General features: G+C 62.5%; 194 protein-coding genes and 4 pseudogenes (2 of these 198 running past the window's edge). 106 read left to right on the forward strand and 92 right to left on the reverse strand.

Annotation, left to right across the window (positions count from 1 at the left end; all coding sequences use genetic code 11):
- From xylG to xylA, 3 genes are all read right to left on the reverse strand, one after another.
- On the reverse strand, positions 1–1,102 hold the 5' portion of the coding sequence (xylG, locus tag M1E16_RS12150) for a D-xylose ABC transporter ATP-binding protein (RefSeq protein WP_458130053.1). 455 nt of this gene lie to the left of the window's left edge; only the first 1,102 of its 1,557 coding nucleotides appear in the window; the start codon lies at positions 1,100–1,102; the stop codon falls past the left edge of the window.
- 164 nt (positions 1,103–1,266) lie between these two features.
- Positions 1,267–2,268 carry a D-xylose ABC transporter substrate-binding protein gene (xylF, locus tag M1E16_RS12155; protein WP_458130054.1) on the reverse strand — a complete coding sequence of 334 codons (1,002 nt, stop codon included), beginning with the start codon at positions 2,266–2,268 and terminating at the stop codon, positions 1,267–1,269.
- 149 nt (positions 2,269–2,417) lie between these two features.
- A complete protein-coding gene (xylA, locus tag M1E16_RS12160; RefSeq protein WP_434568678.1) occupies positions 2,418–3,734 on the reverse strand; it encodes a xylose isomerase in 1,317 nt (438 codons plus the stop codon).
- Positions 3,735–3,889: 155 nt separating this feature from the next.
- Here xylA and M1E16_RS12165 point away from each other — a divergent pair, with 155 nt between their 5' ends.
- Positions 3,890–5,065, forward strand: coding sequence for a XylR family transcriptional regulator (locus tag M1E16_RS12165; protein WP_434651937.1), 1,176 nt, complete (start codon positions 3,890–3,892; stop codon positions 5,063–5,065).
- Here the strand turns inward: M1E16_RS12165 and M1E16_RS12170 are convergent.
- Positions 5,054–5,296 (reverse strand): hypothetical protein, encoded by a 243-nt coding sequence (locus tag M1E16_RS12170; protein ID WP_434651935.1) that lies wholly within the window; start codon positions 5,294–5,296, stop codon positions 5,054–5,056. The genes M1E16_RS12165 and M1E16_RS12170 overlap by 12 nt on opposite strands.
- 142 nt (positions 5,297–5,438) lie before the next feature.
- On the opposite strand from M1E16_RS12170, the gene M1E16_RS12175 reads away from it, so the two are divergent.
- Positions 5,439–5,780: a YajG family lipoprotein gene (locus tag M1E16_RS12175; protein WP_434604648.1), complete on the forward strand. Its 342-nt coding sequence runs from the start codon at positions 5,439–5,441 to the stop codon at positions 5,778–5,780.
- Between the two features lie 166 nt (positions 5,781–5,946).
- A complete protein-coding gene (locus tag M1E16_RS12180; RefSeq protein WP_458130055.1) occupies positions 5,947–6,324 on the forward strand; it encodes a hypothetical protein in 378 nt (125 codons plus the stop codon).
- 26 nt (positions 6,325–6,350) lie between these two features.
- Here the strand turns inward: M1E16_RS12180 and M1E16_RS12185 are convergent, their stop codons facing one another.
- A complete protein-coding gene (locus tag M1E16_RS12185) occupies positions 6,351–6,863 on the reverse strand; it encodes a GNAT family N-acetyltransferase (RefSeq protein ID WP_458130056.1) in 513 nt (170 codons plus the stop codon).
- Positions 6,864–6,890: 27 nt separating this feature from the next.
- On the reverse strand, positions 6,891–8,540 hold the full coding sequence (gene mqo, locus M1E16_RS12190) for a malate dehydrogenase (quinone) (protein ID WP_458130057.1): 1,650 nt from the start codon (positions 8,538–8,540) through the stop codon (positions 6,891–6,893).
- 223 nt (positions 8,541–8,763) lie between these two features.
- On the opposite strand from mqo, the gene M1E16_RS12195 reads away from it, so the two are divergent.
- Together M1E16_RS12195 and M1E16_RS12200 are read left to right on the forward strand one after the other, a co-directional pair.
- Positions 8,764–9,549: a DeoR/GlpR family DNA-binding transcription regulator gene (locus M1E16_RS12195; RefSeq protein WP_434568671.1), complete on the forward strand. Its 786-nt coding sequence runs from the start codon at positions 8,764–8,766 to the stop codon at positions 9,547–9,549.
- Between the two features lie 90 nt (positions 9,550–9,639).
- Complete coding sequence (locus M1E16_RS12200; RefSeq protein WP_458130058.1) at positions 9,640–10,566, forward strand: Gfo/Idh/MocA family protein; 927 nt, start codon at positions 9,640–9,642, stop codon at positions 10,564–10,566.
- 45 nt (positions 10,567–10,611) lie between these two features.
- On the opposite strand, the gene M1E16_RS12205 is transcribed toward M1E16_RS12200, so the two are convergent.
- The gene (locus tag M1E16_RS12205) at positions 10,612–11,214 is read right to left on the reverse strand and encodes an XRE family transcriptional regulator (RefSeq protein WP_458130059.1); all 603 of its coding nucleotides are present in this window, start codon (positions 11,212–11,214) and stop codon (positions 10,612–10,614) included.
- Between the two features lie 160 nt (positions 11,215–11,374).
- Here M1E16_RS12205 and M1E16_RS12210 point away from each other — a divergent pair, with 160 nt between their 5' ends.
- Positions 11,375–12,067, forward strand: a complete 693-nt coding sequence (locus tag M1E16_RS12210; RefSeq protein WP_458130060.1) for a B3/B4 domain-containing protein — start codon at positions 11,375–11,377, stop codon at positions 12,065–12,067.
- Positions 12,068–12,228: 161 nt separating this feature from the next.
- On the opposite strand, the gene yghU is transcribed toward M1E16_RS12210, so the two are convergent.
- Positions 12,229–13,068 (reverse strand): glutathione-dependent disulfide-bond oxidoreductase, encoded by an 840-nt coding sequence (yghU, locus tag M1E16_RS12215; protein WP_458130061.1) that lies wholly within the window; start codon positions 13,066–13,068, stop codon positions 12,229–12,231.
- Positions 13,069–13,389: 321 nt separating this feature from the next.
- On the opposite strand from yghU, the gene M1E16_RS12220 reads away from it, so the two are divergent.
- The gene (locus M1E16_RS12220) at positions 13,390–15,444 is read left to right on the forward strand and encodes a 2Fe-2S iron-sulfur cluster-binding protein (RefSeq protein WP_458130062.1); all 2,055 of its coding nucleotides are present in this window, start codon (positions 13,390–13,392) and stop codon (positions 15,442–15,444) included.
- Positions 15,445–15,769: 325 nt separating this feature from the next.
- On the opposite strand, the gene M1E16_RS12225 is transcribed toward M1E16_RS12220, so the two are convergent.
- Positions 15,770–16,039 (reverse strand): YceK/YidQ family lipoprotein, encoded by a 270-nt coding sequence (locus M1E16_RS12225; protein ID WP_434568665.1) that lies wholly within the window; start codon positions 16,037–16,039, stop codon positions 15,770–15,772.
- A 69-nt stretch (positions 16,040–16,108) separates the two neighbouring features.
- Positions 16,109–17,071: a DMT family transporter gene (locus M1E16_RS12230; RefSeq protein WP_458130063.1), complete on the reverse strand. Its 963-nt coding sequence runs from the start codon at positions 17,069–17,071 to the stop codon at positions 16,109–16,111.
- Positions 17,072–17,145: 74 nt separating this feature from the next.
- On the opposite strand from M1E16_RS12230, the gene M1E16_RS12235 reads away from it, so the two are divergent.
- Positions 17,146–18,000, forward strand: a complete 855-nt coding sequence (locus tag M1E16_RS12235; protein ID WP_458130064.1) for a LysR family transcriptional regulator — start codon at positions 17,146–17,148, stop codon at positions 17,998–18,000.
- A 10-nt stretch (positions 18,001–18,010) separates the two neighbouring features.
- Here M1E16_RS12235 and M1E16_RS12240 read toward each other — a convergent pair whose 3' ends face one another.
- Positions 18,011–18,466, reverse strand: coding sequence for a PACE efflux transporter (locus M1E16_RS12240; RefSeq protein ID WP_458130065.1), 456 nt, complete (start codon positions 18,464–18,466; stop codon positions 18,011–18,013).
- 105 nt (positions 18,467–18,571) lie between these two features.
- Here M1E16_RS12240 and M1E16_RS12245 point away from each other — a divergent pair, with 105 nt between their 5' ends.
- The gene (locus M1E16_RS12245; RefSeq protein WP_458130066.1) at positions 18,572–19,456 is read left to right on the forward strand and encodes a LysR substrate-binding domain-containing protein; all 885 of its coding nucleotides are present in this window, start codon (positions 18,572–18,574) and stop codon (positions 19,454–19,456) included.
- Positions 19,457–19,516: 60 nt separating this feature from the next.
- Here the strand turns inward: M1E16_RS12245 and M1E16_RS12250 are convergent, their stop codons facing one another.
- Together M1E16_RS12250 and M1E16_RS12255 are read right to left on the reverse strand one after the other, a co-directional pair.
- Positions 19,517–19,762, reverse strand: coding sequence for a hypothetical protein (locus M1E16_RS12250; protein ID WP_434651910.1), 246 nt, complete (start codon positions 19,760–19,762; stop codon positions 19,517–19,519).
- Between the two features lie 240 nt (positions 19,763–20,002).
- Complete coding sequence (locus M1E16_RS12255) at positions 20,003–21,184, reverse strand: MFS transporter (RefSeq protein WP_458130067.1); 1,182 nt, start codon at positions 21,182–21,184, stop codon at positions 20,003–20,005.
- Positions 21,185–21,325: 141 nt separating this feature from the next.
- Between M1E16_RS12255 and M1E16_RS12260 the strand changes: the two genes are divergently transcribed.
- Positions 21,326–21,784 carry a winged helix-turn-helix transcriptional regulator gene (locus M1E16_RS12260; RefSeq protein ID WP_434651906.1) on the forward strand — a complete coding sequence of 153 codons (459 nt, stop codon included), beginning with the start codon at positions 21,326–21,328 and terminating at the stop codon, positions 21,782–21,784.
- Between the two features lie 12 nt (positions 21,785–21,796).
- On the opposite strand, the gene M1E16_RS12265 is transcribed toward M1E16_RS12260, so the two are convergent.
- Positions 21,797–22,531, reverse strand: coding sequence for a substrate-binding periplasmic protein (locus tag M1E16_RS12265; protein ID WP_434658183.1), 735 nt, complete (start codon positions 22,529–22,531; stop codon positions 21,797–21,799).
- A gap of 247 nt (positions 22,532–22,778) precedes the next feature.
- Between M1E16_RS12265 and M1E16_RS12270 the strand changes: the two genes are divergently transcribed.
- Entirely contained in the window at positions 22,779–23,474 is a 696-nt protein-coding gene (locus M1E16_RS12270) for a tRNA (adenine(22)-N(1))-methyltransferase (RefSeq protein ID WP_458130068.1), read from the forward strand.
- A 77-nt stretch (positions 23,475–23,551) separates the two neighbouring features.
- Here the strand turns inward: M1E16_RS12270 and M1E16_RS12275 are convergent, their stop codons facing one another.
- Entirely contained in the window at positions 23,552–24,208 is a 657-nt protein-coding gene (locus M1E16_RS12275) for a glutathione S-transferase (RefSeq protein WP_458130321.1), read from the reverse strand.
- Between the two features lie 188 nt (positions 24,209–24,396).
- Here M1E16_RS12275 and M1E16_RS12280 point away from each other — a divergent pair, with 188 nt between their 5' ends.
- On the forward strand, positions 24,397–24,960 hold the full coding sequence (locus tag M1E16_RS12280) for a TetR/AcrR family transcriptional regulator (protein ID WP_434651902.1): 564 nt from the start codon (positions 24,397–24,399) through the stop codon (positions 24,958–24,960).
- A 1-nt stretch (position 24,961) separates the two neighbouring features.
- On the opposite strand, the gene M1E16_RS12285 is transcribed toward M1E16_RS12280, so the two are convergent.
- From M1E16_RS12285 to M1E16_RS12295, 3 genes are all read right to left on the reverse strand, one after another.
- Complete coding sequence (locus M1E16_RS12285; RefSeq protein WP_434568655.1) at positions 24,962–27,250, reverse strand: Orn/Lys/Arg family decarboxylase; 2,289 nt, start codon at positions 27,248–27,250, stop codon at positions 24,962–24,964.
- A complete protein-coding gene (gene potE, locus M1E16_RS12290; protein ID WP_434700433.1) occupies positions 27,247–28,656 on the reverse strand; it encodes a putrescine-ornithine antiporter in 1,410 nt (469 codons plus the stop codon). The genes M1E16_RS12285 and potE overlap by 4 nt, the downstream gene beginning before the upstream one ends.
- A gap of 176 nt (positions 28,657–28,832) precedes the next feature.
- Positions 28,833–29,828, reverse strand: a complete 996-nt coding sequence (locus tag M1E16_RS12295) for an aldo/keto reductase (protein ID WP_458130069.1) — start codon at positions 29,826–29,828, stop codon at positions 28,833–28,835.
- Between the two features lie 113 nt (positions 29,829–29,941).
- Between M1E16_RS12295 and M1E16_RS12300 the strand changes: the two genes are divergently transcribed.
- The 5 genes from M1E16_RS12300 to M1E16_RS12320 all read left to right on the forward strand — a co-directional run bounded on the left by M1E16_RS12300 (position 29,942) and on the right by M1E16_RS12320 (position 34,268).
- Positions 29,942–30,865 carry a LysR family transcriptional regulator gene (locus tag M1E16_RS12300; RefSeq protein WP_434568652.1) on the forward strand — a complete coding sequence of 308 codons (924 nt, stop codon included), beginning with the start codon at positions 29,942–29,944 and terminating at the stop codon, positions 30,863–30,865.
- A 527-nt stretch (positions 30,866–31,392) separates the two neighbouring features.
- Positions 31,393–31,821 (forward strand): DUF2231 domain-containing protein, encoded by a 429-nt coding sequence (locus M1E16_RS12305; protein ID WP_458130070.1) that lies wholly within the window; start codon positions 31,393–31,395, stop codon positions 31,819–31,821.
- Positions 31,818–33,110, forward strand: coding sequence for a PQQ-dependent sugar dehydrogenase (locus M1E16_RS12310; RefSeq protein WP_458130071.1), 1,293 nt, complete (start codon positions 31,818–31,820; stop codon positions 33,108–33,110). Before M1E16_RS12305 ends, M1E16_RS12310 begins: the two co-directional genes overlap by 4 nt.
- A gap of 184 nt (positions 33,111–33,294) precedes the next feature.
- Positions 33,295–34,059, forward strand: coding sequence for an SDR family NAD(P)-dependent oxidoreductase (locus tag M1E16_RS12315; protein ID WP_458130072.1), 765 nt, complete (start codon positions 33,295–33,297; stop codon positions 34,057–34,059).
- A gap of 20 nt (positions 34,060–34,079) precedes the next feature.
- A complete protein-coding gene (locus M1E16_RS12320; RefSeq protein WP_458130073.1) occupies positions 34,080–34,268 on the forward strand; it encodes a hypothetical protein in 189 nt (62 codons plus the stop codon).
- A 727-nt stretch (positions 34,269–34,995) separates the two neighbouring features.
- Here the strand turns inward: M1E16_RS12320 and M1E16_RS12325 are convergent.
- The gene (locus M1E16_RS12325) at positions 34,996–36,324 is read right to left on the reverse strand and encodes an OprD family porin (protein WP_458130322.1); all 1,329 of its coding nucleotides are present in this window, start codon (positions 36,322–36,324) and stop codon (positions 34,996–34,998) included.
- A 218-nt stretch (positions 36,325–36,542) separates the two neighbouring features.
- Here M1E16_RS12325 and M1E16_RS12330 point away from each other — a divergent pair, with 218 nt between their 5' ends.
- Positions 36,543–37,322 (forward strand): EAL domain-containing protein, encoded by a 780-nt coding sequence (locus M1E16_RS12330; protein WP_458130074.1) that lies wholly within the window; start codon positions 36,543–36,545, stop codon positions 37,320–37,322.
- Between the two features lie 81 nt (positions 37,323–37,403).
- Here M1E16_RS12330 and M1E16_RS12335 read toward each other — a convergent pair whose 3' ends face one another.
- Complete coding sequence (locus M1E16_RS12335; RefSeq protein WP_458130075.1) at positions 37,404–39,125, reverse strand: amidase; 1,722 nt, start codon at positions 39,123–39,125, stop codon at positions 37,404–37,406.
- 269 nt (positions 39,126–39,394) lie between these two features.
- On the opposite strand from M1E16_RS12335, the gene M1E16_RS12340 reads away from it, so the two are divergent.
- From M1E16_RS12340 to M1E16_RS12380, 9 genes are all read left to right on the forward strand, one after another.
- The gene (locus tag M1E16_RS12340) at positions 39,395–40,399 is read left to right on the forward strand and encodes an ArsJ-associated glyceraldehyde-3-phosphate dehydrogenase (RefSeq protein ID WP_458130076.1); all 1,005 of its coding nucleotides are present in this window, start codon (positions 39,395–39,397) and stop codon (positions 40,397–40,399) included.
- 9 nt (positions 40,400–40,408) lie between these two features.
- Positions 40,409–41,614, forward strand: coding sequence for an organoarsenical effux MFS transporter ArsJ (gene arsJ, locus M1E16_RS12345; RefSeq protein WP_458130077.1), 1,206 nt, complete (start codon positions 40,409–40,411; stop codon positions 41,612–41,614).
- A 127-nt stretch (positions 41,615–41,741) separates the two neighbouring features.
- Positions 41,742–42,473, forward strand: a complete 732-nt coding sequence (locus M1E16_RS12350) for a GntR family transcriptional regulator (RefSeq protein ID WP_458130078.1) — start codon at positions 41,742–41,744, stop codon at positions 42,471–42,473.
- 123 nt (positions 42,474–42,596) lie between these two features.
- On the forward strand, positions 42,597–43,886 hold the full coding sequence (locus M1E16_RS12355) for an MFS transporter (RefSeq protein ID WP_434651871.1): 1,290 nt from the start codon (positions 42,597–42,599) through the stop codon (positions 43,884–43,886).
- A 27-nt stretch (positions 43,887–43,913) separates the two neighbouring features.
- Positions 43,914–44,744 carry an amidohydrolase family protein gene (locus M1E16_RS12360; RefSeq protein WP_458130079.1) on the forward strand — a complete coding sequence of 277 codons (831 nt, stop codon included), beginning with the start codon at positions 43,914–43,916 and terminating at the stop codon, positions 44,742–44,744.
- Positions 44,745–44,997: 253 nt separating this feature from the next.
- Positions 44,998–47,115 carry a PAS domain-containing sensor histidine kinase gene (locus M1E16_RS12365; RefSeq protein ID WP_458130080.1) on the forward strand — a complete coding sequence of 706 codons (2,118 nt, stop codon included), beginning with the start codon at positions 44,998–45,000 and terminating at the stop codon, positions 47,113–47,115.
- Positions 47,112–47,474 carry a response regulator gene (locus M1E16_RS12370; RefSeq protein ID WP_434623979.1) on the forward strand — a complete coding sequence of 121 codons (363 nt, stop codon included), beginning with the start codon at positions 47,112–47,114 and terminating at the stop codon, positions 47,472–47,474. Before M1E16_RS12365 ends, M1E16_RS12370 begins: the two co-directional genes overlap by 4 nt.
- Positions 47,475–47,494: 20 nt before the next feature.
- On the forward strand, positions 47,495–47,938 hold the full coding sequence (locus tag M1E16_RS12375) for an HIT family protein (RefSeq protein ID WP_458130081.1): 444 nt from the start codon (positions 47,495–47,497) through the stop codon (positions 47,936–47,938).
- A 124-nt stretch (positions 47,939–48,062) separates the two neighbouring features.
- Complete coding sequence (locus M1E16_RS12380) at positions 48,063–48,581, forward strand: hypothetical protein (protein ID WP_458130082.1); 519 nt, start codon at positions 48,063–48,065, stop codon at positions 48,579–48,581.
- Between the two features lie 29 nt (positions 48,582–48,610).
- On the opposite strand, the gene M1E16_RS12385 is transcribed toward M1E16_RS12380, so the two are convergent.
- From M1E16_RS12385 to M1E16_RS12395, 3 genes are all read right to left on the reverse strand, one after another.
- Positions 48,611–49,480, reverse strand: a complete 870-nt coding sequence (locus M1E16_RS12385) for an AraC family transcriptional regulator (protein WP_458130083.1) — start codon at positions 49,478–49,480, stop codon at positions 48,611–48,613.
- A gap of 354 nt (positions 49,481–49,834) precedes the next feature.
- Positions 49,835–50,122: a hypothetical protein gene (locus M1E16_RS12390; RefSeq protein WP_458130084.1), complete on the reverse strand. Its 288-nt coding sequence runs from the start codon at positions 50,120–50,122 to the stop codon at positions 49,835–49,837.
- Between the two features lie 21 nt (positions 50,123–50,143).
- Positions 50,144–50,761: a YebB family permuted papain-like enzyme gene (locus M1E16_RS12395; RefSeq protein WP_434697872.1), complete on the reverse strand. Its 618-nt coding sequence runs from the start codon at positions 50,759–50,761 to the stop codon at positions 50,144–50,146.
- Positions 50,762–50,874: 113 nt separating this feature from the next.
- Here M1E16_RS12395 and M1E16_RS12400 point away from each other — a divergent pair, with 113 nt between their 5' ends.
- The 5 genes from M1E16_RS12400 to M1E16_RS12420 all read left to right on the forward strand — a co-directional run bounded on the left by M1E16_RS12400 (position 50,875) and on the right by M1E16_RS12420 (position 57,136).
- Positions 50,875–51,609 (forward strand): helix-turn-helix domain-containing protein, encoded by a 735-nt coding sequence (locus M1E16_RS12400; protein WP_458130085.1) that lies wholly within the window; start codon positions 50,875–50,877, stop codon positions 51,607–51,609.
- Between the two features lie 400 nt (positions 51,610–52,009).
- Positions 52,010–52,492 (forward strand): formate dehydrogenase subunit gamma, encoded by a 483-nt coding sequence (locus M1E16_RS12405; protein ID WP_434700459.1) that lies wholly within the window; start codon positions 52,010–52,012, stop codon positions 52,490–52,492.
- Complete coding sequence (locus M1E16_RS12410; RefSeq protein ID WP_458130086.1) at positions 52,486–54,045, forward strand: formate dehydrogenase beta subunit; 1,560 nt, start codon at positions 52,486–52,488, stop codon at positions 54,043–54,045. Before M1E16_RS12405 ends, M1E16_RS12410 begins: the two co-directional genes overlap by 7 nt.
- Positions 54,042–56,918, forward strand: a complete 2,877-nt coding sequence (gene fdhF / locus M1E16_RS12415) for a formate dehydrogenase subunit alpha (RefSeq protein WP_458130087.1) — start codon at positions 54,042–54,044, stop codon at positions 56,916–56,918. Before M1E16_RS12410 ends, fdhF begins: the two co-directional genes overlap by 4 nt.
- Entirely contained in the window at positions 56,915–57,136 is a 222-nt protein-coding gene (locus M1E16_RS12420; RefSeq protein WP_458130088.1) for a formate dehydrogenase subunit delta, read from the forward strand. Before fdhF ends, M1E16_RS12420 begins: the two co-directional genes overlap by 4 nt.
- Positions 57,137–57,967: 831 nt before the next feature.
- Here M1E16_RS12420 and M1E16_RS12425 read toward each other — a convergent pair.
- Together M1E16_RS12425 and M1E16_RS12430 are read right to left on the reverse strand one after the other, a co-directional pair.
- Entirely contained in the window at positions 57,968–58,249 is a 282-nt protein-coding gene (locus M1E16_RS12425) for a fructose-bisphosphate aldolase (protein ID WP_458130089.1), read from the reverse strand.
- Between the two features lie 463 nt (positions 58,250–58,712).
- Complete coding sequence (locus tag M1E16_RS12430) at positions 58,713–59,852, reverse strand: epoxide hydrolase family protein (RefSeq protein ID WP_458130090.1); 1,140 nt, start codon at positions 59,850–59,852, stop codon at positions 58,713–58,715.
- Positions 59,853–60,099: 247 nt separating this feature from the next.
- Here M1E16_RS12430 and tspO point away from each other — a divergent pair, with 247 nt between their 5' ends.
- Both tspO and M1E16_RS12440 read left to right on the forward strand, forming a co-directional pair.
- Complete coding sequence (tspO, locus tag M1E16_RS12435; protein WP_305494863.1) at positions 60,100–60,540, forward strand: tryptophan-rich sensory protein TspO; 441 nt, start codon at positions 60,100–60,102, stop codon at positions 60,538–60,540.
- A complete protein-coding gene (locus tag M1E16_RS12440; RefSeq protein ID WP_458130091.1) occupies positions 60,540–61,565 on the forward strand; it encodes an alpha/beta hydrolase in 1,026 nt (341 codons plus the stop codon). Before tspO ends, M1E16_RS12440 begins: the two co-directional genes overlap by 1 nt.
- On the opposite strand, the gene M1E16_RS12445 is transcribed toward M1E16_RS12440, so the two are convergent.
- The gene (locus tag M1E16_RS12445) at positions 61,507–62,751 is read right to left on the reverse strand and encodes an acyl-CoA dehydrogenase family protein (protein WP_458130092.1); all 1,245 of its coding nucleotides are present in this window, start codon (positions 62,749–62,751) and stop codon (positions 61,507–61,509) included. The two genes, M1E16_RS12440 and M1E16_RS12445, sit on opposite strands and share 59 nt — an antisense overlap.
- Positions 62,752–62,825: 74 nt before the next feature.
- On the opposite strand from M1E16_RS12445, the gene M1E16_RS12450 reads away from it, so the two are divergent.
- The 7 genes from M1E16_RS12450 to M1E16_RS12480 all read left to right on the forward strand — a co-directional run bounded on the left by M1E16_RS12450 (position 62,826) and on the right by M1E16_RS12480 (position 69,591).
- Complete coding sequence (locus M1E16_RS12450) at positions 62,826–63,137, forward strand: hypothetical protein (protein ID WP_458130093.1); 312 nt, start codon at positions 62,826–62,828, stop codon at positions 63,135–63,137.
- The gene (gene sfnG, locus M1E16_RS12455) at positions 63,134–64,231 is read left to right on the forward strand and encodes a dimethylsulfone monooxygenase SfnG (protein WP_458130094.1); all 1,098 of its coding nucleotides are present in this window, start codon (positions 63,134–63,136) and stop codon (positions 64,229–64,231) included. Before M1E16_RS12450 ends, sfnG begins: the two co-directional genes overlap by 4 nt.
- A gap of 13 nt (positions 64,232–64,244) precedes the next feature.
- Complete coding sequence (locus M1E16_RS12460; protein WP_458130095.1) at positions 64,245–65,411, forward strand: AMP-binding protein; 1,167 nt, start codon at positions 64,245–64,247, stop codon at positions 65,409–65,411.
- Positions 65,408–66,190, forward strand: coding sequence for an ABC transporter ATP-binding protein (locus M1E16_RS12465; RefSeq protein WP_434674302.1), 783 nt, complete (start codon positions 65,408–65,410; stop codon positions 66,188–66,190). Before M1E16_RS12460 ends, M1E16_RS12465 begins: the two co-directional genes overlap by 4 nt.
- Positions 66,191–66,258: 68 nt before the next feature.
- Complete coding sequence (locus M1E16_RS12470; RefSeq protein WP_458130096.1) at positions 66,259–67,140, forward strand: branched-chain amino acid ABC transporter permease; 882 nt, start codon at positions 66,259–66,261, stop codon at positions 67,138–67,140.
- 9 nt (positions 67,141–67,149) lie between these two features.
- The gene (locus M1E16_RS12475; RefSeq protein ID WP_458130097.1) at positions 67,150–68,217 is read left to right on the forward strand and encodes a branched-chain amino acid ABC transporter permease; all 1,068 of its coding nucleotides are present in this window, start codon (positions 67,150–67,152) and stop codon (positions 68,215–68,217) included.
- Between the two features lie 48 nt (positions 68,218–68,265).
- A complete protein-coding gene (locus tag M1E16_RS12480; RefSeq protein WP_458130098.1) occupies positions 68,266–69,591 on the forward strand; it encodes an ABC transporter substrate-binding protein in 1,326 nt (441 codons plus the stop codon).
- A 206-nt stretch (positions 69,592–69,797) separates the two neighbouring features.
- On the opposite strand, the gene M1E16_RS12485 is transcribed toward M1E16_RS12480, so the two are convergent.
- A complete protein-coding gene (locus tag M1E16_RS12485) occupies positions 69,798–70,901 on the reverse strand; it encodes a sigma-54 interaction domain-containing protein (RefSeq protein ID WP_434700473.1) in 1,104 nt (367 codons plus the stop codon).
- A gap of 401 nt (positions 70,902–71,302) precedes the next feature.
- On the opposite strand from M1E16_RS12485, the gene gabP reads away from it, so the two are divergent.
- The 4 genes from gabP (at position 71,303) to M1E16_RS12505 (ending at position 77,420) form a co-directional block, all read left to right on the forward strand.
- Positions 71,303–72,724, forward strand: a complete 1,422-nt coding sequence (gabP, locus tag M1E16_RS12490) for a GABA permease (RefSeq protein WP_458130099.1) — start codon at positions 71,303–71,305, stop codon at positions 72,722–72,724.
- A gap of 259 nt (positions 72,725–72,983) precedes the next feature.
- Positions 72,984–74,705 (forward strand): type I secretion system permease/ATPase, encoded by a 1,722-nt coding sequence (locus tag M1E16_RS12495; RefSeq protein WP_458130100.1) that lies wholly within the window; start codon positions 72,984–72,986, stop codon positions 74,703–74,705.
- Positions 74,698–76,068: an HlyD family type I secretion periplasmic adaptor subunit gene (locus tag M1E16_RS12500; RefSeq protein ID WP_458130101.1), complete on the forward strand. Its 1,371-nt coding sequence runs from the start codon at positions 74,698–74,700 to the stop codon at positions 76,066–76,068. Before M1E16_RS12495 ends, M1E16_RS12500 begins: the two co-directional genes overlap by 8 nt.
- Before the next feature lie 2 nt (positions 76,069–76,070).
- Positions 76,071–77,420: a TolC family outer membrane protein gene (locus tag M1E16_RS12505; protein WP_434568613.1), complete on the forward strand. Its 1,350-nt coding sequence runs from the start codon at positions 76,071–76,073 to the stop codon at positions 77,418–77,420.
- Between the two features lie 695 nt (positions 77,421–78,115).
- Here the strand turns inward: M1E16_RS12505 and M1E16_RS12510 are convergent.
- Together M1E16_RS12510 and M1E16_RS12515 are read right to left on the reverse strand one after the other, a co-directional pair.
- Positions 78,116–83,728, reverse strand: coding sequence for a putative Ig domain-containing protein (locus M1E16_RS12510; protein ID WP_458130102.1), 5,613 nt, complete (start codon positions 83,726–83,728; stop codon positions 78,116–78,118).
- A gap of 455 nt (positions 83,729–84,183) precedes the next feature.
- Positions 84,184–86,841, reverse strand: a complete 2,658-nt coding sequence (locus M1E16_RS12515) for an excinuclease ABC subunit A (RefSeq protein ID WP_458130103.1) — start codon at positions 86,839–86,841, stop codon at positions 84,184–84,186.
- A 686-nt stretch (positions 86,842–87,527) separates the two neighbouring features.
- Here M1E16_RS12515 and M1E16_RS12520 point away from each other — a divergent pair.
- Positions 87,528–87,941, forward strand: a pseudogene (locus tag M1E16_RS12520) (MCP four helix bundle domain-containing protein); the annotation flags it as partial.
- Positions 87,942–87,986: 45 nt separating this feature from the next.
- Positions 87,987–89,117, forward strand: coding sequence for a methyl-accepting chemotaxis protein (locus tag M1E16_RS12525; protein ID WP_458130323.1), 1,131 nt, complete (start codon positions 87,987–87,989; stop codon positions 89,115–89,117).
- A 172-nt stretch (positions 89,118–89,289) separates the two neighbouring features.
- On the opposite strand, the gene M1E16_RS12530 is transcribed toward M1E16_RS12525, so the two are convergent.
- The 3 genes from M1E16_RS12530 to M1E16_RS12540 all read right to left on the reverse strand — a co-directional run bounded on the left by M1E16_RS12530 (position 89,290) and on the right by M1E16_RS12540 (position 95,104).
- Positions 89,290–91,029: a dipeptidase gene (locus M1E16_RS12530; protein WP_458130104.1), complete on the reverse strand. Its 1,740-nt coding sequence runs from the start codon at positions 91,027–91,029 to the stop codon at positions 89,290–89,292.
- A gap of 398 nt (positions 91,030–91,427) precedes the next feature.
- Positions 91,428–93,431 (reverse strand): peptidase U32 family protein, encoded by a 2,004-nt coding sequence (locus M1E16_RS12535; protein ID WP_434697849.1) that lies wholly within the window; start codon positions 93,429–93,431, stop codon positions 91,428–91,430.
- 104 nt (positions 93,432–93,535) lie between these two features.
- Positions 93,536–95,104 carry a sensor domain-containing diguanylate cyclase gene (locus tag M1E16_RS12540; RefSeq protein WP_458130105.1) on the reverse strand — a complete coding sequence of 523 codons (1,569 nt, stop codon included), beginning with the start codon at positions 95,102–95,104 and terminating at the stop codon, positions 93,536–93,538.
- Positions 95,105–95,231: 127 nt separating this feature from the next.
- On the opposite strand from M1E16_RS12540, the gene M1E16_RS12545 reads away from it, so the two are divergent.
- Positions 95,232–95,690, forward strand: a complete 459-nt coding sequence (locus M1E16_RS12545; protein ID WP_458130106.1) for a metallophosphoesterase family protein — start codon at positions 95,232–95,234, stop codon at positions 95,688–95,690.
- Between the two features lie 10 nt (positions 95,691–95,700).
- Here M1E16_RS12545 and M1E16_RS12550 read toward each other — a convergent pair whose 3' ends face one another.
- From M1E16_RS12550 to M1E16_RS12560, 3 genes are all read right to left on the reverse strand, one after another.
- Positions 95,701–96,603: a sugar phosphate isomerase/epimerase family protein gene (locus M1E16_RS12550; protein ID WP_458130107.1), complete on the reverse strand. Its 903-nt coding sequence runs from the start codon at positions 96,601–96,603 to the stop codon at positions 95,701–95,703.
- Between the two features lie 130 nt (positions 96,604–96,733).
- Positions 96,734–97,903, reverse strand: coding sequence for a Gfo/Idh/MocA family protein (locus tag M1E16_RS12555; RefSeq protein ID WP_458130108.1), 1,170 nt, complete (start codon positions 97,901–97,903; stop codon positions 96,734–96,736).
- A gap of 20 nt (positions 97,904–97,923) precedes the next feature.
- Positions 97,924–98,847, reverse strand: a complete 924-nt coding sequence (locus tag M1E16_RS12560) for a TIM barrel protein (protein WP_458130109.1) — start codon at positions 98,845–98,847, stop codon at positions 97,924–97,926.
- A gap of 127 nt (positions 98,848–98,974) precedes the next feature.
- Here M1E16_RS12560 and M1E16_RS12565 point away from each other — a divergent pair, with 127 nt between their 5' ends.
- The 3 genes from M1E16_RS12565 to M1E16_RS12575 all read left to right on the forward strand — a co-directional run bounded on the left by M1E16_RS12565 (position 98,975) and on the right by M1E16_RS12575 (position 100,989).
- The gene (locus M1E16_RS12565) at positions 98,975–100,030 is read left to right on the forward strand and encodes a LacI family DNA-binding transcriptional regulator (RefSeq protein ID WP_458130110.1); all 1,056 of its coding nucleotides are present in this window, start codon (positions 98,975–98,977) and stop codon (positions 100,028–100,030) included.
- 90 nt (positions 100,031–100,120) lie between these two features.
- Positions 100,121–100,687, forward strand: coding sequence for a chalcone isomerase family protein (locus M1E16_RS12570; RefSeq protein WP_458130111.1), 567 nt, complete (start codon positions 100,121–100,123; stop codon positions 100,685–100,687).
- A complete protein-coding gene (locus M1E16_RS12575; protein WP_434651806.1) occupies positions 100,684–100,989 on the forward strand; it encodes a DUF6482 family protein in 306 nt (101 codons plus the stop codon). Before M1E16_RS12570 ends, M1E16_RS12575 begins: the two co-directional genes overlap by 4 nt.
- Positions 100,990–101,005: 16 nt before the next feature.
- On the opposite strand, the gene M1E16_RS12580 is transcribed toward M1E16_RS12575, so the two are convergent.
- The 6 genes from M1E16_RS12580 to M1E16_RS12605 are packed head-to-tail and all read right to left on the reverse strand — an operon-like array spanning position 101,006 to position 105,971.
- Positions 101,006–101,497, reverse strand: coding sequence for a DUF2878 domain-containing protein (locus tag M1E16_RS12580; protein ID WP_458130112.1), 492 nt, complete (start codon positions 101,495–101,497; stop codon positions 101,006–101,008).
- The gene (locus M1E16_RS12585; RefSeq protein WP_458130113.1) at positions 101,494–102,762 is read right to left on the reverse strand and encodes a class I SAM-dependent methyltransferase; all 1,269 of its coding nucleotides are present in this window, start codon (positions 102,760–102,762) and stop codon (positions 101,494–101,496) included. The genes M1E16_RS12580 and M1E16_RS12585 overlap by 4 nt, the downstream gene beginning before the upstream one ends.
- Positions 102,734–103,549 carry a DUF1365 domain-containing protein gene (locus M1E16_RS12590; protein ID WP_458130114.1) on the reverse strand — a complete coding sequence of 272 codons (816 nt, stop codon included), beginning with the start codon at positions 103,547–103,549 and terminating at the stop codon, positions 102,734–102,736. Before M1E16_RS12590 ends, M1E16_RS12585 begins: the two co-directional genes overlap by 29 nt.
- Positions 103,546–104,793, reverse strand: coding sequence for an NAD(P)/FAD-dependent oxidoreductase (locus M1E16_RS12595; RefSeq protein WP_458130115.1), 1,248 nt, complete (start codon positions 104,791–104,793; stop codon positions 103,546–103,548). Before M1E16_RS12595 ends, M1E16_RS12590 begins: the two co-directional genes overlap by 4 nt.
- Before the next feature lie 3 nt (positions 104,794–104,796).
- Positions 104,797–105,552: an SDR family NAD(P)-dependent oxidoreductase gene (locus tag M1E16_RS12600; RefSeq protein ID WP_458130116.1), complete on the reverse strand. Its 756-nt coding sequence runs from the start codon at positions 105,550–105,552 to the stop codon at positions 104,797–104,799.
- Positions 105,549–105,971, reverse strand: a complete 423-nt coding sequence (locus M1E16_RS12605; protein ID WP_458130117.1) for a nuclear transport factor 2 family protein — start codon at positions 105,969–105,971, stop codon at positions 105,549–105,551. Before M1E16_RS12605 ends, M1E16_RS12600 begins: the two co-directional genes overlap by 4 nt.
- 428 nt (positions 105,972–106,399) lie before the next feature.
- On the opposite strand from M1E16_RS12605, the gene M1E16_RS12610 reads away from it, so the two are divergent.
- From M1E16_RS12610 to M1E16_RS12645, 8 genes are all read left to right on the forward strand, one after another.
- Entirely contained in the window at positions 106,400–107,704 is a 1,305-nt protein-coding gene (locus tag M1E16_RS12610) for a flavin-containing monooxygenase (protein ID WP_458130118.1), read from the forward strand.
- Positions 107,704–108,114 carry a RidA family protein gene (locus M1E16_RS12615; protein ID WP_003201555.1) on the forward strand — a complete coding sequence of 137 codons (411 nt, stop codon included), beginning with the start codon at positions 107,704–107,706 and terminating at the stop codon, positions 108,112–108,114. The genes M1E16_RS12610 and M1E16_RS12615 overlap by 1 nt, the downstream gene beginning before the upstream one ends.
- A 10-nt stretch (positions 108,115–108,124) precedes the next feature.
- Complete coding sequence (locus tag M1E16_RS12620; RefSeq protein ID WP_458130119.1) at positions 108,125–108,799, forward strand: DUF1028 domain-containing protein; 675 nt, start codon at positions 108,125–108,127, stop codon at positions 108,797–108,799.
- Positions 108,792–109,961, forward strand: a complete 1,170-nt coding sequence (gene argE / locus M1E16_RS12625; RefSeq protein WP_458130120.1) for an acetylornithine deacetylase — start codon at positions 108,792–108,794, stop codon at positions 109,959–109,961. The genes M1E16_RS12620 and argE overlap by 8 nt, the downstream gene beginning before the upstream one ends.
- A gap of 15 nt (positions 109,962–109,976) precedes the next feature.
- On the forward strand, positions 109,977–111,470 hold the full coding sequence (locus M1E16_RS12630) for an aldehyde dehydrogenase (protein ID WP_458130121.1): 1,494 nt from the start codon (positions 109,977–109,979) through the stop codon (positions 111,468–111,470).
- Between the two features lie 63 nt (positions 111,471–111,533).
- Positions 111,534–112,982, forward strand: coding sequence for an APC family permease (locus M1E16_RS12635; RefSeq protein ID WP_458130122.1), 1,449 nt, complete (start codon positions 111,534–111,536; stop codon positions 112,980–112,982).
- Complete coding sequence (locus M1E16_RS12640; RefSeq protein WP_458130123.1) at positions 112,979–114,361, forward strand: aspartate aminotransferase family protein; 1,383 nt, start codon at positions 112,979–112,981, stop codon at positions 114,359–114,361. Before M1E16_RS12635 ends, M1E16_RS12640 begins: the two co-directional genes overlap by 4 nt.
- A 51-nt stretch (positions 114,362–114,412) precedes the next feature.
- Positions 114,413–115,453, forward strand: a complete 1,041-nt coding sequence (locus tag M1E16_RS12645; RefSeq protein ID WP_458130124.1) for an ABC transporter substrate-binding protein — start codon at positions 114,413–114,415, stop codon at positions 115,451–115,453.
- Between the two features lie 170 nt (positions 115,454–115,623).
- Here the strand turns inward: M1E16_RS12645 and M1E16_RS12650 are convergent, their stop codons facing one another.
- The 5 genes from M1E16_RS12650 to M1E16_RS12670 form a co-directional block, all read right to left on the reverse strand.
- Complete coding sequence (locus M1E16_RS12650; protein WP_434568588.1) at positions 115,624–116,535, reverse strand: LysR family transcriptional regulator; 912 nt, start codon at positions 116,533–116,535, stop codon at positions 115,624–115,626.
- A gap of 214 nt (positions 116,536–116,749) precedes the next feature.
- Positions 116,750–117,952 carry an NAD(P)/FAD-dependent oxidoreductase gene (locus M1E16_RS12655; RefSeq protein WP_458130125.1) on the reverse strand — a complete coding sequence of 401 codons (1,203 nt, stop codon included), beginning with the start codon at positions 117,950–117,952 and terminating at the stop codon, positions 116,750–116,752.
- A 1,684-nt stretch (positions 117,953–119,636) separates the two neighbouring features.
- Positions 119,637–120,011, reverse strand: a complete 375-nt coding sequence (locus M1E16_RS12660; protein WP_458130126.1) for a response regulator transcription factor — start codon at positions 120,009–120,011, stop codon at positions 119,637–119,639.
- Positions 120,012–120,111: 100 nt separating this feature from the next.
- Entirely contained in the window at positions 120,112–120,762 is a 651-nt protein-coding gene (locus tag M1E16_RS12665) for a response regulator transcription factor (RefSeq protein ID WP_370870915.1), read from the reverse strand.
- A gap of 19 nt (positions 120,763–120,781) precedes the next feature.
- Complete coding sequence (locus tag M1E16_RS12670; RefSeq protein WP_458130127.1) at positions 120,782–121,852, reverse strand: sensor histidine kinase; 1,071 nt, start codon at positions 121,850–121,852, stop codon at positions 120,782–120,784.
- Between the two features lie 402 nt (positions 121,853–122,254).
- On the opposite strand from M1E16_RS12670, the gene M1E16_RS12675 reads away from it, so the two are divergent.
- Entirely contained in the window at positions 122,255–123,196 is a 942-nt protein-coding gene (locus M1E16_RS12675; protein WP_458130128.1) for a LysR family transcriptional regulator, read from the forward strand.
- 20 nt (positions 123,197–123,216) lie between these two features.
- Here M1E16_RS12675 and M1E16_RS12680 read toward each other — a convergent pair whose 3' ends face one another.
- A complete protein-coding gene (locus M1E16_RS12680; RefSeq protein ID WP_458130129.1) occupies positions 123,217–124,236 on the reverse strand; it encodes a GlxA family transcriptional regulator in 1,020 nt (339 codons plus the stop codon).
- A 209-nt stretch (positions 124,237–124,445) separates the two neighbouring features.
- On the opposite strand from M1E16_RS12680, the gene M1E16_RS12685 reads away from it, so the two are divergent.
- The 5 genes from M1E16_RS12685 (at position 124,446) to M1E16_RS12705 (ending at position 130,257) form a co-directional block, all read left to right on the forward strand.
- Positions 124,446–125,447: an ABC transporter substrate-binding protein gene (locus tag M1E16_RS12685; RefSeq protein WP_458130130.1), complete on the forward strand. Its 1,002-nt coding sequence runs from the start codon at positions 124,446–124,448 to the stop codon at positions 125,445–125,447.
- A 99-nt stretch (positions 125,448–125,546) separates the two neighbouring features.
- Positions 125,547–126,518, forward strand: coding sequence for a helix-turn-helix domain-containing protein (locus tag M1E16_RS12690; protein ID WP_434604814.1), 972 nt, complete (start codon positions 125,547–125,549; stop codon positions 126,516–126,518).
- A gap of 71 nt (positions 126,519–126,589) precedes the next feature.
- Positions 126,590–127,522 carry a SphA family protein gene (locus M1E16_RS12695; protein WP_434697830.1) on the forward strand — a complete coding sequence of 311 codons (933 nt, stop codon included), beginning with the start codon at positions 126,590–126,592 and terminating at the stop codon, positions 127,520–127,522.
- 9 nt (positions 127,523–127,531) lie between these two features.
- The gene (locus M1E16_RS12700) at positions 127,532–128,782 is read left to right on the forward strand and encodes an MFS transporter (RefSeq protein ID WP_458130131.1); all 1,251 of its coding nucleotides are present in this window, start codon (positions 127,532–127,534) and stop codon (positions 128,780–128,782) included.
- A gap of 17 nt (positions 128,783–128,799) precedes the next feature.
- Complete coding sequence (locus M1E16_RS12705) at positions 128,800–130,257, forward strand: amidase (RefSeq protein ID WP_458130132.1); 1,458 nt, start codon at positions 128,800–128,802, stop codon at positions 130,255–130,257.
- Between the two features lie 196 nt (positions 130,258–130,453).
- Here M1E16_RS12705 and M1E16_RS12710 read toward each other — a convergent pair whose 3' ends face one another.
- On the reverse strand, positions 130,454–131,941 hold the full coding sequence (locus M1E16_RS12710) for an aldehyde dehydrogenase family protein (RefSeq protein ID WP_458130133.1): 1,488 nt from the start codon (positions 131,939–131,941) through the stop codon (positions 130,454–130,456).
- Positions 131,942–132,566: 625 nt separating this feature from the next.
- On the opposite strand from M1E16_RS12710, the pseudogene M1E16_RS12715 reads away from it, so the two are divergent.
- Positions 132,567–132,809, forward strand: a pseudogene (locus M1E16_RS12715) (PAS domain-containing protein); the annotation flags it as partial.
- A gap of 27 nt (positions 132,810–132,836) precedes the next feature.
- Positions 132,837–133,106 (forward strand): annotated as a pseudogene (locus M1E16_RS12720) (methyl-accepting chemotaxis protein); the annotation flags it as partial.
- Positions 133,107–133,121: 15 nt separating this feature from the next.
- On the opposite strand, the gene M1E16_RS12725 reads toward M1E16_RS12720, so the two are convergent.
- Entirely contained in the window at positions 133,122–134,450 is a 1,329-nt protein-coding gene (locus M1E16_RS12725; protein WP_458130134.1) for an alginate export family protein, read from the reverse strand.
- A 292-nt stretch (positions 134,451–134,742) separates the two neighbouring features.
- On the opposite strand from M1E16_RS12725, the gene M1E16_RS12730 reads away from it, so the two are divergent.
- From M1E16_RS12730 to feaR, 3 genes are all read left to right on the forward strand, one after another.
- Positions 134,743–136,242, forward strand: a complete 1,500-nt coding sequence (locus M1E16_RS12730) for an APC family permease (protein WP_434568574.1) — start codon at positions 134,743–134,745, stop codon at positions 136,240–136,242.
- A complete protein-coding gene (locus tag M1E16_RS12735; RefSeq protein WP_458130135.1) occupies positions 136,187–136,807 on the forward strand; it encodes a DUF3156 family protein in 621 nt (206 codons plus the stop codon). The genes M1E16_RS12730 and M1E16_RS12735 overlap by 56 nt, the downstream gene beginning before the upstream one ends.
- A 121-nt stretch (positions 136,808–136,928) precedes the next feature.
- Positions 136,929–137,891 carry a transcriptional regulator FeaR gene (gene feaR, locus M1E16_RS12740; RefSeq protein WP_458130136.1) on the forward strand — a complete coding sequence of 321 codons (963 nt, stop codon included), beginning with the start codon at positions 136,929–136,931 and terminating at the stop codon, positions 137,889–137,891.
- An 821-nt stretch (positions 137,892–138,712) separates the two neighbouring features.
- Here feaR and M1E16_RS12745 read toward each other — a convergent pair.
- From M1E16_RS12745 to M1E16_RS12770, 6 genes are all read right to left on the reverse strand, one after another.
- Complete coding sequence (locus tag M1E16_RS12745; protein WP_458130137.1) at positions 138,713–139,480, reverse strand: SDR family oxidoreductase; 768 nt, start codon at positions 139,478–139,480, stop codon at positions 138,713–138,715.
- A complete protein-coding gene (locus tag M1E16_RS12750) occupies positions 139,473–140,273 on the reverse strand; it encodes an SDR family NAD(P)-dependent oxidoreductase (RefSeq protein ID WP_458130138.1) in 801 nt (266 codons plus the stop codon). Before M1E16_RS12750 ends, M1E16_RS12745 begins: the two co-directional genes overlap by 8 nt.
- A complete protein-coding gene (locus M1E16_RS12755; RefSeq protein ID WP_458130139.1) occupies positions 140,266–141,087 on the reverse strand; it encodes a molybdenum cofactor biosynthesis F family protein in 822 nt (273 codons plus the stop codon). Before M1E16_RS12755 ends, M1E16_RS12750 begins: the two co-directional genes overlap by 8 nt.
- A gap of 242 nt (positions 141,088–141,329) precedes the next feature.
- On the reverse strand, positions 141,330–141,986 hold the full coding sequence (locus M1E16_RS12760; protein WP_458130140.1) for a response regulator transcription factor: 657 nt from the start codon (positions 141,984–141,986) through the stop codon (positions 141,330–141,332).
- A gap of 51 nt (positions 141,987–142,037) precedes the next feature.
- On the reverse strand, positions 142,038–142,403 hold the full coding sequence (locus tag M1E16_RS12765) for a cupin domain-containing protein (protein WP_305494777.1): 366 nt from the start codon (positions 142,401–142,403) through the stop codon (positions 142,038–142,040).
- 167 nt (positions 142,404–142,570) lie between these two features.
- Positions 142,571–143,869 (reverse strand): NAD(P)/FAD-dependent oxidoreductase, encoded by a 1,299-nt coding sequence (locus M1E16_RS12770; RefSeq protein ID WP_458130141.1) that lies wholly within the window; start codon positions 143,867–143,869, stop codon positions 142,571–142,573.
- A gap of 312 nt (positions 143,870–144,181) precedes the next feature.
- Between M1E16_RS12770 and M1E16_RS12775 the strand changes: the two genes are divergently transcribed.
- The gene (locus M1E16_RS12775; protein WP_458130142.1) at positions 144,182–145,351 is read left to right on the forward strand and encodes a p-hydroxyphenylacetate 3-hydroxylase oxygenase component; all 1,170 of its coding nucleotides are present in this window, start codon (positions 144,182–144,184) and stop codon (positions 145,349–145,351) included.
- Positions 145,352–145,422: 71 nt separating this feature from the next.
- Positions 145,423–146,364: a p-hydroxyphenylacetate 3-hydroxylase reductase component gene (locus M1E16_RS12780; protein WP_458130143.1), complete on the forward strand. Its 942-nt coding sequence runs from the start codon at positions 145,423–145,425 to the stop codon at positions 146,362–146,364.
- Positions 146,365–146,404: 40 nt separating this feature from the next.
- On the opposite strand, the gene M1E16_RS12785 is transcribed toward M1E16_RS12780, so the two are convergent.
- The 3 genes from M1E16_RS12785 to pdxR all read right to left on the reverse strand — a co-directional run bounded on the left by M1E16_RS12785 (position 146,405) and on the right by pdxR (position 148,940).
- Positions 146,405–146,809, reverse strand: coding sequence for a cupin domain-containing protein (locus M1E16_RS12785; protein WP_458130144.1), 405 nt, complete (start codon positions 146,807–146,809; stop codon positions 146,405–146,407).
- Positions 146,810–147,088: 279 nt separating this feature from the next.
- Complete coding sequence (locus M1E16_RS12790; protein WP_305494768.1) at positions 147,089–147,382, reverse strand: putative quinol monooxygenase; 294 nt, start codon at positions 147,380–147,382, stop codon at positions 147,089–147,091.
- Between the two features lie 124 nt (positions 147,383–147,506).
- Positions 147,507–148,940 carry a MocR-like pyridoxine biosynthesis transcription factor PdxR gene (pdxR, locus tag M1E16_RS12795; RefSeq protein WP_458130145.1) on the reverse strand — a complete coding sequence of 478 codons (1,434 nt, stop codon included), beginning with the start codon at positions 148,938–148,940 and terminating at the stop codon, positions 147,507–147,509.
- Positions 148,941–149,103: 163 nt separating this feature from the next.
- Between pdxR and M1E16_RS12800 the strand changes: the two genes are divergently transcribed.
- Positions 149,104–149,544, forward strand: coding sequence for a carboxymuconolactone decarboxylase family protein (locus M1E16_RS12800; RefSeq protein ID WP_434697813.1), 441 nt, complete (start codon positions 149,104–149,106; stop codon positions 149,542–149,544).
- A gap of 357 nt (positions 149,545–149,901) precedes the next feature.
- Here the strand turns inward: M1E16_RS12800 and M1E16_RS12805 are convergent, their stop codons facing one another.
- From M1E16_RS12805 to M1E16_RS12840, 8 genes and pseudogenes are all read right to left on the reverse strand, one after another.
- Entirely contained in the window at positions 149,902–150,072 is a 171-nt protein-coding gene (locus M1E16_RS12805; RefSeq protein ID WP_434658366.1) for a nucleoid-structuring protein H-NS, read from the reverse strand.
- A 197-nt stretch (positions 150,073–150,269) separates the two neighbouring features.
- Positions 150,270–152,843 (reverse strand): bifunctional diguanylate cyclase/phosphodiesterase, encoded by a 2,574-nt coding sequence (locus tag M1E16_RS12810; RefSeq protein ID WP_458130146.1) that lies wholly within the window; start codon positions 152,841–152,843, stop codon positions 150,270–150,272.
- 128 nt (positions 152,844–152,971) lie between these two features.
- Positions 152,972–153,646 (reverse strand): DUF2238 domain-containing protein, encoded by a 675-nt coding sequence (locus M1E16_RS12815; protein ID WP_458130147.1) that lies wholly within the window; start codon positions 153,644–153,646, stop codon positions 152,972–152,974.
- 2 nt (positions 153,647–153,648) lie between these two features.
- Positions 153,649–155,448 (reverse strand): thiamine pyrophosphate-requiring protein, encoded by a 1,800-nt coding sequence (locus M1E16_RS12820; protein WP_458130148.1) that lies wholly within the window; start codon positions 155,446–155,448, stop codon positions 153,649–153,651.
- 134 nt (positions 155,449–155,582) lie between these two features.
- Positions 155,583–156,065 (reverse strand): annotated as a pseudogene (locus tag M1E16_RS12825) (HvfX family Cu-binding RiPP maturation protein); the annotation flags it as partial.
- Between the two features lie 16 nt (positions 156,066–156,081).
- Positions 156,082–156,720 (reverse strand): ferric reductase-like transmembrane domain-containing protein, encoded by a 639-nt coding sequence (locus tag M1E16_RS12830; RefSeq protein WP_458130149.1) that lies wholly within the window; start codon positions 156,718–156,720, stop codon positions 156,082–156,084.
- Between the two features lie 307 nt (positions 156,721–157,027).
- On the reverse strand, positions 157,028–158,350 hold the full coding sequence (locus M1E16_RS12835) for an ATP-binding protein (RefSeq protein ID WP_458130150.1): 1,323 nt from the start codon (positions 158,348–158,350) through the stop codon (positions 157,028–157,030).
- Entirely contained in the window at positions 158,347–159,087 is a 741-nt protein-coding gene (locus M1E16_RS12840) for a response regulator (RefSeq protein ID WP_123344949.1), read from the reverse strand. The genes M1E16_RS12835 and M1E16_RS12840 overlap by 4 nt, the downstream gene beginning before the upstream one ends.
- A gap of 223 nt (positions 159,088–159,310) precedes the next feature.
- Here M1E16_RS12840 and M1E16_RS12845 point away from each other — a divergent pair, with 223 nt between their 5' ends.
- The 3 genes from M1E16_RS12845 to M1E16_RS12855 all read left to right on the forward strand — a co-directional run bounded on the left by M1E16_RS12845 (position 159,311) and on the right by M1E16_RS12855 (position 161,573).
- Positions 159,311–159,574, forward strand: coding sequence for a DUF2790 domain-containing protein (locus tag M1E16_RS12845; RefSeq protein WP_458130151.1), 264 nt, complete (start codon positions 159,311–159,313; stop codon positions 159,572–159,574).
- A 163-nt stretch (positions 159,575–159,737) separates the two neighbouring features.
- Positions 159,738–160,949 (forward strand): cytochrome c biogenesis protein DipZ, encoded by a 1,212-nt coding sequence (locus tag M1E16_RS12850; RefSeq protein WP_458130152.1) that lies wholly within the window; start codon positions 159,738–159,740, stop codon positions 160,947–160,949.
- A gap of 294 nt (positions 160,950–161,243) precedes the next feature.
- Positions 161,244–161,573: a hypothetical protein gene (locus M1E16_RS12855; protein WP_458130153.1), complete on the forward strand. Its 330-nt coding sequence runs from the start codon at positions 161,244–161,246 to the stop codon at positions 161,571–161,573.
- A gap of 4 nt (positions 161,574–161,577) precedes the next feature.
- On the opposite strand, the gene M1E16_RS12860 is transcribed toward M1E16_RS12855, so the two are convergent.
- Positions 161,578–163,443 carry a sigma-54-dependent Fis family transcriptional regulator gene (locus M1E16_RS12860; RefSeq protein ID WP_458130154.1) on the reverse strand — a complete coding sequence of 622 codons (1,866 nt, stop codon included), beginning with the start codon at positions 163,441–163,443 and terminating at the stop codon, positions 161,578–161,580.
- A gap of 344 nt (positions 163,444–163,787) precedes the next feature.
- On the opposite strand from M1E16_RS12860, the gene M1E16_RS12865 reads away from it, so the two are divergent.
- The 5 genes from M1E16_RS12865 (at position 163,788) to M1E16_RS12885 (ending at position 169,149) form a co-directional block, all read left to right on the forward strand.
- Positions 163,788–164,861 (forward strand): ATP-NAD kinase family protein, encoded by a 1,074-nt coding sequence (locus M1E16_RS12865; protein WP_434604868.1) that lies wholly within the window; start codon positions 163,788–163,790, stop codon positions 164,859–164,861.
- A gap of 2 nt (positions 164,862–164,863) precedes the next feature.
- On the forward strand, positions 164,864–165,841 hold the full coding sequence (locus tag M1E16_RS12870; RefSeq protein WP_434604870.1) for a thiamine pyrophosphate-dependent dehydrogenase E1 component subunit alpha: 978 nt from the start codon (positions 164,864–164,866) through the stop codon (positions 165,839–165,841).
- A gap of 33 nt (positions 165,842–165,874) precedes the next feature.
- Positions 165,875–166,891 carry an alpha-ketoacid dehydrogenase subunit beta gene (locus tag M1E16_RS12875; protein WP_305494746.1) on the forward strand — a complete coding sequence of 339 codons (1,017 nt, stop codon included), beginning with the start codon at positions 165,875–165,877 and terminating at the stop codon, positions 166,889–166,891.
- Entirely contained in the window at positions 166,891–168,003 is a 1,113-nt protein-coding gene (locus M1E16_RS12880) for an acetoin dehydrogenase dihydrolipoyllysine-residue acetyltransferase subunit (RefSeq protein ID WP_458130155.1), read from the forward strand. Before M1E16_RS12875 ends, M1E16_RS12880 begins: the two co-directional genes overlap by 1 nt.
- A gap of 81 nt (positions 168,004–168,084) precedes the next feature.
- Positions 168,085–169,149 (forward strand): 2,3-butanediol dehydrogenase, encoded by a 1,065-nt coding sequence (locus tag M1E16_RS12885; protein ID WP_305501259.1) that lies wholly within the window; start codon positions 168,085–168,087, stop codon positions 169,147–169,149.
- Positions 169,150–169,214: 65 nt separating this feature from the next.
- Here the strand turns inward: M1E16_RS12885 and M1E16_RS12890 are convergent, their stop codons facing one another.
- From M1E16_RS12890 to M1E16_RS12940, 11 genes are all read right to left on the reverse strand, one after another.
- Positions 169,215–169,715 carry a DUF6644 family protein gene (locus tag M1E16_RS12890; protein WP_458130156.1) on the reverse strand — a complete coding sequence of 167 codons (501 nt, stop codon included), beginning with the start codon at positions 169,713–169,715 and terminating at the stop codon, positions 169,215–169,217.
- Positions 169,715–170,065, reverse strand: coding sequence for a DUF6152 family protein (locus M1E16_RS12895; protein ID WP_434568546.1), 351 nt, complete (start codon positions 170,063–170,065; stop codon positions 169,715–169,717). The genes M1E16_RS12890 and M1E16_RS12895 overlap by 1 nt, the downstream gene beginning before the upstream one ends.
- A 15-nt stretch (positions 170,066–170,080) precedes the next feature.
- A complete protein-coding gene (locus M1E16_RS12900; protein ID WP_458130157.1) occupies positions 170,081–170,635 on the reverse strand; it encodes a DinB family protein in 555 nt (184 codons plus the stop codon).
- A 214-nt stretch (positions 170,636–170,849) separates the two neighbouring features.
- Complete coding sequence (locus M1E16_RS12905; protein WP_186632069.1) at positions 170,850–171,767, reverse strand: dihydrodipicolinate synthase family protein; 918 nt, start codon at positions 171,765–171,767, stop codon at positions 170,850–170,852.
- Between the two features lie 191 nt (positions 171,768–171,958).
- Positions 171,959–172,987 (reverse strand): trans-3-hydroxy-L-proline dehydratase, encoded by a 1,029-nt coding sequence (locus M1E16_RS12910; protein WP_434651721.1) that lies wholly within the window; start codon positions 172,985–172,987, stop codon positions 171,959–171,961.
- Between the two features lie 117 nt (positions 172,988–173,104).
- Entirely contained in the window at positions 173,105–173,827 is a 723-nt protein-coding gene (locus M1E16_RS12915; RefSeq protein WP_305494738.1) for an amino acid ABC transporter ATP-binding protein, read from the reverse strand.
- Positions 173,820–174,470: an amino acid ABC transporter permease gene (locus tag M1E16_RS12920; protein ID WP_434568543.1), complete on the reverse strand. Its 651-nt coding sequence runs from the start codon at positions 174,468–174,470 to the stop codon at positions 173,820–173,822. The genes M1E16_RS12915 and M1E16_RS12920 overlap by 8 nt, the downstream gene beginning before the upstream one ends.
- 9 nt (positions 174,471–174,479) lie before the next feature.
- The gene (locus tag M1E16_RS12925; RefSeq protein WP_434568542.1) at positions 174,480–175,145 is read right to left on the reverse strand and encodes an amino acid ABC transporter permease; all 666 of its coding nucleotides are present in this window, start codon (positions 175,143–175,145) and stop codon (positions 174,480–174,482) included.
- Positions 175,138–176,916, reverse strand: coding sequence for a cis-3-hydroxy-L-proline dehydratase (gene lhpI / locus M1E16_RS12930; RefSeq protein ID WP_458130158.1), 1,779 nt, complete (start codon positions 176,914–176,916; stop codon positions 175,138–175,140). Before lhpI ends, M1E16_RS12925 begins: the two co-directional genes overlap by 8 nt.
- 10 nt (positions 176,917–176,926) lie before the next feature.
- Positions 176,927–177,745 carry an ABC transporter substrate-binding protein gene (locus M1E16_RS12935; protein ID WP_458130159.1) on the reverse strand — a complete coding sequence of 273 codons (819 nt, stop codon included), beginning with the start codon at positions 177,743–177,745 and terminating at the stop codon, positions 176,927–176,929.
- A gap of 232 nt (positions 177,746–177,977) precedes the next feature.
- On the reverse strand, positions 177,978–178,727 hold the full coding sequence (locus M1E16_RS12940; protein ID WP_434697794.1) for an AraC family transcriptional regulator: 750 nt from the start codon (positions 178,725–178,727) through the stop codon (positions 177,978–177,980).
- Positions 178,728–178,915: 188 nt separating this feature from the next.
- On the opposite strand from M1E16_RS12940, the gene M1E16_RS12945 reads away from it, so the two are divergent.
- Positions 178,916–180,175, forward strand: a complete 1,260-nt coding sequence (locus M1E16_RS12945; RefSeq protein ID WP_434577927.1) for an IS256 family transposase — start codon at positions 178,916–178,918, stop codon at positions 180,173–180,175.
- A 506-nt stretch (positions 180,176–180,681) separates the two neighbouring features.
- Positions 180,682–181,218 carry a hypothetical protein gene (locus M1E16_RS12950; protein ID WP_434604881.1) on the forward strand — a complete coding sequence of 179 codons (537 nt, stop codon included), beginning with the start codon at positions 180,682–180,684 and terminating at the stop codon, positions 181,216–181,218.
- 3 nt (positions 181,219–181,221) lie between these two features.
- On the opposite strand, the gene M1E16_RS12955 is transcribed toward M1E16_RS12950, so the two are convergent.
- Positions 181,222–182,553, reverse strand: coding sequence for a cation:proton antiporter (locus M1E16_RS12955; protein WP_458130160.1), 1,332 nt, complete (start codon positions 182,551–182,553; stop codon positions 181,222–181,224).
- A gap of 319 nt (positions 182,554–182,872) precedes the next feature.
- Between M1E16_RS12955 and M1E16_RS12960 the strand changes: the two genes are divergently transcribed.
- The 4 genes from M1E16_RS12960 to ligD are packed head-to-tail and all read left to right on the forward strand — an operon-like array spanning position 182,873 to position 189,016.
- Positions 182,873–184,258, forward strand: coding sequence for an iron-containing redox enzyme family protein (locus M1E16_RS12960; RefSeq protein ID WP_458130161.1), 1,386 nt, complete (start codon positions 182,873–182,875; stop codon positions 184,256–184,258).
- Positions 184,259–184,267: 9 nt separating this feature from the next.
- Complete coding sequence (locus M1E16_RS12965; protein WP_458130162.1) at positions 184,268–185,269, forward strand: methyltransferase; 1,002 nt, start codon at positions 184,268–184,270, stop codon at positions 185,267–185,269.
- On the forward strand, positions 185,241–186,404 hold the full coding sequence (locus M1E16_RS12970; protein WP_434674361.1) for a carboxylate-amine ligase: 1,164 nt from the start codon (positions 185,241–185,243) through the stop codon (positions 186,402–186,404). The genes M1E16_RS12965 and M1E16_RS12970 overlap by 29 nt, the downstream gene beginning before the upstream one ends.
- Positions 186,401–189,016 (forward strand): DNA ligase D, encoded by a 2,616-nt coding sequence (ligD, locus tag M1E16_RS12975; protein WP_458130163.1) that lies wholly within the window; start codon positions 186,401–186,403, stop codon positions 189,014–189,016. Before M1E16_RS12970 ends, ligD begins: the two co-directional genes overlap by 4 nt.
- Positions 189,017–189,264: 248 nt before the next feature.
- Here ligD and M1E16_RS12980 read toward each other — a convergent pair whose 3' ends face one another.
- On the reverse strand, positions 189,265–193,410 hold the full coding sequence (locus M1E16_RS12980; RefSeq protein ID WP_458130164.1) for a CheR family methyltransferase: 4,146 nt from the start codon (positions 193,408–193,410) through the stop codon (positions 189,265–189,267).
- Between the two features lie 155 nt (positions 193,411–193,565).
- Positions 193,566–194,177: a Yip1 family protein gene (locus M1E16_RS12985; protein ID WP_458130165.1), complete on the reverse strand. Its 612-nt coding sequence runs from the start codon at positions 194,175–194,177 to the stop codon at positions 193,566–193,568.
- Between the two features lie 167 nt (positions 194,178–194,344).
- Here M1E16_RS12985 and M1E16_RS12990 point away from each other — a divergent pair, with 167 nt between their 5' ends.
- Genes M1E16_RS12990 through M1E16_RS13000 form a run of 3 tightly spaced genes read left to right on the forward strand, consistent with a single transcriptional unit; the run spans position 194,345 to position 195,825 of the window.
- Positions 194,345–194,845, forward strand: a complete 501-nt coding sequence (locus M1E16_RS12990) for a CinA family protein (RefSeq protein WP_458130166.1) — start codon at positions 194,345–194,347, stop codon at positions 194,843–194,845.
- 10 nt (positions 194,846–194,855) lie between these two features.
- Positions 194,856–195,374, forward strand: a complete 519-nt coding sequence (locus M1E16_RS12995) for a hypothetical protein (protein WP_458130167.1) — start codon at positions 194,856–194,858, stop codon at positions 195,372–195,374.
- A 7-nt stretch (positions 195,375–195,381) separates the two neighbouring features.
- On the forward strand, positions 195,382–195,825 hold the full coding sequence (locus tag M1E16_RS13000; RefSeq protein ID WP_434697786.1) for a DUF421 domain-containing protein: 444 nt from the start codon (positions 195,382–195,384) through the stop codon (positions 195,823–195,825).
- A gap of 219 nt (positions 195,826–196,044) precedes the next feature.
- Here the strand turns inward: M1E16_RS13000 and M1E16_RS13005 are convergent, their stop codons facing one another.
- On the reverse strand, positions 196,045–196,902 hold the full coding sequence (locus tag M1E16_RS13005) for an SDR family oxidoreductase (protein WP_434568527.1): 858 nt from the start codon (positions 196,900–196,902) through the stop codon (positions 196,045–196,047).
- Between the two features lie 186 nt (positions 196,903–197,088).
- Here M1E16_RS13005 and M1E16_RS13010 point away from each other — a divergent pair, with 186 nt between their 5' ends.
- Positions 197,089–197,493 (forward strand): VOC family protein, encoded by a 405-nt coding sequence (locus M1E16_RS13010; protein WP_434568526.1) that lies wholly within the window; start codon positions 197,089–197,091, stop codon positions 197,491–197,493.
- Positions 197,494–197,670: 177 nt separating this feature from the next.
- On the opposite strand, the gene M1E16_RS13015 is transcribed toward M1E16_RS13010, so the two are convergent.
- On the reverse strand, positions 197,671–198,819 hold the full coding sequence (locus M1E16_RS13015; protein WP_458130168.1) for a MalY/PatB family protein: 1,149 nt from the start codon (positions 198,817–198,819) through the stop codon (positions 197,671–197,673).
- Positions 198,820–198,986: 167 nt separating this feature from the next.
- Here M1E16_RS13015 and M1E16_RS13020 point away from each other — a divergent pair, with 167 nt between their 5' ends.
- On the forward strand, positions 198,987–200,507 hold the full coding sequence (locus M1E16_RS13020; RefSeq protein WP_458130169.1) for a methyl-accepting chemotaxis protein: 1,521 nt from the start codon (positions 198,987–198,989) through the stop codon (positions 200,505–200,507).
- A gap of 162 nt (positions 200,508–200,669) precedes the next feature.
- Positions 200,670–200,933 (forward strand): DUF2790 domain-containing protein, encoded by a 264-nt coding sequence (locus M1E16_RS13025; RefSeq protein WP_434623781.1) that lies wholly within the window; start codon positions 200,670–200,672, stop codon positions 200,931–200,933.
- A 176-nt stretch (positions 200,934–201,109) separates the two neighbouring features.
- Here M1E16_RS13025 and M1E16_RS13030 read toward each other — a convergent pair whose 3' ends face one another.
- A complete protein-coding gene (locus tag M1E16_RS13030) occupies positions 201,110–203,350 on the reverse strand; it encodes a molybdopterin cofactor-binding domain-containing protein (RefSeq protein WP_458130170.1) in 2,241 nt (746 codons plus the stop codon).
- A gap of 12 nt (positions 203,351–203,362) precedes the next feature.
- Entirely contained in the window at positions 203,363–203,836 is a 474-nt protein-coding gene (locus M1E16_RS13035; protein ID WP_458130171.1) for a (2Fe-2S)-binding protein, read from the reverse strand.
- A 260-nt stretch (positions 203,837–204,096) separates the two neighbouring features.
- Between M1E16_RS13035 and M1E16_RS13040 the strand changes: the two genes are divergently transcribed.
- Positions 204,097–205,032 carry an MBL fold metallo-hydrolase gene (locus M1E16_RS13040; RefSeq protein WP_458130172.1) on the forward strand — a complete coding sequence of 312 codons (936 nt, stop codon included), beginning with the start codon at positions 204,097–204,099 and terminating at the stop codon, positions 205,030–205,032.
- A gap of 42 nt (positions 205,033–205,074) precedes the next feature.
- Here M1E16_RS13040 and M1E16_RS13045 read toward each other — a convergent pair whose 3' ends face one another.
- From M1E16_RS13045 to M1E16_RS13055, 3 genes are read right to left on the reverse strand one after another with little or no spacing between them, the layout of a single operon-like run.
- A complete protein-coding gene (locus M1E16_RS13045; protein ID WP_458130173.1) occupies positions 205,075–206,439 on the reverse strand; it encodes a sensor histidine kinase in 1,365 nt (454 codons plus the stop codon).
- Entirely contained in the window at positions 206,408–207,094 is a 687-nt protein-coding gene (locus M1E16_RS13050; protein ID WP_434568519.1) for a response regulator transcription factor, read from the reverse strand. The genes M1E16_RS13045 and M1E16_RS13050 overlap by 32 nt, the downstream gene beginning before the upstream one ends.
- Positions 207,094–207,894 carry a MipA/OmpV family protein gene (locus tag M1E16_RS13055; RefSeq protein ID WP_434623774.1) on the reverse strand — a complete coding sequence of 267 codons (801 nt, stop codon included), beginning with the start codon at positions 207,892–207,894 and terminating at the stop codon, positions 207,094–207,096. The genes M1E16_RS13050 and M1E16_RS13055 overlap by 1 nt, the downstream gene beginning before the upstream one ends.
- 176 nt (positions 207,895–208,070) lie before the next feature.
- Between M1E16_RS13055 and M1E16_RS13060 the strand changes: the two genes are divergently transcribed.
- From M1E16_RS13060 to M1E16_RS13070, 3 genes are all read left to right on the forward strand, one after another.
- Positions 208,071–209,213: an efflux RND transporter periplasmic adaptor subunit gene (locus tag M1E16_RS13060; RefSeq protein WP_458130174.1), complete on the forward strand. Its 1,143-nt coding sequence runs from the start codon at positions 208,071–208,073 to the stop codon at positions 209,211–209,213.
- Positions 209,210–212,299, forward strand: coding sequence for an efflux RND transporter permease subunit (locus tag M1E16_RS13065; protein WP_458130175.1), 3,090 nt, complete (start codon positions 209,210–209,212; stop codon positions 212,297–212,299). The genes M1E16_RS13060 and M1E16_RS13065 overlap by 4 nt, the downstream gene beginning before the upstream one ends.
- 133 nt (positions 212,300–212,432) lie before the next feature.
- Positions 212,433–213,530 carry an alpha/beta hydrolase gene (locus tag M1E16_RS13070; protein ID WP_458130176.1) on the forward strand — a complete coding sequence of 366 codons (1,098 nt, stop codon included), beginning with the start codon at positions 212,433–212,435 and terminating at the stop codon, positions 213,528–213,530.
- Here the strand turns inward: M1E16_RS13070 and M1E16_RS13075 are convergent.
- Entirely contained in the window at positions 213,504–214,412 is a 909-nt protein-coding gene (locus M1E16_RS13075) for a LysR family transcriptional regulator (protein WP_434623768.1), read from the reverse strand. The genes M1E16_RS13070 and M1E16_RS13075 overlap by 27 nt on opposite strands.
- 99 nt (positions 214,413–214,511) lie before the next feature.
- On the opposite strand from M1E16_RS13075, the gene M1E16_RS13080 reads away from it, so the two are divergent.
- Both M1E16_RS13080 and dctA read left to right on the forward strand, forming a co-directional pair.
- Positions 214,512–215,681, forward strand: a complete 1,170-nt coding sequence (locus M1E16_RS13080; RefSeq protein WP_434604925.1) for a mandelate racemase/muconate lactonizing enzyme family protein — start codon at positions 214,512–214,514, stop codon at positions 215,679–215,681.
- 97 nt (positions 215,682–215,778) lie between these two features.
- Positions 215,779–217,086 (forward strand): C4-dicarboxylate transporter DctA, encoded by a 1,308-nt coding sequence (dctA, locus tag M1E16_RS13085; RefSeq protein WP_458130177.1) that lies wholly within the window; start codon positions 215,779–215,781, stop codon positions 217,084–217,086.
- A 21-nt stretch (positions 217,087–217,107) separates the two neighbouring features.
- Here dctA and M1E16_RS13090 read toward each other — a convergent pair whose 3' ends face one another.
- The gene (locus M1E16_RS13090) at positions 217,108–217,902 is read right to left on the reverse strand and encodes an SDR family NAD(P)-dependent oxidoreductase (RefSeq protein ID WP_458130178.1); all 795 of its coding nucleotides are present in this window, start codon (positions 217,900–217,902) and stop codon (positions 217,108–217,110) included.
- Positions 217,903–217,964: 62 nt separating this feature from the next.
- Positions 217,965–218,855: a LysR family transcriptional regulator gene (locus M1E16_RS13095; RefSeq protein WP_024777250.1), complete on the reverse strand. Its 891-nt coding sequence runs from the start codon at positions 218,853–218,855 to the stop codon at positions 217,965–217,967.
- A gap of 168 nt (positions 218,856–219,023) precedes the next feature.
- On the opposite strand from M1E16_RS13095, the gene M1E16_RS13100 reads away from it, so the two are divergent.
- The 4 genes from M1E16_RS13100 to M1E16_RS13115 all read left to right on the forward strand — a co-directional run bounded on the left by M1E16_RS13100 (position 219,024) and on the right by M1E16_RS13115 (position 223,652).
- On the forward strand, positions 219,024–220,106 hold the full coding sequence (locus tag M1E16_RS13100; RefSeq protein ID WP_458130179.1) for a 4-oxalomesaconate tautomerase: 1,083 nt from the start codon (positions 219,024–219,026) through the stop codon (positions 220,104–220,106).
- 56 nt (positions 220,107–220,162) lie between these two features.
- The gene (locus tag M1E16_RS13105; protein ID WP_305494673.1) at positions 220,163–221,467 is read left to right on the forward strand and encodes a CitMHS family transporter; all 1,305 of its coding nucleotides are present in this window, start codon (positions 220,163–220,165) and stop codon (positions 221,465–221,467) included.
- Between the two features lie 90 nt (positions 221,468–221,557).
- Positions 221,558–222,811, forward strand: coding sequence for an OprD family porin (locus M1E16_RS13110; RefSeq protein ID WP_458130180.1), 1,254 nt, complete (start codon positions 221,558–221,560; stop codon positions 222,809–222,811).
- Positions 222,812–222,959: 148 nt separating this feature from the next.
- Positions 222,960–223,652 (forward strand): type 1 glutamine amidotransferase domain-containing protein, encoded by a 693-nt coding sequence (locus M1E16_RS13115; RefSeq protein WP_458130181.1) that lies wholly within the window; start codon positions 222,960–222,962, stop codon positions 223,650–223,652.
- A gap of 234 nt (positions 223,653–223,886) precedes the next feature.
- Here M1E16_RS13115 and M1E16_RS13120 read toward each other — a convergent pair whose 3' ends face one another.
- Entirely contained in the window at positions 223,887–225,347 is a 1,461-nt protein-coding gene (locus tag M1E16_RS13120) for an aldehyde dehydrogenase family protein (protein WP_458130182.1), read from the reverse strand.
- A gap of 318 nt (positions 225,348–225,665) precedes the next feature.
- On the opposite strand from M1E16_RS13120, the gene M1E16_RS13125 reads away from it, so the two are divergent.
- The 3 genes from M1E16_RS13125 to M1E16_RS13135 all read left to right on the forward strand — a co-directional run.
- Positions 225,666–226,991 (forward strand): NAD(P)/FAD-dependent oxidoreductase, encoded by a 1,326-nt coding sequence (locus M1E16_RS13125; RefSeq protein WP_434651651.1) that lies wholly within the window; start codon positions 225,666–225,668, stop codon positions 226,989–226,991.
- A gap of 356 nt (positions 226,992–227,347) precedes the next feature.
- Positions 227,348–228,016 (forward strand): haloacid dehalogenase type II, encoded by a 669-nt coding sequence (locus tag M1E16_RS13130; RefSeq protein ID WP_305494668.1) that lies wholly within the window; start codon positions 227,348–227,350, stop codon positions 228,014–228,016.
- A 36-nt stretch (positions 228,017–228,052) separates the two neighbouring features.
- Positions 228,053–228,793, forward strand: partial view of an NAD(P)/FAD-dependent oxidoreductase gene (locus tag M1E16_RS13135; protein WP_458130183.1) — the 5' portion only. It continues 534 nt past the right edge of the window; only the first 741 of its 1,275 coding nucleotides appear in the window; the start codon lies at positions 228,053–228,055; its stop codon lies beyond the right edge, outside the window.

The following is a 228,793-nucleotide window of genomic DNA, read 5'->3' on the forward strand; positions in this document are numbered from 1 at the left end:
CCGCCAGGGTGATGTTCTGGCCGACGCCAAGGTCCGGGATGATGCCCTGGCGCTTGCGGTCTTCGGGGACCATGCACAGGCCGGCGCGGATCGATTTGAGCGGTGTGCTGCTGTCGATCCGCTGGCCGTCGAGCCAGACTTCGCCTTCATGGCGTCCGGGGTAGGCGCCGAACAGGGCTGACACCAGTTCCGTGCGACCGGCGCCCACCAGCCCGGCGATGCCGAGGATTTCCCCGCGCTTGAGCGCAAACGAAATATCGTCGACCCGTTTGCGCCTGGGGTTGTCGACGTCGTAGCAGCTGATGTGGCGCGCCTCGAAAATCACCTCGCCGATCTCGTGGGGTTCGGTGGGGTAGAGGTTGCTCATTTCCCGCCCGACCATCTGCGTGATGATTTTCGGGATATCCATGTCGGCCATGGCGGTGGTCGCGATGTGTTTGCCATCGCGGATGACGGAAATGGTGTCGCACACCGCCGCCACTTCATCGAGCTTGTGGGAGATATACACGCAGGCCACACCCTTGGCTTTGAGGTCGCGGATGATGTCCAGCAGCACCTCGATTTCCGAGCGGGTCAGGGCCGAGGAGGGCTCATCGAGGATCAGCAGGCGCGCCTGTTTGTTCAGCGCCTTGGCGATCTCGACCAGTTGCTGGTAGCCACCGCCGTACTGCGAGACCGGCAGCGAGACGTTCATGTCCGGCACTTTGAGTTCACGCATCAGGGCTTCGGCGCGATGGATCATAGCCGGATAGTTCATGCGCCCGCCGGGCAGGGTCAGCTCGTGGCCCATGAAGATGTTTTCGGCCACTGACAGGTCGGGGACCAGTGTCAGTTCCTGATGGATGATGACGATCCCGGCGGCCTCGGTTTCGCTGATCGATTGGGCTTTCAGCGGCTGGCCGTCCCAGAGGATTTCGCCCTCCCAGGTGCCATAGGGGTAGACCGCCGAGAGGACTTTCATCAACGTGGATTTGCCCGCGCCGTTTTCACCGCACAGGCCGACACATTCCCCGGGCCGGACCTTGATGTCGATGCCGTTGAGGGCTTTGACACCGCCAAAGGTCTTGACGATGCCGTTCATTTGCAACAGGTATTCGGACATGGCGAGGGCTCGTAAAAAAGGGCTCACACAACATAAAACCTGTGGGAGCGAGCCTGCTCGCGAAGAGGCCGGCACACCCTGCATCATCATCGGCTGTGACGCCGTCTTCGCGAGCAGGCTCGCTCCCACAAGGATTTTTGCTTAACCAAAGAGCTGCGCTTTGATCACTGCCCGGCAATCTGCGCCTTGGTGTAGAACCCGTCCTTTTCCAGCAGGTCGATGTTGTCCTTGGTCAGTGCGGTGGGCGTGAGCAGGATGGTGTCGACCTTCTTGTTGCCGTTGTCGTACTGCGAGCTGTAGGTGGGCTTCTCGTTGCGCGCCAGTTGCACCGAGAGCTTGGCGGCTTCGGAGGCGATCAATTTCAGTGGCTTGTAGACCGTCATGGTCTGCGTGCCGTCGATCACGCGCTTGACCGCCGCCAGGTCGGCGTCCTGGCCCGAGATCGGCACCTTGCCGGCGAGCTTCTGCGCGGCCAGGGCCTGGATGGCGCCGCCGGCGGTGGCGTCGTTGGACGCGACGATGCCATCGATCTTGTTGTTGTTCCGGGTCAGGGCGTTTTCAACGATGCTCAGGGCTTCGGTGGGGTTCCATTCCTTCACCCATTGCTGGCCGACAATCTTGATGTCGCCCTTGTCGATGGCCGGTTGCAACACCTTCATCTGGCCCTCGCGCAGGATCTTGGCGTTGTTGTCCGTAGGGGCGCCGCCTAGCAGGAAGTAGTTACCCTTCGGCGCTGCCTTCAGGACACCGCCGGCCTGCATCTCGCCGACTTTTTCGTTATCGAAGGAAATGTAGGCGTCGATGTCGGCGTTGAGGATCAGCCGGTCATAGGACACCACCTTGATCCCGGCCTTCTTGGCTTCGGCGACGGCGTTGGTCAGCACGGTAGCGTTGAACGGCACGATGACGATCACATCGACGCCCCGGGAAATGAGGTTTTCGATCTGGGAAATCTGCTTCTGCTCGTTGGCGTCCGCCGATTGCACGTAGACCTTGGCGTCGAGTTTTTCCGCCGCCGCGACAAAGTAGTCACGGTCGCGCGACCAGCGCTCCAGGCGCAGGTCGTCAATGGAAAAACCGATTTTCGGGTTCGTCGCGTCGGCCATGGCCGGAAGCGACAGCAGGGCGAGGGCGCCGGCGAGCAGGGTACGTTTGAAGGTTTTCATGGTGGTGCGTCCTTTTATTGTTTTTTGAAAGACACTGCCTGACGATGAACATGATGCCGGTAGAACTGTAGAGACTTGTTTGGCGTTTCGGGCGCAGATTTGTCGCGCGAATGTAACAACCTCCCTGCGCCCACGAAGGTTGCCTGCCGTCAGGGGTAGATGAACCGGTTGACGACGTTTTCGAGCATCTCCTGCCGACCGCTGACGGCCTGCGGATTCAGCTCGTTGGTGAATGCATGCTCGGCCAGTGATTCGAGACTGAAGTCCCCCGCCAGAACCGCCTTGCCGAACGGCTGTTGCCAGCCGGCGTAGCGCTGGTCCTTGAATTTCTGCAGTTGATCGTTCTGCACCATGGCCGCCGCGCGCTCCAGGGACAGGGCGAGCACGTCCATGGCGGCAACATGACCGTGGAACAGATCGACGTCGTCGACGCTCTGGCGGCGGACCTTGGAGTCGAAGTTGAACCCGCCGTTGCCGAAGCCCCCGGCCTTGAGGATTTCATAGGTGGCGAGGGTCATTTCCTCGACGCTGTTGGGAAACTGGTCGGTGTCCCAGCCGTTCTGCGGATCGCCACGGTTGGCATCGATGCTGCCGAAGATTCCCAGGGAGACCGCCGTGGCGATTTCATGATGGAAACTGTGCCCGGCCAGGGTCGCGTGGTTGGCCTCGATGTTGACCTTGATTTCGTTCTCCAGGCCGAACTGTTGCAGGAAGCCGAACACGGTGGCGCTGTCGTAATCGTATTGGTGCTTGGTCGGCTCCTGGGGCTTGGGCTCGATCAGCAGGTCGCCCTTGAAGCCGATCTTGTGCTTGTGCTCGACCACCATGCGCATGAAGCGGCCCAACTGTTCGCGTTCGCGCGCAAGGTCGGTATTGAGCAGGGTTTCATAGCCTTCACGACCGCCCCACAATACGTAGTTGGAGCCCTTCAAACGCTGAGTGGCGTTCATGGCGCTGAACACCTGGGCGGCGGCGCAGGCGAAGACCTGTGGGTCCGGGTTGCTGGCGGCGCCGGCGGCAAAACGCGGGTTGCTGAAGCAATTGGCGGTGCCCCACAACAGCTTGATTCCGCTTTGTTCCTGATGGCGCTCAAGGTGATCGACCATCTGCGCGAAGTTGTTGCGGTATTCCTTCAGCGATTGTCCTTCGGGCGCGACGTCGGTGTCATGGAAGCAGTAGTAGTCGATGCCCAGCTTGGAGAAAAACTCGAACGCCGCCTCGGCCTTGCCGATCGCCAGTTCCAGCGGATCCCCGGCGTGTTGCCATGGGCGCTTGAAGGTCCCGGCGCCGAACACATCGGACCCTGGCCAGACAAACGTATGCCAGTAGCAGACGGCCATGCGCAGGTGCTCGCGCATGGGTTTGCCGAGCACCAGCTTGTTGGCGTCGTAATGGCGGAAGGCGAGCGGCGAGTCGCTGCCGGGGCCTTCATAACGAATCGGCTCGACATCGGGGAAGTACGACATGGGCGGGTTTCCTTTTTATTCTTGGCGGTGTCCCGATACTACCGCCGGCCCGCAGGCTGCTGATTATGAAAATCACCAATCGGCAGTTCGATTTTGAGTATTGAGATTCGCCGTTCGCGCGCCTAGTCTGTGTCCATCGGCCCAGGATAAAAACAATGAAAATCGTCCCGCCCGTTCACCGCATCGCCCTGCTGTTCAACGGCAGCAAGATCTACGACCGCGGCATCATCAGCGGCATCGGCAACTACCTGAGCAGCACGCGCGCGTCCTGGGACCTGTTTCTCGAGGAAGATTTTCACTGCCGGTTGAAAGGGATCGAGCGCTGGCAGGGCGATGGGATCATCGCCGACTTCGATGACCCGCTGATCGGCGAGGCGCTGGCCGGGATCAAGCTGCCCGTGGTGGCGGTGGGGGGCTCGTATCAGGACGAGCGCGCCTATCCGAAGGGCATTCCATATGTCGCTACGGATAATCACGCGCTGATCAAGTTGGCCTACGCGCATCTGATCGAAGCCGGGTTGACGCAATTCGCCTGTTTCAGCCTGCCCGAAGCCCAGGCCAATCGCTGGGCCCAGGAACGGGAAAAGGCCTTTCGCCAGTTGATGCAGCGCGATGGCCTACCGGCGCAGGTGTACCGGGGCATGGGCACCAGCGCGCCGCTTTGGGACAGCGCGGTCGAGCAGCAGATCGCCTGGCTGCAGAGCCTGCCCAAACCCATCGGCATCATCGCGGTCAGCGACGCGCGGGCCCGGCAGTTGTTGCAAGCTTGCCTGACAGCCGGGATCGCCGTGCCGGAGCAAGTCGCGTTGATCGGCATCGACAACGACCCGCTGACCCGCAGCCTGACCCGGGTGCCGCTCAGTTCGGTGGTGCAGGGCACCGAAACCATGGGCCGGACCGCCGCGCGCCTGCTTCACCAGATGCTGCACGGCATGCCTGCCACCGGCACCCAGGTGTTGATCCCGCCCGAGGCGATCAACGTGCAAGCGTCGAGCCTGCACCAGCCACTGGGCAATCCTTACGTCATGCAGGCTTTGTTGTTCATTCGCCAATACGCCTGCCAGGGCATCAAGACCGCGCAAGTGGCGGCGTATGTCGGCGTGTCGCGTTCATCCCTGGAGTCGCATTTTCGCAAGGAGCGTGGTTGCAGCGTTCACGACGAGATCCTGCGCTTCAAGCTGGCGGCGGCGGCCAGCGGGTTGGAGAACACCGAGCTGGCGATTGCCGATATCGCCCGCGATTGCGGCTTCAAGTCGGCGCAGTACCTGCACACGGTGTTTCGCCGCGAATTCGGCTGTACGCCTAGGGGATTTCGCCAATCAGTCGGATAGCCAGGTACTCATCACCCGCCGATCCAGTTCCTCCCAGTCCGCCATGCCCAACACCCGGGTAGTGTTCAACCCCCGCAGATAACCGCGCAGTTGATTGGCCGTGTCGCGCTTGAGCTGGGGGGCGATGTCGGCATTGCTCAACAGCACGCTTTCGTACTGGACCAGGTACTCAGCCACCCGCTCACGGAAGTCGGGCAGTACCGCGTCGCGAATCAAGTCAAACGTTCTCATCCGTTCCTCATCATTCCGGCTTGCAACTATTGCTATGAGTAATAGTGACCATTAGCAAATGCAAGTTCTGCTTTGCGGGCAATCATTGGAAAATCAGCGCCATCGAGACACAGCCCAACGTTTTTATTTTCAGGACCGATCCATGCGCCCTTTATTTCTACTGTCCCTGGCGTTTTCCCCGCTGTTATTGGCGGGATGTGCCTCGGCACCGAACGATCCGACCCTGACCTTGCAGACCAGCAAGACCCCGGCCGAATACGCTGAATGCGTCGTGCCGAAGTTGCAAGGCAGCGCTTTGCACCCGATGGTCTCGCAGAGCCAGCGCAGCTACCGCATCGTCGTGCCGAGCAAGATTTCGGCGGACAACGTGCTGGAAGCCTACAAGGCCGGCAGTGGCGGCAAGGTGTTTGTCTACGAGCGCCACCTGCTGGCGTCCAATCTCCTGCCTTCGAGTTTCGAGCGCGCCGCACAGGAATGCATCTGACCGGCCCGTAAACGCTTTTCTCCGTGCTCCTTTGGTTGGCCGCAACCAACCAATTCCCTTGCCCCGCACCGTCTTCGGTCGCGGGGCTTTTTTTTGTCCAGGGACCTCACATACCTTGGTGTGAGAGGATGGCGGCCGCAAATCCGCCGCAGAAAAAAGGACTGAAATGACCATGCTCCCAGCGTACTCCGCGCCATTCGCCCTGGCGCTTGCAGCCTTTTGCGCACCGGCGCAGGCCGCGACGTGGCAGATCTGCGATATCCAGCTGCACGTCACCGAAGTGGTGAAACGGCCCACGCCGAAGCTCCAGGCCCAAGTCCTGAAGGCGCGCCCGGCCTCGCCCGGCGTGGAATGCCCGGAAGAGGGCGCGGTGATCAGCTTCATTCCGGAAACCGCCGACTACCAGGCCACGCTGCCACGCCGCAAATGGCCCGGGAAAGGCCAGGCGATCCGGATCAAGTACCGCTATCTGGATGGGATCTGCAAGGGCGACGGCAACGACTACCCTTGCCGTATCGAGCATTATCCGTTTGTGGCTCGATGAGAAAGTCGCTCATCGGACGTCCAGAACTACCGGGGCTGGATTAAAAGCGAATACCAATGATGCTGCCCGTTGGCCTCTGCCTGGGTAGGCTCCACCACAAAACCACAACGATCGAGCACTTTCACCGAGCCGGCATTTTGTAGATAGACTTCGGCGAGCAACCGTTCGAGTCGCCAGTGTGACCGGGCCTGCTCGATCAAGTGCTTCACTGCCAGCGTCGCCAGTCCCTTGCCACAAGCCTGTTGGGCGATTCGATAGCCGACTTGCGCGGTTCGCTCGCTGGTGTCGATGTCCTTGAGGTTCGCTCGTCCGATGATCATTCCGCCGGCGTCCTCTATGACAAACGGGTGCCAGGTCCCGGCGGCGAAGCCGGACAGGTAATCGCCAATTTGCTCCCTGACTCCCCGCAACGAATAAAACGCCGAGGCGCGCGCATCGATGTGCTGCTCGAACCACTCGCGATTATCCACTTCAAACGCCAGCAATGACTCGGCATCGGCGACTTGCAGGGTACGAATCCTGATGGCTTCCTTGTCCACGTTTCACGTCCTCATCAGTCGGAGCATTCACAACGCCAGGTCCGGGTCGGAATCGCTGTGCTTCTGGCCTACCGGGTCGCTGTTAGTCGGGGCGTTTGACTCGGCGTTTCCACGGATATCCGGGGGCGGCGCCAGTTTTAGCACATCGCTGGTGTATTTCCATGCCTCGTAGACACGATCAGGATCATCGTTTAGCCGTGTGCCATAGCTGGGAACGATCTGGTGCAGTTTTTCCTGCCAGGCCGGCGAGGCCACCTTGTCCTTGAAGACCCGCTGCATCACTTCAAGCATGATTGGCGCCGCCGTCGAGGCACCAGGGGACGCGCCAAGCAGGCCGGCAATGCTGCCGTCCTGGGAGGCCACCACCTCGGTGCCCAGCTTGAGCACGCCACCTTTTTCTTCATCGCGCTTGATGACCTGCACGCGCTGGCCGGCTTGCCAGAGGCGCCAGTCTTCCTTCCTGGCCTGGGGGAAATATTCCTGCAGGGCCTTGAACCGATCATCATCGGAAAGCATGAGCTGGCCGGCCAGGTATTCAACCAGCGGGTATTGTTCGATGCCTACTTTGGTCATCGGCCAGATATTGTGCGGGGTCATGCTGGTGAAAAGGTCGAAGTACGAGCCTTCCTTCAGGAATTTGGTGGAGAAGGTCGCAAACGGACCAAAGAGGATGACGCGCTTGCCATCCAGTACGCGGGTGTCCAGGTGCGGCACCGACATCGGTGGCGCGCCGGTGGAAGCGATGCCGTACGCCTTGGCCATGTGTCGCTCGGCAATGCCAGGGTTCTCGGCGACCAGGAACGAGCCGCCGACCGGGAACCCGGCGTAGTCGTCTGCCTCCGGGATGCCCGATTCCTGTAGCAGATGCAGTGCACCGCCGCCGGCGCCAATGAATACGAACCTGGCATCGGTGGTGGTCGTTTCGCCGTCCTTGAGGTTCTTGTATTCCACGCGCCAGGTACCGTCGTCGTTGCGGGTGATGTCGCGCACCTCGCTGGAAAGCTTCAGGCTGAAGTTGGGCCTGCTCTGCAAGTAGCTGACGTACTGGCGGGTGATTTCGCCAAAATTCACATCGGTGCCGATCGGCGTCCAGGTGGCCGCGAGCTTCTGGTTCGGATCGCGGCCCTCCATCATCAAGGGTACCCACTTCCTGATCTGCTCCGGGTCCTCTGAATACTGCATCGGCCGGAATAACGGGCTCGCTTGCAACGCCTCGTAGCGTTTTCTAAGGAATTTGATGTTGTCGTCACCCCAGACAAAACTCATGTGCGGGGTGGAATTGATGAATGAAGGCGGATTCTTCAACACGTTGTTGCGCACCTGCCAGGCCAGGAACTGGCGGGTGATCTGGAAGGCTTCGTTGATCTCGATGGCCTTGGAAATGTTCACGTTGCCCTGGTCATCCATCGGCGTGTAATTGAGCTCCGCCAGTGCCGAATGCCCGGTGCCGGCGTTGTTCCAGCCGTTGGAGCTTTCTTCGGCCACCGCGTCCAGGCGCTCGACCATTTCCATCGACCAGCCAGGCTCAAGCTCGTTGAGCCAGATGCCCAGCGTCGAACTCATGATGCCGCCGCCTACCAGCAGCACGTCGACCTTCTTCGTTTCCGCCGCCTGGGCCCCGTTGACGCCTGATAAGAGCGCAGCGCCCAGCAGGACCGCGATAATGATTCTGTTCATAGTTCCATCCTCGGCGACCCGAGGAGTCGCTCGTTGACCAATTGACGCTACCGACCTTGTGTTGACCTGCATGAAGAAAAGACTGTTCAGAGACCTGGCGGCAGAGAGTGACGAAAGGCAGCCTTGCCCTTGGGCAACGTCGAGGGTTTGACGACCCGAGGGAGACGCGGCATATTGTGCTCGGTTGTGTATATTCATGCTCGTTTATGCAGGTTCAGCTGTCATGAGTGCTACCCACGAAGTGTTTCCCGGCGAACGCCAACGCTTGATCAGCGAGCGGCTTGCCCTGTATGGCCGGGTCATCGCGGCTGATCTGGCGATTGAATTCAACGTCTCTGAACATTCGATACGCCGAGACCTGGGCACATTGGCGGCGGCGGGCTTGTGCAAGCGCGTCTATGGCGGCGCGATTCGCCTGCCGGCCGCCGAAGCGCCGATCGATGTGCGGATCCACCAGGATCCAGCGCGCAAGGATAATCTTGGCCAGGCGGCAGCCGCGCTGCTTAGCGCAGGCCAGCATGTGTTCCTGGATGCCGGCTCGACCAACCTGGCCATTGCCCGTGCCATCGACCCGGGGCTGCAATTGACGCTCAGCACCAACTCCCCGCTGATCGCGGTGGAACTGATGAAGCTGCCCCGCGCCGAGGTCATCCTGCTCGGCGGTCGCATGAACCGCGTCGCGGGCGGGGCGATCGGTCTGGCCGCCGTCCAGCAATTGCGCCAGTTCAATTTCGACTTATGCTTTGTCGGGGCCTGCGCCATCGACCCGGACAATGGCGTCACCGCGTTTGGCCTGGACGACGCCGAGTTCAAGCGCGCGGTGGTCGCGGCCAGCGGTCAGGTGGTGGTGGCGGTGACCAACCAGAAGCTGTCCAGCGTCGCTCATTATCAAGTGGCTTCTTGTGAAGAGGTGACCACGCTGGTGGTGGAGCAGGACGCGCCGCAAGAGCGACTCGGCCCCTTTTTCGAGCGAATCTCCAAAGTCGTGAGGGCGGTGGAGCAGCAATAACGCAAGGCAAGGGGATTCGACCCATTGTCCGCCAGACGATTTACGTCTAGTTTGCTGGCCCATCATAAGTACAAAAGTCAGGAGTCATCGATGCAACCGATTCGTCTCGGCCTGGTGGGCTACGGCAAGATCGCCCAGGATCAACACGTTCCCGCCATCCAGGCCAACCCCGCGTTCGAACTGGTAGCGGTCGCCACGCAAGGCAAGCCCTGCGCCGGTGTGGAGAATTTCCAGTCCTTGGACGAGTTGCTGGAAAACGGCCCGCACGTCGATGCAATTGCCTTTTGCACGCCGCCACAAGGGCGATTCGGTCTGGTCCGGCAGGCGCTGGCGGCCGGCAAGCATGTGCTGGTGGAGAAACCGCCCTGTGCCACCCTGGGCGAAGCGATGGCGCTGGTGGAGCAGGCGAGCGAGCAAGGCGTCAGCGGCCTGTTCGCCTGGCATTCGCGTTACGCCCCGGGCATCGAGGTTGCCCGGGACTGGCTCGCCAGCCGCACGCTGCAAAGCGTCCGGATCGACTGGAAGGAAGACGTGCGCAAATGGCACCCCGGCCAGGCGTGGATCTGGCAACCGGGCGGCCTCGGGGTCTTTGATCCGGGCATCAATGCCCTGTCGATCGTCACCCATCTGCTGCCGCTGTCGCTGTTCGTCGAGTCGGCCGAGCTGCGCGTTCCAGACAATTGCCAGTCACCGATCGCCGCGAGCATCAGGATGTCGGATGCCCGCCATCTCGATATCCGCGCCGAATTCGATTTCGACCATGGTCATGATGAGCTCTGGAGCATCGAGATTCGCTGCGCCGAAGGCGTTTTGCGACTGGACAACGGTGGTGCGTTGTTGAGCATCGACGGCGTGCGCCAGTCGGTGTCGGAGGAGGGCGAGTACGCGGCGGTGTACCGGCATTTCCAGCAGTTGATCGGTAACAAGGCCAGTGACATGGACCTGCAACCGCTGCGCCTGGTTGCGGACAGCTTTTTCGTCGGCAGCCGGACCTTGGTCGAGCCGTTCTACGACTGAATGGCGAGCGGGCCCATCCTCATGGGGGATGGGCCCGCGGCCTGCCTATTGATGTATTTCGGCAACCGACATGGTGAAGATCAGCTTCGACTTGCCGGCGTTGGAATACGTGTGTGCCACGTCGGTCTTCGCGACCGCCGAGCTACCGGCGGGGACGACCAGTTCCGTTTTTCCCACCACACATTTCAGTGTGCCTTTTTCTACATGGAACAGCTCAAGCGTGCCTTGAGGGTGTCCGGCCGAGGCGAAGGTTTCGCCGGGAAACATTTCCCAGCGCCACAGCTCGATCATGTTCGGGCCTGGCGTACCGGCCAGCAGGCGCGCGCTGCCTCCCAACTCTCCGGTCCAGAGCGTGGGAATGTCCTGGCTGTCGATGACATGGGCCGAGGGAGCTTCCGCCACGTTGACAATGTCGGCCACCGAAAGGCCCAGCGCCGCGGCGATCTTGCACAGAATGCCGATGCTCGGGTTGGCCGTGCATTTCTCGATTTCCACTACCATCCCTTTGCTCACGCCCGAGCGCCGGGACAGTTCGTCCAGCGTGATTTTCTGAGCCTTGCGCGCCTGCTTGAGCGTGCGCGCAACGGCCAGGCTCACCGCGTGGGCGTCCGCGCCAGGGACGGTCGATAGAGGGCTGTTCAGGGGCATCACCAAGGATCGCGAATAAATGTGCCAGGGATTCTCGGCGTTTGGCGGGGACGGCGTCAATCGGCTCATCGCAGTTTGCTGACTAAAAAGTCGATATATTGACTTTGGCGGCCGGCGGTGACTAGCATGAAAACCGATTTTGAATTGCTGGAGAATGCTGATGCTATCGGTACAGCCGTTGATCGACCAAGCCGTTGCCGAGCTGGCTCCGGGGTTCAGGGCCCTGAGTATCGTCGCACAGGCTGCGCCGCTCACCGATCCCGACGTCGCCCGCGCGGCGCTGGAGCGGGCCTGTCAATCGGTGCTGGCGGGCGGGCCGGCCTGGGCGGAGGCCCATTTGCAGGAGTGGGCCCAAACGTTCCGACTGTTCGGTGCCAAGCCGCAACGCACGCCATGTTCAGCCGAAGCGTTGCGCAAGCGGGTGCTGCGCGACGGCGGTTTGCCGAGCCTTGATCCGGTCGTTGACCTCTACAACGCCATCAGTCTCGAATATGCGATCCCGGTGGGCGGGGAAAATATCGAGGCGTACACAGGCTCGCCGCGACTGGTGATTGCCGAGGGTGGCGAACCGTTCGATACGATGAAAGAGGGCGCGCCTGCCCTTGAATATCCCGACGTCGGCGAAGTGGTCTGGCGCGACGACCAGGGCGTGACGTGCCGCCGCTGGAACTGGCGCCAGGGCGTCAGGACCCGCTTGGACGCGGAGGCGCGGCAGATGTGGTTCATCCTCGAAAGCCTGCCGGCGATGCCGCTCGAAGCGCTGACCGAAGCGGGCGACAGGCTGATAGAGGGGTTGCAGACGATGATGCCCGGCGTGCAGATCGAGAGCATGCTGATCGGGCCCGGAAGCTAACGCGCTGGCGAAAGCTCTTGTGGCGAGGGAGCTCGCTCCCGCTGGTCTGCGCAGCAGACCCAACCCAGCCAACGCAGTCATTCAGGCATATCGCATTGACCGGCTGACGACTGCTGCGCAGCCGAGCGGGAGCAAGCTCCCTCGCCACGAGGGGGTGTCAGTCAGTCCAGGTCTTGCGCGCTATGCCGCTCCGGCACCTGGCTCGTTTCGTCGCCCCAGGTCCGGTTGACACGCTGTCCGCGCACCACGGCGGGACGCTTGGCGATTTCCTCCGCCCAACGCTGCACGTGGGTGTATTCGTGGGCCGCCAGGAACTCGGCCGCCGAGTACACGTTGTTCCGCACCAACTGGCCATACCAGGGCCAGACCGCGATATCGGCAATGGTGTACTGGTCGCCTGCCAGGTAACGGTTTTCAGCCAGGCGACGATCCAGCACATCCAGTTGGCGCTTGGCTTCCATGGTGAAGCGATTGATCGGGTATTCCAGTTTCTCCGGCGCGTAGGCGTAGAAATGTCCGAAGCCGCCACCCAGGTAAGGCGCCGAGCCCATCTGCCAGAACAGCCAGTTCAAGGTTTCGGTGCGCCCGGCCGGGTCGCTCGGCAGCAGCGCAGCGAATTTTTCCGCCAGGTACAGCAGGATCGAACCGGACTCGAACACCCGGATCGCAGGTTCGACGCTGCGGTCCAGCAGGGCCGGGATCTTGGAATTCGGATTGACCTCGACGAAACCGCTGGAGAACTGGTCGCCTTCGCCGATGCGAATCAGCCAGGCGTCGTATTCCGCGCCGGTGTGCCCGAGCGCCAGTAGCTCCTCAAGCAGGATGGTCACTTTCACGCCATTGGGCGTTGCCAGCGAATAGAGCTGCAACGGATGCTCGCCGATCGGCAGGGTTTTTTCATGGGTCGGCCCGGCGACAGGGCGGTTGATGCTGGCGAAATGGCCTCCCGAGGGGGCTTCGTGCTTCCAGACTTTGGGCGGGACGTAAGACGCTTGGCTCATGGGACGTACCTTATCGTTTGAATGCGCTGATCCTGAAGCGAAGCCATAGCACATTTGCGCTATGGCTCAGGTCGGGGACATGGACTCTAATCTATGGGCGCTCTGTCAGGCAGACAAGGGCCGTCGAAAATAATGCCGAGGGTCAACGGTCATTTCATTTGATGAAACAATGGATTTCAATCCGTGCGTATTCCTGCGCCAGCGCATTGGGCAGAAGATGACTCCACCCGCCCACACACCCAGTCAAAGGGGGGCGACGGGCGAACCCTGACCGTAGCGCACTGGCCCAGGCAGCAATGCCGCAGGCGCAAGGAGTGATCGATGAACGAAGCCTCGAAAGTAGCCCCTTCGCCCTGGCATGAAGGCGAGTTGGCCTTGCAGCGCACCGTCGGGGCAGTAGAAATGATGGCGGGTGTCGGCGAGCGGCAACTGGCGCGTAGCTGGATGCCGGATCAGCACCGCGAGTTTTACGCTCAGTTGCCTTTCGTGGTGCTGGGCGCGGTGGATCGCCAGGGTGATGTCTGGGCGACCCTGCGCACCGGGCAGCCCGGCTTCATGAATTCACCGGACCCGGAAACGCTGCACATCCATTTCGACCCTGAGCCCGAAGACCCGGCCGAGCAAGGTATGGGCGAGGGCGATGCCATCGGCATGCTCGGCATCGAGTTGCATACCCGTCGCCGCAACCGCATGAACGGTGTCGTCCGGCGTCGGCTTGAGCGCGGGCTGGAGATCTCGGTGAGCCAGGCCTATGGCAACTGCCCACGCTACATCAACCTGCGCCAGTACCGTTTCGTCGATGAGCAGCCCGCCGAATCGCGCCAACTGGAGGCGGCCGACCCGTTGGTCCGGCGGCTGGTCACCGCGGCCGATTCGTTCTACATCGCCACCTACGTGGTACGCGACGGCGAGCGGCAAGTCGATGCGTCCCATCGCGGCGGCAAGTCAGGTTTTGTGCGCATGGACGAGGACGGCACGCTGACCATTCCGGATTTCTCTGGCAACCTGTTCTTCAATACGCTGGGCAATATCCTGCTGAACCCGCGTGCGGGCCTGGTCTTCGTTGATTTCCAAACGGGCGATTTGCTGCAGATGAGCGGTTCGGCGCAAGTGTTGCTGGACGATCCGCAGATCGCCGCGTTCCAGGGCGCCGAGCGGCTGTTGCGGTTTACTCCGCAGCGCATTGTCCATCGTCCGACGGCGCTGCCGTTGCGCTGGAAGGACCAGGACGAGGGTGACTCGCCCAATTCATTGATGACAGGCAGCTGGGAGCAGACCGCCGAGCGCTTGCAGGCCGAGGCCCTGCGCAGCCAATGGCGGGCGCTGCAGGTCACCCGGGTGGTGGACGAAAGTCACGACATTCGGTCCTTCTACCTGCAAACCAACGACGGCGTCGGTTTACCCCGGTTCGAAGCCGGGCAGCATCTACCCGTACGGATAACGCTGGAAGGACAGCAAGTGCCGTCGATCCGGACCTATAGCGTATCCAGCGCACCGTCGGACGATTTTCTGCGCATCAGCGTCAAGCGTGACGGCGCGGTATCTTCGCACCTGCATGAGCAGATCCAGGCGTCCCACCAGATCGACGCCCGGGCGCCTCAGGGCCATTTCACAGTGAATCCGACTGAGCGCCGGCCCTTGGTACTGCTGGCGGCGGGCGTCGGTATCACACCGCTGTTGTCGATGCTGCGCGAAGTGGTCTACCAGGGGAAACGCATCAGCCGGATGCGCCCGGTCTGGCTGGTGCAAAGCGCTCGCCACGTGGCCGACCTGGCCTTTCGCGAGGAGATCGATGAACTGGTGGCCCGTGCCGGTGACAAATTGCGAGTGCTGCGCATGGTCAGCCAGCCGCCCACCGACGGGACGGTCGGGCAAGGCTACGACGTGGCCGGCAGAATCGAAGTGACGCTGCTCAAGCAACTGTTGCCCCTCGATGATTACGATTACTACCTGTGCGGGCCGGGCAGCTTTACCCAGGCGCTGTACGACGGCTTGCGCAAGCTGCGCATTCCCGATGACCGCATTCACGCCGAAACCTTCGGTCCGTCCACGCTGGTGCGCGACATCGAAATCAGCGTACCGGCGGCCGAGCAAGTGCCGGCGGCCACCGAAGCGGTAAAGGTGCTGTTCGCCGGTTCGGCCAAGGAGGCCCGCTGGGAACCGGAAAGCGGGACGCTGCTGGAATTGGCCGAGGCGCGGGGTCTGAATCCGGAGTTCAGTTGCCGCGGTGGATCCTGCGGCACCTGCAAGACCCGCATGACCCAGGGCCAGGTGCATTACCTGACCCAGCCGGCCGAGCCCGTGGCCCCCGGCGAGGTGCTGATCTGCTGCGCCGTACCGGCCCAGGGCAGCGAGCCTTTGGTGCTGGAGGTCTAGCGTGCGGCGCTGGCGCTTGTTCCTTCGCCAGCACATCCAATATCCTCATCGCCTGACGCTCCGCCTTCGCGAGCAGGCTCGCTCCCACATGGATCCTGTGGCGCATACACCTCCAACGCCTGGCCCATTCCAGTGTGGGAGCGAGCCTGCTCGCGAAGAGGCCAGTCCATCCAACATCTTCATCGCCTGACACTCCGCCTTCGCGAGCAGGCTCGCTCCCACATGCGTCCTGCGGCGCATACACATCCAACGTCTGGCCCATTCCAGTGTGGGAGCGAGCCTGCTCGCGAAAGGGCCTGTGTGTTCAACACCCAGGACAGTGAATTTATTCCTCAGCCGGTCTCATATGAAAAATGGTATAGGGCAGGATCAGCGTATCGGCGACGAAGCTGAGGGGTAGATCGATGACTGCGAACGGCGCCAGTGCGCGCGCGATGGTCGCGTTATCTTCGGTCGTCGCCTTGAGCACCTGGAGGTCGACAGACACACCGCAATAAGGATGAATACCGCAAAGCTGCCCGGTGCCAAAGGTTTCGTTGGCCGTCGCGCACCCTGTCAGCAGTGCGATGGTTAAAGCAATTCCCACGATGCGCATGGCGGTCCCTCGTAATGGGTGCGCGACTGTAGCACTGTGACCGGGCTCAAATTGACTTATCCGCCTGACTCAGTGCACTCGCGATGACTCCTGCCGATTTTCAGTCCGCCGCGTCTGCCGGGCTTCTTCACGCACCACCAGCCAGATCCCGATGGCGGACACCGCCATCCCCAGTGCCATCTGCCATGAAAGCGGCTCGTCGAACATCGCCCAGGCCCACAGCATCGTGATCGGTGGGCTCAGGTACAGGACGCTGGCGACGCGGGTGGTGGACGCCCGGCGCAGACACAGCCAATAGAGCCCGTAACCGCCGATTGTCGACAAACCTGCCGTCCACAGCACACTCAGCGCGAACCCGGTACTCGGTATCGGCGCCAGGCTGCCTTGCGTGCCCTCGATCATGGCGAATGCCAAGCCAGAGACACCACATTGCAGCCAGAGGTTGGGCAGCAGGCCGAGCGATTGCGAGGCAGGCAGCCGCTTTTGCCAGAGGGTCGCGATAGCCAGCGAAAACATTCCCAGCAATGGCAGCCCGTACGCCCACAGTGACGCGTGGCCCCAAGCCAGTGCGCCGTGGGTGCCAAGCGCAACGCCGATCAGGCCGACGATCAATCCGGTCCAGACTCGCGGCGCCAAGCGCTGGCCCAGTGCACCGGCGGCCAGCAACGCCAGGCCTATCGGCAACAGATCGGCGAACAACGCCGCCAGCCCGGCCGGCACGCCCAAGGCGATGCCCTGGGTGATGCCAGCCAGGTACCCAGCCATCGCGAGCAGGCCGATGCCGGCGTTTTTCAACAAAGTGACCCGCGAGGCACGCCGCAACTGCCCGGCGACAAAAGGAAACAGCACCAGTGTGACTACCAGGCAGCGCCAGAACACCACCAGCAGTGGCGGCGCGTAATCAATGGAGAATCGCGCACCGACAAACCCGGAGCTCCAGGCCAGAAGCAGGGCGGCCTCCAGCAAAGGCAAGGGGATCAGCCAATAAACGCTGGACGGCAATGGGCAAGTGATCGATTTGGGCAGGTTCATGGTCACAGGCTACGAAAGCAGCCTAATCTAATAAATCAAAATATCTTGCAGCAGTCGTTCAGGAAAGATGAATAATGCCCGCCATATTGGATATCGAGCTGATACGGACCTTTCACGCCGTCGCGCGCATCGGCAAATTCAGCGCCGCAGCCGAGCAGCTGCACAAAAGCCCGGCGGCGGTGAGCGTGCATATCCAGCGATTGGAAGCGGTCGCTGGCGGCCGTTTGCTGAACCGCGACAATCAGGCGGTATCCCTGACCGCGCTGGGCAAACGCTTGCTGCTTTCCACCACCGAGTTGCTCACCACCCACGATCGGGTGCTGGCCGACCTGCACGGCACGCGGCTGGCGGGTCGCATCACGTTAGGCGTGCCGGACGAGTACGCCGACCACGTCATCCGCGACATCCTGCCGACATTCACGGCAGCCTGGCCTAACGTGATCCTCGAGCTCAGGACGGCCCCCAGTTATGCCCTGCGTGAGCAGGTGCAGCGCGGGAAACTGCAAGCGGCCGTGCTCGCTCAGCCGATGGATCAGCCAAGGGAGGAAACCGAGGTGTTGACTACCACTACGCCGGTCTGGGTCGGCGCGGTTCACGCGACGGCCAGCCCGGCGCAGCCGCTCGCGTTGGCTGTGCATGCAGCGCAGTGCCCTTATCGGCAAGCCATGATGCAGGCGCTCAGGGAGAGCGGTTACCGGCTGCGCGTAGTTCTGGAAAGCCCGTCCAACCAGGCCGTCAAGGCCTGTGTCGAAGCCGGCCTGGCGATCAGCCTGATCGACCGTGCCCGCGTGACCGAGCACATGCGGATTCTCGATGGCCTGCCGGTGATCGCCGACCATGCAGTGGTGTTCATGCGCTCCCAGGCGTCACGCGGCAATGAAGCGGTAGACCTGCTTGGCCAGGCCATGCAGCAGCGTTTTCGACTCTAGGCGGGCTGTTTCAGGTGGCGTTGGCCTTGCAGGTCGAGGCCTGGTCGGGCTGCGCCGAAAGCGGAACATCAAACACCCGGTCGAATCCCCACTGAAAAACCAGGGCGTAGAAAAAGAAAAACACGAAGAGCCCCAGGTTTGTCGCCAAAGCCTGCCACAGGCTGATACCCAGCCACGCGGCAATCACTGGCGTGAGGATCAGCGTCAGGCCGCCTTCGAATCCCAGCGAATGCCACAGGCGCCGCCGCCAGTTGCGCTGGCGATTGTCCTGGCGCCGCTCCCAGGCTTCGAACAAACCATTGAACAGCATGTTCCAGGCCAGCGCGACGAAAGAAATCAGCAACGACAGCAGGGTCGAATAACCCATGCCTTGCTGGTAGATCAGCGCCAGTGCGGGGGCCACGAACATCACGCCGCCGGCTTCGTAGAGGATGGCTTGAAGAATTTTTCGAGGTGCGCCTTGCATCGGTGGTCTCCTGGAAACGGGGCAGGACCACAGCCTGGCGAGTTGAGCGACGGCGCACAATTGAGCTAAATTGAGCCTCGCTCAACCTGAGTAATGCTTGCCGCCATGTTTGCCAGACAGCCCCTGACCGCCTTGCGCGGCTTCGAGTCCGCCGCACGGCTGGGCAGCTTCAAGGCGGCGGCCCAAGAGCTGAGTATCAGCGCCGCGGCGATCTCCCATCAGGTCAAGAGCCTTGAAGCGTTTCTGGGTGTGCGGTTGTTCGAACGCTCCAGTCAAAATGTGCGCCTGAGCCCCGATGGCGAGCGGCTTTATCCGCATATCCACCGGGCCTTGGCGGAGATCCAGCACGGCTTGCAGACGTTGGCGCCGCCTTGTGTCGCGCAATCACTGGTGGTGAGCACGACGCCGGCCTTCGCCAGCCTGTGGCTGATCCCGCGGCTCGGTGATTTTTATCGAGCGCACCCGGACATCAGCGTCCGACTGCACAGCAGCAATGACCTCGTCGACCTGCAGCGTGACGCCAGCATCGACCTGGCGATTCGCGCTGTGTTCACCTCGGATCCGCAACTGTTCGAGCAGCCATTGCTGGATGAATATTTTGCCGTCTACTGCCACCCCGGCTGGCAGCCTCCCGCAACGGGGGCTCCCGTCGAGTTGATCGACGTGCCGTGGCTGAGCAGCTCCGATGTCGCGGTCGATTGGCCGGCCTGGTGCGCCCGGGCCGGCACTTCGGTCTGGCTGGATAATGCCCGCATGCGAGGCTATGACGAAGAGCAACACGCGCTGCAGGCAGCAATCGTCGGACACGGTCTGGTGCTCGCCAGCCAGGTCCTGGTTGCAGAGGCCGTGGCCCGTGGGCAGTTAGTGCCTTATCGGCCGGAGGTTCGCCTGGCGGGTGCGCGCTATACCCTGGTGTGCGTACCGGGACGGGAGCGGCAGCCAGCGGTACGGGCGTTCAGCGAATGGTTGCTGGGGCAGGGCGCCTGCTGAAACGAGGCGTCAAACGGCTGGGCCAGGGAAAACCCGATTGGCGCGGGAACAGGTTCGAGGTCAAGGCTGTCCCTGGACTTTGGTCGAGACGAGACTCTCGTAACTTTCCGGATGCGGCGCCTCGGTGAAAATCACGTTGGAACGCTCGCTGCGGCACTTGAACTTCACGCCCTTGCGCGGCGTCATCTCCCGGGTCGTCTCCAGGCAGATCTGCCTTGAAGCGTAGGTCGGCCCCGGTCTGCGTTCTTCAACGCAGCCCTCGAAGCCACTGCAAATCGTCATAACGACAAAATATACGGTCATCATCCTTGTATTGCTCCGCTGGGCGATGCGATTGACTACCTCTGCGCCTGCCCCTGTTCAGTTGAACAGGCAGGGCCGATGAGGCGGATGATGAGCGCTTCATCGAACCTTCAGCAATGGCACGCCAGTGCCATTTGTCGGAATATTGTCGCTTTTTCGAATGTTTTTAAAACTGCCGTTTCTGTCGCCAATATATTGGCGAAGGCGCCGTTATCGATAGTTTTTGCCAGGGGTCGAAAAGGCCTAGCTCCGCGCCGAGAAATACCATGCAACCAGCCCCGCGAGGCTGATCGAGGCGCCCAGTAAACTCACCGCCTGCCAGCCCCAAAACGCATACACCTGAGTGGCAGCTGCCGCCCCCAGCGCGCTGCCGACCGAGTAGCAACACATGTACGCGCCAACCATGCGGCTCTGGGCGTCGGGTCGCGCGGCGAAAAGAAAACTCTGATTGGTGACATGCACCGCCTGCACGGCGAAATCGAGCAGGATCACCCCCACGACTAGCGCGATCAATGACGACTCAGCAAAGGCGATGGGCAACCAGGAGAGCACCAGCAGCCCCAGGGAAAGGCCGGTCACCCGTTGCCCCCAGCCTCGGTCAGCCCAACGGCCGGCCCTCCTGGCGGCGAGCGCCCCGGCAACGCCGGCCAGGCCGAACAGGCCGATAGCGCTGTGTGAAAGCGACATCGGCGCGGCACTGAGGGGCAATACCATGGCGGTCCATAGCACGGAAAAAGCCGCGAAGATCAGCAGGGCGAACAGGCCTCTGCTGCGCAGGACCGGTTCAGTCAGGAACAGTTCGAACAGCGATCGAATGAGCGTTGGGTAGGTATGCTGGTTACGTAGCGGTTTGGCGGGTGGAGCTATTTTCCATAACACTGCCGCGATCGTCAGCATCAGTCCTGACGAAACGAAATAAACCGCACGCCAGCCCGCCAGGTCGGCGATCAGCCCTGAAGTGAACCGAGCCATGAGAATGCCCAGCACAATCGCGCTGGTCAGGGCTCCCACGGCCTGCCCGCGTTGGGCCGGTGGAGACAGCAGCGCGGCGTAGGCGACCAGTACCTGCACGACCACCGCCATCAAGCCCGTCAGGCTCATGGCTGCCAGCAGGACCAGCCAGTGCCGGGAGGCACCGACGGCCGCCAGCGCCAGCACCGACAAGGTCACGAGCGTCAGCATCAGCCGCCGGCTGTCGACCTTGTCGCCCAACGGCACGATGAACAGCAACCCCAGCGCGTATCCAGCCTGAGTGGCCGTCACCACCATGCCGATCGATCCGGGCGTCACGCCGAGGCTTTGTGCGATGGAGGCGAGTAACGGCTGGGCAAAATAGACATTGGCAACGGCCAGTGCGCAAGTCACCGAAAACAATAACGTCAGCGTTTTGGACAAGCCTCGTTCCAGGGGGGTAAATGCGCTCATGTTCCTCTCCGTGGGCTATTCTGGTTTCAATTTAAAACCTGTTTGCGATTTATGCGGGATTGGGTTTTAAATTGCAACCACTTGGGCGAGACTGACCGACGAGTAAACGGCGTACCGCAGCCCCGTCCGAAGGTAAACAAGATGGTTGAGAACGATGTGTCGCATAACCGCGAATGCCCCGTGGCACGCACGCTGGAAGTCATCGGTGATCGCTGGTCGCTGATGATCATCCGCGACGCCTTCGATGGGCTTCGCCGCTTCAGCGAGTTTCAGAAGAACCTGGGGGTGGCCAAGAACATCCTGGCGTCGCGACTCAAGGCCCTGGTCGAGGTCGGCGTGTTCGAGGTGCGGCCCGCCTCGGATGGGAGCGCCTACAAGGAGTACGTCCTGACGGAAAAAGGCCAGGCGACTTTTGCGCTGGTGGTCAGCTTGAGGCAGTGGGGCGAAAGGTTCCTGTTCACCCCGCAGGAAACAAGGTCGCTGTTGGTAGACAACGAGTCGGGGCAGCCGCTGATGCCGATCGAGGTTCGCTCATCGGGCGGCCGGAAACTCGAACCGTGGGATTGTCACCGGGTCAGGCGGGTTGCCGGCGCGTCGTGAAGCCGATGTGCTTCAGCGTCCGGCAGGTTGCTCGTAGCGTTGCTGGATGCGCGCCAGTTCACCGGACCGGCGCAGTTGCTCAAGCGCGCTGGCCCACTTGGCAATCACCTGCTCGTCGCTGTCGACGCTGAAGGCGATGTACAGCGAGGAGCGGTAGAGTTCGATGGGAATCCTGCGCAATGTTCCGGCGGGTATTTTCAACTGGCGGCTGTAATACGCCACTCCCGCATCGGTATCGCCGACGATGATATTCGTCCGCCCGGCCAGCAACATGCGGTAGAGCAGCTTGCTCTCGGTGGCGCTCTTGTCCAGGTTGTTGAAGCCCAGCGATTTCAGCATCTGGGGCACCAGGCCGGCATGGCGGGTGGTGATTTGCGGGGCGCGCAGCAGTTGTTCCAGCGAAGTGATCGGCGGCGCGTCTGCCAATTGATAGGCGTGGATGGATTCTTCGACGATCGGCCCGACCCACTTGTACAACGGTTCGCGCTCCGGCGTGCGGAACAGCGAGTACATGATGGTCTTGGGCCGGGTCCGCAATATTTGCGTGGCCCGCATGCTGGGCTGCAGCACTACTTCGAAGTCGTCCCCGGTCTGGGCCATGATGGCTCGGACGATTTCCGTGGTCATACCGGTGAGCTGACTGTTTTCGACGTAGTTGTAGGGTGCCCATTCCTCGGTCACGACCTGATATGGCTCAGCCGCGGCCCCTGAACCGAGCAATAGACATAGCAGCGCTGCGGCAGGCATCGAATGCTTCACATGTTCTCCTGATAGGCGGTTCGCCGTTCCTGAGCGAACCCAAGACAAGCATAGACCCAAACACGTGGCTGACGACGGCTGCGGCTCCGTTATGAGAACGATCCCTCAGTTGCGTGCCGTGCCGGGGCGGCTGCGCGAGGGTTCACAAGCCTGACTGCCTCCGTCGCTGGTACAGTGTCGCGCCTGACCGTGGCTACAGACGCCGGGGCTGCCCGGCGAGAATAGGGTTGGAAGTTTGAACGAACAGACATTATCCATGCGCCTGGAGCGCGTGGCAGCGCATGTGCCGGCGGGTGCCCGGCTTGCCGATATCGGCTCCGATCACGGCTACTTGCCGGTGGCATTGCTACGTCGTGGTGTGATCAGCGCAGCGGTGGCCGGGGAGGTGGCGTTAACGCCGTTCCGCTCGGCCGAACGCACGGTGCGCGAAAGCGGTCTTGAACAAACGGTTGCCGTGCGCCTGGCCAGCGGCCTGGGGGCGATCGAACCCGGCGACGGTATAACGGCGATCAGCCTGTGCGGCATGGGGGGCGAGACGATTCGCGACATTCTCGAGGCCGGCAAGTCCCGCCTGAGCGGTCGGGAACGGCTGATCCTGCAGCCCAACGGCGGCGAGCAGCCACTGCGCCAATGGTTGATGGCCCACGACTACCGCATCCTTCATGAGGAAATGCTGCGGGAGAACCGCTTCTACTACGAAATCATCGTCGCCGAGCGCGATGGGCCGGTGACGTACAGCGCCGAGGAACTTTACTTCGGCCCGCTGCAGATGCAGGCTCGCAGCCCGGTATTCCTGGACAAGTGGGAGCGCATGCTGCGCTTCAAACAAAAAAACCTGGCTAACCTCACCCGGGCGCAGCAGGGCGTGGCGCAGGAAAAGGTGCAGGAGATCGCGCGGCAGATTCGCTGGATCAGCGAACTGTTGGCGTGAGGCGCTCGAGCTGTTCCGCGACTGGCTGACAAGGCGCATCCGCCGCCGTTACATCGAATGGCGGATGCGCTTTTACTTCAACGTTGCGCTGCACCGCGCTCGACCATCGCTCGCCACTGCTGGACGCTGGGTCTTGCCTGCATCTTCGAATGCCATGCCAGCAACGCCTGGCATTCCTCGGGCACTGGCAACTTGACCAGCGAGGCGAAGATCATGCCGCCCAATACCGCGATGTCTGCCATCGAAAAACGCTCGCCTGCAACAAAAGGGCGTTGGCCCAGCAGGTCATTGAAATAACGCATGCCCCTGACCGCCTTGTCGCGCATGCGCATGCCCCACTCAGCGTTCTGGTACAACTCGACTTCCGGCCCTAGCCCCGGCGTCGCATGGTGGAAGTACACGCTGACCGCATCGAGGAATTCTATTTCGGCGCGCTTGGTCATCATCTGGATCAGGCCTTTCTCCAAGGGCGTTTCACCGGTCAGGGCAGGGGGGCCAACCAAGGCGTCCAGGTACTGCGTGATTGCCGTGCATTCGGCAATGAGCGTGCCGTCTTCCAGCTCCAATACCGGCAGCGTTCCCGAATAATTGATCGCGAGGAACGCCGGCTTCTTGTGTTCGCCCGTCCATAGATTGACCGAGACGAATTCGGTTTTCGAGAGTAGACCTTTCTCTGCCAGGGCGATGCGTACTCGCGCCGGGTACGGGCCGTCAAACCAGTCATGGATTTTCATCATTGGGAGTTCGGAAGCGTCGTGGTGGGAGTGGGGAAGAGTCATGATCAAGTTACCTGCCTGTCAATTGGTAGGTAAAAGATTGGGCGACAATTCTCGGACTGTCAACCCCTACCTGTCACTTGGCAGGTAAACTGGCTGCGGGTACAATCAGCCCGGTTTCAGCCATTCAGAATGAGGAACGGGACGTGAGCGAAAACGCTCGGGAAGCCATCCTGGCAGCCGCTAAAAGCGCTGCGCAGACCCATGGCTACAGCGGAATCAACTTTCGAAGCATTGCCGAAGCGGTGGGGATCAAGAACGCGAGTATCTACTACCACTTCCCCAGCAAGGCCGACCTGGGCGCGGCGGTAGCTGAACGCTACTGGCAGGACGCGGCCGCCGTTCTGAAGACGATCCGTGAGGAGAACCCCGACCCCCATGGTTGCTTGCGGCTGTACCCCTCGATCTTTCGCAAGTCACTGGAAGACGGCAATAGGCTCTGCCTGTCCAGCTTCATGGCGGCCGAACACGAAGACTTGCCTGAGCCGGTGAAGCGCGAGGTCAAGGCCTTCGCCGACGCCAACGTGGCGTGGCTGGCCGAGGTGCTGGCAGCCGCCGGCACGGGCAGCGTGGAAAAGTGTGAACGCCGCGCCCTGGCCATTTACACCGCTGTCGCCGGTGCCCAGTTGATCGCCCGGACGCGGCTCGACATCAACCTGTTCGACGAACTGATCCTCAGCTACCAGGAAGCCGGACTCATCCCGGCTTGAGCTACTGTTTCAGCACCAGCAATCGATAAGTGCCCGCTTCGCTTTCAATTCCATGGGTGTCATGGGTGAACCCGGGGAACGATCGGTCAAAGCTTTCCAGCGCCTTGAGGTAGGTCAGCACCGGTCCTTCCGAAGGCCCTGCGTTTTCTCCCGGCATCAGCAAGGGAATCCCTGGTGGGTACGGCACGATACCCGTCGCGGCGATGCGTCCGGCCGCTTCTTCGAGGGTGACTTGCTCGATCTCGTTCTTGACCAGTTTCTCGTACGCCTCCACCGGGCTGAAGTGCGCCTCAGGCAGTGTGCCGAACGCCTGGGCCATGGCGGCAGTGGTCCTGGTTTGTTTCATGGCGGCGAAAATTTCCTCGGCGAGGTCCTTGAGCCCCATGCCGGAATAACGTTGCTGGTTGGCGCTCAACAGGTCGGGGAGGCAGAGTTCCAGTTCCAGGTTGGCGTCGTAGTCGCGCTTGAAGTCGAGCAGCGCGTTGACCAGCGTGCCCCACTTGCCCTTGGTGATGCCGATGGAAAAGAGGAACAGGATGGTGAAATCAGTGGTTTTTTCCACCACGATGCCTTGCGTGCCCAGGTAGGCACTGAGCACACAGGCCGGAATACCGAAGTCCAGCAGGTTGCCGTCGTCGCCCATCCCGGGGCTTAGGATCGAGACCTTGATCGGGTCGAGCATGCAGTAGCCGTCTTCAATGTCACCGAAGCCGTGCCAGACCTCATTGGGGTGCAGGACCCAGCAGCCTGGGTCGACCTTGAGCCTGGCCGGGTCGACTTCGTGGAACGCAATCGACAACCCGTCGACCTGCACCGACGGCGGCTGCCAGCAGGAAAAGAACCAGTCGTCATGGCTGCGCATCTCGTTCTGCATATGGGAGATGACCTGACGGAAAGCGATGGCTTCCTCGATCGCCTCGCTGGTCAGGATCTGCCCGCTGGGCGCCTCCATCATCGCCGAGCTGACGTCGCAGGAGGCCATGATTGCGTAGTTCGGCGAAGTCGAGGCGTGCATCATGTACGACTCGTTGAAGCGCCCATGGGGGATTGGATTGCGGCCGTTGCGCACATGGATCATCGAGGCCTGGGACAGCGCCGCCAACAGCTTATGCGTGGACTGGGTGGCGAACACGGTCGGTTTCGACGGGTCGTGATCGTCCGGGCTGCCATGCATCGCAAAGCGATCCTTGTACAGCGGATTAAAACGCGCGTAGCCATACCAGGCTTCGTCGAAATGCAGGCGGTCGACGCTTTGCCCCAACAACTCTTCGACGCGAGTGACGTTGTAGGTCAGGCCGTCATAGGTGGAGTTGGTGATGATCGCATGCACCGGCGTCGGGTCGATGTGACTCTTGACCAGCGGGTTGCTCGCGATGGCGGCCTTCACCCCCTCGGCGCTGAGGGTCCGCGGCAGGATCGGGCCGATGATGCCGAAGCGGTTGCGGGTCGGCACCAGGTAGGTCGGAATGGCCCCGGAGAGGGTCATCGCATGCTCGGCGGATTTGTGGCAGTTTCGGTCGCACAATGCGATCTGGTCACGGGTCACACTGGCCATCAGGATGACGCGGTTGGACATCGATGAGCCGTTGGTGACGTAATAGGTGCGGTGCGCGCCGAACACTTTGGCGGCATAACGCTCGCCCTGTCCGATGGGGCCGCTGTGGTCGAGCAGGGAACCCAGCTCGCCGACGGAAATCGACAGGTCCGAACGCAGCAGGTTCTCCCCGAAAAATTCATAGAATGCCCGGCCTGCGGTGCTTTTCAAGAACGCCGTGCCGCCCGCATGACCCGGTGTGTGCCAGGAATATTCGTAGCTGCGGGCAAACTTCAGCAGCGCGCCGAACATCGGCGGCAGCACCGCCTGGCGATAGCGCTCGATAGCCGCCAGTATCCGCCCGCTGAGGAAACGGCTGGTGTCTTCAGGCAACCAGATGAAGTCATCGGCATGTTGCATGACGATCAACGGCACGTTGGACGCCGTGCTGCGATCGCTGATCAGGAACACCGGCACGCGGGTGTTGCGCTCGCGTAGCGCGGTGAGCAGGTCGATGCATTCGCGGTGGTCGTCGCTGGTGTCGATTTCCCAGCTGAGCAACACACATTGAATAGCCGGGTCGGAACTCAGGATCGACTTGGCATCACTCAGGGTTTCGGAGGTCAGCACGCTGACGGCGCGGTCCTCCACGTCGCTGATCAGTTGGATCAGCGCGCGGCCGAATACGCTGCGTTTGTCGGGCGCATTGGAGACCAGCAAGGCCAGCATCCCCAACAGATTTCGATGTTCCGTCATGGCAAGGGCTCCAGATTAGCTGCCTTCAGGTGGTTGACGGGAATGGGCTCGCCAACGATGTGCTGCGCCGCGACGGTCTGGGTCGGTACGCTGTTGTTCATGGCCTCCAGGCGGATCAGGCGGGTGTTGACGAAACCGAACAGCGTATAGCCGAAGATCACCGCGACGCCGCCGAGCATCAAGGCTTGTTCGCCCGAGCTGTAGAGGGCCAGGTAGCTGTAGGCCGCGGCGATGCCCGCGACGATATTGGTGACCAGGGCTTTGTTCGCCGGGACATTCGAAACCTTTTGCAGGGTCACCAGTGTCGCCATGGAGAGAATGTAGGGCACCAGGTTGGTCACCACGGCGAGATTCACCAGCGTATCGAACTGCTTGGCCAGGTCCGGGCTGATGGTCAGCAGCGCCATGGTTGTCTGCATCGCCAGCAGGATCAGCATGCTGATGATCGGCACGCCATGCTTGTTGGCCTTGGCGAAGATCGGCAGGAAATAGCCGGTATCCGCCGAACTCTTGAAGACCTGTGCCACGGTGAATTGCCAGCCAAGCAACGAGCCGATGCAGGCCAGCACCATCAGGCCCATGACGATGTCACCCACCAGCGGCGTGAACATCTTGGCGAACACCAGGCCGAACGGCGCGGTGGAGGAGACCAGCTCGGCGTTATCGACGATACCGGCGATGACGTTGGTGGAAACGATGTAGATCACCGCGGCGCCGAGGGTCCCGCCGAGGACCGCGATCGGCACGTTCTTCTCGGGATTTTCCACCGCGTCACCGTTGGCGCAGGCCGATTCGAGCCCGAGGAATGCCCAGAGCGTGATCGCCACCGAAGCGCCTGCCGCTTCGTACCAGGTCTTGTCGTGAGGGTTCCAGCCGGCGGCATAAACGCTGCTGTCGAACCAGAACCAACCGACGGTGGAAACCAGCACCACCGGGGCAATGACTCCCCACACCGTCACGGCGCCGATCTTGCCGGTGATGCCTGCGCCGCCGAAATTGGCGAAGGTGGTCAGCCACAACAAAGCGATGGTCGCCAGGCCGACTTGCAGGGAATCCAGCTTGATATCGAACAACGTCTGGATATAACCGACCGCGGTGATGCTGATCGCCACGTTGGCAATCAACAGCGAAAGGCCGTAGGTGTAGTTGGTGATGTAGTTGCCGGATTTGCCGAAGGTATATTCGGCGTAACCGCCCATGCCGCCGGTCTTGCGGCTGAGCATGCCGCAGCGGGCGAACGCGTAGGCCAGTGCCAGCGAGCCCGTGGCGGTGATCAGCCAGGACAGGATGGAGATGCCGCCGACTTCGGCGAGTTTGGTCGGCAACAATATGATGCCGGACCCTAGCATGTTGACGGCGGTCAGCATGGTCAGCTGGCTCACACTCATCTTCTTGGCGACTGACATTCCCTTGCCTCACATGCATGAAGTGAAGGGCTTAAGCTATAGCAGAGGATTTGCAGTAAGCCAGAATATCGCAGCGGGATTTGGCGCCGCAGGTCAAGAATCGGATCGAAAACGTGCCGGGGTGGCACGGGGGACGAATATCCCCGGTGCCGTTGCAGGTAAAAAGCCCTGCCTGATCAGCCGTCGAGCAAGGTCATCACCTCGGCGCTGTAGCGTTCGCCGGCCACCGCGCCTTGGGCGCCGAAAATCGCATCCAGGTGAGCCAGCTCCTCGGCGCTCAGGAACACGCTGGTGGCAGCGACGTTGCTTTCCAGGTACTTGCGCTGCTTGGTGCCCGGGATCGGAATCACATTGCTGCCCTGGGCCAGGACCCAGCCCAAGGCCAGTTGCGAGGCGCTGATCTGCTTCTGCTCAGCCAACGCCTTGACCCGTTCGACCAAGGCCAGGTTGCGCTGGAAATTGTCGGCCAGGAAACGCGGGTTGAAGCGGCGGTAGTCGTCTGCGGCAAAATCATCAGGGGTCTTCAGCTCGCCCGTCAGGAAGCCGCGGCCCAAGGGGCTGTAGGCGACAAAAGCGATCCCCAGGCGTCGGCAGGTGTCGAGCACGCCGTTGTGTTCCGGCTCCCTGGACCACAGCGAGTATTCGCTTTGCACCGCTGCCAACGGATGCACGGCATGGGCCCGCTGGATGGTCTCGGCGCTGGCCTCCGAAATCCCGATGTGGCGGACCTTGCCGGCCTTGACCAGCTCGGCCATGGCGCCGATGGTTTCTTCGACGGGTACCTGTGGGTCGATGCGATGCTGATAGTAGAGATCGAGGTAATCAGTACCCAGGCGCTTGAGGCTGCCATCGATCGACTGCCGGACGTATTCGGGGTGACCATTGACGCCCCGGGCATGCGGATCATCGCTGCGCACCAGGCCGAACTTGCTCGCCAGGTAAATGCCTTCGCGCTTGCCGCGCAAGGCACGACCGAGCAGTTCTTCGTTGGTGTGCGGCCCGTACATGTCGGCCGTGTCGAACAGGGTCACGCCCAGCTCGACGGCGCGGTGGAGCGTGGCGATGGATTCGCGCTCGTCGGTGCCCGTGGTGTAGAAATCCGACATGCCCATGCAGCCCAGGCCGATGGCGCTGACGTGTGGACCTTGGTGGCCAAGTTGACGAATGATCATGAGGTTGTTCCTTTGGGTTGAAGTGACGCGAGCAGTCTCCGTAAAACGGTTTTCTGGATAAAGCCGCTGTTTTTGGTTTAACTATTCGTGATTTCCGAATAGTGAGTGGAGCCATGGATCGATTACAGGCTATGCAGGTGTTCCGGCGCATCGTCGAACTGGGCGGTTTCGGCAAGGCCGCCGACGATCTGGGTTTGCCCCGGGCTACCGTCAGCCTGTTGATCCAGCAACTGGAGGGGCATCTGGGGGTGCAACTGCTACAGCGCACCACGCGGCAGGTGCGCGCAACCCTGGATGGCGAAGCCTACTACCAGCGCTGCGGTCAGTTGCTCGATGAACTGGATGACCTGGAAACCTCGCTGTCCGCGCAACGCAGCCAACCTCGCGGCACCCTGCGCGTGGACATGCCCATCGCCTTCGGCTGCACATGGATCGTGCCGAACCTGGCGGACTTCTATCGGCGCTATCCGCAATTGAAACTGGACCTGGGGTTTCATGACCGGTTGGTTCATCTGCAGCGTGAAGGCGTCGATTGCGCCATCCGGGCCGGCGTCATCAGCGACCAGGCGCTGGTTGCGAGACCGATCGTGCGGTTGTGCCAAGTGACTTGCGCCAGCCCTGGCTACCTGGCCCGTTCAGGTACGCCTGTGGCGCTGGAGGACCTGGCAGAGCACCGCGCCATCGGTTTCGCGTCCGGTAACGGTCGCTATTTCCCGTTCGAATTCGAAGTGGCAGGGCAGGTCCGAGAGCTGCAAATGTCATCCGAGCTGACCGTCAACAACGCCGACGGCTACGTGACGGCTTGCGAGGCGGGATTCGGCCTGATCCAGGCGCCGCGTTACCACGTGCAACGGCAACTCGCCGAGGGGCGGTTGGTCGAGGTATTGAGCGGTCATCCGGTGCCGTCATGGCCGATTTCAGTGGTCTACCCGCCTCATCGACAGCTGTCGCCGAGGGTGAGGGTGTTCATCGATTGGCTGATCGAGTTGCTGCATGGCGCGGCGGATGCGGACGAGGCCCTGATGGTGCGGGTTTAACACGACCCCCCCCGAAACCCCATTCCCCCGTGGCGAGGGAGCTTGCTCCCGCTGGATTGCGCAGCAATCCCAAAAAGGCTGGTCGGGATCAGCCTGACACACCTTGGTGATTAGGCTTGGGGCCGCTACGCAGCCCAGCGGGGATAAATCCCCTCGCCACAAAAAACCATGACCTCAAGCCTTTGAAGCTGACACCCAGCACTGCCCTTCGTGGCGAGGGAGCTTGCTCCCGCTGGATTGCGCAGCAATCCAAAAAGGCTGGTCGTGATCAGCCTGGCACACCTTGGTGATTAGGCTTGGGGCCGCTATGCAGCCCAGCGGGAGCAAGCTCCCTCGCCACGGTTTGTATCGGCATACCCCGTACTCCTTGTCATTAAAAACACTGGGAACTGCCGCCTTACCCCAAGCGAAAAATCGGAACTATCGCTTTGGCGGCACGATCATTTCCCTAGGCGTTAATCAACGCGACCCCGCCGGCCCGGATCTCACGGTAACCGCCACGGGACGCTGAACGATAAGGAGCTGTCATGACCGTTACCACCCATCCCCTCTGCCGAAGCACGCCAGGTCCGCTTCACGCGGTCCTGCTTGCCGGCACCGTTCCGTTGTTTCTCGGGGCGCTGCTCAATGACATCGCGTACTACAAGACCTACCAGATCCAATGGAGCAATTTCGCCTCCTGGCTGATTGCCGGCGGACTGCTGTTCTGTGGGTTGGCATTGCTGTTTGCGCTGGTCAATCTGATCCGTGCGGAGCGCAAGAGCGGGCGTCCGGTGGTGTATTTCCTGCTACTGCTGGTGACCTGGGTACTCGGGCTGATCAATGCCTTCGAACATGCCAAGGACGCCTGGGCCATCATGCCCCAGGGCCTGGTTCTGTCGGTCGTCGTAACCGTGTTGGCCTGCGCTGCGGCGTGGGTCGGGCTGACCAATCTGCGTTCCGGAGGTGAGCAATGAAACCGCGCATCGCGTTGACAGCCTTGAGCACGGCGTTGTTGCTGAGCGCCTGCGGAGGAGAAGGGGACGCCACTCAGGCACGCGGTCCGGACCCCAAATTGCCGGAGCCCCAGCGCGGGTTGTTGCCCAGCATGAAAATCGCCGAGCCGGTGCCCTGGGGCGAGCAGAAACCGACGGTACCGCAAGGCTACGACATCACCGCTATCGCCACCGATTTAAAGATTCCGCGCCAGACCCTGGTACTGCCCAACGGCGATATCCTGGTGGCCGAAGGCCGTGGCGGAAACGCTGCGAAGCTCAAGCCCAAGGATGTGATTGCCAGTGTCATCAAGGCCAAGGGCAACACCCAGGTCAAGGGCGGCAATCGCCTGACCCTGTTGCGCGACGCTGACGGTGACGGCACCTACGAGCTCAAGACGGTCTTCGCCGAAAACCTCAACGCACCCTATGGCCTGGCGTTTGCCGATGGCAAGCTGTACGTGGCCAACCAGGACGCCCTGGTGCGCTTCGATTATGAAGAGGGCCAGACCAAGGCCAGCGGGTCACCCACAAAAGTCACAGACCTGCCGTCCGAGATCAACCACCACTGGACCAAGGCGCTGGCCATCAGTCCCGACGGACGCTCGCTGTACGTGGGCATCGGTTCGAACAGCAACGTCACCGAGCGCGGCATGGAAGTCGAAATCGACCGGGCCATGGTCTGGCAGATCGACGCCGAGACAGGCGCCCACAAACCCTATGCGACCGGTCTGCGCAACCCGACGGCGTTGAAGGTCGAGCCTGGCTCCGGACAGTTGTGGGCGGTGGTCAACGAGCGCGACGAGTTGGGTCCCGACCTGGTGCCGGATTACCTGACATCGGTGCGCGAAGGTGCGTTTTATGGCTGGCCCTATAGCTATTGGGGGCAGAACGTCGATCCGCGCGCGCAACCGCAGGATCCGCAAAAAGTCGCCGCTGCGGTCAAACCCGACTACAGCCTCGGGTCCCACGTCGCGGCACTCGGTGTCGATTTCTCCATCCCGGCCATGGGCGCGCAATTTGCCGAAGGCGCCTTCGTGGGTGAGCACGGCAGTTGGAACCGCGACCAGCCGGTGGGCTACAAGGTCATTTTCGTGCCGTTTCGCAACGGTCGTCCCGCTGGTGAGCCGGTGGACTTCGCCACGGGTTTCCGCGGCGACGATGGCAAGACCCGTGGGCGGCCCGTGGGTGTGACCGTTGATCCGCGCGGTGCGTTGATCATCGCCGATGACCTGGCGAACACCGTGTGGCGGGTGACTCGCAAGCCATGAACCCGATGCCCGGGACGCGCTGCCGTCCCGGGTAATCCCGCCGGTTTTGCACGTTCGCGCAAAACCCCGACAGTCCCCGCAACATCACCAAAGCCCGGTAACCCTCGTTGCGCGACAGTGAAGCCGTCAATCACGACAGCGCACCGGCGAATGTCTCGTCGGTCGGTCAACGAGGAGAGCTACCATGAGCGATATCAAACACAACATTCCCCACGAAGTCGAAGGCAAGGTCGCCCTGGTCACCGGCGCCGCCAGCGGTATCGGCAAGGCCATTTCCCTGTTGCTGCACGCCCGTGGCGCCAAGGTGATCGCCGAGGACATCAACCCCGCCGTCAACGAGCTGGCCCGCCCGGGACTGGTGCCGCTGGTGGCTGACATTACCGAGGACGGCGCCGCCGAGCGCGCGGTGGGCCTGGCGGTCGAGCAGTTCGGCCGGTTGGATATCCTGGTCAATAACGCCGGCATCATCATCAACAAACTGGTGGTCGACATGACGCGCCAGGATTGGGAACGCATCCAGGCCGTCAACGCCACCGCGGCGTTCCTGCACTCACGCGAAGCGGTCAAGGCAATGATGCCCAACAAGTCCGGGGCCATCGTCAACATCGCCTCCTATGCATCCTATTTCGCTTTCCCGACCATCGCCGCCTACACCGCGTCCAAGGGCGCCCTGGCGCAGTTGACCCGCACGCTGGCGCTGGAAGCCATCGAGCATGGCATCCGAGTCAATGCGGTCGGCGTTGGCGATGTGGTCACCAATATCCTCAACGACGTGGTCGAGGACGGCCCGCAGTTTCTCGCCCAGCACGGCGAAGCCGCCCCCATCGGCCGGGCCGCGCAGCCTCAAGAAATCGCCGAGGTGGTCGCCTTCCTGGCCTCGGACCGCGCCAGCTTCATGGTCGGCTCGGTGGTCATGGCTGATGGCGGCATGACTGTCACCGCCGGCTGAGCCAACAGAGGAGAACCGTCATGAGCAATCGTAAAACCTGGCTGGTCACCGGCTGTTCCACTGGTTTTGGTCGATACATTGCCGAGCATCTGCTCAATACTGCGCGAGCAAGCTCGCTCCCACATGGGTTCTGCAGTGCGCGTGAATTTTATGTCCGCCGGAAATTATTGTGGGAGCGAGCCTGCTCGCGATGGCGGCAAGTCAGTTGATGAAGATGTCGGATGTACCGGCCTCTTCGCGAGCAAGCTTGCTCCCACATGTGTTCTGCAGTGCACGGGAATTTTATGTCCGCTGGAAATCATTGTGGGAGCGAGCTTGCTCGCGATGGCGGCAAGTCAGTTGATGAAGATGTCGGACGTACCGGCCTCTTCGCGAGCAGGCTCGCCCCACATGGGTTCTGCAGTGCACGTGAATTTTATGTCCGCTGGAAATCATTGTGGGAGCGAGCTTGCCCGCGATGGCGGCAAGTCAGTCGATGAAGATGTCGGATGTACCGGCCCCTTCGCGAGCAAGCTCGCTCCCACATGTGTTCTGCAGTGCACGTGAATTTTACGTCCGCTGGAAAACATTGTGGGAGCGAGCCTGCTCGCGATGGCGGCAAGTCAGTTGATGAAGATGTCGGATGTACCGGCCCCTTCGCGAGCAAGCTCGCTCCCACATGGGTTCTGCAGTGCAGGTGAATTTTATGTCCGCTGGAAATCATTGTGGGAGCGAGCTTGCTCGCGATGGCGGCAAGTCAGTTGATGAAGATGTCGGACGTACCGGCCTCTTCGCGAGCAGGCTCGCTCCCACATGGGTTCTGCAGTGCAGGTGAATTTTATGTCCGCTGGAAATCATTGTGGGGCGAGCCTGCTCGCGATGGCGGCAAGTCAGTTGATGAAGATGCCGGATGTACCGGCCCCTTCGCGAGCAGGCTCCCTCCCACAGAGGGGGGCTTCAGAACGGCCCGAGCTTCAGCGGGTACTGGATGGCGACGTACAGCCTGTCGATGTCATCGCCGGCCTGGGCGCTGTTGGCGCGGTGGGTGACGTGGGACAGTTGCAGCGACAGGTCCTTGGCCGGCCCTGATTGCACGACGTAGTGCAGGTCCAGGTCGCGCTCCCAATGACGGCCGCCGTCCCCCTGCTGCGGGCTGTAGGTTCCGGTGTCGCTGTCGAACGGGTTGTAGGCGCCGCCCCTTGGCGCATGGCTGCCATCTATCCCGTTGCCGGTTACATAGCGGGCCATGAAACTCAAGCCGGGGATGCCCAACGTGCCCAGGTCGAGGTCATAACGAGCCTGCCAGGAGCGTTCGTCCGGGCCATTGAAGTCGGCGTATTTGATCGAGTTGGCCAGGTAAATGGAGTCGCCACCGACGAAATCGAAAGGCGTGTCGCCGTTGATTTTCTGGTACGCCAAGGTGAATGCCTGGGCTTCATGTCGATATTTGCCGGACAGGCTGAAGGCCGTGTTGTCGATGGCGCCTGCGCTGGCCTGGCCATGGTCGCGGGTGTAGTAGACGTTACCGTCGAGGAACAGCTGGCCCAGCGTCGAATGCAGATTGGCGTAGTACTGGCGCCAGGTGTCGCTCAGCTCGGAAGCATAGAGCGCGCCGCCCACCGTGCGGCCGCTGAGCAGGTCGGCGCCGATGAAGTCGATACTGCCGTGGCGGGTACTTGCGCCATAACCGGAGAAATCACCTTTGGCGGTGGAGGCATCCTGATTTTTGAAGGCGTTGAAATGACCCGCCTGCACATCGACCTCATCGAATTCGTGGCTCGACAGCCACACGCCGCTGGCGTATTCCGGTTGCAGACGCTTGTCAGCCGTATCGAATACCGGTGTCGCGACGGTCATTTCGCCGAGCGCCAAGGTGGTTCGCGAGGTGTTGAATTTCAGCGCAGCGCCGGCGCTGGAGTATTCGTCCTCACTGCGCCCGTCTTCGTCCAGCGGCAGCAGTCCCGTCCCCGAGTGGCCCTTGCCGCCGTCCAGTTTCAAACCGACGAACCCATGGCCGTCGATGCCTGCACCGACGATGCCGGGCGTGAAGCCGGACTCGAACGTGGCGATGAAGCCCTGGGCCCATTCCGCCTTGTAGCTCTTGCCCGCCGGGGTCGGGGAGCTATAGTCATTGTTGAGGTAGAAGTTGCGGCTCAGCACCTCAAATGTCGCCCCTTGCAGGAAACCCTCGGCGGTTTGTCCTGCCAGCGCGGGTGCGCTTCCCGCCAGCAAAGCCAGCAGCCAGATCGGCTTCAGGGCGACCGGTGCTGGCCCGGGTACAATCATGTTTGTGGATGCGGGCGACATGCGTCTTTTCCGTGTGAACCAAGGCCTGGGCAGAGCGCCATTCTTGGCGAGGTCGCGCGCTGGGGCGAGTTAAACGTTGTTAATTGCGTAACGCGGGCCCGACCGCACTCCAGAAAGCGCGACCCGTGCCGATTCAAGGGAGATTGCCTATAGTTTCTGCATCACAGGGACATCCGCTGCCGCGACGGAACACTGATATGACCGCATCTTCTTCTCCTCAAACGTTCAAATCCCTTGGTTGCGCCGAGTGTCGCGACCATTCGGCATTGGGATTTGATTTCACCATGGCGTTCCAACCGATCTTCAATGTCCGCACGCGCACGGCCTTTGCCTATGAGGCACTGGTCAGGGGCGTGAACGGCGAATCGGCAGGTTATATCCTCGGGCTTGTGAATGACGGCAACCGCTACCGGTTCGACCAGGCCTGCCGAGTAAAAGCGATCGAGGAGGCTGCCAGGCTGGGTATCCTCGACATCCCCGATTGCCTGCTCAGCATCAATTTCCTGCCCAACGCCGTGTACCGGGCCGAGACCTGTATACGAGCGACATTGGAGGCTGCGCGTCAAAGCCGCTTTCCGCCGGACAGGCTCATGTTCGAGGTCACGGAAGGCGAAAGGGTGGACGACCCCGAGCACCTCAAGTCGATCTTCCTGGAGTACGAGCGCCAGGGTTTCACTACCGCAATCGATGATTTCGGTTCTGGCTACTCGGGGCTCAATCTGCTGGCGCTGTTCCAACCCCAGGTGCTGAAGATCGACATGGCGTTGACCCGAGGCATCGACCAGGACCCGGTCAGGCGCGCGATTGTCGAGGGGATCATCCTGGTCGCCGGCCGGCTGGGGATTACCGTCATCGCCGAGGGCGTCGAGACGCGAGAAGAAAGCGCGACGCTGCTGGAGTTGGGCATCGAGCTGATGCAGGGGTATCTCTATGCGCGGCCCGAGACGGGGCGGCTTGCGGAGGGCAGGTTCGATTAGCCTGCAGCAGGCGCTGATGACGCAGGCCTCACAGCTATTGAAGCGGTGAGCCTGCTTTCCTGTTTCATGTACCCGCCGCGATCACGCGCGCGGATGGTCACCAGACAACGGCGGAGTGCGCGGCGGGATCATCCGTTTCGAGCCCGTCGACTCGAATGCCGAAGCCAGCTGCAGCAGTTTCGAATCGTCATAGGCTCGGCCCGCGAACGTCAGCCCGACCGGCATGCCGATGTCCGCCATGACGCCCATCGGCACGGTGACAGTTGGCACGCCGAGGTGGCGGATGGCGAGGTTGCCGTTGGCGACCCATACGCCGTTGCTCCAGGCAATGTCGGCGGACTCCGGGTTGACGTCCGCGTCGGCGGGCCCGACGTCCGCCACGGTTGGGAAGATCACCGCGTCCAGGCCAAGCCGCTCCATCCAGTCTTCAAGATCGATCCGGCGTGTCTCTTCGAGGCCGCGCAAGCCATCGGGCAAGGTCGGGATCTGGTCCCACGGCGTGATGCCGCGTTGGGCCATCTTCACATATTCGTCCATGCCGGCGGCAAGATCATCCTCGCGATTGGGCAGGGTGCCCGGGTCGTGAGGGAAAATCAGCGGTCCGTCGACGTCGGCCAGGCGATTGAGTTTCGGATCGCCGTTGGCCCGCAGGAAATCGTCGAACGCCCAGGCCGACAGGTCCCAGAGTTCATGGTGCAGGAACTCCTTGGACACCAGGCCGCGGGTGAACACCGTCGGCGCGCCAGGACGATCGCCCTCGCAGTTGGACACCAGCGGGAAGTCCACCTCGATCACTTCGGCGCCTTGGGCCTCCAAGGCTTTGCGCGCGGCTTCCCAGAGGGCAATCACCGACGGGCGAGTGATGATCCGTTGCCCGGTCGGGCCGCCAATGCCTGGCTTTTCAGCGGTGCCCGCCTCGGGGTCGGCATTGATGTACATGCGCGGCACGCCGAAACGGATGCCGGCCAGCGCTTCGGGTTTGGCGGCAAGGCTCGGGTACGAGGCGGGACGGACCGAATCGACGGACGGAATCGGCACCCAGGGTTGCAGGCGCCACAGGTCGCCACGAGGGTCGGGGTCGTTCGCCACCACCACGTCGAGCACTTCCAGCAGGTCGGCCATGGTCCTGGCGTAGGGCACCACAACGTCCATCGTCGGAGTCAGGGGCCAGTTGCCGCGCACCGAGATCACCCCGCGCGAGGGCGTGTAGGCACACAAGCCATTGTTGGAGGCCGGGCCGCGTCCGCTGGACCAGGTTTCTTCAGCAAGGCCGAAGGCGGCGAAACTGGCAGCGGTGGCAGTGCCCGCGCCGTTCGACGAACCGGAGGCAAAAGGCGCGGTGAGGTAATCCGCGTTATAAGGGCTTTCGGCGCGGCCATAAACACCGCGCTGCATGCCGCCGTTCGCCATCGGCGGCATATTGGTCTTGCCCAGGCAGATCGCCCCGGCGGCACGCAGGCGTTCGATAGTGAAGGCGTCGCGATGGGCAACCAGGTCCTTGAAGGCCGGGCTTCCAGACGCAGCGGTCAGCCCCTTCACCAGATAACTGTCCTTGGCGGTATAGGGAATGCCATCGAGGGGGCCCAGAGTCTGGCCCTTGGCCCGACGGGCATCGGACGCCTTGGCCTCGTCCAGCGCAGCGGGGTTGCGAACCACCACCGCGTTGAGGGCGGTAGGCGTATCGGGACCGTCATAGGCGTCGATCCGGGCGAGATAGGCCTGGACCAGCTCGACCGCCGTGGTCTGGCCGGATTCCAGCGCAGCCCGGAGATGGGCAATGGAGACTTCGGTGATTTCAATCATGCTGTTACCGCTTCGGCTGACGAAGAACATGAGGCACAGGTCTGTTCAAGCAAAATTCCCGGACACCTGATGTCCTTCAAATTGGGGCTGATATCGGGTGCAGACTGTACTACGAGAGCGTGATCGGAACACTCTCCCTTCTGAAATAACAACGGACTCCGTGGCGAGGGAGCAAGCTCCCTCGCCACGGGGACGCGCCACTTTCGATTTCCTCTTGTATCCGGAAAAACATATATTCGACTGAACACAGATAGACGGCCCCCTTCAAAATGACGATCAAAGTAGGCATCAACGGTTTCGGACGCATAGGTCGCCTTGCCTTGCGCGCGGCCTGGGGCTGGCCGGAATTCCAGTTCGTGCAGGTCAACGACCCGGCGGGCGACGCGGCGACCCATGCGCATCTGTTGAACTTCGATTCGGTGCACGGCCGCTGGAGCCGCCAGGCCGACGCCGATGGCGCCAGCATGATCATCGAGGGGCAGCGCATCAAGGTCACAGCCAACAAAGCGATCGCCGACACCGACTGGTCGGGCTGCGATGTGGTGATCGAGGCCAGCGGCAAGATGAAGACGGTAGCGGTGCTCCAGGCGTATCTCGATCAGGGCGTGAAGCGCGTGGTGGTCAGTGCCCCGGTGAAAGAGCAAGGCGCCTTGAATATCGTCATGGGCGTCAATCACCAGCAGTTCGAGCCGGACCGGCATCGCATCGTGACGGCGGCTTCCTGCACCACCAACTGCCTGGCACCCGTGGTCAAGGTAATCCACGAGAAGCTCGGCATCCGTCACGGCTCGATCACCACCATTCATGACCTGACCAATACCCAGAGCATCCTCGACCAGCCGCACAAGGACCTGCGTCGCGCCCGGGCGTCGGGTATGAGTTTGATTCCCACCAGCACCGGCTCGGCCACCGCCATCGCCGAAATCTTTCCCGAGCTGCGCGGGCGCCTCAATGGCCATGCCGTGCGGGTGCCGTTGGCCAATGCGTCGCTGACCGATTGCGTGTTCGAGGTCGAGCGAGCCACCACGGTCGAGCAAGTGAACCGTTTTCTCAAGGACGCAGCCGAGCACGAGCTCAAGGACATCCTCGGTTTCGAGGAGCGCCCTCTGGTGTCCATCGACTACCGCACCGATCCGCGCTCGTCGATTATCGATGCGCTGTCGACCCTGGTTGTCAACGGCACCCAGGTCAAGCTCTATGCCTGGTACGACAACGAATGGGGCTACGCCAACCGCACCGTCGAACTGGCCCGGATGGTTGGCCTGGCCATCTGAGGAATCGTGATGAAAGCCTTGTCAGCCATAGCGCCGCAAGTGCGACAGTACCTGCTCGTCACCGGTAATTACTGGGCCTTCACCTTGACCGACGGCGCCCTGCGGATGCTCGTGGTATTGCACTTCCACGCGTTGGGCTATAGCCCGTTGCAGATTGCGGCGCTGTTCCTGTTCTACGAACTCTTCGGCGTGATCACCAACCTGCTGGGCGGCTACCTCGGTGCCCGGCTGGGCCTGAATCGGACGATGAACATCGGCTTGGGCCTGCAAGTGGTGGCGCTGCTGATGCTGACCGTTCCGTCCGCCTGGCTGACCATCGCCTGGGTGATGATGGCCCAGGCGCTTTCGGGAATCGCCAAGGACCTGAACAAGATGAGCGCCAAGAGCTCCATCAAGCTCCTGGTGCCTGACGGTGAACAGGGCAGGCTTTATCGCTGGATAGCGATCCTCACCGGCTCGAAGAACGCGCTCAAGGGCGTCGGCTTTTTCCTCGGCGGGGCGCTGCTCGCATGGATCGGTTTCCAGGGCGCATTGTTGGCGATGGCCGTCGTGTTGGCACTGATCTGGGGCGGTAGCCTGATCCTGCTGAAGAAGGACCTGGGCAAGGCCAAGGCCAAGCCCCGGTTTCGCGACATCCTTTCCAAGAGCCGGGCGATCAATATTTTGTCGGCCGCGCGAATGTTCCTGTTCGGCGCCCGGGATGTCTGGTTCGTGGTGGCCCTGCCGGTCTACCTGAGCAGTGTCTACGGCTGGAATTTCTCGACCGTGGGCGGATTTCTCGCCGCGTGGGTCATCGGCTACGGCATCGTGCAATCCCTGGCGCCGAACATCACCGGCAAGAAACGCGGGCAGGTGCCCGATGGACGCGCCGCGTTCCTCTGGGCGCTGGCGTTGGCGGGCTTGCCGGCGGCGATGGCCCTGGGGCTGTCACAACAGGCGATGCTGTTGGGCGGGCTGATGGTCTTTGGCGTGCTGTTCGCGGTGAATTCTTCCCTGCACAGTTATCTGATCGTGTCGTACGCCAAGGAGGACGGCGTGTCGCTGGACGTGGGTTTCTATTACATGTCCAACGCCATCGGCCGGCTGGCCGGGACGCTGCTTTCCGGTTGGGTCTACCAAGGGTACGGGCTGGCGGCGTGCCTGTGGATTTCCAGTGCATTCGTGTTGCTCGCTGCCCTGATTTCTTTGGCATTGCCTCGTCACGCAGCGCACTGATTCGCTGCGCTTGCTGTTTCCGTTGGTCTGCAAAGTATCAGGCCCCGTCTTGACAATACGGCGGGTCGAAGCAAATACTCGGCTCAAATTCATATAGATGACTAGATAACAAGGTGAATATAGTCCTATGAACGCCCTGTCCAGCGACGCCCGCCTGCCGCTATATCAACGTTTGCGTGACCAGTTGGCGGAGCAGATCGCCAACAATCGCTGGCGTCCGGGGGAGGCGATTCCCACCGAGGCGGCGTTGTCAGCCGAATACCAGCTGTCCACCGGAACCGTGCGCAAGGCAATTGATGCCTTGGTCAGCGAGGGCATCCTGGAGCGCCAGCAAGGGCGGGGCACCTTCATTCGTCGTCCGCAGTTCCAGTCATCGTTGTTTCGTTTCTTTCGCTTTCAGTCGGCGTCCGGTGAACGTCGGGTTCCGCAGAGTCGCATCCTTTCTGTCGAGCCGGTGGCGGCGCCATCGGCGGTCGCACAGGCCTTGGGGTTGCCGGTCGATGCGCCGGTGATCCGCATCGTCCGGGTGCGTCTGCTGGAAGTCGAGCCGGTGCTCGCCGAGGAAATCTGGCTGCCACGTGGCCGATTCCAGCCGTTGCTGGAGATCGACCTGAACCAGAAAGGGCCGTTGCTTTATCCCATCTACGAGGAAGTCTGCGGGCAGGTGGTTGCCTACGCGCAGGAAACCCTCACGGCCGAATCGGTCAACGAGGTGCACGCGCGCTTGTTGCAGGTTCCGGTCAACAGCCCGGTGGTGGTGATCGAGCGTCTGGCCCGCGATTACGCCGGTAACCCGCTGGAATGGCGCCGTTCGCGCGGGCATGCCGAGCATTTCCGCTACAGCGTCGAAATCCGCTGACTTCGGCGGGCTAGCGGCGTCTCGAATGCCGCTGCCCTTGCCCTGTGTGTTTTTCCTGACTGGCCCTGTAGCGGCGCGGTTCGCTCTCGGCTGCCTTTTGTTCCACTCATAAGGATAAGAATCATGTTCAGTTGGTATCGCCAGATTACTTCGCGGGAGCGCAAGACGTTTTGGGCGTGTTTTGGCGGCTGGTCGCTCGACGCGCTGGAAGTCCAGATGTTCGGCCTGGCGATACCGGCGTTGATCGCCGCGTTCGCCTTGTCCAAGGGCGATGCGGGGCTGATCAGCGGCGTTACGCTGGTGACCTCGGCCCTGGGTGGCTGGGTCGGCGGGACGCTATCCGACCGTTATGGCCGGGTGCGCACGCTGCAATGGATGATCCTGTGGTTCTCGTTCTTCACCTTCCTGTCGGCGTTCGTCACGGGCTTTCACCAACTGTTGATCGTCAAGGCATTGCAGGGCTTTGGCATTGGCGGAGAGTGGGCCGCCGGCGCGGTGCTGATGGCCGAGACGATCAATCCGAAATACCGCGGCAAGGTCATGGGCACGGTCCAGAGCGCCTGGGCGGTGGGTTGGGGGCTGGCTGTCGGGGTCTTTACGCTGATCTACTCCCTGGTGCCGCAGGACATGGCCTGGCGGGTGATGTTCATCGTCGGCCTGCTGCCGTCGTTCCTGATCATCTGGGTGCGCCGCAACGTCGAGGAGCCGGACAGTTTCCAGCGCCTGCAAAAGGAACAGGCGATTCCGCAGAGCTTCTTCAAGTCCCTGGGCGGCATCTTTCGCCCGGAACTGATTCGCGTGACCCTGTTCGGCGGTTTGCTCGGGCTGGGTGCCCACGGCGGTTATCACGCGGTGATGACCTGGCTGCCGACCTTCCTCAAGACCGAGCGCAACCTGTCGGTGCTCAATTCCGGCGGCTACCTGGCGGTGATCATCTTTGCCTTCTGGTGCGGTTGTGTCGTCAGTGGCTTGCTGATCGATCGCATCGGCCGGCGCAAGAACATCCTGTTGTTCGCGCTGTGCTGTGTGGTGACAGTGCAGTGCTACGTATTCCTGCCGTTGAGCAATACGCAGATGTTGTTCCTGGGCTTCCCGCTCGGCTTTTTCGCAGCCGGCATTCCGGCCAGCCTCGGGGCGTTCTTCAACGAGTTGTACCCGGCGGATGTACGCGGTGCCGGCGTCGGTTTCTGCTACAACTTCGGCCGGGTGCTGTCGGCGGTATTCCCGTTCCTGGTGGGGCACATGAGCGATTCCATGTCCCTGGGATCAGCCATCGGCATTGATGCGGGCATCGCCTACGGCGTGGCTGTGCTCGCGGCGCTTTGCCTGCCGGAAACCCGCGGCCGTAGCCTTGAGGCATCTGCGTCACCGGCGCCCGCCGTGGCATCTGCCAGCGAGAGCGCCCGCGCCTGATCACTTTAATTTTGATAGATGAGAACCATGGTTGATTCCTGTACTACGTCGATGACCGGCATCGACTGCCATGCCCACGTGTTCAGCCGTGAGCTGGAGCTGGCTGCCGTGCGGCGTTACACACCGGACTATGACGCTACGCTTGCGCAATACCTGAACCATCTGCAGACCCATGGCTTGAGCCATGGGGTTCTGGTCCAGCCGAGCTTTCTCGGCACCGATAACCGCTACCTGCTCGCCGCGCTGGAACAGGCGCCGGAACAACTGCGCGGGGTCGTGGTGGTGGAACCGGATATCAGCCGAGTCGAGCTGGAGGAGATGGCGCGGCTGGGCGTGGTCGGCGTTCGCTTGAACCTGATGGGCACGGCTTCGCCCGACTTTCGCGAAATCCTGTGGAAAGAGTTCCTTGGCCACCTTGCCGAATTGGATTGGCATGTTGAATTGCATGCCCCGGTAGAACATCTGCCGGGATTGATTCGCCAGTTGATGCCGTTCGGCGTCCGCCTGGTGGTCGACCACTTCGGTCGCCCCGATGCCCGTTCGGGCCTAGATCAACCAGGATATGCCGAGCTGATGGCGCTGGGCTCCAGCGGGCAAATTTGGATGAAGGTCTCCGGTATCTACCGGCTGGCGGGCACCGAGCGGCAGAATCTGGCATTTGCCAGGGCCGCATTGGGCCTGCTGGAGCAGAGTTTCGGCGCCCATCGCCTGGTATGGGGCAGTGACTGGCCGCATACACAACACGAGGCAGTCGTCAGCTTCGATACGGTGACGCGCCAGCTGCAGGATTTGCAGATTTCTTTGCCGTTTATGCGCGCGCTTATGGTAGAAACGCCCCGCGCGTTGTTCCGATTTTGAGACTGGCGTGCCATGTCGCCGAATTTTCCTGAACTCGCAGGTTGAATAAGGATCTAGTATCCATTGCAGCTGCATGAAAAAATCCGCTCCGGCATGTAAAGGAATAGTCCGGGCTGGGATCGCCGACTCAGGGGATACCGGGTCGTTGTGTAGCAGGCGCATTCAGCCAGGCGGATTGGGGATAGAAATGTCGAATATTGAAGCGTTTCCCAGGGAGACGCGTACACCGAGCGAGTACGAAGGACTTTTGGCGATGGGCGCAAACGCGCTCGACGCGATTCCTGGCGCGGTGTATCTGTGTGATCACAACGGCTGGCTGGTCCGCTACAACAGCGAGGCGGCCACGTTGTGGGGGCGAGCGCCGGTATTAGGGGAGGGCGGCGACCGTTTCTGCGGTTCCTATCGCCTGTTCCTGGCCGACGGTACGCCGTTGGCATTGGAAGACTGCCCGATGGCTTGGGCGCTGGAGTCGGGTACGGCGACGCGCAACCAGGAAGTGTTCATCGAGCGTCCTGACGGGACGCGGATCGTCGCGCTGGTGAACATCCGGGCCCTGAGGGATGAGCAGGGCACTATCCAAGGGGCGATCAACTGTTTTCAGGACGTCTCGGCGCACCACGCGATGGCCGAAGAGCTACGGCGCAAGAATGCCGACCTGGAAGACTTCTTCGAAAACAGTGCGGTGGGCCTGCACATCGTCAGCGGCGAGGGCACCATTGTGCGTGCCAACAAGGCTGAGTTGGCCTTGCTCGGTTATTCGGCGCAGGAGTACATCGGCCGCCACATCACCGAGTTCCATGTCGATGAGCCGGTCATCGGTGACATCCTGAGCAAATTGAGCAACGGCGAATGCCTGGAAGACTATCCTGCTCGCCTTCGAGCCAAGGATGGTTCGATCAAGCATGTCACCATCACCTCCAACGGGCGGTTCGAGGACGGCAAGCTTTTCAACACCCGGTGCTTCACCGTGGACGTGACCTCGGTCCATGCGGCCGAGACGGCACGCCAGGAGAGCGATGACCGGTTGTCCGCAACCTACGAGGCGGCGACGATCGGCATTGCCGAAGCCGGGGCGGATGGCCGTCTGTTGCGGGTCAACGATGCGCTCTGCAACATGCTCGGGCGCTCGCGCGAAGAACTGCTGAACATGACTTTCCTGGGGTATACCCACTCCGACAGCACCGACGAAGACGCCGCGCTGTATGCGCGCCAAGTGGCGGGCGAGCTGGATAACTACGTGCTGCGCAAACGCGCCTTCAAGCCTGACGGCGAAACCGTCTACCTGGACATCCACAGCTCATCGGTCCGGGACTCCCAAGGCGTGTTTCGTTATGGCGTGCGGGTTATCCAGGATGTCACGCAGGCGCGGCGCATGGAAAACCAGATCCTCGAAAGCGAACGGCACATGCGCAACCTGCTCGAGGCGCTGCCCGCGGCGGTCTATACCACGGACGCGCAAGGCCGGATCAATTTTTTCAACCGGGCAGCGGTCGAGTTGTCGGGGCGTACGCCTGAACTGGGCGACCTTTGGTGCGTGACCTGGAAACTGTTCACCACCGATGGCAATTTTCTGCCCCACGACCAGTGCCCGATGGCGGTGGCCTTGAGGGAAAACCGGCCGATACGCGGGGTCGAGGCAGTCGCGGAGCGTCCCGACGGCAGCCGGGTCCCGTTCGCGCCTTATCCCACGCCGCTACACGACGCGCAGGGCAACCTGGTAGGCGCCATCAACATGCTGGTGGACATCTCCGAGCGCAAGCAGGCCGAAGACCGGCAGAAAACCCTGATCGACGAGCTCAACCACCGGGTCAAGAATACCCTGGCCACGGTGCAATCCCTGGCAGCCCAGACCGCCCGCAATGCGGTGGATGCCAAGGATGGTTACAACCGTTTCGAAGCCCGGCTTCTCGCGTTGTCCCGCGCCCACGATCTGCTGACGAGGCGGCATTGGGGCCAGACCCCGCTGGCCTCCCTGGCCCGGGAAGTGCTGGTGCCGATATTCGGGGCCGACCCTGGCCGTATCACCATCGAGGGTGATGCCATCGACGTCGATACCCGGGTCGCGCTCGGCCTGACCATGACCCTCAACGAACTGGCGATCAATGCGCTCAAGTACGGCGCGATGTCGGTCGAGACGGGCAGGCTTTCGCTGAACTGGAACGTCCAGTCGCAATCGAACGGCACCTTGCTGACCTTGGATTGGCGCGAGCAGGGCGGCCCTCCGGTGTTTCCGCCGGAACGTGAAGGGCTCGGTTCGCGGTTGATGAAGCGCTGCATCGAGCGCGATCTTGGCGGAATCTTTGTCCTGACTTTTGCACCTGAGGGCGTTCTCTGTCGCTTCTCGTTCATGGTCGTTGAGCAGTCTGCATGACCCGGTTTGCTGGTATCAGGGTTCTGCTTGTCGAGGACGAAGGCGCGGTCGCCATGTTGATAGAGGAAATGCTCGAAGAGCTGGGCTGCACGGTGGTGGCGTCAGTCCCACGACTCGCCCAGGCTCGGGAAAAAGCGGACACCCTGGAGGTTGACCTGGCAATTCTGGACGTCAATCTGGCTGGTGAACGAGTGTTCCCGGTGGCTGATATCCTGCGTGCACGTAACGTTCCTTTCCTGTTCAGCACCGGATACGGCGTCAGCGGCCTGCCCGCTGACTTCGCCCAGTGTCCGGTTCTGCACAAGCCCTTTTCCGAAAACGAATTGCAGCTGAAGATAGCGCTGACGCTGAAAAGTTGAAGTATTTGCGAGGAGCAACCATGAGCTTGTACGGCCAATACGATCCGCAGAACATCTTTGGGCTGATTCTTCGCGGCGAAGCGCCCTGCTATAAAATCTACGAAGACGCTGATGTACTGGCCTTCCTCGATATTTTTCCGCAATCGCGCGGTCATGTGCTCGTCATCCCAAAGGCGGCCCAGGCGCGCAATATTCTTGATGTCGACCCCGCGGTGCTGGGCAAGATGATGTCGGCGGCGCAACGCCTCACTCGGATCCTCGTCGACGAGCTGCAGCCGGATGGCGTGCAGATCGCGCAGTTTAACGGCGCGCCCGCCGGGCAAACGGTCTTCCATATCCACGTCCACATTATCCCGCGCTGGGACGGCGCCGCGCCTGAGGCTCATGGACGGGGCAAGGCCGATCCGCAGGAGCTTGAAGCGTTGCAGGCGCGGCTGGTAGAGCGTATTCGTTCGCAAGAGTGATGGCTTAGACTTCCAAGGGGGCACCGAGTGTGCGCCCCACCGCAAAACCCATGACAAATCGTCACCAACCTCCAGTCCAGACGCTAATATCCGCGCCAATCCTTGGATATCGCGGACCCACCTTATGAAATTGCGCCTGCTGACCGCTGCCTTGTTTTTCATCTGCCCCCTGGCTCAAGCCGCAGAACCGAAACCCATTCCGCAAGCCTTGGAGGCACAGATCGGGCATCTAGTGGCGCTCCTCAAGGACAGCTATGCCACCGGCTACCCCGACGCGGCGCTGGTACAAACGCTCGATACCGGCGAGGACAGCCAGGTCACGCTCGCGGTCTTCACTATCGAGGGCTTTGGGATGGGCAACAATTACAGTCAGTACCTGGCGGCCTTTACCCCTGAGGAGAACGAAGAGGGCGTGCCGCATTACAGCCTGCTGGATGTGATGCGAATCGGCGGAGACAGCTGGCGAGCAATCGATAAGATGGACGCCAGGCTGGTCAGCGACCCGGCGGGTGAGCAGACCCTGATCGACATCGCGGCAATGGAAAACACCGACGACGATGCGCCGAACTTCCCTAGCAGAGCGGCGGTTATTCATCTGTCCTTGGCTGGTTCACAATCCCTGCGGTTGGTAGAGATAAAGTAGGGCGCTTTTGTAACGGGCGTTTTTATCCGCTATTGCAGTGGAACATACACATCGGTTTGCCATTGATCCTGTGGCGTCTCGGGATAGGCGCTCAGGTAGTGGAAAAACAGTGGCTGGTCACGCAGCTCCTCACCGCTCGCGGGGAGCCAGTCGCGGTAGATCGGGTAGATCGTTTCGCCGATATGATCGGGCGACCCCGCATGGCGTACCACGACGTAGCGGCCGCCGGGAATGACGAGTGGGCCTACGCCGAACTCATTCGGCGTCACGTCTTCGTGAATCTCACCGCAGATCGCAAATCGGAAGGCCTGCGCAGGTGTCGTATCGGGATTGCCATAAGGAATACCGAACGTGCGGCTTGATGCCACCGGCGACTGCCCGCTGCGCATCCGCCACTCGATGAACTGGCGGACGCTCGCATTGACGAGCCCGGGCGGCCCGCGGTGCTCAAGGGCCGCTACGTTGATTTCAGTGAGTTCGATAATGCGTACTTGCATGAGAAGTGTCCTGGAAAATTGTGGGACGGCGAATACCGTGTTCCAGACCTGCCAGTTTGCATTCTTTCTGAACGCGCTTGGCGCGGCGCCGAACGCCCGGCTGAACGCCCTGGAGAATGCCTCGGGGCTCCTGAAGCCCGCATCTAGCGCGGCGTCCAGTACCGAATAATCGGCAACTGCGACCAGGCGATGTGCCGCGCGTCGTAGCCGCATCAGCTGGACGTAGCGCGAAACAGGCACGCCCATGAACGCGGTGAACTGGCGATGAAAGTGAAACGCCGAGAAGTTCGCCACATGGCTTAACGTCCTTACCGACAGATCACCTTCCAGATTGGCATCGATATACGCCAGTACGGCGTCGAAGCGTTTTTTGTAGGCGTAATCGTTTGGTAGCTCAGGCACGGGGGAAGGCTCTTGGAGGTGCGGTCGGCGTCAGAGTCGACTATACGCGCAGAGCATGCCTAGCCGCGTTTGCTCAAAAGCGCGCAGTCAGGCCTCATATTGGCTGCCGCTGTCGGCCTCGGGGCTGAGTCTCCGATGCCAATACACCCACCGTGGCGAGGGAGCTTGCTCCCGCTCGGTGGCGCAGCCGCCGCAAAACCGAGCAATGCGGTGTGCCTGGTAAAACGGAGATGCCGATTCAGGGCCGCTTCGCCCGAAGTGCCGGGCCGGCCCAGCGGGAGCAAGCTCCCTCTCCACGGTGGCTGCGTTCGTCTCGTTAGATAGCGCAGACCGACGCCTTTGGTACTTTCTGTTCTATTCAATCAAGACGCGATACCTGATATCCCGGTCAAACGGGTCTTCCGGGTTCTCGTAGGTCTCAAGCATTTCAAGGAACCCCGCGCGCTCAAGACTGGCCAGATGCTCAAGGGTCCAATCGGCAGGAAAGTCGCCGGAAAAATCCTTTCCTTTATGTTCAACCCATCGAAAAACCGGGAAGGGCATGTAACCGAGCCACTCAGAGCGATAGGTGATCTCGTCAGAATCGCTGGTTGCTACTGCGGCGCGGATCTTGTTCTTGATGGCTTCCTGGTGTTCATCCATGGTGTTTTGGTCCTGGTTGGATCATGCCGTTCCACTCGCTTGTGAGTTGAAAATGATGCGCACCTCCGAACTCTGAAGCAAGCTTTCCGGGGTGACGGTACGACGTTGCCAAGGGATTCGGCCGAAGAACCACAGCCGCCAGAAGGCGAGATTCGGATCGGCGTTATCTTGTAGTAACGTCGCGAACGTTTCCACTTTGCCGACCTGGATGTTCGTCGCTTCATCGATGACTTCACGAACGAAACGGGAGCAGAACTGGCGTCGCGAGGCCAGGTTGAAGCCTGTGTCGTAAAATCGGCCCAGCCGATGATCAGCGGCATTCCTGAACGCCTTGCGTTGCGTGTCGGTAAGAGGGTGCGTGAGCCTGGCGACGGCGCAGCGTCCCTGTTCGGAGCGCTTGAGGAAACGGCTGAGCGAGGTGGTTCGTGAAAGCGGGAAGGTACTCTCTGCAATCAGCGGCTCATCGCCATGGTCGTCGACCACCACACCGACATGGTTCGTCCAAGAGTTTGTCGCGCTGGCAACCTCTCGGAAGGGCCGTGCGGGGACCCGGATGAACACCATATCGCCAATCCGCAGATCTCCGGCGAAGGATTCGCCTGCTATTGGGGAAACGGGCGTCACGCTTTTGATGAACATGCTGAACTCTCGGTTTTTGTGAGAGCCAAGCATGCGGAGCAGGTGGCGTAATTCGCAACGGCTTCGTTGATTTTTCGCTAAGCTGATACCAAAGGTATCGGATATCAATACTCGTGAGCCAAATTTCTCAACTCATCATCACCATCAAGCAACGGCTGAAAGCCGCCGGCCTGACCTATCGTGATGTTGCCCAGGCGCTTGATCTGTCAGAGCCTAGCGTGAAGCGCCTGCTGGCGAGCGGTCGCCTGACGGTCGAACGCCTTGCCCAGCTTTGTGAGTTGCTGGGCATGACAATGGCTGAACTGCTCCAGGAGGCGGAGCGTTTGACCCCGCGCTTGCACATGCTGACGCGTGAACAGGAAGCGCAACTGGTTTCAAACGAAAAGCTGTTGTTGGTAGCGGTGTGTGCGGTGAATCATTGGACGCTGGAAGACATTGTGTCCGCCTACTGCGTATCGAAAGCCGAGTGCATCGGCCATTTGATCGTGCTGGAGCGGATGGGCCTGGCAGACCTGAAACCGGGAAATCGCATCAGGTTGCTGGTGGCGCGGGATTTCGACTGGCTGCCGGACGGCCCTATCCGAGGGTTCTTCCTGAAACAGGGCCTGCCGGATTTCATGGCCAGTCGATTCGACCTCGCTGATGAAACCCTGCATTTCACCCATGGGATGCTGACCCAGCCCGCTTACGCCCAGTTGCAGGGCGAGATCCAAAAGCTGCGCAGCAAACTGGCGGCGCTCCACAACGAATCGTTGAGCGCGCCACTGTCCGAGAAGCGCGGTACTGCGCTGTTGCTGGCAATGCGAGTGTGGGAGCCGCTGGCGTTCAGGAAGCTTAAGCGCAGTTGAAGTGTTTGTATTGTGCCAACCGACGGTAGCTGTTACCGGCCTTTACACCGATCGCCAACGTGTCGCGCAACGCCAGTTGAAAAAAACGGACCGACAGCCCTATCACAGTTGGGTTGGAACCTGTGCATCGTCTATCTTGATCAGGACACGCTGCTTCGAAAAGCAAGCTAACCAATAGTCGCTTTCAGGACACGTTTCGTCGTCCACGTGCAATCGCCGCCCCCCGGGAGTGGCAAGCTGTGAAGATGCCCCGGACCAGGTGCGCCAAAGACACCTGGCCGGAGAGCAGGAATGGCGATCGGATTTGCCACGCTACCGTGACGTGGGCCGCACGCCCTAGCCAAGACTCCGAACGACTACCGCCACGCGGCGGTGTCGTTCGAGATGCCGAGGTACGTTTATGCCTGATGAGACGCTCCACCTGCCTCTGATTCACAGCGTGCTGGCGCGCAAGAAGGACACCCCCGGTGCCTTGTTGCCCATCCTTCATGCCATTCAGGAAGGTTGCGGGTACGTTCCCGACGCCGCCGTCCCTGAAATCGCCCATGCCCTCAATCTCAGCCAGGCTGAAGTGCGCGGGGTAATCAGCTTCTACCATGACTTTCGCACCACGCCGCCGGCGCGCCATACCCTGCGCCTGTGCCGGGCGGAGTCGTGCCAGAGCATGGGGGCCGAAGGCCTGGCTGCGCAGTTGCGCGAACAACTGGCGCTGGACGATCACGGCACCAGTGCCGACGGGGCGATCAGCCTGCGACCGGTCTATTGCCTGGGCGCCTGCGTGTGCTCGCCGGCCCTGGAGCTGGATGGGGAGCTGCACGCACGGCTGACCCCAGAACGCCTGCGCCAGTTGGTGAACGGTTGCCTGGAGGATGGCCCATGCTGACCCTCTGCATTCCCCGTGATTCAGTGGCCCGCGCCGTCGGTGCGGACAAGGTGGCGGATGCGCTGGTGCGCGAGGCCGAGCGTCGTCAATTGCCGCTTGAGGTGCTGCGCACCAGCTCTCGCGGGCTGTATTGGCTGGAACCCCTGGTAGAGCTTGAAACGCCCGAAGGGCGGTTGGGGTTTGGCCCGGTCACCGCGCAAGACGTGCCAGGCCTGCTCGATGCACTTGGCCACGACCCGGGCGGGCATCCTTCAGCCTTGGGGCTGGTGGAGAACATTGCGTATCTGAAAAGCCAGCAGCGCCTGTTGTTTGCGCGTGCCGGCATCACCCGGCCCTTGTCCCTCGACGACTATCGGGCCAAAGGCGGGTTCCTCGGCCTGGCCCGGGCGATCCGGATGGACGGCGCCGAGGTGGTTGCCCAAGTACTCGATTCCGGCCTGCGCGGCCGGGGCGGCGCGGCGTTCCCGGCGGGCATCAAGTGGCGCACCGTGCGCGACGCGCAGGGCCCGCAAAAATACGTGGTCTGCAATGCCGACGAAGGCGACTCCGGTACGTTCGCCGACCGCATGTTGATGGAAGGCGATCCGTTCCTGCTGATCGAAGGCATGGTCATCGCCGGGATCTCGGTGGGCGCCACCATGGGCTACATCTATGTGCGCTCGGAATACCCGGACGCCGTCAGCACGCTGAACGAAGCGCTGCACATCGCCCGCGAAGCCGGTTACCTGGGCGCCGATGTCGGCGGCAGTGGCCGCGCCTTCGAGCTGGAAGTGCGAGTGGGCGCCGGCGCTTACATCTGTGGCGAAGAAACAGCGCTGCTGGAATCCCTTGAAGGCAAGCGCGGGATGGTGCGTGCCAAGCCGCCGCTGCCGGCGTTGCAGGGCCTGTTCGGCTTGCCGACGCTGGTTCATAACGTGGTGACCCTGGCCTCGGTGCCGTTGATCCTGGAGAAGGGCGCGCAGTTCTACCGGGACTTCGGTATGGGCCGTTCACTGGGTACCATGCCGTTCCAGCTGGCCGGCAACGTTCGTCGCGGCGGGCTGGTGGAGCGGGCATTTGGCCTGAGCCTGCGCGAGTTGGTGGAGGAGTATGGCGGCGGCACCGCCAGCGGTCGTCCGTTGAAGGCCGCGCAAGTCGGCGGCCCGCTGGGCGCGTGGGTCCCTCCCGCGCAGTTCGACACACCGCTGGACTACGAAGCGTTCGCCGCCATGGGCGCGATGCTCGGCCACGGTGGCGTGGTGGTTGCCGACGGCAGCCTGGACATGGCCCGGATGGCCCGGTTCGCCTTGCAATTCTGCGCCGAGGAATCCTGTGGCAAATGCACGCCGTGTCGCATCGGTTCGACCCGTGGCGTCGAGGTGGTGGATCGCTTGATCGCCAGCACCGATGCCAACGCCCACCAGGAACAGGCGGCGTTGCTGCAAGACCTTTGCGACACCCTGCAATACGGCTCGCTCTGTGCCCTCGGTGGGATGACGTCCTACCCCGTCGCCAGTGCCCTCAAGTACTTCCCCGCCGACTTCGGTCTGGCGACCACGGAGGCCGACCAATGATCAACATCTTCGATCCAGCCAGCGACATCGACCTGGGCACCCCGGCCCGAGTAAGCGACGTGCAGGTCAGCCTGACCATCGATGGCCGTGAAATCAGCGTTCCCTCCGGCACGTCGGTGATGCGCGCGGCGGCCTTGCTCGGTACCACCATCCCGAAACTGTGCGCCACCGACAGCATGGAAGCCTTCGGCTCCTGCCGCATGTGCCTGGTGGAGATCGACGGCATGCGCGGTTACCCGGCCTCGTGCACCACGCCGGTGACCGACGGCATGGTGGTCCGCACCCAGACCTCAAAGCTCGCCACGCTGCGTCGCAACGTGATGGAACTGTACATCTCCGATCACCCGCTGGACTGCCTGACATGCCCGGCCAACGGCAACTGCGAGTTGCAGACCGTGGCCGGGCAGGTGGGCTTGCGGGAGGTGCGCTACGGCTACGAAGGCGCCAACCACCTGGCCGAAGCCAAGGACGTGTCCAACCCTTATTTCGACTACGACCCGAGCAAGTGCATCGTTTGCAGCCGCTGTGTGCGTGCATGCGAGGAAATCCAGGGCACCTTCGCCCTGACCATCAGCGGGCGCGGCTTCGATTCCCGTGTCGAGGCGGCCGGCGGTGACAACTTCCTCGACTCCGAATGCGTGTCCTGCGGCGCCTGCGTCCAGGCCTGCCCGACAGCGACGCTGATCGACAAGAGCGTCGTCGAAATCGGCCAGCCGGAGCGCAGCGTCGTCACCACCTGCGCCTATTGCGGCGTGGGCTGCTCGTTCCGCGCCGAGATGAAAGGCGAACAACTGGTGCGCATGGTCCCGGACAAGAACGGCCAGGCCAACCACGGCCACTCCTGCGTCAAGGGCCGCTTCGCCTGGGGCTACGCGACGCACCCGGACCGCATCACCAAGCCGATGATCCGCAAGCACATCAACGACCCGTGGCAGGAAGTCAGCTGGGAGGAGGCGGTTACCTACGCTGCCAGCGAACTGCGGCGCATCCAGCTCAAGTACGGGCGCGATTCCATCGGCGGTATCACCTCCAGCCGCTGCACCAATGAAGAAACCTACCTGGTGCAGAAACTGGTGCGCACGGCGTTCGGCAACAACAACGTCGACACCTGCGCGCGGGTCTGCCATTCGCCGACCGGTTATGGCCTCAAGCAGACGCTGGGCGAGTCGGCCGGTACGCAGAATTTCGACTCGGTGATGAAAGCCGACGTGATCATGGTGATGGGCGCCAACCCCACCGATGCGCACCCGGTGTTCGGCTCCCAGCTCAAGCGCCGCCTGCGCCAGGGCGCGCGGTTGATTGTCATCGACCCGCGGCGCATCGACTTGGTGGATTCGCCTCACGCCCGTGCCGAGCTGCATCTACAGCTGCGTCCGGGCACCAACGTGGCGATGCTCAACGCGCTGGCCCACGTGATTGTCACCGAGGGGCTGGTTGATGAGCCTTTCGTCAAAGAGCGTTGCGAGGCGACAGATTTCGCCCGTTGGCGCGACTTCATCAGCTTGCCGGAAAATGCCCCCGAAATCCTCGGCCCGGTGTGCGGCGTGCCCGCCGAGCAGATCCGCGCCGCCGCGCGGCTCTACGCCACCGGCGGCAACGCGGCCATCTACTACGGCCTCGGTGTCACCGAACACAGCCAGGGCAGCACCTCGGTGATGGGCATCGCCAACCTCGCCATGGCCACCGGCAATATCGGCCGCGAGGGCGTCGGGGTGAACCCGCTGCGTGGGCAGAACAACGTCCAGGGCTCCTGCGACATGGGCTCGTTCCCCCATGAGCTGCCCGGTTATCGGCACATTTCCAATGAAGCGGTGCGGGCCCAGTTCGAGCAGGCCTGGAACGTGACGTTGCAACCCGACCCGGGCCTGCGCATCCCGAACATGTTCGAGGCGGCGCTGGACGGCACCTTCAAAGCGCTTTACTGCCAGGGCGAGGACATCGCCCAGAGCGATCCCAATACCCAGCATGTGACTGCGGCGCTGACCGCTTTGGAATGCGTGATCGTGCAGGACATCTTCCTCAACGAAACGGCCAAGTTTGCCCATGTGTTCCTGCCGGGCAGCTCGTTCCTCGAGAAGGACGGTACCTTCACCAACGCCGAGCGCCGTATCTCCCGCGTTCGCAAGGTCATGGACCCGCTGGCCGGCAAGGCCGACTGGGAAGCCACCATCGCCCTGGCCGATGCCCTGGGCTACAAGATGCACTACAACCACCCTTCGGAAATCATGGATGAAATCGCCCGCCTGACGCCGACCTTCAGTCGTGTCAGCTACGCCGAACTGGAGCGTCACGGCAGCTTGCAGTGGCCTTGCAACGATGCCGCGCCGGACGGCACGCCGACCATGCACATCGACCAATTCGTGCGCGGCAAAGGGCGCTTCATGCTCACCGGCTATGTGCCCACCGAGGAGAAGGTCAATGGCCGTTATCCGCTGCTGCTGACCACCGGACGGATCCTCAGCCAGTACAACGTCGGCGCCCAGACCCGGCGCACCGATAACGTGGCGTGGCACGAGGAGGATCGCCTGGAAATCCACCCGACCGACGCCGAGAATCGTGGCATCGCCGAGGACGATTGGGTCGGTATCAGCAGTCGCGCCGGGCAGACGGTGCTGCGCGCCAGGGTCACCGAGCGGGTGGCGCCGGGGGGGGTCTACACCACCTTCCACTTTCCTGAATCCGGGGCTAACGTGATCACCACCGACAACTCGGACTGGGCCACCAACTGCCCGGAATACAAAGTCACGGCGGTGGAAATCGTGCGGGTCACCCAGCCTTCGGAATGGCAGAAGCGTTATCAGGCCTTCAGCGATGAACAGCGGCGCCTGCTGAAGGAACGTCGTCACGCCGAGAAAGCCGAGGTGCGCCGATGAGCTCGCAGAACCTGATCAAGATGGCCAACGAGATTGCCCGCTACTTCGCCACGGAGCCTGATCAGGCACTGGCGGTGAGCGGCATCCGCCAGCACATCAAGAACTTCTGGACGCCGGGCATGCGCAGGGATTTGCAGGGTTGGGAGGAGAAGCATCCAGATGCGGTTTTGCATCCGTTGGTGTTGGCGGCGTTGAAGGAGCCGGAGGGGGTTACCTGACAGCCGGCCTATCTCTTACGGACCGAGTACATATCCATTACTGCGGTAAGGGCCGCTTATGGTTCCGCTTTTACAGCGGGTCACTTTCGAAAGGCACGAAAGTAACCAAAGTGCCTTTGCCCCACCACTCGGCACCTCGCCTAGGCTCGGTGTGCCTGAACGAAGGCATTGCTCCGTGGGCCCGCCGCGAAGGGCCGTCCCTGGCCCAGCGCGGCTAACCCGGCATCCATGCCGGGTTGCCCACTCCACAACACCTTCGTTCAGCCAGCGTGGTTAACGGGGCGCCCGAGATCAACGTCCACCGCGAGGCGGCCTTCGAGCCGACCTGGTTCTTGCTGTTGTACTCCGATCCAACTGGACTGACCCCAAACTGTGGGAGCGAGCTTGCTCGCGATGGCGGTATGTCAGCCAATTAAGATGCTGAATGTGCCGGCCCCTTCGCGAGCAGGCTCGCTCCCACAGGAGAAACGCGGGTCACCAAAAAAGGTCGGCTCGAAGGCCGCCTCGTGGAGGACGTTGATTTCGGCGCCCCGTTAACCACGCTGGCCGAACGCAGGCATTGTGGAGGGGGCACCTCGGCATGGATGCCGAGGTAGCCGCGCTGGGCCAGGGACGGCCCTTCGCGGCGTGCCCCCGGAGCAATGCCGGAGTGAGGGCATGCCGAGCCTAGGCGAGGCACCGAGTGGTGGGGCAAAAGCGCTTTGGTTACTTTCGCGCTTTTCGAAAGTGACTCGCTGTAAAAGCGAAACCGTTAGCAGCCGTTACCGCAAAAATGGATATACACTCAGTACCAAACCTACACCGAGAGCAAGCTCACTCCCCCAAATGGAGTCAGCTTTCCAGACCGCGTCGTTCAATGACGCCGAACACGTCGGCCACGTCCTGCACGAGGATCCGGGCAACATTGGTCAGGGTGTTGATATCACTGGTGGATGAGTCGCGCAGGCTGGAGCAAGCCACCAGCGTCAGGTAATCGAGCGTGGCGTGCAGCCGCTCGCTGACACAGGCGTGGAGCTCGGGAAGTGGCGCGTGAGTGTCGATCAGCAGGACAGGGTAGGTGGTAGCGATCGGGGTGAGGGGGGTGTAGCGGGCAGATGCATGATTAGCGGTCATAAGGTTACTTCCTTCAAGAAAAAAGAAATGCCACCTTTTCGCTGCGAAACAAACGGGTGGCAGTTGCGCGCGGGTTCGCAGACCGAGGAAGGAAAACCCGGCAGACCCGAAGATCTCCCGCGCGCAACCGCCATAAAATGAACGCGGGCAAGTTTGCCTGAATTTCATTCGACGGTGCATTTCCTTTGCAGTCGGGCTGCGAAACCCAGCCACCAGCCAAAACCAGCGACGACCCAACTATAGAAGTCGATCCCAACCCCCACAACCGACCTGTAGGACGCACACCGAACCCGTGGCGAGGGAGCTTGCTCCCGCTCGGCGGCGCAGCCGCCGCAAAACCGGGCGATGCGGTGTGCCTGACGAAATGGTGTAGCTGATTTGGGTCTGCTTCGCAGCCCAGCGGGAGCAAGCTCCCTCGCCACGGGCAGTCATTTCCTACAAGATTTGCAGACGGTCTTTTAGCTCAGCGCAAATCCCGAAAAAACGTCCGAATATCCTCCGCCAGCAACTCCGGCTGCTCCAACGCAGCAAAGTGACCACCACGCGGCATCTGCGTCCATCGCTTGACGTTATAGCCACGCTCCACCCAACTGCGTGGCGGCAGCGGCAGTTCCCTGGGAAACAGCGCGACCCCAAGCGGCGGCTTCACCCGCTCGCCGCTGTTGAACAGCAGGGGCCGCCTGCTGCCTTCCACATACGGGCGAAACGACGAACCGATGCAGTTCGTCAGCCAATAGAGTGTCACATTGGTCAGCAGCCATTCATGACTGATGGCGGGGCTCGTATCGCACCACGACAGAATCTTTTCCCCCATCCAGGCCAGCAACCCCGCCGGAGAGTCGCTGAGGCCCACGGCCAGGGTTTGCGGTTTGGTCCGTTGGATGTGCGCATAGGCGCCTTCGGCTTCGCTGAAGGCCGCGGCGCGTTGCAGGTAAGCGGTTTCTTCTTCGCTCAAAGGTGGGTCGGTTTCACCCAGGGGCGGGCGGTAGGCGCCGGGAATGTAGTTGAGGTGGATGCCGGTCAGTCGCTCGGGAAAGCGCATGCCCAACCAACTGGTTACAGCCGCGCCGACATCGCCGCCCTGGGCTCCGAACCGCTCATAGCCGAGCCCCGTCATCAGCTCGCTCCACAAACCTGACACCTCGAAAGGCCCGCAACCCGCCTGTTTGAACGGCGCGGAAAAGGTGTAGCCGGGCAAGGACGGCACCACCACATCGAACGCATCGGCTGGATCACCGCCATGGCTGGCCGGATCCGTCAGCAGTTCGATGATGCGCTGCATCTCGATGAACGACCCGGGCCAGCCGTGGGTGAGCACAAGCGGCATCGGATTGGGGCCCAGGCCGCGCTGATGGACGAAATGAACCTGCTGCTCGCCGAGCGTGGCGACAAATTGCGGCAGGCGATTGAGCGCGGCTTCCTGGGCACGCCAGTTGAAGGTTGTCGACCACTGGAGGAGGAGTTCTCCAAGCACGTCCATGTCCATGCCTTCGCTCCAGCCCTGACCGGACAGTGGCACCGGCAGCCGAGTGTTCTGCAGGCGATGGCGCAGGTCATCAAGTGCGCTTTCAGGAATGTCGATGGAAAAAGGTCTGGCGAACATTTCTTGCTCCCAAGTGGGTGGCAGCTGCCCGCCCAGTCATGGGCCTAGCGTAGGCGATTTGCCGGATTCGCGGCAATTGATCGCGCCTGGCCCAGCGCTCAACCTTCCTTCCTGATACAAGTGCCCCGAACGCGTTGAATTTTTACCAAGGCCAGCGAGTCTTTGAGAAGGACATGGCGATGAATCGCAACCAATCGCTGCCGATCATGCTCGCCCCTCGATAACTGCCCCCAGCCAAGGACGCCCAATGACCTTCTTTATTTTTCTCCTCGCCTGCTGCGCTGCGGCAAGCACCGGTGTCATTTTCAAACCGGGCCAGTGGTACGAGTCCCTCGTCAAACCCCGCTTCACACCCCCAAACTGGTTGTTTCCCGTGGCCTGGACAGTCATCTACCTCCTGCTTGCCTGGGCCGGATATCGCTTGAGCCTGATCCCGGGGAGCCAATTCGTATTGGCGTTATGGGCGGCGCAGATTGCGCTCAATACGCTATGGACCCCGGTGTTTTTCGGTGCCCATCAGGTCCTGGCCGGTATGGTGGTGATCACGCTGCTCTGGCTGGTCGTGGCGGTGATGGTGGTGTTGGCGTTGCGCCTGGACGTGATCACCGGGTTGATTCTGTTTCCTTACCTGGCGTGGCTTTGCGTAGCCGCTGCCTTGAACTTCTCCATCCTGCGTAATAACCGCTGATGAGCAGTCGCCCATTGAATACCGCAAAGCTATGGCCAGCGGATGAAGATGAGCTGGCGCAGGTGCGCAGTTTCAACAGGAAACTGGCCTGGCTGCCACGCTTTCGCATTCGCAATCGTGTCACCCCCCGCGTCATTCAAGCGCTGTTGCGTGCCAGTCAGATCAACGGCGACGGCGAGCTGGGCAAACATGGGCTGCTGGCTGAAAAACGCCGAATAGGTATTGGCGACGTCGCGGTGCCAGTGCGGATAATCCGGCCGAAAGGAAAAGCCAGAGGCGTCGTGCTGGATTTCCACGGTGGCGGCTGGGTCATCGGCAATGCCCGGATGAATGACCCGTTCAACATCGCCATGGTGCAAGAGTGCGGGGTCGCGGTGGTCTCGGTGGATTATCGGCTCGCGGTCAGCACACCGGTGGAAGGCCTGATGGAGGATTGCCTCTCAGCAGCGCGTTGGCTGTTGGGCGAGGAGGAGGAATTCGCCGATCTGCCGGTGATCGTTGTGGGTGAATCGGCTGGAGGCCACTTGGCCGTGGCAACGCTGCTGGCGCTCAGGCAATGGCCGGATTTGCTTGGGCGCATACGCGGTGCGGTGCTGTATTACGGCGTCTACGATCTGGCCGGGACCGCGAGCGTCCACGCCGCCGGCCCTGAGACGCTGGTGTTGGACGGGCCCGGTATGGTCGATGCCCTGCGCCTGCTGACGCCGGGCCTGAGCGATGAGGAGCGACGCCAGGCGCCGCTGTCGCCGCTCTACGGTGACTTCACGGGGATGCCAGCGGCGTTGCTGTTCACTGGCGAGTTGGACCCGCTCAGGGACGACACGCTTGGCCTGGCTGAGTTGTGGGGCAGGGCCGTTACGGTTGAAGCGCATCTTCTACCGTCCTGCCCCCACGGCTTCATTCATTTCCCGACGACGATCGCCGAGCGCGTGCTCAAACACAGTCGGGACTGGATCACGGCCCGGCTCAACGCTGCTTCGACCCCCCACCAATCTGCCAGACATACGGCGGCTCCGTCCCGTTGATCTCCCAGTCGCCGATGATGCGTTCCTTGTAGATCAGCGGGTTGTGCGAAGCCGCCGTCCGGGCGTTACGCCAGTGGCGGTCGAGGGCTTTGCTGGTGCTGGTGGCGGAGGCGCCGAGGGCGTTGAACAGGTCGCTGGTGGCGCGCAGTGTCAGGTCGGCGACCACCACCTGGGCCTGGGCCGATTCCAGTTCGGCGAGGAGGTTGGCGGTGTGTTCCTTCTCGGCGTCCAGGTCGAAGCGACTTTGATAGGCCCGCTGCGAGGCATCGGCGGCGCGCCTGGTGGTGGCTTCGGCGGCGTAGACCTGGGCCGAGGCCCTGCCGATCACTTGCTGGACTTGCACATCCTGGCTCACTTCACTGGCGTTGCCGGTGCTGAACACCCGCGTGCGCTGGCGCACTTGTTCGCTGATGTCGCGGACGGCGGCGCGCCCGGCGCCGGTCTGCACGGCGAGCAATACCAACTGGTAAAACGCGGTCTGATATTTGAAGCGGGTGGAAAAGTCGATGAGGTTTTCATCTTCTACCACGGCGTTCTCGAATACTGACGTGCCGCTGCCCGTGGTCCGTTGACCAAAACCATCCCAGTCATCGCTTTGCCTGACGCCCGGCTGATGAACGCTGACGGCGGCGATCACGTCGGCGCCGGTGTCGTCGCGTTGGGCATACAGGTCGATCCAGTCGGCAAAGATGCTGCCGGTGCTGTAGTACTTGGTGCCGTTGACCACCCATTGGTCACCCTGGCGGGAAACCCGGGTGATGACCTGGCCAAGTTTCACCGCGCCGATTTCGGTCCAGGCGTTGCCCACCAGGTCACCGTCGACGAAGCGCTTGAACCAGACGTCCTGCGGGCGGGTGGCATGGGCGTTGAGGCGATCCTCGACAAAGGCGAAGTGCCCGCGCAGCGCCTGGGGCAGGTTGGAGTCGGCTTCGGCCAGTTCGATCAGCAGTTGCAACAATTGCGGCAGCGAGGCGCCGGCGCCACCATATTCGACCGGCACCCTTACGGCGCCAAAACCCGCTTCCTTGAGCCATTCCACCTGTTCGAAAGGCAGGCTGCGGGTCTGTTCGCGTTCCAGCGCCCCGGCCTGGATACGCGCGAAAATCGGCCGGAAGCGCTCGGCCAGGCCTTCATAATGGGTGCCGGTGGAAAGGACATGCGGCAGGTATTGTTGCTGTGCGGTCATGGCGGTGTTCCTTCTGAGGAAAAGAGGGCGGGCAAGGCCAAGGCCTGCCGTTGCCGACAGCCATTGCACGCTCCATGCCGCTGCTCGAAGCCAATCAAAACAAGGGGTTCGCCGGGTTTCCCTGCTTAAATGCTGTCGTCCCGCGAGCAATCTGTCCGGCGACTGTTCGACAGGCAACAGTCCACCTTTTGCGCGGCAGTACGCCGGGTGTTGGCTGTGCAACAGCGATCCAGCAGCTTGCTCGCCGCACGACAGTCGCAAAACTGATTGGGCGAATTAACTGGCTGAAAATAAAGGAAAAATCCAAGTGGCACGGTTGCTGCTCTAGCCGGTTGTACAAAGGCGACGACGCCTATATCTCAACGAGCCGGGAGTACACGCAATGAGCCAGGACACGATCAAGTTTGCCTACTGGGTGCCCAATGTCAGCGGCGGGCTGGTGGTCAGCAAGATCCCGCAGCGCACCGACTGGGGGATCAATTACAACCGCAAGCTGGCGCAGATCGCCGAGGATGCCGGCTTCGACTATGCCCTGACCCAGATCCGTTTTACCGCCGGTTATGGCGCCGAATACCAGCACGAATCGGTGGCGTTCAGTCACGCGTTGCTGGCGGCCACCACGCGCCTTAAAGTCATCGCGGCGGTCTTGCCAGGGCCGTGGACGCCTGCGGTGCTGGGCAAGCAGATCGCAACCATCGATCAGCTCACTGGCGGCCGCGTGGCGATCAACGTGGTGTCCGGCTGGTTCAAGGGCGAGTTCACCGCCATCGGCGAGCCGTGGCTGGAGCACGATGAACGCTATCGCCGTTCCGAGGAATTCATCACCACGCTCAAGGGCATCTGGACCACCGACAACTACACCTTCGCCGGTGATTTCTATCGCTTTCGCGACTACACGCTCAAGCCCAAGCCGCTGCAGCAGCATCCGGAAATTTTCCAAGGCGGCAGCTCACGGGCGGCGCGGGACATGGCTGCGCGGGTGTCCGACTGGTACTTCACCAACGGCAACACGGTGGAAGGGGTCAAGGCCCAGGTCGATGACCTGCGGACCAAAGCGGCGGCCAACAACCACACGGTCAAGGTCGGCGTGAACGCCTTCATCATTGCCCGCGATACCGAAGAAGAGGCCCGCGCGGTGCTGGCCCAGATCATCGACCAGGCCGACCCGGAAGCCGTCAACGCTTTTGGCGACGCGGCAAAACAGGCCGGCAAGGCCAGCCCCGAGGGCGAAGGTAACTGGGCCAAGTCCAGCTTCGAAGACCTGGTGCAATACAACGACGGTTTCAAGACCAACCTGATCGGCACGCCCCGGCAGATTGCCGAGCGCATCGTCGCCTTGAAAGCCGTGGGAGTGGACTTGGTACTGGCCGCGTTCCTGCACTTTCAGGAGGAAGTCGAGTATTTCGGCAAGCGGGTCCTGCCGCTGGTGCGTGAGCTGGAGCAGGGGAAAGTGACGGTCAAGACGGCGGCGGTCGCTTAGGCGGGGAGGCAGCATGGGCACGCTCACTGAAACCTTCGACACGTTGCCCCATTGGCTGCATCGACAGGCGCTGGGGCACGGTACGGACGTCGCCCTGCGCCACAAGCACCTGGGTGTCTGGCAGGTGCGGACCTGGCGGCAGCTGGCCGATGAGGTGCAGCGCCTGGCGAGTGCCCTGCAAGCTCGGGGATTCTCGGTGGGCGCGACCCTGACGATCATCAGTCGCCCGACACCACAGGCGATCGTGGCGGCGCTGGCGGCGCAATGGCTGGGTGGTGCGGCGAGCCTGTTCGATCCGTTGGACGGAGTCGCGGGGCAGGTCGAACTGCTCGGTGAATTGCAGCCGGATTTTGTGCTAGCCGAGGGGTACGAAGAATTGTCGCGTCTAGGCGCGGCGCAGGTGGCCCCCCGCGTGGTGATCTATCTGGACAAGCGCGGACTGTCAGGCTCGGTCGCGTTTGATCAGGCGCTGGATTACGTCACGTTGATCGAGGCGAAGACGCTCGATGAACGCGTCCCGCTGGCACATGCGCAGCAAACGGCGTTCGTTTTCTATCGCCGGGGGCCACAAGCCATCGAGCAACAACGCATCAGCCACGCCGAGCTGTTGCAACACGGGCAGCAACTGGTACAGCGCGAAGGACTGCGACGGCAGGAGGAAGCATTGGCGGCGCGCGGTTTCGCCTCGGGCGGCCAGGCGCGGTATCTGCTCGCGCCCTGGCTGATCGCCGGTTTCCGCTTGAACTTCCCGGAAAACCTGGCGACCCGTGACCGCGACCGACGTGAGTTGGGCCCGACGCTGGTGGCCGGCACCCCGGAAACCTACGAGCGTCTGCACGGCTATGTGCTGGAGCGCCTGCCGGCACCGGGCGATGGGGCACGCAGACTGGTGGATTGGGCCCTGGCGGCACGTCCGGGGCTGTTGCGAAGCTTCATCGGTCATTGGCTGGTCCGTCGGCCTCTGCGCGACGTGCTTGGGTTTTCACGAATCCATGCACCGCTGCTGTTGGGTGATGCGCTAACGCCTGAGACCCAGGCATTTTTTGACACCTTGGGTATCAACGTCCGCCAGTGGGAGGGTGCGGCCCATTGGGAGGTGCCGACGATTTCATTGGCCCCCACTACCAATGAACGGGACGAACGCCAATCACAACGCGCCTGGAAGGAGGCGACCACATGACCCGAACGGCCGCCACGCAGCTCCTCGAGCTGGACAACATTTCGCTGTCGTTCAAAGGCGTCAAAGCGATCACCGACATCAGCTTCAGCGTTGCCGCCGGCGAGATCTGCGCCTTGATCGGCCCCAACGGCGCCGGCAAGAGTTCATTGCTCAACATCATCAGCGGGGTCTACCAACCCCAGCAAGGGCGCATACGTTTCGACAATCGCGAGCGCCGCGGCATGCGCGCCCACGACGTGGCGGTGCGGGGCGTCGCCCGGACATTCCAGAACATCGCGCTGTTCAAGGGCATGAGCGTGCTCGACAACGTGCTCACCGGGCGCAACCTCAAGCGTCGCAGCACCTGGATCGAGCAGGCGTTGCGTATCGGGCGGGCCGGTAAGGAGGACGACAGCCAGCGCGAAGCGGCCGAGCGGGTCATCGAGTTCTTGCGTTTGCAGCCGTGGCGCGACGCATGGGTGGGCACCTTGCCTTACGGTTTGCAGAAACGCGTGGAGCTGGCCCGCGCCCTGGCGGCGGAGCCGCGGTTGTTGCTCCTCGACGAGCCCATGGCGGGCATGAACGCCGAGGAGAAACAGCTGATGAGCCGATTCATTGTCGACATCAACCGTGAGCTGGGCACCACGGTGGTGTTGATCGAGCACGACATCGGCGTGGTCATGGACATCAGCGATCACGTGGTGGTGCTCGATTACGGTCGCAAGATCGGCGACGGCGCCCCGGATGTGGTACGGCAGAACCCCGAGGTCATTTCGGCTTACCTCGGCACTCGACACTGATTTTTTGCAATTCGACGCCTTTCCGTCAGGAAGGGTCGGCAAGCTGCGCCCGCAAAACAGGAAACGCTATGGAATTTCTCTTTGAAGTATTGATTGGCGGGCTGCTGGCCGGGGTGATGTACGCCTTGGTGGCCATCGGTTTTGTGCTGATCTACAAGGCCTCCGGGGTGTTCAACTTCGCCCAGGGGGCGATGGTGCTGTTCTCGGCGCTGACCTTCGTCAGCCTGCTGGAGCGCGGCGTGCCGTTCTGGCTGGCGTTTCTCATCAGCCTGGTGGCGATGCTGCTGATCGCCGTAGCGGTGGAGCGTGTGGTGTTGCGCCCGTTGGTCAATCGATCGCCGATCACGCTGTTCATGGCCACCCTTGGGCTTTCCTATGTCATCGAAGGTTTCGCCCAGGCGTTGTGGGGTGCCCAGGTGCATGGCCTGGACTTGGGCATCAGTGATGAACCGCTGGAGCTGGGCGGGATGCTGTTGTCGCAGTTCGACATTTTCGCCGCGCTGACCGCCGCGTCACTGGTGGCGCTGCTGTCCTGGCTGTTCAACAAGACCCGCTTGGGCCTGGCGCTACGAGCCGTGGCGGATGACCCGCTGGCGGCGCTGGCCGTGGGTATTCGCTTGCAGCGGGTCTGGGTCGTGGTGTGGACGGTGGCGGGGTTCGTCGGGCTGGTCGCCGGCCTGCTCTGGGGCGCTCGCCTGGGGGTGCAGTTCTCGTTGTCGCTGGTGGTGCTCAAGGCCTTGCCGGTGTTGATCATTGGCGGGTTCACCTCGATCAGCGGGGCGATTGTCGGCGGGCTGATCATCGGCGCTTCGGAAAAATTGGCGGAGGTGTATCTCGGGCCGTTCATCGGCAGTGGCATCGAAAACTGGTTTCCCTACGCGCTGGCGCTGCTGTTCCTGCTGGTGCGTCCGGCCGGGCTGTTTGGCGAACGCGCCATCGAACGGGTCTAGGAGAGCAGCATGTTTTATCGAGAAACAGGCCAGTTCAACACACGTTACGCCGAGGACCGCCGGGTCTTTGCCTTGCGCCAGGATCGCCACGGGCTGGCGGCGCTGCTGTTGGTTGCATTCGTCGTGGTGCCGTGGCTGGGCAATGACTACTGGCTCAGCGCGATATTGATTCCGTTTCTGGTGCTGTCCCTGGCCGGGTTGGGGCTCAATCTGCTGACCGGTTACGCCGGGCAGTTGTCCCTGGGTTCTGCGGCGTTCATGGCCGTGGGGGCGTTCGCCACCTACAACCTTGAAGTGCGTGTCGGCGGTTTGCCGTTGTTGTTCAGCATTGCCTTGGGCGGGCTGACGGCGGCGCTGGTGTCGCTCCTGTTCGGCCTGCCGAGCCTGCGCATCAAGGGCTTCTATCTGCTGGTCTCGACATTGGCGGCGCAGTTCTTCGTGACCTGGACGCTGACCCGCTTTGGCTGGTTTTCCAACGACAGCGCGTCGGGGGTGGTCAGCGCGCCGCGCCTGGATATTTTCGGCGTGAACCTGGACGCGCCGGCCGGCCGTTATCTGTTGACCCTGACGGTGGTGGTGGCGCTGTTCTGGCTGGGCAAGAACCTGGTGCGCAGCGAATTGGGCCGCCAGTGGATGGCCGTGCGCGACATGGACACGGCCGCGGCGGTAATCGGCATTCCCCTGGCGAAAACCAAGCTGCTGGCCTTTGCCATCAGCGGCTTTTACCTCGGCGTGGCCGGCGCGCTCTGGGCCTTCGCCTATCTGGGCACCGTCGAACCCCATGGCTTCGATCTCAATCGCTCATTCCAGATCCTGTTCATCATCATTATCGGCGGGCTCGGCGGCTTGCTGGGCAACTTCCTCGGGGCGGCCTTCATCGTGCTGTTTCCGGTGCTGCTTTCCAACCTGGTGTCGCTGCTGCCCGGCGGGCTGATCGATGCCGGCCAGGTGGAAAACCTGCAAAAAATGTTTTTCGGCGCGCTGATCATCCTGTTCCTGATCAAGGAACCGGAGGGCCTTGCGCGCCTCTGGCAACGCCTTCGCCAGCGTGCGCGGCTGTGGCCGCTGCGCTACTGAACAGCGCCACCGTTGACTTCTCTATGGCTCCATAACAAGGAAAATTCGATGTTCAAACGATCATTCGCCAGCATCCTCGCACTGGCCCTGAGCCTCACCGCCGCCGCGTTCACCGTGCAGGCGGACAACGAGCAATATTTCCCGCTGCAAAGCTATCGCGTCGGTCCCTATGCGGCCGGCGGTACGGGTTTTTTTGGTGGCTTCATCGACTACCTCAAGTACGTCAACGCCAACGGCGGCGTGAACGGGGTGAAGCTGACCTGGAGCGAATGCGAAACCGAGTACGTGGTAGAGAAGGGCGTCGAGTGCTACGAGCGCCTGAAGAAAGGTTTGAATGGCGCACCGGCGGCTGCGACCAACCCGCTGTCAGTGGGCATTGCCTACGCCACGCTGGAGCGCTCCACCGCAGACAAACTGCCGCTGATCACCATCAACCACGGCCGCACCGACTCCACCGATGGCAGCGTGTTTCCCTATGTCTTCCCGCTGCAATTGAACCCGTACTCCGAGGTGTCGGCGATCATCAACTACATCGGCCAGCGCGCCGGTGGGCTGGACAAGCTCAAGGGCCTGAAGATCGTCACCCTGTACCACGGCTCGCCGTACGGCAAGGAAACCAACGAGGTGTTGCAGACCCTGGCGGATAAATACGGTTTTGCGCTGACCTTGCTTGAAGTGCCGCATCCGGGCAACGAGCAACAGTCGCAGTGGCTGAATATCCGTCGGGAAAAACCCGACTGGGTAATCCTGCGCGGCTGGGGCGTGATGAACCCGGTGGCGCTGAAAACCGCGCAGAAGGTCGGGTTCCCGGCCGATCACATCATCGGCAACATCTGGAGCAACTCCGAGGATGACGCCGCGCCTGCCGGTGCTGCGGCCAAGGGTTTCATCGCGATCACCACGCACCCGTCAGGCACCGGTTTCCCGGTGCTGCAAGGCATCAAGAAGGACGTGGTCGACGCCGGCCATGGCGACCTGGCGGACCCCAAGCGTTTCGGCACGGTGTATTACAACCTCGGCGTGGTCAACGGCATCCTCAACGTCGAGGCGCTGCGCATTGCCCAGCAGAAGTTCGGCCAGCAACCGTTGACCGGCGAGCAGGTGCGGTGGGGCTTCGAGAATGTCAAGCTCGATGATGCACGTCTCAAGGAGCTGGGGGCGCTGGGGTTGGTGCAGCCGTTGCAATTGTCCTGCTCGGACCACGAGGGCGGCGGTGCGGTGCGCTTCCAGCAGTGGGACGGCACGCAGTGGAAGCTGATCAGTGACTGGGTGCAGGCCGACCGCGCGTTGCTGCGGCCGATCATCGAAGCGTCTTCGCTGCAATACGCCAAGGAAAAAGGCATCACGCCGCGCGATTGCAGCAAGGAATCCTGACGACTTGGGTCGCTTTTGCGAAAGCCGCCCGGCGTGGTGATGGCCTTTCGTCCAGACAGCGAACCCGTGGCGAGGGAGCTTGCTCCCGCTGGGGCGCATAGCGCCCCCAATGCAGCTGATTGAGTGGATCTGACATCACAGCGACAGGTTGGGGCTGCTTCGCAGCCCAGCGGGAGCAAGCTCCCTCGCCACAGGTGAACGTTGGCTCAGGTTGAAAGGTTGACCACCCGACCATCGCGCGTACTCAGCGCCGGGCGCCGTTTGTTGACCACCAGCTCGCCGATCCGGATCAGCAGGCTGCGGGTGACGTTGCGGCTCAGGCCCAACAGGCTTGCGGTGTGGACCTGGTTGCAACTGGCGTAGCGGTAGGCGGTGCGCAGCAGGGCAGCTTCGACTTTTTCATAGACATCGCCGTGCGCTTGCTCAAGCAGTTGCTCGAAGGCTTTTTCCAGCAGTGCCTCGGTGGTTTGCGGCGTGTTGTCATGGGACGCGTCCTGGCGCTCGATGCGAAAGTTCGACAGGTGCAGATCCTGCACGCCGATCACCTTGTTGCGGCAGATCAGCAAGGTGTGATGGATGACGTTTTCCAGTTCGCGAATATTTCCCGGCCACGAGTAGTCGAGCAGTTTGCGCTGGGCCTGGGCATCCAGCGTCACCTCGCCATGACCGAGCCTGCGGCTGTACTCGGCGATGAAATGGCGAATCAGCGGCAGGATGTCGCCGGGACGCTCGCGCAACGGCTTGAGCACCAGGCTGACCACACTCAGTCGGTAATACAGGTCTTCGCGAAAATGCCCGGCGTTGATGGCTTTTTCCAGTTGCACGTTGGTGGCCGCCAGCACCCGCACATTGATCCTGATGGGCTTGCGCGAGCCGAGGCGGACCACTTCACGTTCTTGTAGAACGCGCAGCAGCTTGACCTGGATCGGCAATGGCAGGTCACCGATTTCATCGAGGAACAGCGTGCCGCCGTCGGCTTCTTCGAACCACCCGGCCTTGGCGGTCAAGGCGCCGGTGAACGCGCCTTTTTCATGGCCGAACAACTCGGCTTCCACCAGCGTCTCGGAAAACGCCCCGCAGTTCACCGCCACGAACGGTTTGTCGCGTCGAGCACTGAGGTTATGGACGTGGCGGGCGACCAGCTCCTTGCCAGTACCGGTCTGGCCAATGATCAACACGCTGGCGTCACTGGGCGCGACTTGCTGCAAGTGCGTCAGCAGTGCCTGGGAGCTGGGATCGGCGAACACTTGGGCCGTGGCGCGGATCGAGGTAGCCAGGCCGGGGGAGGGAGGAAGCGTAAGAAGCTGCATGACGGTGGCCCGTTTATGAGAGTGCGGTGATGATTGGGTGAGGACCAACGCTCCTTGGTGGTATCACCGTGCGAAGTCATTGGGCTTAAGGCTTAATCTAAATGATCTAAAAAAAATAAAACAAATAACATAGAGTTATATGCTTAAGGCGATGAGCCGCCTTCGTCGTCAGCCGCAGAGTCTCTACGCAGAACCGGGTTTGGCGAGATCAGGCAAAAAGGCGGCGCTCACAGGTAACTAACTCGGGAGTGTAGGCGGGTAACGTGGCTCAACTTTACTGCAGAGCCCAATTCGCGAGGGACGGATCAGACATCCAGGGTGTGCCGCTTTGAGGAGGAGCGAAACCAGCAGCACCGACGGTCCCTCGACACGCCTCAATGTCGACAAGAGAATAAAAAACCATGACCAGCCCGAGCTTCAAGGATTCGAACGGCCACTTGGCGCAGGGCTTCAAGCCTCGTCACGTCACCATGCTTTCAATCGCCGGGATCATCGGCGCCGGCCTGTTTGTCGGCTCGGGCCATGCGATCGCCGCTGCCGGTCCGGCCGTCATGTTGGCTTATCTTTTTTCCGGTCTGCTGGTGGTGCTCGTCATGCGCATGCTTGGCGAAATGGCGGTAGCCCGGCCAGACACCGGCTCGTTCTCCACCTACGCCGACCAGGCGATCGGGCGCTGGGCAGGCTTCACCATCGGTTGGTTGTATTGGTGGTTCTGGGTGCTGGTGATTCCCATCGAGGCGCTCGCCGCCGGTCATGTACTCAACCAGTGGTTTCCCTCCGTTGATGCCTGGCTGTTTGCCTCGGCGTCGATCATTGCCCTGGCCGTGACCAATCTGTTCAGTGTGTCCAAATACGGCGAGTTCGAGTTCTGGTTCGCCATGGCCAAGGTGATCGCGATCATCGGTTTCATCTCCCTGGGATTCGCCGTGCTGATGGGCTGGATTCCCGAGCGTGAAGCCAGCGGCTTGAGTCGGTTGATGGAGGAGCATGGCGGGTTCGCGCCCAATGGCTTGTCCGCCGTGGTCGGGGCCTTCATCACCATCATGTTCAGTTTCATTGGTACGGAGGCGGTGACGATTGCCGCCGCCGAATCCAGCAACCCGGCACAGAACATCGCCAAGGCCACGCGCTCGGTGATCTGGCGCATCGGCGTGTTTTATCTGCTGTCGATCTTCGTGGTGATTTCCGTGGTGCCCTGGAACGATCCGCTCCTGGCCTCGGTGGGCTCCTACCAGCGGGCACTGGAGTTGATGAACATTCCCCACGCCAAATTCATGGTGGACGTGGTGGTATTGATCGCCGTGGCCAGTTGCATGAACTCCTCCATCTACATTGCTTCACGCATGCTCTATTCCCTCGGCCGGCGTGGTGATGCGCCGAGGGTGGTGGAAGTGACTTCGTCCGCTGGCGTGCCCCGGGCAGCGGTGATAGCCAGTACGGTACTGGGCTTGGGCATCACCTTGTTCAGCTACTTCATGCCGGCCGGGTTGTTCCAGTTCCTGCTCGCCAGCTCCGGCGCCATCGCCTTGCTGGTGTACCTGGCGATCGCCGTGTCCCAGTTGCGTATGCGCCGCAAGCTGCTTCGCCAAGGCGTCGAGCTGGGCTTTCGCATGTGGCTGTTTCCCTGGCTCACCTGGACGGTGATCGTGTTTATCTGCGCGGCCCTGGCGGTGATGATGGTAACTCCTGAGCACCGCAGCGAAGTGAGCACCACCCTAGGCCTGGCCTTGGTCATTTCCTTTGTCGGCCTGGTGACTTCGCGGCAATCTCCGCAGCCTGAAGAGGCGGTTTCCTCGGCTAGCCTCCATAGACCCTCGGCCTAAGACATTCCCGTGGCGTGGGAGCTTGCTCCCGCTGGGCTGCGCAGCAGCCCCTTCCTTTACTGATCGCCTAAAAAACCCCAAACTCCCTCCGGCAACTAACCCTTGCTTACGTTGTCAGTACTTGGCGCCCGTAGCAGCGACGTTCGCCACCGATGGCGACAATGTCAGCTACATGGCGCTTTTTTTCTGACGCCTCAAGGCAAATAGCTCGCAATGGATTGCGCCGTGACCGTTTATTCCTTTTGCGGGTTGATTCTCTATGGGTTTTTTTCTTGATCCTCGGCATGACATCGACGCCGCTTTGTTGAGTTATCGCCGGGTATTCTGGTCGCTGGCCCTCTTCAGCGGCGTGATCAACCTGCTGGTGCTGGTGCCATCGCTGTACATGATGCAGGTCTACGATCGGGTCCTCACCAGTCGCAACGAAACCACGCTGTTCATGCTCACCTTGATCGCTCTCGGGCTGTTCATGTTCAGTGCCTTGATCGAGTGGGTGCGGGGCGAAGTGATGATCCGTATGAGCGCGGGGCTGGACGATGCCTTGGGCGAGCGGATTTTCGATGCGGCGTTCGCCCGCAGCCTGCGCGAGCACAACGCCAACCCGGCGCAGGTGCTGAGTGATTTGACCACCTTGCGCCAACTGATTACCGGCCAGGGCCTGATCGCCTTGCTCGATGCACCGTGGTTGCCGATTTTCCTGCTGGTGGCGTTCATCATCCACCCCTGGTTCGGCGTGCTGACCCTGATCCTCGCAGCGTTGCTGGTCGGCCTGGCACTGTGGGGCGAGCTGGCGACCCGCACGCGCCTGGGGGAGGCCAATCGGCTGGGCGTGCAATCGTCGGTCTACGTCAACAGCACTCTGCAGAATGCCGAGGTCATCCAGGCCCTGGGCATGCTCGGGCCGCTGCGCCAGCGCTGGAGCATGCTGCAGCAACGGATCATCGCGGCGCAGGCGCATGCCAGTGATCGCGGTGCGCGTATCACTTCGGCGACCCGTTTCGTGCGGATTTCCGGCCAGTCCCTGGCCTTGGGGCTGGGGGCGCTGCTGGTACTCGAAGGGCAATTGTCGGCGGGCATGATGATTGCCATGTCGTTGTTGCTGGGGCGTGCCCTGGCGCCGGTGGAAATTGCCATTGGTTCGTGGAAGCAATTCAACGCCGGTCGCCAGAGTTACCAGCGTCTGAGCCAGTTGCTCGCGCAACATCCTCGCGATCGCCTGCGTATGCCATTGCCACCGCCAACGGGCGCGGTACGCCTGGAGCAGCTCTACGTGGGGCCACCCGGAGCGACGCAACCGCTCCTGCGTGGCATCAATTTCAGCCTGGACAAGGGCGAGGTACTGGCGGTGGTCGGGCCCAGCGCCAGCGGCAAATCGACCTTGGCTCGGGCATTGGTTGGCGTGTGGCCGGCCATGGGTGGCTCGGTGCGGCTGGACGATGCCGAGATCAGCCAGTGGTCCCATGACGCCTTGGGCCCGTACCTCGGTTATCTGCCCCAGGACATCGAACTGTTCGATGGCAGTGTCGCTGACAATATCGCCCGTTTCGGCGAGCAGGACGCCGACAAGATCATCGCCGCCAGTCGTCACGCGGGCATTCACGAAATGATCCTGAGATTCCCCAAGGGCTACGACACGCCGCTGGGCCCCGGCGGGCTTGGCCTGTCCGGCGGACAGAAGCAACGCCTGGGCCTGGCCCGTGCGCTTTATGGCAGCCCTTCGCTGATCGTCCTCGACGAGCCCAATTCCAACCTCGACGAAGCCGGCGAACTCGCGCTGGTGCAGGCCATCGGCGTGCTCAAGGCCGCCGGCAGCACGGTGGTGTTGATCACCCACCGGCCCAACGTTCTGGCGGTTGTGGATCACATTCTGGTGCTGAAGGACGGCACCCAGCAGGCGTTTGGCCCGCGCGACCGGGTGCTCAAGGCGCTGATGCCAGGCCCGAGGCCGACGGCCGTGCGGGAGGCGGGTAAAGATGCGTGATTTGAAACCGGCGACGCCGGCCCACGGCGACCACGGCTTGAGCGTGCTCAGCAGCAACACGCTGCCCAACGCCAGTACCGATGCCGGCGGCGCGGCGCGCTACGGCGTGGTCTTCCTGGCCCTGACCTTGGGCGGTTTCCTGCTTTGGGCGTGCCTGGCGCCGCTCGACCAAGGTGTGGTCGGCAGCGGCACCGTGGTGGTGGCGGGCGAGCGCAAGGCTGTGCAATCGCTGGTGGGCGGGGTCGTGGAAAAGCTGCTGGTCAGCGACGGCGACCGCGTCAGCCAGGGCCAGTTGTTGGTGCAGCTCAACACGGTGCAGGCCCAAGCGCAGTTGGACGTGACCCTGGGCAAGCTGCTCAATGACCGCAGCATCGAGGCGCGCTTGATGGCCGAGCGCCTCGGCGCCGATGAAATCCAGTGGCCGGCGCAATTGCTGGAGCGCGCCGAGGAGCCGCGCGTCAAGGCGGCCATGGCGCTGCAGAAGCAACTGTTCCTGACACGCCGTGCCGAACTGGGCAGCCGCCTGCAGATCATCGAACATGAAGTCGGCGCCTTGCAGCAACAGTTGCAGGGCTATGAAGGGGTCAAGCGCAACTACGACGCGCAGATGCGTTTTCAGCAGCAAGAGCTTGAAGGTCTGCGCGAGCTGGCCCGGGAAGGCTACGTGCCGCGCAACAAACTCTTCGAGGCCGAGCGCAACGCGGCGCAACTGGCCGGGCAGATCGCTTCCGGCATTGGCGATGTCGGCCGCACGCGCCAGGCAATCAACGAAAGCCGGCTCAAGGCCTTGCAGGCGCAGCAGGAATTCCGGCGCGATGCCGAAACCCAACTCAGCGAGGTCTCGGCCGAAGCCGCCGGTTATGCCGATCAGATCCGCGCCTTGCAGTTTGAGGTGGATAACGGGGCGATCCGCGCGCCGGTGGCGGGGCAGGTCATGGACGTGTCGATCCATACCGTCGGCGGGGTCGCCCAGGCTGGGCAGACGCTGATGCAGGTAGTGCCGCTGGATGCGCCGATGGCGATCACCGCGCGTTTTGATCCGCTGATGGCCAACAAACTCAGCCCGGGTCTGCCGGTGCACGTGCATTTCACTGCGTTGCAACGGGTGGACACGCCGACGGTAACCGGCACGATCACCACCGTGTCGGCGGACCAGTTGATCGACCAGCAGACCCACCAGCCATATTTCTCCGCCAAGGTCGAGATTCCCGCCGACACCGTCGTTTCGCTGCAGAGCGCCGGGCTGCTGGTGCGCCCCGGCATGCTTGCCGACGTCACCGTGGTGACCGGTGAACGGACCTTGATGAATTACCTGATGAAACCCTTGCGCGAACGCTTGCTGGCGGCCTTCAAAGAGGAATGAGCATGACCGACCGTTGCCGTTATGGCGTCCGTGTGCTGTTGAGCCTGTGCACCAGTTGGGCGGTGATCGGCCCCGTCTGGGCGGCGGAGGGCGGGCTGAGCCTGATCGCCGCTTACGATGCCTCGCGCCTCAACGATCCGACCTTGCAGGCGGCGACCCATGCCTACGATGCGTCGCGGCAGGAGGAGGCGATCGGCCGTGGCGGTCTTTATCCGCAAGTGTCGCTGTCGTCGCGTTATGGCTATGGCGGGCGTACCGATGGCGGCGACGACAGCAGTTACGTCAACAGCAACGATTACCAGGCGAACAGTGTGACCCTGGCCGCGCAGCAGGCGCTCTATGACAAGGGGCGTTGGGCGGCTTATCAGGAAGGCAAGGCGCGGGGGGCGCTGGGTAGCCAGCAATTCGACGTGGCCGGCCAGACCCTGTTCGATCGGGTCGCCAAGGGCTATTTCGACGTGGCCCGGGCCGAGAACGAACTCAAGCTGATCGCCCAGCAGAAAACCGCTATCAGTGGCTTGGTCCTCCAGAGCAAAAAGCTCTATGAGGGCGGCCAGGGAGCGATCACCGATATCGACGAGGCCCAGGCCCGGCTCGATCTGGTCGAGGCTCAGGAAACCGAAGCCCAGGCCCGCCGCGTGGCTGCGCTGCGAGCACTGTCGGGGCGGGCCAGCGTGCCGATCGACGACATCCAGGCGATGCGCGAAGAACTCCCCGCCGGCAGCCCGATCCCGCCGGAGCAGGATCTGCCGTATTGGACAACGATTGCCCGTGAGGCCAGTCCGGAGCTGGCGGCGCGGTTGGCGGCGGTAAAAGTCGCCGAGGCCCAGGCCGACAGCCAGCGCGCCGGGCATTATCCGACGTTGTCGCTCACCACTCAGTTGACCCGTCGGGAAACCCGCCAGTACCAGGAGCTCGACCCGCGCCAGGACACTTACTACGTCGGGGTGCAGCTGGATATCCCGTTGTATCGCGGCGGCGCGGTGCGTGCATCGGTGGCCAAGGCCGAGGCCCAGCTGGCCGGGGCCCAGTCCGATTACGATGTGCAGCGTCAGGAACTGGCCGAGGCTATCGAAACCGACTACCTGGGCGTGGTGGCGGGCTTCGCCAAGAGCAAGGCGATGCTACGGGCGGTGGAATCCAACCAGCGGGCGCTGACGTCGACCGAGAAGGGCTTCCAGGGCGGCGTGCGCTCGACGGTCGACATCCTCGATGCCCAGCAACGCCTGTTCCAGGCACGCCGCGACCTGCTCGATACCAAGCTCGACATGCTCGAAAGTTATGTAAGCCTGCACACCCACACCGGCCAGATGAACCGCGCGGTGCTGGAACAGGTGCAAAGCCTGTTCTAAGGAGCCGGCCGAGCCGCATCGCATCTGTGGCGAGCACCGTGTGGGAGCGAGCTTGCTCGCGATAGCAGTGTGTCAATCAACAGATGTGTTGAATGTGTCGCCCTCATCGCGAGCAAGCTCGCTCCCACATGGGACGCTGCCTTGAGCCCCGATGCTTCCTGCCCACAAGGATTTGCTTCATCAATGCTGTTGTGGCGAGGGAGCTTGCTCCCGCTGGGGTGCGAGGCGCCCCCAAAGCCAATCACCGCGCGGTGTCAGGCTGGACCCCATCAACCTTTTTGGGGCTGCTGCGCACCCCAGCGGGAGCAAGCTCCCTCGCCACGGGAGCACCGTGTGGGAGCGAGCCTGCTCGCGATGACGGCAGTTCATTCAACGCCGTTCAGCCTGGCAGGCCGCTTTCGCGAGCAGGCTCGCTCCCACAGGGGACGCTGCCTTGAGCCCCAATGCCTCCTGCCCACAGGGTTTGCTTCATCAGTGCTGTTGTGGCAAGCACCGTGTGGGAGCGAGCCTGCTCGCGATTACGGCAGTACATTCAATGTCGTTCAGCCTGGCACACCGCTTTCGCGAGCAGGCTCGCTCCCACAGGGGACACCGCCCTGGGCCCAATGCTTCCTGCCCATAGGATTTGCTTCATCAGTGCTGTTGTGGCGAGGGAGCTTGCTCCCGCTGGGATGCGCAGCAGCCCCCTCGTTCACTCAGGCGGTGAAGTCGCTGGCGTGCAGCTCCTTGACGCCCACCAGTTCGAACTCGAACTCGGCGGTGGCGTCGGCATCGACGCTGCCGTAGAGGATGCCATCGACAAAACGCAGTTGGCCGGTGGCGTTGCTGGCGTCGAAGGCGTTGCTGCCGATGAAGGTAAAGGCATCGATGCTGGCGGTCAGCGGGTTGGCGTCCAGGCCGGTGAAGTCCAGTTTATCCAGCTCAGCCGTCTTGAAGCCGTTGATCACATCCCGCGCGGCGCCGACGCCCATGTCCGACAGCGCAGTAAACGCGTAGGTATCCGCGCCAGTGCCGCCGGTGAGGTTATCAGTGCCGGCGCCGCCGATCAGCCGGTCATCGCCCGAGCCGCCCACCAGTGTGTCATTGCCGGCACCGCCGTTGAGGATGTTCCCGGCACTGTTGCCCGACAGCGTATCCGCGTAGGCACTGCCGGTCAGGTTCTCGATGAACTTCAGCGTGTCGAGCCCGGAACCGACGGTGTTCTGCTGTGCGGACGTCGACAGGTTCACGGTCACCCCGGCCAGGGCCCGGTCGTAGGAGACAGTGTCGTTGCCATCGCGTCCGTCTAGGACGTTGTCGCCCACGCCGGCGAACAGCGTGTTGTTCAGTGCATTACCGATCCCGTTGGCGGCCCCGGCGCTGTCAACGTACAGATTCTCCACGTTGTTGCCCAACGTGTAGGTAGCGAGGCTGCTGTGGACGCCGTCGATGCCGCCGGACACCGGGTTGCTGCTGGTCTCGATCACGGTATCGCTGGCGTTGTCGACGTAGTAAGTGTCGTTGCCGTCGCCGCCGCTCATGCTGTCCGCTCCCACCGCGCCATTGAGCACGTTGTTGGCGGCGTTACCGGTGATGAAGTTGCGCCGTTCGTTACCGGTGCCGTCGATGTCCGACACGCCGGTCAGCACCAGGTTTTCCAGGTTGGCGCCCAGGGTCCAACTGACCGAGGCCTGTACCGTATCGATCTGCGAAGTCGAGGTGTTGGTTTCCACCACGCTGTCGAACGCGTTGTCGACGACGTAGATGTCGTTACCATCGCCGCCGGTCAACGAGTCGGCACCCAGGTCACCGTCCAGTATGTCGTTGCCGGAGCTGCCCACCAGGGTGTCGGCCTGGTCGGTGCCGGAAATCTTCCCGCCCTCGTTCTGCGCGCCGTCGAAAATGTCCTGCACACTGTTGTTGTCGTTGGGGTTGCCCTGGAAGCCAAGGTCATTGGCGATGTAGTCCGCCAGGCGCTGCCCGACGATTTCCGCTGACTCCTCATGCAGGTGCCAGACATCGTCGGGATACACCAACGGATCGACTTCATAACGCAAGGGCAGGTCGTTGTAGTCCACCGCCAGTTTCACATCGGCGCGCTCGGCGGCGATGGCTTCCTGGACGGCGCGGACGTAGCCCACACCCTCGACGATGGAAGCAATCTTTTCCTCCGAGTAACCACGGGCACGTGCGGCGTCCTGCTCGTAGTGACCGGTTTCCATCAGGTACACGTTGAAATTGCCGAGTTGGGCGTGCAGGTAATCGAAGACCTTCAGCGTCGACGCCTTGTAGGCCGCCGCAGCCGCTGCCTTGTCGGTGGAGCGGGCGATCTCCTGGGCGGCTTCCTCGCCCTGGCCCCAGATGATACCCATGGTCACGTTGTCGATGGCCTTGAGTTCGGTGAGCTGGTCGCGCAACAACGTCACGGCGCGCAGCAATGCCGGCCCGGGTTGGTTGGTGTCGGTCAGCCACCAGCACAACTTCAGCTCCTCGGCGCCGAGGGTCGACAAGCCGTTGACCGTACTGCCACCCACTGCAATGTCAATCCCGTTGCCGTCGGCGTCGCTGAACTGGCTGCGCACGTCATAGGTGGTGTACTTGTTCAGGTCATTGACCAGCATTGAGGTGCCGGACTGATCATCATCCTCGCTCATGCGCAGCAGGCGTGCGTTGGATTGGCCGAGCGTCGGCAGATAGAGGATGTCTTGCTGGGCGCGTTCGCCGAAGACGAAATCACTGGCGGTCAGGGTGTTGAGGTAGTTGCCGTTCAGGGCGATCTCGAAACGGTTGCCATCGGCATCAGCCTGGCTGGACTTGACATAGGTCTTGTCGCCGGCCGCATTCAACGTCATGTAGAGCGTGCCGTTGCTGCCGTCGCCGAGGCCGAGGAAACCCAGCCCGGAGACGTCGATCTTGTCGACGCCGACGGTGAAGTCATAAATCGTGTCCGTGGCCGTGACGCCACCGGTGTCGTAGTCCCGGTAGCTGTCGGACAGGTTGCTGTAGCGGAACGTGTCGGCGCCAGCGTCGCCATACAGCGAGTCGCGTCCGGCGCCACCGTCGATGATGTCGGCGCCGGTCCCGGCCTTGATGGTGTCGTTGCCACCCAGGCCGAGAATCAGGTCGGCGCCTGCCGTACCGTTGAGGCTTTCGGCATTGGCCGTGCCGGTGATGGTGTTGGCGGGCGCATCGGCGACCACCAGGGCAAAGCTGTCGCTGACCGATGCGCCGGACGGATCGGTGGCCTTGACCAGCACGTCGTAGTTGCCGGACGCAGTGCTGGTGGGCGTGCCGCTGAAAGTCAGCGTGCTGGCGTTGAAGCTCAGCCACGAGGGCAGGGCGCTGCCATTGGCCAGGGTCGCGGTGTAGGTCAGCACGTCCTGGTTGGCGTCGCTGAAGCTGTTGTTGGCCACCGTGTAGCTGAACGGCGTGCTTTCGCTGGCATTCTGGTCGAGTAGCGGAGTGACCACCACCGGCGCCACATTGGTCGGGGTGTTCTGGTCGGCAAAGACAAAGTGATTGGCGGTCAGGCTGCTGACGAAATTTCCCGCCAGGGAGATTTCAAAGCGGTTGCCGTTGGCATCGACCGTGAGGTCCTTCAGGTACGTGCGGTTGGTTGACGAGCTGTAACTGACTTGCAGCGTGCCGTTGAGCCCGTTGCCCAGGCCGGTGTAGCCCAGCGCCGCGACATCGATCTTGTCGGCGGCCACGTCGAAATCGAGGATCTGGTCACTGGCGCTGGTGGAACCGGTGCGGTAGCTGTCGAGCTTGGAGGTGTAGCGAAACACATCGGCGCCCGTGCCGCCGGTGAGTTTGTCCACGCCCGTGCCGCCCACCAGGATGTCGTTGCCCGCTGCGCCATTGAGGGTGTCGTTGCCCGCGCCGCCGAAAATCTGTTCGTTGGCGACGGTGCCGGTCAGCGTGTCGTTGTTTGGCGTGCCGTTGATCACCACCGAGCCGGGCACGTCCTGCACCGCCAGGGTAAAGCTGTCACTGACGGTGGCGTTGCTGCCGTCGGTCGCGGTGACCTGGATCGAGTAAGTGCCCGATGCCGTGTCGGGTGGCGTGCCGCTGAAGGTGCGCGTGGCGGCGTCGAACGTCAGCCAACTGGGCAGGGCGCTGCCATCGGCCAGCTTGGCGGTGTAGCTGAGGCTGTCATTGTCCGGATCGGTGAAACTGGTGGCCGGCACCACGTAGCTGAAGGGCGTCTTTTCACTGGCGTTCTGGTCCAGCAATGGCGTGGCCAGCACCGGTGCCTGGTTGGTCGGCGATGTTGTCGCGAAGACGAAGTTGGCGCTGGTCAGGGTGTTGAGGTGATTGCCGTCCAGTGCCACTTCGAAGCGGTTGCCGTTGGCATCGGCCTCCAGGGATTTGATGTAGGTCTTGGTGCCGGCGCTGTTGAGCACCAGGTAGACGGTATTGTTCTTGCCGTCGCCCAGGCCGGTGAAGCCCATGGCGGAGAGATCGATCTTGTCGGCAGCGATGTTGAAGTCGGTGATCAAATCGCCCAGGTTGGCGCCACCGGTGTTGTAGTTGCGGTAGCTGTCCAGCCGGTTGGCGAACACGAAGGTGTCCGCCCCGGCGCCGCCCGTGAGGGTGTCCATGCCGGCGCCACCGTCGAGCTTGTCGTCGCCCGCGCCACCGCTGAGGCTGTCGTTGCCGGCCAGGCCGAGCAAGGTATCGGCGGCGTCGCTGCCCAACAAAGAGTCGCTGCCGGTGGTGCCGGTGATGACCCGATTGAAGATGAAGTTGCTCGCCGTCAGGGTGCTCGCCAGGTTGCCCGACAGAATCAGCTCGAAGCGATTGCCGCTGGCATCGGCGTCGTAGTCCTTGATATAGGTGCGGTCGCTGCTGGCGTTGTAGCTGACTTGCAGGGTGCCGCCACGGCCATTGCCCAGGCCGGTGAAGCCGAGGCCGGCAAGATCGATCTTGTCCTGTGTCACGTCGAAGTCGGTGATGGTGTCGTCGAAGCTTGCCGTTGCATTGCGATAGCTGTCGGACTGGCTGGTGAAGCGGAATGTGTCGGCGCCCGTGCCGCCAGTGAGTTTGTCGACGCCCGCGCCGCCCACCAGGATATCGCTCCCAGCCGCGCCATTGATGGTGTCGTTGCCGGCCGCGCCGTAGAAAATTTCGCTGGCGGCGGTGCCCGTGAGGATGTCGTTGCCCGCCGTGCCTTGCACGGTGGTCATCGGCACGGTGGCGCTGACATAGCTGCCATCGCCATAGACCAGCGTGGCGCCCTTGCTGGTGTGGCTGATGGTGTTGGCGATGATCGCGTTGCGATCGGTGCCGTCTTCGTTGCGCTCGGCGACGCCGTAGGTGGACAGGTTGCTGCCGCTGATGACGTTGCCCTGGATCAGGTTGTCGCTGCCGTTGAAGTACTTGCCGGACACACCGAGGGTGTCGTCGTAGGACTGGATGATGATTTCCGGCACCGCGCCGCCCAACGAGTTGTTGTTGAGGGTGTTGTCGATGACCTCGACATGGTTGCTGCCGTAGATGCGGATCCCGGCGCTGGCGTTGTCATGGATATCGACGCCGGTGACGGTCACGTCGCTGGACAGCTTGACCAGCACGCCTTCGGCGCCGTTGCCGTAGACCTCGCCACCGGTGATGGTGATGTTGCTGGGAGAGGGAATATCTTCGCTGCCGCGCTGCACCACGATGCCGTTGCCGCCGTTGTTGTAGGCGACGTTGTTGGTCATGGTGAAATCGTGGGTGCTGGTGACGACGTTGAAACCGTGGCGGTCGTTGTCGTAGGCAATATTGTTTTCGAAGGTGCTGTCGCTGAGGAAGTCGGCGACGAAGCCATCCAGGCCGTTGCCGTGGGACACGCTGTTCTTGATGACCATGTTGACGGTCTGCTCATGCGGGTCGAAGCCGTACCCGGAGCAGTCCTTGATCTCGACGCTGTCGAGGGTGACGTTGGAGTCGTAGCCTTCCTCGCCGGGAATATAACCGTTGAACCAGCCATCCACCTTGCCGGTGGTGGCGTCGCGGTTACCGTCGATGGTGAGGTTGCTGACGCCGAAGTCGTGGGTTTCCTCGCCATAGGCCGAGCGGATGATGCCGGTGATCTTGGTGTCCGATCCGTCGGCCAGCTTGACCGTGGTGTCGCCCATGCCGTCGCCGTACAGGTAGACGTTGCTTTTGAGCATCAGGCAGCCATCGGAGGGTTCCTCGCCTCCCGAAACGATGTAGGTGCCGGTGGGCATGTACACCTGGCCACCGCCCGCGGCCGCTGCCGCATCGATCGCGCTTTGAATGGCCGCCGTGTCGTCGGTGACGCCATCTCCTTTGGCGCCAAAATCTTGTACGTTGAAAATCATGGACTTATCTCCGTATCAGGCTAAAAACCTAAGTGACTGCCAATATTCCATCGGCGACCACCGTGTTATGACCCAGCGGAGCGAAAAAGTTGTGACCGCATATCGGCGAAGTGTCAAAAAACTGATAAACGGTTGTGCGGATTGTCGATGTGTAACGTTTCATTGACGCTTTTTGGTGTGAACGATGATCCCTGTGGGAGCGAGCCTGCTTGCGAAAACGTTATTCCAGGCCCTTCGATGCAAGCGGACACACCGCTTTCGCGAGCAGGCTCGCTCCCACAGGGTGATGAGGCGCTAGCTGCGCCATGTGAAGAGTGCTTTCGTGGCGAGGGAGCTTGCTCCCGCTCGGTGGCGCAGCCGCCGCAAACCAGGCGCTGCGGTGTGCCTGGCGAAATGAAGTGATTGCCTGTGGGGCTGCTTTGCAGCCCAGCGGGAGCAAGCTCCCTCGCCACGGCTCATCGTGCGGGTTGCAAAGCTCTTTTCAGGAACGGCGCGGTGCGGCTTTCGTCACAGTCTGCAACGACCTCTGGCGCACCGCACACCACCACGTTCCCGCCCTGTGTCCCGGCTCCCGGGCCGATGTCGATGACCCAGTCGCTCTGTGCCACCGCGCGCATGTCGTGTTCCACCACAACCACCGTATGGCCTTCGTCCACCAGGCGATTCAACTGCACCAGCAGGCGATCCACGTCCTGGGGGTGCAGACCGTTGGTAGGCTCATCCAATACGTAAAGGGTCGCGCCCCGAGCCTTGCGTTGCAGCTCGGTGGCCAGCTTGATCCGCTGCGCCTCGCCGCCGGACAGCTCGGTGGCCGGTTGGCCAAGGCGCAGATAACCCAGGCCGATGTCTTGCAAGACTTGCAACGAGCGCCTGGCAGACGCTTGTTCGGCGAACACTTCAAGAGCCTGGTTCACCGTCAGTTGCAGCACTTGGGAAATGTCCAGCCCCTGCCAGGCCACGTCCAGGGTCTGCGGGTTGTAGCGGGCCCCATGACAGGTCGGGCAGGGCGCATACACGCTGGGCATGAACAACAGCTCGACGCTGACGAAGCCTTCGCCTTCACAGGTTTCACAACGACCCTTGGCGACGTTGAAGGAAAACCGTCCGGCATCGAATCCCAGCGCCTGCGCCTGTTCGGTGGCGGCGAACAGTTTGCGCACGTGGTCGAACAGCCCCGTGTAGGTGGCGAGGTTGGAGCGCGGCGTGCGGCCGATGGGTTTCTGGTCGACCTGGACCAGTCGCTTTATTGAGTCGAGCCCGGCGCTGACCCGGCCGCCACTGGTTTGCACCGGTTCGTCTTCCAGGCTCTGCTCCTCGGCTTCCGCGTTGGGGTTGGCCTGGCCCAGATGGGCACCGACCAGGTCCAGCAGGGCCTGGCTGACCAGGCTGGACTTGCCCGACCCGGAAATGCCGGTCACCGCCGTGAAGCAACCGAGTGGAAACGCTGCGCTCAGGTTGTCGAGGTTGTTGCGGGTGATGCCTTCCAGGCGCAGCCAATCCTCGGGTTCGCGGGGGATGCGCGCGGTGGCGCGGTCTTCGGCGAGCAGGTAGGCGCGGGTCCGGGACTCGGGCACTTGACCGAGGCCATCGGGCGGTCCGCTGTAGAGGACCTTGCCGCCTTGCTCACCGGCGTCCGGGCCGACGTCGATCAGCCAGTCGGCGCGACGCATGGTGTCGAGGTCGTGTTCGACCACGAATACGGAATTGCCCGCGGCCTTCAGGCGTTGCAAGGCGCCGAACAGCGCCTCGCTGTCGGCCGGGTGCAGGCCGGCGGAAGGTTCGTCCAGGACATAGATGACGCCGAATAGCTGGGAATTGAGCTGGGTGGCCAGGCGCAGGCGCTGCAATTCGCCGGAGGACAGGGTCGGCGTGCTGCGCTCCAGGGCCAGGTAGCCAAGGCCCAGGTCAATCAGCGTGACGATCCGCTCCAACAATTCGGCGGCGATGCGTTGGGCCGCCAGGCGCTTTTCCAGGGACAGGTTCGGCGTGTGGCGTGCGTCCGGTCCGCCGGCGTGCGGGTTGTCGCCGCGGGCGGCGCGTTGCTCGCGGGCCTCTCGGGTCTGGCTGTGGGTGAGCACGTCGCCCGGCTCTTCGGGTTGCTCCAGATAGTCGGGGGCCGCGACGGTCTTGAGCACTTCGGCCAGTTCCAGCAGCGCCAGGTTGGACAACTGCGCTATGTCCAGGCCCGCGAAGGTGACGGTCAATGCCTGACGCTTGAGGCGCTTGCCTTCGCACATCGGGCAGGGGCTGGCGCGCATGTATTGCGCCACGCGCTTGCGCATCTGCGCGCTTTGCGAATGCATGAAGGTGTGCAACAGATAGCGTCGGGCACCGCTGAAGGTGCCTTGATAGCTGGGTTCGAGCTTGCGCTTGAGCGCTTCGCGGGTCTGGGCTGGGGTCAGCCCTGCATATACCGGGACGGTGGGGGTTTCTTCGGTAAACAGAATCCAGTCGCGCTGCTTTTTCGGCAGGTCGCGCCAGGGAACGTCGACGTCATAACCCAGGGTCACCAGGATGTCGCGAAGGTTCTGGCCTTGCCAGGCCATGGGCCAGGCCGCCACGGCGCGTTCGCGGATGGTCAGCGACGGATCGGGCACCATGGACGCCTCGGTCACCTCATGGACCCGTCCCAGGCCGTGGCACTCCGGGCAGGCGCCCTGCGGGGTGTTGGGCGAGAAGTCCTCGGCGTACAGCATCGGCTGGTCCGCCGGGTAGCTGCCGGCGCGGGAGTAGAGCATGCGGATCAGGCTCGACAGCGTGGTGACGCTGCCCACCGAGGAACGTGCGCTGGGCGTGCCGCGTTGCTGTTGCAAGGCAACCGCCGGCGGCAGGCCCTCGATGCTGTCCACGTCCGGCACGCCCACCTGGTCGATCAAACGCCGCGCGTATGGCGCGACCGACTCGAAATAGCGGCGCTGGGCTTCGGCATAAACCGTGGAGAAGGCCAGCGATGACTTGCCGGAACCCGACACGCCGGTGAACACCACCAGGGCATCGCGGGGGATGTCCACGTCGACGTTCTTGAGGTTGTGTTCGCGGGCGCCACGCACCCGGACAAAACCGGTGCCTTCGGGCAAAGCCGCAGTTGAAGCAGGGGCGGAGCGTGGGGGCATCGGGCATTCCTTGTGTACGTCGGTGGTGCGCTTCGGGGCGTTGTGGCGTGGAGAGTGGACTGGATCACAGCGCTGACCATTATGCGACCGGGCGCGACGATTCTTGTGCAATAAAATTTACTCCGGGCGCGAGAGATGAGAGCTATTGACCGCTTTCGTGGCGAGGGAGCTTGCTCACGCTGGGCTGCGCAGCGGCCCCAAGGAGGCTTACCGCGATGAACCTGACACACCGAGAGCAGAGGTTTTGGGACTGCTTCGCAGCCCAGCGGGAGCAAGCTCCCTCGCCACGGGATTTTAGGAGGACGCAAATCGAGCGGTTGAGCCCACAGTATTCAATCGAGTTGTTTTCAGTTGCGTAATTGATCGCGCCTTACCAAGCAGGTGGGCGTTTTCCGTAGGAAATCAGGTAATCAGCCTGAATTTCTCCCTGCGTGCGCTGCAAATCAGAAACGCCCTACAACATGAAACAGTCCATCCGCACTAGCATTTCCAGCAGTTTCTGAGCCCTCTATTCCACCTCTTCATTTTCACCGGACCGGCATCAGCCGTGGATCCGGCGAGCGCGGGTTCTGCTGCCCGGGCATCTGCCTCAGGCTCAGTACCTGCGGGCCAGGATTCGTTGAACAGAGCCCCTGAAAGGAAATGTTTTGATAATGACCAGACTCACTATTGCCCAGCGAATCGTCATGGGTTTTTCCATTGCGCCGATCGCTTTGATCGCCGTGGCGTTGTACGCCTTGTACGACCTGCGGATATTGCGCGACCAGGCCGAAGTGGTCGCCCAGCGAGACTGGCCGAAAATCGCCCCGATCATGGCCATCGCCACGGGGGTGCGGGATAACGCCAGCCACATTCGCGAACTGTTGATCGACAGGAACGATCCCCTGGCCCAGACGTCCATCGACAACACGCGGCAACGCATCGACAAAGCGCTGGCAACGCTCGGGCCGTTGCTTGATCGAAGGCCCGAAGGCAAGGCGGCTTTAGCGGCCCTGAAAAAGAATGGCGAGGTTTACCAGGCCGCTTTTTCGCAAATGCAGGGCTTGATTCACCGGAACGTGCCCCATGAGGCGGTGCTGCAGCTGGAGCAATCCGTAACCCCGGCGGAGCAGGCGATGTACCAGAGCCTGGACGGGCTGATGGCGATGCAGGACCGTCTTTTTGACGAGCGTGAGCGCGGGGCCCAGACACGCTACCAGGACGCGCAACTGCATTTGCTGATGATGGTGCTGGCGTGCCTGGCCCTGGTGGCGACGGTCGCGGTGCTGGTGACCCGCAGCGTTACCCGGCCACTGGGCGGTGAGCCCGGTGATGCGGCGCGGATGCTGGGCCATATCGCCCAAGGCGACCTGACCATCGAGGTGCCCGTGGGGGCGGGCTCGGGCGACAGCATGATGAGTAACATGCACGAGATGCAGCAGAGCCTCCACTCGATGGTCCGGCAGATCGCGACCTCGGTGGATCGGGTCGCCAGTTCCTCCGAGGAGCTGAGCGCCGTGAGCAGCCAGACCAGCAGTTCCTTGCAACTGCAGGGAATCGAGATCGAACAGGCGGCGGCAGCCGTGAACCAGATGACCGCCGCGGTGGATGATGTTGCGCGCAATGCCATGAGCACCAGCGAAGCATCGCGGATTTCCGAGCAGACTGCCCTGGATGGTCGTGAGCAGGTCCAGGAGACGGTAGCGTCCATTTCCGTGCTGGCCGACGGCGTGAGCGAAGCCGCGGAGCGTATTCAGCAACTGGCCGGGCGGGTCCAGGACATCAGTTCGGTGCTTGACGTGATCCGCAGCATCGCCGAGCAGACCAACCTGCTGGCCTTGAATGCCGCCATCGAAGCGGCCCGGGCAGGCGATGCCGGCCGCGGCTTCGCGGTCGTCGCCGATGAGGTAAGGGCGCTGGCCCACCGCACCCAGGAGTCAACCCGGGAAATCGAGGAAATGATCGGCACGATCCGCCGCGAAAGCGGGGACGCGGTAACCGCGATGCAAAGCAGCAGTGAACTGGTACAGGCGACGTTGCTAGTAGCCCGGCGCTCCGGCGAAGCCTTGGACGCGATTGCCTGCTCAATCTCGCAGATCAACGAGCGCAACCTGATGATTGCCAGTGCCACCGAACAACAGGCGCTGGTGGCCCGGGAGGTGGACCGCAACCTGGTCAGCATCCGCAACCTGTCCGAGCAGGTCTTGCAGGGAGCCCAGCATACCGATACGGCGGGGCAGGACCTGGCACACATGGCAGAGTCGCTGCATCAGACGGTGGCGCGGTTCAAGGTGTAACTAACGGTTATCTGTCCCCTCTGGATGCCATGAGCCCCGCGATCCCCTGTGGGAGCGAGCCCCGTGGCGAGGGAGCTTGCTCCCGCTGGGCTGCGCAGCAGCCCCAAAAATCTTGCGGTCGCTGCGCAACCGAGCGGGAGCAAGCTCCCTCGCCACGGGGGGGCGTGCAGTTTTAGAGCTTCGGCAACTGCCCGATCCGACCCATCATTTCGGTCACGACCTGCAGGTCCAGCAGGAACTGCTCAACGGTCTTGAACTCGTTATCGTTGTGCCCGGTGTACTTGACGTCGGGCATGGCCAGGCCGAACTGCACGCCGTTGGGCAGATCATGAACCGAGGTGGCGCCGGCAGACGTGCCGAACTTGTGTTCCATGCCGAGATTTTCGGTGGCAACGGCGAGCAGCGCCTTGACCCATTCACCTTCGGGATTGCGGTACATCGGCTCATCGATGGAGTTTTCGAAGGCCACGGCAACCTTGGATTTCTTCGCCCAGGCCGAAAGTCTGTCGTCAATTTCAGTCTTCAGCGCTTGCGTCGGCTTGCCCACGGGCACCCGCAGGTTGACCGCGAGCTTGAAGGCCTTGTCATCCATCCCGACGTAGGTCAGCGAGGCGGTCAGCGGACCCATGAACGCGTCGGAAAAACCGATGCCGAGTTTTTTTCCCAGGTAATCCAGACCCCAGTTGTCGGCAGCATAGCGCGCGGCGTCGGTGATGTGATTGTGCTTGAGTCCAACGGTGCCGTTCAGGCCATTGATGAATATCAGCATCCTGGCGACCGGGTTGACGCCTGACTCGGGCTCGGAGGAGTGTGCCGAAACGCCGGTGAAGGTCAGCTTGACTGTGTTATCGACGACCTCGCTGGCCACTTGAAAGTCGCCGCCATTGGCCTTGGCAAAGTCGGTGCCCGCCTTGACCAGGCTGGCAGCCAGCTCGGCGGGCTTGTCCGTGGTAAAGGTTGCCACCGAAGTCGACGGGATCTGGTTGGTCGCCATGCCGCCCGTCAACGCAGTGATCTCGGCACCTTGACCCTGTGCCGCCCGGCGCGGGAAATTCGCCATGACCGTGCCATAGCCTTTCTCGGCAATCACCACCGGATAGCTGCCGTCCAGCGCGAGGTTGTAGTTCGGGGTCGGGTTACGCTCGAAGTAATAAGGAATGGCGTCGCCGGTGGTTTCCTCGGTGGTATCGACCAGCAGCTTGAAGTTGCGCGCCAGTGGCAGTTTTTCTTCCTTGATGATCTTCATGGCGTAGAGCGCCACGACGATGCCGTTCTTGTCGTCTTCGGTGCCGCGGCCATACATGCGATCACCCACCAGGGTGACCTTGAAGGGATCAAGCTTGGTGCCATCCTTGAGCACCCAGTTTTCCGGCGTGACCGGCACTACATCGGCATGGGCGTGAATGCCCACCACTTCGTCACCCGAGCCTTCGAGGGATATCTCGTAGACGCGGTTGTCGATGTTGCGAAAGTTCAGGTTGAAGGACTCGGCCAGGCTCTTGATCTTGTCGGCGATCTTGAGAAATTCAGGGTTTTGATGCTGGGCAACGCCGTCCTTGCGATAGGTCGGGATTTCCACCAATTGGCGCAAGGTTTCGGTGGCGGCTTCGCCGTACTTTACCCGGGCGTAGATACCCAGCAGGCGATGAATTTCGTTCTGCTGTTCCGCCGACAGGGTCTTGTTGCCCTGGAAGGCGCTGATGGCCGGGCCGAGGTTGGCGGTTTTTGCAACTTCGCTATTGGCGACGCTTGCGAGGAACTGGCGGAAATCGTTGACCGAGCTATCAGTGAAATTTTTGACCAGGGTCGCGCTCTGTTGCGCGGAAATGTTGGCGTAGGCCGACATCGAGAAAGACGACAGGCTGGACAGGACGAGGGTGGCGATAGCGAGACGCTTGAACGGGAAGTTCATGGTGGGAGGCATTCCTTTGCAGGGAAAAAGTGACGGTATGAAACAATCACTTACAACCTAGCATCATGAATGCGCGATAGGGGAGCCCTTTGAACAGAATCTGTCGCCCGACAAAGCGAAAACGGCGCAGAAATGAAAATCCCCAGTGGGAGCGTAAAGCTGTTCACTTAAGAAAAAATGATGGACCTGTGGCGAGGGAGCTTGCTCCCGCTCGGCTGCGAAGCAGTCGTAAAGCCGGCGGGTGCGGTGTGTCTGATGCTCCGCATTTGGCAGGTTTTGGGGCCGCTTCGCGGCCCAGCGGGAGCAAGCTCCCTCGCCACGGGTTTGTGAACAGCGTTACTTGTGGGAGCGAGCCTGCTCGCGAAGAGGACAGCACAGTCAATCGAGATCCATCTGACTCAATGCGCTCCACGCGGGATCGTCTTGAGCAAGTCCTCCGGACTGATATGACCGACCACCGGCTGCGCCGTGCTGCCGGGCAACGGCAGGTCAAGGATGTGCCCCTTGATCTTGCCCACCACATGCATCTCGCAGGGTTTGCAGTCGAACTTCAGCGTCAGCACTTCATCACCATGGATCAACTGCATCGGCGCAACCTTGGTGCGTACGCCGGTGACGCCCTTGGCCTGCTTGGGGCAAAGGTTGAAGGAAAACCGCAGGCAGTGCTTGGTGATCATCACCGGGACTTCGCCGGTTTCCTCATGGGCTTCGAACGCCGCGTCGATCAGCTTGACCCCGTGGCGGTGGTAGAAGTCCCGGGCCTTCTGGTTGTAGACGTTGGCCAGGAATGACAAATGCGACTCCGGGTATACCGGCGGCGGCGTGGTCTCGGCCTTGCGTCCGCCCCGTGGGTGCGCCGCGACACGCGCTCTGGTCAGGGCTTCGATGACCTCGCGACGCAGGGCCTTGAGCTGGGAGTTGGGAATGAAATAAGCCTGGGGCGCATCCAGTTTGATCGATGTGGCGTGGTATTCGGTGGTGCCCAACTGGCCGAGCAGGTCTTGCAACTGCTCCAGGGCCTGCTCCGGTTTGTTCGCCAGGCCGAAGGGACCGTCCAGGGCGACGCTGGCGCTGATGCCTTCTTCGCTGGTGGCGGTCAACTCCAGGCGCTCCTCGCTCAGGCGAGCAACCCAGGCCAGGCCCACGCGACGCTCGGCGGAGGTCTTGAGCAGTGCTTGCTGCCAGTTGTGATCGAGGTTGCGGCTCAGCGCATGGTTGGGGCGCAACTGATACAGGCCGGCCGGCATCTCGTTGGGTTCGACGCGGTAGCGGTAGCGCTGCTTGCCGTCCTCGTCGAGGAATTCACCCTTGGGTTCGGCGATGTTGGCCCGGAAGCCAACCACTTCGCGCTTGACCAGCACGTTGAGGCCGTCACCGTTGGACAGCGGATCAAAGGTCACCACTTGCAGGTCGCGCTTGCCGACTTTTTCCACCACGCCCACCGGCACGCCGGTGAACGTCGGGGAGTCGAAGGCGCCGATGTCGATCTTGCGCTCGCTGACGAAGTAGTCAGTGCTGCCACGGTGGAAGGTCTTGTCCGGGTCCGGCACGAAGAAATGCGCGGTGCGGCCGCTGGAGGCGCGGGCGAGGTCCGGGCGGTCTTCGAGGACATCGTCGAGGCGTTGACGATAGTAGGCGGTGATGTTCTTCACATAACCCATGTCCTTGTAGCGACCTTCGATCTTGAACGAGCGCACGCCCGCTTCGACCAGGGCGCGGATGTTCGCGCTCTGGTTGTTGTCCTTCATCGACAGCAGGTGTTTTTCATAGGCGACAACCCGGCCCTGGTCATCCTTGAGGGTGTAGGGCAGGCGGCAGGCCTGGGAGCAATCGCCACGGTTGGCGCTGCGCCCGTTCTGGGCATGGGAAATGTTGCACTGGCCGGAAAACGCCACGCACAGCGCGCCGTGAATGAAGAACTCGATGGCCGCATCGGTCTCGTCGGCAATGGCGCGGATTTCCTGCAGGTTCAGCTCGCGGGCCAATACCAGCTGCGAGAAACCGGCCTGGTCGAGAAACTTTGCCCGGGCCAGGGTGCGGATGTCGGTCTGGGTGCTGGCGTGCAGCTCGATCGGCGGAATGTCCAGCTCCATGACGCCGAGGTCCTGGACGATCAGCGCATCGACGCCGGCGTCGTAGAGCTGATGGATCAACTGGCGGGCCGGCTCCAGCTCGTTGTCGTGCAGGATCGTGTTGATCGTGGTGAACACCCGGGCGTGGTAGCGATGGGCGAATTCCACCAGCCCGGCGATATCGCTCACCTCGTTGCAGGCGTTGTGACGCGCGCCGAAACTCGGGCCACCGATGTACACGGCATCGGCGCCATGCAGAATGGCCTCGCGGGCGATGGTTACGTCGCGGGCGGGGCTGAGCAATTCCAGATGATGTTTAGGCAAGGACATGTTTTTTTAGTCAGGCTGGTCACGGTCGAAGCGCGCATTGTAGCCGCCAGGCGCCGGATCGGCACCTGTGCAGGCCAGTGTTGGCTGAAATCAACGATATGCGGTCAGGCCTGGGAGGCGCCGGCGCTGCACCAGCGGTTTCGCCCGGTGTTCTTCGCCAGGTACAGGAAGGCGTCGGCGGCCTTGATCAGCATCGCAGGGCTGACGTCCTCGCTGCTCGGCTGGCAGGTGGTGATGCCGGCACTGATCGTCACGATCCCCAGCGGGTGGTCGCCGTGCTCAATGTTCAAGGCCCTGACGGATTCAAGGATTTGCTGCGCCACTTTGGCCGCACCTGCGCTGTCCGTGTTCGGTAGCAGCACGGTGAATTCTTCACCGCCGTAGCGGACGGCCAGGTCTCCCGGTCGCTTGATGGTCTGTCCGATCGCGCCGGCAATCGCCCGCAGGCAATCGTCGCCAGCGGCATGGCCGTATTTGTCGTTGTAGCGTTTGAAGTAATCGACGTCGAGCATGATCAGCGCCAGGGACGAGCCTTGGCGCTTGGCCAGGCGCAGCTCGTCGGCCAAGGCAATGTCCAGCCGCCGGCGATTGCCCAGCCCGGTCAGGCTGTCGGTCAACGCCATGTCGCGCATGGCCTGGTGGGCGCTGCGAATCTGCGTTTCCATGGTCATGCGGTAGCGCAACTGGCTCAGGACGATGAGCCCGAAGCCGACCAGAATCGCGATCAGGAATACCAGTACCAGGCCGGTCTTGAGCAGGTCACGACGCCACGGGGCAACGATCGATTCCCGCGACAGGCCGGCTTCCACCACCAGCGGGTAAGTGGTCAGGGCCCGGTAGCCATACAGGCGTTCGGTGTCGTCGACGACGGCCCTGGCTTCGGCGACGCCCTGGTTGGAAGTCGGCAGATGCTCCCGGAAGATCACGCTGTTGACGAGGCTCTTGCCGATCACCGCCGCGACGAAAGGCCGGCGGACCAGGATCGTACCGCTGCGCTTGGCCAGGACCAGCGCGCCTTTGCCGTCGATCTTGAAGTCGCCGTAGTAGTCGACGAAATAACTGACCTTGACCGTCCCGAGCATCACCCCGGCGAACGAGCCATCGGGGTTGTTCAAGCGGCGGGAGATGGGGATGATCAGGTCATTGGTGGATCGGCTCTTGACCACATCGCCAATACGTACGCCTCGATCCTCGTGGGTGCGGTGGTACTGGAAGTAGTCGCGGTCGGCGTTGTTCGCCATTTCCGGAATCACTTCCTTGTCCGTCACCAGCCATTGGCCGTCCGGGCCGTAGATGAACAGTCCGTGCAATTGCGGCATGATGGCGGCCTGCTGCACCAGCAGCCGATGAATGCGCGGGATGTCCATGTTCTGCAGGCCGTCGCCTTCCACGCGTTCGGCGAGGGCCGCGGTGACCACGTCCACTTGTCGGATGGTGTCTTCGGCGTGTTGGGCCGTCGCCCGCGCCAGGTTCGTCACCGAATCGCGGGCAGACGCAAAAGCCGCCCGATAGTCTCGCCAGGTGCGCCAGCCTTCGACCGCCAGGAAAGCCACGATCACCACGAGCATGAAACTCACGGTCAGCCGAAACGCAGCCCCGGCCCGCACAGCTTGCGTGGAAAAGGCTTGATCGGGGCTTTCAATCCTGGGCTCCGGCCGTTTGCGTCCGAGCATTGATATATCCTTCTACACGACAGGGCTTGGCGCTTTAGCGCGCAGCCTATCCTATTCGATTTCAGCACGTTAGCTAACTGCGACGAGGCAGCTACAGCTGACGACACACCGTAGGGGAGGAAGGTTCATGAAAGTGGGCGTGATTTCAGATACCCATGGCCTGCTGCGCCCCGAAGCAATGGCCGCGCTGCAAGGCTGCGAGCGGATTATTCATGCCGGTGATATCGGCAGCCCGGAGATCCTCGAGACGTTGGCCGCCATTGGCGAGCTGCACGTAGTACGGGGTAACAACGACCTTGGCGCCGATTGGGCAGGGAATATCGCCGACAGCCTGCGATTCGAAATCGGCGGGTGGCAGGTGCTGTTGGTCCACGACATTGCCGATGTGCCGGCGCTGCTCGATGCCGATGTGAGGCTGGTGATCACCGGCCATTCGCACAAACCCTTGATCGAATGGCGCGGCGAGCGGCTTTACCTCAACCCTGGCAGCGCCGGCCGGCGGCGGTTCAAGCTGCCGGTGACGCTGGCATTGCTGGAAGTAAGCGGACAGGCGATCGAGCCGCGTATCGTGCCGTTGCTCGCCTGACCGGCACGGACTACTTGAAGTACTTGTCCACGTACGCCTGGATTTCCTGGCGCATGAACCGCCCCGATTCATCCGCGCGTTCTTCCCAGCCGAACACGCACGCTGTAACGATGCCGTCGAAGCCGGTCTTGGCCAACTCGCCGAAGAACAGGTCCCAGTCGATCTCGCCCTGGTGCATGTCCATGTGCTGGTGCACGGTCACTTTCGCCCCGGGCGGGTTGACGATGTAGCGCAGCCCCGACGAAGCCTTGTGGTTGTAGGTATCAGCGATGTGGACATGGGCGATCATCGATCCGGCTTCGGCGATCATGGCTTTCATGTCGTCGCCGAAATAGAACGTGTGCGGCGTGCAATAGAGGAACTTGACGTTGTTCGAGCCGAGGGTCTTGAGCATGTCCAGGGCCGGGTGCAGCGTCTCGCACCAGTCTTCCGGATGAGGCTCGACGTTCAATGTGACCCCCTCCGATTCCAGGATCGGCACCAATTCTTCCATGGAGCGCCACCAGGCCGCTTCGCTGGACTCATGGCTGTGTACGCCGCCGCAGCAACTGACCTTGTGCCCGCGATCCGGCGACGGTCCGCGCCCGAACTCCGAGTTCATCGTCGTGCACCCCATCTCCACGGCGACCTGGATCGCTTCCTTCCAGTAGTTCACTGCGGCCCGGCGTTCGTCCTCGTGAGGGCTGGCCCAGCGGTACATCGGCAGCAGCGAGGCCAGTTGCAGATCATGGTCGCGCAAGGCTTTCTTGAATTCGGCGATGCGCTCCTTGTGGGCGCGTGGGCGGACCCACCAGGGCAGGAAGTCTTCCCGGGGCGACAGTTCAAGGTATTCGAAGCCGAGCTCGGCGGTCTTGCGGCACAGGTCCGGCAGGCTCAGGTGACGGTGCATGTAGGGATCGAGGGCGATTTTCATTGTTGTTCTCCATGAGATAAAACCGGTTGCCCGTGGCGAGGGAGCTTGCTCCCGCTGGGCTGCGCAGCGGCCCCTTTTTTTTGCGATTGCTGCGCAATCGAGCGGGAGCAAGCTCCCTCGCCACGGGGGGTTAATAGGCAACCCAGGCTGAATCCTGGTTGGCTGATTCCACGCAGCGTTCGACCCAGCGCACGCCGTCGACGCCGGCGTCGATGCCGGGGTAGCGCAGGGCCGCGAGCGCCTCGGCGTCGCCACGGTCGGCGGCATCCATGGCCAGGGCGAACCGCCGATAAAGGTTCGACCAGGCCTCGAACAACCCTTCGGGATGGCCACCGCCGATACGGTCATCCAGCAGGGCGTCTGGGTGCAGGTAGCCCATGCCGCGCTCCAGGGTTTGCACGGGTTGGCCCTGGACTTCGAAGCTGAGCTGGTTGGGGCGCTCATCCCACCATTCCAGGCTTGCCCGCGAGCCGATCACGCGAATCTTCTGGCCGTGCATGGAACCGGCATTGACCGCACTCGACCAGACCATGCCCATGGCGCCGCCTTCGTATTCCATCAAGGTGTAGGCGTTGTCTTCCAGCGGCGCGCGGCTGGCGACGAAGCTTTGCCGACTGCACATCAGGCGCTTGATCCTGAGCTCGGGCAGCATCATCTTCGCCAGGTACAGCGGATGAGTGCCGACATCCCCCAGCACATAGCTGGGCCCGGCCTGGCGCGGGTCGACGCGCCACTGGGTCGCCGGGTTCTGCGCCTCCACCGGTGCGCTGTGAAAACCGTGGGCGAACTGCATGTGCACCATGCGAATTTCACCCAGCTCCTGTGCGGCGATCAGCGCCCGGGCCTGTTCGATCAACTGGTGCCCGGCGTAGCCATAGGTGAGGCCGACGATGCGTCCTCTGGATCGCGCCAGGGTTCGCAACGCTTCGGCCTCTTCCAGGGTAAAGCACAGCGGTTTCTCGCAGACCACATGCAAACCGGCTTCAAGCGCGGCGCGGGTGATGGCGTAATGGGTGCCGTTGGGTGTGGCGATCGATACCGCCTGGATGCCATCGGGCCGTTGCGCCTCCCGTTCGAACAGGCTCAGGTAGTCGGCGTAGCAGCGCGCTGGGTCGATGCCCAACTGTTCGCCAAAGGCCCGGCCACGGTCGGGGTCGATGTCCAGCGCGGCGGCAACCAGCTCGAAGTGGCGATCGCGCAGGGCGGCCGAGCGGTGGATGTAGCCGATCTGGCTGTGCTCGCCGCCGCCGACCATGGCCCAGCGGATAGGCCGTGCAAGGGTTTTGCTGCCGTTGATCATGAGAGAAGTCCTCGTGCGGGTCAGAAGCCGATGTTGGCGAGATAGGCGCGACTGGCTGCCACGTCGTCCAGGCTGGCCGCGGCGTCGCGCGGGTCGCGTTCCTGTTCGACGGTGATGCAGCCGTGGTAACCCAGCTCTTGCACCAGGCTGTGCAACGCCGGGTAATCGATGACGCCACGCCCGATGGGGCACATCACGCCACGGGCGCAGGCGGCAAAAAAACGGATGTGTTCGTTCAGCACCTGATCGAAAACCGTCGGGTCGATATCCTTGAAGTGCAGGTAGTCCAGGCGATGGGCGTAGGTGCGCAGCGATGCAACCGGGTCCATTCCTGCGTAATAGAGATGACCGGTATCCAGGCACAGCCCGGCGGTTTCGTGGGGAATGTCATCCACCAGGCGCGCCAGTTCATCGGCAAATTCGATATGGCCGCCAGCGTGAGGATGGATGACGGCACGGATGCCGTAGCTGTGCCAGGCGATCTCGGCGATGGCGCGAATGTGCGTCATCATTTCGCTCCAGCGGGCATCGTCCAGGCGGGGCGCGCGGTCCGAGTGGCCGGCGGCGTAGTCGCGCGCGTCGTGGCCCCAATCGATGATCACCAGGTAGGGACCGGCAAAGCGCTGGCCCGCTTGCTGCTTCATCGGCGGCAATTGTTTGAGCAGCGTGCAGATGCCATGGGTCTGGCGCAGCAGTTCGGGCAGGTTGGCCGGGCTCACCAGGTCATCGAAAATCGTTCCCGCGACCACTTGCAGGTCAGTCTTGGACAAGGCTGGTTCGAGGATGCCGGCGTCCAGCGGCAGAAATCCGTAGGGCCCAAGCTCGATACCGCGATAACCGGCCTTGGCGGCCTCGTCGAGCACGCGTTGCCATGGCGGCAGAAACGGGTTGTTGACGTCGTCGACGCCCCAGCAGCAAGGCGCGGTGCAGATGTGGATCGTCATGGAGCACTCCGGCGATAGTGTTTTTATTGGCTTGGCCCTGATGCTATTGGGTTGCCGGAAGGGCGGCCATGGGGGCGTGGCATAATCTGTCAAAACCCCTCATGATGCCGGCCAGAGGTGTCAAGACATGTCAGAAAATCCACGGCGCAAACTGCGTCCCACCATGGCCGATGTCGCTCGCGAAGCCGGGGTCAGCCTGTCTACCGTCGACCGGGTGCTGAATCTGCGTGCCGATGTGCGGGCCGATACCGCCCAGCGCATCGCCACCGCCGCCGCACGACTGGGCTTCCATGCCAAGGGCGTGATCGAACAGCGTGTGCTCAACGACCGTCCCACGTTGCGTCTGGGGTTCTTGTTGCAAAAAAGCGGCGTGCCCTTTTACCAAGGGCTGGCTCACGCGCTGTCAAACGCCGCCGCGACTTGCACCCGCGCGCGGATTCGCGTGGTCATCGGTTATCTCGACGATCTCGACCCGGTCAACGTGGCGCAACGCATCCTGGCGCTGCGCGATCAGGTGGACGGCCTGGGGGTGGTGGCAGTCGACCATCCTCGGGTACGCGAGGCCGTTGGCCAACTGCGCGAGACGGGCATTGCGGTGGTTGCGCTGCTGTCGGAATTATCGAGTACCGCCGGCACCGGTTATGCCGGTCTCGATAACCGCCTCACGGGCCGTACGGCGGGCTGGTTCATCAGCCGCCTCGCCAGGCAGCCCGGGCCGGCGGTGGTCATGCTCAGCAGCCAGCGCTTCCAGTGCCAGGAGCTCTGCGAGCTGAGCTTTCGCAGCTATCTGGTGGAGCATTCCAGCGAATGGGAACTGCTAGCCTCGCGCCTGACCCTGGAAGACGATGAGTTCGCCTATGGCAACACCCTCGACTTGCTCACGGCTGAGCCCGATCTGGCGGGGCTTTATGTGGCGGGCGGTGGCATTGCCGGAGTGCTGCGGGCTTTGCGCAGCTTCCAGGCACAGCAACAGCGCCTGCCCGTCGTGGTGTGTCATGACCTCACGCCGCTCACGCGCGAAGCGTTGAAAACCGGCTTGGTCCAGGCAGTGTTGTCCCACCCGGTGGTGACGCTGGCCGAACAGGCTGTCGATGCCTTGGTCGAGGCCGCAACAACCGCGCCGGCAGGGCCGGTGACCAGGAGAGTGGTTCCGCTTCAGGTTGATGTGCAGGAAAGCGTTTAGCGAAGCGTCCTACAATTTTTATACAGTATCTGTACAAGCTGTGTATTTTGTACAATTATCGGAAACCCCTGAGAATCCGGAAATTCGTCGATGCACAGCTTTTTCGCAGCCGACAGAGGGCTGCTCGCTATCGTCAGTCTCGCCTTGGCGTTGTGCGCCAACCACGCCGCCGCGGATTGGCGGGCTGAGTTGCCCCAAGCCCGTCTGGTCGGTGAGGCGGAGTTTCGCTGGTATGGTTTTGATCTCTATCAGGCCCGGCTCTGGAGCGCCGCGCCTACGCCGAGCCTGGATACTCCTTTTGCCTTGGAACTGGTTTACCGACGCACGATCCCCCGGCACGCCCTGGTTGAAACCAGTCTCGAAGAAATCCAGCGCGTCAGCGCCACGCCCTTCGGGGCGCAGCGCCTGGACGCCTGGGCGGCGCATATGCGGCGGGCCTTTGTCGACGTCAAGCCTGGCACCCGAATCACCGGGCTGAACCTGCCTGGCAAAGGGGCACGCTTTTATGTCGATGGGCGCCTGTCTCACGAGGTCAACGATCCGCTGTTTGCCCGACATTTCTTTGCCATCTGGCTTGATCCTCGTACCCGTGAACCGGAGATGCGCCAGCGTTTGCTCGGGCTTGATCCAACCCGCAACAAGAGCAGTACGCCATGACTCTCAAGGAGTTGGTCGAGCTGGCTGTTGAGGGACGGGTCGTCGGGCTGGAACTGCTGTCCCTGGAGGGCGGGATCTATCTGCTGCGAGCGCGGCTGGACCGAGAAACACGCACATTGCTCGATGAGTCAGGGCGTACATTACGTGTGCGCTCCACGACCCATTTGCGCGAGCTGCTGCGTGACGTTCCGCGCTTGCCTTGCATGCTGGTGCAGCAGGTCGTCCACGATGAAATGTGCGGCCAGCGTGAAGAGCCGATCACGCCGTTACGGTTGCCGATTTTCCTCGATGAGCCTTGGTAAGAACCGCCGCACCGGATCAGCGCGGGTCGGCCAGACGCACGGCCAATGGCAGCCACATCGCCCACAACGATGCCAGGATCAACGCGGTGCCGGTTACGCCCAGCGGCAGCGTCACGCCAGCCAGCGGAGCGCCGGCACAATAGGCGAGAGGGCCACCAAGCATGCCGGCCAGGGCGCCACGCCAGACGGGGCTGCCTGCCCAGGCCAGGCTATGCCGCAAACCCGTGGCGAAGACCAGCCAGAGCAGGGCCAGCCACAAGGGCAAGGGACTCTCGTTGAACCCGAACAGGCCCAGGGCGCCGAGGCTCCCGTCCAACAGCATCCCGCTTGCCCCGACACGCAACAGTGCCTGGCACTCGCTTTTCGGATCGGGACACAACCCCAGGTGGACGCCTAACCCGGCGACGACCGCCAGCAGCCATGCGGGCTGTTGCGCACCCAATACACAGCCCCACCAGCCCAATTGCAGCCAGAGCGCATTGCCTATCAGCCAGCTGCGGCTCTTCATCCTTGCAGGTGTTCCTGCAAGGGCACCGGGCGAGCCGCTGGCGCAGCGAACAGCAGTTGCGCGACACCGATCGCGCGCTCCTGGAATCCGCCTTCGCAGTAGCACAGGTAGAACTCCCACAGGCGCTGGAACGTCTCGTCATAACCCAGCTCCAGCAAGGCCTGGCGCGATTGCCGGAAGTTGTCGTGCCAGTGCCGTAGCGTGCGCGCGTAGTGCTCGCCGAAGTCCTCCAGGTGCAACAGGTTGAGCGGCGTCTGGGAGCTGGCGGTCTGCAACAACACCGACAGCGAGGGCAACGCGCCCCCTGGAAAGATGTGGCGCTGGATGAAATCCACCGAGCGGCGGGCCTGCTCGTAGCGTTGGTCACGGATGGTGATGGCTTGCAACAGCATCAACCCGTCGTCCTTGAGCAGCGCGGCGCAGCAGCGGAAGTATTCGGGCAGGTAGCGATGGCCGACCGCTTCGATCATTTCGATCGACACCAGTTTGTCGAAGCGTCCCTCCAGGTCGCGGTAGTCCTTGCGCAGCACTTCGATGCGCTGTTGCAGGCCGAGCGCCTCGACACGTTGGCACGTGTGCGCGTACTGCTCCTCGGAAAGCGTCGTGGTGGTGACCCGACAGCCGTAGTGGATGGCGGCATGGATAGCCAGGCTGCCCCAACCGGTGCCGATCTCCAACAGATGGTCACCTGGGCGCAGGTCGAGCTTGCGACAAATGCGTTGGAGTTTGTTGATCTGCGCCTGTTCGAGGCTCTGGTCGGGATTTTCGAACATGGCCGCCGAATACATCATGGTCGGGTCGAGCAAGCGTTCGAACAGGCTGTTGCCCAAGTCGTAGTGGGCCATGATGTTGCGCCGCGAGCCTTTGCGACTGTTGCGGTTGAGCCAGTGCAATCCGCGCAGCAACGGCCGCCCCAGGCGAGCGAGGCCGCTGTCCATCGCGTCGAGCACGCTGAGATTGGCGACGAACAGGCGAGTGACGGTAGTCAAGTCATTGCTGCGCCAGTAACCCTGAATGTAAGCCTCGGCGGCACCGATCGAACCGTTGCCAGCGACCATGCCCCAAACGGCATTGTCGAGTATCTCGATGTCGGCCACCAATGGGCTGGTCGCGTCGCCGAAGCTCAGGGGCTCGCCCTCCAGCATCAGGCGCAGGTGGCCATGACGCAAACGGCGCAGTTGCGCGAGTACGGCCGGTTTGAACAGACCGCCGCTCAATGGGCAGGTACCGCCGGCCTTAGTGACGCTCAGGGTGGGTTCGGACATCGTCAGGATCCTCATGGACAGGTTCGCCGACACTCAGGTCGCCATGGCTGGCCTGGTGGTCGTGCAGGGGCGTGCGTTTGAAAAGCAGGCGCAGCGCCTGCCAGTAAATGGCGCTAACGGTGCGCAGGCTCATCCACGGGAAGGCCAGGAAATAACGACGCAATGCCGGTGCGTCCAGGGGCGCACGTTGCAAGGCAAGGTCGGCCTCGAACACCCTGTGGCCGGCACGCCAGTTCTCCATGCGTACGCGGATGCGGGTGTCCTGGATCAAAAAGCGCATGCGGTAATCCATGTCCCGTGGCAGGAAGGGTGAGACATGGAACGCCTTGGCGACCTGGAACGCATGGGGCTCGCCAGGGCTTACCGGCAACACATAATGGTGGCGCTCGCGCCAGGGGGTGTTGCGCACTTCGCAGAGAATTGCCGCCAGGCGCCCGTCGGCTTCGTGGCAGAAATAGAAGCTCACCGGGTTGAACGACAGGCCCCAGCTGCGCGGTTGGGTCAGCAGGTGGATCGCGCCTTTGGGAGCCGATCCCAGAGCCTGCTCGACGATCGTCCGCACCGCTTGGATCAGCGGAATACCTTCACGGGTCAGGGCCGGAAGGTAATCACGTTCTCGCCAGCACAACGGGGCCATGCGCCACGGGCGGAGCAAACGCGACAGGCCGAGCACCTGTTCCTGCTCGGCGAGGTCCAGGTAAAGCATGCCGATCGGGTAGCGAAACGCGTGCACCCGTGGCGTCTGGCGCCGGTGGCCGATCCAGCCGTGACACAGGCTGCTGTTCAAAGGGATTCTCCGAAATGCCGCGCCACGGCAAGCGCGCTGACCACGCCATCCTCATGAAAACCGTTGGCCCAGTAGGCACCGCAGAAATAGCTGCGCTGGCGTCCTTGCAGATCGCCCTGGCGTGCCTGTGCGGCCACGCCGGCGAGGCTGTATTGGGGATGGGCGTAGTCGAAGCGCGCGAGTATTTGGGTCGGGTCCACCGACTCGCTTTGGTTGAGGCTCACGCAAAACGTCACGGGGGCATCCAGGCCCTGGAGGATGTTCATGTTGTAGGTCAGCGCGGCCGGCGCCTCGGGCGGGCCGCCAAGCCGATAGTTCCAGCTCGCCCAAGCCTTCCGGCGCTGCGGCAACAGGCGGGTATCGGTATGCAGCAGCACCTCGTTGCGGGCGTAGGCCAGCGCACCGAGCACCTCGGCTTCAGCGACGCTGGGCGTTTCCAGCAAAGCCAGGGCCTGGTCGCTGTGGCAGGCGAATACCACCTTGTCGAACCGCTCGATACCACGACGGCTGTGCACGGTGACCCCATCGGCGTCGCGGCTTACCCGGCGCACCGGGCAATCGAGGTGGATATGCTCGCGAAAACCCGCGCACAACGGCTCGATATAGCCGCGCGAGCCGCCTTCGATCACCCGCCATTGCGGACGCTGATCAACCGACAGCAGGCCGTGGTTGTGACAGAAACGCAGGAAAAACTGCAGCGGGAATTCCATCATCCCAGCCGGTGACATCGACCAGATCGCCGACCCCATGGGTAGGATGTATTGCTCGATGAAACGTCGGCCGTAACCTTGCGCGTGCAGGTAATCTCCCAGCCGGGTCGAGGCATCGATGCGCTGCGCCAGCAGGTCTGCGGTCGCCTGCCGGTTGAACCTGAGGATATCCAGGAGCATGCCCCAGAACCCCGGCGACAGCAGGTTGCGTCGTTGGGCAAACAGGCTGCCCAGGGTGTGGCCCTTGTATTCCAGGCCGCTGGCCGGGTCGTGCACCGAAAAGCTCATCTCCGTCGGGCGCGAAGCCACGCCCAACTGGTCCATCAGGCGAATGAAGTTGGGGTAGGTCCAGTCGTTATACACGATGAAGCCGGTGTCCACGCCGTAGCGTTGGCCTGCCCATTCGACATCCACCGTATGGGTGTGCCCGCCGATCCGGTTGTCGGCTTCGAACAGGCTGACCTGATGCTGGCGAGACAACAGATAGGCGCAGGTGAGGCCCGAGATACCGCTGCCGATAATTGCGATGCGCATGCTTCAAGCCTCCCCGGATTTGCGCGCCAGGCGCCGGCCGAGCGCCAGCCGCCAGCGTGCGGGCAGATGCCCGAGCAGACGCATGACCACGATGAACAACCCCGGAAACGCGATTTCCAGAGGGCGGGCAGGCAGTCGCCGTGCGATGTGCCGGGCCGCGCGTTCGGCCGGCCAGCGCATGGGCATCGCGAAGTCATTGCGCTGGGTCAGCGGCGTATCAACGAATCCGGGGCTCACCAGCGTGACGTCGATGCCCTCGGCGGCCAGGTCGATGCGCAACGATTCAAACAGGTAGCGCAACGCGGCCTTGGATGCGCCGTAGGCACCGGCGCGCGGCAGGGCCAGCCAGGTCACTGCGCTGCACACCGCGACCAGATGCGGGTTCTGGCCTCGACGCAACAAGGGCAGGGCGGCTTCCAGGCAGTGGCAGGTGCCCAGCAGATTGGTATTGAGCACCCGTTCCACCAGGCGCGCGTCGAAGTGTCCCGGCTCCAGGTATTCGCACGTGCCGGCGTTGAGAATCACCTGATCGAGGGCGCCCCATTCCCGGTCGATGTGCTGGATGATCGCGACTACCTGATCCCGGTCGGTCAAGTCGCCCGGAAGCACCAGGACCTGATCCTGATAACGGTCGGCCAATGCTTGCAGCGGGCCGGCTTGCCGCGCGCTCAACGCCAGGCGATGACCTTGTTCAAGCAACACCTTCGCCAGTTCGGCACCGATGCCGCTGCTGGCGCCGGTCAGCCAGATGCGGCTCATGCCAGCCTCCGCTTGAGCCAGCGAATGAGCGGCCCGAACACGGGCAAGTGCTCGTAGAGCAGGGCGCCGGCATCAAAGAAGTCCCGGTGCGAATAGACCCGATCATTCCAGCGCAGGTAGCTGCAGCCGGGCAATTCGACCGGCGCGCCGGCGTTCAAACGTGGGTGCCGAAAGCGCAGGGTCCAGCGCAGGTAACCTTCGCCGGGAGCGATTTCGTCATATCCATGGAAGTCGTAGTGCAGATCGCTGACATTGGCGTAGAGCTGCGCGAAATATTCGCGCAGGGCAGGCAGGCCTTCGATCCGGTGCAACGGATCCTGGAACAGCACGTCGGCGCTGTAGAGCCTGTCGAGCTGGTCCAGGCGACTGGCGTCCAATGCGGCGAAGGCGTGGGCGAAACCCTTGAGGTATGCGGACATGTCAGGCTCCGAAAGTTGTACATAATATTGTTCATGTACAAGTTTTCGGAGCGTACTGCATGGATTGTACGAGTTAAAGCGTTTTGTATAAGTATTTTGCGATTTTGTACAATTTACTCAGGCGTGGCTGGATACCCAGCCGTTCAACGCCAACACGAGAAACTGAGCTCAAGGCGTTTGCGGCTCGACCGGTCTGAATGCACCGTTAAAGCGCTTTTATCTGCCCGTTTTTGCCCGCGCCGCCCTTGCTTGGCGCAGTTTTTCGCCTGCCAGTTTTTTCCTTCCCAGCCGCAATAAAAAGCCTCGTTTCGCAAATTCCCACCTACCAACACAATCGCCTCGACAGCTCGTTTCGAACAACAAGAAATCAGAACCCGAGGCGGCGCCATGCCGACCTGAACCAGACCCTCTGCCGGAAGTGCCCAGACATGCCCGTTGAAACCCTACTTATCGATACGCTTGTAATAGGCGCCGGCCAGGCCGGTGTCGCCATGAGTGAACATTTGAGCCGCCAGGGCGTGCCGCATCTGGTGGTGGAGCGCAACCGCATTGCCGAAGCCTGGCGCACGGCGCGCTGGGATTCGCTGGTTGCCAATGGCCCGGCCTGGCATGACCGCTTTCCAGGACTGGAGTTCGAAGGGCTCGATCCGGACGCCTTTGCTTCCAAGGACCAGGTGGCCGAGTACTTCGAAGCCTATGCGCGCAAATTCGACGCACCGATCCGAACCGGCGTGGAGGTGCGCAGCGTCGAGCGCAATGCCGGTCGACCGGGCTTCGCCATTGAAACGTCGGACGGCCGGATCGAGGCTACCAACGTGGTGGTCGCCACCGGGCCATTTCAGCGGCCCGTCATCCCGCCCATCGCGCCTGACATGGCTGCGGTGACGCAGATTCATTCGGCGCAATATCGCAACCCCGCGCAGTTGGCCGAAGGCGCCGTGCTGGTGGTCGGCGCCGGGTCGTCGGGGGTGCAGATCGCCGATGAATTGCAGCGCGCCGGCAAGCGGGTCTACCTCTCGGTGGGCGCCCATGATCGTCCGCCGCGGGCCTATCGCAACCGCGATTTCTGCTGGTGGCTGGGGGTGCTGGGCGAGTGGGACGCCGAAGCGGTCAAGCCAGGCAAGGAGCACGTGACCATCGCCGTGAGTGGCGCGCGGGGCGGGCAAACCGTGGATTTCCGGCGGCTGGCCCATGAGGGCATCACGCTGGTGGGACTGACCCGGGCGTTCAACGGCAGCACGGTGAGTTTCGAACCCAACCTCAATGAAAACATTGCCCGTGGCGATGAAAACTACCTGGCATTGCTTGACGCCGCCGATGCCTACATCGCGCGCAACGGCCTGGACCTGCCGCCCGAGCCCGAGGCACGTCGGCTATTGCCCGACCCGGAATGCATGACCCAGCCGATCCTGGAACTGGATCTGACCGAGGCGGGCATCAGCACCATCATCTGGGCCACCGGGTATTCGGTGGATTACAGCTGGCTGAAAGTCGATGCGTTCAAAGCCAACGGCAAGCCACGGCATCAGCGCGGGGTCTGCAGCGAGCCGGGCCTCTATTTTGTCGGCCTGCCATGGCTGTCGCGGCGGGGCTCGGCGTTCATCTGGGGCGTGTGGCACGACGCCCGGCACATCAGCGACCACATCATCAAGCAGCGCACGTATCTCGATTACCGGGATGCCTCCCAGCGCCAGTCGCAACCTTCGAAAACCAGCCTCATGGGAGTCCGTTGATGCCTACTCATACTCGCATCCGCATGTTCAACACCAAAGACACCTATCCGAACCAGACGCTGGACAACGACCTGTGCCAGGCGGTTCGCGCCGGCAATACCGTGTACGTGCGCGGTCAGGTCGGCACCGACTTCAACGGTCAACTGGTGGGCCTCGGCGACCCACGGGCCCAGGCCGAACAGGCCATGCGCAACGTCAAGCAACTGCTGGAGGAAGCCGGCAGCGACCTGAGCCATATCGTCAAGACCACCACCTACCTGATCGACCCGCGCTACCGCGAGCCGGTGTACCAGGAGGTCGGCAAATGGCTCAAGGGCGTGTTCCCGATTTCCACCGGGCTGGTGGTCAGCGCCCTCGGCCAGCCGCAGTGGCTGATGGAAATCGACGTGATTGCGGTCATTCCCGAATAAGGAGCACGACATGACGTTTTCCATCGTCGGGCGCTGCGCCGAGACCGGCCAGCTGGGCATCGCCATCAGCTCATCGAGCATCGCCGTCGGCGCCCGTTGCCCCTGGCTGCGGGCCGGTGCCGGTGCCGTGTCGAGCCAGAACATCACCTTGCCGGCCCTGGGGCCGCTGATTCTTGATGAACTGGCCGCCGGCCAGACGGCGCAAGAGGCGCTGGATCATGCCTTGGCGCGTAACGGCTATAGCGAATATCGCCAGGTCGCGGTGGTGGATGCCCAGGGACGTACGGCAGTCTTCAGCGGTCGCCACGCCTTGGGTATTCACGGCGCCCAGACAGGTGAGCAGTGTGTAGCGGCCGGCAATCTGCTGGCGAGCGACGGAGTCATCGCGGCCATGGTCGCGGCGTTCGAGCAGGGCGAGGGCAGTCTCGCGTCACGCCTGCTTGGGGCGTTGCAGGCTGGGCAGGCCGCAGGTGGAGAGGCCGGTGCGGTGCATTCGGCAGCGCTGTCGGTGGTGGATGACCTGACCTGGCCCATCGTCGATCTGCGGGTGGACTGGGCCGACGAGAATCCCATCGGCGAACTGGAAAAACTCTGGCTCGCCTATCAACCGCAACTGCAGGACTACCTGACCCGCGCGCTCAACCCGACCCTGGCGCCGAGCTACGGGGTGCCGGGCGATGAGTGAGTTGCGCAGTCGCGCACTGCTCGCCGAGCTGGTGGGCTTTGCCACGGTCAGTCGTGATTCGAACCTGGCGCTGATCGAGTTCGTGGGCGATTACCTGCAAGGTCTGGGAGTAAGCAGCGAGCTGATCTACAACGCCGAGCGCACCAAGGCCAACCTGTTGGCGAGCATCGGCCCGTCGGTGCCTGGCGGTGTGGTGTTGTCCGGGCATACCGACGTGGTGCCGGTGGACGGCCAGGCCTGGACGGTTGATCCGTTCTGCCTGAGCGAGATGGACGGCAAGCTGTTCGGGCGCGGTACGGCGGACATGAAAGGCTACCTGGCCTCGGTGCTGGCGGCGGTGCCGACATTCCTGTCCAGCCCGCTCAGACGGCCGCTGCACCTGGCGTTTTCCTATGACGAAGAAGTTGGGTGCCTGGGCGTGCGCAGTCTGCTGGAGGTGCTGCCGCAACGCATCCCGCAACCGGCCTTGTGCCTGATCGGTGAGCCCACCGAGCTGCAACCGGTGCTCGGTCATAAAGGCAAATTGGCGATGCGTTGCCACGTCCGAGGCGCACCGTGTCACTCGGCCTACGCGCCTTATGGAGTCAACGCCATCGAGCAGGCGGCGCGCCTGATCGGTCGCCTGGGAGAGATCGGTGCAGAGCTGGCCGAACCGTCGCGACACGATGGGCGCTTTGATCCGGCTTACTCGACCGTGCAGGTCGGCGTGATCCAGGGCGGGACCGCATTGAACATCGTTCCGGCCGACTGCCGCTTCGATTTCGAGGTGCGCGCCTTGCCGGATTTTGCCCCGCAGGGGGTGGTCGAGAAATTGCAGGATTACGCCGAACAGGCGCTGCTGCCGAGGATGCGCGCGGTTAGCGCCGACACCGCGATTCGTTTCGAACACCTGTCCGCCTACCCGGGCCTGGCGACTGCACCGGACAGCGAAGCCGCGCGTCTCATAGCCCGGCTGTGCGGCAGCGAGGCCTTCGGCACCGTGGCGTTCGGCACCGAAGGTGGGCTGTTTGATCAGGCCGGTATCCCGACGGTGGTTTGCGGGCCCGGCAGCATGGACCAGGGGCACAAGCCCGACGAATACGTGAGCGTTGAGCAAATGGCTGCTTGCGACCGGTTGATGGACCGCCTGGCGATTTACCTCAGCGAACCCAATGACGTTTGATCCAAGGAATTACCCGTGAACGAATTTAATGACTGGAAGGCTCGGGCCGCCCAACTGCGTCTGCGTGACAAGGCGCTGATTGACGGCGTACCGCACGAAGCTATCGGCGGTGGACGGTTCGAGGTGATCAACCCGGCCAATGGCGCGCTGCTGGCGACGGTCGCCGCCTGCGCCGAGGCGGACGTCGACCTTGCGGTACTCAGTGCGCGCAAGGCATTCGAGCAAGGCCCTTGGACGCGCATGGCGCCGAGCGAGCGCAAAGCGGTGCTTCTGCGTCTATCGCAACTGATGCTCGCCCATCGCGAGGAATTGGCGCTGCTCGACTCCGTGAGTATGGGCAAGCCGGTGATGGACGCGTGGAATATCGATGTGCCTGGCGCCGCCCATGTGTTCGCCTGGTATGGCGAAAGCGTCGACAAACTCTACGATCAGGTCGCCCCCTCGGCGTCGAATGTCCTGGCCACGATTACCCGCGTGCCGCTTGGCGTGATCGCGGCGGTGGTGCCATGGAATTTTCCGTTGGACATGGCCGGCTGGAAGCTTGCGCCGGCTCTGGCGGCGGGCAATAGCGTGGTGCTCAAGCCCGCCGAGCAGTCACCTTTTTCGGCCTTGCGCCTGGCTGAACTGGCCCTGGAAGCGGGTGTACCGCCGGGCGTGTTCAACGTTGTACCCGGGCTGGGCGAGCAGGCGGGCAGGGCGCTCGGCTTGCATCCTGACGTGGATTCTCTGGTGTTCACCGGCTCCACTGAGGTCGGCAAGTGCTTCATGCAGTACTCGGCGCAATCAAACCTCAAGCAAGTCTGGCTGGAGTGCGGTGGCAAGAGCCCGAACCTGGTATTCGCCGATTGCCAGGACCTGGATCTGGCGGCGCAAAAAGCCGCGTTCGGAATCTTTTTCAACCAGGGCGAAGTCTGTTCGGCCAATTCGCGGCTGCTGGTAGAGCGGTCGATTCACGACGAATTCGTCGAACGCCTGATCGATCAGGCGCGGCACTGGCAGCCCGGCAACCCTCTCGATCCGGCTAGCCGCGCCGGAGCCATTGTCGATGCGCGCCAGACCGCGCGAATCATGCAGTACATCCAGCAGGCCCAGGCTGATGGGGCAAAGCTGGTTTGCGGCGGACGCCAGTTGAGCATCGACGGCTCGCGCAATTTCATTGAGCCGACAATTTTTACCCACGTGCAACCCGCCATGCAGCTGGCCCAGGAGGAAGTGTTCGGGCCGGTGCTGGCGATCAGCGTATTCGATGACGAAGAGCAGGCCATCGCCCTGGCCAACCAACATATCTATGGGCTGGCAGCCTCGGTGTGGACCGACGATCTGAACCGCGCCCATCGCGTAGCGCGACGCTTGAACGCCGGCACTGTTTCGGTGAACACGGTGGATGCGCTGGACGTCAGCGTGCCCTTTGGCGGCGGCAAACAGTCGGGCTTTGGCCGTGATCTGTCGTTGCATGCTTTCGACAAGTACACGCAACTCAAGACCACCTGGATCCAGTTGCGCGATTGACCGCACCCAGGTCTCCAGCGCAATCGATTTGTTCTTCCTAAAAACAACAAAACGGAGCAACCGATGGACAGTTCCTCGAGCGTGCCGCTACACACCGTTACTCCCGCCGTGACCGGCCCGCGCAAACGGCTGGGCCTGAGCGCCCTGCTGGCGGTGGCCGTGGGCCTGGTTGTTTCCCAAGGCGTCATGGTGCTGATGTTGCAGGGCGCCGGGATCGCCGGCTTGGGGTTTGTGATCCCGTTGACCCTGGCCTGGCTGCTGGCCCTGAGTTACGCCTGCTCGTTTTCCGAACTGGCGCTGATGATCCCTCGCGCTGGCAGCCTGAGCAGCTACACCGAAGTCGCCATCGGCCAGTTCCCGGCCATTCTGGCGACCTTCTCCGGGTATGTGGTGGTGGCGATGTTTGCTTTGTCGGCAGAGCTGCTGCTGATGGAGTTCATCATTGACAAGGTCTACCCGCATTCGATGCCGCCGCTGAGTGTCGCGCTTGGCGTTTTATGTCTGTTCACCGTGCTCAACCTGTTCAACATCGACATTTTCTCGCGGCTGCAGACCGTTCTGGCGCTGGTCATGACCGTGATGTTGTTGGTGATGGGGCTCGGCGCCCTGACAAGTGACGGTGCCAGCAGCGTGTCTACGCTGGTCGCGCCTTCCGGCTGGAACCCCATGGGCCTCGGGGTAATTGCCCTGGCGGCGATGGCGGTGTGGGGCTTCGTCGGGGCGGAGTTCGTCTGTCCGCTGGTGGAGGATACGCGGCGTCCGGAGCGCAACATTCCTGCTTCGATGATGATCGGCCTCACCGTGATCTTCGTCGTCATTTGCTTGTACTGCCTGGGGGCGCTGCTCACTGTTCCCCAGGCTGAGCTGGCCAGTAACGGGCTGCCACATTACCTGTTCGCGACCACCGTTTTCGGCGAGGCTGGACAGGTGTTCCTGGTGACCGCCGCCATCACTGCGACGTGCAGCACGCTCAACAGTTCACTTGCCGCCATCCCACGTATGTTGCTGGGCATGGCCCGTAGCGGCCAGGCGTTCGGCGTCTTCAAGCGCCAGGGCAAACGCAGCGGCGCGCCCTGGGTCGCGGTGCTGTTCGTGGCGCTGGTCACCGGTTTGCCGCTGTTGCTGATGCACGACAGCCCCGACGCCATCAACCTTCTGCTGCTGGCTGCCGCCCTGGCCTGGCTGCTGGCTTACATCATTACCCACATCAACGTGATTGCCCTTCGCCGTCGGTATCCCGATGCGCATCGGCCGTTCCGTACGCCGTTTTACCCGCTGCCCCAGCTGTTCGGCATCGCCGGCATGCTCTTCGCCATCTGGCACGTATCTCCCAGCCCCGAGATGACGATTCCGATCTTTACCAGCGCCGGCGTGGTGCTGGGCATCGTTTCGTTGATCGCGGTGGTTTGGATCAAGTGCGTGATGGGCAAACCACTGTTTAAGCCCGAGCCGTTGGCATCTGCCCAAGGCATCGCAACCGACAAGATCAACAAGCAAGGAGACCTTCAATGAACGCGCCACTGAACCCAACCCGCAGCACCCGCGAATATCAGGCGCTGGATGCGGCGCACCACATTCACGCGTTTCTCGACCAGAAAGCCCTCAATGCCGAAGGGCCTCGGGTGATCGTCCGCGGTGAAGGCCTGGCGCTTTGGGACAACGACGGCAAGCGTTACCTGGACGGCATGTCGGGCCTTTGGTGCACCAACCTCGGGTACGGCCGCAAGGACCTGGCGACCGCGGCCAGCCGTCAGTTGGAGCAATTGCCGTACTACAACATGTTCTTCCACACCACCCATCCGGCGGTGGTGGAACTGTCCGAGTTGCTGTTCAGCCTGCTGCCGGATCACTACAGCCACGCCATCTACACCAACTCCGGCTCCGAGGCCAACGAGGTGCTGATTCGGACCGTGCGCCGTTACTGGCAGATTCTTGGCAAGTCGCAGAAAAAAATCATGATCGGTCGCTGGAATGGCTATCACGGTTCGACCCTGGGCGCCTCGGCCCTGGGCGGCATGAAATTCATGCACGAAATGGGCGGGGTGATTCCGGATGTGGCGCATATCGATGAGCCTTACTGGTTCGCTCATGAAGGTAACCTGACGCCCGCCGAATTCGGCCTGCGCGCGGCCCGGCAGCTGGAAGAAAAAATCCTTGAGCTGGGCGCCGAAAATGTCGCGGCGTTCGTGGCCGAACCGTTCCAGGGCGCCGGCGGGATGATCTTTCCGCCAGAAAGCTACTGGCCGGAAATCCAGCGCATCTGTCGTCAATACGATGTGCTGTTGTGCGCCGACGAGGTGATCGGCGGCTTCGGTCGAACCGGCGAATGGTTTGCCCATGAATACTTCGGCTTCCAGCCCGACACCTTGTCCATCGCCAAGGGCCTCACCAGCGGCTACATCCCCATGGGCGGCCTGATCCTGTCCAGACGCATGGCCGAGGTGCTGGTCGAGCAGGGCGGGGTGTTTGCCCACGGCTTGACCTATTCCGGGCACCCGGTGGCGGCGGCGGTGGCGATAGCCAACCTCAAGGCCCTGCGCGACGAAGGCATCGTTGCCCAGGTCAAGGAAGACACCGGCCCGTACTTGCAGCGTTGTTTGCGGGAAATCTTCGATGGCCATCCGCTGATTGGCGAGATCCAGGGCGCCGGCCTGGTCGCCGCCCTGCAACTGGCCGAAGACAAGGCCAGCCGCAAGCGCTTCGCCAATGAAAACGAAATGGCCTGGCAATGTCGCACCTTCGGTTTCGAGGAAGGCCTGATCATCCGCTCCACCCTGGGCCGGATGATCATGGCGCCGGCGCTGGTGGCCAGCCATGCCGACATCAATGAACTGGTCGACAAGACCCGTATTGCTGTAGACCGCACCGCCCGCGCTTACGGTCGCCTCTGAGCCCCGTCGCCGGCTCGTGCGGGCGAGCCGGCATTTTCGAGGAACCGCTTCATGTCCATATCCTTGCGTTGCAACATTGCGTGTGCCCTGGCGTTGCTGAGCAGCAGCGTCCTGGCCGCGTCACCAAGCCTGACCGTGATCTCATTCGGCGGCGCCACCAAGTTGGCCCAGGACAAGGCCTACTTCCAACCCTTCAACGCCAGCGGTGCAGGAAACATCGTCGCCGGCGAATATAACGGCGAGCTGTCGAAGATCAAGGCCATGGTCGCGGCCGGGCACACCAGTTGGGATGTGGTCGAGGTGGAAAGTCCCGAGCTGCTGCGCGGTTGTGAGGAAGGTCTGTTCGAAAAACTCGACCCGGCGGCGATCGGAAAAGCTGCGGATTTTGTTCCGGGTGCGCTTACTGAATGCGGCGTGGCGACGTATGTCTGGTCGATGGTCCTGGCCTACGACCAGGGCAAACTCGCCAAGGCGCCCCAATCCTGGGCGGATTTCTGGAACGTGAGCGAGTACCCGGGTAAACGCGGATTGCGCAAGGGTGCCAAGTACACCCTGGAAATCGCCTTGCTGGCGGATGGCGTCAAGGCCGCGGACCTGTACAAGGTGCTGAACACGCCGGAAGGGGTGACACGTGCTTTCGCCAAGCTCGACCAGATCAAGCCGAACATCCAGTGGTGGGAGGCGGGTGCGCAGCCGGCGCAATGGCTGGTGGCCGGGGACGTTGCCATGAGCGCCGCCTACAACGGACGCATCGCCTCGGCACAGAAGGAAGGCATGAAACTGAGCATCGTCTGGCCGCAAAGCCTGTATGACCCAGAGTACTGGGCGGTGGTCAAAGGTACGCCGAACAAGGCCCTGGCCGAGAAATTCATTGCCTTTGCCAGCCAGCCGCAGACGCAGAAAGTCTTCTCGGAAAACATTCCCTACGGACCGGTGCATCGCCAGACGCTGGCCTTGCTGCCCGCCGAAATACGCGAGCAACTGCCCACCGCCGAGGCCAACCTGGCGCAAGCGCGAGCGGTGGATGCCGAGTTCTGGGTGGACCATGGTGAAGAGCTTGAGCAGCGCTTCAATGCCTGGGCGGCTCGCTAGGCACTGACACCCCTGGCGAACCGCTCTTGTGGCGAGGGAGCTTGCTCCCGCTGGGGTGCGCAGCAGCCCCTTTGTTTGAGCCTGTGGTGTAACAGGTGGACCCTGTCAGGCTTTTTTGGGGCTGCTGCGCAGCCCAGCGGGAGCAAGCTCCCTCGCCACGCAAGGGTGGGCTACGCCAGCCACTCGCCGAACTGCTCCTTGCAATAATCCACGAACAGCTGCGCCGGCTTGGTCAAGTGCGCGCGCTTGAGCCAGCCGGCCACCAGCGCTGAACCTGTCACGTCCTCGGCGATGTTGACGCACACCACTCGCTGCCCGTCGTAGGTGCAGCTCGATTGCGGCCGCGTAACCAGCACGGCGAAGCCGAATCCCTGACCGACCATGCCGCGCACCATCTCGATGGAGGGCGAACTGAAGACAATGTTCGGCGTCAGGCCCAGTTCTTCGAAGATACTCACGAAATAGGTCCGGCTGGGCTGCACGTCCAACAGGATCATCGGTTCGAGCGCCAGGTCCCGCAATGACACCTGGCCCTGATCGGCGAAGCGATGCCCCTCCGGCAGCAACGCATAGGGCCGCTGCGGCGCGGTGAGCGCTTCGGTTTCGATGGTGCTGTCGAGATCGTGCTCATAAAAAATCGCCAGGTCGAAACGTCCCCCCGTCAGGCCCTGGACCAGCTCCTGCTGTTCGCCATCCTGTACGCGGATTTCCACCCCGGGAAAACGCTCTCGGAACCCGGCGATCAGCCGTGGCAAGTAGAGCGGGGCGACGGTCTCGAAGCAGCCGATGTCGATCTGCCCGCTGACCACATCGTTGTCCGCCAGCGCGTTCTGTTCGAACTCCCGGGCCATGCGCAGTAGTTCCTGGGCCTTGCGATAGAAACGCGCACCGGCGGGCGTCAGTGAGACGCCCTGGGCGTGATGGCGGATCAGCAATTGCACGCCGAAACTGTCCTCCAGGCCTTTTACCGCCGTGGCAATCGATGGCTGGGCGATGTACAGCTTGCGCGAGGCTTCGGCGACGCTGCCGCATTCCACGGTGGTCACGAAGTACTTCAACTGACGCAGGGAGTAGGACGCCACAACACACCTCGATCCGGATTTTTGCCTACCTTACCGTGTGTCGCTCATGCAGGGCGATGGACGTTGCAACGGATTTTGCTGGGCAGTGGCGATATCCAGGCTGGCTTGCCGCGCGGGTAGAAAAAACGCCCGCCGAAACAAACTTGGCAGGCGTCTGGGAAAGACCGGCGCAGAAGGACTGGCCGGGCCGGGCGCGTGAATCAGGCGAGAGGAATCAGGCTACGGGAATCGATGGATCGGCTGCGGCCAGGGCGGTTGCCCGATCGGCGGCGGGCGGGTAGATCCACACCGAGTTGATCTGGGTCTTGAGCTCCTTGGCTTCCTCGCCAACCAATTTGAGCTGGCGGTCCCAACCTTCGGTGTACACCGCGCCCCAGGCGCCCAGGTCCAGGCACGTCACGTACTTGGGCTGGCTGTAGGTCATCGGCGCGACGCCGAGCAGGTCGGCGGCAACGTTGTTGCCCGCATAACGACCCAGGGCGATGGCATGCTGGCAGGACATGACCGCGTAGTTGCCCAAGTTGTCGGTGGCGGCATAGGCCACGTCGCCGCTGGCGTAGATATCGTTCTGCCCGAGCACCTTCAAGTGCCCGTCGACATGCAGCCGGCCCTGGCGGTCGCGGGTTGCGGGCACCTGTTCGGTGAGAGGGCTCGCGCGAAAGCCTACGGTCCAGATAACGGTGCTGGACTCGATGCGCTGGCCATCCGAGAGGGTGACACCGTCGGCATCCACCGATTCGACCGAGGCATTGAGGATCCACTCGATGCCCAGGTGCTCGGACGCTTCGATGATCGAAGGGCTGATTCCCTCACCCAGTGCCGCACCGATTTTCGGCCCGCGGTCGACCACGATCACACGGACATCGGCGTCGCTGCCGAGGACGGCGCGCAGACGGGCGGGCATTTCGGTGGCGGTTTCGATGCCGGTGAAACCACCGCCTGCGACGACGACGGTATTGCGTGCGGGACTGTCCGGCAGGTTCCCGAGCGAATTGAGGTGGGCTTCGAGGCGTGTTGCCTGTTCGATCTCATCGACATCGAATGCGTGTTCAAGCATGCCTTGCAGGTCAGGGCGAACCAGCTTGCTGCCCGCGGCCAGTACCAGTCGGTCGTAGCCCAGCGTCGCGAGGCTGCCGGACACGTCGCGGTAGCTGATCTGCTTGCGGCTGACATCGATGTTCTCGGCCACGCCCTGGACGAAGTTGACGCCGACCGCATCGAACAGCGCGCCCAACGGCGCCATCATGGTATGGACGTTCGGCTCGTAGAACCGCGGGCGGATACGCAGTTCCGCCTGGGGGGCCAGGACGCTGATCTGTACGTCGTTGCGATCATGCTGGTCGAGCAGGCGGGCGGCGCTGAGTGCGCTCCATACGCCGCCGAAACCGGCGCCGACAATCAAGATGTGCTGTTTCATGATGAGCTCCCGAAGACGAAAATCGATACGTTGAATTGTTGAGGTTTCAGCGTGACCGTGTTGCGAGGTACCCGAAGGTGTGGGGCCTGATGGTTGAAATCATCGGGCATTCAGCTTCGGTTCGCTGTGGGAGATGGTAGGGGGGGGCTTTGGGTTCGGCACTTCTACATAGGGTCAGTTGGGGTATGCGTGGGTGTGAGGGGGGTATACGGAGGTATTAAAGGTTGCTCGGGTCTTGGGTGCTGCGTGCATATCCGTTGCTGCGGTCACGGCCACTTAGGGTTCCGCCCTTACGGCGGCTCACTTTTGGAAGAGCGCCAAAAGTAAGCAAAAGCGCTTTGCCCCACCACTCGGTGCCTCGCCTAGGCTCGGCATGCCCTCACTCCGGCATTGCTCCGTGGGCCGCCGCGAAGGGCCATCCATGGCCCAGCGCGGCTAACCCGGCATCCATGCCGGGTTACCCACTGCGCAATGCCTGCGTTCGGCCAGCGTGGTTGATGGGGCGCTAAGATCAAAGTCAAAAGCAGAGCAAGAGCAAGAGCAAGAGCGGGGCACATGCTGGCAGTTGTGCAACTGACCCATCGCCTTCGCGAGCAGGCTCGCTCCCACATTGGATTTTCGACAGGCGCTGATTTTCACGGCATACAGAGAACCCCTGTGGGAGCGAGCTTGCTCGCGAAGAGGCCAGCCCATCCAACATCTTCATTGGCTGACCCACCGCCATCGCGAGCAGGCTCGCTCCCACATTGGATTTTTGGCAAACACAAATTTCATATTCCACATTGAGTCACTGTGGGAGCGAGCCTGCTCGCGAAGAGGCCAGCTCATTCAACATCTCCATTGACCCACCGCCATCGCGAGCAAGCTCGCTCCCACACTGGATTTTCGACAGGCGCTGATTTTCACGGCATACAGAGAACCCCTGTGGGAGCGAGCCTGCTCGCGAAGAGGCCAGCCCATTCAACATCTCCATTGGCTGACCCACCGCCTTCGCGAGCAGGCTCGCTCCCACACTGGATTTTCGACAGGCGCTGATTTTCACGGCATACAGAGACCCCCTGTGGGAGCGAGCCTGCTCGCGAAGAGGCCAGCCCATTCAACATCTCCATTGGCTGACCCATCGCATTCGCGAGCAGGCTCGCTCCCACATTAGATTTTCGGCAAACGCTGATTCATGGCATACAGAGAACCCCTGTGGGAGCGAGCTTGCTCGCGAAGAGGCCAGCCCATCCAACATCTTCATTGGCTGACCCACCGCCTTCGCGAGCAAGCTCGCTCCCACACTGGATTTTCGACAGGCGCTGATTTTCACGGCATACAGAGAACCCCTGTGGGAGCGAGCCTGCTCGCGAAGAGGCCAGCTCATTCAACATCTCCATTGGCTGACCCACCGCCTTCGCGAGCAGGCTCGCTCCCACACTGGATTTTCGACAGGCGCTGATTCATGGCATACAGAGAACCCTGTGGGAGCGAGCCTGCTCGCGAAGAGGCCAGCTCATTCAACATCTCGATTGGCTGACCCACCGCCATCGCGAGCAAGCTCGCTCCCACATTGGATTTTCGGCAAACGCTGATTCATGGCATACAGAGAACCCCTGTGGGAGCGAGCTTGCTCGCGAAGAGGCCAGCCCATTCAACATCTCCATTGGCTGATCCACCGCCATCGCGGGATATACACACCAATCTAAACCGACCGTTCAAAAATCGACTCGATGCAAGCAACCAACTCCCCACACCTGAACGGCTTGGGGAAAACCGCCACGGGACCGCAACCCCCCGGTATGGCCAGCGCGGGCACAACAGGCAGGCCCGTGATGAAAACAAGCGGAATGTCGATCCCTCGGGCATAGAGCTCATCGCACAATTGAATGCCCGTCATGCCCGGCATCTGTATGTCCGACAGCACGCACGCGGTGTTTTCAAACCCGGCTGAAGACAGGAAGGCGACGGCACTGGCATAAGTCCTGACGCGATACCCGTGAGAGCGCAGCAAACCATCCAATGCAACTCGAACCGATTCATCGTCATCGATAACAGCAATAAGTGCAGTGTCGGACATTTCGAAACCTGGCAGTAATATCAGGTCGCTATTAAAGCGCCCCTATCGCTGCAAGATACGCTGTCCAAAATCCGCGCATAGTATACGTGGGTATGAACTTTCAACGATCGCGGCCCGGTTCCAGGGCCTGGGCCATGCGCACCAGGTCGGCAAACGAACGCGCAGCCATCTTGCGCATGGCCTGGCCTCGGTGGATCTTGACGGTGATCTCGCTCAGGCCTATTTGCCCGGCGATCTGCTTGTTCATCAGGCCCGACGCTGCCAGTGCCATCACCTGGCGCTCCCGGGCGGTCAACGTGGCGTAACGGTCCTGAAGCGCCTGCTGGCCACGCTCGGCTTCGCGGCGCAGTCGGTCGCGCTGATGGGCGGCGGACACCGCATCGATCAGGTCCTGTTCGCGAAACGGCTTGGTCAGGAAATCCACCGCACCGGCCTTCATGGCCCGCACGGTCATGGCAATGTCGCCATACCCGGTCATGAATACGATCGGCAGATGAATTCCGGCATTCGCCAACTGCTGTTGGAAGTCCAGCCCGCTGGTGCCGCGAAGGCGCACATCGAGCAACAGGCAACTGGGCGCGTCGGGACGTGGATGGCCCATGAAGTCTGTCACCGAGTCGAACAGTTCGACCAACAGGCCAATGGAACGCAGCAGACTGCGAAGGGCTTCGCGTAACGATGCGTCGTCGTCGACCACGTAGACAATCGGTTCATGGGCGAGGGCAGGGGGCATGGCGTGGCTTGGGTTCATGGCAGGGGTCCGCAACAGGTCAGGCTTTGGCTAACAGCGGCAACGAAAAGGTGAACGAGGTGCCTTGGCCTGCCTCGCTGGTAGCCCAGATCCTGCCGTCATGGAAATCGATGATCGAGCGACAGATCGACAGGCCTATGCCAAGGCCGTTTTCCCTGGTGGTAAAAAACGGGTTGAACAATGAGGACAGTGTCTCGGCCGTGATGCCGATTCCCCGGTCCGTCACCGCCAGCAGCACGGCGTGCGCGTGCGTCCAGGTGCGCACATAAAGGATTCGGTCGCGCACCGGGAGCGTTTCCATGGCGTGGCAAGCGTTGGAGACCAGGTTGATGATCACTTGCTGCAGCTGGACCCGATCGGCGTCGACCAGGCTTGCCGCCGTCAGGTCTACCTTCAGGCTGACTTGGTGCTGAGCCAGCTGGTGGCGCACCAGATCCAGTGTTTCGCTGACGATTTCGTCCAGTCGCTCGGGCCGGCGCAGAGGGTCGCATTTGCGCGCCATCGCCCGGGTCCGATTGATGACTTCACTGGCGCGGCACGCGTTGGCGACGATCCGGTCCAGCGAGTCGAGGGCCTCCTTGAGGTCGGGCACCGGACGATCCAGCCAGCGGCGACAGGCTTCGCCGCTGCTGGTAATGGCCGTCAACGGCTGGTTCACTTCATGGGCGATGGAGGCGGCCATTTCTCCCAGGGACGTCAGCCGCGTGGCATGGGCCAACTGCGCCTGGGCTTCGATCAGGTAGGCCTGGTTATGCCGCAGGCGGTCCGAGGCATGCTTGCTGCGCAGTGCGAGAAACGCGATGGCTGACAGGGCCGTCAGGCAACGGAAGAACCCGGTGGTCGATTCCCAGCGTTGGTAACCGCCGTTGTACAGGAACATCGCCGTCAGCAGGAACATGCACAGCAGCGCAACGGTGATCACCAGGTTGATTGAAAACAGGTTGGCCGCCATCAGCAGCAAGGTGATGTACAGCAGCGTCGGCGCCAGGTCGGAATGGGTTTCGGAATTGATGATGACAATCCCGCAGGCCACGACCAGACCGACCGCCCAGCCCAGGGCGTTGACCAGCGGGTGAGGGCTGATGCCCATTGAGGGGCTCGACGCCTTCGGGGACGGCTGATACCGAAGGCTGTCGTAGATGCTTTTGAACATCATGGCGGGTGTGGGCACGCTGCAACCTTTCTTTTGTCTTGTCGGTCCGGTCCCGGGTGGCGGTGGACACGAGGGCATCGTCTTGAATCTTAAAAGCTGCCCCTCGCCTCGGGGTAGGACATAAAACCCTGAAATCCTGCCAAACCCTGGCACTCGTCCTGTATACCCAGGTATCAATCGGTGGACCCAAAGCATCAACGCAGCGTCCTCCCGTACGACAGACGCCGGATGGGCCGTGGCATAACCTTCCAGGCACGCCGTCGCTGTCGAGCCGCGCAAAGCGGCCCAGGCACGACGTTTCTTTCCCGCCTCATTGGCCCTGCGCCTGGAATGGCTACCATGATGAACAGAAATGACCTGCGTCGTGCTGACATCAATCTGCTGGTTGTCTTCGAAACCATGATGCATGAGCGAAATGTCACCCGTGTCAGCGAGAAGCTGTTTCTTGGCCAACCGACCGTCAGCGCCGCCCTGGCGCGGTTGCGCCTGATGTTCGACGACCCCTTGTTCATCCGCGCGGGCCGGGTGATGGAGCCGACCTCCCGGGCGCAGGAAATCTTTTCCAACCTGTCACCGGCGCTGGATGGCATCGCGGCTGCCTTGAGCCGCTGCCAGGCGTTCGATCCCGCTACCAGCGACGCGACGTTCCACATCGGCCTGTCCGATGACGTCGAATACGCGCTGCTGCCAGACCTGCTGCACCGACTGCGTATCGAGGCGCCGGGCACGACTCTGGTGGTGCGCCGGGCCGATCAATGGCAGATGTGCCAACTGCTTGCGAGCGGCGAAATTACCATCGGTATCAGCCATACCCTGGAGCTTCCGGCCAATGCCCGGCGCAAGGCGCTGCGTCCGATCCGGCCGATGTTGCTGCGCGCCGATTCGCGTCCGGGCGAGCTGACATTGGATGAGTTTTGCCGCCGCCCGCATGCGGTGGTTTCATCCATGGGACATGTCATCGATGATTCCGATCGGGCCCTGAGCCAGATGGAGCGGCAACGGCGTGTGGTCCTGAGCGTGCCGCAATTCAGCGCCTTGCCGGTGTTGTTGGCGCGCAGCGAGATGATCGCCATCGTGCCCGACTACGTCGCTCGGGCAATGGCCCAAACGACCGGCTTGCGCGCGGAACCGGCGCCCATCCGGTTGCCCGAGCGCGAGCTGTCGATGGTCTGGCGAGGCACTTCCCATAATGACCCGGGAGAACGCTGGCTCCGTTCACGCTGCTGTGCGTTCATCGGCGAGCAGGCCGAAGCACAGGCTCAAGCCAGGCGCGTAGCCTGACGCGACAGCGCGGTTCAAGCTCAGCGGGAGAACCGGTTGCGATAGTCCCGTGGCGAAATCGAGAGGTGGCGTTGAAAGGTGTAGCGCATCCGTTCTTCGTCGCCGAAGCCGCACGAACGGGCAATCTGATCGATGTTGCGCTCGGAGTCCTCCAGCAGTCGTCTGGCCGCTTCGAGCCGGAACATCTCGACGGCCTTGGCCGGGGTGCGTCCGGTCTGGCGCTTGTAGACCCGGGCGAAGTTGCGCGGGCTCATGCGCGCTTGCCGGGCCAGGCGCTCGATGCTCAGGTCGGCCTCATCCAGGTGCTCGGCGAGCCAGGCGTGCAGTTCATCGAACCCGGCGCTGTCCTGGGTCTGTGCCAGCAGCAACTGGCTGAACTGCGCCTGCCCACCGGGGCGCTTGAGAAACACCACCAGTTCCCGGGCCACTTGCAGCGCGACATCGCGACCACAATCGGCTTCCACCAAGGCCAGGGCCATGTCGATGCCGGCGCTGACGCCCGCCGAGGTCCAGACGCTGTCCTGCTGGATAAAAATCGCGTCGAGGTCCACTTCGATCAAGGGGAAGCCACTCTTGAGCATTTCGCACATGGCCCAATGCGTGGCGGCGCGGCGGCCGTCGAGCAAGCCGGCCTGGGCCATGAGGAAGGTCCCGCTGCACACCGAAGCGGTGCGGCGGGCCTTGGTCGAGGCCGCGCGCAGCCAGTCCACCAGCTCGACGCAGTCGATCATCGCCTGACGGATGTTCGGCGCGCCAGGCACGATCAGCGTGTCGATGACGGCGTTGTCGAACTCACCCAGGGCGCAGGTTTGCACGACCAGCCCTTCGGCGGTCTGCATCAGGCCGCCTTCAAGGCTGGCGGTGTGCATCCGGTAGCCGGGCAGGCCACGTTCGGCCATGGCTTTGGTGGCCGCCCAGAACACCGTCTGGGCGCCGGTCAGGTCGAGCAGGCCCATCTGCGGATAGGCGAGGAACACCAGCGCGCGCGGTTGGGATACGGACTCGGCGGCAATGCGGATGTCACAGGTCATCTCGTTCATGGTCGCGCGGCTCGTTTCAAGAATGGGCAGGTTCGGAGGGGGCAGCGGCTGCGCCTCGGTGTCCCTGGGTGATTAATCCTCCGCCCGGACAATGTCAAGTCGGCCGCGTTGAATCTTCAGGTGCTATCGTTATGCGATACAGGTATTTAAATTTTATTTTTTATAGCTTTAAAGTCGGCGCCTGAATTTATCCATAAGAGGCCACGGCCATGGCGTTCAAGCGTCCCGTACTTTTTCTTTCCCTGGCGGCGAGCCTGCTGATCGGGCCGCTGGCTCATGCCGAAGGCAAGATCAGCATCGCCCAGCAATTCGGCATTGGTTATCTGATCCTGGACGTCGTGCGTGACCAGCAGCTCATCGAGAAACATGGCAAGGCCCAGGGCCTGGATATCAAGGTGGACTGGAACAGCATCTCCGGCGCCACCGCCATGAACGAAGCGTTGCTCACCGGCGCCCTCGACGTGGTGTCGGCCGGGGTGCCGCCGATGCTGACGATCTGGGATCGGACCCGGGGCAAGCAGAACGTCAAGGCCATTGCTTCGCTGGGCTCGATGCCCAACTACCTGTTGACCAACAACCCCGGGATCAAGACGCTCAAGGACTTCACCGACAAGGACCGGATCGCGGTCCCGGCGGCGGGTGTCGGCTTCCAGTCGCGCACATTGCAGATCGAGACGGCCAAGGTGTTCGGCGATGAGCACTACAAGAAATTCGACGACATCTCGGTCAGCCTCCCGCACCCGGACGCCACGGCCGCGTTGATCGCGGGCAAGTCGGAAATCAATTCGCACTTTTCCAGCCCGCCGTTCCAGTACCAGGCGTTGCAGAACCCCAACGTGCACAAAGTCCTCAGCTCCTATGAGGTGCTCGGCGGGCCGGCCACGTTCAACGTGCTCTACACCACGCAGAAATTCCACGACGAAAACCCGAAGACCTACAAGGCGTTCTACGCCGCGCTGGTCGAAGCCCAGAACATCATCAAGGCCGACAAACCTGCCGCCGCCCAGACGTATATCCGGGTAGAGCAATCCAAGCTGCCATTGCCCCTGGTGGAGAAGATCGTCAGCGACCCGGAAATCGATTTCACCGTGGTCCCGCAACGCACCTATATCTACGCCGACAAACTGCATGAGCTGGGTGTATTGAAGAACAAGGCCGACAGCTGGAAGGACTACTTCTTTGAAGAAGCCCACGGCGGCGCAGGCAGCTGACTAGCCGTTTTCGGCACAATCGAGCGAGTCACCCGGGAGACGGAATGGAACTTGCCTGATCTTCGATCCATAACCCTGGAATCAGCGAAGGTCGGGTGAATGAACGACGACATGGCGGACGGGTTGCCGACGCGGCCGATCAATCGGTTCCGCACCGGCGACATCGACGAGCACGCGCGGAACATGGGCGGCTGGCAGGTGAGCTACGACCAACTGACGCCAGGACGCTTCGAAGGCGAGTTGATCGAGTTCCGTGCAGATTGGATGCAACTGGTGCGCGACCGCTCTAATCAGGCCATGACCAAGCGCGGCATGGCGTGGGAGGGCGCGATTACCTTCAGCGTACCGTTGCGCGCTGACGGGCCGGTGTTCTGCTGCGGGCACCCGATTGTCGAGCCGAGCCTGATGGTCGCCCACGGCCGCAACCTGCCGGACCTGCGCACACCCCAGCACTTGGACCTGCTCGGCGTCGCCGTCAAGGAGCAGGCCTTGGAGCACCTGCTGGAGCGCCAGGGCAGCGACTTTCGAATTACCGATCTTCCCAAGTGTTACCGTCTCGGCGATTCGACCTTGCCCGCTGAGCTGGCGGCACTCTTCGACGAACTCGAAGGGGGCGGCCAGGGGCATGAGTCATTGTTGGGCTTCGAGTCGATCCGCCGTGGCCTGCGCGATACGGTGATGCTGCACCTGCTGGAGCTGGTGGCGCCCGACCAGGCGCCGCCGCTGACCCCGACGGCCCGCAAGCGCATGGTCGACCGGGCCCGGGAATATGCCCTGGCCCATGTCGACGAGCCGCTGTCGATCCTCGACCTGTGCAACCACATTGGCGCCAGTCGGCGTAAATTGCAGTACTGCTTCCAGGAAACCCTGGGCATCAACCCGGTCGCCTATTTAAGGGCGCTGCGCCTCAATGCCGTGCGCCGGGAGCTGCGCGCCGGCGACCAGGCCAGGGGCGTGCAGGAGGTGGCGGCACGTTGGGGCTTCTGGCACCTGAGCCGTTTCTCCAGCGACTATCGGACCCTGTTCGGCGAAACCCCTTCACAAACCCTGCGGCGCACGCATCTGTGCTGAAAACGGATAACGGCTGGCGGACCGGCTCCCTAGGATGACCCCATCACCACATGGTTGGGATGGGGCATTCGATGAATCAGAATAAAAAGAAAAACCTGCGGCGTTTTGCGTGGCTCACCCTGGGGCTTTTCGGCGCCTGCGCCGTGGCCAACGCTACCGAGAACGGTGCGCCGACCACTGCGTTCGGCGTCTACGACTTCGGTGCCGGCATGATGCCGCCGGCCACGCCCTTCGGGACGGTCGGGCTGCGTACTGCGTTCTATTCGGCCAATGTGCAGAAAGACCGTCATGGTCGCTCGGTGGACAACAACCTGTCCCTCGATGTGCTGTCGATCGGCGTCGCCTACATGCACATGACCGATTACACCGTGCTCGGCGCCAAGTACGGCTATGGCGCGGTAGTGCCGTTCTTCCAGATGGACGCCTCGGTAAGGGTGCAGACGCCGGTCGGTCCGCTGAACCTCGAAGCCGATCCGTTTCGCATGGCCGACATCCAGGTATTGCCCGTCATCCTGCAATGGACGTTGTCGCCAAACCTGTTCGTCAACGCGCAATTCCAGATCCAGACCCCGACCGGCGATTACGACGAGGACCGGCTGATCTCGCCGGGCCTGAACCACTGGACGTTCTCGCCGATCCTCAACGCGACCTATATCTCAGACACCGGCTTCGAGGTGTCCTCCAGCTTCGAAGTCGATGTAAACACTCGCAACCCTGCCACCGACTACAAAAGCGGCGTCGAGTATCGCCATGAATTCGCCGTCGGCCAGCATGTCGGCCCCTGGACGCTGGGTGTGGGCGGCTATTACTACCGCCAGTTCACCGACGACGATGCTCCGGGCCTGGAATCGGGCAATCGCGCCCGGGTACTCGCGGTCGGGCCGGCGGTGAGTTATTTCAAGCCCGGCGTGCCGCCGATCTGGCTGCACGTCTACAAGGAATTCGACGCGCGAAACCGCGCCGAGGGCTACACCACGGCCCTGCGCATTTCTCACAGTTTCTAGGGGGACGTCATGAACTCATCAAACTCCATTTCAACGGCGTCGCCGCGTCAGGCAGTTGGCCGGCGCGAAGGGTTGGTGCTGATGCTCGGCAGCAGCCTGACCATCATGGGCTCGGTAATGGTCACGCCGATTCTTCCTCGGCTGGCCGCCGAGTTCGGCCCCATCGAGCCTCGCGCCGATTTGTTGGTGCCGCTGGCAATCACCGGGCCCGCGCTGGCGATTGCCCTCTGCGCGCCGTTGGCCGGCTGGTTGGCCGACCGGGTCGGACGCAAGGCCTTGCTGGTGGCGACGACATTGCTCTACGCCTTGCTCGGCGCGTTGCCGGCGCTGCTCGACAACTTGCCGGCGATTGTCGGCGCGCGCTTGCTGTTTGGCTGCGCCGAGGCGGCGGTGATGACCTGCTGCGCGACTTTGATTGCCGACTATTGGCATGGCGAGGAACGCTTGCGCTACGTCAACCGCCAAGTGGTGACGATAGGCCTGGTGGGGGCGCTGTTTTTTGTCGTCGGTGGAGCGCTTGGAGAGCACTCGTGGCGCTCGCCGTTCCTTCTTTACCTGCTGCCGTTGTTGTTGGTGCCGGCCATGATGAAAGTCTTGTGGGAACCGCCGGTGAGCAAGCTCCAAACCGCCGAGCGCCTCGATGAGTCGGCACCGACCAAGGTCGCGGTGCCGCAACTGCTGGTTGGCTATCTGATGATTGTGTGCGGCATGGTCCTGACCATTGTCATGCCGATCCAGGCGCCGACGTTGCTGGTCAGCCTTGGCGTGACCTCCAGCACCCTGATCGGCCTGGCGGCGGGGTTGAGCCTGTTGGCAACGCTCGTCGGCTCGTTGACCTGGCCGTTGCTGCGCCGCCGCTTCGGCATCGCCGGTTGCAACGCCCTGTTGCTGACGTTGATGGGGCTTGGGCTGTGCCTGCTGGTTCGAGCGCAAAGCTACAACGCGGTGCTGCTGGCCGTATTCGTCCAGGGGCTGGGTGCCGGGCTGCTGGTGCCGAACGTAATGGCGCCGGTGATGAACGCCTTGACCGCCAGCACCCGCGGGCGGGGCCTGGGCGGCTTCACCTCGTTTCTCTATTTCGGCCAGTTCATCAGTCCGTTGGTGGTGGCTGCCGTGGGTGTATTTACCGGGGACCTTCGTCAATCGATCCAATGGCTGGCCTTCGCCAGTCTTGCGGCGGCGCTGCTATGGGTGGCCGTCGGTTTGCGCACGCGTGGCCACGGCCGGGCGAACGTCGCCGGATCACGTCAATCGTCATGAAACAAGGAGTCTGAACCATGAGTCTGCAAGATATACATCAATTGATGGACACCCAAGACGCCGTTGCACTGGCCGAGTGGGTCAGGCGTGGCGAGGTCCAGCCCGGGGAACTGCTGGAGGCGGGCATCGAACGTCTGGAACAGGTCGAGCCACAGCTCAATGCCGTGGCGGAACGGCTGTACGAGTCGGCGCGGGAGGCGGTGTGTGGACCGCAAGTCCGGCAGGGACTGTTGGCGGGCGTTCCAACCTTGATCAAGGATTTGTTTTCGCCGGTCCAGGGGGCAGCGATGACCAACGGCTCCCGTTCGCTGGGGGCCTGCCGCGCAGACTTCGAATCGGAAGTGGTGACACGCCTGAGACTGGCCGGATGCGTGATGATGGGCACCAGCACTTCGCCTGAGTTTGGCACGTCCTACTCCACCGAATCGACACGTTTTGGCGCCACGCGAAACCCTTGGAACACCGAGCGCAGCGCGGGCGGCTCCAGCGGTGGCGCGGCGGCGCTGGTGGCGGCCCGGGTGGTGCCGTTCGCCCATGGCAACGATGGTGGCGGTTCGTTGCGGGTGCCGGCGTCCTGCTGTGGGGTGTTCGGCTTCAAGCCCAGCCGCGGCCTCATGCCGTCAGGTCCGATAATGGGCGAGGGCTGGGCAGGAATGGGCACGCCCCACGTCATCACCTTGTCGGTGCGTGACAGCGCCGCGCTGCTGGACGCCACCGCCGGAATCGACTTGGGAGCGCCGTATGCCGCGCCGGTCCAGGTCCAGCCTTATGTGACGGCGCTGCTGCGTGATCCGAAGCCGTTGCGTATTGCCTTGGTAGAACAGCTCGGCCCCTGGGCCACCTCCCAGCAAAGCGTGCAGGCGGTGAACGAGGCCGCCAGGTTGTGTGAAGCCTTGGGCCACCGCGTCGAACCGGTGAAACTGCCGGTGGTGCTGCCTGATTTTTATGATCAGGTTTTCACCATCATTGGCGCAAGCACGCGCCGTTATGTCGACCTGCTGGGCCAGATGCGTGGGTCTGCGGTGCAGGCGGAGGAACTGGAAGTGCGCACCCGGATCATCCTGCGGGACAAAGGCAATGTCAGCGGCGCCCAGTACGTCGGCGCGGTGGAATGGATTCATGCGCTGGGCCGCCAGTTGGCGGTGTTCATGCAGGATTACGACGTGATCCTTTCTCCGGTCCTGACCCGCGAACCGGTGATGATTGGCGAGCTCAACGTCGAGGACGTCTGCATGAGCCTTGAGGCGCTCATCGAGCGATTCCACAGCTACTCGCCGTTCACGGCGCTGTTCAATGCCAGCGGCCAGCCGGCGATGTCGGTACCGTTGTCCTGGAGCGCAAACGGCCTGCCGCTGGGCGCGCATTTTGCCGGGCGGTTCGGCGAAGAAAGCAACTTGCTGGCCCTGGCCGCCCAACTGGAACGCGCCCAGCCATGGCGCGGGCGTGTACCGCCGGTCAATGCTCACCGCAGATGAAAACTGCCCCCACACCTCATGTGGGAGCTGGGCGGGGATGGTGGCGGCGCAGCGGAACCTGTGTGGGAGCGAGCCTGCTCGCGAAGGCGTTGTCAGTTTCAACATCGTCTTTGACTGAACGTCCGCTATCGCGAGCAGGCTCGCTCCCACAGGGGCTTTGTGAGCAGCGAGCATTGGGAATCAATGCAACCGGAGCTCAATACCGAATCATCACCGACTTCAGCTCGGTGTAGTCATCGATGAACGCGCTGCCGAACTCCCTGCCGATACCCGAAGACTTGCTCCCGCCGAATGGCACGGCAGGGTCGAGCAGGGTGTGCATGTTCACCCAGACGGTGCCGGCTTCAATGGCGGGCACCATGCGCAGGGCCTTGCCCAGGTCGTTGGTCCAAAGGCTGGCGCTCAGCCCGTAGGGCGAGTCGTTCATCAGGTCGAGCAGTTCCTCCTCGGTGTCGTAGGGCAGGAAGGTAGCGATCGGGCCGAAGGTTTCTTCATTGAGCAGCGCATCATCTCGATGATTGGCGAGGATGATGGTCGGCTCGACATAGCAGCCAGGCCTGTCGATCAGCTTGCCGCCGTGAACAATCCTGTTGTTCTGTGCCCGCGCCCTGGCGAAATACTCGCCGAGTTTCTGCTGATGCTGACGGTTGGTCACCGGACCGAATTGCGTGGCTTCATCCAGCGGCGAGCCGATGCTGAGCTGGCTCAGGCGTTCGGCGAGCTTGCGCATGATCGGTTCGATCTGCGAGCGGTGGACAAAGAACCGCTCGGCCGCCGCGCAAATCTGCCCGGAGTGCAGGAAACCTGCCTCGATGATGCCATTGACCGCCACCTCGGGGTCCACATCTGGCAGGAATCCCGCCGCGTTCTTGCCACCCAGTTCCAGTGTCGCCCTGGTCAGTCCGGCGCCCATCGCCGCCTGGCCCACGGCGATGCCGGTAGACACCGAGCCGGTGAACGACACCTTGTTGGTGCCTGGATGCTCGATCAAGCCCTTGCCCACCAGACCGCTACCCGTCACCACGTTCAACGCGCCTGCCGGCAGGCCCGCTTCCATGGCCAGTTCAGCGATGCGCAGGATAGTCAGCGGAGTGAACTCGCTGGGCTTGATGATAATGCTGCAACCGGTCACCAACGCCGAGGCGAGTTTCCAGATGGCGATCATCGTCGAAAAATTCCACGGCACGATGCCGACCACCACGCCCACCGGTTCGCGCAGGGTGAACGCCGTGTAGCGTTCGCCGGCGAAGGAGGGCAGCGACGGGGTGATGGTCTGGCCGCTGATCTTGGTCGCCCAGCCGGCGTAGTAACGCAAGAAGTGCGCAGCCTGGTCGACTTCGAAGGCTCGGGAGATATGGATGATCTTGCCGGATTGGCAGGTTTCGATCTGTGCCAGCTCCTCGCGGTGTTGCTCCATCAGGTCCGCCAGTTTCAGCAATACATGCCCGCGGATCGCCGGGGCGGCCTGGGACCATTGCTTGAAACCGCGCCGGGACGACTCGACCGCCGCATCGATATCGCCAGGACCGGCGTCACAGACCTGGGCGATGACCTGGCCCGTGGCCGGGTTGATCACGTCCAGCGTCTGTCGGCTCTGGCTTTCGACATAAGCACCGTCGATGAACAGCGCGTGGTGTCGGCCAAGGAAGGCTTGGACCTCAGGCAGCAGGGCAATATCGCTCATGGGAAGTTCCTGTTCGCAGGCAAGGGAAAGCCCCGAGACTAACCCCAGGGGGCCGGGCAGGCTTGACCGTGCCTGCCGCGTCGCATGTCTGTGGCTGCCATTTTTGCGGTTGGCAGGCACAAGCAAAACCTGTGCAGCCAGATGCAAGCCTGCACCGCCCGTTTGCGGTCAGATCAGCGCTTCATCAATGGCACAGGGGCAGAAAATGTTTCTCCAGACCGGCAAGCAGAAATTGGCGTTGATCGAGCAGGTGCGGCGGGTACTGGCTGGCGAAGCCGATGACGCGCCTGCGCTCGTGGCCTATCCGCAACTGCGGGCCAGTCTTGAACAACACGCCCGGCAAACAGCGGATGCGGCTGAACGTTTACGCCAGGCCGAGAGCGAACTGAACGAGCAGGCATCAAGACACCGGCAAATCGACCAGGCGTATGCGTTGGCTCGCCAACAACTGGCTCAGGCAGGAGAGCGTGAGCAAGGGCTTCAGGCCCGGCTTGAGCAGCTTGAGCGGCAATCCCGACAGCACTTTCAGGAGGCGCAGATCTGGGAGCTGCTGCAATCGACCCTGACCGAAGGCTGCTGGGACATCACCGTGGTCAACGGCGATTTGCAGCACCCGGCCAGCAGCATGCGCTTTTCCAGTCAGTTCCGCTCATTGCTGGGGTACGGGCCGGACGAGTTGCCGGACGGCTGGGACGCCCAGGTCGGCATCACCCATCCCGATGACCTGCCAAAGATCATGGCGACCTTTGATCGGGAGATTCTTGGTGGCCAAGGCAGTGGCGAATACGTCTTCGAATATCGGATGCGACACAAGAGTCGCGATTATATCTGGTGCCGCGAGCGCGGCCGCGCCGTGCGCGACGGGCAGGGGCGGCTGGTCCGGGTGCTGGGCGCGGTGCGGGACATCAGTGATGAGCGTTCGGCCCAGTCTACCCACCAGCGCATGCTGGAGCAGAACCAGGTCACTTACGCGCAGATCGCCACGGTGGTGGGCGTGATCAAGGGCATTGCTGACCAGACCAACCTGCTGGCGTTGAACGCGGCGATTGAAGCGGCCAGGGCGGGCCAGGTCGGGCGCGGCTTTTCGGTGGTGGCCGACGAGGTGCGCAAGCTGGCGGAAAGTACCCGCCAGGCCACGCACCAGATCCAGACCATGTTGCATCAGCACAAGGGCTGACGCTCAGAACGGAACCGCCACCACTAACTGGCTGTACACATTGGTGCCGTTGCCGCCCACCTGGTTGCCTCCGTTGCTGGCGTCTTTCTCTGGCTTGTACAGGCCCAGCAGCGGCGTGATGATCAGGTGCTCATTGGCTGCCCATTCGACGTACAGGTCCAGCTCACGACCGTCGAGGTTCAGCGCTTGAGCGGTGTGCAAGGTCTTGTAGTCGAAAAACAATGCGCCGATCGTCACGGTCTCGGTTGGCTTGAGCTTGAGGCCGACGTGCTGGATGGCCGTGTTGCTGTTGAACGGGCCGGCGTAGTTGCCCGCCACTTCGCCTTGGAACCAGGTGCCATAACCTCGGTTCGTGCCGGTGAACATCGAGTCCCAGTTTTTCGAATAACGGCTGTAGCGATAGGTCAGGTCGGGGCTCCAGGGCAGCTCGGCGAAGGTATAACCGGCTTCGGTGTACCAGGCTTTCTGAGGACCGGCGTCCTTGTCTTGCCAGGCGTATTCGAAAGAGAAGTGCGCATTTTCGATACCGGCATCGCCCGCACCGCGAAGGCTGTAGATGTCCATGCCGTCGCGTTGTTTCTGGAAGTCACTGGCGTAGTGCTCATCCACGTCGATGCCATGGATGTAGGTCAGCCCGAGGGTGCCGGGTGCTGCGGTGTATTCCAGGGTGCCGGCGGCCATCTCGGTGTTAGCCTGGGCGCGATTGTCGGACTTGAACCACAACAGGCTCCCATGCACGCCGTCCTTGCCGCCCAGGCGCAGCACGGCGGTCTTGTCGAAGGCGTGCCGGGCGGCGAGGTAATAGGCGCCGCCGCGATTGAGTTCGCCATCGGCCACGCCCTTGCCGACGTTCAGGCCGTCGTCGTTGATGATGAAACCGTCGCCAAGGGTAATCACCTGGCGACCGAAGGACAGGTCGACGCCATCCTTGCCCAACAGCGGGAACAGATCGCCGGAGCGCCAACCGGCGAAGGCCTCGTCGAATTTCGTGGTGCGTTCGGAACCGTCGCTCAGGCCCGCCGCATCGCCATCGCCCCAGGTGCCGGAGCTGACCAGGTTGGCGGTCCCGTAGAGGTTCCCGCGGCCGTCGAGTGTCTGCTCGATACTCAGGCCATACTTGATGAAACCTTCGCGCCAGCTCGAACCGCCGGCGCTGCCGTCGTAGTTCTTGCGGCTGTTGAACAGGCCGTAGACCGCGAGGAAGTTGCCGCTGACGGTGGTGTCATCGTCGGCATAAAGCTCAATGGGCTGGGCCGATGAGCCTGCCGCCAGCAAGGCGATGCCCAGGCCGATGGCCTGGCGTGGCAGGCGTGATTGACGAGTGTGCTCCATGGTGTTTTCCCCAGTGCGATAGGACAGCGGAGCGCGCATTAGGGAGAGCCTGGGCTGCGAAGTCTTTCACCAGCCTGCCAAGGTATTGATCCTGGCCGCCATGGCTGTGGCAGTGGCAGGCAGCTACAAGACCGGCGGCAGGCATGGGCAAGACGCTCGGGGCGAGGGCGGCGCACAGTGATCCTGCACGCAACGCCGTTTTAATCAGGGACTGGCTGGGGAAGGCTTGAACGCCAGTGCCCGGACGGCGGTAGCACCCATACTAAAAGTCCGTTTTTCGAGGATCCGCACCATGTCGATCAATGACAGGCTCACCGAGCATCTGAACCGGGGTACGGTGGGTTTTCCCACTGCGTTGGCCAGCACCATTGGCCTGATCATGGCCAGCCCGGTCATCCTGACCGCCACCATGGGGTTCGGCATCGGTGGCAGCGCCTTCGCCATGGCGATGCTGATCGCGGTGGTGATGATGCTGGCCCAGGCAACGACGTTCGCCGAAGCCGCATCGATCTTGCCGACCACCGGCTCGGTCTACGATTACATCAACTGCGGCATGGGGCGCTTCTTCGCGATTACCGGCACTTTGTCGGCGTACCTGATTGTCCATGTGTTTGCCGGAACGGCGGAAACCATCCTGGCCGGGGTCATGGCCCTGGTGAACTTCGAACACCTCAATACCCTGGTCGAATCGGCCGGTGGTTCCTGGTTGCTGGGCGTGGGTTTCGTGGTGGTGTTTGGCGTACTCAATGCGTTCGGCGTCAGTGCTTTCGGCCGGGCCGAAATCATCCTGACCTTCGGCATGTGGACGACCCTGATGGTGTTCGGCGTGTTGGGGCTGATCGCCGCGCCGGCGGTAGAACTCGAGGGCTGGTTCGGCGCGTCCGTGGTCGGGACCGACCTGGTCACGGTGCTGTCGCTGGTGGGCATGGCAATGTTCATGTTCGTCGGATGCGAATTTGTCACGCCACTGGCGCCGGACCTGCGCCAGTCGGCCAGGACCATGCCGAGGGCAATGATGCTGGGCCTGTTCAGCGTCGCGGCCTGCATGTTCATCTATGGCGCGGCGATGAAGCGCCAGGTGGAAAACGTGCTGCTCGATGCCACCAGCGGCGTGCACCTGCTGGACACGCCCATGGCGATTCCGCGCTTCGCCGAGCAGGTGATGGGCGACATCGGGCCGATGTGGCTGGGGATCGGCTTCCTGTTTGCCGGCGCCGCGACCATCAATACGCTGATGGCCGGCGTACCGCGCATCCTTTATGGCATGGCAGTGGACGGCGCACTGCCCAAGGTCTTCACCTACCTGCATCCCCGTTTCAAAACGCCGTTGCTGTGCATCCTGGTGGCGATGCTGATCCCTTGCCTACACGCGCTGTGGCTCGGCGGTAACACCGATAACATCATGCATCTGGTACTGGCGGCGGTGTGCGCCTGGAGTTTTGCCTATCTGCTGGTGACGATTTCGGTGATCAGCCTGCGCGTCCGCCGTCCCGATTTGCCCCGGGCCTACCGCTCGCCGTTTTTCCCGCTGCCACAGATCCTGTCCAGCGTCGGCATCGTCCTGGGCATGTGGTTCATCACGCCGCCAGGCATGAATCCGGCGGACATTTATGTGCCCTTCGCCGTGATGCTTGGCGGTACCGCGGCCTACGCCCTGTTCTGGACCCTGGTGGTGCAGAAGGTCAATCCATTCAAGCCGGCGACCGTCGAAGACGTGCTGGCCAAGGAGTTTTCCCATGAGCCAGGGCAACCTGTCGGCGAGTTTATCGAGCCTGCTGCAAAAGCTGTCTGAGCTGTTCAGTGCCCGTCGCGCCCCGGCCGGTTATCGACCTGGGGTAACGCTGGAGCACTTGCGACGCAACCTTGCACTGGCGCGGTTTGAGGTGTCGATGGCGGGGGCGGCGACGGTGGTCACCGACGATGGCGGCCTTCAACTGGAGATCGTCGAACGCACCGAGTCGCAGTTGTTGATGCATGTGGTAACAACCGAGTTCGTGTTGCACGTGCCTGCGTCGAGAGAGGGCAATGCGCGCCTGCAATTGCACCATGGCGGAGCCATTCGGCGCAGCGGCATTCGTTGCCGCCAGTTGAAGGGAGGTGACGCGTTGTCGGTCCGGCTGCGGACGGCCATCGAAGGTGATCGTGCGCTTTACGCCGCCCTGATGCCGCTGGACTTCAAGCGCCTGGACATCGAGCTGCAAGGCCGGCAATGGTCTGTGCGACTGGCGCATGTGGGCGGCAGCGAGGTGGTCAACCGGATGCCCGCGTTCCGCCGCTACATCGCGCTGAGCCCGTTGCAGCGCGATGCCTTGTTCGCAACGCTGGGTGGGCTGCGGAGGGTACTCTTGACGTTCTGAGTTTTCGTTTTGCCTGGCATCATTCCTGCTACTGCTCTGGCGATCAGGTACTTGTTGCGTGCATTTAGATAACATGTTAACTATTGCCGCACAAAAACAATAAGCCATTGTGGAGAGCGCCATGAGCATGCAACAGGCTGGGCAAGGCGGGCTGGACACCTGGAATCGGGACCTGCGCGCGACATGCGGCCATTTCGAGACGGAGCTGGCCTTCAATCGCGCGTTGTTCATTGGCGAAGTGTCGACTTTTCAGCGCGGCGGCCTCTCACTCGCCAACCTGCGCACCAATGCCAGTTCCATCAGGCGCCAGCTATGCAAACCGGATCACGATGATGATCAGGACTGTTTCCTGGTCAGCCAGCGCAGCGGTTATTCGCGTATCACCCAAAATGGCACGAGTATCCAGCTGGCCCCCGGCGAGCTGTTGCTGATGGATTCGGTGGGCTCCCTTGAAATCAGCCCGTTCGGCCTGATCGAGCATGCCGTGTTGTCGTTATCTCGGCGGGACGTCGCCAGGCGACTGGGCGGCGACAGCAAGACCTTCGGCAAGATTTCTTCAAGCAAGGCTTGCGGAAGAATGCTGCATGTATTGGTGGACCAGCTCTGCAAGGACACCCCGGAGGGCGAAAGCAGCGCCGGGGAGGGCGAAGCCCTGCAAAACGCCTTTGTCTCGCTGTTGGGATCGGCGCTGGAGCATGAAACCGACCTGTGCGGCGACAGCGTCGGGTTGCAAGGCAGTCATCTGCGCAGCTACGTACAGAAAGTCATTGATGAATGCCTGACCCAACCCGGTCTCAGCCCGGTCGGCCTGGCCAACCGCTTGAACATCTCGGTGCGACACCTGTACCGCTTGTTCGAAGAGCAGGATGACAGCGTGTGCCGCTACATCCAGCGCGCCCGCCTCAAGCGCAGCGCCGATGACTTGGCCAATCCTTTCTTGCGGGATGAGTCGATCACCTCGATTGCCTACAAATGGGGCTTCACCGATTCGGCGCACTTCAGCCGTTCGTTCAAGAAACAATTCGAACAGTCGCCCAAGGCGTTCCGCTCCAGCCAGTTGCAGCAGGCGCAAGGGGTGGCCTGACCCACCGCCATCGCGAGCAAGCTCGCTCCCACAGGTGACCGGGTTGACTCCGGATCTGGTGATCAGCAAAAAACAATGTGGGAGCGAGCCTGCTCGCGATGGCGGTGCCACAGTCGATGAAGATGCTGGATGTGCCGACCCCTTCGCGAGCAGGCTCACTCCCACAGATGACCGGGTTGACTCCGGATCTGGTGATCAGCACAAAACAGTGTGGGAGCGAGCCTGCTCGCGAAGGCGGTGTCACAGTCGATGAAGATGCTGGATGTGCCGACCCCTTCGCGAGCAGGCTCGCTCCCACAGATGACCGGGTTGACTCCGGATCAGGTGATCAGCACAAAACAGTGTGGGAGCGAGCCTGCTCGCGAAGGCGGTGTCACAGTCGATGAAGATGCTGGATGTGCCGACCCCTTCGCGAGCAAGCTCGCTCCCACAGGTGACCGGGTTGACTCCGGATCTGGTGATCAGCACAAAACAGTGTGGGAGCGAGCCTGCTCGCGAAGGCGGTGTCACAGTCGATGAAGATGCTGGATGTGCCGACCCCTTCGCGAGCAGGCTCGTTCCCACAGGTGACCGGGTTGACTCCGGATCTGGTGATCGACACGAAACAGTGTGGGAGCGAGCTTGCTCGCGATGGCGGTGCCACAGTCGATGAAGATGCTGGATGTGCCGACCCCTTCGCGAGCAGGCTCGCTCCCACAGGTGACCGGGTTGACTCCGGATCAGGTGATCAGCACAAAACAGCGTGGGAGCGAGCCTGCTCGCGAAGGCGGTGGTTAATTCAGCAACGATGCCAGCTGACCCACCGCTATCGCGAACAGGGCTCAAACCTCAGGCAACGTCGAGCCGCCATCGACGATCAGGGTCTGGCCGGTGACGTAGGCGGCCAGGTCCGAGGCCAGGAACAGCATGGCTCCGGCGATGTCCGACGGTTTGCCGAGTCGCCCCAGCGGTACTCGGCGGGCGATGTCGTGGTTGACTTGGGCGTCCCCCAGGTTGGCCATAGCTGGTGTTGCGATCATCCCCGGCTCGACGCCATTGACGCGGATGTTCTCCGCCGCCAGCTCCAACGCCGCATTGCGGATGAAGCCGTTGACCCCGGCCTTGGACGCCGCATAGTGGCTGAGGCCCGGGTAGGCTACGCGCGGGCCGGTCACCGAAGAGGTCACCAGCACGCAGCCCTGACCCTGGCGACGGAACATCGGCAGCGCGGCCTGGGTCAGCCAGAACAACGCTGACAGATTCACCGCCAGCGTTCGCTCCAGCACCGCTGGCGTGATTTCGGCGAAGGGCGTCAGGGGGAAATAGCCGGCGTTGTGCACCAGCACATCCAGCCTGCCGGTGCGTTGTCCCAGCTCGGCGATCATTTGCGTAATGGCCGTGGCGTCGGCCAGGTCGACGCCCATGGCATCCACCGGGTAACCGCTGGCGCGCAGGTCGCTGGATACAGCCTCGGCCCCCGCCAGATCCAGGTCGGCAATGACCACTCGCGCCCCACGCCAGGCAAACCCTTCGACGATGGCCCGGCCGATGCCTTGCGCGCCGCCGGTTACCAGCACCGTCTTGCCGGAGAAATCCAGGTCATCAGGCATTTGCTTGCTCCATTCGGCTGAAGGCTAGCGTCGGCACATCGACGATGCTGGATCCGCCGTCGGCCACCAGCGTCGCGCCGGTGATGATCGAAGCATCCGGCGAGGCCAGGAAACGACAAACCCGGGCGATTTCCTCGGCGCTGGCGGGCCTGCCCAATGGCACATCGGCGCAGACCCGGGCATAGGCCTGTTGCAGATTCTCACCGTGGAACTGCATCAAGGCCTGCATCTCTTCATCGGCCATCGGCGTGCGTACCCAACCAGGGCAAACCGCGTTGACGCGCACACCACGTGGTCCGTAGTCCCGCGCCAGCGAGCGATTGAGGCCGAGCAGCGCATGTTTGGCGGTGGTGTAGCCGCAGACCTGCGGTCCGGCTGCCAGGGAGGCGATGGAGGCGACGAAAACGATATTGCCGGCGCTCTCCATCAGCAGCGGCAGGCAGGCACGAGCGCTGTAAAAGGCGCTGTCCAGGTTGCTGCGTAGCGCCGCTTCCCACGCCGACGGGCTGGTGTCGGTGGCGCTGCCCTGGCCCAGCCCGCCGGCGCAAGCCAGCAGCACGTCAAGTCGGCCGAAGCGTTGGCGTATCTGTGCGACGAAGCCGTCCCACGTCGCCGGGCACGCCGCGTCGCCCACCAGCACCAGGCCGCCGATTTCCTCTAACAGTTGCTCCAGCGGCTCGCGGCGCCGGCCGATCAGCACCAGGTTGGCGCCCTCGGCGGCGTACAGGCGGGCGCAAGCGGCACCGATGCCGGTGCCGGCACCCGTGATCACCACAGTGCTTGGCTCAGGCATCGGGGTACTCCGTCTGGTTGAGTACCTGGCAATAGGAGCTGACCGGGAAGTTCGATAACTCGTCGAAGGATGCGCCGGCGTAACCGAAAATCTTGCCGTCGCTACGGTGCTGCTGCAGGTCGATCAGCACCAGGCCCAGGGTCGGGATGATTTTCTCCCGCCAGACGAACAGGTACAGCTGATCGGCAATCTTGTAGGTGTCGCAGCGGTCGGTGTCGCACAGGCCTTGTTCAACGCCCTTGAGGCACTGCCAGGAATAAAACCGCTGGTTGAGGTAGATGTGTTCGTAGACTTCACTCGGGCTGTAGCGATACAGATTGCGCAGCCCCACCAGTTCGCTCGTCGGTGCGTGAGGGCAGAGGCCCGGTTGCCATGGACGATCCAGCGTGCCGTGGAGGAACTCGACTTCCACCGAGGTCAACGGTTTGCCGGCCAATGCGCGGCTGTAGAGGCCTTCGAGGGTTTGCGCCTCGGCGGGCATGCGCCCGATCACGGCGGTGAACGCGGCGCTGACGGTATCGAGCACCAGGCTCACCGACCACGTCTGGCCACCTTCGCGTTTGATGAAGTCGACGAGGTACAAGCCCGGACGCACCGAAGTGGCTCGATACGGCGCGGTGCCGGTGGAATGTCCGTCGGCTGCTGCCCAGCTCAGCGCGTCCTGTTCGAAGCGATGTTCGATCTGCCAGCCATTGGCAAAGTGCAGGGTAAAGGTCTTGCCGTCCAGGTCGGCGAGGTTCGGCAGGATGAAGGCTTCGGGGGCAAAGCCATCGGCCAGGGCGCCGACGGTGATCCAGTCTGAAGAAGTACTCATTGCAGGGCTCCGGTGGTTGAATGTGCCACTCGGATCATGGCGCCTGGCAGAGCGTCGGCCTATCAACCAAAGGGTTGAGCAAAGCTCTTGTGGCGAGGGAGCTTGCTCCCGCTGGGCCGCGTAGCGGTCCTGAAATCGGTTATCGCGATTTTTCAGATAGACCGAGTCGCCTTTTCTGGGGCCGCTGCGCAGCCCAGCGGGAGCAAGCTCCCTCGCCACGGGGCGGTGCCACAGGCTCGGTGTTACAGGAAAAGGCTGCTGACCAGCTCGGTACGATTGCTCACGCCGGTCTTGCGGAACAGGTTGATCAGGTGGGTCTTGACCGTCGGCAGGCCGATGTCGAGTGCTCGGGCCAGTTGTTTGTTACTGGCGCCCTCGCGCAGCAACAGCGCAATCTGCCGCTCCTTGGGCGTTAGCTGGCTGAGACTGTCGTCCGCGCAGGGCAACTGGGCCACCGCCAGGTGCAGCAACGTTTGCAGCGCGCTGAGCTGGCTCAATTGCTGGCCGGTGAACGCGCCTTGTTCGGCGGTGCGCAGCATTGAAATCGCCGCTTGCGGCTGGCCGGCGCGATGGACGAACACTTCCACGACATCCACCACGCCATAGCGCTGCAGGAAACGCTGGTAGCAATGATTGTCGCGGACCGGTTGGCGGGCCATGGCCAGGCTCAGCGGGACGACGCTCGGACTGGAGAGACAGTTTCGCGGGCGCAGCGGATCGAACGCGCAGTAATGGTCGAGATAGTCCTGGTGCATCTCGCCACTCATGCCGTGCAAGCTGAAGTCGTAGGCCTGCAAATGCCGGTCTACGCGATAGAACGCCGCCCGGCTGGCGGGAATGAGTTGCGTGAAGGCGTTCAGGCAATGACTTGCGATGTCTTGTACAGCGATGACATTCATTTTCCAGACTCCGCCAGGAGGCTGCCGACGGGGGCCGGCAGCCGGAATCGGTCAGGCTACCGCGAAGTAGTGTTTCACGAAACTTTCGCTGACCACTTCCCACAGGACGGGCGTGCCCTTGGTCACGAACCAGCTGTCGCCGGCCTTGTAGCGGGTGCTCTGGCCGGTGGCTTCGTCGGTGAGGACCACTTCGCCAGTGACCACGGTCGCCTGTTCGGCGAACGGATAGACCATGCGGAACTTGCCTTGTGTGGTGCCGAAGTAGGCGCTGCTGACCGGGTCGGTGGGCGCACCGAAGGTCATCTTGCCGAAGGCTTTGACTTCGCCTTCGAGAATCTGCGAACCGAGGTCGGCAACGGTGCCCCAGGCGTCCAGGTCGGACAGTTGGATGTTTTTTTCGAGGGTGGTAAGCGGCATGGGATATCTCCTGATAAAAGTCGGGGTGTATGTTCAATCCGGGTCAAGCGTGCCCTCTGTGGGAGCGAGCCTGCTCGCGAAAGCGTTGAGTCAGACAACCTCCATGTCGACTGGCGTACCGTCTTCGCGAGCAGGCTCGCTCCCACAGTGGCTGTATCAGGGTGTTGTCAACGACGACCATTCCAGTAACCCGACAACTGATGCCAGGACTTGCCGGCGGTCAGCAATAGCGGACGGATCGCGTCCTTGCCGATGATGGTCGGACGGTTGATCGAGCTGACCAGGTCGTAGCGCGCCGAGCCTTCGCTCATGCCTTCGGCCAGCACCTTGCAGATGATGTGGCTCGGCGTGACGCCAAAACCCGAGTAGCCCTGGACGAAAAACGCATTGCTGCGACCGGGCAGGGTGCCGACCTGGGGGAACAGGTTCGGACTGCACGCCATGGGGCCGCCCCAGGCCAGGTCGATCTTCACATCCTTCAGGTAAGGGAAAATCTTCAGCATCAGGCGCCGGTTCCACGCCTTCAGATCCTGCGGGATATGCTCGACTAACGGAGTTGCCGCGCCGAACAGCAGGCGGTTCTCGTTGGTGACGCGGTAGTAGTCGATCACCGGCCGGATGTCGCTGTAGGCGCCGCGAATCGGGCTGATGCGCTGGATCAGCTCATCCGACAGCGGCTCGGTCATCATCTGGAACGCGTAGGTGTTGATGGTCGAGCGATGCAGCTCCGGTTCCAGCTTGTTCAGGAAGCTGTCGCAGGCCCACAACAGCTTGCTGGCCGTGACCGAGCCACGGCCGGTGCGCACGGTGATGCGTTCGCCATAACTGACCTCCAGCGCCGGGCTGTTCTCGAAGATCCGCACGCCGTGGCCGACGAGTGCCTTGGCTTCGCCCAACAGCAGGTTCAGCGAGTGCACATGCCCACCGCCCATGTGCAGCAATGCGCTGCCGTACGCGTTGGACCCAATGATCTGCTGGACGTCGGAGCCGCCGAGAAAGCGGATCTCGTGCTTGCTGTTGATCGACTTGAAATCTTTTTCCCAGGCCCGCAGGGTCTTTTCCTGGCGGGCGTTGAAACCCATGTAGCCATAGCCATGGCAGAAGTCCGCATCGATATCGTACTTGGCGATGCGGTCCTTGATGATGTCGGCGCCCAGGTCGCTGATTTCGAAGACCTGGCGCAGACCCTCTTCACCGACGTCCTTCTTGATTTTTTCCAGGTCATGACCAATGCCGGCCATGATCTGGCCGCCGTTGCGTCCGGTGCCGCCGAAGCCCAGGTAACGCGCCTCCAGCACCACGATGTTGGTAATGCCTTTCTCCGCCAGCTCCAACGCGGTGTTGATGCCGGAGAAACCGCCACCGATGACCACAACGTCGGCTTCCACGTCCTGTTCCAGGGTCGCAAAACTGAGGTTGTACTTCTTGGTGGCCGTGTAATAGGTGGGCGTTTCGATATTGATCATGACGCAACCTGACAAAGTGAAGGAAAGCTCCGCTTGCAGGGCCTGAGCCAGGCGCTGCGAGGGATGGCTCTATTAAGGGGCCTGGCAGGGGCGGCTGTCTTGATCATCCGTGCCGGTTATTTGACCGAGCGCGCCATCGCGGTATCGCGCACCATGAAAAGTACAATCTTGGATCTGGAAGGTGCATTTTTCAGCGGCTCCGGTGAACCCATACTGGACCGGCCTTAATCATTGATCCCGCTGTTTGTGCAGCCGCCTGGCCGGCGGGCAAGGGCGGGATCGGCAGACGCCAGATAATAAAAGAGCCCGTCCATGAAAAAGCCAAACCCGCTGCTCGAAGACCTCAAGCCAATCCTGCCGGCCATCGCCGCCAACGCCTTCCAGGCCGAGAAGGACCGTACCGTTCCCGCCGAGAATATTGCCCTGCTCAAGAGCATAGGCATGCACCGGGCCTTCCAGCCGAAAAAATACGGTGGCATGGAGATTTCCTTGCCGCAATTCGCCGATTGCATCGCCCTGCTGGCCGGCGCTTGCGCAAGCACCGCCTGGGCCATGAGCCTGTTGTGCACCCACAGTCATCAGTTGGCATTGTTTCCGGCCCAGACCCAGGAGGAGGTCTGGGGTGACGACCCCGACGCCACCGCCAGCAGCAGCATCGCGCCTTTCGGCCGCACCGAGGAAGTCGAGGGCGGCGTGACGTTCAGCGGCGAAATGGGCTGGAGTAGCGGTTGCGACCACGCCGAATGGGCCATTGTCGGTTTCCGTCGAAAGAATGCCGAAGGCACCCAGGACTATTGCTTTGCGGTGTTGCCTCGTCGCGATTATGAGATCCGCGATGACTGGTACGCGGTCGGCATGCGCGGCAGCGGCAGCAAGACCCTTATCATCAATAACGCCTTTGTGCCGGAACACCGGATCCAGAAAGCCAAGGACATGATGGAAGGCAGGTCCGGCGGCTTTGGCCTGTACCCCGACAGCAAGATTTTCTATGCGCCGTATCGTCCGTATTTCGCCAGCGGCTTCTCTACCGTCAGCCTCGGCGTCGCCGAACGCATGCTGGAGGTCTTTCGCGAGAAAACCCGGACCCGCGTGCGGGCCTACACCGGTGCCGCGGTCGGCGCCGCCACGCCAGCGCTGATGCGCCTGGCCGAGTCCACCCACCAGGTGGCCGCGGCTCGGGCTTTCCTCGAAAAAACCTGGGAAGACCACGCCGAGCACAGCGAGCGGCATCAATACCCGAGCCGCGAGACCCTGGCGTTCTGGCGGACCAACCAGGGTTATGCGACCAGGATGTGCATCCAGGCGGTGGATCGCCTGATGGAAGCCGCTGGCGGCGGCGCGTGGTTCGAAACCAATGAACTGCAACGGCTGTTCCGCGATGCGCACCTGACCGGCGCCCATGCCTACACCGACTATGACGTCTGTGCGCAGATCCTGGGCCGGGAATTGATGGGCCTGGAGCCCGATCCCAGCATGGTCTGATCGTCTGCCCGGCAAACCCGGTTCCAATAACAACAATCGAGGCCGTCGACTGAGGCGGCCGGGAGTCTTGCATGTCCGATATCTGTGAAACTGCTTTCGACACCCGCGCGTTCCGCCGGGCCCTGGGCAACTTTGCCACCGGCGTGACCGTGGTCACCGCCGCGACCGAGGATGGGCGCAAAGTCGGCGTGACAGCCAACAGCTTCAATTCGGTATCCCTCGACCCGCCGCTGATTCTCTGGAGCATCGACAAGCGTTCCAGCAGCCACGGTGTATTCGAAGCCGCGAGCCATTTCGCCGTCAACGTGCTGGCCGCCGACCAGATCGACCTGTCGAACAACTTCGCCCGGCCCAAGGATGACCGCTTCGCCGAAATCCAGTTCGAGGCCGGCGAAGGGGGCGCGCCGGTGTTCGTCGATTGCTCGGCGCGTTTCCATTGCGAGAAGTTCCAGCAGGTCGATGGCGGTGATCATTGGATCATGATCGGCAAAGTCGTCGCGTTCGATGATTTCGGGCGCTCGCCGTTGCTCTATCATCAGGGCGCCTATTCGATGGTCCTGCCGCATACGCGCATGACCCAGCGCGGCGAAGGCCAGCCGCCGAGCAGTCATTTCCAGGGTCGCTTGAGCCATAACCTGTATTACCTGATGACCCAGGCTCTACGGGCCTACCAGGCCAGTTACCAGCCGCGCCAGTTGTCCACCGGACTGCGCACCAGCGAGGCGCGGATGTTGATGGTGCTGGAGAACGACGCCGGCCTGAACATGGCCGATCTGCAGCGCGAAGTCGCGATGCCGGTGCGTGAGATCGAAGAGGCGGTGGCCAATCTGCGACGCAAGGGGCTGGTCACCGATGATGGCGATCGGGTGCGCCTTACCGCCAAGGGCATCGATGAAACCGAAGGTCTCTGGGCGATTGCCAAGGAGCAGCAGGACAAGGTGTTCGGCCAGTTCAGCGATGAGCAACTCGAGAGTTTCAAGACGGTGCTCAAGGGCATCATCCAGGGCGCCTGAGCTGCACCGGGCCAAAAGCCCGGCACAGTCGCGGCGGCGGTCAGTCTTTCAACGGGATCAGCACCGCTTCGTCCTTGCCCAGCACCATGAACACCAACAGCTTTGCCGGTTGGGTGGCGCTGGCGTTCTTCGACACCAGGTGCTCGGAGCCGGCGGCTTCGTACCAGAACTCACCGGTCTTGTAGGTGATCGCCGGTTCGCCCTTGACCTGGGAGGTAATGGCGCCCTCAAGCACATAGGCCATGGCCGTGCCGTCATGCTTGTGGGCGATGGAAGACTGGCCCGGCGCATAGTCGACGGTCAGCATCATGGTTTTTTTGTCGGGCAGGTTTTTCAGTTGTTTCTCTTGCAGCACCTGGATTTTTTCCGAAGGCGCGGTTTCATGAGCGTAGAGCGGAGCGACGGGAAGCAGGCCAAGGGCAGCGATCAAGTAGAGGGTTTTCATCGAGGCGGGTCCTTTGTGGTGGGAGTGGGTTCGCGCTGTGGCGATGGCTCCACCCTAAGCCCCGAGGCGTTGTGGAAAAACGTCCAATCTTTCGGAAGACAAGTAGACCAATGAGTGCCTCACGCGGAGGGCCCCCTGTGGCGAGGGAGCTTGCTCCCGCTGGACTGCGAAGCAGGCCCAGGTTTTTGGCACAATGCGAAAAGCTGGGGGCGGCTGCGCGACCCAGCGGGAGCAAGCTCCCTCGCCACGAAAGCTTTCAGTGCCATAGGGAGAGGGGACTCACACCAGCGGAAAACTGTTGAAGTCGACGCTGCGAGCCAGGCGGCTTTCGATCAGGCTGATGAACCCCTGGACTTCGGGACAATTGAAATGGGCCTGCATGGCCGCCTCCGATTGCCAGCGGGCGCTGACGTTCCAGCGGTCGTTGTGCTCCGGGCAACGATCGACCATGTAAGCATCGCAGCCCGGCAAGGCGCGCAGGGTTTCGACGATTTGCTGCAACTGCCGACCGAGTTCTTCCGAGCGTCCGGCGGCGGCTTGCACCTGTACGGTGTTGATCACTTGGCGAGACATTGTCCTGGCTCCTGAATCAAGTCGAACGGGAGTGCTTCCGATACGTGATGACACCCAAGCAGAATAGGCCTGCCGGCACCCGGCTAAAACAGCCAATGGGCGGATAAATCCCCAGTCCAATCGATCAGGCGACCTGCTGGAGAATGTCGCGCAAACGGTCGAGGGCGACGTCGATGTCGAGCAGTTCGATGGCGCCAAAGCCCAGCATCAGGCCGGAGCGTACCGGTGCGGCATGAAAAAAACCGTCGAGGCTGTAGAGCCCGACCTCGGCTTTTTTCGCCAGCTCGATCACCAGCGGCAGGTCGATTGGAACCTTGCACAACACCGCCATATGGAAACCCGCGGTGGTCGGCACGGCCTCGAACCAAGGCGCCAGATCGGCGCCCATGCGGGCCAGGATTCGCTCGCGCCGGCCTGCGTACAGGGCGTGGCAACGGCGGATGTGCTTGAGCAGGCAACCCTCGGCGATGAATTTGGCCAGCGCCCATTGGGGCAGGGTGGAGGTGTGCTGGTCGGTGAGGCGCTTGGCGAGGATCACCGCTTCGAGGATAGCCGGTGGCAGGATTGCATAACCGAGCCGCAGCTCCGGCAACAAGGTCTTGGAAAACGTCCCGACGTAGGCGACGATCCCGCGCTCATCCATGCTTTGCAGCGAGTCGGTGGGCCGGCCTTCATAGCGGAATTCACTGTCGTAGTCGTCTTCGATGATGATCGCCCCCAGTTCATAGGCCCGCGATAGCAAGGCCTCGCGCCGGGGCTGGCTCATGGGCATGCCCAAGGGGAACTGGTGGGAGGGTGTCACGTAGATCAGCCGTGTGCCGTCGGGAATCAAGTCCACGCGCATGCCTTGCTCATCCACCGGCACCCCGGCCACCGTGGCGCCATGGGAGCAGAACAGCAGGCGTGCCGGCGGATACCCGGGATCTTCCATGGCCACCAGGCTGCCGGGGCGGGTCAGCACCCGTGAAATCAAGTCCAGTGCCTGCTGCGCGCCGTTGCACACCACCACGTCCTCGTCCTGGCAGTTGACCCCACGAGAGAACGCGATATGCCGGGCGATGGCATTGCGCAGCGCCGCCAACCCTTCGGGCTGGCTGTAGAAACCCTTGGCATTGGCGATCTGACGTAGGGCATGGGCCGTACACCGGCGCCAGTCATCCAGGGGAAACTGGCCCTTGCCGGTAGCGCCGCCGATGAAGTCATAGCGCAACGCACTTTCGGCAAGCGGGTGACGCAGCAGGTCCGGCATGTTGCGCCAGGTCTCGACGACGTCCGCCCCGGCGAGCTCGCGGTGGCTTTGCTTGCGCAAGATGTTGGCCGGTCGGGCATTGACATAGGTGCCCTTGCCAATGACCCCGGTGAGGAAGTTTTCGTAGGTCAGCTGGGCGTAGGTGTCGGAGACCGTCTTGCGCGAGATGCCCAGTTGCTCGGCCAGCAGACGGCTGGGCGGCAGCTGCGTGCCGGCCGCCAGGCGACCACTTTCGATGGCGCTGCGAAGTTGTCGGTACAACTGGCCTGTCAGGTCCTTGCGGCCGTTGATGACGACATGAAGTTCCATACCCGCGGGCTCCTGGGTGATCGTTTGCGGCAAGGGGAAAACGCGAGATTACTCGCAATGCGCTGGCGCGGAGAAGTTGCGTGGGCGTTTTTCGGCGGATTGGACCTGTCACGCGCGGCCTCGACGACCTACCGTGGATTCATCGATCACTACGGAGCCCGCCATGAGCCCGCGTCTGGATTACTACAGTGCGTCCCCCGCGGCGATGAGGGCCATGATTGGCCTGGAGGCGCTGACCAGCCGGCTGAGTATAGAACCGGGGTTATTGCATCTGATCAGGATCCGCGCCTCGCAGCTCAACGGCTGCGCGTTCTGTACCGACATGCACTCGGTGGATGCCCGTCGCCAGGGCGAGACCGAGCGGCGCCTCTACGCGGTGGCGGTGTGGCGCGACAGCGGGTTTTTCAACCCGCGCGAACGAGCCGCCCTGGCCTGGACCGAAGCCGTCACGCTGCTGGCCGAAAGCCAAGTGCCAGACGACGTCTACGCCCTGGCCCGCGCCAGTTTCAGCGAAGAAGAACTGGTCGACCTGACCCTCGCGATCAGCACCATCAACAGCTGGAACCGCCTCGCGGTGAGCTTTCGCCAGAGCCCCGGAGGTTAAACGGCTATTCATGCGGCGGCCGTCAGACGCCTTCGCGAGCAGGCTCGCTCCCACAGGGGCTTTGTTGAGTATGTAGATGCAATAAACACTGGAGACCAAGGTGGGAGCGAGCCTGCTCGCGAAAGCGGTGGGTCAGTTTGCATCAGTCGTGAATGTGCCGCCGTCTTCGCGAGCAAGCTCGCTCCCACAGGGGTTTTGTTGTGTATGGAGATGCAATGAACACTGGAGATCAAGGTGGGAGTGAGCCTGCTCGCGAAAGCGGTGGGCCAGCTTGCATAAGTGGTGAGTGTGCCGACGCCTTCGCGAGCAGGCTCGCTCCCACAATGGGATTGGAATACAACCGAAGAACCAGGTCGGCTACCAGGCCGCCTCGCGGTGGACGTTGATCTCGGGCGCCCCGTTAACCACGCTGGCCGAACGCAGGCGTTGCGCAGTGGGCATCCCGGCATGGATGCCGGGATAGCCGCGCTGGGCCAGGGACGGCCCTTCGCGGCGGGCCCACGGAGCAATGCCGGAGTGAGGGCACACCGAGCCTAAGCGAGGTGCCGAGTGGTGGGGCAAAGGCGTTTTGCTTACTTTTGACTGGGCCGGCTTCCGGGCCTCATAAAAGTGAGCCGCTGTAAAAGCGGAACCATAAGCCGCCATTACCGCAGCAACGGATATGTACCCGACCAAAAAAATCCCGGCCGGTTATCAGGCTCGCTCCCACAGGGGCATTGCAGATGCTACAGCCAGCGAGGCGTGGTAAAGAATGAGGCCATTTCCGAGCGGGCCAGGGCTGCGCCGAAATACGGGCCTTGCACATGATCGCAAGCCACGCTGCGCAATTGGCTGAACTGCACGGCGTTCTCGATACCTTCGGCCGTCACCATCAACCCGACGCTGCGACTCAACCGAATCATCGCCAGCACGCCTTCCTGGTCATGTTCCAGGCCCAGTTGCGCCAGGATATTACGATCGAAGCGGATGCCGTCGAATGGCTGGTCGAGCACTTCCCGAAGGGACGCTATGTTGGTGCCGAACTTGTCGATATTGATCCGCACGCCCAGCGCCTTTAAAGCATGAAGGGTTCTGGCGAGCGTCTTATGGTCAGTCAGCAGGACGCCTTCGGCCACTTCCAGGGTCAGCCGTTGGGCGGGCAGGCCGCTTGTTTCCAGAGCCTTGTGCACCTGGTTGAACAGGAAACTGCTGCTGAACCAGCGAGGCGAAACGGCGATGGACACGTTGAGCGGGGTGGGCCAGCTCATCGCCTCGTCACAGGCGTTGATCAGCATCCAGCTGCCCAGGTCCTCCAGTTGGCCGGATGCTTCGGCGACCGGGATGAAGTCGATCCCGCCCAGCTCACCGCGCTCAGGATGGTGCCAGAAGGCCTGGGCTTCAAAACCATACAGCTGCTCGGCGCCCACATCGAAACGGGGCAGGTAACGCAATTCGAGCTGGCCCTGCTGCATCGCATCGCGCAACTGCTGCTCATAGCGTCGACGGTCGCGGGCCACATTGCCCATGGCCTCTTCGTATACGCGCCAGGTATTGCGTCCCGCGGCCTTGGCCGCGTACAGGGCGATGTCGGCCTGGCGCAACAGCTCCTCGGCACGCTGCTCACCGGGCTGCGACCAAGCAACCCCGATACTCACGCCCAGGTACAGCGTATTGCCGTCCAGGTGCATGGGCCGTTGCATGCATTCGATCAGGCGCGAGCACAATTGGTCGAGATCACCAGCGCCGCCCGGGCTCGGCAGGATGATGACGAATTCATCGCCACCCAGGCGCGCCACCAGGTCGCTGCCGCGCACGTTCTGTTGCAGGATATGGGCAACTTCCTTCAGTACCTTGTCGCCGACGGCATGGCCCAGGGAGTCGTTGACCGGTTTGAACCGGTCCATGTCCAGGTTCAGTATCGCCAGTGGCGTATCTCGCGCCTGGTCGAGGTGTTGGCTGAGGCAATCGAACAGGCGGTTGCGGTTGGCCAGCCCGGTCAGCGGATCGTGCAGCGACAGGTGCTTGATCTGCGCCAGCGCTCGCAACTCTTCGGTAATGTCGGTGGCGGTGCCACGAAAGCCCAGGGCGCCGGCTTCAATGGCCCGTACCGAGAGTTTGCAGGTGCGTATACGCTGGTTGCGCGCGGTGTATTCGCAAAGGAGCGGCGCAGAGGAGGCGCTGTTGGCACCGGCGAGCAGCCAATGGGAAATCGAGATCGATCCGCTGTGTGGATGCAACAGTCGGTGCAACGGCTTGCCCAGCCACTCGCTGGGGTTGAAGCCCGTGACCTGTTCGAAGCGTTCCGACAGATAGGTCAATGTTCCGTTCGAGTCGACCTCCCACAGCCAGTCGGACGAGACCTCGGCGATGTCCCGGAAGCGCTCCTCGCTGCGCTCCAACGCCTTGCGGTGGGCGAGAAGGCTGGCGTATTGCTGCTCCTGGGCGCGGAGCATGATCAGCGCATGACGCAACACCGCCAGGGCCATGACGGCAAGAAACAGCAATGCGAGCGCGAGCAAGGGCAGCAGCACTTTGCGCAGGTCCTTGCCGGGGGTCGCCGGGCGCCAGGCCAAAGCTTCGCGGGTCAGGTCGTTGAGCAAGACCTGGGCGGTGTCCTTGGGTCCTGGCGTGCGGGCAATATGCGCGTCGGGCAGGGCGAAGTCCCGCGACAGGCTTTGCAGCGCGCCACGATCAAGGACTTTGACAAATAACAGCAGGCTGGGCGGCCCCGGAATTTCGGCCACGCTGTTGTCGGTGCCGGTGGTAATCGCCGAGACGGCGACGAAGGCGGGCGCGTCCTCGTGATGCAACAGCTCGACGATCACTTCATCGCGGTTTTCCGCCGCCCTGGCCTTGCTGGCGAGTGCGCGCAGGTCACCTGTCAACCACGTGTCGGCCGCCACCTGGCTCATCTCGCCATCGATGACCGAATAAACCGTCTTGCCGGCTGGGGAAATGACGAACACGGCCTGGTAGCCATAGAGTGAAAACACGCTGCTGCCGACATTTTCCTGGTCGTAGGCCCAGTCTTTGTCGACCTTTACGTGCAGATGGCGATAAGCGTCGCTCCATTTGGAGTAGTCGCTCAGATCACGACCGATGCCCGTGCGCATGCCTTCGATGGCCCGCTGGGCAAAAAACACGCTTTGTTCTCGGGCCTGCTCGTCCTGGGTCTGGGTAACGTTGAGCAGCACCGCGATGGCCAAAGCGGACATGATGAACAGCAACAGCATGATGGCCGGGAAAGTGCGGCGGGTGAAACTTCGGGTTGGCCGCTCGCCGGAAATCACGGAGGAGCCATTGCCAGCATCTTCAATCATAAAAACAAGCCATCAGCTGAACGCGAGAATACCCCGCACTGGCTTTGTATCGGCTGACTGCCTGATTAACTTAATAAAAGTGAAAAAATGCTGACCAGTTGCACCATTTTTCCGAGGACCGGTCCCTTTCACGTGCTGGCTTTCTTGCGCAGTGCCCATTCCAGGGCAAAGTCCCGTTGCTGGAAATAATTGACCGCGGCGGCGGCCACCAGCGTCAAGCACGCGGCCAAGCCCGCCAGCGCCATGTCCTTTTGCGAGTCCCACGGGTCCTGTTGCGCGCCGACGAAGGCCTTGGCGGTGTCGCCGCCCATATAGGCGCCGCCGATCCATTCGATCAGCTCATAGATGGCCGATGACGACAGGATCAGGTTCCACGCCAGAAAATAACCCGCGAAACCCCGGGCCGGAATCACCCGCAGCAGCGCCTCGCATACCGGATAGGCCAGCAGCAGGCCATAGCTGAAATGCACCAGGCGATCGAACTGGTTGCGCTGGAAACCCAGGAGCTGGTCCAGCGGCTGGCCACCGGTCAGGGCTTGCCACCACTGGTTGTAGGGGACTTTTGCGTAGGTGTAGTGGGCGCCGACCTCATGGATGCAGAGGAATACGAACACCAGCGTCGCCGACAGACGCGAGAAGCTGAACCGCCGATGGACCGCCACCAGGACGATCAGCAGCGCAAACACCAGCAGATTTTCCGCCAGCCAGTCGCTGCGCTTGACCGGCGCGATGGCCAGCCCCGTCCATAGGGTGATAAAACTTCCCAGCAGGATCAGCTCGTAACGGCTTGCTCGGATCGGCATGCTTACTCTTTATCCTTGCGCTGGCCGGGCAGCAGTGCGCCCAGCACCTGTTTGGCGGTCTCGACCACGATGCCCCGTTCGTTCGGGTCGCCCTGGAGCAGGGTCGAGGCAAATTTTTTCGCCTGTTCCAGCTTGATATGTGGCGGCAGCGGCGGCACGTCGGGATCGGTGCGGAACTCGATCAGCACCGGGCGTTCGGCGGCAAGTGCCTGTTCCCAGGCGCTGGCCACGTCGCTTTCCTGATCGACGAGGATGCCCTTGAGGCCAATGGATTCGGCGAACAGGTGGTAGGGCACGTCGGGAATGTCCTGCGAGGCCTCGAATTTCGGATCGCCCTCCATGACCCGCTGTTCCCAGGTCACCTGGTTCAAATCCTGATTATTGAACACCGCGCAGATCCAGGTGCTGTCCGTCCAGCTGCGCCAATACTTGGCGACGGTAATCAGCTCGGCCATGTTGTTCATCTGCATGGCACCGTCGCCCACCAGGGCGATGACCGGCCGATCCGGATGGCAGAACTTGGCCGCAATGGCGTAGGGCACGGCGGCGCCCATGGAGGCGAGGCCACCGGACAGCGAACACAGCATGCCCCGACGGATCTGCAGGTCCCGGGCATACCAGTTGGCGCAGGAGCCGGAATCACAGGTGATGATGGCGCGGTCCGGCAACCGTGGCGACAGTTCGAACGTGACCCGTTGCGGATTGATCGGCTTGGCCGCGACCAGCGCGCGTTTTTCCAGGGTCTTGTCCCAGTCCGCACGCCAGTGTTCGATTTTTTTGCGCCAGGCGCGGTCGGTCTTTTCTTCGATCAGCGGCAACAAGGCTCGCAGGGTGTCGGCGCTGTCACCCTGCAGGTTGACTTCCATGGGGTAGCGCAGACTGAGCATGTCGGGCTGCAGGTCGATCTGCACGCCACGCGCATGGCCCTCTCGGGGCAGAAACTCGGCATAGGGGAAGCCGGACCCGATCATCAGCAGCGTGTCGCAACCGGCCATGAGGTTGTCACTGGGTTCGGTGCCCAACAGGCCGATGGCGCCGGTGACCCACGGCAACTCGTCGGGCACCGCGGCTTTGCCGAGCAAGGCCTTGGCGACGCCGGCACCGAGCTTGTCAGCGATGGCAATCACTTCATCCGTGGCATGCAGCGCCCCGGCGCCCACCAGGATGGCGACCTTTTTGCCAGCGTTGAGGACGTCGGCGGCCCGCTGCAGGTCTTCCTCGTAAGGCACGACCTTGGGTTTGCGATAACCGACGCCAGAATGCAGAGTGCCGTGCTTGTGGGGCGGCGCCGTGTAATCCAGGTCTTGCAAGTCGTTGGGCAGGATCAGCGCGGTGACCCGGCGCTCGCCCACCGCCGTGCGCACGGCGCGGTCGAGCAGATGGCGCACCTGCGCCGGTGCGCTGGCCTGCTGGACGAACGCGCCGGCTACATCCTTGAACAGGCTGACCAGGTCGAGTTCCTGCTGGTAATGGCCGCCAAGCGCATTTCGCGCTTGTTGGCCGCAGATGGCCAGGACCGGCATGTGGTCCATTCGCGCGTCATACAGGCCGGTGATCAGGTGCGACGCCCCTGGCCCCGAAGTGGCGATACAGACCCCCAGCTCGCCGGTGAACTTGGCATGGGCGCAGGCCATGAATGCGGCCATTTCCTCGTGACGCGCCTGAATGAACTGGATCTTGCCCTTGGCCCGGTTCAAGGCGCCAAACACGCCGTTGATGCCATCGCCCGGGTAGCCGTAGATACGGCGAACCCCCCACTCGTAAAGGCGCTCAACCAGAAAATCGCCGACGGTCATGCTCATGTCTGTTCCTCGTCCTGATGGGCTGTCGTGTCGGGCTGCGACCCTAGGCAGCGGTACGCAGCGCCGTGGCTCATACAGGACTGGACCGACGCAAGCCGCTCAAGGTTTCGATTTTTTACCGATTGCAGCGTCTTCAGCAAGGCATCCACACTCATTTTCCCGGCGCCCTGCAACAGCAACGGCAGCAGCGCCACCAGGTAAATCAATGGCAGCTTGAAGTTGCCAAAGCCTTTGTTGGTGATGGCGTATCCCTGGGCCAGTTCGCTCAGGCTCGACCAATCCGCCGGCCAGTGCACGGCCGCCGTCGCGACCACCGTGACGATCATCAGCACCAGCGCCGAAACACGTGTGCCCAGGCCCACCAGCAGGGCGATGGCGCAGATCAGCTCCGCCCACATCGACAGTTCCCAGTTCCAACTGGCCGGCACATGGTTGAAAGGGAACGGGAAGGCCGCCTGGATTTCGGCGAACCAGTTCTGGCCATGCCATTTTTCCAGGCCCGACTCGAAGAACTCCCAGGCCAGAAACAGGCGCAGCCCCAGCGGTGCGAGCCATGAGCCGGCGTGGTCGAGGTTGAGGTGCAGGCCGTTCAAGGCTTTCGAAAAAGACGCGTACATGTTTGATCTCCCTTACTCAGGCTGCACGTTGCAGGGCGTGGCGCTTGTTGGCCTGGGCCAGCTTGCCCACCAGGCGGACCGCCGTGGCGGCGCAGATCAGGCCGAAGGGCAGCACGTACCAGGCGCTCATCGGAATGCGCTTGAAGTTGGAGTAGGCAAAGATCGCCGCCAACACCCACATACCGGTGGTGTGCAGGCGTTTCCAGGCGGTGGCGCCGATCAGCCGCGTGGTGCTTTTGAACGAGGTCAGGGCCAGCAGCAGGATGAACACATAACCCACACTGCCGGGCAGATTGCCGACGGTCGTGCGGCCGGGCCAGAACTCGGTGTTGAGCTGGCCGTACCAATAGATCAACACCGCGTGAACCAGGTGCGAAAAGGCAAAGGCCAACCCGATGAAGCGCCGTTCGCGCACCAGGGATTTGCTCCAGGGCGAGGGCACCAGTACGGCGAATGCCGAAGCGGTGAAGGCCAGCAGGAACAGGGCAAAGGATGACCGGGCGGTGGCGCGAATGGCGCTGCGCACGCCTTCGGTGAGGTCCGGGTTGACTGCCAGGATCAGCGCGGTCATCAACAGCACCAGGGCGGCGATCAGGCTGAACAGCGACCAGCCCTGGAAACGGAAAGCAGGTGGCGTTGCGGTGGTGGCAGGCATGGGTAGGCTCCTTGGATTCATGGCCCGGCCGTCAGGGTGGCCGGGGACACAAGGAGTCTTTCAAGCGGGTGTAAGCGGGGTGTGTCGGGAATGACGCTGGTGTGCAAGTTTGTGTATGTCATCTGCCCGCTGACACACTGATATACAAACCCAACATCAAGCCGAATGCCGAACTCTGTGGGAGCGAGCCTGCTCGCGAAGGCGTCAGGTCAGCCAACAGTGATGTCGACTGTCAAAGCGCTTTCGCGAGCAGGCTCGCTCCCACAGGGAAATACTGTTCACTTAAGGCAACCCACAAGGGGCTTGATCAGCTTCCGGATGGGGTATTGCAAGCCAACCGCAACTCGGCACACAACCCACCGCCATCGCGATTGCTCAAGGTCAGCGAGCCGCCCATGGCACTCGCCAGTTGTTGGGCAATGGCCAGTCCCAGGCCCGTGCCGCCGGTTTCCCGATTGCGCGAGCTCTCCACCCGGTAGAACGGCTTGAGCACTTCGGCCAGTTCTGCCTCGCTGATGCCGGGCCCGCGATCCAGCACCTGGATCGCCAGTTGCCCCTGGTTGGCAGGCTGGACCTGGATCTGCGCCGCGCCGCCGAATTTCAGCGCGTTGTCCACCAGATTGACCAACACCCGCCGCAACGCATGGGGACGGGTGTCGATCACGGCGGCGTTCTTGCCCGACAACTGCACGTCCTGGCCGGTGTCCTGGTAGTCGAACACCAAACTGTCGAGAAACGCATCCAGGCTGATCCGGCAACTGGCCTCGGTGGCGCCATGGATGCTGCGAGCGTAGGCCACGCCCTCACGCACGAGGTGTTCCATCTCGCTCAGATCGCTGCACAGTTTGTCCTTTTCGATGCCGTCGTCCATGAATTCGGCGCGCAGTTTCATGCGGGTGATGGGCGTCTGCAAGTCATGGGAAATCGCCGCCAGCAGTTGCATGCGCTCCTTCAGGTAGGCGGCAATGCGGTCCTGCATGGCATTGAACGCCTTTGCCGCGTGTACCACTTCGGTCGGGCCTTTTTCGTCCAGGCGCACGCCGTGGGCGTTGGGGTCGAGGGTTTCCACCGCCTGGGCGAGCCGGGTCAGCGGGCTGACGGCGATGCGCACGGCCAGCCACGTGCAGCCGATCAACAGCGCCAGTTGCCCGAGCAGCACCGCAGGCAGCCAGGGCGAAAGCGGTGCCATTGCCGGACGCACATCGATGGTCAGCGGGTTGCCGTCTTTCAGGCGCAGGTGCGCCTGGTAGTGCATCTTCGGGCCTGGGATCTGGTTATAGGTCAGCGCATAGGCTTCGCCCAGGGCCTGCTGGATCGAACTGACCGATATCGGGGCGTTGTCGGGCAACATCGGCATGCCCGGTTCGCCTTCGTCGAGCACGTAGCCGTAGTTGCGCCGGGCCAGTTTCGGCAGCCAGGCCTCGCGCTCGGCGGCTGGCAGGCGATCGAGGATGGCGACGGACGTCGAGACGTCGGTCTCGAGGTTGCCGAGCATGGTGTTCTTCGCGCTCTCGTAGCGTTCGTAATACTGGACCCCGAACGACAGGCCTTGGGCCAGGACCAGGCCGATCAGGAAGATCAACGACAAGCGCGAGGCGAGGGTACGAGGCCAGCGCAGCGACAGCTTCATACCGACGCCTCGAGGATCTCCACCGGCAGCGAGAACACGTAGCCTTCGCTGCGTACGGTCTTGATGTAGGCCGGTTCGCGCGCATCATCCAACAGGCGTTGGCGCAAGCGGCTGACCAGCAGGTCGATGGAGCGATCGAACAGATCGGCGTCACGGCCTTGGGTCAGGTTCAGCAACTGGTCGCGGTTGAGCACGCGCTGCGGATGATCGAGGAACACCCGCAACAGACGGTACTCCGCGCCGCTCAGGGCGACCATGGTGCCGTCGCTGTCCAGCAGGTGGCGGGCGGTGGTGTCCAGCCGCCAGCGACCGAACGCCAGCAGGCGTCCGCTCTCGGTGACCACCAGATTGGGCGGCAACATCCGGGTGCGGCGCAGCACGGCGTTGATCCGGGCGAGCAGCTCGCGAGCGGCGAAAGGCTTGACCAGATAGTCGTCGGCGCCCATTTCCAGGCCGATGATGCGGTCGGTTTCGTCGTTGCGGGCGGTGAGCATCAGCACCGGCGTGGCCTTGTGCTTGCCGGCGCGCAGTTCCCGACACAACACCAGGCCATCATCGCCGGGCATCATGATATCCAGCACGATCAGGTCCACCGGGGTGGTTTCCAGGAACGCCCGCATCTGCCGGCCATCGGCGACCACGGTGGTGCGCAGGCCGTTCTTTTTCAGGTAGTTGCCCACCAGCTCTCGAATCTCGCGATCGTCATCGACGATCAACACATGATCGACATGATCCATGCTGTTCTGCCCCTTGGCGTTTTGTTGTTGGCCAGTCTACAGGCACCAGCCGGCCTGGCCCGCGACGGTTTGTATTGCAGTGTATCTGGCGCGCGGCGGATACACAGCGATGCAAAAAGCCCCCTGGCCCGATACAGGCGCGATACCTGGGCGGCATTCAATGGCATCCATCGAGGCAATACAAAGGGCCTCTGCGATAAACCATTGAATCGAGGACATCGTCATGTACACCAAAGCCATCTACGCCGCCTGCCTGTTTGCCGCGCTGAACATCTGCACCTTGTCGGCCCGGGCCGAAAGCAACGTTCAGCCGCACACCTATAGCTACAGCAGCCACCTGGACGTGCGCAAAGTGCTGTCCCTGACCGAAGACCCGCAACCGGCCTGTGGCGTGGTCAATGCCCACATGACCTATCTGGATTCCGCGGGACACGAGCAGGCGCTGGACTATCGCAAGTTTTCTGATCACTGCACCAACCAGAACTGACGTTCGTGGCGAGGGAGCTTGCTCCCGCTGGGCCGCGAAGCGGCCCCAAAAACGCATTGACCATTCGGTGTGTCAGGCAGATACGAGGGGGCGCTCCGCGCCCAGCGGGAGCAAGCTCCCTCGCCACGGGTTCTTCCGCCAACTTTCATTTTGAGGTGTTGCCATGCTTCTGATCGCTTTTCTCGGCGGGGTCCTGACGATCCTCAGCCCTTGCATCCTGCCCGTGGTGCCGTTCCTGTTCGCCCGCGCCAATCAATCGCGTGGCTCGGTGCTGCTGACTCTGGCCGGCATGGTGCTGACCTTCGGCCTGGTGTCGAGCCTGGCGGTGGTCAGCAGCGAGTGGGTCATCCGCGCCAGCAGCGTCGGCCGGCAAGTTGCCCTGGTGGTGATGGTGCTGTTTGCCTTGTCGCTGATGTTCAGCCGGGTCGGCACCTGGCTCGCGCGACCGCTGGTCAGCCTGGGCAATCGCCTCGACGCCGGAGCCGGACGGATGGCTGGGCCGCTGGCGTCGCTGCTGATCGGCGTCGCCACGGGGCTGCTCTGGGCGCCGTGCGCCGGGCCGATCCTCGGAGTGATCCTGACCGGGGCGATGCTGCAAGGTGCCAGCGCGCAGACCAGCCTGCTGTTGCTTGCCTACGGCCTGGGCAGCGCCTTGTCGCTGGGTACGCTGATTCTGGCCGGGCGTGGCCTGATCGGTCGGCTGAAACCCTCGCTGCCGATCACCGCGTGGCTGCGTCGGGCGACGGGCGTGCTGGTGTTGCTGGCGGCCGTGGCGATTGGCAGCGGGGCAGATGACCGGTTGTTGGCGGCGACGTCCTCCGAACAGTCCGCCAGCCTGGAAAAAAGCCTGCTGGAGAACGTGCCCAAGGCCATCGATTACGTGGTCAGCAAGGCTGACGCCAGCAGCCTGCCGCCCCTGGATGTTCAGGGCGCGATGCCTTCGCTGGCAGGCGCGGTGCAATGGCTCAACTCGCCACCGCTGAACAGCGAGTCATTGCGGGGCAAAGTGGTGCTGGTGGATTTCTGGACCTACGACTGCATCAACTGCCAGCACACGCTGCCGTACGTGAATGGTTGGGCGAAGAAATACGAGAAGGACGGGCTGGTGGTGATCGGCGTGCATACGCCGGAATACGGCTACGAGAAGATCATCGAGAACGTCCGCGAACAGGTGCGCAAGCTCGACATCCATTACCCGGTGGCCATCGACAACCAATATTCGATCTGGCGCGCCTTCAACAACCAGTACTGGCCGGCCCATTACTTCATCGATGCCAAGGGGCTGGTGCGCTACAGCCACTTTGGCGAAGGGCGTTATGCAGAGCAGGAGCAAGTGATTCAACAACTGCTGCAAGAAGCGAAGGCCAGCAACTGACCCGTGGCGAGGGAGCTTGCTGTGGTGAGGGGATTTATCCCCGCTGGGTCGCGAAGCGGCCCCTTTGACCTACCTGATAAACCAAGTTGCCAGGTGTTGGGGCTGCTTTGCAGCCCAGCGGGGATAAATCCCCTCGCCACGGTAGAAGGTATCTAAAATAATGGCTTGAGAAATAATCCTATAGTTATTTCTAGGTTACGTCGCCAAGGCCGGGAGCAAAGTGAAAATGCTGGCCCCTTGCTCATCCACACCAAGTCAAACTTCTTTCATTTCAGAATGTTGGACGACAAACCTATGCGCGTTTCTATATGGATCGCGGCGGCTGTGGTGCTGACCGCTGTCTCGCTTGAAGCCCAGGCCAGGGCGCTTACCTCGAACCAGCAGTCCGTGTGTCGCTGGGGTTCGGACATCGCGGCGGGCGCCCAGGCGTCGAAGCTGTCCGGTGTCAGCCTGTATGGGGCGCGCAAGAAGCTGCAGGTGCGCAAGTTTGCGCGGCCATGGATGCGCATGACTGCCCTGGGCATTACCGAGCAGACCTACAACAGCGCATCGCGGCTCAAGCCTGCCGCCGTCAAGCAGACCTATTACGAACAATGCGTGCGTCACGAACTGGCCCGACGATAAGGGTTCAGCCGGGGCTTCTGCCGGGCATTTCGATGCCATGCTGATGCACCCGGCGATACAGCGTCGCACGGGAAATACCCAGGGCCCGGGCCGCCGGGGTGGGTTTCCAGCGGTGACGCACCAGGGCATCGAGCAGCGCCTGGCGTTCCGGGCTGGCGCTGGGTTCTGGCCCCCGAACAGCGGTTTCGCGGCCGTGCAGTGACTCCGGCAAATCACTGAGCTGGACCACGCTCCCTTCGCAGACCGCACAGGCATAACGCAGTACATGTCGCAACTGGCGCACATTGCCCGGCCAGTGGTAACCGAGCAGGCATTCCAGCGCTGGGCCACTCAGCTGCACCGCGCCCCCGCACAGGGTCGATTCTTCCTCGAGGATGCGGTTGATCAACGCCAGCCGGTCTGTGCGCTCGCGTAACGGCGGCAATTGAAACCGGGCACCGCCGAGGCGGAAGTACAGATCCTCGCGAAACTCGCCGGCTGCCACCAGGGTTTCCAGGTCACGGTGGGTAGCGCAGATCACCTGGATGTCCACGGCCTTGCGCCGCGCGGCCCCCAGCGGCGCCACTTCGCCTTCGGCCAGTACCCGCAACAGGCGGGTCTGCAGGGTCAGGGGCATGTCGCCGATTTCGTCGAGAAACAGTGTGCCGCCATCGGCTTGTTGCAGCAGGCCCTGCATGCCTTTGGCCGAAGCGCCGGTAAAGGCGCCGGCGACATAACCGAACAATTCGCTTTCGATCAGGCTTTCCGGAATCGCCGCGCAGTTCAGGGCCACGAAAGGTCGGTCTCGACGCTGGCTGGCCTGATGCAACTGGCGGGCGAAGACTTCTTTGCCGGATCCGGTCTCGCCCTGGATCAGCACCGGCAGGTTGCGATCCTTGACCCGCACCGCCAGGCTCAGGCTGTCGGCCAGGCGTGGATCGAGCTCGGTCGGGGTCATCGTGGCGCGCTTGCGTGGGGTCGCCCGGCGTCGCGGCGCGCTCAGGCGGCCATGCAGGAATGGGTCGAGCGGGTAGAGGCTTTCGTCACGGGCGCGGTGCAACAGCTGCGGGGCGAAGACCTGGCTGATATGCCGGGGTATCTGGCCGTAGCGCTCCAGCAAGTAATGGCGCGCCGCCGGGTTAAGCGCTTGCAGGCAACCATCGTCATCCCAGGCGAACAGGAAATCCGGCTGGCTGTCGACGTAGCCGGCGTTGCGATGGGCGCGCAAGACCCAGTAGCCCTGGGCACTGCTCATGAAAAACGCCTGTTCGATCTCCCGTGCGCTTTGCACCACCATTTGCCGGATCAGATGCTGGGAACGTCGATCGTCCGGCGAACGCACCGCCGAGACGTCCAGTACCCCGAGCAGTTCTCCTTGCGGATCGAAGACCGGCGCGGCGGAGCAGGTCAGGCCGATGAACGCGGCGCGAAAATGGTCGCGCTTGTGTACCGTCACCGCCGTCCTGGCGGTGAGCACGGCCGCCACGCCGCAAGTGCCTTCTTCACCCTCCGACCAGCAGGTGCCCAGGTACAACCCGGCTTTGCGGCAGTCGTTGCGCAGGGTGGTTTCCACCCGATAGTCGATGGTCTGGCCCTGGGCATCGGTCAGCAGCACGCAATAGTCCGCATCGCGCACCCGGCCATGCAGGCGCGCCACTTCATCGCTGGCGATGTTGAGGAACAGTTCCGAGCGCTCGCGACATTGCTTGAGCACTTCGTGGGAAAGGATGCGCGGGCCCTGCAATGAACCTGGGTCCAGGTGATGTTGCTCCATGGAGCGGCGCCAGGAGTCGAAGATCAGGTCCGGCACCGGCAGTTGCGGCAACTGCGCGGCGTTCTTCAGCACGCGGCTGACGCAATCCACATGCGCCCGGGAGTGAGCGGAAAGCATTGGGGCCTCCGGTTCAGCTTCTTGTCGTTGTGCGCACATTAAGCGCTGATCACCGGGCGCCGGCAAGCCCGGCGCAGCACAGGCGTCGAGGTGAGACGCAACGTCTCAGCGTCTCGCCGTCGTCCCGTGCAGGCTGATATGTGGCGTCTCACCAAACACCGCCCCAGCGCACCCGAATTTACGTTTGAAGCGCTCTATATCGAGGCTTTCCAGCACTCAACGGGTAACTGGCACCGGCCTTGCTCTAGGCCTTGGACCCACATCAGGTGGGCTTCCAAGAATAAGAAAGAGGTGCCTATGTCTATCTGCCCAGGTCATTTGCCTGTCTACCCCGTGGTGACGACATGAGTCGCCGTCCGCTCACCGTCGGCATCATCGCCAACCCCGCCTCGGGCCGCGACGTACGCCGCCTGACCGCCAACGCCGGGCTGTTTTCCAGTACCGACAAAGTCTCGGTGATCCAGCGCCTGCTGGCCGCGTTCGGCGCCACCGGCATCGAACGGGTGCTGATGCCGACCGACATGATCGGCATGGCCGCCGCCGTGCTGAAGAACAGCCACAGTCGTCAGGCCCGTAGCAGCCGTTGGCCGGCCCTGGAGTTTCTTGACCTGACCCTGCGCCAGACCGTCGAAGACACCCGCCGGGCCGCGCGCCTGATGGCCGAGCGCGAAGTGGCGCTGATCGCGGTGCTCGGCGGCGACGGTACCCACAAGGCAGTGGCCGCCGAAGTCGGTGATATTCCATTACTGACCCTTTCCACCGGCACCAACAACGCCTTCCCGGAGCTGCGCGAGGCCACCAGTGCCGGGCTGGCCGGCGGGTTGTACGCCAGCGGGCGGATTCCAGACCTGATCGGCTTGCGTCGCAACAAACGCCTGCTGGTCTGCGACGCCGGGCGTGGCTTGCGGGAAGTTGCGCTGGTGGATGTCGCCGTGTCGCCGCTGCGCTTTGTCGGCGCCCGGGCCATCAGCCGGGCGCAGGACCTGGCCGAAGTCTTCGTGACCTTTGCCGAACCGCAATCCATTGGCCTGTCGGCGCTGTGCGGCTTGTGGTTGCCGGTGTCCCGCCAGGCCCCGGGCGGCGCCTGGATGCGCCTGGATCCGCAATCGCCCGAAGCGCTGCTGGTGCCACTGGCCCCCGGTCTGCTGCAGGGCTGTGGCGTGCTTGCCGCCGGCCCTTTGGAGCCAGGCGTTGCCCACGGCTTGTCGCTGTCCAGCGGCACGCTGGCCCTGGACGGCGAGCGGGAAATCGAATTCAACGCCCATGACCGACCCACCATAACCCTCGATGCCGGCGGCCCGCTGAGCATCGACGTCAACGCGGTGCTCAGCTACGCCGCGCAACAACGCTTGTTGGCCATCGGTCGCGAGCACCCGCAACACCCCTTGAACCTTCAAGAAGACACCCCTGGAGAATAAAAATGTCGACACCGCTCACCCACGATCAATTGCTGCACGCCTATCAAGTGATGCGCACCATCCGCGCCTTCGAAGAGCGCTTGCACGTGGAGTTCGCCACCGGCGAGATCCCCGGTTTTGTTCACCTTTACGCAGGCGAAGAGGCTTCGGCCGCTGGCGTCATGGCCCATCTGGGCGATGACGATTGCATCGCCTCCAACCACCGGGGCCATGGCCATTGCATTGCCAAGGGCGTCGATGTCTACGGGATGATGGCCGAGATCTACGGCAAGAAAACCGGCGTCTGCCAAGGCAAGGGCGGCTCGATGCACATTGCCGATTTCGAGAAAGGCATGCTCGGTGCCAACGGCATCGTCGGCGCCGGTGCGCCGCTGGTGGTCGGCGCCGCCCTGGCGGCCCGGCTGAAGGGCACCGACAGCGTCGCCGTGGTGTTTTTCGGCGACGGCGGCTCCAACGAAGGCGCGGTTTTCGAAGCCATGAACATGGCCTCGGTGTGGAACCTGCCGTGTCTGTTCATCGCGGAAAACAATGGCTACGCCGAAGCCACCGCGTCGAACTGGTCGGTGGCCTGCGATCACATCGCCGACCGCGCCGCCGGCTTCGGCATGCCCGGGGTGACGGTCGACGGCTTTGACTTCTTCGCCGTGCATGAAGCCGCCGGTGCCGCCGTCGAGCGCGCCCGGGCCGGGGAAGGGCCGTCGCTGATCGAGGTCAAGCTGACCCGCTACTACGGCCACTTCGAGGGCGACGCCCAGACCTATCGAGCGCCGGATGAGGTCAAGCATTTTCGCGAGAACCAGGACTGCCTGATGCAGTTCCGCGAGCGCACCACGCGGGCCGGCCTGCTCACGGTCGAGCAGTTGGACCAGGTCGACAAGGAAGTCGAGCTGTTGATCGAAAACGCCGTGTACAAGGCCAAGTCCGATCCCAAGCCCGCGGCTGCCGACCTGCTGACCGACGTCTACGTCAGCTATCCCTGAATTCCCCTGAAAACAAGAACAGAGAATCCCATCATGGCGAGAAAAATCAGCTATCAGCAGGCAATCAACGAAGCCCTGGCCCAGGAAATGCGCCGCGACTCCAGCGTGTTCATCATGGGCGAGGACGTTGCTGGCGGCGCCGGTGCACCCGGTGAAAACGACGCCTGGGGCGGCGTGCTCGGCGTCACCAAGGGGCTTTACGACCAGTTTCCCGGACGCGTGCTGGATACGCCGCTCTCCGAGATCGGCTACGTCGGCGCGGCGGTCGGCGCGGCCACCTGCGGTGTGCGCCCGGTGTGCGAGCTGATGTTCGTCGACTTCGCTGGGTGCTGCCTGGACCAGATCCTCAACCAGGCGGCGAAATTTCGCTACATGTTCGGCGGCAAGGCCTCCACGCCCCTGGTAATCCGCACCATGGTCGGGGCGGGCCTGCGCGCCGCCGCCCAGCACTCGCAGATGCTCACGTCCTTATGGACGCACATTCCCGGGCTGAAAGTGGTGTGCCCGTCATCACCGTACGACGCCAAGGGCCTGCTGATCCAGGCGATTCGCGACAACGACCCGGTGATCTTCTGCGAGCACAAGTTGCTCTACAGCATGCAAGGCGAGGTGCCGGAGGAGCTCTATACCGTGCCGTTCGGCGAAGCCAACTTCCTGCGCGACGGCAAGGACATCACGCTGGTGTCCTATGGCCGGCTGGTCAACACCGCGCTGGACGCGGCGCGCAACCTCGCCGGGCGCGGCATCGATTGCGAGGTGATCGACCTGCGCACCACCAGCCCGATGGACGAGGACAGCATCCTCGAAAGTGTCGAGAAGACCGGCCGCCTGGTGGTGATCGACGAGGCCAACCCGCGCTGCTCGATGGCCACCGATATCTCGGCGCTGGTCGCGCAAAAAGCCTTCGGTGCGCTCAAGGCGCCGATTGAAATGGTCACCGCGCCGCATACCCCGGTGCCGTTCTCCGATTCCCTGGAAGACCTGTACATCCCCGACGCGGCGAAGATCGAACAAGCCGTGCTCAACGTGATCGAGTGGAGCAAGCGCTGATGAGCCAGATTTTTACCCTGACCATGCCCAAGTGGGGCCTGTCGATGACCGAGGGCCGGGTCGATGCCTGGCTCAAGGAAGAGGGGCAGGCCATCACCAAGGGCGATGAAGTGATGGACGTCGAGACCGACAAGATCTCCAGCAGCGTGGAGGCGCCGTTTTCCGGCATCCTGCGTCGGCAGGTCGCCCGTCAGGACGAAACCCTGCCGGTCGGCGCCTTGCTCGGTGTCGTCGTCGAAGGCGAGGCCAGCGACGCCGAGATCGATGCGGTTATCGAGCAGTTCCAATCCAATTTCGTCCCGGGCGACGCCGCCGATGAGGACAGCGGTCCGAAACCGCAGAAAATCGAGTTGGACGGGCGGGTGATCCGTTACTTCGAGCGCGGTGAAGGCGCTACGCCCCTGGTGCTGATACATGGTTTTGGCGGCGACCTGAACAACTGGCTGTTCAACCATGAAGCCTTGGCCGCCGGACGGCGAGTCATTGCCCTGGACCTGCCGGGCCATGGTGAATCGGCGAAAACCCTGCAACGCGGCGATCTTGATGAATTGAGTGGCGTGGTGCTGGCCTTGCTCGATCACCTGGATATCAACGCGGCTCACCTGGTGGGGCATTCGATGGGCGGGGCGGTGGCGTTGAACGTCGCACGACTGATGCCGCAACGCTTGCGCTCGCTGACCCTGATCGGCAGCGCCGGCCTGGGCGCGGAGATCAATGGCAGCTACCTGCAGGGCTTCGTCGACGCGGCCAACCGCAATGCCCTCAAGCCGCAGCTCGTGCAACTGTTCTCGAATGCCGAGCTGGTCAACCGCCAGATGCTCGACGACATGCTCAAGTACAAGCGCCTCGAAGGCGTGGACGCGGCCCTGCGCCAACTGGCCGGGAGTGTTTTCAAGGACGGCCGCCAACAGGTGGACCTGCGCGAAGTGGTCCAGGCCGGCCACGTGCCAACCCTGGTGATCTGGGGCAGTGACGACGCGATCATCCCGGCGGCTCATGCCGACGGCTTGGCGGCGCGGGTCGAGGTGCTGCCAGGCCAGGGGCATATGGTGCAGATGGAAGCAGCCGAGCAGGTCAATCGATTGATCCTGGATTTCATTCAGCAGCACTGATCGAGCGGGCGGCGACTGATTCGCCGCCCCGCCAGAATAGGAGACAAAGCTATGAACGTTTCAATCAAGCCGACCCGCAGCATGCGCGCCGCCGTCTGGCATGGCCGCAACGACATCCGCGTCGAAGACGTGCCGCTGCCTGTTCCACCGCCTGCCGGTTGGGTGCAGATCCGCGTGCAATGGTGCGGCATCTGCGGCTCGGACCTGCATGAATACGTGGCTGGGCCAGTGTTCATCCCGGTGGACGCGCCGCACCCGCTGACCGGCATCAAGGGCCAGTGCATCCTCGGTCATGAATTCTGTGGCGAAATCGTCGAATTGGGTGCCGGCGTCGAAGGCTTCAGCGTCGGCGAGCCGGTGGCGGCCGATGCCTGCCAGCATTGCGGCACCTGTTATTACTGCACTCACGGGCTGTACAACATCTGCGAGAACCTGGCGTTCACCGGATTGATGAACAACGGCGCGTTCGCTGAATTGGTCAACGTCCCGGCCAACCTGCTCTACAAGCTACCGGCGGACTTCCCCGCCGAGGCCGGCGCGCTGATCGAGCCGCTGGCGGTGGGCATGCACGCGGTGAAGAAGGCCGGCAGCCTGCTGGGTCAGAACGTGGTGGTGGTCGGCGCCGGCACCATCGGCCTGTGCACCATCATGTGCGCCAAGGCCGCCGGCGCGGCCCAGGTGATTGCCCTGGAAATGTCCGGCGCGCGCAAGGCCAAGGCCCTGGAAGTCGGCGCCAGCCACGTCATCGATCCCAACCAGTGCGATGCCCTGGCCGAAGTACGCCGCCTGACCGGCGGCCTGGGGGCTGACGTCAGTTTCGAATGCATCGGCAACAAGCACACCGCCAAGTTCGCCATCGACCTGATCCGCAAGGCCGGCAAATGCGTGTTGGTGGGCATATTCGAAGAACCGAGCGAGTTCAACTTCTTCGAGCTGGTGTCCACCGAGAAGCAGGTGCTCGGCGCGCTGGCCTATAACGGCGAGTTCGCCGACGTGATCGCCTTCATCGCCGATGGACGCCTGGATATTTCACCGCTGGTAACCGGGCGCATCCAGCTGGAGCAGATCGTCGGGCAGGGTTTCGAGGAATTGGTCAATAACAAGGAGCACAACGTCAAGATCATCGTGTCTCCGGCACGGATCTGAGGGCGCCTGAGGTGGGCGATTGGCGATGGCCGGCAGCGGCCATCGTCTTTTTTTTTAGGTGTAGCTCAGGTGTAGGCCAGCAATCGACCGCAGAGAATGACCGTGATCCATAGCGCGATCGATACCAGTGCCTGGACACGCGCCAGCCCGGGAGCCTTCTGGCCGGTATTCCAGTGTTCGACCGAACGGTAGGTTCCAGCATGAAACAGCAGGGCGTTGATGCCCGCCGCCGCAATCAGGCTGAGCTTGAGGATAAAGACGTTATTGCCGGCGAAATCCTGCGGGTGCGCGCTGAACATCATCAGCCCGGCCGGTACGATCAGCAGCAGGGCCGCAACGGCCCAAGTCAGCAGGTGCCGGGCGAGGGCGGTCACGGCGATGGCCTTGGACAGGCCGAGGACGCGCAAGTCGAACATCACCACCGCGCCCACCAGCACTGAAAAGCCGATGATGTGCAGCACCTCCACCAGCGGGTACAGCCATAGCTCGTCGCGCATGGCCAATGCCAGCGACGAGTCGGCCAGCCGGTCCATCCAGCCTTGCGCGGCCGGACCCGTGGCCTGCATCAGCGCAACTCGGTGGTCTTGTCATCAATGGTGATGCGCTCGGCGCGCAGTTCATCGGGTTTGTTGCGGTTGGCATAGCCAACCACGGTGGCTGAGTTACCCGCCTTGAGCATGTCCTTGGTCAGCCCGCGGCTTTCCATGCGTGAGGGCGGCGCCAGCACTACGGTCCAGGTCTTGTCGGTGGTTTGCAGGCGCACGGTGCCGTGGGGATGGGAATACCCGGATTGCTTTATCGTGCCTTCCAGCGTCAAGGGGTTGCTGGCGTCGTATTCGCTCCAGCCATGGTGGGCAAACGCCGCCGTGGCGACCAGCAGCGACGATAAACCAATGCAGCGAAGGGTGAGGTTCATGACAAGCTCTCCGGTTCAATTGGGATGATATTCGCTCCAGACCCGCTGCCCGTCGAATTGAAGCAGCTGTTCCTCGACCTCGCGGAACCGTCGGTCGCAGTCGAGAAAGAATTCATCGAGTTGCGGCGGCTCGACGTGGGTGGCGCTGAGCATGGTATGGACTTGGCCGCGGTGATGGATCTGGTGCTCGAACAGGTGCAACAGCAACCGGTCGATCCGCTCGCAGACCCTGCCGTCGGCGCGCACCAGATCGATAGAGCGGGCCAGGTCTGTTTCCCGCAGGGTTTCGCAGAAAGCCACCAGCCGCTGGTCGGTCTTGCCCTGGTTTTCCTTGAGCTCAGCGAAAGCCAGGGTCTGGAAGAAATCCCGTTCCTGGCCGTCAACATCGCCTTCCAGGGCAGTCAGGTAATAACGGTCAACCTCAAGGATGTGGCACAGCGTGGCTTGGATGGAGGGGAAAAAACTGGTGCGGTAGGCTTCGTATTCGGCCGTGTTCAGTTGCGCGCAGGCGCCCAGCAGCCGGTGGTTGGCCCATTGGTTGTTCAGGGCCTGGGCCAGGAAATAGTTCATGAAACGCCTCCCGTTCGAGTCGTTGCGCCGGGCGAAAGCGTAGCAAAGACTGGCGTTGGCGACGTGTTGCTGGTCGGTTGGCCCTACGAACAGAGTGCAACCTTTGTGGGAGCGAGCCTGCTCGCGAAGACGGCGGCACATCCAGCACCTTCGAATCAGGCAGACCGCTTTCGCGAGCAGGCTCGCTCCCACAGGGTTTTCGTCGGCTGCGGCTTTACAGTCCCACATCCGGCAACGCCGGCCGATTGGCCAGGGCCTTGGCCATGATCTGCTCCACGTACACGCGGTCTTCTTCCGGCAAGGCCAGGCGCGGTGGGCGGGTGAGGGCGCTGCCGCGACCGGCGATGGCTTCGCACAGCTTGATGCATTGGACCAGGTCGGCGCGGGCGTCCAGGTGCAGGATCGGCATCAGCCATTCGTAGATCGGCATGGCTTCGGCGAACCGTCCGGCGCGGGCCAGGCGGAAGATGGTTTCGCCTTCTTTCGGGAACACGTTGGACATGCCCGAGACCCAGCCCTCGGCGCCGACGGCGAGGCTTTCCAGGACCACGTCATCGAGACCGGCGAACAGCACGAAGCGATCACCGACTTCGTTGCGCACATCGATGAAGCGGCGGGTGTCGCCGGAGGAATCCTTGAAACACACCACGTTGTCGCAGTCGGCCAGGGAAATCAGGATGTCCGGGGTGACATCGTTCTTGTAGATCGGCGGGTTGTTGTAGACCATCAGCGGCACGTCGGCATGCCGGGCCACGTAGCGGAAATGTTCTGCGGTCTCGAACGGCTTGGAGCCGTAGACCAGCGCCGGCATCAGCATGACCCCGTCGACACCGACCTTGCGCACTGCGTTGGCGACCTTGGCGGCCTGCACGCTGGTGAACTCGGCCACGCCGCAGATCACCGGCACCCGGCCACGGGAGGCGTCCACCGCCACTTCGGTCACGGCGATTTTTTCCTCGGCGCTCAGGGAGGTGTTTTCCCCCACGGAGCCGCAGACCACCAAGCCGGAAACGCCATCGCGGATGACGTTGGAAATGACCTGGTGGGTTTTTTCCAGGTTGATGGAAAAGTCGTCGTTGAATTGGGTGGTGACAGCGGGGAATACGCCGCTCCAGTTGATGCGTTTGCTCATGGGTGTCTCCTTTTGGTATTTCGTATACGGATATATGTGGTTGCTTTTGTGGCGAGGGAGCTTGCTCCCGCTGGGTCGCGAAGCGGCCCCCAGGATCTGACTGACACACCGAGTTATCAGCCTTCAGGACTGCTTCGCAGTCCAGCGGGAGCAAGCTCCCTCGCCACAAGGGTTTTGGATGAAGCTGGAAATCATGCCCCGGGCCAGGTATCCGAAAGCCGATAGCCCTGCGGCCACGGATCGCTTGGGTCGAGCAACAGCTGGTGGGTACCGGTAATCCACGCCCGTCCGGCAATGCACGGGTAGATCGCCGGGCGTCCGGCCACGTCGGTCAGTGAATCGATCCGGCAGTGAAATTCGGAGCCGATGATCGAGCGGCCGATAAACCGTTCGCCCACTTGCATCAAGCCTTTGGCGTGCAGCACCGCCATGCGCGCCGAGCAGCCGGTGCCAGTGGGGGAGCGGTCGATCTTGCCGGGCTGGATGACGACGGCGTTGGCGCCGGTGGCGATGCCGTTTTCCGTCACGAGGGGCGCGGCGATCTGGCAGAAAGAAATGTGCGACCAGTCGGAATTCAACGGGTGCACGAAGCCCAATTGCTCGTTCGCCGCGCGGGTGATTTTCAGCCCCACGGCCACCAGTTCGGCCGCCTCGTCAGGCCGGATGGCGAAGCCCAGGCGCTGCGCGTCGACGATGACGAAGCTGTCGCCGCCGTAGGCCGTATCCACTTGCAGCGAACCCAGGCCTTCGACTTCGATCCAGGCATCGAGGCGGTCGGCGAACGAGGGCACGTTCTTGATCTCGACCCGCTGCACCTTGCCGTCGCGGCAGTCGGCCACGGCTTCGATCAGGCCACCCGGGGCTTCCAGCACCAACCGCGTCTGGGGTTCGCTCATCGGCAGGATGCCGCTGTCCAGCAGCACGGTGGCGACGCACAGCGAGTTGGAGCCGGACATCGGCGGCGTGTCGGCCGGCTCCATGATGATCCAGGCCATTTGCGCCCGCGGGTCCTTGGCCGGCACCAGCAGATTGACGTGGCGAAACACACCGCCCCGGGGTTCGTTGAGGACGAAGTTGCGCAGGGTCTGGTCCTGGGCGATCCAGCGTGACTGTTCCCACACGGTGGCGCCGGGTGGCGGCGCGACGCCGCCGACGATCACATCGCCGACTTCGCCTTCGGCGTGGCAGCTGACTACATGGATGATTTTTGATGAGCGCATGGATCAGATCCTTGTGTTGTCTGGTCGGGCCTCTTCGCGAGCAGGCTCGCTCCCACGGGGTTCAATGGTGTACACGAGTCCGTGTGGGAGCGAGCCTGCTCGCGAAAGGGCCATTCGCTATTTCACCGATTTCAGAAACGCCGCCGTCTCCGGCTGCTGCGGATTGCCGATCACTTGGTCCGGCGGCCCGATCTCATGAACTCGACCATTGCAAAAGAACGCCACCCGGTCGGAGACGTCGCGGGCGAAGCGGATCTCGTGCGTCACCAGCACCATGGTCATGCCGTCCTCGGCGAGCATGCGCATGGTGTCCAGCACCTCACCCACCAGTTGCGGGTCCAGCGCCGAGGTGGCTTCGTCGAACAGCATGTAGTCGGGTGACATCGCCAGCGCCCGGGCGATGGCCATGCGTTGCTGCTGGCCGCCGGACAGCTTGCCGGGGAAGGCCTTGAGCTTGTCGCCCAGGCCGACGTGCTCAAGCTGGCGCACCGCCAGCGCCTCGGCGTCCTGTTTGCTCTTGCCCAGTACCTTGCGCGGCGCGAGCATGACGTTTTCCAGCACGGTGAGGTGGGGAAAGGCGTTCCATTGCTGGAAGACAATGCCGATCTTCTGTCGCAAGCGATTGAGGTCGGTGGCGCTGTCGTGGACCTCCACGCCGTCCACGCGGATGCTGCCTTTCTGGATCGGCTCCAGGCCATTGATGCACATCAGCAGGGTCGATTTGCCGGAGCCGGAGCCGCCGATGATCGAGACGACTTCGCCCTTGTCCACCGTCAGGCTGACACCCTTGACCACCTCCAGGTTGCCGAATGATTTGTGCACGTTTTCGATCTCAATCATTTTCCTGCCACCTTCTTTCCAGGCGCGCGCCGAGGCGGGCGACCACCAGGCTCATGACGTAGTAGATGAGGCCCGCGATGCACAGCACCAGCAGGGGTTCTTGAATCCGCGTGACAATGGTTTGCGAGGCGCGGAGCAATTCGACGATGCCGATCCACATCACCAGGGCGGTGTCTTTCATCACCCCCAGCACCAGGTTCAACCAGCCGGGGAAGGCCACCCGCGTGGCGATCGGCAGGACGATGAAGCGCAAGTCCTGCACGTAGCTCAGGCCCAGGGAACGACTGGCCCGCCGGGTGCTCAGCGGCACCGCCAGCACGCCACCGCGGACGATCTCGGTGAAATAAGCGGCGGCATAGACGCCGAGCACGATGCAACCGACGGCGAAGGCACTGAGGTCCAGGCCGACGATGCTCTTGAGGGAGTTGAACAGCACGAACTGGATCAGCAACGGCACACTGCGAAACACGTCCAATACCCAGGCCAACGGCAGGCTGGCGCGGGGCAGCAACGCCCGTAGCAAGCCGAACAGCAACCCGGCGACGGTGCCCAGCAGGATCGACCACGCGGTCAATTGCACCGTGACCCAGGCCCCCTCAAGCAGGTACAGCACGTCATTAACGGTAAGGCTTGTAGAAAACATGACCAGCCCTCAATAACGAAACAGCCGCCAGGACAACAGCCGGGCCAGCCCGACGATCAGCTTGGCGATCAGGTAGTACAGCAGCGCCGCGAGGGCGAAGTATTCGAAGGTGCGGAAGGTCTTGACGTTGTATTCCTGGGTCACGCCGGTGAGGTCGTTGTTCAAGCCGACCACCACGCCCAGGGATGTCATCAGCACCGCCCAGACCATCTGGTTGGTCAGGGGGTAGAAGACGATGCGCAGCAATTGCGGGACGATGATCATCCGGTAGGCCTGGAACGCGCTCATGCCCAGGGAACGGGCGGCGCGCATCTGCGTGCCCGGCACCGCCTTGAGTCCGCCGCGAAAGTTCTCGGCCAGATAGCCGGCGTTGTTGAAGGTGATGCCGGCCAGCAAGGCGAACCATGAGCTGACGTGCAGGCCGAGAGAGCCGAGACCGAAATAGAGGATGTAGATCTGGAACAACGACGGCGTGTTGCGGGCGATCGATACCCAACCGTTGCCAACGCCGCGCAACAACGGATGACGGGCCTGGCGCATTACCGTCAGGAGCAGGGCGATCAGTACGCCGAAAATCATCGACAGGGCGGCCGTTTCGAAGGTCACCCAGGCGCCGGCGAGCATATCGGGCAGCGCGCGCAGGGCCGGGCGCCATTGGAAGCTGTAGTCAAACATGGCTCGGGTTTCCCTTGCGTGCGATAGGTTGCAACCACTGCGGCGGCTGGCCGCTGGCCGTGGCGGTACAGGCGGCCTCGACGCAGTCCCCGAGGCTGGCGAAGTGCACGCTGCGCCCCACCAGGCCGGGTGCGTAGTGAGCGTATTTGCCGGAATTGGTCATCAGGGTCGTGGCGGCCGGAGGGATCACCGGTTCACCCAGCATGCACCAGCAGGTGTCGGTGACCAGCGTCGCGCCGAAAGCCTCGATGGGCTCCAGGTAACCGGCCTGGCGAGCCTGCTCCAGCACGGCGCGACCGCAGGTGATCGCCACTACCACATCGGGGTGCCTGGTTCGTCCCGCACAAAGGTTCGCCAGGGTGGCGAATTCGCTCAGGGAGAAGTGCGGGTTACCCAGGGAAACCACATCCACATGGCTGTGCCGGGCGCTGTTGAGTTCGCGCCAACTGGCGAGCAATCCGGTCACGTCCACGGTTTTCACTGATAACACGGCGTCGTGATCCAGGACCTGGGCCGGGTCCATGGCCTCCGGCGTCACCCCGGCGATGTGGAACAACGGCGCCGCGCTGGTGGTGGCGAACGCGGCGCCGAAGGCTTTCAGGTCGTCCAGGGTCGGCGCGGCGTCTTCCAGGCCTCGGATCAGCGGGATACGCCGCCCCGTGAGGCTGCCAATGTGATAGCCGAGCAGCGGGTAGAAGCTGTCATCCGCTGATTCGATCCTCGGCACCTCGACGATCAGGCCGGCCTTGCGCTGGTCATCGAGATGACAACCGGCCAGCGGCGCTCGGCCACACAAGGCAATGCAGATATCGAGGAAGTCCGGGTACTTCTGCGTCCGCGCACCAAGCACGCTGTTGGCATAGACCACCGCGTTGGACTCGGCCCAGACGATCTGTTCACCCGCCGTCGGCGCGGTGTCGAGCAGGTAGGGTGCACAGGTGAAACTCAATTGCGCGCCCATCGCCATGTAGGCGTCGCCCAAGGCACTGGCCGGCTCGCCCAGGGCCGGATCGACGCCGAGCTCACGCCAGCGGCGCTGGTCCACGGAAATCGAATTGAGGGTGGTGGGCACGCAAACCTTCGCGCCCCACTGCACCAGTTGTTCGGCAAAACGCAGGCTGGCCGGGCCGGTATAAATGCAGCCGTCGATGTGGGCTTGGGTGATGTCCAGCAATTGTCCGGCGCCCTGGATGTCGGCCATGCGCAAGACGATTTGCATCGCCACCTGGGCAGCCTTGCCATGGACCCCGTCAAGCAGCGCCTGGTCCCGTTCGTTCAAGCGGACAGTGGAGGGCCGGAACGGCTGCGCGCAAGTATTTTCCCCACGCCATTGGTCGTTGGGCCGACGCCCGGACAAGGTCAGGCGGTTGCCCTCGACACGCCCGAAGCCCTGGCCGCGCAAAGTGCTGAATGCCTCGCTGCCGATGCACAGCACCGGTAGCGAGCGCTGGAAAACCACCTCGGCGACAAGCACCCCCAGGGTCAGGATTTCATCGGCTTCGGCCAGCACCAGTGCCGCCGGTGCATTACCGTTGCTGATGAGTTCCATCAACACGCTGCTGCCGGTGCAAGAGCCACGCCCGCTGGGAATCGCCAGCACGCGCCCGGCCAGGCGCTCGCCACTGAGCGGGTGGTGTCGGTCGATGACTTCGCCCGTGGCCGGATCAACCCCGCCCCAAAAGCTCAGGCCGACATCGGCGAACAACAGGCTGCCCTCGACGGCACCCTCGACCAGGCTGCGGCCCTGCAGGCGGATAGGCGTGCTCGGCATGCCGCGATCCTCAGTAATAAACCTGCGGCACGGTCAGGTTGGCCGGCGGGATTTCGGTGCCGACCCACTTCACGAAGAGCTCCTTGTAGCGGCCGGTCCGCACCTGCTGGTTGACGAACAGGTTGAGGTAATTGAGCAGGCCGTATTCGTTGCGTTTGGCGCCGAGGGATACGTAGTCGATGACGTAAGGCGCGTCTCCGGCGATCTTCAGACCCTTGTACTTTCCCGATTTTATGGTCGCGGCAGCGACGGTGTTGGTCACCACGGTGGCATCGATGTGGCCCTGGGCGACGGCCAGCAGCGTGTCGTTCTGCGATTGATAGGCACGGAAACTGCCGCTGCCCCAGCTCTTCTGGTCTTTCTCCAGGGCGATGGCTTCATAGGTGCTGCTGGTGTTGCCGAGCTTCTTGCCCTTGAGGTCGGCGTAGCCGTTGATGCCCGTGTCGTCGCGGGTCAGCACGACCATCTGGAAAGCGAAGTAGGGCACGGTCAGGCCGACGGTCTTGGCTCGCTCCAGGGTGTCGGAAGTGGAGGCGACGATGACATCGGCGCGGCCCGAGAGCAGCGCGGGGATTCGGTCGGAGAATGGCGTTTCCACAACCTCCGCGTCGACGCCGAGAACCTTCGCCAGATCGTGGCAATAGTCCACGTCGAATCCTGCCGGTTTGTTGCTTTCATCGCGAAAGCCCATCGGTGGGAAGTCCAGTGTCACGGCGCAACGCAGTTTCCCCGAGCCGATGATGTCGTCGAGTTTGTCGGCATGGGCGGGAAGGATGAGCAGGGGAAACAGGGCCACGCCGAGGGCTAGGGCCAATGCAGGGTTTTTCATAAATGCCTCGCTGTCGAATAAGTGCTGGGAAATATCGTATTGAGGATTTCGTATACGATATTAAATAAGCAATCGACGTGCCTGTTTTTGTTTTTTCGATAATGCGTTGGTAAGCGCTTGATATACCGAGGGTTGCCGATGCTGCTTGCTGACGTTGGCGAGCAGGCGCGTCAGGGGCGGTGTTACAGATGGGAGCAGTGGTACTCGCGGACGCCCGATAAAGGAACAGCAATCAGCGCTGGTTTTCCCGATATTGGCTGGGAGACAGGCTGGTCAGGGCGCGGAACTGGCGACTGAACGCGCTGTGATCGGTGTAGCCGCAGCGCAGGGCGATCTCGGTGATGGGCAAGTCCTGCTCCAGCAGCAAGCGCGAGGCTTCTTCCAGGCGCGCCTTGTGAATCATCTGCCGGGGCGTGAGCTGGAAGATGCGCTTGCAGTGTCGCTCCAGTTGCGCCACCGACAACCCGGCGATGGCGGTCAGCTCGGCCAGGCTGATGGTACGGGCGAAGTGGCGCTTGATGTGTGCATCCACTGCCGCCAGCTTCTGGAACGCCGGGTGGCTCGATTGTGGCAGTTGCAGGTCACGGGAGATTCCGGCCAGGCCGACGATCCGGCCAGTGAGGTCGTGCAGGGCCAGTTTGTGGGTCAGGCACCACACTGGCTGGTTGCCGTAATACAGGTGCAGTTCGAGTTGGTCGGCCAGTTCTCTTCCGCTGGCGAGCACTCGGCGGTCCTGTTCTGTGTACAGCGGGCCGAAGCGTTCCGGGAATACCTGTTCTGCGGTGAGGCCGAGCAGGTCGTTGCGCTCTTTGAAGCCGCAGCGTCGGGCCAGGGTCTGGTTGACGAAGGCATAGCGGGCCAGGTTGTCCTTGATGAAGAACACTGTGTCGGTGAGGGTGTCTAGCAGCGGCGCGATGGGTTGCAGGCTCTGGAGCAGGGTGTCGAGGTCGCAGGGGGGCAGGGAGGCGAGTGAGGGGTACATGGGCGGTGTCGTTTTTTTGTGAGGGAGGGAGTGTCGGATGGAAGTGAGGTGCTTGTCACGTGCTCCGTCTTATCTGTCTCGGGCTGTCTATTGGTGTGTATATCCGTTTGGTGTGTATATCCGTTGCTGTGGTCACGGGACTGTCAGAAATTTTGTGTTCGGGCATAACATGCTGAAGAGGTGCATGTATGCCAACCAAAAAGAAGACGGCCTTGGAGGCCAAAGCCGAGCTCCCTTCGATCCCGAAGGAGCTGATTGATCAGTTCGTCAAAGGCCCAATGACTGCCGAGGCGATTCAGGATGCGTCGATGGCCTTCAAGAAGGCGCTTATCGAGCGAGCCCTGGGCGCAGAGCTGGGCCACCATCTTGGCTATCCTCAGGGCGCGGAGCGTCCCGAGGAGTCGAGTAACCAGCGCAACGGTAAAAGCGGCAAGACCGTTCTGACAGACGACGGTCCGCTTCGTCTGGAGATTCCCCGTGATCGCGATGGCAGCTTTGCGCCGATCCTGATTCCCAAGCATGAGCGGCGCTTTACCGGGTTCGATGACAAGATCATCGCCATGTACGCTCGGGGCATGACGGTTCGCGAGATTCGCGCGTTTCTCTTGGAACAGTACGGGACAGATGTCTCGCACGACTTCATCAGTTCGGTCACCGACGCGGTGATGGAGGAGATCGGCGCCTGGCAGCAACGACCGCTTGAGCAGATGTATCCGGTCATCTTCTTCGACGCGTTGCGGGTCAAAATCAGGGAAGAAGGACTGGTCCGCAATAAGGCCATCTACTTGGCCTTGGGCGTATTACCGGACGGAACCCGCGATATCTTGGGCATCTGGATCGAGACAACGGAAGGCGCCAAGTTCTGGATGAAGGTCTTCAATGACCTCAAGACACGCGGAGTCGAAGATGTGCTGATTGCCGTGACCGATGGTCTCAAAGGCATGCCAGAAGCCCTGAGCGCGGTGTTTCCTGAGACGACTTTGCAAACCTGCATCGTACATCTGATCCGCAACAGCCTCGACTATGCAGCCTGGGACAAACGTCGGGAACTGGCCAAAGCGCTTAAGCCGATCTATCAAGCGATCAACGCCGAGGCCGCCGAAGCGGCTTTGGACTCGTTCGAAAATGGCCCCTGGGGCAAACAGTACCCAACCATCGTAGCTGCCTGGCGACGCGCCTGGGATCGAGTCATCCCGTTTTTTGTCTTTCCGCCCGCCATCCGGAAAGTGATTTACACGACCAATGCAATCGAGAGCATCAACGCTCAACTGCGCAAGATCATTAAAACGAGGGGGCACTTCCCAACCGATGAAGCTGCCACCAAGTTAATCTGGCTGGGCTTGCGCAATATAACCGCAAACTGGGGCAGTGCAGCCCATGACTGGAAAAGCGCCATGAATCAGTTCGCGATCCTGTACGGGGATCGGTTCATCAGGCCGACGTGGTAAATGAAGGTCTGCCTAACGGCAGGCCGTTACCGGCCCGCACACAAAAAATCTGACACTCCCGTGGTCACGGCGGCTTATGGTTCCGCTCTTACAGCGGGTCACTTTTGGTAAAGCGCCAAAAGTAACCAAAAACGCTTTGCCCCACCACTCGGTGCCTCGCCTAGGCTCGGCATGCCCTCACTCCGGCATTGCTCCGTGGGCCGCCGCGAAGGGCCATCCATGGCCCAGCGCGGCTAACCCGGCATCCATGCCGGTTTGCCCACTGCGCAATGCCTGCGTTCGGCCAGCGTGGTTAATGGGGCGCTGAGATCAAAGTCAAAAGCAGGGCAAGGGCAAGGGCAAGAGCAAGAGCAAGAGCAAGAGCAAGAGCAAGAGCAAGAGCGGGGCAGGAACCGGGTCGTTCGTCGGGCGCTTGGATACAAGCGCCTCCGGTCGATTGCTTTGAACTCAGCCACGACGATCATTTCTAGATGCACCCCCATTCAAGCCGAGGCACTATCCGCGCAATGCCCAGAATCCTGACTTACCCTACGCCCGAAGAAGATCTGACCGAGCACAATGCCAAGCTGTTTGGCTCACCCAAGGAGCGGCTGGATTTCTATCGGCGGGAAATCCAGTACGAAACCAGTATTCTCGCCAATCGAACCGACGCGTATCTGGCCGCACAGTCTTTCCTGGTGATTGCCTTTGCGTCGTGCATGGCCAACCTGAATCCGGAGTGGGGCAAGCTTTTCACGCTGATCGTGCCGCCATTCCTGGCGCTGCTCGGTTTCCTGAGTTCGCTCAACGCCTGGCCGGGCATTCGGGCTGCCTACGAGATCATTGACCACTGGCATTTCAAACAGAGCGAGTTGCTGCGCAGTGAACCGTTGATGGGCCTGGCCTACGATGATTCGCCGCTGTTCAGCGAGCGTGAATCGACCCACAAGGGCTATCGCAAGTCGCTGCTGTTTTCGGTGCGCACGCCGTGGATCTTCGCGGCGTTCTGGGTGTTGCTGGGGGTGTATTCGGTGTTCATCCAAGTGACCGACCCGGGTGGCTGACCGTCACTTTTTTCGGCGCTCATACCACGCCAGTGCGGGTTGGGTGCTCACGCCGTGCACCAGGATACTCAGCGCCACTACCGACAGAGTGAGGTCGATGGAAAGCTGCGCCACTTCGGGTTGCAGGTGATGGTTCAAGGCGTAGAACAGGTAAAACAGGCTGCCGATGCCGCGTATGCCGAACCAGCCGATCAATAACCGTTGCGGCCCATCCAGCAATCTCCCCCAAGGCATCGCCAACACGCTCAACGGTCGGATCACCGCGAACAGCAAGGCGCCGATGGCCAGGGCCCGCCAATCCCAGTGATGGGCAAGGACCACGCCGAGCAGTGTGACCAGAAACACTTCCATGGAGCGCTCCACCAGGCTGCCGAACGCCAGCATGTCGCTCATCATCACCCCGGCCGCCACCTGGCCGTCGTCCAGGGCCTGGGTGTCGCCGTGCACGGCCTGCTCCGGTTCTACCGCTTCATGGCCCACCAGCGGTTGCACCAGATGCTCGGCCGGCGGCGCGTTTTCATCGGTGGACTCGACTTCCGCCTGGCGCAATCCCAGGCCGGCGGCGAACACCGAAAGAAAGCCATAAGCCTGCACCGACTCCGCCGCCACGTAGGCCAGTGCGATCAGGGCCAGGGCCAGGTAATCGTTTGGTGACAGGGTACTGTCGGCGTTCTTGATGCGCATCGACAAGGTCAGTCGGCCGATGCCACGCCCCAGCCAGTAACCGATCAACAGCCCCGCCGGTACAGCCCACAAGACGTTGCGCAAGGCCCACTCGCCGAGGAATCCGCTGCCGTCTTCCTGCAGCATGAACAAGCCAAGGATGACAAAGGGAAATGCAGTGCCGTCGTTCAGCCCGGCTTCCCCGGACAAGCCGAACCGCACGCGATCATCGTCGCGGGCATCATTGACCTGCACCAGTGCCGCCAGCACCGGGTCGGTGGGTGCGAGCATCGCGCCGATCAGCATGGACACGCCCCATCCGAGGCCAAACAGGTAGTGCAAGGTCAGGCACAGGCCGGCGATGGTCAGGATCATCACCGGACCGGCCAGCCCGTAGGCCACGCGCCAGCTGCGGTTCTTCAGTGGCAGGCGCAGCTTGAGGCCGCTGACGAACAGCGAGAACACCACGGCGACTTCGGTCAGGTGCTCCATCCAGCCTGACGAATCGTCGACCCCCAGCCGCAGCAGTCCCAGCCCCGCCGGGCCAATGGCGACGCCCAGCACCAGGCACACGGCCGAGGTGGTGACCGGCATCCAGCGCAGGTAGGACGACGTCAGGGCCAGGGTCAGCAACACGGCACCGAGCACCGCTACCCACACTGTGAAAATCATCGTTGCTCCTTGGGTTGGGGTCACTCATTTCCTCGTGGCGAGGGAGCTTGCTCCCGCCGGCCGCACAGCGGCCTTTCTTTGGGGGCTGCTGCGCACTGGAGCGCCAGCCCGGCCCAGCGGGAGCAAGCTCCCTCGCCACGAAAAACCGCCTTGCCTAGCGTTCGAGGGTGTTAGCGAAGCGAGGGTTCCCTGGCATATCGGCAAGCTCCCGTTTATCCGGGCGCTTTTCGATCCAGGGGAATTTTTTCCCGTGCGCGAGGCTCTGCAATGGAAGAGACGTGCTGATCGAGCGTCCCGTCGAGAAACCCAAGAGGCCTTTATGACTGCGCTGACATCCCTCCAATCCAGGCCTGCCACCGCGCAGCCATTCACCACTGCGGGCAACGTTCGTCAATGCTACGAGCGGCTGCTGCAGGGCCCCGACGACAGCGACAAGCAAGCCGATGCCCAAGCCTTTCTCCAGCCTTTGCTGGAGCAGGCCGCGGCGTTGCCCCAGGAGATGCCCGACGATCCGGCGGCGCTGCTTGCCTGGGTAGAACAGCACAGCGCCGGCGTGGCCCGGCAGTACGCCGACTACCTGGAACGACGCAAGAGTGGCGGTCGTCGGGAGTTCTTCCACAGCAAGGCCCAGGCTTTGTACTTCCTGCAGGCCGTGGCGCCGACCAAACTGGTGGATGGCGCCTGGTTGTACGGCGTGCTCAGGCACTGGCATGACCACCGTTTCGAAGGGCTGCTGTGTACCTATCTGGAAGAGCTCGGCGATGGTGTGCCGGCCCAGAACCATGTGGTGCTCTACCGCAAGCTGCTGGCCGAACATGGCCTGTCGGACATGCCCGACATCCACGATGACCGCTACCTGCAAGGTGCGGTGCAACTGGCTTTGGGTTATGCCGGCGACGAGTATCTGCCCGAGGTCATCGGCTACAACCTTGGCTACGAACAACTGCCACTGCATTTGCTGATCAGTGCCTATGAGCTGAGCGAACTCGACATTGACCCGTATTACTTCACTCTCCATGTGACCATCGACAACGCCAGCACCGGCCATGCCCACAAGGCTGTGCAATCGCTGCTGCAACTGATGCCGATGGAGGCGGATCGCGAATCCTTCTGGCGTCGGGTCACCCTGGGCTATCGCCTCAACGACCTGGGGCAGGGCAGCCGGGCGGTCATCGAGTCGTTTGACCTGGAACGCGAAGTCCTCGACATGCTCGAGCGCAAGCGCCCGTTTGGCCAACACATGCATTCCGATTACTGCAAATTCGAAGGCAAGACCGTCAACCAATGGCTGGCGGAGCCGGGGCAGCTGGAAGGTTTCCTCAAGGCCATGCAAGGCAAAGGCTGGATCCGGCGCCACGAAGACCCGCAGAACAGCCGCTTCTGGACGCTCATCGAAGGCGCTGGCGCGGCGATGTTCGGGGTCTTCAGCCCTTACGAAAAGCAGCTGTTGCACGATTGGATCGCCGGTGACTGGTTGGAGGACCGCGGTCGCTCCGGCGCCCGCCGCAGCCTTGGTGCGGCGCAGGATACCCAGGCACCGCCGCAGGATCCGGACGTGCAGAACCTGCAGCAATTACTGCGGGGCAAGGCGCCCGATGCGCAGATGCAGATCCTCATGCCCTGGCTTTCGCCGCGCGCCCATAGCCATCCGGCCGGGCTGCTGGCGACCCGCCGGTTCATCGAACTCAAATCCGCCCTTCGTTAGGAGCCCTGCATGAATCAGGAAGATCGCCTGTCCGAACCCGACCTGGCGCTGCTGCAACTGGGTCGCCGCCTGCACGCCGACGGCTACCGTTTCATCACCCCGACACCGTTGACCCATGAGCGGGTCAATAAACGGCCCGACAACGAGCGCTCGAAGACCCTGCGGGACGTTTTCGGCTGGTCGCGGCCGTTCGCGCCTGGGCTGATTTCCGCCGATGAGCAGCGTCAGTTGCAGGAGGCGCAGGTGTTGGAGGAACGTGACGGCCTGTTATACAGCCGCGTGCGCTGGTCGAGCCTGGACGGGATGCTGTTCGCCCATTCGCAGTTTCCCACCCAGGCCAATGACGCAGTATTTTTCGGCCCGGACAGCTATCGGTTCGCCCATCTGATCCATACCCACCTGCAACAGAACTTCACCGCGGTGCATCGGGCCGTGGACATCGGCTGCGGTGCCGGTGTCGGGGCCATGGTGATTGCCCGCGCCCGGCGCGAGGCCGAGGTTCTCGCCGTGGACATCAATCCCCTGGCCCTGCGCCTGTGCGCGGTCAACGCCGCGCTGGCCGAGGTTGCCAACGTCGAGGTCGCCCACAGTGATGTTCTCCGGGACGTCGAGGGCAGCTTTGACCTGATCGTTGCCAACCCACCGTACATGGCCGACCCGGCCGAGCGCGCCTATCGCCATGGTGGCGGCGCGCTGGGCGCCGGCCTGTCGCTGCGTATCGTCGAGCAGGCGTTGCCCCGGCTTACGCCTGGTGGCTCGCTGGTGCTCTACACCGGCGTGGCGATGGTCGACGGTCGCGATCCGTTCCTGGAGGCGCTTGGCCCTTGGCGCGATTCGGCGCAGTACGGCTGGACTTACCGGGAACTGGACCCGGATGTCTTCGGCGAGGAATTGCTGACCCCGGGTTATCAGGACGTGGAACGGATCGCCGTGGTGGCGTTGGTTGTCACCCGCACGGGTGCGGGTATCGGAGGGAACATCGATGAACAGGCGTCTGAAGTTCGGCATTGAAGAGGAATATTTCGTCACCGACCTGCAAACCCGGCACATGCCCGACCAGCCGCCCGCGGCGGCGATTGCGGCATGCCGGGAGGAGCTAGGTGAGCATTTCGCCCACGAGATGTTCCTGAGCCAGGTGGAGATGGCTTCGCCCATCTTCGAGAACCTGGCGGAGGCCGCCGATTACCTGGCCCAGGTGCGTAGCGGCCTGACGCGGCGCCTGGCACCCCACGGCCTGGGATTATTGAGCGCCGGCTCACATCCGATGACCACGGTCGGCTTGCAGCCCACCGACGAGCTGCATTTCCAGCAATTGTTCGACGACTACCAGCGAGTGGCGCGCCGCAGCGTGTTATCGGGCCTGCATGTACACGTGGAAGTACCGGGCGATCAGGACCGGGTCAAGGTCATGAACGAAGTGTTGCCGTGGCTGCCGATGTTGTTGGCGCTGAGTGCGTCTTCGCCGTTCTGGAACGGCGGCTACAGCGGCTTCAGCAGTTATCGCCAGGTGGCCTGCGATGAATGGCCGCGGATGGGCGTGCCGGAGTTCTTCGCCGACGAGGCCGCGTTCAACGGCTACGTCGACATGCTCACGCGCACCGGCTCCATTCGCCAGCCCAGCGATTGCTGGTGGGTGCTCAGGCCGTCGTCGCGTTACCCGACGCTGGAGCTGCGCATCTGCGATGCCTGCCCGCGGATCGACGACGTCCTGTGCCTGGTTTCGCTGTTTCGCCTGATGGTTGCCCATGCCTGCGCCCAGCCCAAGCCTGGGGCCAATTACAGCCTGATGTCGCAGTGGATCCTCAAGGAAAACCGCTACCGGGCCAAGCGCCACGGCATCCTGGCGGAATTCATCATCGAGGGGCAGGAACAACCCATGCTCATTGGCGAATGGCTGAACCTGGCCGAGCAGACCTTCGCCGACACCGCCACAGCGCTGGGCGTACAGGACGTGTTCAAGCAGGCCCGCCGGATCGTTCAGGAGGGCACCAGTGCTGATCGCCAGGTCGTACTGTATGAACAAGGCTTGCTGCTGGGGGACTCCATCGAACAGGCCCTGAGCCGGGTGGTTGATCAGTTGCTCTCGGAAACCGCCGGGATGCCCGTGGCCGATCCGACCCTTGCGCAAGTTGCAGGTGGCCCATGACCAGCAAAACCCTTGAAGACTACAACCGCATGCGCGACTTCGCCGCCACCCCTGAACCGGCGGCGAAGCGCTCGCGCAAAGCGGCGAAAACCGCCCATGCCTTGCAGTACTGCATCCAGAAGCACGATGCCACGCGGCTGCATTACGATTTTCGCCTGGAGCTGGACGGCGCGCTCAAGAGTTGGGCAGTGCCCAAGGGACCGTCCCTGGATCCGAAGGTCAAGCGCCTGGCCGTGCATGTCGAAGACCATCCGCTCGATTACGCGACCTTCGAGGGCAGCATTCCCGAAGGGCACTACGGCGCCGGCGAGGTCATTGTCTGGGACCGGGGCGTGTGGATTCCCCAGGGCGATGTACACGAAGCCTACGAGAAAGGCCGGCTCAAGTTCGAGCTACGCGGGGAGAAACTCGCCGGCCTGTGGAACCTGGTGCGCACCCATATGCCCGGTAAACAGGAGCAATGGTTCCTGATCAAGCATCAGGACGACGCGGCCCGTCCGGAGAGCGAGTACGACGTGGTCCAGGCCGAGCCGGACAGCGTGCTCAGCGACCGCACGATCGTGCCCAAGCGCCGGGGCAAGGCCGCCGCTGCCAAAGCGGTGAAACAACCGGAAAAAGCCGCGCCGCCGAAGTCGTCGAAAAAAAATGCGAAGACCACCCTCAGCGGCGCCGTTGCCGGCCCGATTCCCGAGACCCTCAAGCCGGAACTGGCGACGCTGGTGGACAGCGCGCCCGATGGCGACTGGCTCTACGAAATCAAGTTCGACGGCTACCGGGTCATGGCGCGTATCGACGACGGCGATGTGCGCTTGATCACCCGCAACGGCCATGACTGGACCCACAAACTGCCGAAACAGGCCGAGGCCCTGGCTGCGCTGGGGCTGGAGTCGGCGTGGCTCGACGGCGAGATGGTCGTCGCCAACGAGCAAGGCGTACCGGATTTCCAGGCCTTGCAGAATGCCTTTGATGTCGGCAGCAGCGGCAAGATCGCCTATTACCTGTTCGATTTGCCCTACCTCAACGGCATGGATCTGCGCAAAGTGCCGGTGGAGGAGCGTCGGGCCGCGCTGGCAGCGGTGCTTGAGGCGAATGAAGATTCGTTGCTGCGCTTTTCCGACGCCTTCGAGGAAACCCCCGAAGCACTGCTCAACAGCGCTTGCCAGATGCGCATGGAAGGACTGATCGGCAAACGCCAGGGCAGCGCCTATGTGTCCCGGCGCAGCAGCGACTGGATCAAGCTCAAATGCAAGAATCGCCAGGAGTTTGTCGTGGTCGGCTTCAGCGAGCCCAAGGGCTCGCGCAGCGCGTTCGGTGCCTTGTTGCTGGGCCTGCATGACGTGGACAGCGGCGAGCTGCGGTATGCCGGCAAGGTCGGCACCGGTTTCAACGAAACGACCCTCAAAAGCATCTACCAGCAGCTGTTGCCCCTGGAAACGAAAAAAGCCGCCGTGGTCAACCCCCCCACTGGTTACGAGGCCAAGGGGGTGCACTGGCTCAAGCCGGAATTACTGGCCGAAGTGGCGTTTGCCGAAATGACCAAGGAAGGTTCGGTACGCCACGCGGTGTTCCATGGCTTGCGCAACGACAAGCCGGCCAAGGCGATTACCCAGGAACTGCCGAAAACGGTAGAGACGCCCGCCAGGAAAAAAACCGCCGCCAAGGAGGAGCCGGCACCGGCCAAGCCCAAGACCAAAGCCAAGACCACCCAGGCACCGACCCTGGACGGCAAGGTGCGTATTACCCACCCGGACCGGATCATCGATGCCAGCAGTGGCACGACCAAGATGCAACTGGCCGAGTACTACGCCAGCGTTGCCGAGTTCATCCTGCCGGAACTGGCCGACCGCCCGGTGGCGCTGGTGCGCGCGCCGGATGGCATCGCCGGCGAGCTGTTCTTCCAGAAGAACCCCGAGCGCCTGGCGATTCCCGGCATCACCAGCCTGGACAAGGACCTGACCGGGCAACCGGTGATGATCATCAATAACGCCGAAGCGTTGATTGGCGCGGTGCAGATGAGCACCGTGGAGCTGCACACCTGGAACGCCACTTCGGTAGACCTGGACAAGCCCGACCGTTTTGTCCTCGACCTTGACCCGGACCCGGCGCTGCCGTGGAAAAGCATGGTGGAAGCCACGCAACTGACCTTGTCGGTGCTGGATGAACTGGGCCTTAAGGCATTTCTCAAGACCAGCGGCGGCAAGGGTATCCACGTGGTGGTGCCGCTGACCCGCAAGTTGGGCTGGGACGAGGTCAAGGGCTTCAGCCACGCCATTGTCAGCCACATGGCCAAGCTGTTGCCCGATCGCTTCTCGGCGGTATCGGGACCGAAAAACCGGGTGGGGCGGATTTTCATCGATTACCTGCGCAACGGCCTGGGCGCCACGACCATTTGTGCCTATGCCGCCCGCACCCGTGAAGGGCTGCCGGTGTCGGTGCCGATTTATCGCGAAGAAGTGGCCGAGCTCAAGGGCGCCAACCTGTGGAACGTGCACAACGTGCATGAGCGGCTAGCCGAGGTGGGGCATGAGCCTTGGGCGGACCTGAAGAAAACCCGCCAGGGCATCACGGCCGAGATGCGTCGGCGGATCGGGATGAAGACCACCGCCAAGTAGCTGAAGGCGGACTCATTATCTGGAGCTGGACTGCCTTCGTGGCGAGGGAGCTTGCTCCCGCTGGGGTGCGCAGCAGCCCTGAGCTTTTTGCGGTCGCTGCGCAACCGAGCGGGAGCAAGCTCCCTCGCCACAAAAGCAGTTGCCACTGGAGAGCGCCTCTAGCCACAAAAAGGCCATTTCCACCAGAGGCACCTCTGATACAAAAGGGATTATCCTGCTGGAAGTCCCATCCCTGGCCGGCCATCTGCCTAATAAACCCGCGCCCGCCGCAATTGCTCGATCGCTTCGATCAACTCGTCATAGGACACCGGTTTGCCGATGTGCTGGTCGAAACCCGACTGCTGCGACTTGTGCATGTCGACAGACGCACCGTACCCGGTCAGGGCGATGGCCGGGATGTTTTTGATGTGGGGCAACTCGCGCAGCGCCTGCATCAGTTCATGGCCATTCATCACCGGCATGCCCAGGTCCGAGATAACCACGTCGTAACGGGCGTCCCGGGCCGCTTCCAGCGCTTGCAACGGTTGATCGAACGCAACGACGTTGGCGTCCTCCATTTCCAGCAGCAGCTTGAGGGTATCGAGCACGTCGGGGGAATCGTCCACCAACAACACCGTCAAGCCGCTCAGGCGTCCGGATTGCTCTTCGCAGGCTTGCGGCTTGGGCGCCAGCTCGGCGCTGCTCAAGGGCAGGCGGATGGTGAACGTACAGCCTTTGCCCAGCCCTTCGGACTTGACCTCGACGCTGCCGCCGTGGGCTTCGGTCAACTGCCGTACCAGCGACAGGCCGATTCCCAGCCCTTCGCGCTGATGGGTCGCATGCTGGGTCTCGGCCTGGCCGAACAGGTCGAACACTTCGCTCAAGTGTTCCGCGGCAATACCGACGCCTGAATCCTTGACGTCCAGGCGAGCCATGCGCCCGTCCTGGCTGGCGATCAACTGCACGCGGCCGCCGTTCGGGGTGAATTTCAGCGCGTTATTCACCAGGTTCCAGATGATCTGCTCCAGCCGGGTCGGATCGGCGTTGACAATCAGCTCGCTGCCGGGCCCTTCGGGCAGTTCCAGGGTGACTTTGTTCGGGTGATTGTCGTTGATCACCACGGTGTAGATGTCTTGCAGCACGCGACCGAGATCGACCGCCAGGCGCTTGAGCTTGAGCTTGCCAGTGCGTACCCTGGCTACGTCCAGCAGGTCGTCGATGATGCGCGCCTGGCTGGTAACAGCGTCGCAGATGGTGTTGACCGCCCTGGCAGCCGCAGTGACGCTCTTGGTCACCGGCAGGCGGCGCAGCAACTCGGCGTTGAGCTGGATCAGGTTCAACGGGTGCTTGAGTTCGTGGGACATGACCGCGAAGAACTCATCCTTCAAGTGGCTGTTGTTCTGGGTTTCCATGAGCCGCTGGGTCTGTTCTTCGTGCAGGCGCTTATGCCCGGTGAGATCACGGGCAATCTTCACGTAGCCCTGCAAGTAGTCGCCACTGAGCAGCGTGACCTCGCCGCTGCAGAAGAAGCGGCTGCCGTCCTTGCGCTGATGCCAGCGCTCGTCTTCGCAACGGCCTTTGGCACGAGCGGTGCTCAGTTCGGTTTCAGGAGCGCCGTAGCTACGGTCTTCCGGGGTAAAGAGGAAGTCGTAATAAGCGCCTTCGGCTTCGGCCTTGGTATGGCCGAAAATCAACTGCGCGCCGGTGTTCCAACTGGTGATCACGCCATGTTCGTCGAGCAGGATGATCGCGTAGTCGCGGGTGCTTTCGGCCACCAGGCGCATGCGCTCTTCGCCCAGGCGCAACTCTTCTTCAGCGGCACGGCGCTTGGTGATGTCAATAAAGGTCAACACCGTGCCGTCGATGTGGTCTTCGCTGGAGCGATAGGGCAGCAGGCGGGCGATGTACCAGCGGTCATCGTTGCTGCTGATTTCGCGCTCGATCATGTTCAGCGATTCGAAAACCTGGGTGGCGTCGGCGGACATGTGCGGATAGTCGAGGCGGTGAGTGATGTCGAGCAATGAACGGCCGGTGTCCACCGGGAGCATGCTGAAGATTTCCGTGGCCCGCGGGGTGAACCATTTGATGCGCATGCTGCGGTCGACGAATACCGTGGCGATGTCGGTGGAGGCGATCAGGTTGGTGAGGTAGTCGTTGATCTTGTCCGTTTCCTCGACCTTGGTCTTGAGCTCGTAGTTGACCGTCAGCAACTCTTCGTTGATCGATTGCAGCTCTTCCTTGCTGGTTTCCAGCTCCTCGGTGGCCGAGCGCAGTTCCTCGTTGATGGCCTGCATTTCTTCATTGGAGGCCTTGAGCTCCTCGCTGGAGACCTCGGCCTGCTCGATGGTGTCCTGCAGGTGCGACTTGGTCCGCTGCAGCTCCCGCTCCAGATTGGCCAGCACCTGGTTTTCGGTCTGGCTGGTGATGGCAGTACCTTGCTGGCTGGCGTCGACTTCCTCCTCCTCGAACACGACAAGGACAAAATCGCCATCGGATTCGTCGTCGCGATACGGCTGGACCAGCAGGTCCACCAGGAAGCGCTTGCCATCGCGCTCCATATTGACCTGGCGGGACTTGACCGGCTGGCCGTTCTGGTTCACCTGGAACAAGGCGGTGCGGATTTCCAGGCGCAGCTGCGGGTTGATCAGCGTCAGCAGGTTACGCGACATCTCGCCGCCAACGTGGCGCAGATAGCGGCCGGCGGTTTCGATCATGTGCAGGATGTCGCCATTGCTGTCGACAATTATGCTCGGTGGCGCGGCCCGTTCGATGGCACGCAAGTGGATATCGGCAAACGACACCTTGCGCGGCGCGATGATTTGCGGCGCGGCCAGGGACGAGGTGCTGCGCACGTAACCGCCACGGGGCATGGTCGGGGTTCGGCGGCTGGCGGCAGTGCCATATTTGGCGCGGAAGATCCGGTTGCGCTTGTCCACCGGGCTGAACAGCTCGCTGCAGGCATCGGCCGACTCCGACGAACCGAGGAACAGGTAGCCTCCCGGGCGCAGGGCAAAGTGGAACATCTGCAGGATTTCCCGCTGCACCTCGCGGTCGAGGTAGATCAGCAGGTTGCGGCAGACGATCAGGTCGATCTGCGAGAAGGGCGGGTCCGACAGCAGGCTGTGTTTGGCAAACAGCACGCGCTCGCGGATTTCCTTGCGCACACGGTACGTCGTGCTTTCCTTCAGGAAATATTGGCGCAGGCGAGTGGGCGGCACGTCGGTAATGATCGCTTCCGGGTAGGCGCCGCCGCGCCCCACGGTAATCGCGCGTTCGTCGATGTCGGTGGCGAATATCTGCAGCTTGGCGTTGCTCGAATCGTGCTGTAACTGATCGCTGAGCAACATGGCCAGGGTATAGGCCTCTTCGCCGGTGGAGCAGCCGGCCGACCAGATCCTGATTTCCTCAGGCGGCACGCTACCCGGCTCGACCGGCTTCAACAGGTTGGGCAGGACGTCGCGCTCCAGGGCTTCGAAGGCTTCGCGATCGCGGAAGAAATTGGTCACCCCGATCAGCAGGTCGCCCAGCAGCGCCTTGGTTTCTTCGGGGTGATTCTGCAGATACGCGTAATAGGCGCCCAGATCTGGCTGGGCGGTGACCTGCATGCGCCGTTCGATGCGCCGCAGCACGGTGGCCCGCTTGTAATGCTTGAAGTCATGCCCGGTGCCAGCGCGCAGCTGCACCAGGATGTCATGCAGCGATTGCTCGGCGGCGACTGCTTCGCGCTCGGAGGTTGGCGGTTGGGTCTTGATTTCCGGGTCGTTGGCCGTCGGCAGACGAATATTCTGAGAATTTCGCCACAGCTCCAAGAGCTTTTGCGGCATCTCCACCACGGGAAGCACCAGGTCGACCATCTGGGTGTCGATGGCGGCTTGGGGCATGCCGTCGAATTCGGCGTCCTGGGGCGATTGGGCGATGGTCACGCCGCCCTGTTCCTTGATGCGCGACAGGCCCACGGCTCCGTCGGAGCCGGTGCCCGACAGCACCAGGCAGAATGCCCGCTCCTTGTGTACGTCGGCCAGGTCGCGGAAAAACAGGTCGATAGCCACATGCCCGCCGAGGCGCGGCTCGGCCGGCTTGACCTTCAGATATCCGTCGTTCATCGACAAATGATGGGCGGGGGAAATGACATAGACATGGTTTTTCTGGATAGCGACCGTCTCGCTCACCTGGAGCACCGGCATCTTGGTCGATTCCTGGATGATCTTGTCGGCGATGCTTTGATGGTCTGGAGCCAGGTGCAGGACGATCACGAACGCCATGCCATTGTCCTTGGGCATGTGCTCGAAAAATTGCTTGATGGCCTGCAAGCCGCCCGCGGAGGCGCCGATTCCTACTACCGGAAAATCGAGGTTGCTGGGGCTCAACTCTCGTCGCTGTGGCACGTTGGGAGAGCGTTTGCTTGATGAAGACATATGACATTGGCCTTAGGAAGGGCGGCGCAGCGGTCCAGCGCTGTCGCCTCGATATTCAGGATGCAAAAACTCGCAGGATAGTCGGGTTAGGCGAAGATTGCGAAGTGGATGTTCGCCTGGCCGCGGCTTCCGTCATTGTGCGCCTCGACGCGGGCTCAGCCCACTGGCACGCGAAGGTATTCCGGTTGCAGGTAGTTGAACCACAGCAGGATCATTTCCACCAGGATCGTGACCAGCACCAGTAAACCGACGCCCCAGACGCTCGCCGAATACAATAGACCTTGTTCTTTCTTCAGGCCCATGAACTTGGGCAGACCGACGAACAGCAGGAATGTCGAGTAGACCGAGGCGAGCAACAGGACCGCCACCGCCAGCCAGCGGCTGGGGTACAGCCCGAAGATGCCGGCCAGGAAGTACGGGGTTGCGGTGTAGGCGGCAAAACCGATGCACTGGTTGACCGTGGGCCGGGCCTCGAAGGTGCGCGACATCCAGCGGATGAACAGCCCCATCAGCGAGACGCCGATCACGATGGTCAGGTAGAGCAGGGCGCACAGTTGCAAGGCGCTGGCCTGACTCAACCTCACGGTCTCGTTTTCGGCCAGGCTCCAGCCGGTCCAGGTGGTGCCGACGAACAGGCACACCGCCGGAATTAACGCCAGTAACAGCAGATGGGCCAGGTAATGGTGAGGGTGAGCCTGCTCCTGCTCGCGAATGTCCCCCCAGGCAAATTCCGGATGGGTGAACAGCTTGACGAAAAGCACAGACATGACGACCTCCTGATCAGGACAGCCTCTGCATGAGGCTCATACCGTTATGAGGTACAGGATCGGCCAGGGGTTTCATTTATTTGGCGTGTCCGGGCGACGGCGCGATAAAGGGAATGATTCGAAACCGCGGGGGTCAACCCATCAGCATCCATGAAGGACTGAATGCCATGACTGTTGCCCAATCCCTGGTTGATTATCTGCAAGAACATGAACTGCGCCTGACCACCGCCGAATCCTGCACCGCCGGGCTGATCGTCACTCTGTTGGCGGAAGTGCCGGGCAGTGGCTCGCTGATCGAAAGCGGCTATGTGGTGTATTCCCCCGAAGCCAAGCAACGCTTGCTCGGCGTCAAGCCGCGCACCATCGATACCTTCAATCTCACCAGCCGCGAAGTCGCCGAGGAAATGGCCTTGGGCGCGTTGCGCGACGCCAACGCCAACGTCGCGGTCGCTACCACCGGCCTGCTCGGGCCGGACGACAAGGACGGCATACCTGCTGGCACGGTCTGTTTTGCCTGGGCGTTCGAGGTAAACGGCCAGCGTGCGCTGTTCAGCCGCCAGGAGCGATTCTTTGGCGACCGGCGCCAGGTGCAGTTGCTCTCCAGCGAGTACGCCTTGCGGCAATTGCCCTGCTACCACCAGCGTGCTTTGGCCGGTGAACTTCGATAGGAGCGGCCCCATGATCGATCAGCGTGAACAGGACGACCACCGCAGCCGCCAGTTCCCGGTGGAAGAGGACATGGTATTCCAGCACAAGGTCTGGCGCTTCGAGCGGGTCGGCTGGTACGTATTGGTGCTGTTGGTGATCCTGACCCTGCTCGGGCTGTTTTCCCGTGGTCCGCTGAGCAGCCGCGAAGCGCAAAGCGCGGACGGCAGCATTGGCGTCGAATACGAGATGTTCCATCGCAACGGCTCGGTCAATCCGCTGGTCATCCGTCTGCAGGGCTCGCCCAACGCGGTGCTGGAGGTGGAGCTTGGCGGCGATTGGCTGGAGGGGTTCGATGTGCAGAGCGTGCAACCGCAGCCAGTGCGTTCGGCCGCCGCGGGGCAGGGTATGAAGGTCTGGATCCGGGCCGACGGGCAGGGGCGGGCCAACCTGCACCTGTCACTGCTCGGTGAAGGCCTCGGTAACTATAAAAGCCGCATCGCAACGCCCAATGGCGCCGAGGTCAGGTTCAATCAATTCATCTTTCCATAGGTGACGTATGGATTCGGTATTGCGAGCCGCCGCGATGTACGCGGTATTGTTGGTGTTGTTCAAGATCGCCGGGCGACGTTCGCTGGCGGAGATCACCACCTTCGATTTCGTCCTGTTGATGATCATTGGCGAGGCTACCCAGCAGGCATTGCTGGGGGACGATTTCTCGATGACCAATTCGTTCATGGTCATCGTCACGCTGATTGCCATCGATGTCGGGTTTTCGCTGCTCAAGCTGCGCTCCGACTGGGTTTCGCGGCTGATCGATGGTGGCCCGACCGTCATCGTCGAGGATGGGCGTATCTTGCAGGGGCGCATGCGTCACGCCCGGCTGATAGAGGCAGACATCATGGAAGCGGCGCGCTCGAGCCAGGGCATCGAGACCCTGGATCAGATCAAGTTCGCGATCATCGAACGCAACGGGAAGATTTCGGTGATTGCCAAGGAGTGATCCTTGGTAGTGGCGGGGAGTGATCTTCAGCTGTGGCGGGAGTGCTGTTGTGGCGAGGGAGCTTGCTCCCGCTCGGTTGCGTAGCGACCGCAAGATTTCAGGGCCGCTTCGCAGCCCAGCGGGAGCAAGCTCCCTCGCCACAGAGTCAAAAGCACAGAGCCCGGAGCCCATAGCCGAGGGGGGGCATAGGGGCCATGGTCCGCGGGATTGCGACGAGCTTTAAAGGATCGGCTTGCCCCCGGTCACCGCATACCGCGAGCCGGAAATGTAGCTGGACTCATCCGAGGCAAGCAGCACGAAGATCGGCGCCACTTCCACGGGCTGGCCGGGGCGCCCCAGTGGTGTCTGCGAACCGAAGTTCTGCACTTCTTCCTCGGGCATCGTGGCAACGATCAGCGGCGTCCAGATCGGCCCTGGCGCGACGCTGTTCACTCGGATGCCCTTGGGCCCGAGCATCTGCGCCAGGCCGCCGGTGAAGTTGGCGATGGCGCCTTTGGTCGTGGCATAGGCCAGCAACGTCGGCTTGGGCATGTCCGAGTTGACCGAGGTGGTGTTGATGATCGATCCACCGGCCTTCATGTGCGGCACCGCGGCCTGGCAGATCCTGAACATTGCGGTGATGTTGATATCGAACGTGCGCACCCATTCTTCGTCCGGAATCTCTTCCAGGGTTTCGTGAGTCATCTGGAACGCGGCGTTGTTGACGAGGACGTCGATGCGGCCGAAGCGCGCCACGGTTTCATCGACGACCTTGCGGCATTGGGCCTTGTCCGCCAGGTCGCCGGGCAGCAACAGGCATTGCCGGCCGGCCTGTTCGACCCAGCGAGCGGTCTCCTTGGCATCCTCATGCTCGTTCAGGTAGGAAATGGCCACGTCAGCGCCTTCGCGGGCGAAGGCAATGGCTACCGCGCGCCCGATGCCGCTGTCGGCGCCGGTGATCAGGGCAATCTTGTTCGCCAGGCGACCGGAACCCTTGTAGCTTTGTTCACCGCAGTCCGGATACGGGTCCATCTTCTGCTGGCTGCCGGGGACGGGCTGGCTTTGTTTGGGGAAGGGTGGGGTTGGGTAATCGGCCATTTTCGTTCTCCATGGCAGGTGGTTGCGATGGAGGGTGGACTGTGGCGTTTCAGGCAGAGTTCGGTCGGATTTTCCCATCGGTCGATGAGCGTGACCGCTAGCGTTTCGTCGAGCGGGCCCAAGATCGGCTGAACGGGGACGCGGGCGTACTCTCCAATGCAAACAACGCTTCATAAGGAGAAGGGCATGTTCAGTCACATTCAGATTGGTGCGCGGGATCTACCGAAAATGGTCGCGTTCTACGATGCCGTCCTGGGGTGCCTGGGGTTGGTGCGCATGGACAGCGAAGACGACTCGGGCCCGCCCGGGGAAGGCTGGCATCAACCCGGCAGGCATTGGCCGCAGGTGTTCGTCCAGGTGCCGATCAATGGCCTGCCCGCGACCTGGGGCAATGGCATGCAAGTGAGCTTCGCCGCCGATTCGCCGCAGACCGTGCGCGCCGCCTGGGACATGGCCCTGGCGATGGGCGGTTTCGACGAAGGCGCGCCGGGGCCGAGGCCGCAGTATTCAAAGGATTACTTCGGGGCTTATTGCCGGGATCCGGAGGGCAACAAGTTGTGCTTTGTGCATACGCCGGATATGTATGACTGACCCGATCTGGAGGTGATCTGCTCCTGTGGTGATCCGCTCGTGAGGTCATCCGCTCTTGAGGTGATCCGCTGTTGTGGCGAGGGAGCTTGCTCCCGCTGGGCTGCGTAGCAGCCCCAAAATCTTGCGGTCGCTACGCAACCGAGCGGGAGCAAGCTCCCTCGCCACGGGGGGATCTGCTCAGCCTCGGGCTTTCAGGCTCCGCTCCATCCGCGCAAGACCTTCCTCCAGCAACGCCCTCGGGCAACCGAAGTTCAGCCGCACGAATTGCCCGGCATCATCGCCAAAATCCATCCCGGCGCTCAAGCCGACCTTGGCTTCCTTCAGGAAAAACGCTTGCGGATCGTCCAGCCCCAGCCCGGAGCAATCCAGCCACGCCAGGTAGGTCCCCTGGGGCACGGTCATGGTCACGCCTGGCAGGCGGTTCTTCACCGCGTCGACCAGGTAGTCCCGGTTGGCTTGCAGGTAGGCCTTCAATGCCTCCAGCCACGGACCCGCTTCGCTGTAGGCGGCACGAGTCGCCTCCAGGCCCAGGGCATTAACGCTGTCGACCATGCCCGCCCTGGCGCTGTTGACCCGCTCGCGCAGCCTGGCGTTCTGGATGATCGCAAAGGAGGTTTTCAGCCCCGCGATGTTGTAGGCCTTGCTGGCCGACATCAGCGTGATGGTGCGCTCGGCAATCTCCGCGCCGAGGCTGGCGGTGGGGATGTGCACGCGGCCATCGAAGCACAGTTCGGCATGGATCTCGTCGGAAATGATCCAGGCGTCCTGCTCGATACAAATGTCCGCTACGGCCTTGAGTTCGTCGCGTCCGAACACTTTGCCCAGCGGGTTGTGTGGATTGCTCAGCAGCAACGCGCCGCCGCCCTGCAAGGCGTCGCGCAATGCGCCCAGGGGCGTGTGGAACTCTCCGTCGAGCGGGGTGAAGGGCAGCTCCACCTTGTTCAGGTTCCAATGGCCCGGCGCATGACGCAGCGGTGGGTAGTTGGGCACCTGCACCACAACGTTCTGCTGCGGCTCGACCAACGCATGCAAAGCCATGTTGAAACCTGGCTCGACCCCCGGCAGGAACAGGATCTGCTGGGGCTCGACGCGCCAGCCATACTTGCTCCAGAGATCGGCGACGATGGCGGCGCGCAGGCTGTCCTGGGCCACGCTGTAGCCCAGCATCGGATGCTCCAGGCGCTTGTGCAGCGCATCGATCACCATCGGCGGGGCGGCAAAATCCATGTCGGCCACCCACATCGGCAATACCTCGGCCGGGTAACGGCTCCATTTGGTGCTGCCGGTGCCTTGGCGTTCGAACACCTGGTCGAAATCGAAAGTCATGGTGGTTCCATCAGTCAGGGATACAGAATCGGGCCATCATAAAGCAAAGAGGCTGGACAAAAAGATTGGTAGCTAATTGCCATTAATTTGTTGCAATGCGCTACAGTTTCGTCCCGAGACGTCGATACGCCGCCGACGGACGCCCCGTTCATGACAAGGACAGCCCGATGAAATCGCCCCTGCGCTTTAATGATCACTACCGCAAAGCCGATCGCATCATGCTCGGGCTGCTCTGGCTCACGCTCTTGTATTCGCTGGGCCTGGCATTTCTTCATTCGACCTTCAGCCAGGCGCTGCTGATCGGCGCACCCACGTGCCTGCTGGCTACGCTGCTCTACCGGGGCATCGGCGGCACCCGTGCGATGCGCTGCATCATCGCCATGGCGCTGATGGTCATGGCCGCGCTGCACATCAACCAGACCCGAGGCGTGATCGAGTTCCACTTCGGCATCTTCGTGCTGCTGGCGGTGTTGACGTTCTATCGCGACTGGCTGCCGATCGTCGTGGCCGCCGGTACCATCGCCGTTCACCACGTCGGGTTTCATTGGCTCCAGCATCAGGGCTACCCGGTGTTCGTGATGGATGCCCACGGCGGGTGGACGATGATTTTTGTGCATGCCTTTTATGTCGTCGTCGAAAGCGTGATTTTGATCTACCTGGCGAACCAGAGCCTGGCCGATGCAACGGACAACCAGGACGTGCTCGACAAGGTGCTGGCCGCCGCCGCGCAGTTGAGTCGTGACACCGACACACAACGCAGCCAGGGCGTGAAAGTCTCATCCGGCGAGCGTTTCGACCATTTCCTCCTGCAAGTGACCAACCTGGTGGACGGTGTGGTGCGCGACACCCGTGACCTGTCGGATCTTGGCCAGGACCTGTCCCAGGTCGGCCGGACCCTGGAAAACGGTGCCCGGCACCAGTTGGACGAAGTGGCACAGATGAGCGGCGCAATCGGCCAGTTGATGCAGGCCATGGAGAGTATTACCGGCCACGTCGGCCAGACGCTGCAGCGCGCCGGGCAGGCCAACGAGCAAGTCAACCGGGGGCGCACCACGGTTGACCAGACCCGGGAAGAAATTCTCGAGCTGGCGGGGCGGATCAACCTGACCAATGAAACCGTGCAACTGCTGGCCGAGCAGGCGCAGCAGATCGGCCAGGTGCTGGACGTGATCAACAGCATCGCCGAACAGACCAACCTGCTGGCCCTCAATGCGGCCATCGAGGCGGCCCGGGCCGGCGAGCAGGGGCGTGGGTTCGCCGTGGTGGCCGACGAGGTCCGGACGCTGTCCCAACGGACCTCGACTTCCACCACGGAAATCCAGCAGATCATCGCCAAGCTGCAACAGGGCAGCCGTCAGGCTGCGATCGCCATGCAAGACAGCCGTGAAGGGGTCGAGCGTTGCGTGTCCGCCAGCCAGCAGGCCTCGCAACTGTTGCATGCCGTCGTCGAAGACATCGCGGTGATCAACCATTTCAACGACCTGATCGCCAGCACGACCCAGCAACAGTCCGCGGCGTCGATGGGCATCAACGAGCGGCTGCAAACCGTACAGGCCGTGGCCGAGCGCAACGCCGACAACATTGGCGTGCTGACCCGCAGCAGCCAATGCCTGCCGCCTTTGGCGGAGCGGCTGGCGGCGCTGGGGCAAGCGTTTCATGGGACAGACCGGCAGCTTGAGCGAAAATAGCGTCGATACAAATGTATCGCTGTGTATCCAGCCCCGCTGTCGATACGAACTGATTCCTTCAAGCCCGTTGCTGACACACCCGGGATACCTCGCCGGCGTCTAATGAGCCCATCGAGACAGCACATGCCGTCTCAGGACCTCACTCAAACGCCGGAGATCACCATGAACCTGAAGAACCTCAGCCTCGCTTCACTGTTTGCCGTCCTCAGCCTCGGCGCCCTGACCGCCAACGCCCAGGACAGCGTCAAGCCACACACCTACATGTACGGCGATCACCTGGACATCGCCAAGGTGCTGTCGGTCAAGCAAGGGTCGGGCTCGGGCTGCGGCGTCGTTGAATCGCGGATGACCTATCTGGACTCCACCGGGACGATCCGGGCGCTGGACTACAGCGCTCTGGCCCAGGGGTGCGACCAGGATAATTGATCGCCGATGACCGCTAACCGTGGCGAGGGAGCTTGCTCCCGCTGGGCCGGTCCGACGCTTCGGGCGTAGCGGCCCCAAGTTTTGCGGTCGCTACGCAACCGAGCGGGAGCAAGCTCCCTCGCCACAACAGTACGGCGGGTTTGTCGCCGGCGCTGAAGGGTCGGCGTTAAACCCGGTTACGCCAGGTTGAACGGCAACTGCCGCAGCGGTTTGCCCGTCAGGCTGGCAATCGCATTGGCAAACGCCGGGGCGAGGGCGGGCAGGCCGGGTTCGCCCATGCCGGTCGGCGGTTCGGCGCTGGGAACGATGTGCACGGCGATCTGTGGCATGTCGGTAATGCGCGGCACGCTGAAGTCGGCGAAGTTGCTCTGCTGCACGACACCGTCTTTCAGCGTGACGGCACCGCCCGGCAGGCACATCGACAGGCCCATCAGGGCCGCGCCTTGAACCTGGGCTTCGACGCTCCGCGGATTGACCACCAGGTTGCAATGGACCCCGGCGGTCACGTTGTGCAGCACCGCACGCCCATCCTGCACCGAGGCCTCCACCACATAAGCCACCACCGAACTGAACGACTCGTGGACCGCCACGCCCCAGGCCTGTCCGGCGGGCAGTTGACGCTTGCCGTATTCGCTCTTGTCCACCGCCAGTTGCAGCGCGGCGCGATGGCGTGGGCTTTGATCGCCGAACAGGTTCATGCGATACGCCACCGGGTCCTGTTTCGTCGCGCGAGCGATTTCGTCGATCAGCGTTTCCATCACAAAAGCCGTATGGGTGGAACCCACGCTGCGCCACCACAACACCGGCACGTTGAGCTTGGGATGATGCACGGACAAGCGCATCGGCAGCGGGTAGGGATCGCGCATGCCTTCGGTCGCGGTGGGGTCGATGCCGTTTTTCATCTGCCCGCCGAACAGCGTGCCGGTGAGGATGGATTGCCCGACCAGGGCGTGGTCCCAGGCCAGGACTTTGCCGCTGTCGTCAAAACCGATGCGCGCACGGTGCAGGTGCATCGGGCGGTAGTAGCCACCCTTGATGTCATCTTCTCGACTCCACAGCGTGCGCACCGGCGCATCGATGCCGGCAGCACGGGCGGCCTTGGCCACTTCACAAGCCTGCACGACGAAATCATTGCTGGGCACACCACGCCGGCCGAAGCCGCCGCCCGCCGTCTGTACATTGACCTGGACTTGCTCGGGCTTGAGATTCAGCACCTTGGCCGCCGCCGCGCCATCGCCGCCGGGGAATTGCGTGCCGACCCACAACTGGGCGCGACCTTCGGACAACTGGACGGTGCAGTTCAGCGGTTCCATGGGCGCGTGGGCCAGGTAAGGGAAAATGAACTCGGCCTCCAACTGATGCGGCGCCGTGGCGAGTGGTTTCATGTCGGCATCAAAGTGGACCAGGCCAGGCTTGCCGGCCAGTTCCCGGTACTGAGCCAGCTGTTTTTCCGTGTCCACTTTCTCGACTTTGGCCACGTCCCACTCGACTTTAAGCGCATCGCGCCCCAGCTTCGCCGGCCAGTAACCGTCGGCAACCACCGCAACGCCTTCGGCGCCGCCGTCCAGCGGCACGCGCAAAACGGCTTTCACGCCTTTGGTCGCCCGTGCGGCGCTGTCGTCCAGGGACGCGATCCGGGCACCGAACACCGGTGGCCGGGCGACCACGGCGGTCAGTTGCCCCGGTAGATTCACATCAATGCCGAAATCCTGCTGGCCGCTGCTCTTGGCCTTGGCATCGAGGCGGGTGGTGGCCTGGCCGATGATGCGAAAATCCTTGGGATCCTTGAGCGTGACCTTCTCCGGAACGGGCAGCACCATGGCCGCTTCGGCGAGCTCGCCGTAACTGGCCTTGCGGCCGCCAGGCCCCAACACCGTGCCGTTTTGCGTGGTCAGGCTCGCCGCATCGACGTTCCAGCGCGCGGCGGCAGCGCTGAGCAGCATGGCGCGGGCGCGGGCGCCCAGTTCGCGGTATTGGGTGTAGCTGTTCTTGATCGAATTGGAGCCGCCGGTGAGGTGAATGCCAAACGCCGGGTCCATGTAGGCCGAGTCGTTGCTGCCGTTACGCGTGCGCACCAGGCTCCAGTCGGCGTCGAGCTCCTCGGCGAGAATCATCGGCAGGCCGGTCTGGACACCCTGGCCGAACTCCAGGCGGTTGATCGTTACGGTGACTTCGCCATTCGGCGCGATCTGCACAAAGGCCGAAGGTTGTTGAGTCGGCTTGAGCGCGCCGTCGCCAGCGCCGTTGGCCTGTTGCCCCAAGGCCAGGTGAGGAAACGCACCCAAGGCCAGGCCGCCGATACCGACGATCTTGAGAAAGCTGCGCCGGGGCAGGGTGGCGGGGCCGTCGCTGTCGTCGCGTTCAAGCAGGTGCTGCAAGGCGCGCGGAAGCTCGTTGGGAAAAATCTCGTTCAGCATGGCGAGCTCCTGTCAGGCGAGGGTCTTGGCGGCATCGGCCACCGCGGCGCGAATGCGGGCGTAGGTGCCGCAGCGGCAGATATTGCCGGCCATGGCCGAGTCGATCTCGGCTGGCGTGGGTTGCTTGCCCTTGGGCTGCGCCTTGAGGAACGCCGTGGCGCTCATGATCTGGCCGCTCTGGCAGTAACCGCATTGCGCCACGTCATGTTTGACCCAGGCGTCATGCACGGCACTGCCCACCGGATCGCTGCCATCGGTGGCCGCCTCGATGGTGGTGATCTTCTTGCCAACCGCGGCGGCAACGGGCGTCACGCAGGAGCGAATGGCCTGGCCATCCAGGTGGACGGTACAGGCGCCACACAGGGCTGCGCCGCAGCCGAACTTGGTGCCGGTCATGCCCAGCGTGTCGCGCAGGGCCCAGAGAATCGGGGTGCCGGGATCTACGTCAACCGTGTGTTCACGGCCGTTGATATTGAGGGCGCTCATAGTCGGACCAGCTCCAGATGGTTTGGCACCGATTACTATAGAAAGCATCGGCGGGGAAAGCTTGCACGATCCGGTCCGATGATTGCCCAATCTTGCAAATCCACCGTCCTTTCGTTTGAAACGCCCACGCCAAGATGTATGCCGGCCATACCCCCGTATGGTATCGAGCGTGCTGCGCCGCGATGCACACTCGTTCTCCAGGTGATCAGCTGTTTCGTATTGAACAGCGCGATCGCCTCATCGAAAACAGGAGAGCGAGCATGACTATGGTTCTGCAACAGACTGCGCAGAAAGACCCGACAAACCTGAGCAGGTCAGCGACCGAGGAACTGGTGCCTTCGCGCTATGCGCTCAAGGTCGGCGACATCGATGTGCTGGTGGTCAGCGATGGCGTGCTGCCGCTGCCGACCTCGACCATGTCGACCAATGCCGACCCGGCCGCCCGTGCCGCCTGGTTCAGCGACATGTACCTTGGCCCCGATGCGTTCGATTGGGCGTTGAATGTGCTGGTGGTGCGCAGCGGCGAGCAGACGTTGCTGGTCGACGCCGGACTGGGCGGGCAGTTTCCCGGTTTCCCGCGTGCCGGGCAGTTCCCCCGGCGATTGGAGGCTGCCGGGATCGAGCTGTCGTCCATCACCGATGTGGTGATCACCCACATGCACATGGACCACATCGGCGGACTGCTTGTCGAGGATGTGAAAAACCGCTTGAGTCCCGACGTGCGAATCCACGTCTGCGCGACCGAAGTCGCGTTCTGGGCGGCGCCGGATTTCTCGCGCACCGACATGCCCGCGCCGGTCCCGGACGTGCTGCGGACAACGGCCCGGCAGTTCATGGACGTCTACCGCGACAGACTGCAGACCTTTGAACAGGAGCACGAAGTCGCGCCGGGCGTCGTGGTCAAGCGCACCGGCGGCCACACTCCGGGGCACAGCGTGGTTTACGTGACATCCGGCAACGAAAAGCTGACGTTTGCCGGCGATGCCCTGTTTCCGGTGGCCTTCGACCATCCCGACTGGCAAAACGGCTTCGAGCACGACCCGGAAGAAGCCGTGCGCGTTCGCGTACGTTTGCTGCAAGAGGCCGCCGCGAGCGGCGAATGGTTCGTCGCGACCCACCTGTCGTTTCCCTCCGTGGGACGCGTGGCGGTGGACGGGGACGCGTTTCGTTGGGTGGCGGGCTCCTGGGATTATTGATCGGCGGCTATCCCGGCATTCGACAGCCGCAGATTTCAGGGTTCAGCGAGACAAAAAAAACGACAACCCGGGCTCCGCTCTTCGTGCAATCAAGCTCCACCCGTGGGCCCGGGCAATTTCCTGGCAGATCGTCAGGCCCAGCCCGGCGCCATGATCGCGGCGATGAGCTCCGCGCCAGAAACGGGTGAATATCTGCGCCATTTGCTCCTGCGTCACTCCCGGGCCCCAGTCGCGCACAGTCAGCGTATCGGCGCCGAGCTCCAGCAACACCTGGGTACCACGAGGCGCATGCTGGATGGCATTTTCCAGGAGGTTTTTCAGCAGGGTAAACAGGGCGCTGCGGTCGGCCTGCCAGGGCTCTGCCACAGCCGTCGGGCCAGTCAGGACGAGGCGCACATCGGCCGCGTCGGCCATGCGTTGCAGATAACCTGCCGCTTGCCGCGCAACCTCCATGACATCCACGGCGGCGAAGCTGTAGTTATGCGCCTCGCTGGTCTCGGCCAGCAGCAGCAGTTGCTGGACCTGCCGCGTCATGTGCTCGGCATCGTTGAGCAGCGAGTCGCGGCCCTTGTCTGGCGCCATCAGTTCGAGCTGTGCGCGGATCAGCGCCAGCGGCGTCTTCAGTTCGTGCGCGGCGGTTGCGAGAAATTCCTGCTGGACCCGGTAGCCGTGTTCCAGGCGCTCAAGCGCGCTGTTGAAGCTGGTCACCAGCGGCGCTACCTCGGACGGCACGGTTTTGACATCCAGCCGTGAGTGCAGGGAGCGAGGGGAGATGGCGGCCGCCGACTCCGAGACCTCGCGCAGCGGTTTGAGCGTGTAGCCCAGCGTGAAATAGGCGCAGGTGCCAAAGACGAAGAGCAGCACCAGGCTGAACAGGACGATCCCGGCGCCCATGAAAGGCCAGGCAAAGCCCTTGTGCAGCAGGTCCATCAGGCGTTCGCTGACGGCGAATTGCAGGTACAAGGTGTGGTCGACCTGCTCCACCGGAGCGGTCGCGGCGTACATGGTGATGCCTTTGCGCTCGAACTTGAAGCGCCCCTGTTCCGCGGGGCGAACCGTTGCGGCCGAAGCCCAGAATGCCTCGTCAGTGGAAGCCAGGAGGACGCTTGCCTCTGAATCCAGCACCCGATAGCCGATTTCCTCGCCCAGGCTGTTGAAGGTCCAGACGCGATCGCCCTCGCTGTTGTCGAACCCGGTGGGTCGGCCCGCCGCGTCGAACTGCAGCTTGCCGGCCAGCTCATGGGTGCGCTCGGCGACGTCGGTGGTCAGCAGGATATCGCTCTTGGACGTGATGAGCGCGAACGCGCCCAGTGCAATCAGCAGGATGCTCAAGCCCACGCCCGCGACGTAGGCGACCAGTACCTTGAAGCTGATGCTATTGCGCCAGATCGTCTTGCCGAAGGGCATAACCCAGGCCTCTGAGGTTGACTATCCGTTGATGGGAACCGATCGCCAGCAGCTTGCGGCGAATCCGATGCAGGGCCACGTCCAGGGCGTTCGGCGTCACGGCTTCACTCAGGCCCCATGCCGCCGCCTCGATGGCGCTGCGCCGGACGATTTCGCCAGGTTTGCGCAGCAGCAACAGCATGATCTGCATCTCCGCCGGCGCTAGCGGAATGCTACCTTCGACGCTGCACATGAGGCCTGTGTCGGGCTGCACACTGAGGTCGCCATGGGAAGGCGCCAACGAACGCCGCTCTGCGGGGCGACGCAGCAGGGCTCGCACGCGCGCGACCATTTCGTCCATGGCGAACGGCTTGGGCAGGTAATCATCCGCTCCTGCATCGAGGCCTTCGATCCGGTCATGCAGCGCGTCACGCGCGGTCAGGACCAGGCACGGCAGGCCCAGCCCGGCATTACGCAAACGCGCCAGCAACAGCAGCCCATCGCCATCCGGCAGGCCGCGATCAAGCACCAGCGCCTGGTAAGGCACTTGCTGGATTGCCGCCCACGCCGCGTCGATGCGGCTGATGACATCGACAGCGATGCCGGCGCTCGCCAGGCCTTTGCACACCAGTTGCGCGAGGCGTTCGTGGTCCTCGACCAGCAGAATGCGGCTCATCAGAAACGGTACAGGTAGCCGAACAGCACGCTGTTCTCGGTGGACTGGTCGACCAGCGGGCTGTCCTTGATTTCATTGGCAAGGCTCGTCGCCTTGAGGTCCAGGAACACGGAGTGATGGTCATCGAACATATAGTTTCCACGTACGCCAAATTCGGTGTTGATGCCGGACTTGCCATCATAGGCCGCCCGATCGATGCGAGCTTCATTTTCCCGAACGCCAAAGTAGTAATCGATGTATTTTTCGTCCTGCCAGATGGCCGCCAGCCGTGGCGTCAGCATGATGTGTTCGCCGATCCGCCAGGATCGCTCCAGGCCCAGGGTGAAACGCTGGCCCTTGCTGTTGCCCGAAACATCGCCCAGCCACTCGGCGCTGACATCGGCCAGGTCATTGCGCCATTCGACCTTGGCGCCCGCCCAGAATCCGCCCTTGCGATCGCTCATGCCCTCCAGGATTCGCGCGTCGTCGTCATCGTAGCCACTGAAATCGTATTCGCCGACGAGGCTGAAATCGAGCTGCTGGGTGTCGCTGATCTCCAGGCCCGGCAGCTTGATTTCGGCGGTGGGGCCGAAGACACGAAGGTATTCATTCTCGAAATAGATCAGCGGCAGGACCTCGCTGTCACGGTCGATGCCTTCGTACGGCTGTTGGCTGCTGACCGCACCCACGCCAAGCCCCCAGGCGGAGCCTTCAGGCTGGTCGGCACTGGCCGCCATCGACGCGCACACGCCCAGCACGAACGCCGTGCCGGCGGTGGTCAACCGGATCGCAATTGCAGTTTTCGAAATGGACAGGGGCATGGAAGTCTCCGGATCAATGGGATGAAAGCGTCCCTATCGTTGAGAACTTCTTCTTACTGAACACTTACGGTTCGGCCCGGGTAAGCGCCTTTTTGCCGGTAAGACTTGCGCAAGGTTTCCTGGCGGATAGTTGCCGCCTCAAGCAACGCGGCTTCTTGCGCAGGAATACCAACCCTATGAAAAGAAAAACACGGCATGTCGTGCTGTTTGTCGTGACCATGGCCTGCGCCATTGCCGTCGGGATGACCGTTGTTTCGCCCGGTCCTCGCCAGGTCAAGGCCGACGTGCCTGCCAGGCCGGCGCTGACGGTGGCCGTCACCCGACTGCAATCGTCCATGTTGCCGATCCGTATCCAGGCGAACGGCAACATTGTCGCCTGGCAGGAAGCCAGTGTCGGCACCGAGGCCGATGGCTTGCGGTTGGCCGAGGTCATGGTCAACGTCGGCGATGTGGTCCGGCGCGGCCAGGTACTTGCCACGTTCAGCGCCGAGACGATGGCCGCTGAACTCGCCCAGCGTCGCGCCGCCACCGCCGAAGCGCAAGCGACGCTTGCCGAGGCGCGAGCCAATGCGCAGCGCGCCCGTCAATTGCAGTCGAGCGGGGCGCTGTCGAAGCAGGAGGTTCATCAACAGCTGACGGCCGAACGCACGGCTCAGGCGCGGCTGGAGGCAGGCAGGGCGCTGGAGCGCGTCCAGCACCTGCGTCTGGCCCAGACCCAGGTCCTGGCCCCCGATGACGGGGTGATTTCGGCGCGCAGTGCCACGGTGGGCGCGGTACTGCCCGCTGGCCAGGAGCTGTTTCGCTTGATTCGCAACGGACGGCTCGAATGGCGCGCCGAAGTCGCGGCCCCCGACCTTGTCAAGTTCAGCCCCGGCCAGCTCGCGCAGGTAACTCCGGTCAATGGCGGGGCGATAGAGGGCCGGGTGCGCAGGGTTGCGCCGACGGTCGACCTGCAGACTCGTAACGGCCTGGTCTATGTCGACTTGCCCACGGGCACGGCGGCGCGTGCCGGAATGTTTGCCCGGGGCGAGTTCGAAGTGGCCGCCGAACGGATGATGACGCTGCCCCAAAGCGCCGTGCTGCAGCGTGACGGTTTTAATTACGTGCTGCAGGTAGGACCGCACTTGAAGGTGAGCCAGGTCAAGGTGACGGTCGGCCGCCGCGTTGGCGACCGTATCGAGATAACCGCGGGTGTCGACGCTGGCGCCGCAGTGGTCGAAACCGGCGGTGGTTTTCTTGCCGAGGGTGACCTCGTCCGGGTTGTCCAGGCGCGCACCGACCCAATGAACAACCACCCAGCACCTGGGAGTGCGAAATGAGCCTCAACTTGTCGTCCTGGTCGATCCGCAATCCGACGCCTTCGGTCCTGTTGTTCATCCTGCTGACCTTCGCCGGCTTGATGGGCTTCTGGAAGATGAAGGTGCAGAACTTCCCTGACGTCGATCTGCCCATGGTCAGCGTGTCGGCCGAGCTGCCCGGGGCTTCGCCCGCGCAACTGGAAAATGACGTGGCCCGCAAGCTCGAGGATTCGCTCGCAACCGTGCAGGGCGTCAAGCATATCCAGAGCATCCTGACCGACGGCAACGCCGCTATCTCGATCGAGTTCCACCTCGACAAGCCCACCCAGGAAGCGCTGGATGACGTGCGTGATGCGGTGTCACGGGTCCGGGCCGACTTGCCCGCCGACTTGCGCGACCCGGTGGTCCGCAAGATCGAACTCGCCGGTTCGCCGATCCTGACCTACACGGTTTCGGCCAAGCGGATGGACGACGAAGCGCTGTCCTGGTTTGTCGATAACAACGTCAGCAAGGCCTTGCTGGCGGTGCCTGGCGTGGGGGCCGTCACTCGGGTCGGTGGGGTGGCCCGGGAGATTCGCATCGACCTCGATCCCGCGCGTCTGCTGGCGCTGAACACCTCGGCCCTGGACGTCTCTCGCCAGCTGCGCCTGATCCAGCAAGAGGCATCGGGCGGACGCGTTGACCTTGGCGGCGCCGAGCAGACGGTGCGCACCCTCGCCACGGTGCAGTCGGCCGCGGAAATCGCCTTGCTTGACGTGACCTTGAGCGACGGCCGGCGTGTCCGGCTCGACCAGCTGGCAACGGTCTTCGATACCGTCGGCGAACCCCGGTCGGCGGCGTTCCTCGACGGTAAGCCAGTGGTCGGCTTTGAAATCACCCGGGCCAGAGGGGCCGGCGAAATCGAGGTGGATGAAGGCGTACGCGCCGCCCTGGAGTTGCTCAAGACCCGTTACCCCGAAATCACCGTCACCCAGGCTTTCAACTTCGTCGACCCAGTGATCGAGAATTATCGGGGCTCCATGCACCTGCTTTATGAAGGCGCGGCGCTCGCGGTGCTGGTGGTGTTCCTGTTTCTGCCGGATTGGCGCGCGACCTTCGTTTCGGCCGTCGCGTTGCCGCTGTCGGCGATACCGACGTTCGCCGTAATGCACTGGATGGGGTTCACCCTCAACACCGTGACGCTATTGTCGCTGTCGCTGGTCATCGGCGTGCTGGTGGACGACGCCATCGTCGAGGTCGAGAACATCGGGCGCCATTTGCAGATGGGCAAGAAACCTTATAAAGCCGCCATGGATGCTTCCGATGAAATCGGCCTGGCGGTGGTCGCCACGGCATTCACGCTGATCGCGGTGTTCCTGCCCACGGCTTTCATGAGCGGTACGGTCGGCAAGTTCTTCGTCCAGTTTGGCTGGACGGCGGCAACCGCGGTGTTTTTCTCCCTCCTCGTCGCCCGCTTGCTGACGCCCATGATGGCGGCCTACCTGATGCGCGCGCCGAAAAGGCCGGCCCACGATGCGCCCGGGTGGATAAACCGCTACCTGTCCTGGGCACGCTGGTGCTTGCGCCATCGCGCGGTGACCACCCTCGGCGCGGTGGCTTTTTTCGCCGGGGGACTGCTGCTCGCCACCGTTTTGCCGGGCACCTTCATCCCGCCGGATGACGACTGGCAGACCCAGGTCACCCTCACGCTTGCGCCCGGCAGCAAACTGGGCGACACGCTGGCGTTGGCTGAGCAAGCGCGGCAGATAGTCATGCAAAATCAGCACGTCAGAAAGGTCTACACCGCGGTGGGGGATGGCAGCGCCGGCGCGGACCTGATCGAACCGGCCGGCAGTGATGTCGCGAATGTCCGCACGGCGGTGCTGACGCTTAACCTGACGCACCGCAACGAGCGTCCCGGACTGACCCGGCAGCAGCTCGAAAACCAGCTGCGCGAAGCGCTCGCCGTGTTGCCTGGCGCGCGTATCAAGGTCGGTATGGGAGAGTCGGAAAGCTACGTGCTGGTGCTCGCGGGTGAGGACGCTAGCTTGCTCACTCGGCATGCGCAGCAGGTGGAACGAGAGCTGCGTAGCGTGCCGGGCGTGGGGGCGGTGATCTCGACCGCCAGCCTGATGCGCCCTGAACTGGTGGTTCGGCCGGATTTCGCCAGGGCCGCCGACCTGGGCGTGACCGCGAGCGCGATTGCCGACACGCTCCGTGTGGCCACCCTGGGAGATTACGACCAGGAGCTTGCCAAGCTCAATTTCAGCGACCGCCAGGTGCCTATCGTTGTGCGGCTGAGCGACACCGCCCGCGCGGACTTCGAGACGCTGAAACGTCTGCCGGTGCCCGGCGCGCGTGGTCCGGTAGCGCTGGAAAACGTGGCGACGCTGGAGATCACCAGTGGCCCGGCGCAAATCGAACGGTTCGACCGGATGCGCAATGTCAACATCGAGATCGAGACGAACGGCCAACCGTTGGGCGACATCGAGCAGGCTGTTCTGGCCTTGCCAGGCTTGCAGAACCTACCGCCAGGCCTGGTGCGAACATCGGTAGGCGATGCCGAGGCCATGGGCGAACTGGCTTCCGGATTCGGCGTGGCGATGTTGACCGGAGTGTTATGCATCTACATGGTCCTGGTGCTGTTGCTCAAGGATTTCCTGCAACCGCTGACGATCCTTGCCGCCCTGGTGCTCTCGGTGCCTGGGGCCTTCGTGGCGCTGTTCGTGACCGGCTCGACATTGTCCATGCCCTCGATGATCGGCCTGATCATGCTGATGGGTATCGCGACGAAAAATTCGATCCTGCTGGTTGACTACATCATCCTCGCGCGTCGACGCGACGGCCTGAGCCGCCAGGAAGCGATCCTCGACGCCTGCGGCAAACGCGCTCGGCCGATTGTCATGACGACAATCGCGATGGGCGCAGGCATGATGCCAATCGCCCTGGGGCTGGGGGCCGACCCGAGCTTTCGCGCACCGATGGCCATCGTCCTGATTGGCGGGCTTGTCACGTCAACGCTGTTGAGCCTGCTGGTCATACCCGTGGTGTTTTCCTATGTGGACGATGGGGCGCAGTGGTTGTACAAACGCACCGGTAACGTTTCTCGCAGCGAAGCGCTGGAGTGATCAATTGATGATGTCAGCAAAGATCAGGAATGTGCCGTCGCCTTGGCGCCGGCTCATGCTGGGAGTCGCCGCGACCTTGGCATGCATTGCAATGGCGGCAGGCTGCGCGCGGCAGCCCAGCGCGGCCGATGCCATGACCGAAGCGGAAAATTTCCAGGCGTATGCCCAGGCATCCCGCGCCTGGATTGAGGAAAAGCGCCTGTTCCAGACCGAGAATCGCGCCGATGAGCTGGACTGGAACGCACCTTATGAAGTGCGCCCCGATGTTCCTTCCACCAAGGCCATTCTCTTGCTGCATGGCTTGGGGGATTCACCTTGGTCCTTCGTCGATATCGCCCGGGATCTGGCCGCCCAAGGCTACGTGGTGCGCGTCGCATTGCTGCCCGGGCATGGCACCAAGCCGGCCGACCTGATCGATGTGCAACTGGAACAGTGGCAACAGTTGGTCGAGCAGCAGGTTGCGTTGCTGCACAAGGAGTTCGCGAACGTCTACCTGGGCGGTTTCTCGACCGGCGCCAATCTGGCGCTGGCCTATGCCGCCAGGGACCCGGACGTCAAGGGCCTGGTGCTGTTTTCCCCGGCCTTTCGCTCGAGCGAGTCCTACGACTGGGCCACGCCCTGGCTGGCGCATTTCAAGACCTGGATCCTTGCGCCCGACAATTCCCGGCCGCAGCAGTCGCCCGTGCGCTACCACAATGTCCCCACCAACGGCTTTGCCCAGTTCTACCGCAGCAGCGTAGCGGTTCGCCGGCTCATCGAGCAGCAAGACTTCGATCGGCCGGTGGTGATAGTGCTGACCGAGCAGGATTCAGTCGTCGACGTGCGCTACGTGCGGGAGCTGTTCCAACGGCGCTTCACCCATGCCGCGAGCCGATTGATCTGGTATGGCCAGGCGGAGCCGACCGGTGACAAGGGCGCTGCGCAGGAGCGGCGCATCCTGACGCGCAGCGACCGCATCGCCGATGAACGCATCAGCCAGTTCTCCCACATGGGCATCCTCTTCTCGCCAGCCAACCCGCTCTACGGTCGTTCGGGCACCTTGCGGTTCTGCCGCAACAGCCGCAACGCCGACGAAGTGGCCCGGTGCGAAGCGGGGGAAGAGGTCTGGTATTCGGACTGGGGGTACAGCGAGCCGGGGAAGATCCACGCACGGCTGACCTACAATCCTTATTTCGAATGGCAGTCCTGGGTGATTCGTGGGGTTTTACAGGTGGCAGAGCAGGGCAGTTGAATCGCCCTGACCCTTCAGCCTGTTCCAGAACTCCTCTGCCGCTGCGCTGATCGGCGCGGTTGGGCGGGTGAGATGGATTTCCAATGGAATATCCCAGCTTTCATCCAGCGCCCGGACCAGGCGCCCGTCGGCCATTTCCTGTTCTGTCAGGCTTTTGGGCAGCCAGGCGACGCCCTTGCTTTCCAGTGCCATGGACATCAGCACCGCGGCGAGATGGCTGCTGAAAAGCGGCTTGAGGTGCAGGTATTCCTCCTTGCCGTGGAGTCGGTGAGCGACGATACGCCCGAGTCCCGATTCCTCGGTGTAGGCCAGGTAAGGCAACGTCGCCGGTGAGGTACCGAAATTGGCCGAGGCACTCGCCAAGGGTATCAGGACGTCCTCGCCGACCTTTTTTCCGCTGAATTGATCAGGCGCCAACAGTGGCGGTACGTCGGGGTGCCGATGGCAGAGCAGGAACTGCACCTGACCGTGAATCAGCATCTGCTCGCACACCGCCATGCTGTCGGAGTGCAGGCGCACGGCATCTATCGGCGCGCCATTCTCGGCGCTTCTCAGCCAACGCGGAAAAAACGTGAACGACAGCGAATGCGTGGCTGCAAATTGCAGCGTCTTGGCGGCCACTCCGGCGACTTCCTGGGCCTCGGTGCGCAGCCTGTAGAGGCGCCTCGCAGCCTCCTGGGCGCCAGGCAGAATCTGCCTTCCAGCCTCGGTCAGCGTCGCGCCTTGAGGCGTGCGCACAAACAGATCCACGCCCATCCAGTTTTCCAGCGAACGGACCCTGCGACTGAAAGCCGGCTGCGTAACGTGGCGCGCTTCGGCGGCGCGAACGAAGCTGCCGTACTCTGCAAGTGCTGAAAAATCTTCTAGCCAGACGAGTTCCAAGGGCAATGCCTCCTGTGCATAGGGCGCGGCATTAATAGCATTGGGCGGGTTTCGTCGCAAAGCATAACGTGGGGTCAACCACAACAAGAGGAACCCCTCATGCGTATCGTCGACATCCGCGAAAAAACCGTTTCCATCGCCTCTCCGATTGCCAATGCCTATATCGATTTTTCGAAAATGACCTGCTCGGTCGTGGCGGTTGTCACCGATGTGATTCGCGATGGCAAACCGGTGATCGGTTACGGTTTCAACTCCAACGGTCGCTACGGCCAGGGCGCGCTGATGCGTGATCGATTCCTGGCGCGAGTCACCGAGGCCGACCCGGAAACGCTGATCGACAAGGAATACGCCAACCTGGATCCGTTCGCCATCTGGAAAACCCTGATGACCAACGAGAAACCGGGTGGCCACGGTGAGCGTTCAGTGGCCGTCGGCACCATCGACATGGCCGTGTGGGACGCTGTCGCCAAGATCGAAGGCAAGCCGCTGTACCGCCTGTTGGCCGACCGTTATCGCGGTGGCGTGGCGGATGACAAGGTCTGGGTCTATGCGGCGGGTGGTTATTACTATCCCGGCAAGGACCAGAGCAAGCTCAAGGCAGAAATGCAGGGTTATCTGGATCGTGGTTATGACGTGGTCAAGATGAAGATCGGCGCAGTGCCACTGGACGAAGACATCCGGCGCATCGAAGCGGTGCTTGAAGTGGTCGGGGACGGGCGGCGACTGGCGGTCGATGCCAACGGCCGCTTCGATCTGGAGACCGGTATCGCGTACGCCGAAGCCATCAAGCAGTACAACCTCTTCTGGTACGAGGAAGTCGGCGATCCGTTGGATTATGCGCTCCAGGCCGAGCTCGCCAATCACTATGAACTACCCATGGCCACCGGCGAGAACCTGTTTTCCCACCAGGACGCGCGCAACCTGCTGCGACACGGCGGCATGCGCCCGGATCGCGATTACCTGCAGTTCGATTGCGCCCTGTCCTACGGGCTCGTTGAATACATGCGCACCCTGAAAGTCATGGAGGAGATGGGCTGGTCTTCGCGCCGCGTGGTGCCCCATGGCGGCCATCAGATGTCCCTGAACATCGCTGCCGGTTTGCACCTGGGCGGCAACGAATCGTACCCCGATGTGTTCCAGCCGTTCGGCGGTTTTGCTGACGGCATCCGCGTGGAAAACAGCTACGTCGGCCTGCCGGATATTCCTGGCGTCGGTTTCGAAGCCAAGTCCGCCCTGTACGCGGTCATGCGCGAGCTGGGCGAGGGCTGATCGTCCTCATCGCCGCGGCCTCCAACGAGGCTGCGGCATCGGGCGTCGCGCAGACGCCTGCCACATGCCCATCACAACAATAAAATGAGGTGCTCTCGTGGAAATCTCCAAGTCTCGCTGGTACAGCCAGCTGTATGTGCAGGTACTGATCGGCATCGTGATCGGCGCAGCGATCGGTTACTTCATCCCGAATGTCGGGGCCAAGCTCCAGCCCTTCGCCGATGGCTTTATCAAACTCATCAAGATGCTGTTGGCGCCGATCATCTTCGGCACGGTGGTCGTGGGTATCGCCAAGATGGGCAGCATCAAGGAGGTCGGAAGGATTGGTGTGAAGGCGTTGATCTACTTCGAGATCCTTTCGACCATTGCGCTGGTCGTCGGCCTGGTGGTGGTGAACGTCGTGAAGCCTGGCGTCGGGATGAACATCAATGCCAACTCCCTTGATGGCAGCTCCGTCAGCAAGTACAGCCAGGCGGCGAGTGAGCAGGGTGGTACCGTCGAGTTCTTTCTTAATATCATCCCGCAGACGTTTGTCGGCGCATTCTCCAATGGCGTCATGCTCCAGGTGATTCTGCTGTCGGTGTTGATGGGCGTCGCCCTGGTGCAAATGGGCGAAACCAGCAAGCCGCTGATCAACACCATCGATCTGTTCCTGCAGGGGCTGTTCAGGATAGTCGCGATGGTCATGCGCCTGGCGCCGATTGGCGCGGGTGCTGGCATGGCATTCACCATCGGCAAATACGGCATCGGCACCTTGCTGTCCCTGGGCCAGTTGCTGGTCGCTCTGTATGTCACGACGCTGATTTTCATCGTCGTCGTGCTGGGCGCGGTCGCCCGGTGGTCGGGGATGCCGCTGATGCAGTTCCTTCGTTATTTCAAGGACGAGATCCTCATCACGCTGGGGACCTGCTCGACCGAAGCGGTGCTTCCGCGAATGATGGTCAAGCTGGAAAAACTCGGCTGCAGAAAGTCAGTCGTGGGCATGGTCTTGCCCACCGGGTACACCTTCAATGCCGATGGCACCTGCATCTACCTGACGATGGCGGCGATCTTCATCGCCCAGGCCACCAATACGCCGCTGACGTTCATGGACCAGATGATTCTGCTGGGTGTGTTCCTGCTCACATCAAAAGGCTCGGCGGGTGTCGCCGGAGCCGGTTTCGTGACCCTCGCCGCGACACTCACCACGATTCATTCCATCCCCTTGGTCGGGTTGGTGTTGCTGCTCGGGATCGACCGATTCCTCAATGAAGCACGGGCCGTGACCAACCTGATCGGCAATGGCATCGGCACCCTTGCCATTGCCAAGTGGGACAATTCCTTCGACGTGCAAGCCTGCGAGCGTGAGATCGCGGCGATGAAACAAGAGAAGGCCGATCGAAAGGCGCTGTTGGCGCCTAAATGACGACGCCGACCGGTCATGCGGTCAGTCCAGTGACCGGTCCGGCGCCTTGTTCTCGACCAGGCAGTTGCCGCCGTCCACCACCATCACTTCCCCGGTGATGTAGCTCGCCTCGGCAGAGGCGAGGAAGGCGACCAGCGCGGCGACTTCCTCCGGGCGACCGGCCCGGCGCATCGGGGTGTAGCGCGCGGCATTGGCTTCCTCGGCGGTGGTCGAGCCGGTGGCGATCCAGCCGGGTGCGACGCAGTTCACCGTGATTCCCTGCCGGGCCACCTCCAGCGCCAGGCCCATGCTCATGCCCACCATGGCGGCCTTCGCGGCGCTGTAGGCCGCCTCGCCAGGATTGCTGCACCGGGTGCCGGTGGTGGAGCTGATATTGACGATGCGCCCGTAATTGCGCGACTGCATGCCGGGCAGGACGGCGCGGGTCAGCAGGAAAGCCGTGGTCACATTTCGCGCCAGCGACAGGTTCCACAGCGCCAGGTCCATGGTTGCCACCTCGGAGAAAGACTCCGGGCTGCCCTGCATGGCCATGCCGGCGTTGTTCACCAGGATGTCGATCCGGCCCCAGACGGACTCCGCCCACGACCCGAACTCGCGTACCTGGTTTTCATCGGTGAGGTCGAGGGGCCGTCCCGCGACTTCAAACCCTTCGGCGCGCAGTTCCTCGATGCGCTCTTCGATGCGCGCGCTGCTGGCGGTAACGATCAGCCTGGCGCCGGCGGCACCGAGCCTGCGGGCGATCGCCATGCCGATGCCCGTCTCGCTGCCAACGCCACTGACGAGCGCCACAGGGTTAAGTCCGATTGCGTATGGCATGGCAGTCTTCCAAGGATGGTGGTCAGCCAGTATGGCATCGATTTGCCGGTGCAAAGAGCGCTCTACTGCGGCCACTGTTCCAGCAGGATCGAGACAAATTTCTCTGCGGCAGGCGACAGCGAAGCCCCTCGTCGATAAACCAGGCCCAGTGACCGGTTCACCACCGGCTCGATCAGCGGCACGCTGACCAGCGTCGGATGGTCCCCCGCAGGCATTGCCAGGCTGGGCATCGCCGACACCCCGAGGCCGGCCTCGACCAGGCCCAGTGACGTGGAGAGATGTTGCACTTCGTAGAACCACTGCGGGCGCCAGCTCAGGCCAGACAGCGCGTGATCGAGCAACATGCGGTTGCCGCTCAGGCGCCCGACGCCGATCAATCGATAGTCGCTGAGTTCCGACCAGGTCACGGCGCTGCGTCCTGCCAGTTCATGGTCGCGCCGGCAGGCCAATACAAAGGGTTCGTTGACCAGCGGCACAAATTCGATGTCCGGGTGCTGGCCGCTCATCATGTTGATGCCGAAATCGGCTTCGCCGCGCAGTACCGCCTCCAGTCCTTCGTTTGCGCTGAGGTCCAGCAGGCGGATGCGGATTTTCGGGTAGCGCTCGTTGTAGAGCCGGATCACCGAGGGCAGGAAGTAGAACGCCGCCGTCGGGATGCAGGCCAGGGTCACTCGGCCGATCTGTCGTTCCGCCAACTCGCGGATGTTGAGGATCGAGTCGTCGAAATCATCCAGCAGGCGTCGCGCCTTGGGCAGGAAATCCCGCCCGACGCTGGTCAGGCTGACCTTGCGCGTGGTGCGATCAAGCAGGGCCGTTCCCAGGCCTTCCTCTAGTTTTTTCATGCGCCGGCTCAGGGCTGGCTGGGACAGATGCAGCGCATCGGCAGCCTCATGAAAACTCCCCAGTTCGGCGATTTTCACGAAAGATCGGATGTCCTGCAGTTCATATTCCATGTTTTATCTCGCTGGGAAGGGGCTGTGGACACGCCCCGGATCGTAGAATAATTCTTTTGTGAAACGCAATAATGGCTCCGATCTTTGCATTGGAATCACTTTTTAAACCCTGCCACTCTTGTGTCCAGAACATCAATTATCCAGATTGATCAACAAGAGTTAGTGGTCATGCAACGAATTCCTTGTGTACTCATGCGTGGCGGCACGTCCAAAGGTCCGGTATTTCTCGCCTGGGATTTGCCTGCCGTGATCGCCGAACGAGACGAGTTGCTGCTTAACCTGATGGGTTCCGGTCACGAGCTGGAAATCGATGGCATCGGCGGTGGCAGCCCGCAAACCAGCAAAGTGGCGATCGTCAGTCCTTCACTGCATCCGGAGGCCGATGTGGATTACCTCTTTGTGCAAGTCATGGTGTCCCAGCGGCGGGTCGATACCGCGCCCAACTGCGGCAACATGCTCTGCGCCGTCGGCCCGTTCGCCATCGAGCAGGGCCTGGTCAAGGCGACAGGCGAGCTGACCCGGGTGCGTATACGCAACCTCAACACCGGCACCTTCGTCAACGCCGAGGTGCAGACTCCGCAAGGCAAGGTCAGCTATGAGGGCGACACCGCCATCGATGGCGTGCCCGGCACGGCGGCGCCAGTGCAACTGACCTTCCTTGACGCCGCGGGTAGCAAGACCGGCAAACTTTTCCCGACCGGGAAAGCCCTTGACCTGATCGACGGCGTCCCGGTGACTTGTATCGACATGGCCATGCCGATGCTGATCATCGAGGCCAGCCAATTGGGCAAGCGTGGCGACGAGAGTCCGGCCGAACTGGACGCCGATAAGGCTTTCCTGCAACGCCTGGAGTCGTTGCGACTGAAAGCCGGGCTCGCGATGGGCCTGGGCGACGTCAGCGACAAGGTGATTCCCAAGCCGGTGCTGGTTTCCGCGGCCAAGAGCGGCGGGACGATTCAAGTGCGCTACTTCATGCCGCACAACTGCCACCGCGCGCTGGCGATTACCGGCTCGATCGGCCTGGCGACGGCGTGCGTGACCGACGGCAGCGTCGCCGCCAACCTGCTTGGCGGCGCCAGCGAGCCGCGCTTGCAGCGGGTGCGCATCGAGCACCCCAGCGGCGGCATCGACGTGGTGTTGTCCTACACCGGCGAAAAGGGTGAGACCATCCGTGCGTCGGTGGTCCGAACCGCCCGTCGGCTCTTCTCGGGTTTCGTCTACGCCACGGTTTCCCGGCGCCTGGCCGGATAGTCCAGGCCGTTTTTGTCATTGCATCAGCGACTCAATAACAACAAGAGATCTGACATATGCTCGCTTTACTTGGCTTGGCCATGGTGGTGGTCTTTACCTTCCTGATAATGACCAAACGGCTGTCGCCGATCGTCGCCCTGACAATCGTGCCGATTGTCTTCGCAATACTGGGCGGGTTTGGCGGAACCACCGGCAAGATGATGCTGGACGGCCTGAAGATGGTCGCGCCGTCGGCGGCGCTGCTGCTGTTCGCGATTCTGTTTTTCGGCCTGATGATCGACGCCGGGCTGTTCGACCCGCTGATCCGCAAGATTCTCAAACGCGTCAATGGCGACCCGATGAAGATCGCCGTGGGCACCGCACTGTTGTCGTTGCTGGTGGCCCTGGACGGTGACGGCACGACGACCTACATGATCACCTGCGCTGCGATGCTGCCGTTGTACAAGCGCATCGGCATGAATCCGATGATCCTGGCGACCGTCTCGATGCTGTCGCTGAGCATCATGAGCGGCATGACGCCCTGGGGTGGGCCGGCGACCCGCGCCATCGCGGCTCTGGGCCTGGATGCCGGCGAGTATTTCGTGCCGCTGCTGCCGACCATGATCGGCGGTGCCGCCTGGGTGGTGTTCACCGCGTACCTGCTGGGCCGCGCCGAGCGCAAGCGCATTGGCAATATCCAGCTGCAAAGCGGTGGCGGCGACTGCTACATCAAGGCGATCCTGGAAGACACGCCGCACAAGCGTCCGAAGCTGGCCTACGTCAATCTGCTGCTGGTGATTGCGGTGATGGTCGCGCTGGTGATGGGGCTGATGCATTCGGCGATCCTGTTCCTGATCGGTTTTGTTCTGGCGCTGGTGATCAACTATCCGCAACTGGATATCCAGAAGGAGCGCATCCTCGCTCATTCGGGCAACGCCATGACCGTGGTCTTGCTGGTGTTCGCGGCGGGCATTTTTGCCGGGATCTTCTCCGGGACCAAAATGGTCGATGCCCTGGCGCAGACCCTGGTCGACTGGATCCCGCCATCCTGGGGTCATCTGTTCCCGCTGGTGGTGGCGATTACCAGCATGCCGCTGACCTTCGTGCTGTCCAACGATGCCTACTACTTCGGTGTGGTGCCGATCCTGGCCAACGCCGCTGCCGCCTACGGCATTCATCCGGTGGAAATCGCCCGGGCGTCGATTCTCGGCCAGCCGGTGCACCTGATGAGTCCGCTGGTGGCCTCGACCCTGTTGCTGGTGGGCATGGTTGACCGCGACCTCGGCGACTTCCAGAAAGCCACCCTCAAATGGGCGGTGCTCACCTCCCTGGTGATTACCGCGTTGGCCCTGCTGACCGGGGCGCTGACGCTGTTCTCCTGAATCACCCGACAACCTTGTTGCTTGCCTGACGCTCCCCACTCGGGGAGTGCGCTGGCCTGCGCGCCAAATAACAACAATGAGAAATCCGACATGAGCAATTACCTGACCCGAGCGGCCTGGTTTCCGATCCTCGGCCTGTTGCCGCTGTCCACGGCCAGCGCCGAAGGTTTCATCGACGACAGCAAGTTGAAGTTGCAAGTGCGCAACGTCTACTTCAACGAAAACTTTCGCGACGAACATGGCATGAGCGCGCGGGCCGCGAGGACCGCCAAGAGCGAGCGAACCGAATGGGCCCAGGGTTTCCTGTTGGATTACCAGTCAGGTTATACCCCGGGTACCGTCGGTTTCGGCGTCGATGCCCTGGGCCTGCTGGGGGTCAAGCTTGATTCCGGGCGCGGGCGCAGCGGCACGGGCCTGCTACCGGTGCATGACGACGGGCGCGCCGCCGACGAGTTTGCCAGCGCCGGCATGACCGCCAAGGCCCGGGTGGCCAAGACCACCCTCAAGCACGGCACCCTGTTGCCGAAGAACCCGGTGCTGATCTACAACGACGCGCGCCTGTTGCCGCAGACCTACCAGGGGACCCAGATCAACAGCAGCGACATCGACAATCTCAGCCTGACTGGCGGGCATCTGCAGCGTTTCAAACTGCGCGATTCAAGCGACAGCATGCCGATCGTGCCCGACGGTTATGGTGGCGATCAGTCAGGCGACTTCAGCTACGCCGGCGCCGACTACAAGTTGGGCAAGACCCTGCGCCTGAGCTACTTCTATGGCGAGCTGGAGAACTTCTATCGACAGAACTTCGCTGGCATCCAGCACGACCTGCCGCTTGGCCCCGGGGTTCTCACCAGCGATCTGCGCTATTTCAACAGCGCCGATGCCGGCTCGGCCTACGGCGGGAACATCGATAACGACATGCTCAGCGGGCTGCTGTCCTATGCCGTCGTGGGCCACACCTTCAGCGCCGGCTACCAGAAACTCAGCGGGGAAGGGGGTTTGCCTTATATCAGCGGGGCGACGGTCTATTCCTTCAGCAATGCCGGGATCGGCAAATTCATCGAGGAAGACGAGAAGACCTGGATGCTCGGTTACGGCTACGACTTCGCGCGCCTTGGCATTCCCGGCCTGACGTTTTCCAGTCGTTATCTCAGCGGTGACGATGGCAAGCCCAACAGCGCGGTGAAGGAATGGGAGCGTGATGCAGAAGTGGCCTATGTCGTGCAGCAGGGCACTTTCAAGGGACTGGGTGTGAAACTGCGCAACTATGTCTATCGCTCGGATTTTGCCAGGGGCCGTGACAGTAATCGTCTCTACCTGACCTACGATGTTGCGCTTTGGTAGTGGCTTGGCCTGCGCCGAGGGCGGAAATGGGGCATGACGAAATCATGGCGTTCCCTACACCCGCTTGAACGTCTCCCCCAACACAGCCTCTGACACTAGTACAGGGCGCACGCACGTCGCCCATTCACCGCGCGGAGGATAGGTTCACATGAAGATTCTAATGGTCCTTACATCTCACGATCAGTTGGGCGACACCGGCAAGAAAACCGGCTTCTGGCTGGAAGAATTCGCCGCTCCCTATTACGTGTTCGTCGATGCCGAGGCCACGGTCACGCTTGCGTCGCCGAAGGGCGGGCAACCACCGCTGGACCCCAAGAGCGATGAAGAGGACGCCCAGACTGATGCAACCCGTCGCTTTGGCGCCGACACCCAGGCCCAAGCGGTGTTGGCCAACACCTTGCCGCTGGGCGAGGTCGACCCCTATGACTTCGATGCGGTGTTTTATCCCGGCGGTCATGGCCCCCTTTGGGATCTCGCGGAGGACACCGACTCCAAGACCCTCGTCGAAGCGTTTTACGCAGCGAATAAACCCATCGCGGCCGTCTGCCACGCGCCCGGAGTCTTCAAGAACGTCAACGCCCCGGATGGCCAGCCGGTGGTCAAGGGTAAAAAAGTCACCGGTTTCACCAATTCCGAAGAAGAGGCGGTGGGGCTGACCGAAGTGGTCCCGTTCCTGGTCGAGGATATGCTCAAGGCCAAGGGCGGCGAGTATTCCAAAGGGGCGGACTGGGGCAGCCATGTGGTCGAGGACGGGCATCTGATCACCGGGCAGAATCCCGCCTCATCCGAAGCGGCCGCCAAGGCGTTGCTCAAGCGGTTGGAGGCGGAACAGGCGGGTTAAGTCAGGTTCACTCCGCCGCCTGTGAGGCAATCGACAAACCCGTGGCGAGGGACCTTGCTCCCGCTCGGCTGCGCAGCAGTCGTGAATCGGTGGTCAAGGTGACTCTGATATTCCGCATTCGGCAGGTTTTGGGGCCGCTTCGCGACCCAGCGGGAGCAAGCTCCCTCGCCACGGGGTCTTTTTTTCTTGAATAAACTGTCGTACTGAAACCATTCGGGCGACGGCATAGGGCAATCAGCCGAACCCGACGATCGCTTTGGTTTCCAGATATTCCTCAAGCCCGAAGACGCCGTACTCACGCCCGTTTCCTGATCGCTTGTAGCCACCGAAGGGCGCCATGGGATTCCAGGCGGGGTAGTTCAGGAGCACTTGCCCGGCGCGGATCCGAGAAGCCACCGCGCGCGCCAGGTCAAGGTCTTGTGACTGGACGTGGGCGCCCAGCCCGTAGACCGTATCGTTCGCAATAGCCACCGCCTCGTCGATCGTTTCATAGGCAATGATGCACAGCACCGGCCCGAAGATTTCCTCCTGAGCGATGCGCATGGCGTTATTGACTTCGGAGAAAACCGTCGGGCGGGTGTAGTAACCCTTTTCAAAACCGGGCACGCGTCCGGGGCCGCCGCAAAGCAGCTTTGCGCCTTCGTGCAGGCCGGTCTCGATCATCGCCTGCACGCGATTGAACTGGGCTTGATTGGCAATCGGGCCGAGTACCGTTTCCGGCGATTGCGGATTACCAACGATGATCGCGTTGGCGGTTGCGGCCGCCAGCGCTTCGACTTCAGCCAGTCGGTCCTTGGGAACGATCATGCGGGTCGGGGCGCTGCAGGATTGTCCAACGTTGCGCAGCGCCGCCAGCACGCCGGCCGGGACGGCTTTGGCAAAGTCCGCATCGGGAAGCAATATGTTCGGCGATTTGCCGCCCAGTTCCTGGCCGACCCGCTTCGCCGTCGGGGCGGCCGCCTGTGCCACCAGCGTGCCCGCGCGGTTTGAGCCGGTGATCGAAATCATGTCGATATCAGCGTGTGCGGCCATCGCCGCGCCGACCACAGGGCCGCTGCCGTTCACCAGGTTGAAGACCCCCGGTGGCAGGCCCGCGTCATGCACCACCTGTGCAAACAGCAGGGCGCTCAGCGGTGACAGCTCACTGGGCTTGAGCACCACCGTGCATCCGGCCGCCAGCGCCGGGGCGACTTTTGCTGTGATCTGGTAAAGCGGCCAGTTCCAAGGCGTGATCAGACCGCAGACGCCTATGGGTTCGCGCCGGATCGCCGTCGTGCCCTCGAGCGTCTGGAAGCAATAAGTGGACAGCAGATCGCGCGCGACCCGAACGTGTTCGGCCGCCAGGGGCACCTGCATTGCACGTGCGGCAGCGATGGCCGAGCCCATTTCCAGGGAGATCGCCTGGGCAAACGCTTCTTTTCGCTCAAGGATAAGCTCATGGATCTTGCCCAGCAGCAGCGCGCGCGACGCCGTGGAGGTGGCAGACCAACCGGCAAACGCGGCGCGCGCCGCTGCTACCGCCCGATCGATATCCTCGGCAGAACCGCTGGCAACCTGGGCGACCACTTCTTCGGTCGCCGGGTTGACCACCGGCAGGCTGGCCGGGCTGGCCGGCGCAGACCAACCGCCATTGATATAAAGCCGCTGAGCCGTTTGCGGATCAACACTGTAGCGATTCGAAGATTGAATAGTCATCCAAGGCGTTCCTTTAGAGCGGCATGTCGAGTCTGCTCAATAAGCTAACAAAGCCGCCCGGACAAAATGTGCCGTTGTTCAAGTGCCCAAAGGAGAATCTGCCGTATCTGCCAAGCTAACTTCCCATTAACCATGGCCTGCCAGGCTCTGACGCTTCCGACCGCAACGCCCGGGTTCGGAGCGTCCCGCAAAGTCTGCTGAACAGGTCGCGCAAAACGGTGCTTTGTACCAGGCGGCCTATACTTTTAGCCGTTTATGCACGGTTTCATGGTGTTGTAATAACGCCACCGCTCACCGCCCTTCAATGGACATCCCAAAATGCCTGCACCGTTAACTTCCGTAGAGACGAATTCTGAACTGCCGACGCACGCTGACGTTGTCGTGATCGGCGGCGGCATTATCGGAACCTTCACGGCCTATTACCTGGCCAAGCGCGGCCTGAAGGTCGCGCTGGTGGAGAAGGGGCGCGTGGGGGCGGAGCAGTCGAGTCGAAACTGGGGTTGGTGCCGTCAGCAGAATCGGGACGCTCGTGAGCTGCCGCTGTCGACCAAGAGCCTCGAACTTTGGGAACAGTTCGCCGCGGAGACCGGCGAGGACACCGGATTCAGACGGTGTGGCTTGCTCTATCTGAGCAACAACGAGAAAGAGCTGGCGGGTTGGGCAAAGTGGGGTGAGTTTGCCCGTACCGTCAATGTCACAACGCACATGCTGACGGCGGAACAGGCAGCAGAACATGGTCGGGTGACCGGCAAGTCCTGGAAAGGCGGGGTCTTTTCACCAACCGACGGTACGGCGGACCCGTCCCGTGCCGCCCCGGCGGTTGCGCGGGCGATCATCAAGCTGGGCGGCACGGTGCATCAGGGCTGCGCCGCCCGTGGCGTCGAGACCGAAGGCGGCCGGCTATCGGCGGTCGTTACCGAAAAGGGCACCATTCGAACCAGACTCGCGGTGCTGGCCGGTGGCGCATGGGCGTCCTCGTTCTGCCGTCAGTACGGCATCCGGTTTCCCCAGGCGTCCATTCGCCAGACGATACTGTCGGTCTCCAAGGGCGCCGAAGAGATACCGGACGCACTCCACACGGATGAGGTCTCCATGACCCGTCGCTCTGATGGCGGTTTCACACTGGCCATCAGTGGCAGAGGGCGCGTTGACCCGACCCCGCAGCTGTTGCGGTTCGCTCCGCAGTTCCTGCCGATGTTCCAGCGCCGCTGGCGCAAGCTGGCGCCCGGTGGTCTGCAAGGCTTCCAGTCGGGGCATGAAGGCCTGGGCCGCTGGCGGTTGGACCAGCCAACCCCGATGGAGCGGATGCGCATCCTCGATCCTGCAGCCGATGCATCGGTTGTCGAGCTGACTTACAAGCGCGCGGTCGACCTGATCCCGATGCTGAAAAACTCGTCAGTCACCGCTGCCTGGGCAGGTTATGTGGACAGCACGCCTGATGGCGTCCCGGGCATTGGCGAAATAGCGAGCCTGCCTGGCCTGGTGCTGGCGGCGGGGTTCAGTGGCCATGGCTTCGGCATTGGCCCTGGCGCGGGCCACTTGATCGCCGACATTGTCAGCGACATGCCTCCCCTGGTTGACCCGCGTCCCTATCACCCGGATCGATTCCAGTCTTCAGCCTGGGGCAAAGTCGCGGAGTTCTGAGGCCAGTACAAATCTCACCGGCAACACAAGCAACGGGCGCATCCTCAGGGAATGCGCCCGTTCTCGTTGGCGGGGTGGATTCTGCCGCTGGCGGCGGTTCGACTGGTTTTTTGCGCACCATAAATGGCCGCGAACACCCTGGAAAAGGTGCAGATGCCCGGGCTTGGCGCATCCCGCACAGTCTGCTGAGCGGGCCCCGAAAAACGGTGGTTTGTGCCAAGCGGCCTATACTTTTAACCGTTTATGCGCGGTCTCATGATGCTGTAATAAAACCGTGATGCAGCGTTGCAGCCAGGCTTCAAGAACGAGCAACCGCTTGCCCCTCATGACCTCAACCATCACTCAGGACCGCACTCATGAGCTTCCTTCGCCCCAAGTTCATTACCTTTGACTGCTATGGCACGTTGACCAACTTTCAGATGGGGACCATGACGCGCGAGCTGTTCGCCGATCGGGTCCCAGCCGAGCAGATGGATCAGTTCGTCAAGGATTTCTCGGCTTACCGGCTGGACCAGGTGATGGGCGACTGGCGGCCCTATGATGAAATTCTCAAGACTGCCCTGGCCCGGGTCTGCAAACGTTGGGGTGTCGAATACAAAGGCGAAGGCCAGCTCTATTACGATGCCGTACCGACCTGGGGCCCGCATGCCGACGTACCGGCAGGCCTGTCGAAAATCGCCGACAAGATTCCCCTGGTGATTTTCTCCAATGCAATGGACGAGCAGATCATGTCCAACGTCGACAAGCTCGGCGCACCTTTTCATAAAGTCTTCACGGCTCAACAGGCCCAAGCCTACAAGCCACGTCTGGCGGCCTTCGAGTACATGCTCGATAACCTCGGCTGCGGGCCGGAGGATGTCCTGCATGTGTCTTCGAGCTTCCGCTACGACCTGATGTCGGCCCACGACATGAAGATCAAGCACAAAGCCTTCGTGGCCCGGGGTCATGAGCAACCGGCGAACGCGGCCTTTGGTTACCACCAGATCCCGGACATCGGCGGGTTGGCCGGTCTGGTCGGTCTCTGAGTCTCATTGCACGCTTCAAGGCATAAGGGGTTAGACATGGGCAGTGAGTCTTATTGGCTCGATACCGCACCGGCATTTACCGGTGCCCAGCTCGGTGCGTTGCCCGGGCAGGTCGATGTGGCCATCGTCGGTGGCGGTTTCACTGGCCTGGCCGCCGCCCGGTCCCTGGCCTTGAAGGGCGCCAATGTGGTGGTGCTGGAAGGCGGGCGGGTCATTGGCGAGGCTTCGGGGCGCAATGGCGGCCAGTGCAACACCGGCGTCGCCCAGGACTACGCGTCATTGAGTGCCAGCCTCGGCGCCGACAAGGCGCGCGCCTATTACCAGGCCTATGAGAGCGCCGTGCAGAGTGTCGTCTCGCTGGTGGAGCAAGAGCAGATTGCCTGCGACTTCAAGCGCAATGGCAAGCTCAAGCTGGCGGCCAAGCCCCTGCACTACGAGGGGTTGGCCCGTACTTGCGAGTTGATTCGGCGCGAGGTCGATGCCGAGGTCGAGTTGCTGTCTGCGCAGGAAACCCGGGCTGAAGTGAACTCGGTCCAGTTCCATGGCGGCTTGCTGCAGCGTAACGGCGTGCAGATGCACGTCGGGCGCTTCGGGGTCGGATTGGCCGAGGCCGCGGCCCGTCACGGCGCGTTGATTTTCCAAGGCGTATCGGTAACGGACTGGAAAACCAGCGCCGGTGGTTATCGGCTCAATACCACCAAGGGTTCGCTCCAGGCCACGCAGATCCTGCTGGCCACGGGCACCTGCCAGCAGGGTGGGTTGGGTTGGTATCGGCGG

The organism is Pseudomonas sp. Z2-11, from assembly GCF_054161305.1.

Excerpts from the sequence above, each read along its gene's own strand:
- mqo (WP_458130057.1), bottom strand. The coding sequence starts at position 8,540 with ATGAACAGAATCATTATCGCGGTCCTGCTGGGCGCTGCGCTCTTATCA.
- M1E16_RS12860 (WP_458130154.1), bottom strand. The coding sequence starts at position 163,443 with ATGCTTTCCGCTCACTCCCGGGCGCATGTGGATTGCGTCAGCCGCGTG.
- M1E16_RS12565 (WP_458130110.1), top strand. The coding sequence starts at position 98,975 with ATGTCAGAAAATCCACGGCGCAAACTGCGTCCCACCATGGCCGATGTC.
- M1E16_RS12405 (WP_434700459.1), top strand. The coding sequence starts at position 52,010 with ATGCCTGATGAGACGCTCCACCTGCCTCTGATTCACAGCGTGCTGGCG.
- M1E16_RS12970 (WP_434674361.1), top strand. The coding sequence starts at position 185,241 with ATGAACAGGCGTCTGAAGTTCGGCATTGAAGAGGAATATTTCGTCACC.
- M1E16_RS13130 (WP_305494668.1), top strand. The coding sequence starts at position 227,348 with ATGAGCTTCCTTCGCCCCAAGTTCATTACCTTTGACTGCTATGGCACG.
- M1E16_RS13100 (WP_458130179.1), top strand. The coding sequence starts at position 219,024 with ATGCAACGAATTCCTTGTGTACTCATGCGTGGCGGCACGTCCAAAGGT.
- M1E16_RS12200 (WP_458130058.1), top strand. The coding sequence starts at position 9,640 with ATGCAACCGATTCGTCTCGGCCTGGTGGGCTACGGCAAGATCGCCCAG.
- M1E16_RS13105 (WP_305494673.1), top strand. The coding sequence starts at position 220,163 with ATGCTCGCTTTACTTGGCTTGGCCATGGTGGTGGTCTTTACCTTCCTG.
- M1E16_RS12765 (WP_305494777.1), bottom strand. The coding sequence starts at position 142,403 with ATGCCGCTTACCACCCTCGAAAAAAACATCCAACTGTCCGACCTGGAC.
- M1E16_RS12375 (WP_458130081.1), top strand. The coding sequence starts at position 47,495 with ATGAGCTTGTACGGCCAATACGATCCGCAGAACATCTTTGGGCTGATT.
- M1E16_RS13050 (WP_434568519.1), bottom strand. The coding sequence starts at position 207,094 with ATGAGCCGCATTCTGCTGGTCGAGGACCACGAACGCCTCGCGCAACTG.
- M1E16_RS12760 (WP_458130140.1), bottom strand. The coding sequence starts at position 141,986 with ATGAATGTCATCGCTGTACAAGACATCGCAAGTCATTGCCTGAACGCC.
- M1E16_RS12300 (WP_434568652.1), top strand. The coding sequence starts at position 29,942 with ATGGATCGATTACAGGCTATGCAGGTGTTCCGGCGCATCGTCGAACTG.
- M1E16_RS12895 (WP_434568546.1), bottom strand. The coding sequence starts at position 170,065 with ATGAACCTCACCCTTCGCTGCATTGGTTTATCGTCGCTGCTGGTCGCC.
- M1E16_RS12440 (WP_458130091.1), top strand. The coding sequence starts at position 60,540 with ATGAGCAGTCGCCCATTGAATACCGCAAAGCTATGGCCAGCGGATGAA.
- pdxR (WP_458130145.1), bottom strand. The coding sequence starts at position 148,940 with ATGGAACTTCATGTCGTCATCAACGGCCGCAAGGACCTGACAGGCCAG.
- M1E16_RS13045 (WP_458130173.1), bottom strand. The coding sequence starts at position 206,439 with ATGCCCTTCGGCAAGACGATCTGGCGCAATAGCATCAGCTTCAAGGTA.
- M1E16_RS13080 (WP_434604925.1), top strand. The coding sequence starts at position 214,512 with ATGCGTATCGTCGACATCCGCGAAAAAACCGTTTCCATCGCCTCTCCG.
- M1E16_RS12425 (WP_458130089.1), bottom strand. The coding sequence starts at position 58,249 with ATGACCGCTAATCATGCATCTGCCCGCTACACCCCCCTCACCCCGATC.
- M1E16_RS12445 (WP_458130092.1), bottom strand. The coding sequence starts at position 62,751 with ATGACCGCACAGCAACAATACCTGCCGCATGTCCTTTCCACCGGCACC.
- M1E16_RS12260 (WP_434651906.1), top strand. The coding sequence starts at position 21,326 with ATGGTTGAGAACGATGTGTCGCATAACCGCGAATGCCCCGTGGCACGC.
- M1E16_RS12775 (WP_458130142.1), top strand. The coding sequence starts at position 144,182 with ATGAAAAAGCCAAACCCGCTGCTCGAAGACCTCAAGCCAATCCTGCCG.
- M1E16_RS12510 (WP_458130102.1), bottom strand. The coding sequence starts at position 83,728 with ATGATTTTCAACGTACAAGATTTTGGCGCCAAAGGAGATGGCGTCACC.
- M1E16_RS12820 (WP_458130148.1), bottom strand. The coding sequence starts at position 155,448 with ATGAGCATGACCGTCGGCGATTTTCTGGTTGAGCGCCTTTACGAGTGG.
- M1E16_RS12985 (WP_458130165.1), bottom strand. The coding sequence starts at position 194,177 with ATGTCTGTGCTTTTCGTCAAGCTGTTCACCCATCCGGAATTTGCCTGG.
- M1E16_RS12960 (WP_458130161.1), top strand. The coding sequence starts at position 182,873 with ATGACTGCGCTGACATCCCTCCAATCCAGGCCTGCCACCGCGCAGCCA.
- M1E16_RS12380 (WP_458130082.1), top strand. The coding sequence starts at position 48,063 with ATGAAATTGCGCCTGCTGACCGCTGCCTTGTTTTTCATCTGCCCCCTG.
- M1E16_RS13090 (WP_458130178.1), bottom strand. The coding sequence starts at position 217,902 with ATGCCATACGCAATCGGACTTAACCCTGTGGCGCTCGTCAGTGGCGTT.
- M1E16_RS13115 (WP_458130181.1), top strand. The coding sequence starts at position 222,960 with ATGAAGATTCTAATGGTCCTTACATCTCACGATCAGTTGGGCGACACC.
- yghU (WP_458130061.1), bottom strand. The coding sequence starts at position 13,068 with ATGAGCCAAGCGTCTTACGTCCCGCCCAAAGTCTGGAAGCACGAAGCC.
- M1E16_RS12320 (WP_458130073.1), top strand. The coding sequence starts at position 34,080 with ATGAGCAATCGTAAAACCTGGCTGGTCACCGGCTGTTCCACTGGTTTT.
- M1E16_RS12240 (WP_458130065.1), bottom strand. The coding sequence starts at position 18,466 with ATGCAAGGCGCACCTCGAAAAATTCTTCAAGCCATCCTCTACGAAGCC.
- M1E16_RS12655 (WP_458130125.1), bottom strand. The coding sequence starts at position 117,952 with ATGAAACAGCACATCTTGATTGTCGGCGCCGGTTTCGGCGGCGTATGG.
- M1E16_RS13030 (WP_458130170.1), bottom strand. The coding sequence starts at position 203,350 with ATGCTGAACGAGATTTTTCCCAACGAGCTTCCGCGCGCCTTGCAGCAC.
- M1E16_RS12465 (WP_434674302.1), top strand. The coding sequence starts at position 65,408 with ATGACCCGAACGGCCGCCACGCAGCTCCTCGAGCTGGACAACATTTCG.
- xylA (WP_434568678.1), bottom strand. The coding sequence starts at position 3,734 with ATGTCGTACTTCCCCGATGTCGAGCCGATTCGTTATGAAGGCCCCGGC.
- M1E16_RS12810 (WP_458130146.1), bottom strand. The coding sequence starts at position 152,843 with ATGATTGAAGATGCTGGCAATGGCTCCTCCGTGATTTCCGGCGAGCGG.
- M1E16_RS12995 (WP_458130167.1), top strand. The coding sequence starts at position 194,856 with ATGATCGATCAGCGTGAACAGGACGACCACCGCAGCCGCCAGTTCCCG.
- M1E16_RS12750 (WP_458130138.1), bottom strand. The coding sequence starts at position 140,273 with ATGCCTGAGCCAAGCACTGTGGTGATCACGGGTGCCGGCACCGGCATC.
- M1E16_RS12420 (WP_458130088.1), top strand. The coding sequence starts at position 56,915 with ATGAGCTCGCAGAACCTGATCAAGATGGCCAACGAGATTGCCCGCTAC.
- M1E16_RS13060 (WP_458130174.1), top strand. The coding sequence starts at position 208,071 with ATGAAAAGAAAAACACGGCATGTCGTGCTGTTTGTCGTGACCATGGCC.
- M1E16_RS12475 (WP_458130097.1), top strand. The coding sequence starts at position 67,150 with ATGTTTTATCGAGAAACAGGCCAGTTCAACACACGTTACGCCGAGGAC.
- M1E16_RS12660 (WP_458130126.1), bottom strand. The coding sequence starts at position 120,011 with ATGTCCGACACTGCACTTATTGCTGTTATCGATGACGATGAATCGGTT.
- M1E16_RS12830 (WP_458130149.1), bottom strand. The coding sequence starts at position 156,720 with ATGCCTGCCACCACCGCAACGCCACCTGCTTTCCGTTTCCAGGGCTGG.
- lhpI (WP_458130158.1), bottom strand. The coding sequence starts at position 176,916 with ATGCCGAGCACGCCTATCCGCCTGCAGGGCCGCAGCCTGGTCGAGGGT.
- M1E16_RS12480 (WP_458130098.1), top strand. The coding sequence starts at position 68,266 with ATGTTCAAACGATCATTCGCCAGCATCCTCGCACTGGCCCTGAGCCTC.
- M1E16_RS12195 (WP_434568671.1), top strand. The coding sequence starts at position 8,764 with ATGAGTGCTACCCACGAAGTGTTTCCCGGCGAACGCCAACGCTTGATC.
- M1E16_RS12675 (WP_458130128.1), top strand. The coding sequence starts at position 122,255 with ATGATGAACAGAAATGACCTGCGTCGTGCTGACATCAATCTGCTGGTT.
- M1E16_RS13055 (WP_434623774.1), bottom strand. The coding sequence starts at position 207,894 with ATGCCCCTGTCCATTTCGAAAACTGCAATTGCGATCCGGTTGACCACC.
- M1E16_RS12905 (WP_186632069.1), bottom strand. The coding sequence starts at position 171,767 with ATGAGCAAACGCATCAACTGGAGCGGCGTATTCCCCGCTGTCACCACC.
- M1E16_RS12295 (WP_458130069.1), bottom strand. The coding sequence starts at position 29,828 with ATGATCATTCGTCAACTTGGCCACCAAGGTCCACACGTCAGCGCCATC.
- M1E16_RS13000 (WP_434697786.1), top strand. The coding sequence starts at position 195,382 with ATGGATTCGGTATTGCGAGCCGCCGCGATGTACGCGGTATTGTTGGTG.
- M1E16_RS12315 (WP_458130072.1), top strand. The coding sequence starts at position 33,295 with ATGAGCGATATCAAACACAACATTCCCCACGAAGTCGAAGGCAAGGTC.
- M1E16_RS12950 (WP_434604881.1), top strand. The coding sequence starts at position 180,682 with ATGCCCAGAATCCTGACTTACCCTACGCCCGAAGAAGATCTGACCGAG.
- M1E16_RS12605 (WP_458130117.1), bottom strand. The coding sequence starts at position 105,971 with ATGTCCGCATACCTCAAGGGTTTCGCCCACGCCTTCGCCGCATTGGAC.
- M1E16_RS12230 (WP_458130063.1), bottom strand. The coding sequence starts at position 17,071 with ATGAACCTGCCCAAATCGATCACTTGCCCATTGCCGTCCAGCGTTTAT.
- M1E16_RS12500 (WP_458130101.1), top strand. The coding sequence starts at position 74,698 with ATGCGTGATTTGAAACCGGCGACGCCGGCCCACGGCGACCACGGCTTG.
- M1E16_RS13025 (WP_434623781.1), top strand. The coding sequence starts at position 200,670 with ATGAACCTGAAGAACCTCAGCCTCGCTTCACTGTTTGCCGTCCTCAGC.
- M1E16_RS12890 (WP_458130156.1), bottom strand. The coding sequence starts at position 169,715 with ATGCAGGCCACGGGTCCGGCCGCGCAAGGCTGGATGGACCGGCTGGCC.
- xylF (WP_458130054.1), bottom strand. The coding sequence starts at position 2,268 with ATGAAAACCTTCAAACGTACCCTGCTCGCCGGCGCCCTCGCCCTGCTG.
- M1E16_RS12310 (WP_458130071.1), top strand. The coding sequence starts at position 31,818 with ATGAAACCGCGCATCGCGTTGACAGCCTTGAGCACGGCGTTGTTGCTG.
- M1E16_RS12800 (WP_434697813.1), top strand. The coding sequence starts at position 149,104 with ATGAGCCCGCGTCTGGATTACTACAGTGCGTCCCCCGCGGCGATGAGG.
- M1E16_RS13015 (WP_458130168.1), bottom strand. The coding sequence starts at position 198,819 with ATGACTTTCGATTTCGACCAGGTGTTCGAACGCCAAGGCACCGGCAGC.
- M1E16_RS12235 (WP_458130064.1), top strand. The coding sequence starts at position 17,146 with ATGCCCGCCATATTGGATATCGAGCTGATACGGACCTTTCACGCCGTC.
- M1E16_RS12205 (WP_458130059.1), bottom strand. The coding sequence starts at position 11,214 with ATGCCCCTGAACAGCCCTCTATCGACCGTCCCTGGCGCGGACGCCCAC.
- M1E16_RS12725 (WP_458130134.1), bottom strand. The coding sequence starts at position 134,450 with ATGGAGCACACTCGTCAATCACGCCTGCCACGCCAGGCCATCGGCCTG.
- M1E16_RS12780 (WP_458130143.1), top strand. The coding sequence starts at position 145,423 with ATGTCCGATATCTGTGAAACTGCTTTCGACACCCGCGCGTTCCGCCGG.
- M1E16_RS12545 (WP_458130106.1), top strand. The coding sequence starts at position 95,232 with ATGAAAGTGGGCGTGATTTCAGATACCCATGGCCTGCTGCGCCCCGAA.
- M1E16_RS12325 (WP_458130322.1), bottom strand. The coding sequence starts at position 36,324 with ATGATTGTACCCGGGCCAGCACCGGTCGCCCTGAAGCCGATCTGGCTG.
- M1E16_RS12710 (WP_458130133.1), bottom strand. The coding sequence starts at position 131,941 with ATGAGCGATATTGCCCTGCTGCCTGAGGTCCAAGCCTTCCTTGGCCGA.
- M1E16_RS12600 (WP_458130116.1), bottom strand. The coding sequence starts at position 105,552 with ATGAGCCGCATCTGGCTGACCGGCGCCAGCAGCGGCATCGGTGCCGAA.
- M1E16_RS12170 (WP_434651935.1), bottom strand. The coding sequence starts at position 5,296 with ATGAGAACGTTTGACTTGATTCGCGACGCGGTACTGCCCGACTTCCGT.
- M1E16_RS12255 (WP_458130067.1), bottom strand. The coding sequence starts at position 21,184 with ATGAGCGCATTTACCCCCCTGGAACGAGGCTTGTCCAAAACGCTGACG.
- M1E16_RS12540 (WP_458130105.1), bottom strand. The coding sequence starts at position 95,104 with ATGCTCGGACGCAAACGGCCGGAGCCCAGGATTGAAAGCCCCGATCAA.
- M1E16_RS12695 (WP_434697830.1), top strand. The coding sequence starts at position 126,590 with ATGAATCAGAATAAAAAGAAAAACCTGCGGCGTTTTGCGTGGCTCACC.
- M1E16_RS12880 (WP_458130155.1), top strand. The coding sequence starts at position 166,891 with ATGAGCCAGATTTTTACCCTGACCATGCCCAAGTGGGGCCTGTCGATG.
- M1E16_RS12920 (WP_434568543.1), bottom strand. The coding sequence starts at position 174,470 with ATGTTTTCTACAAGCCTTACCGTTAATGACGTGCTGTACCTGCTTGAG.
- M1E16_RS12305 (WP_458130070.1), top strand. The coding sequence starts at position 31,393 with ATGACCGTTACCACCCATCCCCTCTGCCGAAGCACGCCAGGTCCGCTT.
- M1E16_RS13065 (WP_458130175.1), top strand. The coding sequence starts at position 209,210 with ATGAGCCTCAACTTGTCGTCCTGGTCGATCCGCAATCCGACGCCTTCG.
- M1E16_RS12875 (WP_305494746.1), top strand. The coding sequence starts at position 165,875 with ATGGCGAGAAAAATCAGCTATCAGCAGGCAATCAACGAAGCCCTGGCC.
- M1E16_RS12980 (WP_458130164.1), bottom strand. The coding sequence starts at position 193,410 with ATGTCTTCATCAAGCAAACGCTCTCCCAACGTGCCACAGCGACGAGAG.
- ligD (WP_458130163.1), top strand. The coding sequence starts at position 186,401 with ATGACCAGCAAAACCCTTGAAGACTACAACCGCATGCGCGACTTCGCC.
- M1E16_RS12925 (WP_434568542.1), bottom strand. The coding sequence starts at position 175,145 with ATGTTTGACTACAGCTTCCAATGGCGCCCGGCCCTGCGCGCGCTGCCC.
- M1E16_RS12330 (WP_458130074.1), top strand. The coding sequence starts at position 36,543 with ATGACCGCATCTTCTTCTCCTCAAACGTTCAAATCCCTTGGTTGCGCC.
- M1E16_RS12850 (WP_458130152.1), top strand. The coding sequence starts at position 159,738 with ATGCTTCTGATCGCTTTTCTCGGCGGGGTCCTGACGATCCTCAGCCCT.
- M1E16_RS12815 (WP_458130147.1), bottom strand. The coding sequence starts at position 153,646 with ATGCCGATCCGAGCAAGCCGTTACGAGCTGATCCTGCTGGGAAGTTTT.
- M1E16_RS12560 (WP_458130109.1), bottom strand. The coding sequence starts at position 98,847 with ATGACGATCCACATCTGCACCGCGCCTTGCTGCTGGGGCGTCGACGAC.
- M1E16_RS12945 (WP_434577927.1), top strand. The coding sequence starts at position 178,916 with ATGCCAACCAAAAAGAAGACGGCCTTGGAGGCCAAAGCCGAGCTCCCT.
- M1E16_RS12285 (WP_434568655.1), bottom strand. The coding sequence starts at position 27,250 with ATGACGGAACATCGAAATCTGTTGGGGATGCTGGCCTTGCTGGTCTCC.
- M1E16_RS12840 (WP_123344949.1), bottom strand. The coding sequence starts at position 159,087 with ATGGATCATGTCGATCATGTGTTGATCGTCGATGACGATCGCGAGATT.
- M1E16_RS12690 (WP_434604814.1), top strand. The coding sequence starts at position 125,547 with ATGAACGACGACATGGCGGACGGGTTGCCGACGCGGCCGATCAATCGG.
- M1E16_RS12640 (WP_458130123.1), top strand. The coding sequence starts at position 112,979 with ATGAACGCGCCACTGAACCCAACCCGCAGCACCCGCGAATATCAGGCG.
- M1E16_RS12680 (WP_458130129.1), bottom strand. The coding sequence starts at position 124,236 with ATGAACGAGATGACCTGTGACATCCGCATTGCCGCCGAGTCCGTATCC.
- M1E16_RS12700 (WP_458130131.1), top strand. The coding sequence starts at position 127,532 with ATGAACTCATCAAACTCCATTTCAACGGCGTCGCCGCGTCAGGCAGTT.
- M1E16_RS12525 (WP_458130323.1), top strand. The coding sequence starts at position 87,987 with ATGCAGGACCGTCTTTTTGACGAGCGTGAGCGCGGGGCCCAGACACGC.
- argE (WP_458130120.1), top strand. The coding sequence starts at position 108,792 with ATGAGTGAGTTGCGCAGTCGCGCACTGCTCGCCGAGCTGGTGGGCTTT.
- M1E16_RS12550 (WP_458130107.1), bottom strand. The coding sequence starts at position 96,603 with ATGAAAATCGCCCTCGATCCCTACATGCACCGTCACCTGAGCCTGCCG.
- M1E16_RS12835 (WP_458130150.1), bottom strand. The coding sequence starts at position 158,350 with ATGAAGCTGTCGCTGCGCTGGCCTCGTACCCTCGCCTCGCGCTTGTCG.
- M1E16_RS12355 (WP_434651871.1), top strand. The coding sequence starts at position 42,597 with ATGTTCAGTTGGTATCGCCAGATTACTTCGCGGGAGCGCAAGACGTTT.
- M1E16_RS13125 (WP_434651651.1), top strand. The coding sequence starts at position 225,666 with ATGCCTGCACCGTTAACTTCCGTAGAGACGAATTCTGAACTGCCGACG.
- M1E16_RS12965 (WP_458130162.1), top strand. The coding sequence starts at position 184,268 with ATGAATCAGGAAGATCGCCTGTCCGAACCCGACCTGGCGCTGCTGCAA.
- M1E16_RS12515 (WP_458130103.1), bottom strand. The coding sequence starts at position 86,841 with ATGCCCCCACGCTCCGCCCCTGCTTCAACTGCGGCTTTGCCCGAAGGC.
- gabP (WP_458130099.1), top strand. The coding sequence starts at position 71,303 with ATGACCAGCCCGAGCTTCAAGGATTCGAACGGCCACTTGGCGCAGGGC.
- M1E16_RS12645 (WP_458130124.1), top strand. The coding sequence starts at position 114,413 with ATGTCCATATCCTTGCGTTGCAACATTGCGTGTGCCCTGGCGTTGCTG.
- feaR (WP_458130136.1), top strand. The coding sequence starts at position 136,929 with ATGAGCATGCAACAGGCTGGGCAAGGCGGGCTGGACACCTGGAATCGG.
- M1E16_RS12340 (WP_458130076.1), top strand. The coding sequence starts at position 39,395 with ATGACGATCAAAGTAGGCATCAACGGTTTCGGACGCATAGGTCGCCTT.
- M1E16_RS12730 (WP_434568574.1), top strand. The coding sequence starts at position 134,743 with ATGTCGATCAATGACAGGCTCACCGAGCATCTGAACCGGGGTACGGTG.
- M1E16_RS12245 (WP_458130066.1), top strand. The coding sequence starts at position 18,572 with ATGTTTGCCAGACAGCCCCTGACCGCCTTGCGCGGCTTCGAGTCCGCC.
- M1E16_RS13120 (WP_458130182.1), bottom strand. The coding sequence starts at position 225,347 with ATGACTATTCAATCTTCGAATCGCTACAGTGTTGATCCGCAAACGGCT.
- M1E16_RS13110 (WP_458130180.1), top strand. The coding sequence starts at position 221,558 with ATGAGCAATTACCTGACCCGAGCGGCCTGGTTTCCGATCCTCGGCCTG.
- M1E16_RS12530 (WP_458130104.1), bottom strand. The coding sequence starts at position 91,029 with ATGAACTTCCCGTTCAAGCGTCTCGCTATCGCCACCCTCGTCCTGTCC.
- M1E16_RS12365 (WP_458130080.1), top strand. The coding sequence starts at position 44,998 with ATGGGCGCAAACGCGCTCGACGCGATTCCTGGCGCGGTGTATCTGTGT.
- M1E16_RS12580 (WP_458130112.1), bottom strand. The coding sequence starts at position 101,497 with ATGAAGAGCCGCAGCTGGCTGATAGGCAATGCGCTCTGGCTGCAATTG.
- M1E16_RS12865 (WP_434604868.1), top strand. The coding sequence starts at position 163,788 with ATGAGTCGCCGTCCGCTCACCGTCGGCATCATCGCCAACCCCGCCTCG.
- M1E16_RS13095 (WP_024777250.1), bottom strand. The coding sequence starts at position 218,855 with ATGGAATATGAACTGCAGGACATCCGATCTTTCGTGAAAATCGCCGAA.
- tspO (WP_305494863.1), top strand. The coding sequence starts at position 60,100 with ATGACCTTCTTTATTTTTCTCCTCGCCTGCTGCGCTGCGGCAAGCACC.
- M1E16_RS12610 (WP_458130118.1), top strand. The coding sequence starts at position 106,400 with ATGCCCGTTGAAACCCTACTTATCGATACGCTTGTAATAGGCGCCGGC.
- M1E16_RS12575 (WP_434651806.1), top strand. The coding sequence starts at position 100,684 with ATGACTCTCAAGGAGTTGGTCGAGCTGGCTGTTGAGGGACGGGTCGTC.
- M1E16_RS12870 (WP_434604870.1), top strand. The coding sequence starts at position 164,864 with ATGTCGACACCGCTCACCCACGATCAATTGCTGCACGCCTATCAAGTG.
- M1E16_RS12990 (WP_458130166.1), top strand. The coding sequence starts at position 194,345 with ATGACTGTTGCCCAATCCCTGGTTGATTATCTGCAAGAACATGAACTG.
- M1E16_RS13010 (WP_434568526.1), top strand. The coding sequence starts at position 197,089 with ATGTTCAGTCACATTCAGATTGGTGCGCGGGATCTACCGAAAATGGTC.
- M1E16_RS12450 (WP_458130093.1), top strand. The coding sequence starts at position 62,826 with ATGCCGCTGCTCGAAGCCAATCAAAACAAGGGGTTCGCCGGGTTTCCC.
- fdhF (WP_458130087.1), top strand. The coding sequence starts at position 54,042 with ATGATCAACATCTTCGATCCAGCCAGCGACATCGACCTGGGCACCCCG.
- M1E16_RS12275 (WP_458130321.1), bottom strand. The coding sequence starts at position 24,208 with ATGAAAATCCATGACTGGTTTGACGGCCCGTACCCGGCGCGAGTACGC.
- M1E16_RS12360 (WP_458130079.1), top strand. The coding sequence starts at position 43,914 with ATGGTTGATTCCTGTACTACGTCGATGACCGGCATCGACTGCCATGCC.
- M1E16_RS12430 (WP_458130090.1), bottom strand. The coding sequence starts at position 59,852 with ATGTTCGCCAGACCTTTTTCCATCGACATTCCTGAAAGCGCACTTGAT.
- M1E16_RS12900 (WP_458130157.1), bottom strand. The coding sequence starts at position 170,635 with ATGAACTATTTCCTGGCCCAGGCCCTGAACAACCAATGGGCCAACCAC.
- M1E16_RS12585 (WP_458130113.1), bottom strand. The coding sequence starts at position 102,762 with ATGTCCGAACCCACCCTGAGCGTCACTAAGGCCGGCGGTACCTGCCCA.
- M1E16_RS12885 (WP_305501259.1), top strand. The coding sequence starts at position 168,085 with ATGCGCGCCGCCGTCTGGCATGGCCGCAACGACATCCGCGTCGAAGAC.
- M1E16_RS12460 (WP_458130095.1), top strand. The coding sequence starts at position 64,245 with ATGGGCACGCTCACTGAAACCTTCGACACGTTGCCCCATTGGCTGCAT.
- M1E16_RS12955 (WP_458130160.1), bottom strand. The coding sequence starts at position 182,553 with ATGATTTTCACAGTGTGGGTAGCGGTGCTCGGTGCCGTGTTGCTGACC.
- M1E16_RS12670 (WP_458130127.1), bottom strand. The coding sequence starts at position 121,852 with ATGGGCATCAGCCCTCACCCGCTGGTCAACGCCCTGGGCTGGGCGGTC.
- M1E16_RS12485 (WP_434700473.1), bottom strand. The coding sequence starts at position 70,901 with ATGCAGCTTCTTACGCTTCCTCCCTCCCCCGGCCTGGCTACCTCGATC.
- M1E16_RS12535 (WP_434697849.1), bottom strand. The coding sequence starts at position 93,431 with ATGTCCTTGCCTAAACATCATCTGGAATTGCTCAGCCCCGCCCGCGAC.
- M1E16_RS12785 (WP_458130144.1), bottom strand. The coding sequence starts at position 146,809 with ATGAAAACCCTCTACTTGATCGCTGCCCTTGGCCTGCTTCCCGTCGCT.
- M1E16_RS12685 (WP_458130130.1), top strand. The coding sequence starts at position 124,446 with ATGGCGTTCAAGCGTCCCGTACTTTTTCTTTCCCTGGCGGCGAGCCTG.
- M1E16_RS12615 (WP_003201555.1), top strand. The coding sequence starts at position 107,704 with ATGCCTACTCATACTCGCATCCGCATGTTCAACACCAAAGACACCTAT.
- M1E16_RS12555 (WP_458130108.1), bottom strand. The coding sequence starts at position 97,903 with ATGATCAACGGCAGCAAAACCCTTGCACGGCCTATCCGCTGGGCCATG.
- M1E16_RS12350 (WP_458130078.1), top strand. The coding sequence starts at position 41,742 with ATGAACGCCCTGTCCAGCGACGCCCGCCTGCCGCTATATCAACGTTTG.
- M1E16_RS12265 (WP_434658183.1), bottom strand. The coding sequence starts at position 22,531 with ATGCCTGCCGCAGCGCTGCTATGTCTATTGCTCGGTTCAGGGGCCGCG.
- M1E16_RS12935 (WP_458130159.1), bottom strand. The coding sequence starts at position 177,745 with ATGAAAAACCCTGCATTGGCCCTAGCCCTCGGCGTGGCCCTGTTTCCC.
- M1E16_RS12335 (WP_458130075.1), bottom strand. The coding sequence starts at position 39,125 with ATGATTGAAATCACCGAAGTCTCCATTGCCCATCTCCGGGCTGCGCTG.
- arsJ (WP_458130077.1), top strand. The coding sequence starts at position 40,409 with ATGAAAGCCTTGTCAGCCATAGCGCCGCAAGTGCGACAGTACCTGCTC.
- M1E16_RS12595 (WP_458130115.1), bottom strand. The coding sequence starts at position 104,793 with ATGCGCATCGCAATTATCGGCAGCGGTATCTCGGGCCTCACCTGCGCC.
- M1E16_RS12495 (WP_458130100.1), top strand. The coding sequence starts at position 72,984 with ATGGGTTTTTTTCTTGATCCTCGGCATGACATCGACGCCGCTTTGTTG.
- M1E16_RS12940 (WP_434697794.1), bottom strand. The coding sequence starts at position 178,727 with ATGTACCCCTCACTCGCCTCCCTGCCCCCCTGCGACCTCGACACCCTG.
- M1E16_RS12410 (WP_458130086.1), top strand. The coding sequence starts at position 52,486 with ATGCTGACCCTCTGCATTCCCCGTGATTCAGTGGCCCGCGCCGTCGGT.
- M1E16_RS12180 (WP_458130055.1), top strand. The coding sequence starts at position 5,947 with ATGACCATGCTCCCAGCGTACTCCGCGCCATTCGCCCTGGCGCTTGCA.
- M1E16_RS12225 (WP_434568665.1), bottom strand. The coding sequence starts at position 16,039 with ATGCGCATCGTGGGAATTGCTTTAACCATCGCACTGCTGACAGGGTGC.
- M1E16_RS12915 (WP_305494738.1), bottom strand. The coding sequence starts at position 173,827 with ATGATTGAGATCGAAAACGTGCACAAATCATTCGGCAACCTGGAGGTG.
- M1E16_RS12175 (WP_434604648.1), top strand. The coding sequence starts at position 5,439 with ATGCGCCCTTTATTTCTACTGTCCCTGGCGTTTTCCCCGCTGTTATTG.
- M1E16_RS12570 (WP_458130111.1), top strand. The coding sequence starts at position 100,121 with ATGCACAGCTTTTTCGCAGCCGACAGAGGGCTGCTCGCTATCGTCAGT.
- M1E16_RS12855 (WP_458130153.1), top strand. The coding sequence starts at position 161,244 with ATGCGCGTTTCTATATGGATCGCGGCGGCTGTGGTGCTGACCGCTGTC.
- M1E16_RS12505 (WP_434568613.1), top strand. The coding sequence starts at position 76,071 with ATGACCGACCGTTGCCGTTATGGCGTCCGTGTGCTGTTGAGCCTGTGC.
- M1E16_RS12210 (WP_458130060.1), top strand. The coding sequence starts at position 11,375 with ATGCTATCGGTACAGCCGTTGATCGACCAAGCCGTTGCCGAGCTGGCT.
- M1E16_RS12395 (WP_434697872.1), bottom strand. The coding sequence starts at position 50,761 with ATGTTCATCAAAAGCGTGACGCCCGTTTCCCCAATAGCAGGCGAATCC.
- M1E16_RS12620 (WP_458130119.1), top strand. The coding sequence starts at position 108,125 with ATGACGTTTTCCATCGTCGGGCGCTGCGCCGAGACCGGCCAGCTGGGC.
- M1E16_RS13035 (WP_458130171.1), bottom strand. The coding sequence starts at position 203,836 with ATGAGCGCCCTCAATATCAACGGCCGTGAACACACGGTTGACGTAGAT.
- M1E16_RS12470 (WP_458130096.1), top strand. The coding sequence starts at position 66,259 with ATGGAATTTCTCTTTGAAGTATTGATTGGCGGGCTGCTGGCCGGGGTG.
- M1E16_RS12770 (WP_458130141.1), bottom strand. The coding sequence starts at position 143,869 with ATGATCAATATCGAAACGCCCACCTATTACACGGCCACCAAGAAGTAC.
- M1E16_RS12665 (WP_370870915.1), bottom strand. The coding sequence starts at position 120,762 with ATGAACCCAAGCCACGCCATGCCCCCTGCCCTCGCCCATGAACCGATT.
- M1E16_RS12910 (WP_434651721.1), bottom strand. The coding sequence starts at position 172,987 with ATGCGCTCATCAAAAATCATCCATGTAGTCAGCTGCCACGCCGAAGGC.
- M1E16_RS13070 (WP_458130176.1), top strand. The coding sequence starts at position 212,433 with ATGACCGAAGCGGAAAATTTCCAGGCGTATGCCCAGGCATCCCGCGCC.
- M1E16_RS12790 (WP_305494768.1), bottom strand. The coding sequence starts at position 147,382 with ATGTCTCGCCAAGTGATCAACACCGTACAGGTGCAAGCCGCCGCCGGA.
- M1E16_RS13040 (WP_458130172.1), top strand. The coding sequence starts at position 204,097 with ATGACTATGGTTCTGCAACAGACTGCGCAGAAAGACCCGACAAACCTG.
- M1E16_RS12735 (WP_458130135.1), top strand. The coding sequence starts at position 136,187 with ATGAGCCAGGGCAACCTGTCGGCGAGTTTATCGAGCCTGCTGCAAAAG.
- M1E16_RS12370 (WP_434623979.1), top strand. The coding sequence starts at position 47,112 with ATGACCCGGTTTGCTGGTATCAGGGTTCTGCTTGTCGAGGACGAAGGC.
- M1E16_RS12745 (WP_458130137.1), bottom strand. The coding sequence starts at position 139,480 with ATGCCTGATGACCTGGATTTCTCCGGCAAGACGGTGCTGGTAACCGGC.
- M1E16_RS13005 (WP_434568527.1), bottom strand. The coding sequence starts at position 196,902 with ATGGCCGATTACCCAACCCCACCCTTCCCCAAACAAAGCCAGCCCGTC.
- M1E16_RS12390 (WP_458130084.1), bottom strand. The coding sequence starts at position 50,122 with ATGGATGAACACCAGGAAGCCATCAAGAACAAGATCCGCGCCGCAGTA.
- M1E16_RS12705 (WP_458130132.1), top strand. The coding sequence starts at position 128,800 with ATGAGTCTGCAAGATATACATCAATTGATGGACACCCAAGACGCCGTT.
- M1E16_RS12755 (WP_458130139.1), bottom strand. The coding sequence starts at position 141,087 with ATGAGTACTTCTTCAGACTGGATCACCGTCGGCGCCCTGGCCGATGGC.
- M1E16_RS12845 (WP_458130151.1), top strand. The coding sequence starts at position 159,311 with ATGTACACCAAAGCCATCTACGCCGCCTGCCTGTTTGCCGCGCTGAAC.
- M1E16_RS12165 (WP_434651937.1), top strand. The coding sequence starts at position 3,890 with ATGAAAATCGTCCCGCCCGTTCACCGCATCGCCCTGCTGTTCAACGGC.
- M1E16_RS12250 (WP_434651910.1), bottom strand. The coding sequence starts at position 19,762 with ATGATGACCGTATATTTTGTCGTTATGACGATTTGCAGTGGCTTCGAG.
- M1E16_RS12635 (WP_458130122.1), top strand. The coding sequence starts at position 111,534 with ATGGACAGTTCCTCGAGCGTGCCGCTACACACCGTTACTCCCGCCGTG.
- M1E16_RS12220 (WP_458130062.1), top strand. The coding sequence starts at position 13,390 with ATGAACGAAGCCTCGAAAGTAGCCCCTTCGCCCTGGCATGAAGGCGAG.
- sfnG (WP_458130094.1), top strand. The coding sequence starts at position 63,134 with ATGAGCCAGGACACGATCAAGTTTGCCTACTGGGTGCCCAATGTCAGC.
- potE (WP_434700433.1), bottom strand. The coding sequence starts at position 28,656 with ATGTCAGTCGCCAAGAAGATGAGTGTGAGCCAGCTGACCATGCTGACC.
- M1E16_RS13020 (WP_458130169.1), top strand. The coding sequence starts at position 198,987 with ATGAAATCGCCCCTGCGCTTTAATGATCACTACCGCAAAGCCGATCGC.